The following is a 226,584-nucleotide window of genomic DNA, read 5'->3' as shown; positions in this document are numbered from 1 at the left end:
ACCAAGGCGGATTTTCTGCTGTAGGCGAGGCAACGACGACCACCAATCGAACACGTGCAGCGCCGGAAACGGCGCTACCTCGCCATCCGAAAAGCTTCGACCCGCGTCCTCGAAGCACTCCCCAGCCTTCGTCCATTCCTCGCCTCACAAAATCCAATTGCATGTTCGTTACCATCGCAATTGAGGTGCACCCCGATTTTGGGCCAGCGGGAGCTGGAATTTTCCGGGGTTAAGGCTCATGTCGGCGGGGGTGCCGACGAGCCGTTCATGAGCGAAATCGGCACCTTGTTGCCGATCGCGCTGTGTGGCCGGAACTCGTTGTAGTCTCTACGCCAATCCTTCAGCCTTGCCCGCACGCCGTCTAAGCTCATGAACCAGCGAGGGTTCAGGCGCTCGACGCGAGGTCGGCAGATTGGCTCGCGGGTTGAAGATCCAGCACCGGGATTGGCAATTCGCCCGTCCGTCTATGAATGCGCATAAATGGCCAAGTTACAGTTGCACCGACCACCTCCGCCGCTTAAAAAGCTCTCACCAAATGTCGCGAAACTGCCGGAAGAAAGGGCTCCTGCGAACATGAGACTTTGCCTGATGATCGCGTTCGCAGAACGTACTGCACTTCGTGAGGACGTTTTCGGCGCTGATCGCATAATCTCACAGGTTGATGCCCGCAAACGAACCGGCAGCCGCATTAGATTTCTCCTGACCCAATTTTGGCGAGGGAAATGGGCATATCAGCCCAACAGTGACCTTGAACCAGACGGGGCGCGGTATGTGCAATTCGGATGGAAAAGCACAGCGAAGTTAACTTCAGGAGCGGGTTCATCGCCCGACTTCAACGCAGTGGATCTGGCGACCGAACTCGTGTCGGAATGCCTGGCCCTGAGAATGCTCCTCAATGACAAGAGACATGTCGCAAAGTCGCCTAAAGATCTGTGGACTATCGTCAAGAAAAAGCGTGAGGAAATCTGCCAACGCGTACGTGGTGCGCGAGACGGAGAGGCGCGCGTAGCAGCACTGTCCGAATTTGCAGCCGCCGGCAGCGACGCAATGCTTTACTCTGGCGCGCTGGAGGAAGCCGCAGGCCTGCCCGTCTCCGATAACCGCCAGTCTCTGTTGGCCGCGTTTTTTTCTGAGATCGAGGCAGGAACCGTCGGCCGCGAAGATGTCCGCCGTAGCCCGGAGGGCGAGCTTGAACGAGCGGATCTCCTCGTTCGTGCAGGAAGGGTCTTGGGGGCGATATCCCTGCTTGCTCGGCGAAACGACAAAGAAGGCCTGGCACGGCGCCTCATACTCGACCACGCTCTGCGGACTGATTGGGACGGCTATGCCGCAACAATTCATTCCGTAACGGATCCCGACCTGTCCATTCTCATCGACGAACTTGCCAAGTCGGGGGAGAACGCGGGGCTTGATGGGAGCGATGCCCTTGGCAAGCTCACGACCATCCTGCCGGTTGTCGGATTGCCAAATGCCTACGAGACCGCTCTGGTAACGGGACGCAGGAACATTCACAGGGCTCCGCACAGCGCCTTGGCCAATTGGCGCGCTGCAAAGTACATCCAGAATTCAACGATTGACCTTACGTCCGCACCCGACGTCAGCGGGACGGGGGCGTTGTTTGCCTTGAGCAGGAGGGATCGGATTACGCCGGCCTGGCGGACACATCTCAACGAGTTGTCGGAAGCCGGCATAAGTCTCGGCTTCGTCCTGCCTCCGAATGAGCATCCCGACGAGAAGATTGCACTCGAACTCGGCGAGACGCTTTTCGATACGCAAGCCGTGGACGCCTTCAGAACCAAGAATACAGCTCTCCTTATTGCGGAAGGCAGGCATTTTATCGCTGCCGAACTGGCGCAAGCTTGGCGCCGAACGCTCGGAAATGATAGCGCAATGCGGCTGCCGGCAGAATATCTATGCGAAATGGCCGGCAATCCCTTGGCATTGCAGTACGCCTATTCGGACGGCATCCCGGGCGCCGTGCTGCTTGCGCCTTCGGCGAAATGGTCTTCTGCCGATTTCCTCACGAAACCCGGCAAAGTTATTGCGGACCTGGCAGGCACCGCGAAGATCTGTCCGTTTGGAACGGTTTCAATAGCCTCCACCGGCGCCAACGAAGAAGCGCCCCTCGTTATCGTCTTCGATGGACCGACACCGCCTAAAATAACCTATGACGGGCCGGTTCACGCCATTTCGATTGATGCGACAGCAGAAGACGGTGCCGGAGGGCTCGCGTCACGTCTTTCAACCCTGCCCTCCACCCTTTCGGCGGATACACCGGTGCTGTTCCTGTCACGAGACATGAAGTATCCGCCGTACTACGTTCGCAACGCTCTCGCGGCCTTCCGGGACCATGGTCATCGCTTTGAATTGACCTTCCTGGCGCTTCGCCGCTCCACCAGAGACAATGCATGCCTGCCACTCGAGCGCAATGTCGCGAGCCTGACCTCCATGTGCTGCCTGGCGGCAAGCTGCATGAGCCTCGCCAGAGCAAAAGCGCTTGGTGAAGCTCCGATCAGGCTGTCGAGTATCATCGAGGCCAACGTTCAGACCTTCCTTATGCTGCCGTTGTTCGACGTATTGCATTTGAAGGAACACGACGGACAGATCGCGCGATATCTCAGCGTCGAGTCCGACGAGACAATCATATCGCTGAGCGACCGGCAGCCACTTACCCTGCCGGCCCTCGATACGCTCGGTGAAGCCTCCAAGCGACTTCTGTCACCGATCGTCAGGCGGCGGGAATACTTGCGTCAGTTGGCGGAAGGGTTGGATTCGGGGGACTTCGACGCGCTGCAAAACAGGCAGCTTAGCAGTGTGATCGCCCTTTGCCGGGAGAACCTGCAGACGGGCTACCTGGGCGCAGCGCGCCGCATGCTGGAACGAATTATCTGCAACACCGGGCCGGAAATCGCCGCGGTGCCGGAATTTCGCAGCCTGATGATGTTGGTGAGTGACGTTGGCTGCCACGAGGTCTTTGCGATACGGTACCGGCATCTCCTGGCGCACATCGTTCGACATCAGCCTCGGCTGACAAACCAGTTCGTGGACCTTCTCGCAGTTCATCTCGCCCCCCGGGAGATGGAAATGGTACTGATGGCGGGCGTGAGCGCCGTCCGTTCAGACAAGCCGGGCGTGGCGCTGCTCAGGGTCCTCGAGACACTGAAGAGATATGGTTCTCCGGCCGTGATCAGTTGGGCGCTGGTGAACATTCTCGGACGCGTCAACCGCGACGCCATTGCCTCGGATACGATGGCCAATGCCTTCCACGGATTGCTGCGGCGCTCCGATCTCGACGACCAGGACATTGCCGACCTCGACCTGGGGGGCCGCCTAAGCAAGGTCCTTGCGGCCGAGACAATCGAAGAAATCATACGCTCGGCACTGGCAGCGGGCGACGTGGACACGCTGGTCAAGGCGATCAACGACTGGATCCGCGACGATCGGCCGCTGCTACGGCTTGCCCAGGAACTGCGTTCCTACACACACCTGCTTTCGCAGGCGCAACTGGCGGATCGCGTCTCGGCCTATCGCCGCTACGACACGTTCGATGCCCGGATGGTGTTCGCCACGATCATCGGCGATCGGGAATACCTTTCGCAGCACTTGCCGGAAACCGGGCGGACAGACGCGGAGATCATCGCCCGCGGCCAGCTCGACAAGATGGATTGGCTGGAGACGCATCTCGAGACGCTTGGCGCGCCGCTCGGAATCAGGACAGCGAAATTCGAGACCGGCTCGCTGGAGCGCTTCTTCAATTCGATCCTCGCCGCGCGCCATGAGACCAGCGAGCTCGAAAGTCCGCTGCCGCGCGTGTCGGTCGTCATGACCGTGCTAGATCCCGATCTGCGACTGCTGAAGCTGGCGGTTGAGTCCATTCTTCGCCAGGAAGGCGTCGAAGTGGAACTGATCCTTATCGACGATGGTTCCAGCGTCGAAGTTGGCGCGGAGATCGCCCAGCTCGCATCCGGCTATCCCGAGATCATTCTCGAGCGCTTCGAACAGAACCAGGGTCCGTATGTCGGACGCAATCGCGCACTGGAGATCGCTTCCGCTCCCTACCTTGCGATCCTGGATGGCGATGACGTGGCGCACCCGGCCAGGCTTCGGACACAGATCGACGCGCTGGAGCGTGCGGGCGCGCAGGCGATGCTGGCGACCAGCTGGCATATGCGGATCGACGGCGCGGGGCGCCCGCAATTCGAGCAGGATTTCAGCCTGCTCGGCGACGGAACCATGACCTCCGTCTTCAGAACGGAAGTCTTCTCCCGCATCGGCCCGTTCGCCAATGTCCGCTCGCGCGGCGACGTGGAAATGCGTGAGCGCATAAGGTCCGCCATCGGCGCGAAGGCAATCGTGCATGTCGACTATCCGCTTGTCTACTGCTACGCAGCGCCGACGACGCTCTCCAATCGAACAGCCCGTCTCACCCCCCAGTACCTGCAGCTTTTCCGCGCCAACTTCGCACGGCACCACCGCCATCTTCGCCAGGCGGTCGCCGTCGGCGAGGTGATTGCGCCTCCCAACTCCATCGTCCCCATGGCACTTCGCCCCTGAGCTGATCCGAATGACCGTCAATCCCCCCCATGTGTATATAAGCCTGACGACAATCGACAGCCGTGTCGAACGCGTCGACCAGACCGTGCGCTCGCTCCTTGAGCAGGACTACGCCAATTTTACGGTGATCCTGCACCTCTCCAAGGAACCCTACCTGCTCGACAAGGGCGTACCGGACCTGCCCGGCGCCCTCGAGCAGCTCCGGCGAGAGGATAGCCGGTTCTCCGTGCGCTGGGTTTCGAACATCGGCCCCTATCGCAAGCTGCTGCCGCTCCTGGCAGCACTCGGCGACCGGGGCGCGTTCATCGCCACGACCGACGACGACACCATCTATCCACGAGACTGGCTGTCGAGCCTGATGGCGCATCACGAACGCTACCGCTGCGTGATCGCCAACCGGGCGCATGCCATCCTGACGCAGGGGGGGCAGCTCATGCCGTATAAAAACTGGATGGGCGGCAGCATCGTCCGCAATCCCGACCTGATGATGCTGCCGACGGGCAAGGACGGTATCCTCTATCACACGTCCTATTTCCCGCCGGGCGTCCTCGACTATGCAAAGGCGAAGGCCGTGGCGCCGACCGCAGACGACGTCTGGTTTCGCTGGCACACGGCGATGACGAACACCCCCGTCTACTGCGTCTCCACGGACTACCGGACAAGCACGTTGCCCAGCACAGACGAGCGGCCGATCTCGCTCTACAACAACTACAACAAGAATGGCGGCAACGACGACATCATCAGCCGCATGGACGAATGGGCAAAGGCGGAGCGGGAGTTTGACATCGTCGCCGCCGCGATGGACGGCGGGCATTATCGCGGTAGCCGGTAAAATTGACGGATGCCAAATGCGGCCTATTCCAGAACCAAGAGCTTTGGCTGGACAGGCACAATCTAGAATTGACGACATATCCGAAGATTGTGGTCAAAGTTGACCAAATCGTGTGGCATACGTTGATATCGGCTTATAAAATTGGATAGCGGCAGGCAATGGGACAGAAAACTAGAAATAATGCTTGGCTCGACAAGGACAAAATCTATGCACCAATCGTGATTGATGCCGACGTTCGCGATTTTCCGATTATATATGACAAGCAGGTAGTTTATTCATTCAATTATCTTGGATTCAAGATAGAGTTATTTTGCTTTTTCAGGAAAAATTCCAATAAACTTGTAATATGCGGTCAAGACGCCGTCCAAAGGCATGCCGTAAAACTACCATATTTCTATCGGTGGTCATGGCATCACGACATTGAAGCCTCCTTTATAAGCATAAATGACCCAACGCTTTATATGAATGATTCACTTAACGGCGGTTGGCATCAGGGATACAAGGAGGGCTGGGCCCTTGAAGCAGTGTCCGACATATTGAGAAGAATAGCACATCTGATTAACGTCGAATCTCAGAATACATTGCTTTACGGCATATCCGCTGGCGGTTTTTGGGCACTAATGACCGCCACCCTCTTCCCAAGATGCACCGTAATCGTTGAGATTCCACAAGTCGATCTATTTTTGTATACCGATGATGGCCCCAAGGAACGAATGATAAGCCGGTGCTATAAAGGCAGAAGTATTGATTACATCAGAGAGAGGTATTCCTCTCGAATGCGAGTTATAGATCGCTGGAGCGAAGCGAAAGATCTCCCCCGCCGAGTTTGGTACTATCAAAACATAAAAGATCGATCTCACATGAGGTCTCAGGTTGAGCCCTTCTGGGATGAAATCCAGTCACTACGCGCTGAAGGAAAGCTGGATTTGATCGAGGATATCAGTTTTCGTTTCTTTAATCGCAGAACGCAAAAGGGTGGGCACATCCCGATGGAAAAAGAAGATACCCTGTCCGCATGGAGAGCTGCACTAAACTCGATCTAGCCCGCCTTATTGAGCGGCCACCAACGTCAACGTCCGCTTCAATTTGTCACAAGTGCGCAAGACCGCCTTATATTGGGTGCGTATTTTCTCCATCCCCTGGTCGGACGTGACCCTATTTACACTAGAAAATACAGTATCAGAATCAATATTGCGCTTTGATGAAAGAAGCTTTTCACGCATCTGAAGAGACAGTGCGACGGCATGATGCGCATCAATCATCTCGGTGAAGCGCACCGCGTGCATTTCCGCTCGGCCGTATGAGCGAACATAGAAATTGAAGTTTATTTCATTAACTCTAATGCAATCCTCGATTTCTCCGCTCCGAAAATGGGTATAAGCTCTAAAAAGGGCCATTCGGCACAAATTGTACGCAGAACCAGGCATTGGATTGGAAAGTTTTTCGCAAAACTCGAGTACGTCATCGAGAATTTCAAAGCACTCCTTCCTGCGACCAAGGCATAGCTCCAGATGCCACAAAACCATAGCCAAAGATATACGGAGATGATCACCATCAGTCCTTGGATTGTCAGTTAGCGGAAGCTGAGACGCCAATTTATACTGCCTGTAGAGCTTATCTTTTGCATCGTTCATGCAGTCAACTCTCAAAGTATCCAGAGCTTTATACCCATAAATAACCGCAGCAACGCATTTGTGGTCCTCCCTGCCCTGATAAAATTCCAATATCTGACGCATCGAGAATGCCAACGTCTCGGCGTCTTTCACACGGTTCTTCAACCTGAAGTACCGCGCCTCAAAATCGGTCTCCGTGTAGGCAAACATATTCTTCAAATGGTAATGCGGTCCCTCCGGCACCCGCTCTCCACCTACCCACACCTCCAAAGCACAAAAAGGGCGAAAGCCCTCAATGTTGGCTAAGACAATGCTGGACATCTGCGTGCCACCCTCGGACACCACGTCAAAATCATCGGGCCAAACGCGCTCTAACGTGACCGCACTGTCACTCTCCCCGCGAAACTGGAACGTGACCAACCGTGCATTTACTTCGCCTTCAATCTGGATCCAGGCGCCCCCCGCTCGGACGCAACCTCTGCTTACGCTACAAGTCATCAATTTCTCCAAGGCCAGAAAAAGGCAAGGCTCACGCTAACGGCGGAAACACACATTTACAAAAAGCTGAGTCAGCTTTGAGTTTTTGCCGCTTCGAAATCCGCTCGATCATGCATACTGCGCCACATCATCTCCGCGACGTCAAAATCGTCCGGCCAATCCACATCAAAGGCCACCCTCTTGTCCAACGACACTAGTCGCGGGCGACGACCAATGCGGTCGTCCAAGCGGGCCATTAAACTCACGTCCGTAATGAACGCAGCGCTATTCACCTCATACAGCGGCTTAATGGTCTGCGTCCTTGGCCACTTTTCAACCGATCGCTCATAATTAATCGGGCCACGATCATTCCACACGAATGTCCTTACATCAGTGACAGTCATAAGACTATCAAACTCCCCACTCTCAATGTCCCGAGCGTATTGTCGAATAAGATCCTCGTAATGATACCCCATCACAAATGGCGACGTTACATGGGTCCAAAGAACAGGCCCATCTTTTATTATGCTTGGGACGTATTTTACAACATCATCAGTTGACGTCGACGACAGACAGAGCTCGTCCGGTCTTCTTATAATCGATACCTTTTCGTTATCGCCAAATAAATTATTTACAATATCAATAACAACGTTATCGTTCGTGGAAACGACAATATTATCGATCAAATTACATGAGCAAAGCTGGTCGACCTTAATCTCAATAAGCCCGCCAGACCTCCCAGCAAACTCGCGCGTGTTTTTAAATTTCACGCGCTCACTTCCAGCTCTACACGGAACGAATGCTGTAACCATGTCACCCTCTAACCTTTATTCACAACTGAGCATTTATAGTCGATCAGGAATTCGCAGTTCTCTTCCTCAACAATCGCAACCGCGGCACCCGGGTAATAGAATCGCCGCTTCAACTCTTCCGTGACGGCGTTTCCGCGACGGTAGCCAAGGTAGGTCCCCCATATCTGATTAAACCTGAAGCAAAGGATGCCATACATTTCGCGCCGAATTCTCCCTAAGCGCATTGCGTGCCAGCCATCGCCGACGACATGCACAAGGATAAGCGCCAACGCCTTCGCGAAACCAAGCTGAATCGAAGGCTCGATATGCCTCATAGCAATTGCTTCACGCATGTACCTGTTTCTTATTCTGCGCCAGCACTCCTCATGCACATGAACTATAGTCGCATCGCGACAATAATGAACGTGCCTTCCACTTTCAAAAAAGTGTCGCGCATAATGGATATCTTCCAATCCCGTCAACTTTTCATCATATGGATGTTTCTGCCAATCCTCTCTCCGGATTGCACAGTTGGCGTTATTGCAGAAATAGTCACCCTGAATACCATCCCCACTATCGGGATACGTCTTGAGAAACAGGATATTTTCAGAGAACTTCGTCCGGTGATCGCCTCGCTGCTTACCAAAGACAAGCGCCACCCTCTTATCAGAAAATGGCTCAATCATCTTGGACAACCAGGTACTGCGCTGCGGATAAACATGCCCACTGGCAATGACGATCAATTCTCCACGGGCCGCCTCGCAGCCGATATTTAATGATCGCCCGAAAGAAAACTCACTCTTCGGAATTGTGACGATACGCGCGCCGTATGTCCTTGCAATATCGACGGTATTGTCGGTTGAACCGGAGTCAACTAGGACGATCTCAAAATCTTGGAACGTCTGCTGCGAAATGCCGTAAAGCAAACGCCCGATATAGTTGGCCTCATTGTAGGTTCTGATTACTATCGATACGCGCGGTGCATTGTTCATTCGCGGTCCTCAATCGGTTAAATCTTGGGCCATACACCTCATACGATACAGCACCCAATTGCAGGCATCCGACACATGCGCCTACCACCGTCCGTATCCGGCATTGCCATGTGGTCGGCGCAACCTAGTTTCGCTGAACGACTGCGTCAACGCCTCTTCTGCAGACGAGCACTCCAGCGAGATCCACCTGCAAGCCACTGCCGGTCCGAGCCTCGCAAGCGCTTTCACAGGAAAAGCAAATTCGACCGCTCAAACAGTCTGTTACCCGACGGGCATCATTGGCAACTGTGACGTCGAGAGGGGCGAAAGCGCGGCTACTGCATCGCGCGTCCAGAAACCCTACTCCGGATACGCCCCCGCGCCGGCGGGCGCCGGGTTGTTGAAGAGGATGAATACCAGCGGGTTGCCGGGCTCGGACATGGCATCGCTGCGCTGACCCGTTACTTCCCCGGCCACCTCGCTTACATACTCCGCCACCACTTCGCCGAAGCCATTGCGCTGAACGGCCACCTTTTGCCCCGCTTCGACCTTGTCGTTGAGCTTGACCAGATGCTCGACGAGGCCGCCCGCGGTGGCGAGGATCGGGAACGCACTGTTGCCGACAAAGACATTCACATCCTTGGCCGTGCGTCCCATCGGGCCGGAAACGATGCCATGATGCTTCAGGACATTCATCGTACCTTCCACGAAGAGCGAGACCATCTCGAGATCCAGCACGCGTGCGGCGCCGATCTCCGGCGTGAAGGAGGGAATGCCCACGTCCATGAAGGCGTTGTGCAGCACGCCGGGATAGACGTGGTTGTCGAAGATCTGGCCGACGGGATAGAGCTCCACCATCGCCTTCACCTCGGGTACATCCATGCCGCCAATGTTGAAGGCGGTGACATCGAAGCCGGTCGTCCCCGTGTGGAAGTCGATTGCGAAGTCGGCGTTCGGCCGCAGCAGCCGGTTGAACAGGAGACCGGCGTGCCGGCTGGGGGCTGTGGCGCCGTTCTCGTTTCCCGGCCACTCGCGGTTCATATCGATCAGGTCGATGCCCCTGCCTTGATTGGGCCATCTGCGTTGCATGCCTTCCACGGCCGGACGAGACACATCCGTGACCGCCATCACCGTGCCCGACATTTGCGCCGGGTCGAGCTGGTTCATCACGGTCTGCACCGTGTGTATCGAACTCATTTCGTCGCCATGCACGCCACTGACCAGAACGGCTCGCCTGCCCGGCTTTTCTCCCCGCGCGACCGTCACGGAGACATGCCAATGCTGTCCGGACGGCATCTCCACGCCCTGGAAGTACAAATGGTGCTTCTGCCCTGGCGCCAGGTCGTTGACGTCGAGCGCGCTGACGACCTTCTTGCCGTCGATCACATCGCCGGTATAGATCGTCCCCTGCGATGTTCCTGATGCTGCCTCACCGGAGGAGGTGGCCGTCTCCTGCGCCTTGGCAGCGCCGGCGCTTCCGGCGAGAACTGCCGACGCCCCTACCGATGCGAGAGAGGCAAGCATGAAGTCGCGGCGATCAAGGCCTTCCTTGGGTTTGTCCGACACGGCGTCCGTCCTTTGTCATTTGTAAAAAGCGCAATGTTCGAAAAGTGACACGTGCATCAGTAACGAGAAACCCGCGTGGTCGCAAACCGGGGGTGTGCTGCGGAAACGCGCAGGGGCGCATAAGTCAGAGACGCGATATCGAGAGAGGAGGAGCGATTTGCGGTGAGCGCGTTGTTCAGTCCTGCGCCAACAGCCCGCGATCGTTTCATCCCGCCTCTTCTCCCCTCTTGTCAGGGAAGGTCTTTTCGTGACGTTCACCCAAATTGGGGACGACACAGGATCTCCAACCTGCAATGCAGGCATGTCAGTCAAAATCCGAATTGAAAGGTGAGGCATGCGTGCGGTTTCAATCGTACTATCATTCGTGATGTTTCTTTCCGGTGCCGCGCTGGCGGCCGCGGGCGAATTGGACGGGACCTGGACGGGAGCGACACCGGGAGGGTCATCGATCAAGGTCGTCGTTGCCAATGATCAAGCCAAATCCTACTACTTCAAGGGCAAATCCCAGGGCGTGATCGGTGGGAAAGTCACCGGCGGCAAGGCGGCCTTCGGCTTGCGCACCAACAAGAGCGCGAAAGTCGTATTGCAGCGTCAAAAAGGCAACAAACTGGCATTTGTCTACACGGACAACACCGGCCCTGACGCGCTTAAAGTCACCCTGACGAAGAACTGAGAGAGCAGCGGCACGCCTCCCGCCGCCGGGCATCTTCATGGAGCGGACAGGCTGAACCTGCACACGTTCGGTGACATTGTTCTGCGAGAGCAGCGAACTCGATCTCGACGCCGATGCGTCGACAGTGCGACGGCAGGAAAATTATTCGTCGGCGACAGTCCGAAACGAGGAGAAGCGCGCGACGAATTCGGCCTGGCGCGAGATTCCGGTCTTCGCAAGAATGCTTTTGGTCTGCGTGCGAACGGTCTCCAGCGATATGCGATAAAGCGATGCAATCTGGGCTGCAGAACGGCCTGCGACCAGATTTTCGGCGACCCGCGCTTCAGCCGGCGTGAAATCATACAGCCTCTGCACCAGCATTCGGAACGGCAGGCCCGGCTGCGTCAGCGGCACGATCGCCACGATAAAGGCGAGGCCGCTGAAGACGTCGCGGCCCTGCCCGCGCAGCGGCGTCAGATGCAGGACGAACGGCGGTTCTTCCGCCGTGCCACGGACGCCGATCGACATCGGCGATCCGTTGTGACGATCAGCTTCGGCCAGAGCCTGCCGAAGAAGCCTGTTCGCCGCTTCGTCAGCCACGCGAATCTGATCAAGCGCTCCGGCGCAGATCTGGGATTGCAGGCGCAAAAACGGCTCGTTCATCAAGCGGACGCGGCCCCGTGCATCGAGCGCGGCCGCCGGGATGCCGACCGTTTGCAGCCCCTGCAGCGATCCGTTGACGGCCTGCGCCTGGAACTTGCTCGACAGCAGAACCGCACGAGATATGTGCGGTCTCAAGGTATCCAGGAATGCAATCGCATCCCGGTCGAATGCCCCCTGAGTGTGGCGCCTGTCGATCGAGAAAATCGCAATGTCCTCGTCGACCCCCATGATATGGGTGGCTGCGGTCCATCCCAGGCCGCGCGGGCGAAGAAACTCCGTATAGATGGGATGGTGGGCGATTTCCTGCGGACTGGCGAAGTCTTCGTCTGAAACGAACCCCATCTCCGCCATGGCGACGACGCGCTGCGCGCGAATGTTGATCGCGCTCCAATGGCCCTTCAACAGGGCATCAAGATGCTCGACGCAATTCTCCGACGCGGCTACGGCGGAGTGGTTCGGCCCCACCGTGAACAGCGACCCGCCAAAAGAGCCCGTTGCCGCGGCCACTTTCTCGATGACGCCGGGCCAGAGGCTCGGCAAAACGGCCGCCTCATAGATCGAATCGACAAGGAATGAAGGATGTTCCATATCCGCCATGTATATCGCGCAAGAAATAGTTGAGCAGCGAGGTCTATACAATCATATCAACGTTTAAACTTCATGAAGACCTTGCGCAGCGGGCGTTCTGCTTCTCAACCTGCTGCCGTACCCAGTCAATCCGGCCCGGTTCACCCCGGAAGCACCACACACAGAAGCCGCCCCGCCGATGACGTCATCCGCCGACCTGATGGCGTTCGGTGACGAACCTTCCATCACCTGTGGTCTTGCTGCCAAGGACGATCGAGGCGGCTGAAAAAGCCTAAGAGGGCGCCGGCCTGCGAGGGAACTGACAGGGAAACGTTCTGTGGCAACTCCTTGCAAGCGGGCGTCCGGCAACGGGCGCGCCTTTGCGGGCTAGATGCTTCCGCGTCGTTCCTTCAGGCTTGAGGGACCTCTGTCCACGCGCATCTTGGCGGACTTGCCGAACTGGTAGCAAAGTTGTTGCAGAGATCGTCTCGTTGAGGCTGGCCGTCGACATATCGATCGATAGTAGAGGCGGCCTGTTTGACGAGCAACAGCCTTCTCCTCACACCGAGCGGAAATGCTTGGACAGTTTCAACCCTTGCGCCTGGTAGTTGGAACCGAGCCCGGCGCCGTAGAGGCTTTCGGGGAGTTCCAGCATGCGCTCGTAGACGAGGCGGCCGACGATCTGTGCGTGATCTAGGATGAAGGGGACTTCATGGCTGCGCACCTCCAGGACCGCGCGGCTGCCCGAGCCGCCGGCAGCTGCGTGGCCGAAGCCCGGATCGAAGAAGCCGGCATAGTGAACGCGGAATTCGCCCACCAGCGGATCAAACGGCGTCATCTCGGCGGCATAGAGCGGGGGCACGTGGACGGCCTCGCGGGAGACGAGGATATAGAACTCGTCGGGGTCGAGGATCAATTCGTTGCGGCCGCGGCTGAACAGCGGCTCCCAGAAATCGAAGACATCGTGCTGATTCTTCTTGTCCACGTCGACGACGGCCGTGTGATGCTTACCGCGATAGCCGACCAGCCCGTCGGGGCCGGTCCCCTTCAGGTCGATCGACAACGCGATGCCGCCGCCCGAAACGTTCGGCGTCTCGCTCGCCACCAGGGTATCGCTCTTATGCAAGGCCAGGAGCTCGGCATCCGAAAGCAGCGCGTTACCACGGCGGAAACGGATCTGCGACAGCCGCGAGCCACGGCGGACGACGATCGGGAAGGTTCGCGGCGAGATTTCGAGATAGAGCGGACCGCTGTATCCGGCCGGGATCTTGTCGAACTCCTGGGCGTGGTCGGTGATGACGCGCGTGAAGATGTCGAGGCGGCCGGTCGAGCTCTTCGGATTGGTGGAGGCTGAAAGCTCCGCGGGCAGGTCGAGGCTCTCCATCAATGGCACGATGTAGACGCAGCCCGTCTCGAGAACGGCCCCTTCGGAAAGGTCGATGACGTGCAGCTTCAGCCGGTCGAGCTTGTCGGAGACGAGATGGGCGGGGCCGGGCAGAAAGCTTGCGCGCACGCGAAACGCCTTCGAGCCGAGCCTGAGATCGAGGCTCGCCGGCTGGACCTGATCCTGGTCCAGCTTGGCCTCGCTTGCCAGCTTGCCGCCCTCGAACAGTTCGGCGATGGCGCGATCCGCCAGAATTCCCGTTGCGTTTGCCATGACACCATCCTTAAAACTGGCCGACAAAACCAAATGCAGGCAATTGACGCAAGCGCCTCCAGGCAGTATGGACCGGATATCCCGTGGTGATTTGGCCGGTCGGCTTGCAGCCACGTTAAACAAGTAGCTAAAAAGGCCGGGCGTAGAACCGGCCTGCATTGCGGCCGGTTTTTTGTTTGGAAAGCGATGATCCCATGAGCAAGTCCTGGCGCCCGGCAACCCAACTCGTCCACGGCGGCACCACCCGTTCGCAGCACGCCGAAACCTCCGAAGCCATCTTCCTGACGCAGGGCTTCGTCTACGAGAGCTCGGAGGCTGCCGAAGCCCGCTTCAAGGGCGAGACGGAAGGTTTCATCTACGCCCGCTACGGCAGCCCGACCAACGAAATGTTCGAGCGCCGCATGTGCCTGCTGGAAGGTGCCGAGGAAGGCCGGGCGATGGCTTCAGGCATGGCCGCCGTCGCCGCCGCCATCCTCTGCCAGGTGAAGGCCGGCGACCACATCGTCGCCGCGCGCGCCCTGTTCGGCTCCTGCCGCTACATCGTCGAGACGCTCGCGCCGAAATACGGGGTGGAATGCACCCTGGTCGACGGAAGAGACCTGGCGAACTGGGAAGGTGCGATCCAGAAGAACACCAAGGTCTTCTTCCTCGAAAGCCCGACCAATCCGACGCTCGAAGTGGTCGACATCGCCGGCGTCGCCAGGCTTGCCAACCAGATCGGTGCCAAGGTGGTGGTCGACAACGTCTTTGCCACGCCGATGTTCCAGAAGCCGCTGGAGCTGGGCGCGCACGTCGTCGTCTACTCTGCCACCAAGCACATCGACGGCCAGGGCCGCTGCCTCGGGGGTATCGTGCTTTCGGACAAGCAGTGGATCGAGGAGAGCCTGCAGGACTACTTCCGCCACACCGGCCCGGCCATGTCCCCGTTCAACGCCTGGACGCTTCTGAAAGGCATCGAGACGCTGCCGCTGCGCGTCAAGCAACAGACCGAGAACGCCGCGCGCGTGGCCGATTTTCTCGCCAGCCACCCGAAAGTGGAGCGCGTCATCTATCCGGGCCGCAAGGACCATCCGCAGGCCGATATCGTGGCCAAGCAGATGTCCGGCGGATCGACCCTCGTCTGCGTCCACCTGAAGGGCGGCAAGGAAGCGGCCTTTGCCATGCAGAATTCGCTGGAGATCGTCGAGATCTCCAACAACCTCGGCGACGCCAAGAGCCTGATCACGCATCCCGGCACCACGACGCACAAGAACCTGACCGACGAGGCCCGTGCCGAACTCGGTATCTCGCCGGGCACCATCCGCTTCTCGGCCGGCATCGAGGACGGCGACGATCTTCTGGCAGACTTCGCGCAGGCACTGGACCGGGTGAAGGCGTAACTTCTCGCATGTCAGGTCGCGCATTGCTCCGGCAGTGCGCGACCATCCTTGTGCCGGACGCTGCCGGCGACGTTATTTCAGTAAATTAACTTGATCCGGCCGCGTCAGACGTGGCAACGAATAAGCGGGCGCGCATGTACGGCTTGCACATCCGCCCGGCGACGGTCGCCTGCAAAGCGCCGCGACATAACAATAACGCGTTCGAGCCAAGGCGTTGGAATGTACAGAGCCCTGACCCGCGACATCGAGGTAACGGTGGAGCCCTACTTTCTGGAGGAGCAATCCGATCCGGACGACAGCCGCTATGTATGGGGCTACAGGGTGGTCATTGCCAACCATTCCGACGTGACCGTCAAACTCGTGGCGCGCTACTGGCATATCACCGACCAGAACGGCATCGTCGACGAAGTCAGCGGACCGGGTGTGGTCGGAGAGCAGCCCGTTCTCGAACCGGGCGACACCTACGAGTATTCGTCCGGCTGCCCGCTGGACACGCCGTCGGGCATGATGTTCGGGCACTACCAGATGGAAACGCCATCCGGCGAAGCGTTCAACGTGGCCATTCCGGCCTTCTCGCTCGACACGCCCGGTCAGGCGAGAACGCTGAACTGAAATCGCCCGCCGAAGGCGGGCGACAGGGTCATCGACATAGCGTGCGCCGTTAGGCCGGCGCCACTTCCGCCACATCGAAACGATAGGTCGTCGAGCAGAACTCGCACGTCGCCTCGATATGTCCGTCAGTCGCGGTGTGCTCGATCTCGTCGGCGGAAAGCCCCGATATGACGGCCTTCAGCTTATCGCGCGAACAGGAGCAGCGGTCGAAGACCTGCTGCGGGGGATAGACACGCACGCCCTGCTCGTGGAACAGCCTGAACAGCAGGCGCTCGGTGCCGACGTTGGGATCCGTCAGTTCGTCCGTGTCGATCGTCTCGACCAGGGTACGGGCTTCCATCCACTTGTCGTCTTCCGCGATCTTGTGTCCGGCCTCCTCGCCGTCGCCGCCCGGAAGATCCGCCTGCCGCATCCGCTCGGGCGCTTCCGGCAGGAACTGTGCCACCACGCCGCCGGCGCGCCAGCGATGACGCGTCTTGCCGTCGGCATCGCGGTCGTAGAGCTCGGCAACGCCCAGGCGAACACGCGTCGGTATCTGCTCCGACTGGCGGAAATAGACCCCGGCGATCTCTTCCAGCGTATGGCCGTCGAGCGCCACGATGCCCTGATAGCGCTGGGTATGGGCTCCCTGGTCGATCGTAAACGCAAGCACACCCTTGCCGAGAAGCTCGTGCGGCGCACCTCTGCCATCAGCGATCGCCTGCTCCAGCGCCTCGGCGTCATAGCGGGCATAGGCGCGAACGTTCTCGGGGCTGGAGAAGTCGGCGACCAGAAGATCGACCGGACCATCGCCCTTCGTCTGGAGGATCAGCTTGCCCTCGAACTTCAGCGACGTGCCGAGCAGGACGGTCAGCACGATCGCCTCGGCCAGAAGACGCGCCACCGCTTCGGGATAATCGTGCCGCTCCAGAATTGTATCGAGCATCGGACCGAGCTGGACCGCGCGGCCGCGCACGTCGAGGCCTTCGACATGAAACGGCACGACGTGATCGTCGCCGGCAAAATCGAGTTCGCCGAGTGTGGGGGTTGGCTGAGCCATCGTTCGCTCCTTCGACGCCATAGACCGGCCCGGGCGGGATGCTTTTCACATCTGCCAGGGACGGGTGCGTTCAACAGTGATTCTGCGCCATGACCGCCGGGATGATTTCACATCCGGCGGAACGATGCCAGCAAGGCACCGAGGCGACATCGGGTTGCGCCATACATCGTGGCCCAGCGTGCGGATTTCAATAGCGCCGAGAGGCCTCAGATCGCGTTCAAGCACCACGCCAGGATGGACTTCTGGGCATGCAGCCGGTTTTCGGCCTCGTCGAACACCACTGACTGCGGCCCGTCGATCACCTCATCCGTCACCTCTTCGCCGCGATGGGCGGGCAGGCAATGCATGAAGAGCGCATCCTTGTCGGCCTTGCTCATCAACGCCTCGTTGACCTGATAGGGCTGGAAGACGTTGTGGCCGCGGGCCCGGTGTTCCTGGTTCATCGACACCCAGCAATCGGTGACGACGCAGTCGGCGCCGGCGACCGCCTGGTCCGCATCGTGGCAGAGCCGGATATCGCCGCCATTGTTGCGCGCCCAGTTGAGAATCTTGTCTTCCGGCTCCGAGCCGAGCGGGACCGCCATATTCATGCGATAGCCGAACCGGGCAGCGCCTTCGACGAAGGAGTGAAGCACGTTGTTGCCATCGCCCGTCCAGGCGATGGTGCGCCCCTTGACCGGCCCGCGATGCTCCTCGAACGTCATGATATCGGCCATGATCTGGCAGGGATGGGTCAGATCGGTCAGGGCGTTGATGACCGGAACGGTGGCATGTTCTGCCATTTCCAGCAGGCGGGCATGATCGGTGGTACGGATCATGATCGCATCGACATAGCGCGAAAGCACCTTGGCGGTGTCACCGATCGTCTCAGCGCGACCGAGCTGCATCTCGGTGCCGGACAGAAACAGCGTCTCGCCACCCAGCTGGCGCATGCCGACATCGAAGGAAACGCGGGTTCGCGTCGAGGGCTTCTCGAAGATCATCGCCAGCATCTTGCCGGCCAGCGGCTTGTCCGCCGTTCCCGCCTTCGTCGCCACCTTGCGGCTCTTGGCGTCGTCCATGATCACGCGAAGGTTCTCTGCCGTCATGGCGGAGAGGTCGAGGAAATGTCTGGTGCCTGCCATTCTATGTCGGTCCTGCTGTTCTGCCCCGGGTCGCGACCTCAGGCGCTCTTCTTCTCTGCGCTCAACTTTTCCGCCGCCCGCTCGATCCGTGCAAGGCCCTCGCGCGCCTCTTCGGCGGAGATCACCAGAGGCGGCAGCAGCCGCAGCACGTTTTCGCCGGCCGGTACGAGAAGCATATGCTCGGCACGCACAGCTTTCAAAAGATCCGCCGACGGAACCTTGGCCTTGATGCCAAGCATCAGCCCCTCGCCGCGGATGTCTTCGATGACATCGGGGAAGCGATCCTTCAATGAGGCCAGCCCCTGGCGCAACACCAGCGCGACGTCGCGCACGTGTTCAAGGAAGCCCTCGGACAGAACCACATCGAGAACCGCGTTGCCGACGGCCATGGCGAGCGGATTGCCGCCATAGGTGGAGCCGTGCGTGCCGGCAACCATGCCCGAAGCCGCCTCGGCCGTCGCAAGGCAGGCGCCGAGCGGGAAGCCGCCGCCGATTCCCTTCGCCACGGCCATGATATCCGGCGCCACGCCGGCCCACTCGTAGGCGAACAGCTTGCCCGTGCGCCCGACGCCGGTCTGAACCTCGTCGAAAATCAGCAGCAGGCCGTATTCGTCGCAAAGCGCGCGCAGTTCCTTCAGGAACTCGTTCGGCACCACGCGGATGCCGCCTTCACCCTGCACCGGCTCGATCAGTATGGCTGCCGTTTCTTCCGTGATCGCGTCACGGACGGCGCCGATGTCACCGAAGGGAACCTGATAGAAGCCCGGCGCCTTCGGCCCGAAGCCTTCCAGATACTTTTCCTGTCCGCCGGCGGCGATCGTCGCCAGCGTGCGGCCATGGAAGGCGCCCTCGAACGTGATGACGTGGAACTTGCCGGGATAGCCCTTAGCGAACTGGTAGCGACGAGCGGTCTTGATCGCGCATTCCAGCGCTTCCGCTCCGGAATTGGTGAAGAAGACCTTTTCGGCGAAAGTTGCCTCGGTCAGGCGCTTGCCGAGCTTTTCCTGGCCCGGAACCTCATAGAGGTTCGACAGATGCCAGACCTTGTCGGCCTGTGCCTTGAGGCTTTCCACGAGGTGCGGATGCGCATGGCCAAGCGAGTTGACGGCGACACCGGCGGCGAAATCGAGATAGCGCGACCCGTCCTCTGCGATCAGCCAGACGCCTTCGCCGCGCTCGAAACGTAGCGGCGCACGCATATAGGTCTCGTAGAGCGGCGTGGCATCAGCCATGGCGCGTATCTCCTTCGCAGCGGATGCGGAAATCAGGATCCCGGGATCGCCTCGGGAAAATCGAAAATGCCGCCTTACGGCGGCGGCGGCACTATCGGCATTTCAGGGGGTGATGTCAACAAAAGTCACCGTGCTCAATCTGCCTCACTTTGCCGCTACGTGAGGATTCACGGCGCTGATGGAACTGTCGCAAGTGAGTCACACCCGACGAGCAAGTTGGGGAAAACTGGAAAATCGATTCGGCCGGATTCCGGCGACTCTTGTCACGGAGTCCCCCTGTCAGTAGGTTAAAAGCCAATTACTAGACTGCATGCGGCGGAACTAGTCACCAACAGTATCAAGGTGTTTCGTGCCCCGGAGCCATTCGGGGCAGCGAGAATGGATTCTCGGCAACGAAGCCCGGAACGGAGGCGATTGAGATGAACTGGACAGACGAGCGGGTCGAAAAGCTCAAGAAGCTTTGGTCCGAAGGACTGAGTGCCAGCCAGATCGCAGCACAACTCGGCGGCGTCAGCCGCAATGCCGTCATCGGCAAGGTGCACCGCCTTGCCCTGCCCGGCCGCGCAAAGGCCGGCGGCGCACCGACGGCTGCACGGCCGAAACGCCCGGCAGCCCCTGCCCGGCCGGCGAACTTCACCCCGCGCGTCGCCACCCGCACGGTCGCCCGTCCGGCCGGCGCAACCGTCGTCAAGGAAGAGGTCGCCTTCGAGTACGACGAAGTGCCGGTGAGCCGCGTCATTTCCAACGTCGTCGTGCCGATGTCTCGCAATCTCGAGCTGACCCAGCTGACCGAGCGGACCTGCAAATGGCCGAACGGCGATCCGCTGAAAGACGATTTCCACTTCTGCGGCAATGAGTCTCCCGACAACTCGCCCTACTGCACCTATCACCAGCGCCTGGCCTACCAGCCGTCTGCCGAGCGCCGGCGGATGCGTTGAGCGGTTCCCCCGTTCAAATGCAGGCAATTGCCGACAACGAAAAACGGGCCCCTTCAAGGCCCGTTTTTCGTTTCAGCGCTTTTCACGCCGCCATGCGCCCGATGTCATAGCCTTTACGTCACTTTGACGAGGTAGTCGCGACAGATGAACGCGATGAAATCATTGATACATATTTTTGATACGACTTTTCGACCGCCTTATGTCTCAGAATTTCACGGTAAAGACGGTCCCTTTGCCTAGCTCGGATTTCACGTTCAGGCGCGCACGGTGGCGCGTGAGGATGTGCTTGACGATGGCAAGGCCCAGGCCGGTGCCCTTCTTGGAGCGGCTGGCCTCGACATTGACGCGGTAGAAGCGCTCGGTCAGGCGGGGCACATGCTCGGGCGGAATGCCGGAGCCGAAATCGGTGACCGAGACTTCGGGATGGCCGCCCTCGTCCGGCGCGAGCCGGACTTCCACGCGCCCACCCTCCTGGCCGTACTTGCAGGCGTTCTCCATCAGGTTCTCGAACACCTCGATCAGTTCGTCCCGGTCACCGGCAACCTCGACCTTGCCGTCCGGCAGATCGAGCATGATCTCGACGCCGAGTTCGGCGGCAAAGGGTTGCAGGCTGTCGCGAACATGGCCCAGGAGCGGGGCCAGTTCCACCGTCTGGTCCGGGGGGACGTGCGATTTGATCTCGAGGCGCGACAGCGACAACAGATCGTCGACGAGGCGGCTCATCCGCGTCGCCTGTTCGTGCATGATGCCGAGAAAACGTTGCTGCGCGGCATGATCGTTTCGCGCCGGCCCCTGGATGGTCTCGATGAACCCTTTCAGCGAGGCGAGCGGCGTGCGCAATTCATGGCTGGCATTGGCGACGAAATCGGAACGCATCCGGTCGATCCGGCGCGCCTGCGAGACGTCGCGAAAGGTAATGAGGAAGTAACGTGTGCCGCCGAGGCGCTGGCCGAGCGCCTGCATGGGCGCGACACGGACGATATAGACCGTCTCCGACGGCAGGCGGTCGGAATGCTCGATCTCCTTTGCCTGGCCGCTCGCGATCACGTCGCGCGCCATGTCGAGGATGCCCGGGGCACGAATCCGCCCGGCGAGATCGGCATTGCGCGGAATAGGCCCAAAAAGCACAGTGGCGGCCCGGTTCTGCAGCCTGACGGTTTCGTCAGCCGTGACGATCAGCACCGGCATGTCGAGCGCATCGATGAGCGCGGCAATGGAACCCAGGGCTTCGGAGGCATCCGCTTCCGGCCGGATTGCCGCCGTTACGGAAGCCGCCGGCGGACCTTCCAGCCTTTCCGTGCGAGCGAAGCCGGCAAGGACCAGAAGCGTGGCGGCAAAAGCGATCCAGCCGGCCGGAATGCCGCCAAGCCACATCAGGAAGGCGGTGAAGACGACGGCCGCGAGCAGCACGCGCTCGTCCCACAGCTGCGTCAGGAGCCACCGGATTGTCGATCCGCGCTCTTCCACCACAATTCCCTTTCTCGCCTTCATCGCTCTGCTCCGCGATTGCCAATGCAACACGAAGTGATAACGCGATTTCATGACATGTTTTTCACGGTGCGCTTGAAATCGCAACGCGGTTATGGCCTCCTCCCCTCACCTCTGCCCGCAGGAGTCGAAACATGGTGACGTTTCCCGACATCAAACCAGTGGAAATCGAGATCGGCGGCAAGAAGCGTTCATTCGACATAGACGACCCCAAGCTGCCAAACTGGATCGACGATAAAAGCCTGTCGTCCGGCGGCTTCCCGTATGAAAAGAAGATGAACAAGGACGAGTACGCGGCGGAACTGGAGAAGCTGCAGATCGAACTGGTCAAGGTGCAGTACTGGCTGCAGGCGACGGGAAAGCGAATCATCTCCGTCTACGAGGGGCGCGATGCGGCCGGCAAGGGAGGCCTCATCTTCGTAACCCGCGCCTTTCTCAACCCGCGCTCGGCGCGTGTCGTGGCGCTCACGAAGCCGACGGAAGCCGAGCAAGGGCAGTGGTATTACCAGCGCTACGTCTCGCAGTTTCCGACGGCCGGCGAATTCGTCCTGTTCGACCGCTCCTGGTACAACCGCGCCGGCGTGGAACCGGTGATGGGCTTCTGTACACCGGAGCAGTATGAAAAGTTTCTCATCGAGACGCCGGACTTCGAACGGATGGTCATCACCGACCGGATCATCTTCTTCAAATTCTGGCTCGATATCGGCCGGGAGATGCAGATCAAACGCTTCCACGACCGACGCCACGATCCGCTGAAGACGTGGAAGCTCTCTCCGATGGACATCGCAGCACTCAACAAGTGGGACGACTATACTGAAAAGCGCGACCGGATGCTGGAGGAGACACACAGATCCTGGGCACCTTGGACCATCGTTCGTGCAAACGACAAACGCAACGCGCGGATCAATGCCATCCGCTACATCCTCCAGCGGCTCGACTACGAGGGCAAGGACAAAAAAGCGATCGGCGAGATCGACGAACGGATCATCGGTGCCGGGCCGAAATTCCTCAAGTGACCGTCATAAAGACGTAGCGACGCCCATGGCGGCGCAGCGACCTTCATTCGCCAGGCAGGATGCGGACGGCGTAGAGGTTGATCGCGGCACCGCCGCCGGTGACATCGCTGTTGACGAAGAGGCGGCCCGCCTCGCTTGGCGAAAGCGATCCCTCGAACTTGACCTGGAACAGCAGGTCGGTGCGTTCGGAGACGGTGAAGCGATGGCGCTCGCAGTCGCCCATCGAGCCGAAATCGCACTCCACGGAGAGCTGGGCGGGCTTGCCGTTCTCCGATTCCACCGTCAGCGCGACCGTAGAGGTCTTGCCGGCCATCGCCTGCAGCACGGCCGGCGCCACGGAGATCGCGACAGATCCTTCGCGATCGGGTGCGGCGGAGACAACACGGATCGCCGGCCCCTCGTCCGTGCTGACGGATTCGAAGCGGCCCTTCGCCCCGGCAGAAACGACACTTGCATCCGAGGGGCTCAGAACCTCACGCCAGTCGGCGGAAAAGCTGTTGTGGGTGTCGAGCGCCTCCTTGAGGGGATCTCCTGAGGAGAAGTCGTCGCCGGTCACGGTCTGCTTTGGATTGGCGACGCTGCCGTCGCGGGCCGATTGCGGCAAGAGCAGCCCGCTCGTCTGCACCCACCAGGCGGCCGTGCCCACGGCGGCGATGAGCGTGGCGACCACCAGCAGCAAGGAAAACAGCCGCCCGCGGCGCTTCGGCGCCTTGGCCATGCGCGGCGATGCGGCAACCATGCCCTCCTCGCCCTCCAGCGACGCCCCTCGCGAATGCGGATCTGCCTTCGCCGCCGCCCCGGAGGTCGGACCGAAACCTTCGCCGCGGTCGGGACGGATATCGCCCAATTGCGGCCCGGCATCTGCACCGGACTGGCGGGGAGCGTCGGACGCCCGGCTTTCAGGCCGCACCTCCGGCTCGAGCCGTTCGGCGTGCGATCCGTTGGCCGGATTTTCGGGGGACGCCGAGCGGTCCTTTGTGGCAACAGGGACCTGCTCAGCCGGCCGGGGCTTTGCCGCCGCACGCTGCTCGGTCTCGATCTGGCGGATCGTCATTTCCAGGCGGTGACGCTGGGCTGCGATCGTCTCGGGATCGTTGACCTCCTGCTTGCGCAGCCCGGTCTCGAGCGCATTGCGCGCCGACTGATAGATCCGGGCGCGCGTTTCCGGATTGTTGCTTTCGGCGCGCGCCAAAGCATTTCTGATCGCTTGTTCCAGTCCGCTCACTTTGCCTCCTTGGGCTCCGCGCACGCCTGCGTGCGGCGCGGGCAAACGAAGCCACGGCGTCCATGTCCTTGTCTGTTAAGAATTCGGTAAACGTTGACGCCGCGTTCCGCAAGTGTTGCGGCCATGCGCTGCCAGCGCTGCCGGGGATAACGCCGCATAGGCCGACATGACATGACCACCGCGTCCACGAAATGACGGGCGACCGAGGCGGGGTGAACAGGCGGTGGACCAGAGACGGGCAGCGACAACCGGGCGGCTTTCCATCCAAGGCGATTATTGCTAGCTTACGTTTCCGTAAACGTCATATCAGCCGGACCGAGACATGACCCTGCCCGCCATCCTACGAGACAATCTGCGCCTGCCCGTGGTCGCAGCACCGCTCTTCATCATCTCGCACCCCACCTTGACGATCGCGCAGTGCAAGGCGGGCGTGGTCGGGGCTTTTCCGGCGCTGAACGCGCGGCCGCAGTCACAGTTGGACGAATGGCTGGCCGAGATCAGCGAGACGCTGCGCGACCATGACGCCAGCCATCCCGACCGCCCGGCCGCACCGTTCGCGGTCAACCAGATCGTCCACAAGTCGAACCGCAGGCTCGAACTGGACCTGATGCTGTGCGTGAAATACAAGGTACCGATCGTGATCTCCTCGCTTGGTGCCGTGCCCGAGGTCAATGAGGCGATCCATTCCTACGGCGGCATCGTGCTGCACGACGTCATCAACAACCGCCACGCCAACTCGGCAATCCGCAAGGGGGCCGACGGGCTGATCGCGGTGGCAGCGGGCGCCGGCGGGCATGCAGGCACGCTTTCGCCGTTTGCCCTCGTGCAGGAAATCCGTGAATGGTTCGACGGCCCGCTGCTTCTCTCCGGCGCGATCGCGGCCGGCGGCGCAATCCTTGCCGCGCAGGCCATGGGCGCGGACATGGCCTACATCGGCTCGCCCTTCATCGCCACCACCGAGGCGCGCGCCGCCGACGCCTACAAGCAGGCTATCGTCGAGGGCAGTGCGGCCGACATCGTCTATTCCAACCATTTTACCGGGGTGCACGGCAACTATCTGCGCTCGTCGATCCGCGCCGCCGGCCTCGACCCCGACAACCTGCCGGAAGCCGACGTGAGCATGATGGACTTCGACAGGGCCGAAAGCGGACCGAAGGCGTGGAAGGACATCTGGGGCTGCGGCCAGGGGATCGGTGCGGTCAAGGATATCGTCGCGACGGAAACACTGGTGGCGCGCCTGGAGGCCGAATATCGCGCGGCCCGCGAACGCCTTTGCGCACCATAAGCACCGCCCGCTCCACAGGAGCCTTGAGAAAAATGACCAAGTGCCAACAGATCACTTGAAATCTCCGCGCAATGCGGCTATCAGCCCCTCACATTCCGGCCCACGACGCTTCGCGGGCCGATGCGGGCCGCTTTAGCTCAGTCGGTAGAGCACATCATTCGTAATGATGGGGTCACGTGTTCGAGTCACGTAAGCGGCACCACTTTTCTCTGGGAATCTGAAGTAGTTGATAGTTGGCAACGGCATCTTTGATGCGCCCTGCGGCGCCACGGGTCGCCGCCACGTTCGACATTCATGGCTTTTCCGGCAATGAAGCTCGAGAATTTTCCGCATACCGCTGAGAGAAAGCATCGAACAAACGCTCGATCACGCGCGTATCGTTTGCATCTGCATGGCTCCTGAGATACCCGGCCGTCCCGTTTTCAGATCAATGCGAATAGCCCGCAGACGTGTCAGCGTCTCTCAGCAGCGCATGGGCGATCTCGGACAGGGAGACTTGCAGAAGCTGTCGCTTGCCGGTCGCGATGGAAATTGCAGGAATCTCAAGGTGTACGCCAACCCGCTTATAGGCGGGAAAGCTGAGGCCCTGAATCAGCTCCTCGTCAACGACGAGACGATAAGTCCCTGCCTGTAGGGGCGTCACAAGGCAGCTCAACAAACACGAGTTCTTGAAGGTTACTTCGGATTCCGTCGTTCGGTCGACCATGTCGATTATCCCCATTGTGATCGAGTTTGCCAGCTCTGCAGCACGACGAGCGGTATCAAGACCATCGAAGATAGTTCAACTCAGAGACCTCAGCCGTTTTGCCGGAAAGCCCGGCCTGACGTACCGACTGCTGGTCACGCCGCCTTCGTTCTCCCATATTTGCAGGTCCGTCTCGTCAGACTGCCTCGGCCTTTTTACAGCCTTGACGCCGGGCAAACCTTGAATGGCATGGCGCGGCAGGAGGGATTTGTAAGGGAGACGTGCACCATCCGATCTGCCGAAATTACGCTCCAACTGCGCCGTCAGAGCGTACGGAGATGTTTCTCCCGCAAGGAATAGCTTCATGACCAGCGACGCGGCCGCATTGAAGAACGATTGATCGACGCTGAGAACGTTGGCGTCATAGCCCGCATCGTTCAATACGTTCTGGAGCATTTTCATGTCGGAAGGTGAAATGGAATGGTATTTGGGGGCGGAAGACATGTCGTCCTCCTTATATTGGGGCCAGGGTAACTACCCCTCAACCAGCAGCGCCCGTAACATGGCTACCGACACGCACAGGATGCTCCCCGAACGGGCCGAACGCAAGTGCCCCAGGGTTTCATTTGTGTTCCTGCCGTTCGGATTGCGCCAACGTGTCCACAGCAGCTCCAGACCCGGTCCGTTGCCCTTGGGAATGCCGTGTTCTCAACAAAAAAGGCCGGGGCGTAAACGCACCGACCTTCCTCACCAATCACCTCTCGTCCAGTGCCAGTACATCCGTGGTCAAAGTCAGACGGTGATTGCGGCTTCGCGAGCGGCAGATGCATTCCAGCGCTCATCAGCGATGCCGATGAGGAGCTTATAGAAGGGCATTGTGTTGGAAACAAGTCCCGGCTGAGATATCGAAACCACTTCAATTAATCTCGATCGTTTCCTTGCCAATCGATCCGGTTGCGCGCACTGTCGGGCCTTCAGCAGTCGATTTTCAGGGCGCTGCTGCTTAAGGGTCCTCATACCCTTGCCCCGACGCGAAAGGAGGACTCAATGTCTTCCAACGTGCAGCATGTCGATTTCCGGATGAGTGACATCCGAATTCTTCAGATAATGCTTAAGCAGGCACACTACCTGACGCAGAACCTCCGCCCGCTGGAAGGCCCCCATTTCCTTCGCTCGCAAATGATCCTTGGCCGCTTTCTCACAACGATCTTGCGGGTGCCCGTACAATGACTGGCACGGGCCAATCGCTGCTCCCCTACGGATGTCGCCTAGAGCAAAACCGCACCTGGACGGTATTCATTACCATGTCCGGGAAGGTTGCAGAGTTAGGATTCTATCGCGCGACCCGGTTGACTGAACTGGACGCCAGAGAATTGGCCGCTCTTTTTAATCGCAACACCGTGGGTACGCCGGCACGGCCCCGCCACTCTGCGATGCAGGGTCCCCCGGACAAATGGTGATCCGCGCTCGGCGCAAACCATCCACCGCAATTGTCCGCAACGAACTCCGCGAGAGGTGTGCGATGATTACAGGCATTGTCAAATGGTTCAACGCCTACAGAGGCTTTGGTTTCATTCAGCCCGACGACGGGTCATCGGATGTATTCATTCACATTTCGGCGCTGCATCGGGCGGGTATAAACGGCCTCTCCGTCGGCCAAAAAATCTCGTTCGAGGTCGGCCGGGAAAGCAGCACCGTCAAGCTTTCGGCATTCAACGTTCACCTGATCTAAAGCGAAGCGCCCGCTCGAAGAGGCTGGAGAATAGCATCACCTGGAAACGCTCCGCCCGAACCGGCGGGCCGGAGGGACCAACACGCACTGCCGTGCCAACGGGGTGGCGAGCGTTTCGTCTATTTTGCCGATCCGGAGCGCTCTCCTCACCGCTTCGGAAAGATTTCCTTCCAGTCGTTCTTCATGTCGACGACGATCCATCCATTATCCGGTGCGACATCGAGCGCCGCGTCCAGGCGGCCGAAATCGGTCTTGCGATCATAGGCATATTCGCGATCGGCGTCGGTGTGGTGAATGATCATCCCCAGACGCGGCGTGGACCCACCGGACGTGGTCCACTCCAGCATTTGCAGGTCGCCATCCGAATTGCCGAAGGCCGCGATGGGACGGCGGCCGATGAACTGGTTGATGCCGACCGGCTTGCCGGCCTTGTCGTCGATGAAGTTCACGTCCGGCAGCCGGAACAGGATCGGCACGCCTTCGCGCTCCTTGAACTCGGTCTTGACGGACGAGCCGATCACCTGCTCGGGCGGAATACCATAAATCTTCTCCGTCCATGGCCGCATGAACTCGACGCCCCCGCCCGACACGATGAAGGTCTTGAAGCCGTTCGCCCGCAGATAGGCAAGCAATTCGAGCATCGGCTGGTAGACAAGGTCGGTGTAGGGACGCTTGAAGCGCGGGTCGCGGGCGGTCTCGATCCAGTCCGTGACGATCTGCTGGAACTCGTCGACGGTCATTCCGGCGTGCGTCGTCATCGCGAGCTCGACGAGGCCTTTCTCGCCTGAAGCTGCAAGGGCCGAAAGGTCGCCCTCCAGCACCGCCTTGAACGGTTGCTGCTCCTTCCACTCCGGATGCTCCTTGGCCATGACCTTCACGCGGTCGAGTATGAAGGCAAGCTGCGTGTACATCGGATGCTCGACCCACAAGGTGCCGTCATTGTCGAAGACGGCAATTCGGTCCGGCTCGGGAACGAAGTCGGGCGTATTTTCCCTGGTGACAAGCTCGACGAAGGTGACGATGGCCTTCTTCGGAGCGGAGTCACTCCAGGAAGGCAGGGGATCTGTCTGTGCTGCCGCTGTTGCGACAATGCCAAGAACTGCAACGAAGACCAGAAATGCACGTCGCGTGAGACAGGCTACCGTGTTCATCCAACCCTCCTTAACGCCAAGGCCCTGCTCGCCGCCGATGCCGGCAGCGCCGTTCCCTTGCAGTTGGGGCGGCGGATGCCGCTCCCGCCAGCTTTTCGTGTCATCATCCGAAGCGCTGAGGGCCGTGTCGGCGCGTCCGGCAAACGAACTGTGCAACGTCGGCGACGGACATTCAATGCAACTCTCTCCGCATGCCAGTCCGATGGCACTCTGCCGACCACTGCGGCCTGGCCGGCCGTCGTCACTGCCGGCTGACAGTCTCTTGTTCGAAAAGGCCGTCTTCCAGCTGCGCAGCGTCTTCCTTCCAAGGACCGGCATAGTCTTCCCGCAGCCTGTAACGGTCGGCGTAGGCCCGGAATTTCTCCTGGTCGAGCACGTACAGATCCCCCCAGGGTTTCACCTGCCCCGCCCAATGGATGATCTTCGGTCTGTCGCAGTAGTCCTGGGCGGGCACGTAGTTCCATTCCTCGCCCAGGACGACGATCTCGGAGCGGGCGTAGACGTTCAACGCGTCCTGGTCGTTCATGGCATATCGCTCGACCAGCGGGATATGGCAGCGCGAGAAGTCGTCCCGGCGCATCCGTGCGAGATTCATCACGATGACGCCCGCATTGAAGGTCGGGAACGCCAGGGAACCCTGCTTGTGCAGCCTGCGTCGCAGATCCCAGGCCCGTTCGGGATCGAGAGCCAGCGACGCCTTGCCGACAAGCCGCGCTCCGGACTTCCAGTATTCGAAGCGGGTGAGCTTGGCGGCAAGCGGCGCATCACCGAGCTCGGTGCGGAAGAGCTCTGCCACATCCGCCTGAACGAGCACGTCGATGTCGAGGTAGAGCACCCTGTCGAGGCCGCCCAGAAGCTCCGGCAGCAGCAGCCGGTCAATCGTCGAGATGGTGGTATGAGGCAGCAGATGCAGCGTATCGCCGTAGTCGATGCCGCTGAAATCGTATCGGCGTATGCGCAGTTGCGGGAAGAAGTGGTGAAGCTCGTCGACATATCCCGTCGGAAGATCCCGGCTCAGGATGTGGGCGGTGATATTCGCGTCGCTGTGTTCGCACATCGAAGCCATCGCCAGCGGCAGGATGGAGGCCATGTTCCGATCGAGCGCGAACGCGACATGTACCTCGTTCCCGCGCTCTTCAGCCGCCCCCACATGATAAAGGTTCCCCCAAACCTCCCGGCATATCGCCTCGACGTCGAAGGAGGGCGCGGGCAACGGGGCGACGTCGGCTACGTACCGCTCGGCCTCGGCCACGTCCGGCGCGCAGAGCTCGGCCCAACGGGCACGGACGCTCGCTTCGTCCGCGCCTGACAAGATCAGCGTCAGAATGGCCTCGAGCTTTTCCTCAAGGCGCGCGCGCATGCGCGCGAAATCCTCTTCGCCTAGGTCGAGAAGGCCCTCGAAGCGGACGTCGGCACGGTTCCTGGGGCGAAAATCGACCGGGAGACCGAGGGAACGACAGGGAAGATAGCAGTGCAGCCGCGACGTGACGACGCGCGAGAAGCCAAGATAGCCCGTCAGCATTGCCCGCGCCGCCTCGAGATTCTGGACGAGCGTCCCCTCGCGCACCTCGTCGCCGTATTGAACGAAGGACGTCCTGCTCCAGCCGGGATAATCCTCCGGTTCCAGCGCAGCCTCCACCACCGCCAGCCTGTCTTGAGCTTCAGCGCGATGCGGCGGAAAGATCTGCCCGATGGTCGTCGTCAGGCACCCCGAGAAGAAGGCCGCAATGCCGAAATCGCGCAGACGGTACACCGTGTTCCAGTCCCGGCACCCTATCGGCTCGTACTTCATCAGATAGTCGACCGCTGAGGGCGTCAACACATCGGGGTTGTTGACATGGAAGGAAAGGAAGATCGGCCGAATGTGCTCGGGAAACGGAAAGTCGAAATCCCCATGGAAGCTGCGGTGCATGAACCAGCCGTTGGCGATCAGCCAGGTCGGACGGGCGTAGGTCCGACCGGAGGCGAAATCGCGATCCAGGGCCACGACGCCGACACTCCGGGTGACGCCATGAATACGCCGATCCGGGTGGACCTGCTGCTGCAACTCCGTGACCAGGCGGCCAAGATCACTGCCATCGTCGAAGCCCACGTCGGCAAACCGGCATAGGTTCGCAAGCACCGCAAGGGTCTGCACATAGTCGCCCTTGTTGGAGGAGGTCCGCTGGCGATCCGGCAGCTTGTAGTCCATCACCGCGATGTTCAACGCCTGCTGACTCACCCCTTCGGTGTCCATGGTGGAGAGCCGCTCCAGCAACCACTCGAGCTGGCGACGCCCATCCGCAGAGATCCCATCCGGCGAGGAAGATGTGCCCAGCTCACGCTCCACCCTTTCCCGCAGACCGTCGAATTGCAGATGCTTCGCAAACAGGTTGAAAAGGCTGGCGCGCGTCGATACCGGCAGGCCTTCGGCCTCGTCGAGAAACCGGTGCAAACGCCGACCACCGTCTCCCGGATCTTCCTCCATCAGTGATGAAAAGAAGGCATATGGACACAACGCCTGAGCTGCGTCTGTTCCAAACCGCTCGAAATGATCGAGCGCGGTCTCCGCGAAGCCGTCGAGGTGATAGTAGATGCCCGACAGCAGATGGCCGAGGGCACGCGTATCCTCCTCCTGCAAAAGGCTCTGGCAGAAAGATCGCGTCAGCAGCCTGTTTTCGGCGAAGTTCGCTTCGACGAACGTTATTCCCGCCTGCTGCAGCGAGGCGCCGCGGGCGATTGCGTCGACAAGTGAGGCTCGCAACTGCAGAGGCCGGGCCTCCTTTTGCAGCGCGCGCAGGTGGCCGGCGATTTCTCGGTTCACACTTGCCTGCGACGAACGTTGCTCCTGCAGATCGCCACGCTGTCGGCGCAAGATGTCGATGGTTTCCTGAAAGCTTCTGGCGTCGCTGTCGCGCGCCGTGCGCAGCGCCGCTCGCTGTTGCCGCACGGCTTCGAGGCGCTTTTGCTCGGCGGCAAGCCGCTTTTCCAGCTCGGCGTACCGGCGCTGCAAGCCGGCATGTTGCTTTTCCAGATCCGCATGCCGGCGGTGCAAATCCGAACGCTGCTGCTCCAGCGCTTCGTGCCGCCGCTCCAGGCTATCGATGGCTTCTGACTGCCTGGCATACTGCTCTTGGGCATGCTGGCGCTCCGCCGCCAGTCCGTCTTTCAAGGTTGCGTTGTGCAAGGCAAGTTTGCCGATTTTCCGCTGTAGCTGTTCCAGCTTCCTGTTTAAGGCCGCCAAACGGCGTTTGTCGGCATCGCGCTCTTTCCTGTGACGTCCTTTCGTGACGAGGTAATCGGCGAGCCTTTCCGAAAGCGGGCGCGCGTAGCGATTGAAAAAGATCAGATCGGCAAGCCTTCTGGATCTGGAACTCAAGACGCGCCTCCAAACCGCAATCCTATTTGCGGACACAACGTCGCCACATCAATATCGCATTGCACATCCATTAGGCAGCGCTCATCAACCATGCTTGACTATCGCATGATTGCGGCAGCCTGCGACGAGAACGCCCCCGAAATGGAAGCCATATTGCACCGACTGAACGTAAACGTCTCTCCTTTCGGCCTGATGCCGATCGGGTTGCGGTTTCCATTCAACCAAGGGTACCGCCGTTCGCAAAGTCGTCAATTCGCGTTAAGTTGACAGAGCTACATTAGAAAAATAGCAAAAACTGCTATCTTCACTCGCGAGACCGAACGCACGACGATCGCGTCGACAAGGCCGCCTCCTTTCCCACGCCGGAAACAATAATCGAGGAACGATGCAAGGCTTGACAATCCAGACGCCGGACGGCGCAGCCCAGGACACCGCAGAGCGCGCATCCGGCGTCAAACCCATACTCGTCAGCTTCTACTGCGGCGACACCTACTACTACGATGCCGCGGAACTGCTGCGGGCGGACTGCCGGCAGGCCGGCATTGACTACGATATCTCCGAACTGGCCATCCCGAAGGATTTCAACTGGGCGCAGATCTGCAAGCTCAAGGTGGCCTTCTTCCAGGAGATGCTGAAGAAGCACAAGCGGCCGATCTTCTGGGTCGACGTCGATTGCCGCATCCGCTCGTTGCCTGAGGAGCTGCGCGCCTGCGCCTTCGACATGGCAGGCTATGTGCGCGCGTTTCGCTACATCCGCGACTTCGACCCGCTTTCCAACTCCCGCTTCTGGACGCCCAGCCTCCTTTTCTTCAACTACAATGAAAAGGTCGTGCGCTTTGTCGAACTGATGGGCAAGATCGAGGCCGAAGCGCCCGGCAATGTCACCGACGACTATGTCTTGCAGGAAGCCTGGCTGCAGTTCGAGGAACAATTGAGCGTCGGCATGCTCCGCCCGGAAACCGTGGCGCGGACACCTGACGACGTCAATGAGCAATCCGCTATCCTTTTCGGCTCCAGCGGCAACGTCACCGAATGGCGCAGCCAGGTGATCCAGCACGACGTGCCCCGGCGCATGCCCAACCATCAGGCGATCGTCCTCAGCGAAGTGGCGTCGAACATCCGCAAGGAAGGCGACCTCAAGCGCGCCTTGTGGCTCTACCGGGAAGCAAACCTGCTCGATCCCACCAATACGCGTATCGTGGCCAACTATGCCGAGACGCTGAAATCGCTGAACCGCAAGGAGGAGGCTCTCGACTTTCTGGATCAGGCGATCGAACAGAACCCGGCTTCCATGGATGTGCGGCAGAAGCGGATTTCGGTCGCGGTGCAGGCGCGGAAATTCGAGCGGGCGCGCGAAGCCGTCGACGAACTGCTCGGCAGCGACAATGAGGCGTGGCGCGACCACGGCAAGTCGCTGCAATTCGACCTCGAACTGGAGAAGCGTGCGTTCGAGCGCAAGCTGAGACCGTCGCAGCGCCAGCGCATCTGGTGGATGAAGACGCCCTATCCGGGCAATTTCGGCGACATCCTGAACCCCTATCTGATCGAAAAGCTGACCGGGATCCCGCCCCGCTATGCGCCGCGCGGCAAGGGCATGCTCTGCATCGGCAGCGTTATCAAGTTCGCAACGACGGATACCATCGTCTGGGGCAGCGGAACGCCGCGCATGACGGATGTTCTGGCGCCCGACGCGCGCTATCTCGCCGTGCGCGGGCCGCTGACGCGCGAACTGGTGCTGAAGTCCGGCGGCGAATGCCCGGAGGTCTTCGGCGATCCGGCACTGCTGCTGCCGCAGCTCTACACGCCCCGCAAAATCGAGAAGAAGTACCGGCTTGGCGTCATCCAGCACCTGGTCCATCGCGGCGAACGCAATTTCGGCCCCGGCGTCAAGGAAATCTCCATCGTCCGCTGCGGATATGACGAGATCGAAGCGTTTATCGATGAACTCTGCGAATGCGAGATGATCCTGTCCACCTCGCTGCACGGCCTGATCGTGGCGCATGCCTACGGCATCCCCGCGCGCTGGTGCACCTTCAGCGACGGGGCCGCAATCAGCGGCGACGGCACGAAGTTCCGCGACTATTTCCTCTCCGTCCAGATGCCCGAACAGCACGCGCTGGACCTCTCGCACTACCACGACATCTCCGCGTCGATGCGCGACGAGGTCCCCGACCTTCAGCTGCGCTTCGACGCGACAGCGTTGCGGGCCTCGTTTCCCAGCGCAGACAAGGACGTGCCGGAGGCGGAATGAGTGACCTTCGGTACGACGCGGCCGAAACAAATCATTTGTCGTGATTTTCATGCCCGACGCTTCCGGTGTATGATCAGTTCATGGCGTGCCGTGACGTGGCCTGGCCAACATCCGCAAATGATTGCCGGCTACCGTTTCGGAGGTAGCCGGAAGCATACCTAAGATTGAGCCCGGTCGCCCCGCCCATGCGAACGGGCAAGCGGCGGTTCAATCATATGAGCCACCCAGATCAATTGCTGAGCCTGCTCCATCCTTAACCATACTTTTCTCGTTTCGGTTCAACCGCCTTAATTCATTGTCACTTTTTGCGGGCATGTGTCGGAGGGATCGGGTTGAAACTCAGAATTCTGCTGCCCGCGGACATGTCCACGATGTACCCGCGCAATCCTTATGTGCTGCAACTCATGCAGGCTTTGCTGCGGGATCCGATGGTCGAGCTGGTCGCGCACGGTCCGATCCATCTCTTCCACGGGAACTATGACTGGGATGTCGTCCACATCCAGTGGCCGGATGCGCTGATTGGCTGGAAGAACGAACGCGAGATTTCCGTGCAGGACATCGACCTCGCCCTGTCACGGATCGCCCCGCGTGCGCTGATCGTCCACACCGTTCACAATCATGTCCCCGACGAGGACAGCGGCGAACTCGGAGCGCAACTCTACGCCACCGTCTTTCGCCACACCGACGTCTTCGTCCATCTCGGCAAACGTTCACGCGACACGTTTCGCCAGGCGCATGCCGGCGACGACTGGGCCGGGCGCGCGACACATGTCGTCATCCCGCATGGCAACTATGACTTCTACAAGACGTTCAAGCCGCCGGAAGCCGGCCTGCCCCCCTCGCTCCTGACGAAGGAAAAGCGTCTCCTTGTGTTCGGTGCGCTGCGTAGCGCGGACGAGGAAGCGCTGGCACGCGAAGCGTTCACCAGCGCTAACGTAATGAAGTCGCATCTGGTCTTCGCGGGCGCACTGTCCCCGCAGGCGTTTCCCGCCGAAGTGCGCAAAACTTTCCCCAATCCGGACAAAAGAGTTACGCGGCTGCACAAGCGGATACCGGACAATCTGATCGCGCCCCTGCTCGAAAGCTGCCGGGCGGTCTTCATTCCGCGGTCCGGCCGCCTGAACTCCGGTGTCGTGCCGCTGGCCTTTACCTTCGGCGTTCCCGTCGTTGCACCCGACGAAGGCGTGATCGGCGAGATGAGCCGAAAGTTCGGCGGCATGGTCTACACGCCGGGGGACTGTTCGACAGCCGCCGCGGCGATCCGCAAGGCCCTGTCCATGCAGCAGGATGCGCGCGAGCTGCTGCGCGAACGCATCCTGAATTACAGCGACACCATTCTGGCGTGGCCTCGCATCGCAGCGAAGCACCGCGAACTCTACATCGCCAACATTGCCAAAAAGAAAGGGCTTCCTTTGTACAAGCGACTGAAGGCGAGGTTCGGTCTATGATTTTCGGGCGTTTCCTCAAGGGCAACAAAAGCATCTCGCCATCCCACCCGCAGACGACCACTCCCCGCCCAGATGGCAAGAAGTCGGAAACGCCACATCATGCGGCGCGCGGCGCATTCGATGGAAAGACCGTAAGCCTCTATCACTGGACGCCGCGGGACGCGGGCCAGACCAATTTCGGCGACGAGCTGTCGCCGCTGCTGGTGCGGCGCATACTGGACCGCAACGGTCTTGCCGATGTCGCCGTCCAACCGTCCGGCGACGGGCCGAAGCTTTTGGCGGTCGGCTCGGTGCTGCAGCAGGCACGCGAAGGGGATGTCGTCTGGGGGGCCGGCGTCAACGGCAAGAATTGGCCGCGCCGTCTGAAGACGGTCGCCAACCTGCACGTCGCCTCCGTGCGCGGTCCGTTGACGCAGCGCGCGCTCCAGCGCTTCGGGTTCGAGGCTCCAGCCATTTTCGGAGATCCGGGCCTCCTCTTTCCCGAACTCTTTCGCGACGAGATCGCGCAGGCCGGAGAAACGGTGCGCAGGAAGTACGGTAAGGCGGACGTCATCTACATTCCGAACCTGAACGACGAGAGTCTGCTTCCCGAGCGCTTTGCGCTTTTGCCCGAGGGTGTGACGCTGGTGTCGCCGACGACAACGCCCGTCGAGGTTGCGGCAATGGTGGCGCAGGCGCGGCTCGTGATATCAAGCTCCCTGCACGGGCTGGTCTTCGCGGACGCCTGCGGCGTTCCCTGCCGGGCGCATCTGAGCGCCTTCGAGCCGATCTTCAAATATGTGGACTATTTCGAGGGCGTGGGGCGGTCGCAATACGCCTTTCACCTGACGATCGAGGATGCGTTGGAAGCGGCAGACCTCGCAAGGGTGCAGATCGACACGCGGCCGATCCTCCAGGCCTTTCCCTTCGAGGCGCTCGGGCTTATACCAAGTCTCGATGATAGGAACATATAGGATGGCTTCTCGGGCTTTCTGGCGTCGTCGAGGTCCTTGACCGATGCACCGGCATCACTCCACGGACCTCTCCTGGCCAGAAAACTCGATCGAGCCGGTCCTATCGGTTCCTATCATCGAGACTTGGTATTACTCGGCCGCCCGCTTCTCGATGACCGGGCTTTCCTCGCTCATCTCCACCTCGCGCACCCATTCGCGCCAGATGGCAACCAGAAGCGCCATCAGGACCGGCCCGATGAACAGGCCGAGGAAGCCCATCGTCTTCACGCCGCCGATGAGGCCGAAGAACGTCGGCAGGAAAGGCAGCTTGATCGGCCCGCCGACCAGCTTCGGGCGCAGTGTCTTGTCGACAATGAAAAGCTCGATCGAGCCCCACAAGAACAGTGCGATGCCTGCGAACGGCGAACCGCTGGAGATGAGATAGATCGACACCAGCGAGAACGCCAGGGGCGCACCGCCGGGAAAGAGCGCCATCAGGCCGGTAATCACGCCCAGCGTGACGGCGGACGGCACGCCCGCCACCCAATAGGCGATGCCGAGCACGATGCCCTCGCCGATCGCGATAAGCGTCATGCCGGTTACGGTGGAGCTGATCGTCGCGGGTACGATCCGGGAGATCCGCTCCCACCGCATCGGCAGGATGCGTTCGCCGATCGCATCCACCTGCCGCATGAAGCTCTCGCCGTCGCGATATATGAAGAACAGCGCAATCAGCATGAAGAGCATGGTGAGCAGCAGATGGAACGCCGCCCCGCCGGCTGCGAGCGCCACGCGGTAGATGTTGCCGATGTTCGCGCCGCTTACGATCTGGCTCAGTTCGCCGATCGCGCCGGGATGATCCAAAAGCTGCGTCCAGCGGTTTGCCATCCACTCGCCGACGACCGGCAGCGCCCGGATCCATTCCGGCACCGGGGCACCCGTCTTGTTCATCGCCACCGCCCAGCCGATCCACTCCCGCACCTCCTGGAATGCGTAAGTGACCGCGAACATTATCGGCACGACGATGAAGGCCAGGATCAGCAGGATGGCAATGGCGGCAGCCAGCGTCCGTCGCCCGCCAAGCGCACCGCGAAGCCTGCAGAACAGCGGCCAGCTGGCCGTTGCGATCACCAGGGCGGCAAGGACCGGCACAACGAAACCGTAGAAGAAATAGATTCCGGCGACGATGACGAGCAACAGAAGCCAGCGGGCGGCGGAGATGGACGAGATCAAGGCCACGCCTGACGCGCGGGCGGCGCCCAGCAGCCGGGGTTCCGGACGAAGATTGCGCAGTTGGGGCTCGTGCACCGTGTAACTCCTCTCGATGCGGCTCCGCACTTGTCGCACTTTCAGGACGGATTGGCTGATATCGTGATAACAGTGTCTGATGTCATGGCAAAGAAAACCTTGCGTGTGCGACATTTTTTTTGCGTCTCGTGCAAGCTCCGGCAAATTTCGGGCGGCAACGGCCGATATGCGGCAGGACGTTGCAAGATGCGAACGGGAACGAACCTATGCAGGACAATCGAAACCGGGGCATGGTTGACAGCGACATGCGCGCGCCGGAAAACCTTGCCGAGCTAGCGGCCTGGCGGGCGGATGAGCGTATGCGGCTGATCACCGAACGCCTGTCCGGCTCGCCCGAAAGCAGGCATTCTGCGTCTTCCGTCATCCTCAGGCGCCTGCGCGAGACGGTCGGCGCGCTGGACCGCAGGCGCATCAGTCTCTACTGGCCATTCCGCGGCGAACCGGACCTACGCCCATGGATCGAGGAAATCTGGCAGGCGGGTGGGCTGGCGCTCCTCCCCGTGGTGGTTGAAAAGCGACGCCCTTTGCAGTTCCGAAGCTGGCGGATTGGCGACCCCCTTGCGCGCGGCATATGGGACATTCCCATACCTGCCGAGGGTGAGGTGATCGAGCCTGATATCGTCGTGGCTCCGCTTGTCGGCTACGACCCTGCCCTCTACCGGCTCGGCTATGGTGGCGGCTTCTTCGACCGCACGCTGGCGGCACTGAAGCGAAAGCCGCTTGCAATCGGCGTCGGCTACGGCAGCCAGGAGATTGCGACAATCAGGCCGCAGGCGCATGACATTCCCATGGACGTCATCATCACTGCTGATCTCGGCTGACGGGCGATGGCGCGATCATTGCGGCACGCAGATCACGCGCGGGCCGCCGCCAAGCGGCTGGTAAGTATTGTCCGATATCCGGTAGCTGCGATAGCGATTGGCACACCAGTTCCGTGCGGTCATGCCGTAGACCGGCGCCCGCGGACCGACGGTCACATCCCCCAGCATTTCGCCGGTGCCGAACACGGCGCGCGGATACCAGTAGCCGTTCGGGTGGCGATAGTAACCCTCGCGATAGGCCGTATAACCGCGCGTGCCGCGATAAAGCGGCGGCGCGCGCAGAATATCCACGGGGTCGCGTGCGCCGAACATGTCGACCGGATCCTGGCCGACGACGACGGGGCCGTTGCGCGGGCGCAAGGCATCGATTGCGGCAGCAGGCACCGTCGTCACAAGCGACAGGCCGAAAAGCAGGAATGCGGAAGTTGACCAGTGACACATGACGCCACTCCTTGAGGGCCGCTTTTCCATATTCTCACGCGTGGCGGCTGGTTTCCAGTCCGCATTGGAAGCATGCGCCATCTCGCAGTCAGTATCCGGGCAGGAAACGTCATATTGACGTTTACGTCAATGTTAACTAGCAATTGGGGTTGAAGCGATGGTCCAAAGGCATCATGCTGCCGGCGTCGGGAATGTTGGAGGAACGTTTCCGAACGCATAAATGAGGCCATGGGCAGAATAGACCACTGGGAGGAAGCGCGTTCATGTCAGCAAGCATCGAGGGACGGACCGGCACCATTCCCGAAAGGATCTGGCTGGCCTCATATCCTTCCGGATTTCCGACAGAGATTCCTCCGCTGGCCTATGAATCGATCGGTGAGGCACTGGAGCATTTCTGCGCCATCCATGCGCAGCGACCGGCCTTCATCAGCATGGGCAAGAGCCTGAGTTTTCGCGACCTCGAGGCGGAATCGGCCAAGATCGGCGCCTGGCTGCAGTCGCGCGGGCTCTCCAAGGGTGACCGCGTGGCGGTGATGACGCCGAACATCCTGCAAAACCCGGTGGTCGTCTATGGCATCCTGCGTGCCGGCTTCACCGTGGTCAACGTCAACCCGCTCTATACCCCGCGTGAACTGGAGCACCAGCTGAACGATGCCGGCGCAAAGGTGCTGTTCGTCCTGGAAAACTTCGCCCACACCGTGCAGCAGGCTGTCGGCAAGACGCAGGTTCAGGATGTCGTCGTCTGCAGCATGGGCGACATGCTCGGTCTCAAGGGGCACGTGGTCAATCTTGTGGTGCGCCGGATCAAGAAGCTGGTGCCCGCATGGTCGCTGCCGGGCCATCATGCCTTCAAGACCGTGATGGCGGCAGGCGCCGGAAAGCCGCTTGCCCCACCCAACGTCACCCGCACCGACATCGCCTTCCTGCAATATACCGGCGGCACTACCGGCGTTTCCAAGGGGGCAATGCTGACGCACGCCAACCTGCTGTCGAACATGGAACAGATGGCCCTGTGGCTGGAAACGGCCTTCATCGGCAAAAAGCGGCCCGAGCAACTGGTCTTTCTCTGCGCACTGCCGCTTTATCACATCTTTGCGCTGACGGTGAATTCGCTCGCAGGGCTTCTGACCGGGGCGACGAACATCCTGATCGCCAATCCGCGCGACATCCCTTCGCTCGTGAAGGACATGGCCACCTACAAGGTCAACGTCTTTCCCGGACTGAACACGCTGTTCAACGCGCTGATGAACAACCCGGATTTCCAGAAGGTCGATTTTTCCAACCTGGCGCTCACCTTCGGCGGCGGCATGTCGGTGCAGCGGCCGGTCGCCGAACGCTGGCGGAAGATGACCGGATGCCCGATCGCGGAAGGCTACGGGCTTTCCGAGACCTCGCCGGTCGCGACCGCAAACCGGCTGGACACATCCGAATTCACCGGCACGATCGGAATGCCGATCCCCTCCACCGACGTGGATATTCGCGACGACGAGGGGGCCTCCCTGCCGATCGGCGAGGTCGGCGAGATCTGCATCCGCGGGCCGCAGGTGATGGCCGGATACTGGAACCGTCCCGACGAGACCGCCAAGGTGATGACCGCGGACGGCTTCTTCAGAACCGGCGACATCGGCTTCATGAACGAGCAAGGCCTGATCAAGATCGTGGACCGCAAGAAGGACATGATCCTCGTATCCGGATTCAACGTCTTCCCGAACGAGGTGGAAGAGGTGGCGATGACGCATGCGGGCGTCCTGGAATGTGCGGCGATCGGTGTTCCCGACGAGCATTCCGGCGAGGCGGTGAAGCTGTTTGTCGTGCGCAAGGACCCGAACCTGACCGAAGCGGACGTCAAGGCCCATTGCGCCGACAACCTGACCAACTACAAGCGCCCGCGCTACATAGAATTCCGCAACGAACTGCCGAAATCCAACGTCGGCAAGATCCTTCGTCGGGAGTTGCGGTCGTAGCTCGGAGCGAGCCGCACATAAATCGATTTAAAAAACGATCTGAAAAGCGGCCGCATCCGCCTGAAAGCGACATGCTGCCCTTGATTCGCCTCATGCAAACCGCCTAGTTATCGCACCAGCCATGTTGCGATGCAGGGAGAGTACCATGAACGCGCTTGTCGAAATGCTGAAAGCAACCGTAGCGGACACCGACGCCACCGACATTCGCGGCGCCTTCGCCGCCGACCCGCAACGCTTCTCCCGCTTCAGCGTTTCGCTTGACGACTTCCTGTTCGACTTCTCCAAGTGCGCGGTGAACGACAAGGTGCTCGACGGGCTCGAAGCACTCGCCAAGCAAGCCGGCGTCGAGAAAAAGCGCGATGCGATGTTTGCGGGCGAGAAAATCAACATCACCGAGGACCGCGCCGTCCTGCATACCGCATTGCGAAACCGCTCCAATGTGCCGGTCCTCGTCGACGGCAACGACGTGATGCCCGACGTCAACGCCGTGCTGGAGGCGATGGGCGCCTTCGCCGACGGTATCCGTTCGGGCGCGCTTGCGGGTGCGACCGGCAAGAAGATCACCGATGTCGTCAACATCGGCATCGGCGGCTCCGACCTCGGCCCGGTGATGGCGACGCTGGCGCTCGCCCCCTATCACGACGGCCCGCGGCTGCATTTCGTATCCAACATCGACGGCGCGCACATCGCCGATACGCTGAAGCTGCTGGACGCCGAGACGACGCTGTTCATCGTCGCCTCCAAGACGTTTACGACGATCGAGACGATGACCAACGCCGATACGGCGCGCAGGTTCATCGCCGGCAAGCTGGGCGAGGCTGCGGTCGGCCATCACTTCTGCGCGGTCTCCACCGCACTCGACAAGGTCGCCGCCTTCGGCATCGCCGGCGAGCGCGTGTTCGGCTTCTGGGATTGGGTCGGCGGACGCTACTCAATCTGGTCGGCGATCGGGCTGCCGCTGATGATCGCGATCGGCAAGGAAAACTTCGGCCAGTTCCTCGCCGGTGGCCACGCGATCGACAACCATTTCCGCAGTGCGCCCTTCCGCAGCAACATTCCCATGCTGCTCGGCCTGATTGGCTTCTACCACCGCAACGTGCTCGGCTATCCCTCGCGCGCGATCCTGCCCTACGACCAGCGGCTCCTGCGCTTCCCGGCCTATCTCCAGCAGCTCGACATGGAATCAAACGGCAAGTCGGTGACGATGGACAGCACACAGGTGGAAGGGAAGACGGGGCCTGTCGTCTGGGGCGAACCCGGCACGAACGGCCAGCACGCCTTCTACCAGTTGATCCACCAGGGCACCGACCTGATCCCGGCCGAATTCATGATCGCCGCAAACGGCCACGAAAAGGACCTGCGCCACCAGCACGAGCTTTTGATCGCCAACTGCCTCGCCCAGTCCGAAGCGCTGATGAAGGGTCGCACGCTCGACGAAGCGAAGGCGCAGCTGACCTCTAAGGGCGTGGACGAGGCCAAGGCTGACAGGATTGCGCCGCACCGGGTCTTCTCGGGCAACCGCCCGTCGATCACGATGGTCTACGACGAACTGACCCCGTTCGCGCTCGGCCGCCTGATCGCACTCTACGAGCACCGTGTCTTCGTCGAAGGCGCCCTCTTCAACATCAACTCCTTCGACCAGTGGGGCGTGGAGCTGGGCAAGGAGCTGGCAACCGGCCTGCTGCCTGTCGTGGAAGGCAAGGAAAGTGCGGCCGGGCACGATTCCTCGACGGCCGGCCTCGTCGCCGCGCTGCTGAAGGCTGCCAAGTAAGACAGCCTATCAAGCCGATCGACTGGTTTTCTCCCCGGCTGCCGGGGAGAGAAGCCGGATTCCGGAACGACCGAACCTAAAGCCCGATCTCTTTCGCCCAGGGGGGATTTGCGCCGGCGCGCGAGACGGTGACCGCAGCCGCCTTCGCACCGAGCGCAAGGGCGTTTCCGATCTGCCGCTCGTCGAGCTTTGCGATCTGCGCCTTCGTCAGCAGGTTCTGCATCTTCAGCGAGGCCAGGATACCTGCATCGAAGGTATCGCCCGCACCGACCGTGTCGACGACCGAAACGCGCTCGCTCGGCACGGTTACCTTGTGGCGTTCGGTATAGCCCACCGCCCCCTCCGCACCACGGGTCACCACGACCAGCTTGGCGCCGTAATGCAGCCAGTGCCGCGCCAGCGTTTCCTCGTCCCCCTCGAGACCGAACCAGGCAAGGTCCTCGTCCGAAAACTTGACGATGTCAGACATGGACGCCATGCGGCGGATGCGGGCCATGTGCGCGTCCTTGTTCTTGATGAAACCCGGACGGATGTTCGGATCGAGCGAGATGACGCGCGAGGCCTGCTCGCGCTGCATCAGCGCTTCGTAGGTGGAGCCGCAAGGCTCGGGAATGAGGCTGATTGCGCCGAAGTGCAGCGCCTCGCACTCTGCGCCGAGCACGGGCAGGTCGTCCTGACCGATCATTCGGCCCGCCGTGTTCTCATCGTAGAAGGCATAGGTCGCATGCCCGTCAACCAGCTTGACGAAGGCGATGGTGGTCGGGCGGGACAGCGTGGCGCAATAGCTGAAACCGACGGCGCTCCGGCGCAACGTATCACGCAGCAGGTCGCCCATCATGTCGTCGGAAAGACCGGTGAAAAAGCCTGAAGGGACACCGAGGCGGCCAAGCGCGATCGCGGTATTGAAGATCGCGCCGCCGGCATAGGGCGCATAGGCGTCCTCGCCGAGCGTCGATTGACGCGGCAACATGTCGATCAACGCTTCGCCACAACACAGGATCATGAATGCCTCCTCCGAACGTTCATTCAATCGATTTAAACCGGCACAGCGGAAAATGCCAGCGGCTTTCGCTCAGCTGGTCGGCAACGCGCTGACCCCGCCATGCTCTGACGACCAGAGCAGCGGAGCGTTCAGGAACGCCTCGACCGAGCTCAGGGTCGCCTCGTCGAACAGCTTCTGCGACCGTGCGACCGCGAGAACCTGGCGCCACGTGGAGACGTGATGGAGCTTGACCTTGCCGTTGGCAAAACGGGCTTCTGCTTCTGGGAAGATGCCGTAGAAGAACAGCGCCATGCCGTGATCGACGACGCCGCCTGCAGCACGGATCGCATCGATGAAGGTGAACATCGAACCGCCGGCCGTCGTCAGGTCCTCGATGACGAGAACGCGCGCGCCTTCCGGCATTTCGCCCTCGATCTGCGCGTTGCGGCCATGCCCCTTCGGCTTCTTGCGGACATAGACCATCGGCAGAGCCAGACGGTCGGCCAGAAGTGCTGCGAAGGGGATGCCGGCAGTCTCGCCGCCTGCGACGACATCGAACTGCTCGAAGCCGGCATCGCGCGTGATCGTGGCTGCGGCGAATTCCATCACGGCCGAACGGATGCGCGGATAGGACAGTAGCTTGCGGCAGTCGATATAGACCGGGCTCGCCATGCCCGAGGCGAGCTTGTAGGGCTCCTCCGGCCGGAAGTGCACCGCCTTGATTTCCCACAGCATGCGGGCAAGCAGCTCCGCCATGGTATCGCGATCGGGGAACGAATTGGAAAACATTGTCACCTCTCCCTGCTGGCCGTTTTGCAGCGCATAGCAGGTGAAGGCACCAGATACCAGCCGGTGGCAGCCCGAACCTGGCGGACGCGCAACAAAAAACCTCCCCGCGGACGGGGAGGTTCGAAGGCCGTTTCGGCTATGTGGATCGATCAGGCGGTGGCGGCGACCGCACCGCGGCGGGCGTCGATCGAGATCGCGCCGGGGCCGAAGGCGGCGAGAACGAGGAAGCCACCGGCGATCGTCAGGTTCTTCATCATCATCAGGCCGTTGAACATGGTGAGCAGGCCGTTTGCGCCTTCCGGGAAATCGGGAACGTTGATCGGGCCGCTATGGAAGAAGAGAGCGGTGAACACGCAGAATGCGGCGAGCAGCAGCGACGTGATCTTCGTCTGGAAGCCGACGAGAATGAACAGGCCGGCGACCAGTTCGAAGAGGCCGGCGATGTAGGCGAGCGCGGTTGCAGCCGGCAGGCCGGCACCGGCGATCATGCCGGCGGTGCCCGAGGGATCGAGCAGCTTCGGGTAACCTGCGAGGATGAACATTGCGGAAAGAAGAATGCGTCCCACGAGGACGACGAGGTTCTGAGACATGGCGGGCTCCTGGGCCGTTGGTTTCACTGGCGCTAATTGTTAGCAGAACGTTGCGTTTACACTAGTCCGCCACTGGGTGGACACATCGTTCACCTTTTGCGCACGACGGATGCACCGATCGAGCAAAGGATACCAACGCACAGAGACCCCGCCGGACTCTTTTCGGTTGCAACCACCGGCGGAGTGCAGGAAGAATTCGTCCAACAAGCACGGGGCGACAGACGCGCGGGGAAGGACAATGACCGAGGTTACGAGGAGTATTGCCTTCTGGCGTTCGTTTCCGATCTTTGAAGGCTTCAACAAGGAAACCCTCGCCGACGTTGCCGATATCGCAACCTATCGGAAATGGAACGCGGGCACGGTGCTGTTCCAGCGCGGCGACGACGGGACCTATCTCATCGTGGTCATCTCCGGCCGCATCAAGATTTCGCTGATCACGCCCCAGGGCAAAGAGCTTTCCCTGCGCCACCTGGAAGCGGGCTCGATCTTCGGCGAGATGGCGATCCTCGACGGGCAGCCGCGCTCCGCCGATGCCACCGCCGCGGTTGCGACCGAGGGCTACGTGATCAGCAAGCGCGATTTTCTCGAGGTCCTGTCACGCAATCCGCAATCCTACCAGGCGATCATCCACTATCTCTGCACGAAGCTGAGAGAGACGACCGAGCAATTGGAGACGATCGCGCTGTACGACCTCGATTCCCGTGTCGCGCGTTTCTTTCTCGCTATGCTCCGCAACATCCATGGTAGCGAGTTGCCGGAAAGCGCCAACCTGCAACTCTCGCTCAGCCAGACGGAAATCGCCAGCATCGTCGGCGCCAGCAGGCCGAAGATCAACCGCTCCATCCTCGCGCTGGAAGAGGCAGGAGCGATCCGCCGCACGGACGGTATCATCTTCTGCCACACAGGCAGGCTGCGCGCCGTGGCGGAGCCAGAAGACAAGTAGTGGCCATGATGCCCCGGATCAGAGCGCTTCGCAGCAAGCCGCTTCTGGCCGGGATCGCCACGAGCCTTTGTTGCGCATTCCTCCTCTTCCACTTTTCCGAACCCGTGCTGGAGCGGCCGCGCGAACTGTTCTTCGACGCGCTGACGCAGGCTTTTCCCGGCCCTGAAACCGATCGCGTCGTTGTCGTCGATATCGATCGCAAAGCCCTGCAAGGGTTGGCCGGCGAGGAATGGACACGATCCCAGTCGGCAGCACTCATCTCGGCGATCGCGACAGCCCGGCCCGCTGCCGTCGCAATCGACCTTGTCTTCAGCAACGACTGCGATCTGAGAGAGCCGACAAACAGGACTCTTGCCGAGGCGATCGGCCAGGCGCCTGCGATCCTCGGCTTTCTCATCGGCGAGCAGACGGGTGGGACACCCGGGCCGGCACCCGAATTGGCGGTGCAGCGGCCGATCGCCATCCCGCCGCTATGGTTCATCGACGGCGTCGATCCTTCGTGCCCCATCTTCCAGGAGCGTGCGGCGGCGGCGGCGGCATCCTTCCTCATCGGCGATGAGGACGCAATCGTGCGCCGCGCCCAGCCCTTTGCGATCTACGGCAATGCGGTCTATCCGGCGCTCGGGCTCGAAGCGGCCCGGCGTGCTGCGGGCGCTGGCGCGTCCGTGATCGGCGGTACGCCGCCGTGGATCCGGCAGGACGAGCGCCTGCTGTGGCCAGATGATGACGGCAACCTGCGTTTCGTGGCTGCTGGTCCAGAGCGCATCGTGGGACGTACGATCTCCGCCGCAGACGTCATGAGCGGAACTGCTGCGCCGGAACGCATCCGCGGCAAGGTGGTTCTGGTCGGGAGCAGCCTTCCAGCGCTCGGCGGCCTGAGGGCCAGTGCCTCGCTACCGCTCGAGCCCTCGGTGCAGATCCATGCGGATGTGGCAAACACCGTCCTCACCGGCTTCATACCGCACCGCAACAGCACCCAGATACCATGGGAAGCAGGGTATGCGTTTCTGGCAGGGGTAGGTGCTGCCGCCCTCGTCACCCGCCTTCGTCCGACATATGCCGCAACTTCCGGCCTTGTCGCGATCGTCAGCACGATTGCCGGAGCGGCCTTCGTCTATCGCCAAACCGGGTTACTGATCGACGCGCCGGCGATCGCGATGGCGCTGGCAACTGTCCTGCTTGTCACCGGCGTGCTCCAGTTCGCGCAGGTCCGCCGCGCCGAACAGACGGCGCGCGCCCGTTTCGGACAATACCTCCCGCCCTCCGTCGTTTCGCGCTACATCGACAATCCCGGCCTGGAGCGCGTCGCCGCGGAGGAGCGACAGGTGACTGCGCTCTTCACGGACATCGAGGATTTCTCCGCCCTGTCCGGCCGTATTGGCCCGCAAAGGCTGGTGCCGTTGCTCGACGTCTACTTCCGCGAGGTCAACGCGCTGGTAGCCAGCCACGGCGGAATGGTGAACAAGGTGGTCGGCGATGCGGTGCATGCGCTGTTCAACGCGCCCGAAGACCTGGACCGGCATGTGGACAGGGCGATCGACTGCGCGCGGGAAATCCATGCGCTGACCGAGGAAATGCGCGGCAGGGCGGATTTCGCAGCCGAAGGTTTCGGCCGGACGCGCATTGGCATCGAGACAGGTCTCGTCATCCTGGGCGAAGTGGGCACCGGCGGCACGCTGGACTATACCGCACACGGGATGGCGATGAACATCGCCGCACGTCTGCAGGAAGCCAACAAGATCTTCGGAACGGCCATTTGCATCGGCCCCGCGGCGGCAGGCGAAACCACGCGACGCCTGCGCTCGCTTGGTGTGCATGAGATCCGCGGCGCGGGTCCACTGGCGCTGTTCACGATCGCCGACGACGGCTAGAGATCGACGCCTCAGCGAACGCCGATGCTGGCATAGGCTTCGCGGATGCGGGCCTCTCCCCATTGCTGCACCTCGCCCGGTATGCCGGTCGCCGGCGGCACATCGATCCCCTGCCCTGCACCGACCTCTCGGGCGACACCGCCCCCTTCGAAGCGGACCAGCCCGCGCTCGACGAAAACGGCGAACGCACCGCGATTGGGGCCGGCGAAAAACTTCGTGCCGCGGACGCCGATCATGCCGAAGGCCGTCCGTACGGTCAGGTCGATCTTCGGCGCCTCATCCGGTCGGTCGAAGATCATCCCGCCCGTGCCGAGTTCGATCGTACCGCCCTGGGCGGCAATGAAACTGTCGACCAGCAATTCGGTGCGGCTTCCAAGCATGAGTTTGGTCACCTCGCCCAGCGTCAACTCGGCAAAACTCCCCTCGCCGGTGACGATGAGATCACGGTCCATGATATCGGCACCGGCGCGAATGGCCGAAAGCACCTCGCCCTTCCTGCGGCTGACCTTGCCGCGGACCTCGTCGACCGAACCGATGACCCCACTGGCGCGGGCCATGCGTTCGGGAAACGCTGCAGCCGTCCAGATGGCAGCGGCTAGAAAGGTCCTGCGGCGGACCTGAACGCCTTGAGTTGCATCTGACATCGCGCTTTCCCTGCCCACGACGTTTACCATAGACGCTGCCGCGCCTGTCCCCTTCGGAACAATTACGCCCCCCAAAGACGTCTATCCTTAGGGCATGAAGGGAGACAGGCTTTGCAGAATGTTGTCAATGCAATGAAAACGGGCGCGATGGCGCTTTTCTTCACCGGTGCTGTCTGGATGTCGCCGGCACAGGCCGGCGGGAATGGCCTGTCCATCGAGGCGCAATGCGATGCTGCTGCCGGCAGTCGCGACGACAGGACCCGCAACACCGGCTTCGCTCCCATCGAAAACGGCGGCATCAAGCTCGGAATTGCTCTCTCCGCCTGCCGCGAAGCCTACAAGGCCGGCGGCAATCCGCGCATAGCCTTCCAGCTTGCCCGGGCTCTGGAGCAAGGCGGACAGCTGCTTGCCGCGCAAGGCCTCTACCGCGAGGCCGCTCTACAAGGACATTCGGCGGCCATGGTCCGCCTTGGCCGGATCCTCCAGGAAAAAGGCGACCCCGGCGGCGCGTTTGCGCTCTACAGGCGCGCGGCAGAAGACGGCGATCCCGGCGGCGCTTACGCACTCGGGCTCGCCTATCGCGACGGCATAGGAACTCCCGCCGATGCCCGGAGGGCCGCGCGCTGGCTCGATACGGCCGCCTCCGGCGGCTACGAAATCGCAGCGCTTGCGACGGAGCCCCCGCATAAGGATGGCGCGACCGCCGGCGCCGGCAGCCGCTAGTATTGTCGATCGGCAGCGATCCTCAGACGATTTCGCCGGCCTGCGGACCCCAGGTGTCGGTCATGGCGAAGCCGTCCGCCAGGGGATCGGTGGGATCGAGCGCGATCTGGTGCAGGCCGAAGGTCCAGCCGCGGCCGGTGATCGTCGGAATGATCGCCTTGCGGCCGGCCACCTCGGTCTCGGCCTCCAGCCCGACCTCGAACTGCGAGCCGATGATCGAGCGCGACTTGAAGCTGTCGCCGACCTTGACCTTGCCGCGGGCATGCAGGGTTGCGAGGTTGGCCGAATTGCCGGTGCCGCAGGGCGAGCGGTCGACGCGACCGGGCCACATCGTGGTTGCCGTGCGAATGGTGCCGTCTTCTTCCCGATCCCGGAACATGACGTAGGCGATACCGTTGATTTCCGGGATTTCCGGATGGACGACCGGCATCTTCTTGTTGATCAGGTCCTTCAGGACCATGCCGGCATCGACGAGCTTGCGCGCGTTGGCCTTCTCGATCTTCGTACCGATCTGGTCGACATCGACCAGCGCATAGAAGATGCCGCCATAGCTGATGTCGAAGCGTACACGTCCCCAGTCCGGCGTATCGATCTCGGCGTCCAGTTCCTGCACGAAGGAGGGAACCATCGTCAACTTCACCTTCTCGCAACGACCGTCGCGGCAGGTGGCCGTGGCCTTGACCAGGCCTGCGGCGGTATCGAGGACGACGACCGTTTCCGGCTCCTTCATCTCGACGATGCCGCTCTCGAGCAGCGCCGTGGTGATGCAGATGGAATTGGACCCCGAGGACGCATGCGCCTGGTCGGCCTGGAGAATGATGAAGCCGGCATCGGCCTCGGGGCGCTTCGCCGGAAGAAGCAGGTTTACCGAGCCGGTTGCTGCCGCACGCGGCTCCAGGCAGAGGAAGCGGCGCAAGCTGTCGTCCACCGTGTTGATGTAGTTCAACTGCTCGGCAATCGTGTTTCCGGGGATCTTAGGCACGCCGCCGATGGCAACCTTGCCGATCTCGCCCTCGCAATGAACGTCCAGCAACTGGATCGTGCGTTTCCATCTCATGGTCTTCACTCCACTCGTCTTCAAAATGTGTCGCGCCCGGCTCGCGCCGACCGCGCGAGCCGAAGACGACGATATCTGGCGATACCGCCTGGTGCCGGCGCGTTTGGAGAAGAGGCGCGACCGTTGCATCAAAATGCACGGTTGCTGCGCTTTTGCCGTTCTCCTCACCGGATAATCGCTTGTGGCGGTTACGCAGGCGTCTCTGCCGTGCGGCATCGCCCGTCGGCGACGGTGCTACATCACGGCGCGGTGCAAGCCAATCGGTTTGATGTCGCAGTCTGCACATTCCGCTCCTAGAATTAGTCCGGATCGGTCGCGCTTCTGCCTCGACCGACGCGATTCCGGCGGAGACAGTGCGCGCATCCATCTCAAACGGCCGATTTTCATGACCAAACTCATCGTTTTTACCGACCTGCACATGACGCCCGAGGGCACCACCATCATCGGGCTTGATCCTTACGAGCGCCTCGGCAGGGGCATCGACCATGTCAACCGCTATCATGCGGACGCCGACCGGGTGATCTTTACCGGCGACCTCACCCATCGCGCCGATACCGCCTCCTACCTGCGCCTCAAGGCGCTTCTCGGAACGCTGGTGCCGCCAGCCGCCATCACCATCGGCAACCACGACAACCGCGACCGTTTCCTTGATATTTTCGACCATGTCGCAGCCGACGAGAACGGCTTCGTCCAGCAGTCGATCGACTTCGACGATTGCCACGCCATCCTGCTCGACACGCTCTTCGCCCCGCCCTACGACTATCCCGCAAGCCATGCCGGCCTTATGTGCGAGCGCCGGCTGGGTTGGCTCGACCGGCGCCTGTCGGAGACGGACAAGCCCGTGCTGCTGTTCATGCATCATCCGCCACACAAGACGGGGTTTACCGGCATGGACACGATCCGGCTCATCAACGAACAGGCGTTCTACGAGCTGATCCTTCGCCGCGGTAATGTTCGTCACATCTTTGCCGGCCACGTGCACCGAACGATCGGCGGCTCCCACCGCGGCATTCCGTTCTCCATTTTCAAGAGCCCCGTTCACCAGCAGCCGATGCCATTCGACACGCCGGACCCGTCGCTGTCGGTCGATGAGCCGGGTGCCTATGGCATCGTGGTGGTTACGCCTGACGGATTGCAGGTGCATACCGAAGACTACGAGATCGCAAGGCGCGATAGTGTCACTGCGTAACACTTCGTGACCTTCTCCTTCCCGCCGATCCCGGAACACCGGAGTGGCGGACACGTTTGGTGATCTGAAGGGGCTTAGAGACCCATTTCAGAAGGAGAATGGCATGAAGAAGGTTCTAATCGCAGGCGTTGCGCTGGTCATTGCAGGTACCGCCATGGCGCACGCCGAGGAGAAGAAGCCCAACCCCGCCATAGGCGCTGCAACCGGCGGCGCGACCGGAGCCTTGACCGGCGCGCTTATCGGCGGTCCTGTCGGTGCCGCCATCGGCGGCGTAGCAGGCGCAACCCTCGGCGCTGCGGCCTCGGTTCCGCAAGAAGCACGCACCTACGTGATCGAACACCCGGTGGAACCCGTCATCCTCGACGGTCCCGTATCGGCCGAAACCCGGCTGCGCGAGGATGTCGTCCTGACGCCGATCCCGGAACACCCGGATCTCGGCTATGTCTATGTCGAGAACCGTCCGGTTATCGTGCGCACGAACGACCGGCAGGTCATCTATGTCGACGACGTGCAGACGACCGGCAGCATCGCGCCGGCGGTGCCGGAAACGACCATTACCTATATCGAGCGCCATCCGGTCGGTCCGGTCGTTCTGGAAGGACCGGTGGCCGCCGGTACGGTGGTCCCCGATGACGTCGACATTGTCGCCGTTCCCGATAGCCCGGACTACGGCTACATCTATGTCGACGAGCGTCCGGTTCTGATCGAACGAAGCTCGCGTAAGGTTCTCTGGGTGCGCTGATCCGGTCAGGCGTGAACGGAAAACAGGGCGGTCCGCGATGGCGGGCCGCCTTTTTCAAGGCCCACCGGTCGCCCCGCCTGGCGCCACCAAGGCCTGCATCACTTCCGCGTCCGAGACCTGCGGGAAGTCGCGATAGCAGAGGCCGACCGCGCAGAAATCATCGGGCTCGTGCAGGCAGACGATGCGATCAACCTCGGCGCCGAGTGCTTCGAGCGCCTCGGGTGGCGCAACCGGGATGGCAAGCGTTGTCGAGGCGACGGACTGGAGCCGAAGCGCCTTCAGCCCCGCAGCAAGGGTTGCGCCGGTCGCCACGCCGTCATCGACGACGATCACGTTTCGCATTTTCAGGTCCACCGGCTGCCGGCCGGAGAGGTAGCGCTTGCGCTGACGCGCGATCTCGTCCTTCTGCCGGGTTGCTTCCGCTTCGATATAGGCCCGACTTGCGCCGCACGCGGCGACGAGTTCCTCGTTCAGCACGAGTTGCGGCGCATCCGATCCTGCAATGGCGCCGATAGCGACCTCGCGGTTCTGCGGCGCTCCGATCTTGCGGACGAACAGAAGGTCGAGTTTTGCGCCGAGAGCCTGTGCGACCTCCACCGCGACGGCGACACCACCCCTCGGCACAGCCAGTACGATCGGATCATCGATAGGCTGCAACGAAAGTGCAGCCGCCAGCTGGCGACCGGCATCGGCCCGATCGACGAACAGGATCCGGGGCCTCATCATGGCGCCCTCCCGTGAGTTTGTAAGGCATTTTAGCAAATTCATTAAGATGTTGGAGATATCTAGAATATCGACGCGCAGACTCCCTATCCAACGGGTCTGGCCTCGGATGCCGGTCGGCATCCGCACTCTCCATGATGGAGCCCCCACACCATTTTGACTGCACGCCGTCTCCATGGGCGCCATGGCGACTGCCAGAGCTCGTGAGGATTGCATGTTTAGACTACAGCCAAAGTCGCTTGCGACCAAGCTGATCGCAGTTACGGGCGGCACGATTGCGCTCGTTCTCATTGCGTCGAACTATCTTTTGATCTCGCAGTCGAGCGACCGCGTTCAGTCGCTGATCCTCGACGAGGCGAACAGTCAGGCGCGGTCCATCGCGTCAGACGTATCCGGCGCCATCGGCGAGCTGGTGAGCAGTGCGCGCACATCCGCCGCCATCATCGGCAAGGCGCATGAGAACGGAACGCTCGACCGCAAGCAGGTCATCGACCTTCTCAAGGTCAACGTCGAGCAGAATCCGGCCGCCTACGGCAGCTGGTACGCCGCGGAGAAAGACAGTTTCGACGGCAAGTCGGCTGAATATGTCGGCAACAAGGAGTTCGCCGGCGACAAGAACGGGACGTTCAATCCCTACTGGACGAAAGACAAGACCGGAACGATCCAGTTCACCCCGTTCGAGTCGGACTATGAAGGAGCCTGGTATGCGCTCGCCGCAAAGAGCGGCAAGGGCGCCATGACGCCGCCGTACCAGGAAAGCACGACGGGCGAAAGCACGTCGATGTCGTCCATCGGCTACCCGGTCTATTCGAACAGCAAGCTGATCGGCGTTGCCGGCGCCGACGTCAAGCTTTCGACGCTCGCCGAGCGCGTCGCCCAGATGAAGCCGTTCGGATCGGGCCGCGTTCTTCTCCTGACGCAGACGGGCAAGTGGCTGGTTCCACCGCGCCCCGAACTTGCGATGCAGGACTATGAGGGCGCAGGCCTGGAGACCGTCAAGGAAGCCATCGCGTCGAACAAGCCCGGCTTCGTCGCCGACCTGAGCTTCGACGACAACGAGCCCTTCGACCGCATCGTCTATCCGGTCGCCCTGCCCGACGTGAACGCAACCTGGGTCGTTCTCGTCGATGTCCCGCGTTCGGTCATCGGTGCACCGGTGCGGGACCAGACCTACATGATGATCGCGGGCGGCGTCATCGTCCTCGCCGTCGTGCTCCTCGGCCTCTGGATTGCGGTTCGCAACTACGTACAGCGGCCACTCGCCGGCCTCGTCGCCGACGTAGCGCGCCTTGGCAAGGGCGACTATGCCGAGCCGGTTTCCGGCCAGGACCGGACCGACGAAACGGGCGAGGTCGCCAAGGCGCTCGAAGGTTTCCGTCATCAGCTCGCCGATACGAAGCGCCTTGAAGCCGAGGCCGATGCACAGCGGCAGATGACCGAAACCGAACGTGGCCGTTCGGAAGCGGAGCGCCAGACAAGCAGTGCGCTGCAGCGCGATATCGTCTCGCGCCTCGGCGAGGGCCTTGCACGCCTTTCCTCCGGCGAACTGTCCTACCGCCTTTCCGGCGAATTCCCCGGCGAATATGCGAAACTCAAGAGCGACTTCAATTCGGCGATGGGCAGCCTCGAGGAGACCATCAGGACGGTCAACACCTCGGTCTACAGCATCACCAATGGCACCAACGAGATCTCCAACGGGGCAGCGGACCTGTCCCACCGCACCGAGCAGCAGGCCGCAAGCCTCGAGGAGACTGCCGCGGCCCTGGACGAGCTGACCTCGCAGGTCAATTCGAGCGCCGACAATGCCCGTGTCGCCGCCCAGTCCGTTTCGTCGGCGAGCGACGACGCGGCCAAGTCCGGTGAAGTGGTGCAGAAGGCGATTGCCGCGATGAAGGGCATCGAGCGGTCTTCCGGCGAGATCTCCAACATCATCGGCGTGATCGACGAGATCGCCTTCCAGACCAATCTTCTGGCGCTGAACGCCGGCGTCGAGGCGGCGCGCGCAGGCGAGGCCGGCAAGGGCTTTGCCGTCGTCGCCCAGGAAGTCCGCGAACTGGCGCAGCGCTCCGCCAATGCCGCCAAGGAGATCAAGAACCTCATCAACGCCTCGGAGACGCAGGTGCGCGACGGGGTGGATCTCGTCGGGAGGGCCGGTAACGCGCTCGAAAAGATCGCCCAGCAGGTCATGCAGATCAACGGCCTCATCCGCCAGATCTCATCGTCCGCCTCCGAGCAGGCGGTCGGCCTGAAGGAGATCAACTCGGCCGTCAACCAGATGGACCAGGTGACGCAGCAGAACGCTGCGATGGTGGAGGAAACCACCGCCGCCAGCGTCGCACTGAACGAAGAGGCACGGACGCTTCAGTCGCTCGTCGCCCGCTTCCGCACGGGTCAGACCGCGATGGCGGCCCAGCCGCAGCGGACTGTGCAGGCGAAGGCACCCTCCGCTCCGCCCCCCCGCCCGGCCCCTTCCCGGTCGATCCCGCAAGTCGTCGGCAACACGGCACTGGCGCAGGACGAGTGGGAAGAATTCTGAGCGCGGGTTATCGCAAACAACGAAACGGCGCCTACGGGGCGCCGTTTTTCATTTCACACGTTGTTGTGTACCGGTTGATGGGTACCTGAGCTCAAAGCCGCGCCACGCGCTCCGTCAAAAGCTCGAAGAAGCCGTCGGCATCGATGTCGCGCATGACCCGCGCATTGTGCTGGCGCCCGGTGACCTGCCACCAGTCGACCACCGTCATCCCGACCGTCAGCGGCGAGGCCGTCTCGATTTCGACATTGCAGTCGCGTCCGCCGAAAAGTCCGGGGCGCAGCAGATAGGCGATCACCGTCGGATCGTGCAGCGGGCCGCCGTCGGAGCCGTACTTTTCGACGTCGAACCGCTCGAAGAACTCCAGCATCTCCACCAGCGCCTTGGCCGGACGGGTGCCGATCGTCTTCAGTTTGTCCACCCGCGTGCGAAGCGTGAGCACCTTGTGGGTGACGTCGAGCGGCATCATCACGATCGGAATCCCGGACTTGAAGACAATATCGGCTGCTTCGGGATCGACATAGATGTTGAACTCGGCAGCCGGAGTGATGTTGCCGCCCTCGAAAAAGCCGCCACCCATCATGACGATTTCAGCGACGCGGCCGACGATCTCAGGGGCCTTCTGCAACGCCAGCGCGATATTCGTCAAAGGACCGAGCGCGCAGAGCGTCACCGTGCCCGCGGGTTCATTGCGAAGCGTGTCCACCAGGAAATCGACGGCATGCTGCGCCTGGAGCGGCATGGTCGGCTCGTCGAGTTCGGGACCATCCAGGCCGGTCTTGCCATGGACGTGCTCGGCTGTGACCAGCGGGCGCTGCAACGGCGCGTCAGCGCCGGCGAAGACCTTGACGTCGGGGCGGCCACACAACTCGCACAGGATGCGCGCATTGCGCGCCGTCAGCTTCAGCGGAACGTTTCCGGCGACGGTGGTGATGCCGAGCAAATCCAGTTCGGCAGCGCTGCCGAAGGCCAGCATGATGGCGGCGGCATCGTCCTGGCCCGGGTCGGTATCTATGATGATCTTTCTTCGCGGCGACATGGGCCTTCACTTCTCCGAATCGTGTTCTTGCGCCGCATCTCGCGGCGAAACGGGGACTATATTTACCCCGGGGCGCTCTGCAAGTGTCTTGCACGTGCGTATGGCAATCCCCATATTGCCTCCTGTCGGGATGCTGGAATCCGGGTCCCGCAACAGTCGCTTGAAAGCAAGGACTAACGCAATGAGCCGTATTACGCCTTTTGCCAGCCCGCTCCTCCTCGGCTTCGACGCCATGGAAAAGACCCTTGAACGGATCGCCAAGGGCAATGACGGGTATCCTCCCTACAACATCGAGCGCATTCTCGCCGACAGCGCTTCCGGCGCCCCCGATCGGCTGCGGATCACGCTCGCCGTGGCGGGTTTTTCGGAAGAAGAGCTCGAAGTCACGACGGAAGAGAACCAGCTCATCGTTCGCGGACGGCAGGTCGACAACGGCGAAAGGGACTACCTCTACCGAGGCATTGCCGCGCGGCAATTCCAACGCATGTTCGTCCTTGCGGACGGGATGCGCGTATTGGGCGCCGAGCTGCGCAACGGCCTTCTCGCCATCGACCTGGCGCGTCCCGAACCGGAACGCATGGTAAGGAAAATTAACATTTCCGTACCAGACTAGGCCAAGTGCCGTTCCTGCGGGCACCTCCGCCGGAGCTTCACCGACAGACTGATTTTCCGGACGCACCGACGGGCCACGATGGCAGCGGGCATCCGGCGGGCCGGTACCCAATCCGGCACATTGCCAGGAGGCAAACCATGGGACTGAAGACCATCTCCCCCCAAGTATCGAAGACCGACCTTGCGCATCTTGGCGCAGGCGAAGTCGGCTACATCCGCAAGATGCGCGCAGACGAAGTGTCGCGCTGCTTCCCGGAAGCGCCCGATATCGATCCCAATCTCGATCTCTGGGCTCTGTTCGGCGCTGATGGTACACCGATCCTTCTGACGGACAACCGTTCCAGCACCTTCTACAAGGCAGCCGAAGACGAGCTGCGCACCGTTAGCCTGCACTAGATCCGGAGCGCATCACGCTCCGCCGCCTCCCCCGCTCGGGAGAAGGGCCGGATGTCGCGATCAAACCCGGCGGAAGGTGAGATAGGCCGAACTGCGGCCCTCGCGCCGGGCCTTGGCTTCATAGCGCGTGCCCGGCCAGCCGGAAAAGGGCGTCAACCAGTCGGACGCATTCCCGGCCGTCCATTCGAAGGCCGGGTGGGCGGCACAATGAAGCAGCGTCCAGTTGACGTAGGTGTCGATATCGGACGCGAAGCAGAAATGTCCGCCGGGCTTCAGCACGCGCGCGAAGCGGTCGAGATTGACGGCCGAGACAAACCGGCGCTTCCAATGCTTCCGCTTCGGCCAGGGGTCGGGATAGAGCAGGTCGATCTGGTCCAGCGAAGCTTCCGGCAACCAATCCAGAACCTCCGTCGCATCGTCGTCATAGACGCGCACGTTCTTCAAGCCGAGTTCGCCCACGCGCGACAGGAGCTTCGCCATGGAATTGACGAACGGTTCCACGCCGATGAAACCCGTCGTCGGGTTTTCCTGCGCGCGGTGAACAAGATGCTCGCCGCCGCCAAATCCGATCTCCAGCCGCAAACGTTCAACAGGCTCTGGAAACAGGTCCGGCAGCCGCAGCACCGGCGTTTCGATGTCGAGCTTGAGAGCAGGCAGCAGCGTCGCCATGCCTTCCGCCTGCCGCTCGCGCAGCGGCTTTCCCTTGCGGCGGCCGAAGAAGGCTTCGGTGGCGCGGGTCGGATGCGGCTGTTCTGTCATGGGCTCCATCTCTCACGATAAAAGCGGGCGTCTCCTGGGAGGCACCCGCTTTACAGTGTTCACAAGCGATCCGTAAAGACCGATCAGGCGGCCTTCAGCGTCTCTGACCTCAATGCATCCTTGAGCGGCTTGACGAGATCGAGCTTCTCCCAGGAGAACGAGCCGTCGCGCCCGGCCTTGCGACCGAAGTGGCCGTAGGCTGCCGTCTTGGAGTAGATCGGCTTGTTCAGGTCGAGGTGGCGGCGGATACCGGAGGGCGACAGGTCCATGACGGTGCGGATCGCAGCCTCGACCTGGTCTTCCGTCACCTTGCCCGTGCCGTGCAGGTCGACATAGACCGACAGCGGCTGGGCGACGCCGATGGCATAGGACAGCTGGATCGTGCAACGATCGGCAAGCCCGGTAGCAACGACGTTCTTGGCGAGGTAGCGCGCAGCATAGGCGGCCGAACGGTCGACCTTTGTCGTGTCCTTGCCGGAGAAGGCGCCACCGCCATGCGGAGCAGCGCCACCGTAGGTGTCGACGATGATCTTGCGTCCGGTCAGGCCCGCATCACCATCCGGTCCGCCGATGACGAACTTGCCGGTGGGGTTGATGTACCACTTGCAGTCCGCTCCGATCTTGATGTCGTGCAGGGCTTCGCGGATGTAGGGCTCGACGACTTCGCGAACCTTCGTCGAATCCCAGCTGTCATCCAGGTGCTGGGTCGACAGCACGATCGAGGCGACCTCGTACGGCTTGCCGTCAACGTACTTCACCGTCACTTGGCTCTTTGCATCGGGGCCAAGCTTGGCGACATCGCCGTCGCCCTTCTTGCGCGCCTCTGCCAGAAGCTGGAGGATGCGGTGGGAATAATAGATCGGAGCCGGCATCAGTTCCGCCGTCTCGCGGCAGGCGTAGCCGAACATGATGCCCTGGTCGCCGGCGCCCTCGTCGCCCTGCTGGTCGGCAGCGCTATCGACGCCCTGGGCGATATCGGCGGACTGGGCATGCAGAAGCACGTCGATCTTGGCGCTCTTCCAGTGGAAGCCGCTCTGCTCGTAACCGATATCACGGATCGCCTTGCGGGCGGCGGCCTTGAACTTGGAGGGGTTGATGACGTCGTTGCCGTCCTTGTCCTTCTTGAGCAGGCTGGGCGGCAGGCGCACCTCGCCGGCGATCACGACCCGGTTGGTCGTCGCCAGGGTCTCGCAGGCAATTCGGACGGTCCACGGATCGAAATTCGTCTTGTTGGCCTCACGATAGACCAGGTCGACGATCTCGTCGGAAATCCGGTCGCAGACCTTGTCGGGATGCCCCTCGGCCACGGATTCGCTGGTGAAGAGATAGTTGCTGCGCATACGGGATTCCCCTCAATGAAGACGCTTCCGTATTAGTCAGTTCAGAGCGGAAAAACAAGCGCAGAACGACATAAACATATCTTTATGTCTAATTATTCCGTTCTAGGCGGCACAAAAGAAAAACGGCTCCAAAAGGAGCCGCTTTCTTGCGCAAGATTTTCAACGCAAGGCGAGGTGGCTATTCCACTTCCGCCTCGGCGGCGAGCGCCTTGACGAGATCCACCAGCTTGCGGCGGACCTTCGGATCGGCGATCTTGACGAAGGCGCGGTTCAACTGCAGCCCCTCGGACGAGGAGAGGAAATCGACCACGTAGTTTGAGCTGGACGCTTCCGCCATACCGGACTGGCCGGCGGTATTTTCGCCCGGGGCATCTTCGAAGAAGAACGAAACCGGCACGTTGAGTATGCTGGAAATGTTCTGCAGACGGCTTGCGCCGACTCGGTTCGTGCCTTTCTCGTATTTCTGGATCTGCTGGAAGGTGATCCCCAAATTTTCGCCCAATTTTTCCTGGCTCATACCGAGCATGGTTCGGCGAAGGCGGATCCGGCTACCGACATGGATGTCGATCGGGTTCGGCTTCTTCTTGTTTTCCATCGTTACTTTGTCCTAACGCGCGCAATGGCTTTTGCTACCCGGCATCGATCATAAGCACTAACGTCACGTTGCAACCGAAATAGTTCGGATTTGATAGTAGGCAAGGATGCCGGCAACTGCCACTATGCAATTTTAGGGGTTTTCGGTCAATTCGCACGCCGGATAAAACCATTGCGTGAAATAGCCCCTATTCCAAAAAAGATTGCAACTAACGCCCAAAACCTTAGGTTTTGTGACATATTGTCATGAAACGCAGCGTTTTTTCCCGGCATGGTTGCATCTACAAATCCACTTGCATCATAAGGGAGCCCTAATACGATACGCCCCTTCGCATCCACAACCGCGGAGATCCCGGTATTCGCGGCGCGGATCAGCGGCAGACCCGTCTCTACCGCGCGGACCTGCGCCTGATGGAAATGCTGCCTTGGCCCCGGCGTGTCGCCGAACCATGCATCGTTGGTGACGTTCAAGAGCGCGTCGGTCGAGAAAGCGGCGGGCGCAATCTCATAAGGGAAGATCGCTTCGTAGCAGATCAGTGGATAGAAAGACTGCCCGGAAGGCAGCTTCAGCACCTCGTGCGAGCGCGCGGCCGAGAAGCCGCCCGGAAGCGACGCGACCGCGGCGACACCCCAGGAGTTCATCAGGTCCTCGAACGGCATATACTCGCCGAACGGCACAAGATGGACCTTGTCGGCAGCGCCGAGGATCTGGCCCTTTCCGTCGATCGCATAGATTGAATTGTAGTAACGGGGCTCCCGACCCGCCCCCGCATCTTCCGTCCTCACGGCGCCGGCGATCAGCACCTGATCGTCGTCCAGAACCTCGGCGATGCGCGAGAGCGCATCGGGATTGTCGGTGAGGATGAAAGGTATGGACGTCTCCGGCCAGACGATGACATCCGGCCGCTTCTCTCCTGAAGGGGGTGCTGCGCTGAGCGCGAGATGCTTCTCGAAAATCGCCGTGCGATTGGCATCGTCCCATTTCGTCGCCTGGTCGATTGAAGGTTGTACCAGGCGGACGGTCACGCCGGTGTCGGCAGCCTCGGGAAGGATCCGCAAAGCGTAGAAGCCGTAGCCCACCTGCAACGCCAGAATGAAAGCGGCCAGCGAAAGGCCGAGCCGCTTGCCGCGCCCTGTCCACAACAAAGCGGGAGCTGCGAACACAAAAACCGCAAGCACGTTCATCCCGAGCACGCCGACGATGCGCACCGGCTGCATCATCAGCGGTATCGGCATGGCCCCATAGGCCACCGCGTTCCAGGGAAAGCCGGTAAACAGGACCGAGCGCAGCCATTCGGCAATGCCAAATGCCGCGGCCAGCATGAACAGTCGCCCGACGCCATCAGACCAGAACAGGCGCGCCAGCGCGGCGGCAAAGCCATAATACAGCGCCAGGACGGCCGGGAGGCCGAGGACGGCCAATGGCAGCGCCCACGCATACTCGTCGGCATCGACCAGCATCGCATTTCCAAGCCACCAGAGGCTGCCGGCGAAATAACCGAAGCCGAAACACCAGCCGATGCGGAAGGCCGGCGCCAGGCGGCGCAGGAAGCCGGCATCCGGATCGCCGCTTGCACCGTCGATCAGCCAGGTCAGAAGCGTGAAAGACACGAACAGCGCCGCGAAGAAACCGTAAGGCTGCAGTGCCAACACCCCGAAAAGCCCGGCGACGAAGGCCGTCAGCGCACGCGCCCAGCCGGACAAAAGCATAACCCTGCCTGCCAGTCGCCCCATTGCGTCCCTCTCGAACCCGACCGCGAATCAGCGCGGCAAGTCTTCCAAAATTCGCACCGCTTGTCGCGCGGCGTCGGAAGACTGGCAAGAGGGCACGCGCGGAGGCGAGAAGGCCCGCTTCGAGAGCGCACAAGAGGGATAACCACACCGGGCACCGATGCGGGGTCGCGACAGCAGGATCATGCATGACCCTGCTGTGCCAATCGGTCGTCAAGTCCCGGTATCATGCCATGCGGCAGCCGCGACCTGAGTGCCGATCAGGCGTTTCCCTTCGTCTCGTCGTTCTCGGCCAGAACCGGGTATTGCGCAGCCGGCGGCGCCTCGCCTTCCGCCTTGTGCGGACGACGTCGCGGCGCCGACGGGCGCTTGCGGGTGATGCGCACCCGCTTGACGCGCCTTGGATCGGCATCAAGGACGTGAAATTCGAAGCCCGGCAGAGCCTGGACGACCTCGCCGCGTACCGGAATGCGGCCAAGCGAGCCAAAGATCAGCCCGCCCAGCGTATCGACGTCCTCGAGCTGCTCGCGAACGTCGAAGTCCCTGCCGATCGTTCCGGCTATCTCCTCCAGCTCGGCGCGCGCATCGGCGATGAACACGTCGTCGGAAACGCGCGTGATCATCGCCTGATCGTCGTCGTGCTCGTCCTCGATGTTGCCGACGACCATCTCGACGATATCCTCCAGCGAGGCAAGGCCGTCGGTGCCGCCATATTCGTCGATCACCAGCGCCATCTGGGTGCGGGCGGCCTGCATGCGGCCCATCAGGTCGGAGGCGAGCATCGACGGGGGGACGAACAGGACCGGCCGGATGATACCCGCCTCAGCCAAGGTCTTGCCGAGATCGACGCGGGCAAGATCGAATTCGGCCTTCGGCGCCTTGACCGGCTTGTCGCCCGTCTGGGCGGCCGGAGAACCGTTTGCCGCCTTCGCGCCATTGCGTCTCTTGTTGCGCGCCTGCTTGGTCACGTAGGCCAGCAGATCGCGGATGTGCACCATGCCACGGGGATCATCGAGGCTGTCGTAGTAGACGGGCATGCGCGAATGGCCCGATTCCTCGAAGATCATCATCAGTTCACCGATGGTGATGTCCTGTTCGACGGCCTCGATGTCGGCACGCGGGACCATGACGTCCTCGACGCGCACTTCGCGGAAACGAAGAATGTTGTGGAGCATCGCCCGTTCCTCGGGCGAGAAGGCGGCATCGCCTTCCGGGTCGGACGTCTTCAGCGCTTCTGCAAGATCATGGCGGAGGCTTGAAGCATCGGGGCTTCTGAAGAAGCGCATCGCGCGCGACCAGAAATTCCGTGCCGGATTGGCTTGCGGCTCCGGCCTGGGCGTACTGCCCCCGTCGTCCTGTTCCGAGGCATCCGCCTCGTTCGCTTCAGCCGAAAGCGGCTGTGATTTAAATTCGCTCATTGTTCCAAACTGTCAAACCGGGTCATCCCCGTAGGGGTCAGATAGGCCAAGCTCGCTCAAAATGCGAGTCTCCAGCCCCTCCATTTCTTCGGCCTCGTCGGTTTCCATATGATCATAACCGAAGAGGTGCAGAAATCCATGCACCAAAAGATGCGTCAGGTGATCGTCGAAAGGCTTGCCCAGTTCGGCTGCCTCGCGGGCCAGCGTCTCGTGCGCCATGATGATGTCGCCCAGCATCGGTCCGGGCATGTCGCCGGGTTCCACCGGAAAGGCCGGAAAGGACAGGACATTGGTCGGCTTGTCCTGCCCGCGCCATTCGGCGTTGACGGCCCTGATTGAGGGGTCGTCGGTAAAGACCAGCGACAATTCCGGCGGCGCCGCCGGAAAGGGCTGCCCCTCCTCCCGCACAAGATATCGCGCCGCTGTGCCGATTACACGCTCGCTCAGGGAAAGAAGCGCCTCTTCGTCGGGCCAGGGGCCTTCCTCGACGCTGATCTGGATTTCGATTTCGCTCATCGCTCCGTCGGCAATGGACCGCCTCAGCGGTCCATGTGCTCGCTTTCGTCCTGCACGGCGGTCTGGGATTCGTAGGCGCGAACGATGCGGGCCACCATCGGGTGGCGCACGACGTCGGCATCCTTGAAGCGCACCACCGACACGCCCTCGACCCCGCGCAGGATCTGCAGCGCCTCGACGAGGCCGGACTTCATGCCGCGCGGCAGGTCGATCTGGCTCGGGTCGCCAGTGACGATCATGCGGCCGTTCTCGCCGAGACGGGTCAGGAACATCTTCATCTGCATCGATGTCGTGTTCTGGGCCTCGTCGAGGATGACGGCGGCGTTCGCGAGCGTCCGGCCGCGCATGAAGGCGAGCGGGGCGATCTCGATGACGCCGGCGGTGATCGCGCGCTCGACCTTGTCGCCCGGCATCATGTCGTAGAGCGCATCGTAGAGCGGCCGCAAATAGGGATCGACCTTCTCCTTCATGTCGCCCGGCAGGAAGCCCAGCCGCTCGCCAGCCTCGACAGCGGGCCGCGACAGCACGATGCGGTCGACCGCGCCGCGCTCCAGGAGCTGGGCGGCATAGGCGACGGCGAGATAGGTCTTGCCGGTACCGGCAGGTCCGACGCCGAAGACAAGCTCGGAGCGTTCGAGCGCGCGGATATAAGCATCCTGCATCGGCGTGCGCGCTGCAATCGTCTTCTTGCGTGTGGAAATCTGCGCCATGGTCAGCTTGGCCTTGCGCTCCATGGTCGGCAGCAGCAGCTGGTCGTCGGCGGCAACCGCCATGCGGATCGCGCCCTCGACGTCGGAGAGATCCACCGAACCGCCGCTTTGCAGACGCCCGTAGAGATAGTCGAGCGCGCGGCGGGCCTGGTTGGTCGCCACCACGTCGCCGGTGATCGCCACCGAATTGCCCCGCGGGCGGGCATCGATCTGCAGCCGCTGTTCCAGAAGCTTCAGGTTCTGGTCGAATTGGCCGAACAGCTCGCTGGCGTATCGGTTGTTTTCGAAGGTGAGCACGAAGTGATTTGCGTCTGTCGCAGGTGGTTTCGACTGGCGCGGCGATGTCGTCATCAATTCGTGTCCGTTCAAGCGGCAACGCTCCCTTGCTGGCCGCCCGTCAACCAATCGCCTCGGCGAAAAGGCTGTTCGGGCCGGCACCGGTGATTCGCACCCTTATAATGTCACCGATTTCGGAGCCGTTTGCATCAACATTAACAGGGTGCAGCCAAGGGGATCGTCCGACCAGCTGCCCGGGCATGCGGCCCGGCTTTTCCAGCAGAAGTTCGATCTCCTTGCCAACGCACCCTGCAGCGAAAGCCGTCTGCTGTTGGAACAGCAGCGCCTGCAGCCTTTCAAGGCGCTCGGACTTTACACCTTCGGGCACGTGTCCGTCCATCTCCGCACCGGGCGTGCCCGGACGGATGGAGTACTTGAAGGAAAACGCCTGCGCATAGCCGACCTTGCGGACGAGCTCCATCGTGTCCTCGAAATCCTGATCGGTCTCGCCGGGAAAGCCGACGATGAAGTCGCCTGAGATGGCGAGATCGGGCTGTACGGCGCGGATGCGCTCGATCAGGGCGACGTATTCGGCGGCCGTATGGCGCCGGTTCATCGCCTTCAGGATGCGGTCGGAGCCGGACTGCACCGGCAGGTGCAGGTAGGGCATCAGCTTCGGCAGGTCGCGATGGGCGGCGATCAGCGCCTCGTCCATGTCGCGCGGATGGCTGGTGGTGTAGCGGATGCGCGCCAACCCCTCGATCTCCGAAAGCCGGGCAAGCAGCGCGCCGAGACCCAACGCCCTGCCGTCGACGCCATCGCCGTGCCAGGCATTGACGTTTTGGCCAAGCAGCGTGATCTCGCGCACGCCGGCGTCCACCAGACGTTCGGCCTCGGCCACGATCTGCGCAAGCGGCCGGGAGACTTCGGAGCCGCGGGTGTAGGGCACCACGCAGAAGGTGCAGAATTTGTCGCAGCCTTCCTGCACCGTCAGGAATGCCGCGACGCCGCGGGCGCGCGTCTGCGCCTTCTTCGGTGCCGGAAGATGCTCGAACTTGTCCTCGATCGCGTAATCCGTGTCGACCACGCGCTCGCCGGCCTTGGCGCGTTTCAGTGCGTCGGGAAGGCGATGATAGGTCTGCGGTCCGATGACGAGGTCCACCGCTGGCGCCCGACGAAGGATCTCGCTGCCTTCCGCCTGGGCGACGCAGCCGGTGACGCCGATGACGAACTCGCGCCCGTCCTTGGCTCGCGCCTTCTTCATGTCGCGCAGGCGGCCGAGCTCCGAATAGACCTTCTCCGCCGCCTTCTCGCGGATATGACAGGTATTGAGAAGCACGAGATCTGCGTCTTCCAGCGTCGTGGTCGCCTCGTATCCGTCCTTCGACAGCGCGTCGGTCATGCGCTCGCTGTCATAGACGTTCATCTGACAGCCGTAGGTCTTGACGAACACCTTGCGGGTGTTGCGCGCAGCCGGAGCGGCCTGCCCTACCGTTTCGCTTGTGGAAATCTGTTCGCTCATGCCGGCTCTTTAGTGGAAAACGGCCCGGGAATGAAGCCCCACGCCCTCAATCTATCCTTCGCCCGCGCAGGCGGTCGCCCAGCATCGTGCGAATGCGCGTCTCGACCGCGCGGCTGAGCGCCTTGCGGTTGCTGCCCACATCGTAGGGGATCATCTCGCCGAAATCGACATCAACCTCGAAGGCGCCTTCGCGGAGGATGCCAAGCAGGTGCGGCAGCATCTCGATGTCGCCGGGCCAGGCGGCGATCGGACGGTGGTAGCGCCCCATCGGCATGCCGTGAATGCCGGTATAGGCAATAGAGACGGGCTGCACGTGAACGATCCCGCCCGGCACCTGTGCCGCCGCACTCGCCGCGGCACCAAAAAGCGAGGTCTTGACCTGCAGCAGCCTGTTGCCGTCCGAGGTCGTTCCTTCCGGAAAGAGGACGACGATCTCGCCGGCGGCCATCCGCGCTGCGATCTCGTCCACCTGCTCGCCCGTCTTCCGCTTCTCCTCGCGTACGACGAAGATCGTCGCCTGCAGGCGGGCGAGAATGCCGAAGACCGGCCAGTCCCGCACATCAGACTTGGCGATGTAGACGACGTCGGCGACCGAGCCGAGCACGAGAATGTCCTTCCAGGACGCATGATTGACCGCCAGCATCAGCGGCCTGCGCTTCTCCAGCGTGCCGTGCACGCGCACCTTCAGGCCGAGTAGGCGGCAGGCCGCGCGATGCCAGAGCCGCGGGATGCGGCGGCGAAGCTTCAGGTCCAGCCAGAGGCCGACCAACTGCGCCGGCAACAGGATCAGCGTAACCACCGCCAGGCCGAGCAGCACGAGCGTGACGCGGAGCTTGACTATCAAGCGGAACCTGCGAGCAGGCGGCCGTCGGACGGCCGGCCTACTCGTCTTCCTTCTTCAGTGGAACGCCATAGAGCTCCAGCCGGTGATCGACGAGCTTGAACCCGTGTTCGCGGGCGATCTTCTCCTGCAACGCTTCGATTTCAGGCGAGTGGAACTCGATCACCGTGCCGTTTTTCAAGTCGATCAGGTGATCGTGATGCTCTTCCGGAACGGTTTCGTAGCGCGAGCGGCCATCGCGGAAATCGTGGCGCTCGATGATCCCGGCGTCCTCGAACAGCTTCACCGTGCGATAGACCGTAGAAATGGAGATGCGCGGATCGACCTCGGCGGAGCGCCGGTAGAGCTCCTCGACGTCCGGGTGGTCGGCGGAGCTCTCCAGCACGCGGGCGATCACGCGGCGCTGCTCGGTCATGCGCATGCCGCGCTCGACGCAAAGCTCTTCCAGCGTTTTTTCGACCTGCCCCATCTCGCGCCGGCTCCCTTGTCTCGCATGTCCGGGAACGCACCGATGCGTATCCCGTTCATCGGGACTAGCGAAGATCGCGCCGCATGACAAGCGCCGTGGAGCGTCCGCCGACAGTCTCATAGTAGGCCCTGCGCTCGCCCACCTTGGCAAAACCAAGCTTCTCGTACAGCCGGAGTGCTGCCAGGTTGCCCTCGTCGACTTCCAGGAATATTTCATCGGCGCCGCGCATGCGGGCCTCGCGCAAGGCCGCCTGCATCAGCCGCCAGCCAAGGCCTGATCGCTCGAAGCGCGTATCGACGCCAATGGTGAGAATCTCGGCCTCGCCCGCCGCCGCACGGGCCAGCACGAAACCACCGGCGGGGCGGCCCGAAACATTCATCTGCCAGGCCACGAAGCCAAAGACGGTTTCCTGTGACAACAGCGAATGAAACTCGCCGTCGCTCCAGGCGCGCGCGAACCGTGCCTTGTGCAGACTCGCCAGAACGCCGCGATCCCCCGATTCGATCGGGAAGATTTCGAATTCGGGCTTGCGGATGAAGAAATCGGTCAACGACACGGAATTCAGGCCCTCGCAATGGCAAATCCGGCCTGGGGTTTCGCGTCCGGGCCGCGCAGGTAAAGGGGTTTCGGCCTGTCGGCCCGGGGATCGGCTAGCACACCGAGGCGGGCCACCGCGTCAATGGCGACCGCAGCGCCTGCGCCGCCCTCATCGCCCGCACCGAGAAGGACCGAGGCCGAACCAACGATTGCGCCGCCTGCCGCATGGGCGGCAGCCTTCGCTTCATCCAGCGACAGCACGGCCGCCTCGCCGATCGGCGCACCGTCTGCGGAAAACGCCTGGCAGTAGGCCTCGCCGCGCTTTGCATCCATGGCCACGAAGACGGGAGAGGTCGGGCGGCCCTGCCGATATCCAGCCGCGATCGCCGCCAGAGTCGAGATGCCGACCGAAGGGACGCCGAGCGCAAGCGACAGCCCGCGCGCGGCGGCGACGCCGACGCGGATGCCCGTGAACGAGCCTGGACCGACGGTGACGGCAATGCGATCGACGGCCCCCATCTCGATGCCGGCATTTGCCAGGGCCTGGTCGATGAAGTCCATCAACCGCTCGGCATGGCCGCGGCCGATATCCTCGCCGGCCATGCCGAGCGTGACGTCGCCTGCACTGTCATGGATAGCCGCGAAGCAGCCGCTGCCGGACGTATCGATGGCCAGCAGGATCATCGTGGGCACCCGCATGAGGGGTGCCGGTCTTTACATGACGGCTTCAACTTCCTGAACTTCCGGTACGAAATGGCGCAGCAGGTTCTGCACGCCGTGCTTCAGCGTGGCGGTGGAGGACGGGCAACCCGAGCAGGCGCCCTTCATGTTGAGATAGACGCGGCCGTCGCGGTAGCCCTTGAAGGTGATATCGCCGCCATCCTGGGCGACTGCGGGACGAACGCGGGTCGCCAACAGTTCCTTGATCGTCGCAACGATCGCCTCATCACCCTCGTCGTAGAACTCGCCTTCGTCGCTCTCCTCGCCGCCGAGCGCACCGCCCGCCATGATCGGCTGGCCGGACATGAAGTGTTCCATGATGTTGCCGAGGATCGCCGGCTTGAGGTGCTGCCAGTCGGCATTGTCCTTGGTCACGGTGATGAAATCGTAGCCGAAGAAGACGCCGGTGACGCCGGGAACGGTGAACAGGCGTGCGGCCAAGGGAGAAGCGGCCTGGGCTTCGGTTGCGTCGCGGAATTCCGCCGTGCCCTCTTCCAGCACGATCTTTCCGGGCAGGAACTTCAGGGTTGCCGGGTTCGGCGTCGTTTCCGTCTGAATGAACATTGTCTCGTCTCCGTGCCGTCGGGTTCAAGGCTCCGCGGCCAACTGTTTAGAACTATTCAAAAGAAAATAGGCGTTTCCGGCTTCCGCATCAAGCCGCTGGTGCAGGATAATGAAGGGCCGTTGCACGATACCGTTCAGCTTAGCGCGTCGATCTCCTCGTCGCTGAGGTTTTCCGGGATGACGGTTACGGGAATCGGAAAGGCCGCCCCGCGCCCGCCGATCGACGAGACGAGCGGTCCGGGTCCCTCCTTTGCCGAACCGGCCGCCAGCACCAGGATCGCAATGTCCCGGTCGTCCTCGATCTGCGCATTGATCTGCTCGGACGCGATGCCCTCGCGGATCACGATCTCGGGTTCGATGCCGAGCGTTTCTCGTACGCTCTGCGCCGCCTTGGCGACGACTGCCTCTGCTTCCTCGCGCGCCTCCGCACGCATGATCTCCTCGACGCCGAGCCATTCGCGGAAATCGCCCGCCGGGATGATGTAGAGCAGGACGACGCCGCCATTCGAATTCTTCGCGCGCGCCGCGGCATAATGAGTGGCACGCTGGCATTCGGGCGTTTCGTCGACGATCGCCAGGAACTTGCGGCGATGCCCCTCCAGACGTGACAGTCGTGTCGATACCATTACTCACTCGCTTTCGCCATGTTTCCGCCACAGCTTATACCAAATCCCGGCAATGGGAATTAGTCAGGGCGAATGTCGCAGCGCATCACGTCCGCCTGTGCGGCCTGTCGCGACTGATCGTCCTCCCGCCGGGGGACGATCAAGCATAGTGCCGGCCGACGCGCGCAGGCGCCAACCCGTCCTTACCGAAGGAAGCCGATGATGTCTGCGACCTCGGCCATCGTCTTTTCAGCACGCGCGCGTGCCCGCTCGCCACCCTTGCGCAGGATCGCGTCGATGTGGGCGGTATCGTCCATCAGGCGGCGCATCTCCGTCGTGACCGGCGAGAGCACACTGACGGCCAGATCGATGAGGGCGGGCTTGAAGGCGGAGAACTGCTGGCCGCCGAACTGCGCCAGAACGTTGGCCTTGGAGGTGTCGGCGAGTGCGGCATAAATGCCGACGAGATTGTCGGCTTCCGGCCGGCCTTTCAGCCCCTCGGTCTCGCTCGGCAGAGCATCCGGATCGGTCTTGGCCTTGCGGATCTTCTTCGAGATCGCCTCGGCATCATCCATAAGATTGATGCGGGAGAGATCGGACGGGTCGGACTTCGACATTTTCTTCGTGCCGTCGCGCAGAGACATGACGCGCGGGGCCGGACCCTCGATCATCGGCTCGACCATCGGGAAATAGGCGTGCACCGGCTCCTCGCCGACGACGATATCGACGCCGGTACCGGTGGCGCGGATCTTCTCCTTGAAGTCGAGATTGAACTTCATGGCGATGTCGCGGGCGAGCTCCAGATGCTGCTTCTGGTCGTCGCCGACCGGCACATGAGTGGCGCGGTAGACGAGGATATCCGCCGCCATCAGGCTCGGATAGGCCAGCAGACCAAGCGAGGCGTTCTCGCGGTCCTTGCCGGCCTTGTCCTTGAACTGGGTCATGCGGTTCATCCAGCCGATGCGGGCGACACAATTGAATACCCAGGCGAGTTCCGCATGCTGCGGCACCGCCGACTGATTGAAAACAATGTGCTTTTCAGGATCGATGCCCGAGGCGATGAAGGCGGCGGCGATCGAGCGGATCTGACCGATCAGATCCTCGTGAACGAGTTGCGCGGTGATCGAATGCAGGTCAACGACGCAGTAGATGCAGTCGTTGCTTTCCTGCAGGGCCACGAACTTGCGGATGGCGCCGAGATAGTTTCCGAGATGGAGGTTGCCCGTCGGCTGGACGCCGGAAAAGACGAGCGGCTTGAACGCGGTCATGATGTCCTCGTGAGGCTGGTGGAGGGCCCAAGCAGCGGTCGCTGCAACTGGTTCACGCCGGCGCTTATGCACGTGGGCCACGGCACAATCAAGGGTCGGAATTCCCCACCGGCATGGGCAGCGCCACCGCGATAAGTGGCGACAAGATCCAGCATCGCCCGCATACCTATTAAGCAGTATCTAATATTAGCAATAAAATCCTCACAAAAGCCTATTTTAGGATTTCAGTTCCCTGAGGGGGGTGGTGGCTACCCGATCAGCATTGCTGACCGGTCCGATCAGGGAGAGGTATCATGCGGAAAGCATGCTCCATGCTGCTGGCTGGCCTGTTCGCACTCTCGACGCTCGTGACGATCGATGATGCGCAGGCCGACGACGAAAAGAAGCTGAATTTTAAGAAGGACAAGACGCGGATCACACTGGCCTATGCGACGCAGACGTCGAAGGTACGACACGGCTGCTTTCCGGGCCGGCTGCACGCGGTCCTCGCACACATTGGCGCCCAGACCGGTCGGCGCCCGCTCGTCACCTCGGGGCATCGCTCGGGTGGTCGCCGCGGCTCGTACCACCGAAAATGCATGGCAGCCGACATCAGGGTGCCGGGCATCTCGGTGAGCCGGATCGTCGCTGCGGCGAAGACGGCTCCGGGCATTGGCGGTATCGGCACCTATTGCAATGGCATCGTCCACGTCGACGTGGGGCCGAAGCGGCGGTGGAACTATTGCAGCGGTCGCGGACGGGGCCTTGCACGCCTGCAAAAGGCAAAGTCGAAAGTGGTGGCAATGCGCTGACTGCGGGTCATCCGGCGGGCTGCAGCAGGTCCCACGTATTGCCGAACACATCCTCGAACACGGCGACCTTGCCATAGGCCTCGGTCCTCGGCTGTTCGAGGAAGCGGACGCCGGCGGCGACGAAGGAAGCGAAATCGCTTTCGAAGTCGTCCGTATGCAGGAAGAAGCCGACCCGGCCACCGGCCTGGTTGCCGATAGCCGCGCGCTGGCGTTCGCCGGACGCCCGGGCCAGAAGCAGGCCTGACCTCTCACCGCCACTCGGACGCACGACCACCCAGCGCTTGCCGTCGGGAAGCTGCGTATCCTCGATGAGATCGAAGCGGAGCGCGCCGCAATAGAACGCGACTGCACGGTCGTAGTCGGGCACGACAAGCGTCACCAACGCGATCCTGCGGGTCATTCTCCGCTCTCCGGCGCAGGCTTAGCCTTGCGCTTGACGTTGCGGCGGATCATGCCGAGGTCGGCGCCGCCGATGAGGAAGGCAACGCCGAAATAGATCACCATAGCCAGCGCTACCAATGCGCCGAGCGCTGCGACCTGCTCCAGCAGCGACGCCGTCGGCGCGAGCCGGGCGGCCAAGGCATCGGCGGCGTAGTTGAGGCTGACGGCCATGACGAGCGTTGCGATGAGAAGCCGGGCGATGCGCCAGGCCAGGGCCTTGTCCAGCGGCCAGTGCCCCCGGCGCACCAGTGTCACAAACAGGAAGATCGCCGTCAGCCACCCCGACGTCACCTCCGCGGTCGCGATGCCGCGCTCGTGGAAGAAGGGGAACAGCGAGACGGCGAGGACGCAGTTGACCGCCACCGAGCACATGGTGATGCGCATCGGCGTCTTGGTGTCCTCGCGCGCGAAGAAACCCGGATTGAGCGCCTTGATCATCACGAATCCGGGCAGGCCGAGGCCGTAGATGGCGAGCGTGCCGGCGACGACGGAGGTGGTCTCGGGCGAAAACGCCCCGCGTTCGTAGAGGACGCGCACGATCTCGTCGGAAATCACCCACAGCGCACCGGCAGCCGGCAGCGTCAGGAACAGCACGAATTCCATCGAGCGGTTCTGCAGGTTGGCCGCTTCCTTGTCGTGGCCGGCCTTCAGCGCGCGGGCCAATTCCGGCAGGAGCACGACGCCGACGGCGATGCCGACGACGCCGAGCGGTAACTGGTAGACCCGGTCGGAATATTGCAGGACCGAGATCGCGCCTTCCTTGGTGGAGGCGATCATCTGGCCGATGATCTGGTTGATCTGCGTGATGCCTCCGGTAACGGCAGCCGGCAGCGCCAGCCAGAGCAGGCGCTTCACGTTCGGCGTTATCCGCGGCCAGCGAAAGCCGATGCGCATGCCCGCATGCAGCACCCCGGCATAGAGAACCGCCATCTGCAAGACGCCCGCGGCAAGCACGCCCCAGGAGAGATAGCGGGCCGTTTCCAGCGGCGAGGCGCCGGAATAGAGGGCCAGTCCGAGGGCGCCGATCAGCACCACGTTGAGGAAGATGGGCGCCACTGCGGCGGCGAAATAGTGATGCAGCGAATTGAGCATGCCCGACAGCATCGCCGTCAGCGACATGCACATCAGATAGGGGAACATGATGATGGCAAGCTCGACCGTCACGTCGAACTTTTCCGGATCGCCGACGAAGCCCGGTGCGATGATCCAGGAGACGAGCAGCGGCATCGCCAGTTCCATGGCGATGGTGATGATCATCAGGACGGTGAAGAGGACACCGAAGACTTCTTCGGAAAAACGCTTGGCGCCATCGGTGCCGCCCGCCTCAATCTCCTTGGCGAACAACGGCACGAAGGCCGCGTTGAAGGCGCCTTCGGCAAAGAGCCTGCGAAAAAGATTGGGAAAGCGGAATGCCGCGTAGAAGGCGTCAGCCATCGGGCCTGTGCCGAGGGCGGCGGCCATCAGCGTCTCGCGCGCGAAACCCAGCACGCGGCTGCCAAGCGTTGCGCCGCCGACAGTGGCGAATTTCCTGACGAGGCTCATTCCCTGGTCCCTGATTGCGCGCCCAAGGGCGCGACCATGCCCGGCGGCATCCGATCGCGCGCCTCGTCCGCCTCTTCGGCCATGACGGCCTTCAGCCGCGCAACGATATTGCCCTGCCGGTTCTCATTGGTGATTTTGTGGCCGAGCAGGTCGTTGACGTAGAAGGTATCGATCACCTTCTCGCCGAAGGTTGTGATGTGGGCGGAGGCGATGTCCAGCGAAAGATCGGACAGCACCGCCGTTACCTCGGAAAGCAGGCCCGGGCGGTCGAGGCACTCGATCTCGATAACGGTGAACTTGTTCGACAAGGCGTTGGAGATCGTGACCGCGGGCGGCACGGTAAAGGTCTTCGAGCGCTTGCGGCCGCGCGTGCGGTTTGCAATGACCTCCGGCAGGCGCTTGCGACCCGACAGCACGTCCTCGATCATCTTGCCGATGTTGGCGGCGCGGCGCGTTTCGTCGGCGTCGTTGGGAAATTCGCGGTTGACGAGGATCGTGTCCAGTGCGCGCCCGTCGGACGTCGTAAAGATCTGCGCATCGACGATGTTGGCGCCCGCAGCGGCACAGGCGCCGGCGATCACCGTCAGAAGCCGCGGATGGTCCGGCGACAGCACCGTGATCTCGGTGATGGCGTGGAAGGAGTCCGTGCGCACCATCGTCGCCAGAGCCTGCCCCGCCTTGTCGGCATCGCGGATGAAGCCCGCATGCCGCACCTGGTCTTCCAGCGAGACGGTGAGCAGATAGGGGTCGTAGTGCAGGCGGCTATAGGCCTTGCGGTCCTTCTGGCTCCAGTCGGAGAGGGCTTCGTAGAGCTTTTCACGACCAGCCTTGGCGCGTTCCTTGCGCGACACTTCCGAAAAGCCGCCGGACAGCAGAAGCTCGGTCTCGTAGTAGAGCGTACGCAGCAACTGACCTTTCCAGCCGTTCCACACGCCGGGGCCGACTGCGCGGATATCGCACACCGTCAGCACGAGCAGCATCTTCAGCCGCTCCATCGACCGCACTTTTTCGGCGAAGTCGACGATCGTCTTGCGGTCGTTCAGGTCGCGCGTCTGCGCCACCAGCGACATGGCCAGATGCTCCTCGATCAGCCAGACGACCAGTTCGGTCTGCTTCGGCGTCAGTCCGAAGCGCTGGCACAGCTTGCGCGCGACGCGGGCGCCGGCAATGGAATGATCCTCGGGCCGGCCTTTGGCGACGTCGTGCAGCAGCACCGCCACGTAAAGCGGCACGCGGTCCTCGATCCCCGGCATGATCTGGCCGGCCAGCGGATGCAGGTCCGTCTCTCGGCCCTGGTCGATCGCCGCCAGCACGCCGACGGAACGGATGAGGTGCTCGTCGACCGTATAGTGATGATACATGTTGAACTGCATCATCGCGACGATCTTGCCGAAATCGGGGATGAAGCGCCCCAGCACGCCCGCCTCGTTCATCCGCCTGAGGATCAGCGCCGGATCGCGCGGCGACGTGAGGATGGACAGGAAAAGCCGGTTCGCCTCGTCGTTTTCCCGCAGCGCATTGTTGATCAGCCGCAGCGAGCGCGTAACGAGCTTCAGGGCGTCGGGATGAAACTCCAGTTCGTTGATGTCGGCGATATGGAAGAGCCGGATCAGGTTGACCGGGTCGCGCTTGAACACATCGGCATTGGCGATCGTGATCCGCCCGCGATCCTCGACGAAATCCAGTGTGCCGGCGATCTTGCGACTGCGCCGGGTGAAGCGGCTGATTGCGGCGGTGAAGCCCGGCGCCTCTTTGGCCTGCTGGTCCTCCAGCGCGGCGCAGAAGATGCGCGTCAGGTCGCCCACATCCTTCGCCACGAGGAAATAATGCTTCATGAAGCGCTCGACGGCCGAAAGGCCGGGATGCGGCTGGTAACCCAGGCAGGCCGCGATCTCGGACTGGACGTCGAAGGAGAGGCGTTCTTCCGCCTTGCCGGTCAGGAAATGCAGGTGGCAGCGCACAGCCCAGAGGAAATCGTCCGCCTTCTGGAACACCTTGTATTCGTGGCGGGACAGGACGCCGAGCTTGATCAGGTCCTCAGGGTCGCGGATCCGATAATAGTACTTGGCGATCCAGAACAGGGTATGCAGGTCGCGAAGGCCGCCCTTGCCTTCCTTGACATTCGGCTCGACCAGGTAGCGCGTGTCGCCGGCCTTGCGATGGCGTTCGTCGCGCTCGGCAAGCTTGGCGGCAATGAATTCCGGGCCGGTTCCGCGCATGATCTCACGCTCGAAGCGCACGGCTAGCTCGTCGAAGAGGAGGTGCGAACCGCAAAGGTAGCGCGCTTCGAGGATCGCGGTGCGGATCGTCATGTCGCCCTTGGAGAGCGTGATGCATTCCTCGATGTTGCGGGTCGCATGGCCGACCTTGAAGCCCATGTCCCACAACACGTAAAGCATGAATTCGATCGCCGGCTCGCTCCATGGCTGCGGCTTTGTCGGCAACAGGAAGAGAAGGTCGATATCCGACCCCGGCGCCAGCGTGCCGCGACCGTAGCCGCCGACGGCGGTCACAGTGATGCGGGCGGCCTCCGGCGCCATTGCGGCGCTGAAGACGTGGTTCAGCGCGAAATCGTGCAGAACAGTGATGATCTGGTCCTGCAGCCAGGAAAGCCGGGCGGCGCAGGCAAGGCCACTGCCGTCGTTAAACAGAAGCTCGCGGGCCTGCTCCCGCCCCTGCTGATAGGCGCTCTTGAGTTCGGCTAGAAGGGCCGCACGCATGCGGTCGCGATATTCGGCATGCGCGCTGGCGATGAATTCGCACCGTGCCCGGAGTGTTGCGACGTCAAGCAGGCCGGAATGGGCCGGAACCGTTACTTTGCTGTCCATAAAATTGCGACCGCCTGCTGCCCTTCTGTCCTTCGTCACCCGCCGGTGCTGAAGCGCTATAGCCCTTTTTGGCCGCAAGCGACAGTCATAGTCTCAGGGACAAAACCGTGGGAGCATGTGAGCAGATACCAACATGCATGGCCGGAACGCGCGCTCTTCCGGATGGCGCCGATTACGGCCGTCACCAGTAGATCCGGTGGAGCAATAACGCGACTATGGCCACTACGATTGCAAAGATACAGCGCTCCAACCACCGCATGAGTTTCGATTTGGAAGGGTTGCCCGATATCCAGTTACCCAGCACATCACCGAGGAATTGCAGCAAATCACCCACTGAAATTTTGCTCCGAGTCGTCATCGCATTACCGCGATGATTGCACCAGGTTGTTTACTTCAGCTTGATGACTTGACCGTCATGGCCCGCAAATCGCCGTTGGCGGCACCCGTTGCGGGATACCGCGAAAACGCTAACGGGCGCCGGCTTCCTTCTTCAGCGCGTAGAGCGCCTCCAGCGCCTCGCGCGGGGACATGTCGTCGGGGCTCAGGCCCGTGAGCATTTCCTCCACCTTCGAGGTGCCGGCCGCCTTCGCCGTCTCCTCGCGCCGCACGGCCATCTGGAACAGCGGCAGGTCGTCTATCAGCTGGCTTGCCGGGTTCTTGCGGTCGGCGTCCTCGAGCTTGGCCAGCACGTCCTTGGCACGCGCCACCACCGAAGCCGGAAGGCCGGCGAGCCGCGCTACCTGGATGCCGTAGGAGCGATCGGCCGCGCCCGGCCCGACCTCATGCAGGAAGATCACCTCGCCGTCCCACTCCTTGACCCGCATGGTGGCATTGGACAGGCGGTCGAGTTTTTCCGACAGTACCGTCAGTTCGTGGAAATGGGTGGCGAAGAGACCGCGGCAGCGGTTGGCCTCATGCAGATGCTCGACCGCGGCCCAGGCGATCGACAGACCGTCGAAGGTGGCGGTGCCCCGGCCGATCTCATCGAGGATGACGAGAGAATGCTCGGTCGCCTGGTTGAGGATAGCAGCCGTCTCCACCATTTCGACCATGAAGGTCGACCGGCCGCGGGCAAGATCGTCCGAGGCGCCCACGCGTGAGAAAAGCCGATCGACAATGCCGATATGCGCGCTTTCGGCGGGAACGTAGCTGCCCATCTGGGCGAGGATGGCGATCAATGCATTCTGGCGCAGGAAGGTCGATTTACCGCCCATGTTGGGGCCGGTCAGCAGCCAGATCGCGCCATCGCCCTTGCCGGCAATGGGGGAAAGGTCGCAGGAATTGGCGACGAATGCATTGCCGGCCTGCTTGCGCAACGCCTGCTCGACGACCGGATGCCGCCCGCCGACGATGGCGAACATCTTAGAACGGTCGACCACCGGCCGGCAATAGCCCTGTTCCTCGGCCAGCACCGCAAGCCCTTGCGAGACGTCTATGACCGACAGGGCCCGCGCCGCCGCCTTGATCGAATCCGCCTGCGCGACAACCTCCTGTGTCAGGGCGTCGAATGCCGCAAGCTCGATCGACAGCGCCCGGTCGGCCGCGTTGGCAATCTTCGTCTCCAGCTCGGAAAGCACGGTCGTGGTAAAGCGCATGGCGCCCGCCATCGTCTGCCGGTGAATGAAGCGCGCCTTCGCCTCGTCCGTCTCCGTCAGTGCTGCGGCATTGCCGGCCGAAACCTCGATGAAGTAGCCAAGCACGTTGTTGTGCTTGATCTTCAGCGACTTGACGCCGGTCTCCTCCGCATATTGCAGTTGCAGGCCGGCGATCACCCGGCGCGACTGGTCGCGAAGGCTGCGCATCTCGTCGAGTTCGGCATCGGCGCCCTCGCGGATGAAGCCGCCGTCGCGCTTCAAGAGCGGCAACTCGTCGGCAAGCATCCCGCTCAGCCGTTCCGACAGCACGGCCGGAAGTGCCGTGATATCCCGCCAGGCGCCCGCAAGCTCTTGGGAAAGATCCTCGCCCGCCATCAGGCCGCCGACCGCCGAAGCCGCCCGCATGCCCTGCAGCAGCGCGCCGAGATCGCGCGGGCCGCCGCGGCCGAGCGCCAACCGGGACAGGGCGCGGGGCATGTCCGGCAGAAGCTTCAATGCGTCGCGCAGGTCGGACGTAAAGGAGGGACGTTCGGCCAGTGCGGCAATCGAATCCAGCCGCGCGTTCACCGGGTCAGGATCGGTCAGCGGCGACATCAGCCGTTCGGCGAGCAGCCGCGCGCCGCCGCTGGTCACGGTCCGGTCGATCGCTTTGAGCAGCGTGCCGCTGCGTTCGCCGGAAAGCGTGCGCACCAGCTCGAGATTGGCGCGGGTGGCGGGATCGATGAAAAGCGTGGACGCGGAGCTTTCACGCTCCGGTGGCCCGAGCGGCGGGCGCTCGGCGATCTGCGTCTTTTCGACATAGGCGACGGCAGCGGATGCGGCCGAAAGCTCGGCGCGCGAAAAGGTGCCGAAACCATCGAGCGTACCGACGTCGAAATAGCGTGAAATCCGCCCCTCCGCGGTCGCACTGTCGAACAGAACCGCCGGCTGCGGCACCACCACGCGCCCGAGCACGTCGACCACCGGCCGGAACTCGGGATCATGGAACAGCGTGTCGGGAACGATCAGTTCGCGCGGCTCGATGCGCAGGATGTCGGCCAGAAGCCGTTGCTGGGTCGTCTCGGCCAGGCGAAAGACGCCGGTGGATATGTCGATCCAGGCGAGCGCCAGCGCCGGCTCGGCGCCGCCGCGGATGCGCGACAGCGTCATGAGATAGTTGGCGTCGGACGGTGACAGCAGCTTTTCTTCCGTCAGCGTGCCCGGGGTGACGAGGCGGACGACGTCGCGGCGGACGACCGACTTCGAGCCGCGCTTCTTGGCCTCTGCGGGATCCTCCACCTGCTCGCAGACGGCAACGCGGAAGCCGAGCGCGATCAGCTTCTGCAGATAGTCGTCTGCAGCATGGATCGGCACGCCGCACATCGGGATCTCCTGCCCCATGTGCTGGCCGCGCTTGGTCAGCGTGATGCCGAGCGCGCGCGAGGCATCGGCCGCGTCCTGGAAAAACAGCTCGTAGAAATCGCCCATCCGGTAAAACAGCAGGCTGTCCGGATTATTGGCCTTGATTTCGATATACTGCTCCATCATCGGCGTCGCCGATGCGCGGCTTGCCCCGCTGGCAAGTTCGGCCGTCGTCAATATGTCGCTTTTGTGCAGGATTTGGTCGTCCACGGAAAGATAGTTCATCCCAAAAAAACAGGTGTCACCCTAGCCGCGCCTCGCTATAGAAGACAACACCTTGGGACCGTCTGGAACGCGATGCCCACAGGAGCTTGGCCAGAATGGAGGGGGAGACAGATGGCGGAAACCGGCAAGACAAAACGGGCTGTTGCAAGCGTGACCGATCAGGAGGCGCTGGATTTCCATGCACGCGGCCGGCCGGGAAAGCTGGAAATCACGCCGACGAAGCCGATGGCGACGCAGCGCGACCTTTCGCTGGCCTATTCGCCGGGCGTGGCCGCTCCGGTCAAGGCGATCGCCGAGGACCCCTCGCGCGCCTATGACTATACCGCGCGCGGCAACATGGTCGCCGTCATCTCCAACGGCACCGCCATCCTCGGTCTCGGCAATCTGGGCGCGCTCGCCTCCAAGCCGGTGATGGAAGGCAAGTCCGTCCTGTTCAAGCGCTTCGCCGACGTCGACAGCATCGATCTCGAGGTCGATACCGAGAACGTCGACGAGTTCATCAACTGCGTGCGCTATCTCGGTCCCTCCTTCGGCGGCATCAACCTCGAAGACATCAAGGCGCCCGACTGTTTCATCATCGAGCAGCGCCTGCGCGAACTGATGGACATTCCGGTCTTCCATGACGACCAGCACGGCACCGCCATCATTGCCGCAGCCGGGCTGATCAACGCACTGACGCTGACCGGACGTGACTTCAAGACCACGAAGCTTGTCTGCAACGGCGCGGGCGCCGCTGCGATCGCCTGTATCGAGCTGATCAAGGCGATGGGCTTCAACCCGGAGAACGTCATCCTCTGCGACACCAAAGGCGTCATCTACCAGGGTCGCGAAGAGGGCATGAACCAGTGGAAGTCGGCACACGCCGTCAAGACCGACCGGCGCTCGCTGAAGGAAGCCCTCGACGGTGCCGACGTGTTCTTCGGCCTTTCGGCGAAAGGCGCGCTGACGAGCGAGATGGTGCAATCGATGGCGCCGCAGCCGATCATCTTCGCTATGGCCAACCCGGACCCGGAAATCACCCCGGAGGAAGTGGCCCGCATTCGCGACGACGCGATCGTGGCGACCGGACGTTCGGACTATCCCAATCAGGTCAACAACGTTCTCGGCTTCCCCTACATCTTCCGCGGCGCGCTGGACGTGCGCGCGACCACCATCAACGACGCCATGAAGATCGCGGCCGCAGAAGCGCTCGCCAACCTCGCAAAGGAAGACGTGCCGGATGACGTCGCCGCCGCCTACCAGGGCAACCGGCCGCGCTTCGGCTCGCAATACATCATTCCCGTCCCCTTCGACCCGCGTCTCATTTCGGCCATCCCCGTTGCCGTCGCACAGGCTGCGATGGAGACGGGCGTTGCCCGCCGGCCGCTGCTCGACCTCGATGCCTATGCGCGCGAGCTGAAGGCGCGGCGCGATCCGATCGCCTCCACGCTGCAGAACATCTACGCCCGCGTGCGCCGGCATCCCAAGCGCGTCGTCTTCGCCGAGGGCGAGGAGGAGCAGATGATGCGCGCCGCCGTCTCCTATGCCAACCAGCAGCTCGGCACCGCCATCCTGGTCGGCCGCGAAGACCGCATGCGCGACACCGCGGCGCGTGCCGGCATCGATCTCGACCGCCCCGGCATCGAGCTTCTGAACGCGCGCATCTCCAAGCGCAACGACGCCTATACGGACTACCTGTATGCCCGCATCCAGCGGAAAGGCTACCTCTTCCGCGACGCCCAGCGCCTGATCAACAACGACCGCAACCACTTCGCGGCCTGCATGGTAGCGCTCGGCGATGCGGATGCGATGGTGACCGGACTGACGCGCAACTATTCGACTGCGCTGGAAGACGTTCGCCGCTGCATCGACCCCAAGCCCGGCCATCGCATTATCGGCGCCTCGCTGGCACTCTGCCGCGGCCGAACCGTGCTCGTGGCCGACACCGCTGTGCACGACATGCCGTCCGCCGAGGAACTGGCAGACATCGCCGAGGAAGCAGCAGGGCTCGCCCGCAGGCTCGGCTACGAGCCGCGCGTGGCGATGCTGGCCTATTCGACGTTCGGCAACCCGTCGGGCGAACGCTCCGAGCGCGTGCGCGAAGCCGTCAAGATCCTCGACAAGCGGCGCGTCGATTTCGAGTATGATGGCGAAATGGCCGCCGACGTGGCGCTGAACCCGAAGATCATGGAACAGTATCCGTTCTGCCGTCTCTCCGGTCCGGGCAACGTGCTTGTCATGCCGGCCTTCCACTCCGCCGCGATCTCGACGAAGATGCTGCAGGAGCTTGGCGGCTCGACGGTGATCGGCCCGCTGCTTGTTGGCCTCGACAAGTCGGTCCAGATCGTCTCGATGGGCGCAAAGGACAGCGACATCGTCAACATGGCGGCGCTGGCGGCCTACAACGCCGGGGTCTGAGAACGACCTCTTTGAGCATTTCCGGCATCACGAAGCGCCGGAAATGCTCTATCTCCGCTGCTTTTCCGCAATTCGACGCAAAGCTGTGTGCGGACCGGCTGGATGGCGGAAGCGTTCAGTTGCGCAGTGGAAAATTCATCCCGGTGCGTCATGCGCCTCAGCTGGCGAACCGTCCCGCATCCGCGCCATAATAGTTGATGTAGCGGCCGGAAATATTGCCGATGGGCAGGACGATCAGCACGTCAGTGGTGCGGAAGGCATGGTCGACGACGGCGCCGTCGCCGATCATCGCGCCGAGCCGCAGATACCCCTTGATCAGCGGCGGCATGGCGAACAGCGCCTTGCGGGCATTGACCGCCTCGCTCGGCATCAGGTCCATGGTGCGATACTGATCTTCGTGCGCGCTGACGGTCCACTCCCCGCGCACCAAGGCATTCTGGTGCAGGAAGGAAAGGGCAAGGGCATGTTCTTCGGGAACGACGCCTGAGAACGAACCGCAGCCGAACATGGCGCCGATGCCGTGCTTGAGCGCATAGGCCCAGGCGCCCTGCCAGAGCAACTCCACCGTCCGCTTGGTGCGATACTGGGGAAGCACGCAGGAACGGCCAAGTTCCATGAACTGCTTGTCGGCGTGGCGGGCGATCAGCGCGTCGACATCGAATTCCGACTGCGAATAGAAGCCGCCCGAGCCCTTCGCCACGTCCTGGCGCAGCAGGCGGTAGGTTCCAACGATCTGCTCTTCCGTGTCGCCTTCGATCGCCGTGTCGAGCACGAGAAGATGGTCGCAGACCATGTCCCATGCGTCTATGTCGCGCCGCCGGCGCATGGCGTCCGGAGCGATCTGCGCATTCATTTCTTCCACAAAGACGCGATAGCGCACGGCCTGTGCCGCGTCGATCTCGCTGTTGGTCACCGCCAGCCTCGTCTCGAGGCTGCCGATCCGGCCCAGCACTTCGGTGGGCCTGCGGACAGGAAGGCGGCACGTCGACAGCACGGTTTCGGTCACCACATTTGGTTCAGCGATCTCCACGGTCATCGTCCAAATCCCATCCATCTCAGGTGCGTGTCTTTAAACACGAATCTGCGACAGGAGAGTGACACCGGGGCGTTGCGCACCTTAGGGACAGGCCGCATCGCGGGCAAGAAAAACCAAGCCGCAACCGGACGGCAGCGCTACCTCTGCCGCGCTGCGGCGAGACGCGAGACCTCGGCCAGAAGGGCGGGCGGCTCGGCAGGCTTTGCCAGCACGGCTGCGGCACCGCAGGCCAGCAGTTCCTGATGCACGCCCTGACGGCGATCGGCCGTCAGCACGATCACCGGGGGCCAGCCTGCTCCGGCGGCGAGACGGCGCACGACCTCGCGCCCCTCGCCCCCCGGCATCCCCAGATCGGTGATGATGACGTCTACGCCCTGCGCGCCTCCCGCTGTCGCCTCGAGCAGCGCAGGAAAGTCCTCGACCACCTGAACCTCGAAACCGGCCTTCGACAGCATGGACCGCACCAGCATGGCGTTGATCGGATCGTCTTCGGCAAGCAGCACCCGTGCCGCCGGCACAGGCATCTCCTCCTCCTGGGGCGGCTCCTTGAGGATCGGGCGATTGTCGTTGATGGCGTCGCGGACCTCGATCCCCTTCATGCGCCCGCGCAGCACCTCGACCAGCGAGCGTTCCCGCAAAGGGCGGATCAGCCAGGCGTCATAGCCTTCGCAGTTGCCGATCGCCCGGCCGGTCCGCTCTTCCGGATTGACCAGATAGACGCGCCGGATATGGGTATCCGCAAAGGGAGAAAGATGGGCTAGCTCGCGCCGGAACTCGCCCGAAAGCCGGTTGTCGACGATGATGTCCGTCAGCGGGAAGGCGATCGTGCTCTGGGTGAATTCGAGCGCATCCTTGAGGACCGACATGTGACGGCAGGCGCCGCCCAGCGTCTCGATGGTGCGCTTCAGCGCTTTCGAGGCCGGCCCTTCCGGCGCATAGAGGAAGACGGTCGAGCCGCGCAGCGGCCCCGCCCGGCGGTTCGTCGGCGCCAGCGTAAGCGCCGCCGGCATGCGGATGGTGAAGGTCGAGCCGCGCCCGACTTCGCTCGACAGCGTCAGCGCCCCACCCGCCTCGCGCAGGATCCGCGCGGAAATCGCAAGCCCCAGCCCGGTGCCGCCGCGGCGCTGCGCCGCGCCGCCGGCCTGCTCGAATGCCTCGAATACGCGCGCCTGCTCGTCCGCGGTCATGCCCGGCCCGCTGTCTGCAACCCTGATCACGATCTGTTCGCCCTCGATCCCGGTCTCCAGATAGACGCCGCCGGCGGAGGTGAACTTAACGGCATTGCCGATCACGTTGTAGAGAACCTGCCGCAGGCGCGGGCCGTCGAACAGCATCACCGACGGGACCTCGACCGAAACGAACGAGCCGATTTCGATGCCCTTTTCATGGGCGCGCGGGGAGAGCATTTCCACTACGCTCTCCAAAAGCGGCCGCACCGGTTCCTCGCAGGGCCGCAGCTGGAAGCGCCCGGCCTCGATGCTGGAGAAGTCGAGAAGATCGTCGACAAGCTGCACCAGGGCATGGCCGGACTGGCGCATGCCGGAAAGATAGTTCTTCTGTTCGGCCGTCAGCCGCGTCTGGCCGATCAGATGCGACATGCCGAGAATTCCCGAAAGGGGCGTGCGGATCTCGTGGCTGACGGTGGCCAGCAGGCGCGACTTCGTCTCGTTGGCCATTTCGGCACGGCGGCGGGCGATCTCGCGTTCGTTCTCCGCCCTGCGCTCTTCGGTCACGTCGCGGGCGATGCTGTGGATCACGAGATCGCCCGTCGCCGGATCGCGAATGGTTATGTCGTGCCAGGCATAGATGCGCGTTCCGCCGGGCGTCGTGATTTCTACATCGTAGTGATAAGGCAGCGTCTGCGAACGGAAATCGAGACCAAGCTCACTGCACGACAGTCCGGTCGGATCGACGATGCCGACCAGATCGCTGAGAACCGCGTTGGCGCGAAGGATCCGCCCGTCGAGCGAACGCACCATGACGATGTCGCGCAGGATGTCGTGGATCGCAGCCGTGACGGCGGCCGTCTCCTTCTCCTCCCAGCTGCGATCGTGATGGCGCTCGACATGGTTCGAAACACGGTGCTCGGCCTGAAACCTTCCCCGCCACAAGAGGATCGCGGCTGCGAAACCGGCGGCTGCCAGGCCGCTCGCAGCCACGTAGAACTCCTGTAGGACGCCGGAGACAAGGACAAGGCAGGCCGAGATCAACGTCAGGCCCGCCACAAGTCCGGACGCGAAATGCTGGTCGAAGGGTACGGGTGTCTCTGCCGCTGCCGCGGACGGACGCGGGCTGTCCACTGCAGCGCCGCTGTGCCGGCGCGCATCCCCTTCGTGCCTCGGCTCCTCAGCGAATTCCGCCCGGAGCCGGTCCTGTAGCTTGGCTGGTTCGCTCATGCGTGCGCAATAGCACGCCAAGCGTTCAGATCCGCTTCAGCAAACCGGTCGCATTTTATCGATCGGCCGCGCTCTTGCGCTGGCGCGTCAGGATCAGCTCGTCCAAAAGGATGCAGCCTGCTCCCAGCGTGATGAACGTGTCAGCAAGGTTGAACACCGCAAACGACCACGTCGCGGTGTAGAACAGGATGTAGTCGATGACATAGCCGAACAGCAGGCGATCGATGAGATTACCGATGGCTCCTGCGATGATCAGCGCGTAGCCGGCATGGGCCAGGCCGCGTTCCTTCGGCGTCTGCCGCCAGAGCCAGCTGACGAAGGCGACGACGACGAGCCGCAGGCCGACGATGAACCAGTCCTCCATGCCCGACAGCATCGAGAAGGCGACGCCGAAATTGTAGGTGCGGTAGAGCGCCAGCATCGGAACGACGTGGACCGCCTGCTCGAGGGGCAACCACGCCTCGACCATGAGCTTGACCACCTGGTCGAGCACGATCGCAAGCACGATGAAGACGACCACCGGGACGGGCCTCGAAAACAGCGGGACGCGATCGGTCATTCGGATGCTTCCAGAGACAGGAGGTGGCGCCGCGCCTCGAACAGCATGATGCCGGTGGCGATCGCCAGATTGAGGGAATCGGCACGGCCTGCCTGGGGAATGCGGGCGAGCGCATCCGCCTCCCGCGCCAGCTCGTCGGGAATGCCCGCCTGCTCGTTGCCCATCAGCAGAACCACCGGCTTTCTGGCATAGTCGATGGTCCGATAGTCGACCGCGCCGGCGAGATGGGTGGCCACGACCTGCACGCCGGCCTCCTTCTTCCAGCGCAGGAAATCTGCAAGCGAAGTCTTCGTCACGGGCACGGCAAAGACCGATCCCATCGTCGCGCGCACGGTTTCCATCGAGAACGGGTCGGTAGTGTCGCCGACGAGGATGACGCCGGAGGCCCCGGCCGCATCCGCGGTCCTGATGATCGTGCCGAGATTGCCCGGATCGCGCACACGGTCCAGCGCTACATAGGTCTCGCCCTTGCCGGGGCGCAGTTCCTTCAGCGGCCGATAGCGCTGCTCGAACACGCCGATCACCATCTGCGGATTGTCGCGCCGGGTGATCGCCGACATGACCTTTTCGCTGACCTCAAGAACGAGGCCGCCCTTGGCAAAGGTGCGGGCGGCGACCTGCTCCACCTGGGGCTTGCCCTTGGCTGCCTTGGCGTAGACGAGCGTGCGGATCGTCCAGCCGAGCTCGAGCGCGTCGATGACGAGCTTCAGCCCTTCGGCGATGAAGGTCTTCGTCTCGTCGCGCGTCTTCTTCTGCGCAAGCGCCTTGATATCCTTGACGATCGGGTTGGCAAGGCTGGTCACTTCCTTGACCTGGCCGACGCGATGGGGCCCCTTGTCGCGGCCCTTTCCATCATCGTGTTCGCGGTGGTCACTCATGCGGACGTCCATCGGCTGAAAAGGGAGGTGGAAAGGGCACGGCCGGGCACGCTTCCGTCGAGACCGCCTTCGCGGATAACGAGCTCGCCGGACTCGACCAGCCCGCCGCGGCCGCGCATCGTCTCGCGCACCAGCTCGTGGATCGAGTAGAAGCTCGCCCTGATCGAATAGGCCGTCAGCACAAGGGCAGACTCTTTCGGCGCCAGGATCTCGCGGCAGATGTCCAGCATCAGCGGGAGCCCCTCGAAGAGCTGCCAGACCTCGCCGTTCGGCCCGCGGCCGAACTTCGGCGGATCCGCCAGGATGATGTCATAGCGGCTACCGCGGCGCTCCTCGCGCAGGATGAACTTCATCGCATCCTCGCAGATCCAGCGGATCGGCAGCTTCTCCGCGCGGCCGAGCGCCTGGTTCTCGCGTGCCCAGCCGATCGCCTTCTTGGAGGCGTCCACGTGGGTGACCTCGGCGCCGGCGCGCGCGGCGACAAGCGATGCGACGCCGGTATAGCCGAACAGGTTCAGCACCTTCAGCGGCCGTCCGGCCGCTTCGATCCGCGCCTTCATCCAGCTCCAGTGCGCAAGCTGCTCGGGGAAGACGCCGACATGGCGGAAGGCAGTAAAGCGGCCGTGAAAATCCGTATCCAGCAGCCGCATCGGCCAGGTCTCGCCGAGTGCCGCACCCGGAAAGCGCCAACGCCCCATGCCGTCCTCGTCGGTATCACCGGTAAAGACGGCATCGGCATTGTCCCAGACATGCGCCGGCAGGCTGCGTGGCCATAGCGCCTGCGCCTCCGGCCGCACGATGCGGTAGGGGCCGTATTGTTCAAGCTTTTCGCCAGCACCGCTGTCGATCAGGCGATAGTCGTTCGTGCCGGCCGTTTCGAGGATGACCGGAACGCGCTCGACCGGCTTTTCGCCGGTGTGCGCGGCGATCTTGCGCAGCGGTTCGACCGGCTGCTGCTCCACCCTTGCCGGTCGCGCCTGCACCTCGCGGGATATGGCGGCCTTTGAGCTCGGACTTGAGGACCGGGAAACGCCTGCACTCGTTGCGCCAGCCCTAGGCTCGGAACGATTCTGGCCTTTGAGAGACTGGCCGTCGCGAGTCTGGCCTTCTCGGGACTGGCCGTTGCGCGGCGGCGCAGCCCGCGAACGTTCGCCAGCCCGTGCCGGGCCTGTCGCGGCGGGTCCCTTCTTCTGCCGGCGGTTCTTGTCCTTCACGTCGCGGTCCGGTTTCTTGATCTCAAGGAAGCGGACGCAGATCCGCATGAAAGCGAGACCAAATAGCACCCCTGCCCTACTTGGCAAAGCGCTTTCCGATCTGCGATAAATCCTTTGCGCGGTTCAGGAGGAGGAACATCATGGACATGACAGGTGAGGAACGCATTGCCGCACCGCGGGAGGCCGTATGGGCCGCGCTGAACGACCCGGAGACCTTGAAGGCCTGCATTCCGGGCTGCCAGTCACTGACGATGAAGTCGCCGACCGAACTCGAAGCCACGGTGAAGATCAAGGTCGGCCCCGTCTCCGCCACCTTCAACGGCGAAGTGACGCTGTCGAACCTCAACCCGCCGGAGAGCTACACGATCGCGGGCGAAGGCAAGGGCGGAATCGCGGGTTTTGCCAAGGGCGGCGCGGACGTCAAGCTGACCGACGAGGGAAGTGAAACGCTGCTGTCCTACACCGTGCGGGCGGAGATCGGCGGCAAGCTGGCCCAGCTCGGCGCACGCCTGATTGATTCCACTTCGAAGAAACTTGCCTCACAGTTCTTCGCCGATCTCGGCGAACGGCTCAACGGCGGGCCGAACGCCTGAGGTCCAGGCAAGCGGATTTCCGCCGCTGCGGCTGAACAGAGTTTTGGGCTGATCGTACGCACCGAAGCTAAAAAATCCAGCGAGCGGCCGTCACTTCGGCGCAGACAGCAGCGATTGAGCAGCGAGCGTTTCGGCGCGCGTCTTCTGCTTGTCGGCTTCCGTCTGCCATTTGACGGCTTCGGTCGCCTCGACGCGGGCGCGCTTGCGGTACTTGTGCTGGCTGACCCAGGTGGCGACGGCGCCGATGATCATGCCGAGGAGCAGCGCCAGGAACAGGAAAACGAAGAACGGCGCCGTCATCGACAGCAGCGAGTCCTCGGGCCGGAACGGGTTCAACGCCATGCGCACCGGCTGGCGGTTTGCGACCGACAGCACGATCAGGACGATGCCGATCGGCACGAGCACGACGAGATTGACGATTTTTTTCAGCATGGCCGCCTCACGCGATGGATTGGCTCTGGCGCAATTCCAGGAGAGCGCGCGGGATCTTGCGTCTGGAACTGCAAAAATAGCAGGGACGGCACGGCCGCCGAATCAGATCGGCGGCGGTGCTGCCGGTCGGCGACCGTACGTCAGTCGGCGTCGCCGTCATCGAGGTGGTCGGGGTTCAGCCGCTCGCGCAGCTCCTTGCCGGTCTTGAAAAAGGGAACCCACTTTTCCTCGACGAAGACACTGTCGCCCGTGCGCGGATTGCGCCCGGAACGCGAGGGCCGGTTCTTGACGGAAAATGCGCCGAAGCCGCGCAGTTCCACCCGGTTTCCGGCTGCAAGGGCGTCGGAGATCTCGTCCAGCACGGCATTGACGATATTCTCGACGTCACGATGATAAAGATGCGGATTACGAGCGGCGACGATCTGTACCAATTCAGACTTGATCACTGTTGCCCCCTCAAAACTCTTGTCTTTTCAATCACGTCCAACCTGCCAAACCGAAACAAGACCGTCAAGGAACAACTTTTCGCCCCCTAGCTTCTTGAGAACGTCCGCACTGCCAGTGCCGAGGTCGAAGATGCCCTTCAACAGGTCTGCCGAATCGATGCCGATGCCAAACAGGCTGGTGCGGCGCGGGGGCTCATAGTCGACGACCGGCAGGGTGCGGGCCACATCGCGCGTCTCCAGATAGTCGCGGATCTCCGCGTCACCGCCCAGAGCATCGACCAGCTTGACCTGCAGCGCCTGGCGACCGGTGTAGATGCTGCCGTCGGCAAGCTTGAGCACGTCTTCGCGCGGCAGCTTGCGGCGGTCGGCGACCAGATCGACGAACCAGGCAAAACTGTCGTCCACCATGCGCCGGATCATCGCCTTGGCGTCCTCGCTGGGGGGATGGAAGGGCGACGGTTCGGCCTTGAGCGGTGCCGACTTGATCTCGTCGAGCGACACGCCGACCTTGTCCATCAGATCCTTTACCTGCGGATACTGGAAGATAACGCCGATCGAGCCGGTGATCGAGCTCTCGCCGGCGACGATCCGGTCACCCGCGGCTGCGACCATGTAGCCGGCGGAGGCGGCAAGCGTGCGTACGTCGGACACGACCGGCTTCTTCTCGGCAACCCGGCGTAGCGCCTTGAAGATCGTCTCACCGCCATAGGTGGTGCCGCCCGGCGACGTGATAGATACGACGAGCGCCTTGGCATTATCGTTCCGGGCGATCCGGTCCAGACGCTCCAGAAGTTCGCGGTCGTCCTGGATGATGCCGCTGATGGAAACGCGGGCAACGTGATTTTGACCGGAGGCTGCCGGATAGCTGGAGGCGATCGCCGCAAAGGCCGCGATGGCGGCGACCAGTACGGCGGCAACGCGCCAGAAGGTCAGTTTCCGGCGCAGTTGGCGGCGGTCGGCAATGGCGGACTGGTCCATCTCGAGGTTCCCGTGCGGTCATTCAACGTGGCGTAAGGCATCGAGGCCATTTGCCAAGTGCCTCATCGATATGGCATTACCCGGGCAAATGGCAAATCATCTATGCCAAAATTTGGACATCCATTGTTTGTTCAGGAATAATCGCCATATGGGGCGCGTTAATGTGGTGCAGGGAACAGGCGGCTGAGCCGGCGCGGGCCCCCCGGCCCAATAACTTTGAACAAGGTACATGCTGACAACAGTCGCAGATATGCATGCCGAACCGAATGTCCGGTCGACGGAAGCCTACCGTCGGGCCGCACGGCATTCTGCGCGCGTGCGCTTTCTGAAGATCGCCCTTCCGATTGCTGGCCTGCTGATCGCGGCCATCTTCGCGATCGTATCCATCATCAGCACCTACATTCCCGACCAGCTCGACGTCGAAAGCGCCACGATCGAGGACGGCAAGGTGGTGATGAAAAACCCCGCCATAGCCGGCCGAAACCGCGACGGCATCAGCTATTCGATGAAGGCCGACCGGGCGCTGCAGGACATGAAGAACCCGGACATCATCCAGCTGGAGAACATCCGGGCACAGATGCCGGTCAACGAAACGATGATCGCCCAGGTCGACGCCGTCACCGGCATCTATGATCGCGGCCGCAACATACTCGACATGACCGCCCCCTTCACCATCCGCCTCAATACCGGCCTGGAGGCAGCCTTCCGCGACGCCCATCTCGACATCAACGCCGGCCGCATGGCCACCCAGCAGCCCGTCACCATCCAATCAAAGGAAGCTTCGATTGTTGCGCAGTCGCTGCGAATGACAGATAAAGGGCGGACCGTCGTCTTCGAGGGAGACGTCGTCGTGAATGTCGATCCCGCCGCCATCCGCAACCGAGAGAAGTAGGGCCACGATGTCCGCATTTTCTGAACCCGCGCAAAGACATGCCATTCTCCCGCTTCTCGCCGCCGGCTTCCTGCTGGTTGCAACAGGGGCAGGAGCGCAGGAAACGAAGAGCCAGCTGAAGGGGCTTCAGCTGTCCAACGACCAGCCCATCCAGATTCAGAGCGACAAGCTGGAAATCCAGCAGCAGTCCAACACCGCCCAGTTCACCGGCAACGTCAAGGTCGTGCAGGGCACGACGACCCTGCAGGCCGGCAATATGGTCGTGCACTACAGCGCCCAGGGCGGCGGCTCGATCTCGAGTGGCGACGCCAACATCGAAAAGATAGATGTATCGGAAAAGGTGTTCCTCCAGTCCGGAACGCAGGAAGCGACCGCCGATACCGGCACGTTCAACCTCGTCGACGAAGTCTTCGTCCTGAAGGGCGACAAGGTCGTGCTTTCGGAAGGCAAGAACGTCTTCGTCGGCTGCCAGCTGACCGTGCTGATGCGCACCGGCGAGGCCAAGCTCGACGCCTGCGGCGGCCGGGTGATGATCCAGCTAGACCCCAAGTCCCGCAAAACCACGAACTGACGACGCCCGTGTCCCTCGTTTCCATATCCCGCATGTCGCGCCGCGTGAAGAAGGCCGAACCGGTCATCAAGCGGACCGCCGACACGTCCCGCTACGAGGGCACGCTGATCGCCCGCAACCTGACCAAGACCTATGGCGGCCGGCGCGTCGTCAACGGCGTGTCGCTCGTCGTGCGCAGGGGCGAGGCGGTCGGCCTGCTGGGGCCGAACGGTGCCGGCAAGACCACTTGTTTCTACATGATCACCGGGCTCGTTCCAGTGGACGAGGGCACGATCGAGCTGAACGGCAACGACGTGACGACGATGCCGATGTATCGCCGCGCACGCCTCGGCGTCGGCTACCTGCCGCAGGAGGCGTCGATCTTCCGCGGCCTGACGGTGGAGCAGAACATCCGCGCCGTGCTCGAAGTGCACGACCGCGACAAGGCGCGCCGGGAGCGCAAGCTCGACAGCCTGCTTGCCGAATTTTCGATCTCGCACTTGCGGAAGTCGGCGGCGATCGCGCTTTCCGGCGGCGAGCGCCGGCGCCTCGAAATCGCCCGCGCACTTGCGACCGACCCGACCTTCATGCTGCTTGATGAGCCGTTTGCGGGCGTCGATCCGATCTCCGTTGCCGATATCCAGGCGCTGGTGCGCCACCTGACGTCGCGCGGCATCGGCGTACTGATCACCGACCATAACGTGCGCGAGACGCTGGGCCTGATCGACCGGGCCTATATCATCCATGCCGGCGAGGTTCTCACCCATGGCCGCGCCAACGACATCGTTGCCAATCCCGACGTCCGCCGCCTTTACCTGGGTGACAATTTCAGCCTCTAGGCACCAAATCTTGGATTGCGGGTTTTTGGGCCCGCCACTCAAATTTCAGGGGTGGCGGCAATTAAATTGCGCAAAAGCGCAGCCGCAATCACGATAAATTCAAGATTCCGCCACGGCGCGGGCAATGAAATTCACCTTATCGCGCTGCGGCTGCTTGACCAAACCCTATAAAAAAGCAATTTTTGGGCCAGCTTGAAATTCAGGGCGAAGACCTCGGTCTTGCCGCCCGGAAATCCGGCATTGGCGCGCCTGTTCGAGACGGGGGTTTGGGACGGCGACCAGGGTGTATGCTGCACCACGCGCCCGCAATGGGCGTTCCGAGGAGGCAGTAGAATAGCAATCTGCGCATCGTCCGCTCGGGAAAATCAGCCTCGATTTCCGGAGGGTGTATGTTTGTGTACGGCGTCCTTCAGCGTCTATCGACGATCAGGTTGCGCCAGGGAGTTTGAGCGTCCGCATGGCACTCGCAGCCAGCCTTCTTCTGCGGCAGAGCCAGTCTCTGGTCATGACGCCGCAACTGATGCAGTCGATCCAACTGCTGCAGATGACGCATCTCGAATTGACGCAGTTCATCGAGAACGAGGTCGAGCGCAATCCGCTTCTCGAGCTTACCTCACGCGACGATGGCGCGCGCGGCGACGAGGCATTTGCCTCGGAAAATGACTATTATTCCGTCAACGAAGAACGGTCCGGCCACGATGACGGTGGCGTCGAGGGCGCCTACGCGAGCGATCTCTACGAGACCGCAACGGCCGGCGGCGCCGAGGCCATTTCCGACACGCTCGACGCGAGCCTCGACAACGTCTTCCCCGACGATGCCGGGCCGCGCGCGGCCGATGCACCGGAACTTCTCGGGCAATGGAAATCGATGCCCGGCGCCACCGACGGCGAGGGTTACGATCTCGACGACTTCGTCGCCGGCCAGACCACTTTGCGCGATTACCTGGGCGAGCAGGTGCCTTTCGCGCTTGCCTCGCCTGTCGACCGCATCATCGCGAGCCACCTCATCGACCAGCTGGATGAGGCCGGCTACCTGACGGCCAATATCGCCGAGACGGCGTTGAAGCTCGGCAAGCCTCTGACCGAGGTCGAGCGGGTGCTCGATACGCTGCAGCAGCTCGACCCGCCGGGCGTGTTCGCCCGCTCGCTGGCCGAGTGCCTGGCGATCCAGCTGCGCGCGCGCGACCGCTTCGATCCCGCGATGGCCGCACTGGTCGGCAATCTGGAACTCCTGGCGCGGCGCGACTTCGCGACGCTGAAGCGGCTGTGCGGCGTCGATGAAGAGGACCTCATCGACATGCTGGCGGAGATCCGCAAGCTGGACCCGAAGCCAGGCACCCGTTTCCAGCCCGGCGTCTCCGAGTCCGTCGTGCCCGATATCATCGTCCGCGCCGCTCCCGATGGCAGCTGGCACATCGAGCTCAACCAGGAGACCCTGCCGCGCGTGCTCGTGAACAACGAGTATTACACGTCGGTGTCGCGGCGCACGGAGCGGGCGAGCGATGACCAGGCCTTTCTCAACGAATGCCTGCAGAACGCGAACTGGCTGACGCGGAGCCTCGACCAGCGCGCCAAGACGATCATGAAGGTCGCGACCGAAATCGTACGCCAGCAGGACGCTTTCCTCATGCACGGCGTCGATCACCTCAGGCCGCTGAACCTGAAGACGGTCGCCGATGCGATCAAGATGCACGAATCCACCGTCAGCCGCGTGACGTCGAACAAGTACATGCTGACGCCGCGCGGCCTGTTCGAGCTGAAATATTTCTTCACCGTGTCGATCGGCTCGTCGGGCGGCGGCGAATCGCATTCCGCCGAATCGGTGCGCCACCGCATTCGCACGATGATCGCCCAGGAAGCGCCCGACGGCGTGCTCTCCGACGACGACATCGTCGACATCCTGAAAAAGGGCGGCGTCGACATTGCGCGGCGAACGGTGGCAAAGTATCGCGAGGCGATGAACATCCCCTCCTCCGTCCAGAGACGGCGGGAAAAGCGCGCGCTCGCGAAGGCCTCCGGTTTTTGAGCTTTGACTGGATGTCGCTCGGCGGGATCGCAAAGCCGACTTCACGCAATCGTGCATGCGACCTGAAGCGGACGTGATGATCCCCCGCAACACCGGCTGCTACGGCGTTTTCCGGCTCCCCCGGCAGGGTGCGGCCCGGCTCTGCGACGGCCCGGCATGCATGGCTTGGATCGATTTTTGGCCTGCGTCGTTATACCTATCGACGAAAACGTGACGCGTGTCCTGCACCCGGCGCTGTTGACTCTCGGTTAAGGAACGGATAGATGCCCGCCCCAATTCCGAAGCGAAGACAGGCCGGTCCCAGAACCCCCGTTTTCCACGGTACGGCAGGCGAAAGGGTGTTGCTCGCGTGAAGTGCTTGGATGACGGGTCCGGTTGGAATAGACTGTGACACGCAAATCACAATGAGAGAGGAAACTCCATGAGTGTGCGTGTATCCGGCAAACATATGGAAATCGGTGAAACCTTCCGACTGCGGATTGAAGAGCAGATCGGATCGGCGGTTACCAAGTATTTCGATGGAGGATATTCGAGCCAGGTCACCGTGGAAAAGTCCGGTTCGCGATTCAGCGCCGACTGCAAGGTTCACCTCGACACCGGGGCGGCCCTGCAGGCCAACGGCGAGGCGAACGATCCGATTGTCGCTTTTGATGCGGCTTCCGATCGGATCGAAAAACGCCTCCGCCGTTACAAGCGCAGACTCAAGGATCATCATAACGGGAACGGTCACGACGCCTATGCGGAAGTCGCCTATACGGTGATGGACGCCGTACCCGAAGACTCGGACGAACTCCCGGCCGACTATGCGCCGACCATCGTTGCGGAAAGCACGAAGACGCTCAAGACGATGTCTGTCGCCAGTGCCGTGATGGCGCTCGACATGACGGATGAACCGGTTCTTCTCTTTCGTAGTGTCGGCCAGGAACAGCTCAATATCGTCTACAGGCGAAACGACGGAAATATTGGCTGGATAGATGCAGCCAGTATCAAAGGCTAAGGTGGCAGGGGAAAGCGCCCGGGGGCTGGGCGCTTTCCGCTTCATTCCTTTCACTGCGGCTCACGAGGACAAAAGAATGGCATTGGCAGGTTTGCTGCAGCAGAGCGCAATTATCCCGGCTATGAAGGCCAATTCGAAGAAGCAGCTACTTCAGGAACTGGCAATAAAAGCGGCGAAGATCACCGGACTTCCGGAGCGCGAGATATTCGACGTCATCCTCCAGCGCGAGCGTCTCGGCTCGACGGGGGTTGGCAACGGTATCGCAATCCCGCATGGGAAGCTCAAGGAACTGGATCAGATCACCGGTCTTTTTGCCCGTCTTGAGACGCCTGTGGACTTCGAAGCCCTGGACGACCAGCCGGTCGATCTCGTCTTCCTGCTGCTGGCGCCCGAAGGTGCGGGTGCCGATCACCTCAAGGCCCTGTCGCGCATCGCCCGTGTGCTGCGCGATCCCGCAATGGTGGCAAAGCTTCGGACCTCGGATTCGGCGACGGCGATCTACGCCTGCCTGAACGAGGAACAGGCGTCCAACGCCGCCTGACGCGGCTCCGGCCGACGTGCCTGCACAAGGGAACGCCCCTGGCGTCTTTCCCTGTCTGACGGTGTTGTGCATTCGCCTCCGTGCTCGCCCTGCCGACCGACTCGCCGTAGAGGTAAGGAAACAGCAAAAACCGGCAGCCTTATGGCGGGCCGGTTTTTTCATGGCGAATGACGTCAGCCTCCCAGACCGACGCGATGACGTGGGTTCAGCATGCCCGTTGCGGCAACGAAAAAGCCCGGCAAGCGTGTGGGCTGCCGGGCTTCATGACTGCTGACAGAGTGCGTCTCAGCCTTACTCGGGCTTGTCCGCGCCGGTGGCAACCTTCGGGCCACCCTTGGACACGCCGACCATCGCCGGACGCAGGACACGATCGCCAATCTTGTAGCCGTCCTGGACGACCTGGAGAACGGTCCCGTTCGGCACCTCGGTGTTGGGCACCTCGAACATCGCCTGATGGAAGTTCGGATCGAACTTTTCGCCGATCGGCTCCAGCTTGCGGACGCCGTGACGCTCCAGTGCCGAAAGCATGGAGCGCTCGGTCATCTCCACACCCTCGATCAGGGCCGTGAGGCCGGCGTCGGCCGCCTCGCGCGCCTCGGCCGGAATGGCATCCAGACCGCGGCGCAGATTGTCGGACACGGCGAGCATGTCGCGCGCGAAGCCGGCGATCGCATAAGACTTCGCATCCTTCACGTCGCGCTCGGTGCGCCGGCGCAGATTGTCCATCTCGGCCGCCAGGCGCAGATACCTGTCGCGCAGGTCGGCATTTTCCGCCTTCAGGACTTCAACGGGATCAGCGGCACCTTCGGCGGCCTGTTCCGTCTGGCTGTTTTCGGGCGACACAGCGGCGCTTTCGGCCTCGTCATTCGCGGCTTCGGGGGCGTGCTTGCTGGTATCGTCGGTCATCGGTTTCTCCGGCTTGAGAAATCACACATGTCGCGGAGCGCTCCCGCCCTGCGGCCATGCATCGGTTGATCGGTCAGAGCGACCTGCCGCTACCTCTCGGCTGGGCGGCGCTCACGCGTATTCCCGCAAGGTCCGTGCCGCCGAAGGGCGCCGGGGCAAATGACGGGAGTTGAGGCGGATATCGAGCTTCGCACCGAAAAAATCAAGGCTCATTGGCAAACTCATCCGCCGGCCGGCCGCGTATCAGCGCGAAAGCTGGGACATCAACTGTGCAGTATAGTCCACCATCGGCACGATCCGCGAGTAATTCAGCCGCGTCGGTCCGATCACCCCGACAGCACCGACGATGCGCTCGTCGCTGTCGCGATAGGGCGCGACGATCAGCGACGAGCCTGAAAGCGAGAACAGCTTGTTTTCCGAGCCGATGAAGATGCGAACGCCCGGCCCGCTTTCGGCGAGGTTCAGGAGCTGGATCAGGCTGTCCTTCTTTTCCAGGTCATCGAACAGCATCCGAAGGCGATCGACGTCCTCGGCGCCAGCAAGCCCCTCCAGAAGGTTTGCGCGGCCGCGAACGATCAGCCGGGTAGGCTTGGCCTCTTCCTCCTCCCCGCCGGACCATACCGCGAGGCCACGCTCGACGAGATCCTGCGACAGCGCATCCAGCTCGCCGCGCACCTGCTGGCGCAACCTTTCCAGCTTCGTGCGCGCCTCGTAGATCGTGTTGCCAGCGAGATGGGCGTTGAGGAAGTTCGACGCCTCGCTCAGTTGCGAGTTGGTCGTTCCCGCCGGCAGCTCGACGATGCGGTTTTCGACCTGGTCGTGGTCGCCGACGAGCACAACCAGCGCCTTGGTCGGCTCCAGCCGGATGAACTCCACGTGCTTGAGGACCGTGTCATTCTTGGCCGTGATGACAATGCCGGCGCCGCGCGACATGCCCGACAGCATGCGGCTCGCCTCGGTCATCATCGTCTCGACGCTCTGGCCGTGGCCCGGGCGATGGACATGCCGGTCAATCGACGCCCGGTCCTCGTCCGAGACCTTGCCGACCTGCATGAAGGCATCGACGAAGAAGCGCAGGCCGAGTTGCGTCGGCAGACGACCGGCGCTGACATGGGGAGAATAGATCAGGCCGAGCGCCTCGAGGTCGCTCATGACGTTGCGGACTGAAGCCGGCGACAGCGACATCGGCAGGATGCGGGAAAGATTCCGCGAGCCGAGCGGCTCGCCGTGCTCCAGATAGCTCTCGACGATCCGGCGGAAAATCTCGCCGGCGCGCTCGTCCAGCGCCGCATATACGTCCGTGTCCGCGGGAGTCCTCAGTACCATGCCGATCGAACAAACCTTCTCATTGACCTCAATATAGGGGCTGCCCACGGTGCCGCACAAGCACATTCGCCTGCAAGCGCGATGGAAGAGCGTCCGCGAAATCGATTTCGATTCTCGGTCTGATGCGCTAGAAGCACCGCAGACCTCAAAGATGAACAACGGAGTATGCGATGCGGCCGTCAGGCAGAAAGACCGACCAGATGCGCAAGGTCACCTTCGAGCGCAATTTTTCCAAGCATGCGGAGGGTTCCTGTCTGGTGAAATTCGGCGACACGCATGTGCTGTGCACCGCAAGCCTTGAAGAAAAGACGCCGCCGTGGCTGCGCAACAGCGGCAAGGGTTGGGTAACGGCCGAGTACGGCATGCTGCCGCGCGCCACCGGCGAGCGCATGAAGCGCGAGGCCGCAGCCGGCAAGCAGGGCGGACGCACCCAGGAGATCCAGCGCCTGATCGGACGGTCGCTGCGCGCCGTCGTTGATCTGACGGCGCTCGGCGAGCGCCAGATCACCATCGACTGCGACGTCATCCAGGCGGACGGCGGCACGCGCACGGCATCGATCACGGGAGCATGGATCGCGCTGCACGACTGCCTGAAATGGATGGAGACGCGCGGCATGATCAAGGTCGACAAGGTGCTGAAGGACCATATCGCCGCCATCTCCTGCGGCATCTTTGCCGACCAGGCGGTGATCGACCTCGACTATCTCGAGGATTCGGCAGCCGAGACCGATGCAAACTTCGTCATCACCGGCTCGGGCGGCATCGTCGAGATCCAGGGCACGGCCGAGGGCAAGCCCTTCACGGAAGAAGAGTTCGCCAGCCTGATGGGGCTTGCCAAGACCGGCATCGCCGAGCTTGTCGAGATGCAGAAACAGGCCGTCGCCTGAGAGGCGGCCCCTCTCCTTCTCGCCTGGGAAGAAGCGCGAGTGCGGTGAGGGGATCAGACGCATTGCCGCAAGTGCGGAACGCGCCTCTCCTCATCCGGCCTACGCACCATCTTGCCCCCATGCGGGGGTGAGATGGCATCTTCGGGCCGCGGAACTTCTCCCTTGCCCGTCATCCGCCCTTCGGGCACCCTCTCCCGGTCAAGGCCGGGAGGCGACGGCGGCGCTTCGCCGTCTGCCGGGAAAGATGCGAGGTGGAGGAAATTTAGATGGCCGATCCGGAGAACCTCCTCGCCGGCATCCTTGAGACCGCGCTCTATGCGGAAGATCTGGATGCGGCCGAAGCCTTCTACGGCGGCCTGCTTGGCCTTGAGAAGATCACCCGCCAGGCGAATCGCCATGTCTTCTTCCGCTGTGGCCCCGGCGTCCTTCTGATCTTCAATCCGAAGGAGACCATAGTGCCGCCGCCGCCGCACGCTTTTCCCGTGCCCGTGCATGGAATGACAGGACAAGGCCATGTCTGTTTTCGCGCATCGGCCACGGCGCTTGATTTCTGGGTAGAAAAGCTGAAAGAAGCAGGTGTCGCCATCGAGGCGGATTTCCGCTGGCCGAACGGCGCCCGCTCCATCTATTTCCGTGACCCCGCCGGAAACAGCCTCGAATGTGCCGAACCTGGCCTCTGGGGCCTCAACCCCGGCGACCCGACCTGACAGGAACAGACATGCGCAAGCTCGATACCCGCACGATCGTCGTGGCCAGCCATAATGCCGGCAAGATCCGCGAGATCCGCGACCTGATCGGCCCGCTCGGCTTCGAGGCCAGGTCCGCTGCCGACCTGAACTTCATCGAACCCGACGAGACGGGCACGACATTCGAAGAAAACGCGGCCATCAAGGCGCTGGCGTCGGCCAAGGCTGCCGGGCTGCCCGCGCTCTCGGACGATTCGGGAATCGTTATCGATGCGCTCGGCGGCGCGCCCGGCGTCTACACCGCCAACTGGGCGGAAAAGGCTGACGGCAGCCGCGACTTCGCCATGGCGATGGAGAAGGTCGAACACGCGCTCGGTGAAAAAGGCGCCACGGCACCGGCCGATCGCACCGCCCGCTTTGTCTCCGTCCTGTGCCTGGCCTGGCCGGACGGGCATACCGAGATGTTCCGCGGAGAAATCGAAGGCACCGTCGTCTGGCCGCCGCGTGGCAGCCAGGGCTTCGGCTACGATCCGATCTTCCAGCCGGAGGGCCACGCGGTCACCTTCGGCGAGATGAGTGCAGAGGAAAAGCACGGCTGGAAGCCCGGCGAGGCCCAGGCGCTGTCGCACCGCGCCCGCGCCTTCAAGCGTTTCGTCGAAACCTGCCTGGAAGCGTAGGGCAGCAGATGACGGCGGTCACCCCCTTCGCACCGAGACAGCCGATTGCCGACGATCCGCTGGACCCCGGCTTCGGAGTCTATGTGCATTGGCCTTTCTGTGCCGCCAAATGCCCCTATTGCGACTTCAACAGTCATGTCCGCCATCAGCCGGTCGACCAGGACCGGTTCGTCGCCGCCTTCCTGAAGGAGATGGAGACGATGCGGCGGCTGACCGGCCCGCGCACGGTCACCAGCGTCTTCATGGGGGGCGGCACCCCTTCCCTGATGCGACCCTCGACGGTCAGCGCGATCCTGTCAGGGATAGCGGGCCAGTGGCACATGCCCGACGGTATCGAGATCACCATGGAGGCCAACCCGTCCAGCGTCGAGGCTGAACGCTTCCGCGGCTATCGCGCGGCCGGCGTCAATCGCGTCTCGCTCGGCGTGCAGGCCCTGAACGACCGCGACCTGAAATTCCTCGGCCGGCTGCACGACGTCGAAGACGCCCTGAAGGCTATCAGGCTTGCACGCGAGATCTTCCCGCGCATGTCCTTCGATCTGATCTATGCCCGGCCGAACCAGACGGTGGCGGAATGGGATGCCGAGCTGAAGCAGGCAGTGTCCTATGCCGTCGACCACCTCTCCCTCTACCAGTTGACGATCGAGGAGGGGACGCCGTTCTACGGGCTGCACAAGGCCGGCAAGCTGATCGTTCCCGATGGCGAACAGTCGGCTGTCCTCTACGAGGCGACGCAGGAGATCACAGCGCGCGAGGGCATGCCCGCCTACGAGGTCTCCAACCATGCCCGCCCCGGCGCCGAAAGCCGGCACAACCTCACCTACTGGCGCTACGGCGACTATGTCGGTATCGGCCCCGGCGCCCATGGCCGGTTGTCGACCGGCGGCGCAAAGATTGCCACTGCAACCGAGCGCCATCCCGAGACCTGGCTCTCGCGCGTCGAGGAGAACGGCCACGGCATGGTCGATCAGGAGGTGCTCGAACTGTCGGAGCAGGCCGACGAGTTGCTGTTGATGGGGCTGCGTCTTACAGAGGGGGTGGATCTCGCCCGCTGGCAGGCGCTGTCGGGCCATGACCCCGATCCGGCACGCGAGCAGTTCCTCATCGACCACGGCTTCCTCGAGCGTCTTGGCAACTCCCGCCTGCGCTGCACGCCGGCAGGCATGCTGATCCTCGATGCCGTGGTGGCGGATCTCGCCTGCTGAGGTCGAAGCCGTTCCGGCAAGCCGCAACGCTCACTCCAGCCTGAAACTGACGCTCCCTTCGGCAACCGGCCCCATGTACTGGCCGGTCCAGACGGCGAAGTAGTTCGAGACGGGATCGAACCAGCTCTTCAGGATCGGGTAACTGTCGGTCCCGATGCCCTCCTGCTGGCTAGCCTCAATATGGACGGTGCCGTAGCTCGCAATGACATCCGGGACGGCATAGGATTTTTCGACATCGAACCAGAGTATCCCCTGATTGGTACGGTCGGCGGCGTTCAGCAGCGAGCCGGCGAGTGCGCTTCTCACTTGCGTTTCAAACAGCGTCCTGCGCCTTTCGACCTCGGCGAGGGCCGCGTATACATCGGTGAAATCAATACCACTCATGTCTGCGGGATCGAAGTGCCACCACTGGCTAGCCAGCAGACGCTCGATCGTATCGGGATCGAACCGGTAGCGCATGATCCTGGCGGGAACACCGGCGACGATCGCATAAGGCGGCACATCCTTCGTCACCACCGCATTCGACCCCACGACAGCACCCGTACCGATTGATACGCCGCCCTGGATCGTGACCTTCGTCCCAAGCCAGACATCGTTCCCGATCATCACCCGCGGCGGCTCAGAGCTTTCCTGCCATACCACGCGTTCAAGGTCGTAACCCGGCTGCCCGTTGAAGTGCTTGTCGTCGAACTGAAAGGGATGGGAGGACAACATACTGAGCGGATGCGGCTTGGCGCCAATCTCCACCGCGCGGGCGATCGAGCAATAGTTGCCGATATCGACATTTGCCAAGGCGCTCATGTTTCCGACATAAGTATATTTGCCGATCGTGCAGCCCTCCTCCACCTTGGCGGTGCCGTAGAGGCGCACGGGCGGTATCATGAGAACATCCCTGCCGACCTTGACCGAGCCGGGCAGGTTTTTGTTGCTGCGCCTGATTTCGTTTGCGTGCGGGGTGAATGCGTTCATATCTGTCCACGCCTGAAGGGCCGATCACCGATCGAAGCGGGATCGGACGCACGGGAATGTGCTCGACAGACAGGTATTCCGAACTCCTTGACCGAAGCTGGTCTACGCCGGCTTCGCCGCCTGAGCGAACCGCAAAACCCGGATTCGCAAGCTTCAGCCGCATCCATAGCCAGCTCAGCAACCGCACAAAAAAAGAGCCCGGGGCCTCGCGCTCCCGGGCTCAAGGGCCGCACCCCCAGGCGCGTGTGCCAGCTATTCGTTGATCAGACGCTTCAAAAGCTCGATCTCGTGGCTGAGCTTGGTATCGGAGGCGACCAGATCCTCGATCTTGCGCACGGCGTGCAGAACGGTGGTGTGGTCGCGTCCGCCGAACCGACGGCCGATTTCCGGGAAGGAGCGCGGCGTCAGGGTCTTGGACAGGTACATGGCAATCTGGCGCGGCATGACGACGACGCGCGTGCGGCGGCTGGAGACCAGTTCCTGGCGCGAGACGTTGTAATGCTTGGCGACGACGCGCTGGATGTCCTCGATACGCACGCGGCGGGGCTCGCCGGCACCGACGAGATGGGCGAGCAGCTCGTCAACCCGCTCGACGGTCAGCTGCGGCTCGAAGGTGCGCCGGAACAGGAGCTGGTTGAAGGCGCCCTCCAGCTCGCGACCGCTGGCGGTAATGTTGCGCGCGACGTGGCTGAGGATATCGGCGGGAATGTCGAGCGAGCCGTCCTCCTGCCGTGCCACATCGAGGCGGCGCTGCAGGATCTCGAGACGCATCTCGTAGTCCGGCCCTTCCATCTCGATCGCCACGCCGCCCTGAAGACGGGAGCGGACGCGCGGATCGAGCGATTCCAGCTCCCAGGGCGCACGGTCGGCAGCGACCACGACCTGCTTGGCGGAATCGAGCAGCATGTTGAGAAGGTGGCAGAACTCGTTCTGGATCGAGTTACCCTGCAGGAACTGCATGTCGTCGATGACGAGCAGATCAATATTGCGCAGCGTCTCCTTCAGCGACAGCGCATCGTTGTCGCGAATGGCCGTGGCGAAGCGCCACATGAAGTATTCGGCCGTCAGATAGACCACGCGCGGGCTGCGCGCGCTGGAAAGCGCCGCATTTGCGACCGCCTGCAGCAGGTGCGTCTTGCCGAGGCCGACGCTGGAATGGATGAAGAGCGGATTGAAACGCACCGCACCGGCGCCGGCTTCCGCGATCGTCTTCGCTGCGGCAAGCGCCACACGGTTGGACGAGCCCTCGACGAAGCTGTCGAAGGTATAGCGCGGGTCGAGCGGCGAACCGAAGAGCGGCGTCTGCGCCGGCTGACGCTGCGGCGCCGGCGGGGTCAGGCCACTGACGGCCTGAGCAATCGGCTGCGGCCCCGTCGAGCGGCGGGCCTGGACGACCGGGGCCGCATCGGCAATCGCCGCGGTTTCCTCGAGGCCCACGGGCCGGGCGCCACGGGTTGCCGTGCGCACCAGGATTTCAACCTTCAGAATCTCGGGCTCTTCCTGCTGAAACAGCGAGGTGATGAGTTCGAGATAGCGGTTGTTGATCCAGGATTTCAGGAAGGTCGTCGGCACGGAGAGCCGAACGACGGTCTTGGAATAGGAATGGAGCTTGAGCCGGCCGAACCAGCTCGCAAAGACGTCCTGGCCGACCTGCGCCTTGAGGCGCGCGCTGACCCGTTCAAAGAGGGCGTCATGCTTGGTCTCGGATTTGTCCCCTGGCTTCTCACTGCTTCCCGGGACTGCCTTGAGTACGCTTTCCCCATTCGCATATGCACCGACAGACGTGGCCGTGTTTGCTTGCATTTTGCCGCCTTTCAAGTTCATTCGACGCACCGGCATGTCATGCCGGGCCCATGTTCATTCGTCCCAGGCCGCATCACCGGAGCCATCGGCGACACGATCTCGGCCTTGCCGGTCGCACGCCCCACTCCGAACGCGACCAGCACAATGGGCAATCTGCCGGAAACTGCCTTTCGGCCCTTCCGACTTCCTGCCGCCCGGACAACGCGAACTCCTCGTACAGATCGCGCGACCGTCTTCTGCCTTACACTTCCTCTCCGCTTTCCAGCGGGGCGCCGTCCTCGCGGCCTCCACAGGATGCAGTCGAACAACGGCAAAAGTTTCACCGTTCCGGCCATTGCCTTGCGGTGGCCAGTCGACTGCTACGGATTTCAGATGAAACGGAGCTATGCGCTCCGCACAGGGCCGAAACTCTTTCCCACCGGCCCGTAAGGCTGATGTTCGGTGTCTCGTATGCACTTATGTGTGCGCCCCCTGTGGAAGGCATTTAGGCAGGATCACCCGGTAAGATCAATGGCGAATTTTACACGAGATTAAGACGCAGCCGTTGACTCTCACTGTGCAATTTGACTCGGAAATGCGGGCCTGTGGAAGAATCCGTTATGAATCAATGGCTTTGTTTTTGGGGTCGTTTCAACGAGCGCGCGAATCGAGAAAAATAATAATTTTCTTGACTCCGAAGGCGCCCCAATTGCGTCCCGCGAGGATGACAGCTTTGCGGCCATCCTTTCATAAACTACTGATTTTAAATGATTTTCCCTGTCATGCCTTTGACATGGACGCAGCTTTGCACGTTAACCATAGCGGCGACAAAAAGGCAAAGAAAAAGCCCGGCGCAAGCGCCGGGCTCCGTCAAAATTGCATAGCTCGTGCCGTCAGATCAGGCAGAGAGCGTCTTTACGCGGTGAGCGAGTCGCGAAACCTTGCGGGACGCGGTGTTGGCGTGAAGGACGCCCTTCGTCGCGGCGCGCATCAGTTCCGGCTGGGCGGCCTTGAGGGCTGCAGCCGCTGCTGCGGCATCGCCTGCTGCGAGCGCCTCTTCGACCTTGCGGACGAAGGTACGAACGCGCGAACGGCGAGCCTTGTTGATGTCGGTGCGGCGAGCGATCTTGCGGGTCGCCTTTTTCGCCGAAGTGGTATTGGCCATGGATGCCTCTCTTCAGAAACCGGACGCGAACTCCGCCTTCGCCGTGCCGGGTCACTGCGACCTGTCATCTGAGCAATTCGGGAGCAATCTCGGAAAACCTTGGAAGCGGCTTTCCAAACTGTGGGGCGGCGTATAGCGGGAATTGGGCGGCCCGTCAACGCGCAAATTGAAGAAATCGGGACGCGAAATGCGCCGAACCGATTCAAAATGCGGCACTTCCGCCAACCTGCCCCTGGCGGCGCCTCCAGGTGCAGAGGCTATCGCCCGGCAGCCGCGCTTTACGTCCTATTTCTGGCATACCGTGCAATGGAAGGTCGACCGTCCGGCCTGAACGAGGCGGCTGATGGTCCCGGCGCAGCCCGACGTGCGGCATGCCCCGCCCTCGCGGTCATAGACGGAAAAGGAATGCTGGAAATAGCCGAGCGAGCCGTCTGCACGAATGTGGTCGCGCAGTGTCGAGCCGCCCGCCTCGATCGCTTCGGCGATCACCGTGCGGATCGCCTCCGTCAGCGCCACAAGTTCCTTTCGCGGCTTTCCCGCAGCCGTCACCAGACTTCCGGCCGCCCGCTCCGGCGAGAGATGCGAGCGCCACAAGGCCTCGCAGACATAGATATTGCCGAGGCCGGCAATCGTCTTCTGGTCCAGCAGGGCGGCCTTCAACGGCTGGCTGCGGCGACGGAAGCGCGCGCCCAGATAGGCGGGATCGAGAGCGTTGCCGGTGGGCTCGATGCCGAGTTCGCGCAGATAGGGATGCTCGGCGAGGCTCTCGCGGCGGGAGAGGTCCATGAAGCCGAAGCGGCGCGGATCATTATAGATGACGCGGCAGGCACCCGTCGGGGTCTGAAGATGCAGCACGACGTGGTCGTGCCGCTCGTCCTTTCCGCGCGGCAGGTGGAAGTTGCCGGGCGCGACCTCTCCCTCTGCCCCCGCAACCCGGAAGGAGCCGGACATGCCAAGATGGGCGATGACGACGTCGCCACCCTCCAGATCGATCAGCAGGTATTTCGCTCGCCGGCCGAGCGCGACCACGCGCTTGCCCGAAAGCGCCTCTGCAAAACGGGCGGGAAAGGGAAAGCGCAGGTCCGGACGACGCAGTTCGGCGCGGGCGATCACCGCCCCCTCCATCACCGGCGCCAGTCCGCGCCTGACCGTTTCTACCTCCGGCAATTCCGGCATCGCAAACCCCTGATGCTGTCTCACGCGTGCTATTTAACCCTGCGGCGGATTTGCCGCGGGCTGGCAATTCCCTATTGCCCATCTTTATCCTATATACCAGCGCGACGATGCCGCGGGGCCAGGGCGAGATGCCGCCACGGGTTCTGCGCTGCAATCGCGGCGCGAAAGGGGCGGTGCGCGCCCGCACGCGCAGAAGCAGGAGAAACGATGATGAGCGATCGGGACCGCACCTCGGCCAATGGCGGCATGGAAACCTCCTACGGCTTCAGGAAGGTGGCCGAAGGCGAAAAGCAGGCGCTTGTCAACGACGTCTTCCACAAGGTGGCCAAGCGCTACGACATCATGAACGACATCATGTCCGCCGGCCTGCACCGGGCCTGGAAGGATGCGATGATTGCGTCCCTCAACCCGCGCAAGGATGGGGCCTACCGCACGCTGGACGTTGCCGGCGGCACCGGCGACATCGCCTTCCGCATCGTCGAGGCAACGAACCGGCTGGCGCATGCCACGGTGCTCGACATCAATGGCTCGATGCTGGCCGTCGGCGCCGACCGGGCCGCGAAGAAGGGGCTTTCGGCCAATCTCGATTTCGTCGAGGCCAATGCCGAGGAACTGCCCTTCGAGAACAATTCCTTCGACGCCTATACAATCGCCTTCGGCATCCGCAACGTGCCGCGCATCGACGTGGCGCTGTCGGAAGCCTACCGGGTGCTGAAGCGCGGCGGACGACTTCTGGTGCTGGAGTTCTCGGAAGTGGATATGCCGCTGCTCGACCGCTTCTACGACGCCTGGTCGTTCAAGGCGATACCGCAGTTCGGCAAGATGGTCACCGGCGAGGCCGAGCCTTACCGGTATCTGGTGGAATCGATCCGCAAGTTCCCGAACCAGGCCGATTTTGCCGAGATGATCCGCAAGGCCGGTTTTTCGCGCGTCAGCTTCACCAACTATACCGGTGGCATCGCGGCGCTGCATTCCGGCTGGAAGCTCTGACGGATGCAGGTTTACTTCAATACCGCGTTCGTGTGCCAGCGTGACCTGCGCAATGCTGCGGCAGTCGGCACGAGAGCGTTCGCTTTCACTGACATACCGCTTGCCTGCGGTGGCCGCGCATGAGCAGCCCCGCAGCCTATCTCCGGCTTGCCCGCGTCGGCTGGGTGCTCGTGCGCGAAGGCGTCGTCACCGAACTGCCGCTGCAGGATCTTCCGGCATCCGCCCGCTTTCTCGCCCGTGTCGCCGGGCTTTTTGCCCGCCGGCGCAAACCGGGCGAAGACCGGAGCACCCGCCTCGCCCATGCCATCGAACGGCTCGGCCCATCCTATGTGAAAATGGGCCAGTTTCTCGCCACCCGGCCCGACGTCGTGGGCGTAGCGATCGCCGACGATCTGTCCGCCCTGCAAGACCGCATGGCGACCTTCCCGATGGCGGCGGCGAAGGCCACCGTCGAGGGCTCGCTGGGGCGCTCCATCAGCGAGCTCTATGTAAGTTTTGGCGAACCTATTGCGGCCGCCTCCATCGCCCAGGTGCATCCGGCCATCGTCCGTGACAAGGATGGCGAGCGCCGCGTCGCCGTCAAGGTGATCCGCCCGGGCGTGCGCCAGCGCTTCGCCCATGACCTGCAGGCCATGTACGCCGCCTCGCACCTGCAGGAACGATTGCTGCCACATACGCGCCGGCTGAAGCCGGTGGAAGTGACGCGGACGCTGGAGCAGACCACCAAGGTGGAGATGGACCTGCGCCTCGAGGCCGCCGCCCTCTCCGAGCTCGGAGAGAACACGGTAAACGATTCCGGCTTCCGCGTTCCGAAGGTCGACTGGGAGCGCACAGGCCGCGACGTCGTCACCATGGAATGGATCGACGGCGTGAAGATGTCGGATATCGAGGGCCTGCGCGCCGCCGGCCACGACCAGAACGCGCTCGCCGACACGCTGATCCAGTCCTTCCTGCGCCATACGCTGCGCGACGGCTTCTTCCATGCCGACATGCACCAGGGCAACCTGTTCGTCGATCCGCAAGGGCACATCGTCGCCGTCGACATGGGTATCGTCGGCAGGTTGGGGCGCAAGGAGCGCCGCTTCCTTGCCGAGATCCTCTTCGGCTTCATCACCCGCGACTATGTGCGCGTGGCGAACGTTCACTTCGAGGCCGGCTACGTGCCCTCGCACCATGACGTCGCAAGCTTCGCCCAGGCGATCCGCGCCATCGGCGAACCGATCCACGGCCAGCCGGCCGAGACGATCTCCATGGCCAAGCTCCTGACGCTCCTCTTCGAGGTGACGGAGCTGTTCGACATGGAGACACGCACAGAACTCGTCATGCTGCAGAAGACGATGGTGGTGGTGGAAGGGGTGGCACGCACGCTGAACCCCCGCTTCAACATGTGGAAGGCGTCCGAACCGGTGGTCGGTAGCTGGATTCGCGACAATCTCGGGCCGAAGCGGATCCTCGCCGACCTGCGCGAGGGCGCACATGCAGCGCTCCGCCTTGCCGAGGCCGCTCCCGAGATCGCCGCCAAGGCGGAAAAGCTCTCGCTGGACCTCACAGTCATGGCCGACAAGGGGTTGCGGTTCGACGAAGCCACGGCAGAGGCGATCGGCCGCTCCGAGGCCCGCCATGGGCGGTCCGGCCGCCTGGCGCTGTGGGTGATCGCAGCAGCATTGGTCTATATCGCCTGGGTCGTGGGATAGGGTTCCGGCCTGAACGCCGGCAAACTAGCGGCCGGCATCGGCCGGCCGCCCTCTCGAGCTCGTGTCAGTCAGCCGGGTCGTTTCAGTTGCCCGGCTTGTTCCTGATCGCGGCGTCGATCTGCCGCTTGACGGCATCCAGGTTGAAGGAAGCCGGATCCTGCATCGGCGGATAGTCGACCGCGGTCATGGCGAGCCTGGCAACCTCCTGCTGGACGCTGACGAACCGCCAGAATTCACGCGCGAAGAAATCGTTCATATATCCGCCACCCAGGTCGTTCAGGCTCTGCTGACCGATCGAGGGAGTGCGTTCGAACGGGTCCTGGCGGATGTTGACCATCGTGGGCATATCCGTCGTGACCTTCGGTCCCGGCCATCCCTGCGGCTGCTGGAAGAACTGGAACTTGAAGTTGTCGATGCGCACTGCCCCGAGCTGTGAACCGCCAAAATAGAAGAACTCGTGCCGGGCGGAAGGTCCTTTCCCCAACAGCAGGTCCATCTGGTTGTAGCCGTCGAGATGGTTCTTGTAGGTGCGATCACCCATTTGCACGCCCTTCAGGAGTTGGTCGGTGATCTCCGTGTTGCCGGCGGCGGCAAGTAGCGTAGGAAACCAGTCCAGCGCGGAAAAGATGCCGTTCTCGACCGTGCCGGGCCCGATCTTGCCAGGCCAGCGGATGATCGCCGGCGCCCTGAAGCCGCCTTCCATCACCGTTCCCTTGGTACCCTTGAACGGCGTCATGCCGCCATCCGGCCAGGTGAAGACCTCGGCACCGTTATCGGTGGTGAACAGAACGATGGTGTTGTCGGTCTCACCGGCGTCCTCGCATTTCATGATGGCGCCGACACTGTCGTCGAGCTGTGCCATTCCGGCCTCTTCCAGCCCGTAGTTGCTGTCGCTGTTCATCAGGGCCTGGTACTTGGGCGACAGGAAGGTCCAGACGTGCATGCGCGTGGTGTTGTGCCAGACGAAGAACGGCTTGCCGTCGGTCTTGGCCTTATCCATGAAGTCGCACGATGCCTTCACCAGCACCTCGTCGAACGTCCCCATGTCGTATTTGGCCTTCGGCATGATGTCATGCATGTTGGGCACGTTCGACATGTCGGGATAGGGCGCGAGCGGCCCCTCGTCGACGATCCGCTGCTTGCCAATCTTGCCCCATCGGGGCTGCTCGGTCGTGTCATCGGTATCGACCGCATAGCTGCGCACGAGGTTCCGCGGCCCGACCTTGTCGCGGTACGACTGGTCGTCCGGGAAGGAATACCAGTAGGGGTCCGACATCGCGTCGAGGTGATACAGATATCCGAAGAACTCGTCGAAACCGTGCAACGTCGGCAGATATTTGTTCAGGTCGCCGAGATGATTCTTGCCGAACTGCCCTGTGGCATAGCCCTCGACCTTCAGCGCGGTGGCGATCGTTGCGGCCTTGTCGGGCATGCCGACATCCGCACCCGCCTGCCCCACCGTCGTCAGCCCCGTGCGCAGGGGGATTTCGCCGGTGATGAAGCTGGCCCGTCCCGCGGTGCAGCTCGCCTCGGCATAGTAGTCGGTGAACATCAGCCCTTCGGCAGCCAGCCGGTCGAGGTTCGGCGTCTTGCCGGACATGATGCCGCGGTGATAGGCGCCGATGTTGAACCAACCGACATCGTCGCCCATGATTACCACGATGTTGGGCTTCTGCTCCTGTGCGCCCGCTGGCGCCGCCGAACCCAGGGCCACCGTCGACCACAGCAGCCCCGTGCAAATATTCCTCATGAAATTCATGGCTTACCCTCCTCATTCAAGTCCGTTTTGGAAGCAAGATTCAGCGAAAAAGGGCATTCCTTCCCGCCGACATGTTCATCGGCAGGCCATCTGCGTATTCCTCCGATAGCGTGACTGAAGATTCCAGGTAAGCATCGACAGAAACGCCACAGGATCGTTATTTTGTTAAGCAATGAAATTGCGGGCGGAAAATAATATTTGCCTCTGCCCGAAATACATCCCTATTGTATTTACTTCTTTTCGTCAGCATTGTGTCGATCGAGACCGCAGGATCCAAATTGCAGTCCTCCGGGACACCGCTTGACCTGAAGCGGACGCGCCATAGATTGGGCGCCATGGCTGAGACAGGGCAGGAAGGGGAAGAGGTGAGCTCGACGGAGGCGCTACGCCGCCGTCTGCGCAGCCTCTATTTCGGCAGCGACCCGCGTGCGATCGCCTTTCAGTTCGCGATGATGATGGTCGACATCGCGATCATCGTCTTCTTCCTGATGGGGCCTTACCTGCGCGCTGGGCATGCCTATGTGCTGGTCGACTACGTCGTCGCCGCCATCATCGCGTTTGAGATCGTCGCGCGCATCCTGGTCGCCCCGACGCTGCGCTACTGGCTGACCCGGCCGATGACCTGGATAGACCTCTTCATCCTCGCCACCCTGCTCTTTCCAAACCAGCTCGCCAACTTCGCCTTCCTGAGGGCGCTGCGCATCTGGGCGATCAGCCAGAGCCGCCTGTTCACGTTGGTGCTGAAGCGCCGCGGGTACGGCGACTACGAGGAGACAATCCAGGCCTGCATCAATTTCCTGATCTTCCTCTTCCTGGTCACCGGCTTCGTCTATTCGACGTTCTTCTATGGCGAGAACATCATCGGCTTTGTCGATGCTCTCTATTTCACCGTCGCCACGGTGACCACCACCGGCTTCGGCGACATCACGCTGCCCGGAACTCTCGGCAAGCTGACCTCGATCGTCACGATGATCATCGGCATCTCGCTGTTCGTGCGGTTGGCGCAGACGATCGTACGGCCGCACAAGGTAGCCTTTGCCTGCCCGCAATGCGGCCTGAAGCGCCACGACGCGGACGCCGTCCACTGCAAGGCCTGCGGCCACGTGCTGAACATTCCCGACGAGGGCACGTGATGCTGGCAGTCGAAAACGCGGCTATCCTTTCGGGCGACGCGCTTGTGCTTGGAAAAGGTCGACATAGGCGATAGGAACGATGCGCCTGCCATCGTGCTGCAGGCGGAAGATTGAAGGGCAGGAACGGCCGATGACCTTGCGGGACAGGCGCATTCTTCTGATCATCTCCGGCGGGATCGCGGCGTACAAGAGCCTCGACCTGATCCGCCGCCTGCGCGAGCGCGGCGCCCGGGTTATCCCGGTCATGACGGCCGGTGCGCAGCAGTTCGTGACGCCGCTTGCGGTCGGGGCGCTTTCGTCCGGGCACGTTTTCACCGATCTCTTTTCGCGCGAGGACGAGCAGGACGTCGGCCACATCCGACTGGCACGGGACTGCGATCTGGTGCTGGTCGCGCCGGCAACTGCCGACCTGATGGCGAAAATGGCGAACGGCCTTGCCGACGACCTCGCCTCGACCGTGCTGCTGGCGACCGACCGGCCAGTGCTGATTGCGCCGGCCATGAACCCGAAAATGTGGTCGCACCCCGCAACCCTGCGCAATGCGGAGACCCTTGCCGGCGACGGCATCCGCTTCGTCGGACCGAAGGCCGGAGAGATGGCCGAAGGCGGCGAGGCGGGGCTTGGCCGCATGGCCGAACCGCTGGAGATCGTGGCAGCTGTCGAAGCGCTCCTTGATGCCGGCGCAGGCGCCCAGCCTTTGCCGCTTTCCGGCAAGCGCGCGATCGTCACGTCAGGACCGACGCACGAACCGATCGACCCCGTGCGCTACATCGCCAACCGTTCCTCGGGCAAGCAGGGCCATGCGATCGCGGCCGCACTTGCAAAGCTCGGCGCCGACGTGACGCTCGTCTCAGGCCCGGTGGAAATCGCCGACCCGCCCGGTGTCCGCGTCGTGCATGTCGAACGCGCCGAGGAGATGCTGGATGCGGTTGTTGCCGCCCTGCCCTCCGACATCGCCGTGATGGTCGCAGCCGTCGCCGACTGGCGCGTGGCGACATCGGCCGGCGAGAAGATCAAGAAGAAACCCGGCGAGGCGCCGCCGCCTCTGCAACTGGCGGAAAATCCCGACATCCTGAAGACGATCGGCCACCATGCGGCACGGCCCAAACTCGTCGTCGGCTTTGCCGCGGAGACCCAGGACCTCGAGGCGAACGCGCGCGGCAAGCTGAAGCGCAAGGGCGCCGACTTCATCGTCGCCAACGACGTGTCGCCGGCCACCGGCATCATGGGCGGCGACCGAAACAGCGTGAAGATCGTCGGGAACGACGGCATCGAGGCATGGCCCGACCTGTCGAAACAAGAGGTCGCCGAAAGGCTGGCGGATCTTATTGCAAAACGGCTGGAGGCGCTTCGCTAGCGCCCTCGCCGCAAGGTTCACGTTTTCCGTTCAGCCGACGACAGCAAGTTCCGATCGCGATTGCGCCGTCCTTGGTGCCGGGCGGCCGGCTGGCGAAAACAGCCGCACGTCGACGCCATCCTCGCCAAGCACGACGGCGCTGCCGTCGGGAATCTCCACCCAGGCCTCACTGTCGTCGTTCAGCGGCTCTGAGACGAGGCAATAGCCACCCGCCCCGCCCATCGGTGCGGCATAGAGCGTGGGCGCGCGATCATCGGTGGCGTAGCGGATCGCATAGAGTGTCTTTCCGTCGGAAAGGGCCGCGGTGAAGCGCACCAGCACCTTGCGTTCCAGATGCTGCGCCAGACGCTCGACGAAGGAAATCGCCTCGGCGATGGCGGTCAGGGGATCGTGAGCGAGGCCGAATTGCAGGGCGAGCAGAAAAAGAAGTTCGGAATCCGTCGCCCCGGTGCGGGCCGCATAGAGATCGTTGTCGAGCATGGTCTCCATCGGCCGGCGCAGATGCTCGAAGTCGGCGATCTGGCCGTTGTGCATGAACGACCAGACCCCATGGACGAAGGGATGGCAATTGTCGCGCCGCGTGCCGCCGCCGGTCGCGGCACGGACATGGGCGAGAAACAGTCTCGAGCGGATCTGCCTTGCGATGCTCTTGAGGTTGCAGTCCGACCAGGCCGGCAGGATATCGCGGTAGCGGCCCGGCTCCGGGCGCTCGCCATACCAGGCGATACCGAAGCCGTCGCCGTTCGTCGCCGTCTTGGCGCGGGTTGCGCAATGCGACTGCTCGATCAGCGAATGCGCCGGCGAGGAGACGAGTTCCTCCAGGAAGAGCGGTTCACCGCGATAGGCTGCCCAACGGCACATAGGCTCAACTCGCTTGGCTGCCGGCCATAGCGGCCGAAGGGACGAATGCATGTGCTGGCGTCAGAATCATCGAAAATGGGTAAAAATGCGTTAACGAAAGTAAATATCGGGAAACCATGTTCGCGCCGCCCGACACGACGGGAGCACCACGCCGGTTCTCGGGATGGCGAGCGGCCCGGACCTGGCTGGACAAGGTGAAGATGCGGGTATTTAATTAGCGATCAATGAAATAAAGCTCCGGAGGGCGTCATGGCGAACGTCGAGTGGAAGCTTCAGGGACGCGAATTCATACACTGCAATTGCGCCTACGGGTGCCCGTGCCAGTTCAACGCACTGCCGACGCACGGCAATTGCCACGCGGTCGGCGCTATCGACATCGAAGACGGTTTTCACGGCGATACCCGCCTGGACGGGTTGCGGATCGCCTTGATCGCCGCATGGCCGGGCGCGATCCACGAAGGCGGCGGCCAATGCGTGCCGATCGTCGACGAGCGGGCGACCCCGCAACAGCGCGAGGCGCTCTTGCGCATCATGAGCGGGGAGGACACCGAGCCGGGCGCGACCTTCTTCGCCGTCTTCGCCACCACCTTCGACGCGGTGCACGACCCGGTTTTCACGCGGATCGATTTCGATCTCGACATCGACGGGCGCACCGCCCGGATCGTTATCCCCGGATGGATGGATGCGCGCGGCGAACCCATCCGCAATCCCGTGACGGGTGACGAGCATCGCGCCCGCATCACCCTGCCGCACGGCTTCGAATACGACATGTGCGAGGTCGGCCGCGGCTGGGCGGAGACGACGGGACCGATCAAGCTCTCGCTTGCCGACAGCCACGCCCATTTCAGCAGGCTGCATATGACCGGCGCCGGCGTCGTCCACGGTTGAGGCATCATGGGAGACCCGGCACTCGACAGGCTGCTCAAGCGCGACCGGGCAATCGTCGCCGTGTGCCTGATCGTCATGACGGTGCTGGCCTGGCTCTACCTGCTCTCGCTCGCCCGTTCCATGGGCGCCGCCAACATGCCGGTGAACGGCGCGGGCACCATGGAGGGCATGCCGGGGATGGAAGACATGCCCGGGATGGACATGCCCGGGATGGACATGTCGGGTATGCAGACTTCCGACGCAGCGCAGGCCGGATGGAACACGGACAATACGGCGCTCGTGGTCGCCATGTGGTTCGTGATGATGGTCGGCATGATGCTGCCGTCAGCCGCGCCGATGATCCTTCTTTATGCCCGGGTGGGGCGACATGCGGGCGCGAAGGGAACTCCCTTTGCAGCAACGGGTGTGTTCTGCGCCGGCTATCTTGCGGTCTGGTTCCTGTTTTCCCTCGCAGCGACGCTCGCCCAGTGGATATTGGAACAGGCGTTGCTGATCACGCCGATGATGGACAGCGCGAGCCCGTTTCTCAGCGGGGCTCTTCTCATCACGGCCGGGCTTTACCAGTGGACGCCGCTGAAGAGCACGTGCCTCGGCAAGTGCCGTGCGCCGGCCGCCTTCCTGCAGGCCGCCGGCGGCTTCAGGCGCGATGCGACCGGTGCCTTTCTCATGGGCATGCGCCACGGCGCCTACTGTGTGGGCTGCTGCTGGCCGCTGATGCTGCTGCTGTTCGTCGGCGGGGTGATGAACATCCTGTGGATCGCCGTGATCGCGATCTTCGTGCTGGCGGAGAAGCTTCTGCCCGGCGGCGACCGCATGGGCCGCGCCGCCGGCGTCGTTCTGATCGCCGCCGGCGCGTGGCTGATGCTCCGTTCGACAGGCGCAGAGTAGGATTTTGGTACCGAATTGCCCGACTATTGTCGGCGGCAGAGTTCATCCCTTGCTGCTGCGTCTTCCACGTACTTGACAGACGAGACATCGTCGCATCTGTCAATTTCGTCATTTATCGTCTCGGCTACGTGCAATAACAATCCGACCAGCGAGACCATCAGGAGGCAGGCGGCCACGACGAAAGCCTTCAGCTTCACGACATACTGCCTTTCACAGGCTCGTCCGGCACGCGCGCAGCCAGATAGAGCGACTTCTACAAACGTCGACGGCGAACAGAAGAGCCCCACGAATTCATCGGCTCTCGAGAGCATTCCTGCAACTAAACTGCCCACGCACACGGCGAACAGGAGTATCACGCCGCCTTGGCGACGTGATACTCCTTGATCGCTACCATCTTGATCGCCGGATAGCGCTCGGCCTCGTAGCGTAGCGAGAACGCGTCCTGCGCCAGGAATACCGGGTCGCCGTCCAGATCGCGGGCGATGTCGCCACGCCGCGCGGTGACGAACTTGTCCAGATCCACGGCACTGTCGGCCGAGATCCAGCGGCAGACGGAGAAGCGCGACATCTCGAAGGAAACGGGCAGGCCGTATTCCGCCTGCAGGCGCTCCTTCAGCACGTCGAGCTGCAGCGCGCCGACAACGCCGACGATCGCCGGTGAGCCGTCCTCCGGCGAAAACAGCTGCACGACGCCCTCCTCGGCCATCTGCTGCAGCGCTTCCTTCAGCTTCTTCGCCTTCATCGCGTCCTCGAGGCGGACGCGGCGAAGGATTTCCGGCGAGAAGTTCGGCACGCCCTCGAAGACCAGCGCCTCGCCCTCGGTCAGCGTATCGCCGATGCGCAGCGTGCCGTGGTTCGGGATGCCGACCACGTCGCCGGCGTAGGCCGTGTCGGCAAGCTGGCGCTGCGAGGCGAAGAAGAACTGCGGCGCGGTGAGACCGAGCTGCTTGCCGGTGCGCGACAGCCTGGCCTTCATGCCGCGCTCCAGCTTGCCGGAGCAGACACGGGCGAAGGCGATGCGGTCTCGGTGGTTCGGATCCATGTTCGCCTGGATCTTGAAGACGAAGGCGGTCATCCGGTCTTCCGCCGCATGCACGGTGCGGACGTCGGCGACCTGGTCACGCGGCGGCGGGGCAAAGTCTCCGAGCGCGTTGATGAGGTCGCGCACACCGAAGTTGCGCAGGGCCGAGCCGAAGAAGACGGGCGTCAGATGACCCTCGAGGAAGGCTTTCCTGTCGAAGGGCTTGCAGGCCTCGATCGCCAGCGAAAGCTCGTCGATGAAGGCCTCGCGCTCGTTTTCCGGCAGCCTATGCGAGGCCATCTCCGGATCGTTGACGCGCGTCAGGCGTTCCTGCGTGTCCGAGCCGCGCACCTCGTTGGTGGAGAGATGATAGGAGCCGCAGAAGGTCTTCGACCGGCCGATCGGCCAAGTGACGGGCGCGCAATCGAGCGCCAGCTTCTCCTCGACTTCGTCCAGGATCTCGAAGGGATCGCGGCTCTCGCGGTCCATCTTGTTGACGAAGGTGATGATCGGGATGTCGCGCATGCGGCAAACCTCGAACAACTTCAGCGTCCGTGGCTCGATACCCTTGGCGGCATCGATGACCATGACGGCCGCGTCGACCGCCGTCAGCGTGCGGTAGGTGTCGTCGGCAAAGTCCTCGTGGCCGGGCGTGTCGAGAATGTTGAAGACATTGCCTTCATACTCGAACGTCATCACCGAGGTCACGACCGAGATGCCGCGCTCGCGCTCGATCTTCATCCAGTCCGAGCGCGTCTGGATGCGGTCCTTCTTGGCCTTGACCTCGCCGGCGAGCTGGATAGCGCCGCCGAACAGCAGCAGCTTTTCGGTCAGCGTCGTCTTGCCCGCGTCCGGGTGGGCGATAATAGCAAAGGTGCGGCGGCGGGAGACCGCCTCGGCGAGACTTTCTGCCATGTTCTGAAAATCCTGTTGATCGCGCGCTATGTAACGGTTCCGTGGAAAACTTTCAATTCGCGTTTGACCCGGACAGCAGCCGATCCGCAAATGGGGGATGAACATCCGACACGCTCCCACCCCAACGCTGAACCTCGTCCGCCTGCCGCATGGCGCCGGCCTCGATCTGCCGTCCTACGAAACGGCCGGTGCCGCCGGCATGGACCTGAGGGCCGCCGTTACCGAAGGCGAACCGCTGGTGCTTGCGCCGGGCAGCCGCGCGCTGGTGCCGACCGGCTTCGTCTTTGAGATCCCGGAGGGCTACGAGGCACAGATCCGCCCACGCTCCGGCCTCGCCTTCAAGCATGGCATTACCTGCCTGAACACGCCCGGCACGATCGATAGCGACTATCGCGGCGAAGTGAAGGTCCTGCTCGTCAACCTCGGCACGACGGATTTCGTCATCGAGCGCGACATGCGCATCGCCCAGATGGTGATCGCGCCGGTCGTCCAGGCGCAGGTGCGCGAGGTCACGGAAGCGGGCGCGACCGAGCGTGGCGCGGGCGGCTTCGGCTCGACCGGGGTCTGAGGAACGACCGGCAGATGGCAAGCGACCGGGCCGGGCTGATCTTTCGCGAGGACTATTTCGACGATCCCGCCGGCTGGGCGGCGGTGAAGGCGCTGCTTGTCGACGTCTTCGGCGTCGATGTCAAGCCGCTCGACCGGCTGGGCGGACCTGACCGGACGCTGATGTCGTCGGCCTGGTTCGACGAAAAGCGGGCGATGCGTCGCGAATTTTTCCGCCTTTTCGATGCCGCTCGTCATCGACGGACATCCGGTAAAAGCGGCCGCGCTGCAATCGGGCGCAGTGGTGCCGGAATATCGCGGCAGAGGCCTCTTTCGTGACCTCGTCCGCCGCATGCTGCAGCGTTGCGAGGAGCAAGGCTTCGAGGCGATCGTGCTCTATACCGATAAACCGCAGCTTTACGAACCCTACGGTTTCAGGATCCTGCCGGAGCATCGCTTTGCCGGCGCCGCGCCGGTCGTGAAAGAGGCATCGCCGTCCTGCCGCCCGCTCGACATGAACAATGCCGAGGACATTTCCCTGGTGCGTCAGCTGCTCGAAAACCGCGCCCCGGTCTCGCAGCGTCTGGCCGCATGCCGGAACACGCAGACATTCCTGCTCAACACCGCGCTGGTGGAGGGCGTGACCTTCAGCCTCCTGCCGCAGCATTCGGCGGTGATCGCCTGGAGCGAGAACCAGGATGGTAGCGTTTTCACGCTGCAAGACGTCGTGGCTGCCCGCATCCCTTCGCTTGGCGAGATCCTGCAGGCAATCGGAAGGCACCCGGAAACGGTGGAAGTTCTGTTCGCGCCGGATCGGCTCGCCTGGGAGGGCGATTGCATTGCCGAAGACGGGGATCTGCGCTTCATGATGCGCGATGACGCCGGCCTTTCCCCGAAAGGTCCTTTCCGACTTTCGCCCATGGCGGAGTTCTGAGCGCTTGCTCGCCGGACTTCAGGGCAAAAGAGCCGGAAGCCGCCGCTTTACCGAGGTCGACTTGACCAGCGACGTACTGGTCTGCGCCCGCTCGGCAATGCCGTCCAGCAGACCGTCGAGTTCTTCCATGTTGCGCACAAGAATGCGTGCGACGAAACAGTCGTCACCGGTGACCTTGTCGCATTCCACGCAATGCGGCATCTCCTGGATCATCCGCTCGATGATGTGGAGCTGGCCCGGCAGGGGCCTGACCCGCACGATGGCCTGCAGCGTGTAGCCGAGCATTCGCGGATCGACGTCGACGGTGTAACCGGTGATGACGCCGCGCTCGTCAAGCTTGCGCAGCCGCTCGGCCGTGCTCGGCGAGGACAGCCCCGCCTCCGCCGCAAGTTCCTTCAGCGAGATGCGGGCATTGGCGGAAAGGATGCCCAGCAGTTTCCGGTCGATATCATCCAGCAAAGAGCGCTCCGAAAGAATTTTTCCTTTATAGCCTCATGATAATAGGCAGATGAAGAATTCCACCTTTCAAATGACATGTAAATCCCTGCTCGCACCGGCTATCGTTTTGAACATGGTCAAAAGGGCGGGATGATGGAAAGCGAACAGATCCGGCGCGGCAGTCTGGAAATGATCGCCGCCATGCTGATTTCGGGAACGATTGGTTGGTTCGTGCTGATGTCGGGGCAGCCTGTCATTGATGTCGTGTTCTGGCGCTGCGCGATCGGAGCGGCGACACTGGCGATCGTCTGCGCGCGGCTCGGCCAATTCCGGAAAGGCGTGTTGACCGGACGCGCGATGATGATCGCAACCGGAGGCGGCGTTGCCATCGTCCTGAACTGGCTGCTTCTGTTCTCGTCATACAGCCATACATCGATCGCGATCTCCACCATGGTCTACAATACCCAGCCTTTCATGCTGCTGGGGCTCGGCGCGCTCTTCCTCGGCGAGCGCCTGACGGGCGAGAAGCTTTTCTGGCTTGGCCTGTCCTTCCTCGGCATGCTGGCAATCGTCGAGGGCAAGAGCGGCGGCGGCGAGACCTATCTCTTTGGCATCCTGCTGGCTCTTGGTGCCGCCTTCTTCTACGCCCTGGCCGCACTGGCCGCCAAAAAGCTCAAGGGGACACCGCCGCATCTGATCGCCCTGATCCAGGTTGTGACGGGTGCTGTGATGCTGGCGCCGCTGGCGGATTTCTCGAACCTGCCGACATCTGTCGCGGTCTGGGCCAACCTTTTGGTTGTCGGCGTGCTCCATACCGGGGTGATGTATGTCCTGCTCTACGGCGCGATCCAGAAGTTGCCGACGCATCTGACCGGAGCACTCTCGTTTCTCTATCCGGTAGTGGCGATCCTTGTCGATCATTTTGCGCTGGGGAACGTCCTGCAGCCGATGCAGCTTGCAGGCTCCGCCGTCATCCTGCTTGCGGCGGCGGGCGTGACGCTCGGCTGGCGGCCCGGCCGGCGCGGCCCGCGCCGGCGCACGGCTTGATGCATTCCTCCGCCCGAGCGGGTGACGTCCCGTCGACACGCCGGACGCCACCCCTGTTTCGTCACTTCGCCTGCCGGGTCGTCTCGAACAGGAACCAGGTGCGGCGCTCGGCCTCGTCGATCCAGTTTTCCAGGAGGCTGGCGGTGGCGACGTCGTTATGTTCGTCGCACAGGTCGTGCGTTTCACGCAGGAGGGAGACCAGGTGCTTATTGTCCTCCAGCAGCTCGGCAAGCATGTCCCCCGGCGTAACATAGTCGGCGTCATTGTCGGGAATGCGCTGCAGCCGTGCCGCATGGCCGATGGAACGCAGGGTTGTTCCGCCAATCTTGCGGGCCCGCTCGGCAATGTCGTCCGTCGTCGCGAAGATCTGCTCGGCCTGCTCGTCCAGCAGCAGGTGGTAATCACGAAAGTGGGGGCCGGAGACGTGCCAGTGGAAATTCTTCGTCTTCAGGTAAAGCGTGAACATGTCGGCAAGGAGGGTAGTGAGCGCGGCCGAGATGTCGGTGATCGCATTCGAGGGTAGACCGGACGGGGTCTTGAGTGGTGCAATCCTGCGTTTTTCGGCAGAGGAAGAAGACATGCGGGCTCTCCTTGTTTGGACAATGTTCGGCAACGAGACGACGCGACGCGGTTTGGCGCTCACCGGGAAAACCGGACTGCCACTCGGCGGCTACCGACCGCACGAAAGCTAGAGCGGCGGCCGTAATCTTCAACAGCCTGCGACCTTTCGCACGCCGTGCCCAGCCTGCGCCGACAGCCGGTTTGCTTCACGGCCAAACGCGCGCGCCCTGCCGGGTGCTTGAAAGCACATCGGCCGAGGCGTAGAGAGGATACAAAAGCGAGATCCTGACATGACCCTTGCCGCCCTACTTGCCTATAGCGGAGCCCTTTTCATTGCTGCCGTGATCCCCGGCCCGGGCATCACGGCGATCGTTGCGCGCGCGCTCGGCTCGGGCTTCCGCGAGACATTCTTCATGGGACTGGGGCTGATCCTCGGCGACATGATCTACCTCACGGCGGTGATCCTGGGGCTCGCCTTCATCGCGCAGACGTTTACGACAGCCTTCATGGTCATCAAGATCGCCGGCGCGCTCTATCTCGGTTATATCGCCTGGAAGCTCTGGACCACCGGCCTCGTGCCGCAGGAAATCCAGGCGCGACGCTCGTCGAGCATCGCGATGTCGTTTCTTTCCGGGCTGCTGGTCACGCTCGGCAATCCGAAGACGATGCTCTTCTACGTCGCGCTCGTGCCGACGCTCATCAATCTCGGCGCCATCGGCCTGAACGACTACGGGCTGCTGCTGGGGGCGACCTTCGTCGTGCTTCTCGTCGTGTTGATCCCGTACATGGCGCTGGCATCACGGGCGCGCACGCTGTTGAAGAAGCCGAGCGCGCTGCGCACGTTGAACCGGGTGGCGGCGGGCATCCTCGCCAGCACCGCTGCCTATATCGCAACGCGCGCTGCTTGAAATAAAGATTTCCATTCAACCGGATTGGGAAGCGTTTTTTCCACTCCACAGGCCACACATGGGCGATACCCCACTGGTCTCGGCTGCCGCCGAAACCTATTCTGCCCTCAATGCAGATTTGAAGGGAGATTGAAATGCCTGAGACCCGCAAGCCCGGCCGCGGCCGCGTCTACGCTTCCATCACCGAAACGATCGGCGATACGCCGATCGTCCGCCTCGACAAGCTCGCGAAGGAGAAGGGCGTCAAGGCCAACCTTCTGGCCAAGCTGGAGTTCTTCAATCCGATCGCCTCGGTGAAGGATCGCATCGGCGTCGCCATGATCGAAGCGCTGGAGGCACAGGGCAAGATCAGCCCTGGCAAGACCACGTTGATCGAGCCGACTTCGGGCAACACCGGCATCGCGCTCGCCTTTGCCGCGGCCGCCAAGGGCTACAAGCTGATCCTCACCATGCCGGAGACGATGTCGATCGAGCGCCGCAAGATGCTGGCGCTGCTGGGTGCGGAACTCGTGCTGACCGAAGGGCCGAAAGGCATGAAGGGGGCGATTGCCAAGGCGGAAGAGCTGGCATCGACGCTTCCCGACGCCATCATTCCCCAGCAGTTTGAAAATCCGGCCAATCCGGAAATTCATCGCAAGACGACGGCCGAGGAGATCTGGAACGATACCGAGGGCCAGGTCGACATCCTCGTTTCCGGAATCGGCACCGGCGGCACGATCACCGGCGCCGGCCAGGTGCTGAAGCAGAAGAAGCCGGGCCTGAGGGTGGTCGCGGTCGAGCCCGCAGACAGCCCGGTCCTTTCCGGCGGCAATCCCGGACCGCACAAGATCCAGGGGATCGGCGCCGGCTTTGCCCCGGCGATCCTCGATACCAAAATCTACGACGAGGTCGTCACCGTCAGCAACGACGAGGCCTTCGAAAACGCCCGGCTGGTGGCGCGGCTTGAAGGGGTACCGGTGGGCATCTCCTCCGGTGCGGCGCTGGCGGCGGCGATCAAGGTCGGCAGCCGCCCGGAGAATGCAGGAAAGACCATCGTCGTCATCATCCCCTCCTTTGCCGAACGTTATCTCTCGACCGCGTTGTTCGAGGGGCTCGGCGGCTGATCGACACGCCGCCCGGCGTCGTCGTGGCAGGGGCGCTCCGGCCTGGAAGCGCCCCGCTCCTTCTATCTGCACTGCACTACCACCGAAGAGGCAGCCTGCTACAACAGGTGGCCGCACCTGAGGACCCCGCCAGTCCCGGAAGGCTTTGCCCGGCTCGCGAGATAGCAGCCATCCCCGGCGCGCACAGCCGCCGGCCTCACAACGGATCGCAATGCGTTTCATGCGCGCTCAGGCCGCCGCGGCCAGACGCTCCCCGGCAATCCGGTAGGAAATCGCTTCGGCGAGATGGATACGGCCGACGATATCCTTGCCGTCCAGATCGGCGAGGGTGCGCGCAACCTTGAGCACACGATGATAGCCGCGGGCGGAAAAGCGCATCTTCTCCGCCGCGTCCCGCAGCAATTGCAGACCGCCAGGATCGGGTTCGACGATGCGCTCGATCAGCGCGGTCGACGCCCGGGCGTTGGTGGAAATCCCGGAGTGCCCGAGGGCTGCAAACCGGTCGCGCTGCGCCTCGCGCGCCCGCGCCACGCGCGCGGCCACCGCGGCACTGGCCTCCGCCGCCATCGGCCGGATCAGGTCGCTCGCCGAGACAGCCGGCACATCGATGCGGATGTCGATACGGTCCATCAATGGCGCGGAGATACGGGACTGGTAGTCGGCCATGCAGCGCGGACCGCGCGCGCAGGTCTGCCCCGGCTCGCCCGCCATGCCGCAGCGGCACGGGTTCATCGCCGCGACCAGCTGGATTGCGGCGGGGTAGCTGACGCGATGGTTGGCACGCGCGATGACGCATTCGCTGGTCTCGAGCGGCTGGCGCAGCGCATCCAGAACCTGCGGAGAGAACTCGGGGAACTCGTCGAGGAAAAGAACGCCATGATGGGCGAGCGACGCCTCCCCTGGGCGGGCGCGAAAGCCGCCGCCGACGAGAGCTGCCATGGTCGCCGAATGGTGCGGCGCGCGATAGGGACGACGGTCCGACAGGCGCCCGCCGGCCAGCTGGCCGGCGATGGAATGGATCATCGAGACTTCGAGCAGTTCGGCAGGCGCCAGCGGCGGCAGGATCGACGGCAGGCGCGCGGCGAGCATCGACTTGCCGGATCCCGGGGGGCCGACCATCAGCAAATTGTGCTACATTAATTTCCTCATGTCAGATATGGAACGCAGCATGACGAAAGCTTATTCATACATTCGATTCTCTACGCCGGAACAAGCGCAAGGGGACTCCCTGCGTCGCCAAGTCGCGAAGGCGGAGGCTTGGGCAGACGGGCGCGGCCTCGACTTGGACGACTCCCATCGCGACCTCGGAATCAGCGCCTATCACGGAGCGAACCGGACAAATGGTGCCCTTCGATCGTTTCTTCAGATGGTCGAGGACGGGAAGATTGAACGGGATTCATATCTCATCGTGGAGAGCCTGGACCGCCTATCGCGCGAAACCGTGATTGATGCCGCGACCCAACTGTTCGCCCTTATTCAAGCCGGCGTCGTCGTCGTCACCCTTAGCGATGGTCAGGAATATTCCGCCACTCGACTCCGGCAAGACTGGACGCCACTGGTCATTTCACTTGCGGTCATGGCACGCGCGCATGATGAAAGCCGCGTGAAGAGCGAGCGCGTCGGAGAGGCATGGCGGCAGAAGAAGGCGGCTGCACGTGCAGAAGGAAAGCCGATTACGCCACGATGCCCCGAATGGCTGGAAGTCCGCGACGGGAAGTTCGTTGAGCGCCCAGATAGGGTCGAAATCGTGCGCCGTATTTTTCGGGAGACGATCGAAGGATTCGGCCGACGAGAGATCGTATGCCGGTTAAACGGCGAAGGAAAGCTGCCGTTCAAAGCTGGCGAGAAGCGGAAGAAGCCTTCCACTGGGTGGCAGACTTCGAGTATCGCGAAGATCGTGCAGAACCGCGCAGTGATGGGCGAGTACCAACCTCACACCGGCACACATAAAGCGCGTAACAGAAAGCCAGAGGGAGACCCGATCAAAGACTACTATCCTCGGATTATTCCCGATGACGTATTCTGGCGCGCTCAGGCATCTCTTGAAACCCGACGACAGCATACTGGAGGTCGCCGCGGTGACAAAGGGGCCCACATTCTCCATGGCCTAGCAAAATGTTCAGCGTGCGGCAGCGCAATGTGGGTGGTGAACAAAGGCAAACCGCCAAAAGGTGGGGTCTATCTCGCCTGTTCATCCAACCGGAGAAACGTAGGTTGCGACAACGGACGAGCTTGGCGAGTGGACGAACTTGAGGAAGCGGTTCTGCTATGCTTGACCTCGTTCAAGACGCAGTCTTTCAAAGGCTTGTACCAACAAGAAACTGACAATGGCGACATAGTTGATGCGATCCGGGCTGAACTGGATGACCTCAATCGCAGAAACAAGGTCCTGATGAGGCTGGCAGAATCCGAAGACCAGCAGGCGATAGCACGCTTCCTCGAAATCGCGGAGGAGGTTAAGGCCAAGACAGCTGAGCTGAAGGCTGCGGAGGCGGAGCTGGCGATAAGCCAAAGCGACCCTGGAGATTCCGTCCGCCTTGCGGAAGTTCTTCAGTTGTCGACGGACTTCATGCAGCTCGAAGGCGAGGAGCGGCTGGAAAGCCGAATCCGGCTTTCATCTCTTATCCGTCGGATCGTGCCACTAATTGAATGCCACCCCATCCGGGGAGCATACATGGTGTTGCCACTCGACACGAAAGTGTGGCGGGTGGAGTCCCCAACAGAGGGCGCTTTCGCCTTTCAGCTTGATCTTCAGCCTCGAGCCGCTGACGCGCCTCCTCCTCGTTATCTTTTCCTGCTGAAGAAGAATCCAACTGACGATGCTCGCGACGCCTTCTACCAAGGGAAGGGCGGCCAGATGATGACTGCGGATGGGATCAAGGGGTTTCCCTCCCCGAATGCTTTTGAACGACTGAAAAATAAGCAAGGCATCGCCTGAAGCGCCGGCGCGAGGGCGATGAAACCCAGTCGCCCCGCGAGGGGCGTGAGGCCCTTCCCGGGGGGAGGGCCGCAGCACCGCCCTCGGGCGGGGTGGGGGATTGTGGAGAACGTCATGTACCTGTACATGACGACCATCAATTCGTTTCGCATGCGGAATGTATTTTCGGCGCTTGACCCGGACTCTGCCTCGCATGACCATAAAAAAACACCACGTCGCAGGGCGGGAACCCTCAGTGGTGTTTTTTCGGAGTTGCCAGATGATCATCGCTGTTGGCGAAATTGCTGTAAAGACCCCCCACCGTAATCGGTGAGCCCGAGGTCGGGACATATCCCGACCCGCTCGACACTACCGCCTGACCCTACAATCAAAAATGTTGACAAATCCGACGAGCACGTAGGCTCTGGAAATCAGTGTGAGGTCGGCGCAGGGGCCTGCGTCCTACCCGAATTCTCCCTTGACGGCGAATGGCGCACGGACCTGACGAGGCATCGTCCCGTCGGCATGTCCTGGCGCATGCCTTCCGAGGAACTCAAGAAGGTCCTCGATGTCCCGGTGATGGAGACCGCCTCCGAGCAGGAAGTGGTGGACGCTCTGACGGCCGACGCCATCATCTCGGCCCATCTCTATCCCGGCCGCCGTATCTCCTATTCGAGGCGCGAAGCCTACTGGCAGAACCGCGCACGGTATACGGGTCCCGCCTTCCGACGCAGCACCGTCATCAAGGCGGTGGACGCTCTGGTCGCCAAGGGCATCCTGATCGAACACGACAGGCGGCCGGCGGGCAAGCGGGGCATCCAGTCCTCCTATCTGCCGAACCCGATGCTCGTCGCTTTCGAGATGCCGAAGCTGAACCGCAAGCGCGGGGAAACCATCATCCTGCGCGACAAGAACGGCGACATGCTGGCTTACAAGGACACGCCCCAGACACGGGACAGCCGATACGTTCTCGAGAAGGTCAACGACGTCCTCGAGAAGACCCGCTTCACCGTCGAGGGCGAAGGCGTGGTCACCGACGGACAGTGGACCCGTATCGAGGACCGCGTGTTCTCGACCTCGGCGACCGCCATGCACCGCGTCTTCAACCAGGGTGTCTGGACATCGGGCGGGCGTTTCTACGCCGGGTTCTGGCAGACCATGCGCGGCCGCCACAGGCATACCATCCTGATTGACGGCGAGCGCACCGAGGAGGTTGACTACGACTACCTGCACGCCAGGATCATCTATGCCTGGGCGAAGAAGAAACTCGTCGGCGATCCCTACATCATCGAAGGCTTTCCGAGGAACGTGGCGAAGCGGGCGTTCTTCATCATCGTCAACGCCGAGGGCTATCTGGCTGCCAAGGGAGCCGTCGCGAACTACCTCGAAAAGAAGGGACTGGACAGGAAACTCGCCGCCAAGCTGATCGCCGTGATGAAGGCCCGCCATGCTCCGGTCGAGAAGTACTTCCATTCGGGCATCGGACTGGAGTTGCAGAACCTCGATGCGAAGATGGCCGAGTACGTTCTCCGTGAGATGACGGTCCGCAAGGGTGTCCCGTGCCTGCCGATCCACGACAGCTTTATCGTTCCCGCCGGACAGGTGAAGAACCTCGTCAGGACGATGAAGGCTGCGTACGAGAAGTTCGTCGGACGGTCGAATTCGGGTGTCTGCTCCCTGAAGTCCGTTGCAACTTCCGATTCAACAAAATCAAAGACTTGCCGTCTGGATTCACCACACCTTCACAACCCGCCCTTCACCACGCCCTCCGAGGTCAAAGATAGGACTCCAGTACTCGGCGATTCCGTACTGCAGAATCGGGAACCCCGTTCTTCGAAATCAGTGTCCTCCGTGGCCGTCGGAACGGGGTCTTCAATCCTGGTAGACAGCAAGGAAGACCCGAAGGCGGAACAGCTGGGCGTCAAACGTCGTCCCATGCCGGAATTCATGAGAAAGGCAATGGAGGATCGAAAGAAGGCCTGGAAGCAAAAGGAAGCACGAAAGCAAGCCATACGCGAGAGCCGCCAGCGTGGACGCCAGCTGGTGTATGGTGGGAAAGATGGATCGGTAGTCGTCCAAACGGTTTGACTGCATCTGGAGGGGCTGGGAAGCTCAGTACGGAAGTACACGGAATATCTCGTCGGGGGTGGTCGGCCCCGGTTCCCGCCAAGGCGACTCTTCTGAACCTCTTACGGCGACCCTGATTCCGATCTCGACATGCGAAAACCCGGCGCAACCCTTTCAGCGTCGCTATGCTCACGGCTTCGAGATGCTCATAATTCTCGATTGGCGGAACCAACGGTTTGACGCAAGGCCGGCGTGGCAAGTTCAGGTTTCTCAAGGAGGAAACATGAACTGTCTTCATCCGTTTTGCCCAATGTCTGCACCGTCAGGCAGTCCCGCCTGGGCTCCGGTTCTCGACCGGCCTGAACTGAAAATCAGGGTGGCTGACAGACCTGCCGTGGCAGCGTTTCTTGACGCCAACTTCCGTTCCGTCGGCACCTGGACATCCGCGGCCTTGTTCCCGTCTCCGTTGAACCGGGCGATGCTGAAACGACTGCTGGATTACTGTCCGTGTCTGTTTACGCAAATCGAGATTTCCCCCACCGCCAGAGCGGTAGTTCACCTCTGCGAACTTACGCTTGGCACCCGAATAGACTCGTCAAACGTTCATGATGCCTTCCTGATCCAGCATCCTCGCCCTGGCACTCCAGCAATGGCCTATCCGCCGCGCGAAGTTGTCCGGAATATCGGCGGTACGATCATGGAATTCCTCTGCAGTGAGGTTCTCGAATCCGCCGGCGTGCCGCTGATGGCCCTGGATGATGACAATTGGCCGAGATGGCAGATGCCTGGTCATATCATCATGAACGAGGGGAGGATGCAGGCGCTGAAAGCGTTCGGGGACATCCTGATCCCCTGCGCGCCTACCAACCTGGTCATCTCTGTGAAGAGTGAAGCTGCGCGGGAAAGACTTCTCTACTCTTCCAACTCCATCGAGGGTGTCGGCTTCGGTTTCTTCAATCAGCCAGAGGAGTTCTGGACCACTAGCCGTATGGCTCTGTTCAAGAGGATGGGGTTCTCGGCCATCTACATGCCCGATGCAACGCATTCGGCGGTCATGGCCCGTGTGGTGGGCGATGGTAGGGAAAGGCATGCTGTAAACCTCAACGGGGCTGACCTCTATCGGCCCCTTGCACAGTTCGGAGGCGACATGAGGCGAGTGGTTGGCAGATCAACCCTCGAACTCTGAGGTCGACGAGAGCTGCAATAATAATCAGTTGACATCCGGATGTTCTTGTTATGTTCTATGGATTACTTCCTGCCGTAATGTCAGAAAGACTCCCAGAGAATGCCGAGGTGATTCATGAGTGATTTTTCCGCCCTCCGTCAGAAGGCTGGCCTGGGTATCCCTGAAACGGCCGAGCGACTGGGTTACACAGAGCGTCAGGTTTACCGATGGGAGTCGGGTAAGAACGTTCCCCGCAAAGTGGTGCTGGACTCCCTTGAGGCCGTTCGGCATGAACGATGCTCCGAGGCGACGCCCGAACATTCGTTCACCTTCATCGATCTGTTCGCAGGGATCGGCGGACTTCGTCGCGGTTTCGATGCGATCGGCGGAAAGTGCATTTTCACGTGTGAGCGTGACAAGCATTCGCAGGAGACGTATCGGGCAAATTACCCGGAGGATAACCACGACATCTTTCCGGACATTACCAAGCTGCGTGAGGAAGACATCCCGCCTCATGACGTCCTGTTGGCCGGTTTCCCGTGTCAGCCGTTCTCGATAGCGGGCGTCTCCAAGAAGAACGCCTTGAACCGGCCCCATGGCTTCGCCTGCGAGACGCAGGGAACGCTGTTCTTCGATATCCAGCGCATCCTTGCCTTCCATCGTCCCAAGGCGTTCCTGCTCGAAAACGTGAAGAACCTAGTCAACCACGATAAGGGGCAGACCTTCAAGATCATCCGGAACGTGCTGGAAAACGAGCTTGGCTATACGATCCAGTGCAGGATACTGGATGCCAAGTCCTGGTTGCCGCAGCACCGCGAACGCATTTTCATTGTCGGTTTCAGGGACGAGTGTGGTTTCGATTTCGAAGACCTTGTTGTGCCTGACGTTTTGAAGGGACCAACCCTCAAGACCATCCTGCATCCGGAGAACGGAGAGGAAGCCCCCGAGAAGCCGTTTACGGATGGCAATATCGGCCGGGTATCGGACAAGTACACACTGAGCGACAAGCTCTGGGCCTACCTTCAGGCCTATGCCGACAAGCATAAGGCAAAAGGCAACGGTTTCGGTTTCGGTTTGTTCGGCGCGGAAGGGGTCGCCCGCACGCTCTCGGCTCGCTACCACAAGGACGGATCGGAAATCCTCATCGACAGAGGTGACGGACGGAACCCGCGCCGGCTGACGCCGCGGGAGTGCGCACGGCTTATGGGCTTTGACCTTCCAGGACATAGCGACTTCATAATCCCCGTATCGGACACACAGGCCTACCGCCAGTTCGGGAATTCCGTCGCGGTTCCTGCTGTCGAGGCGGTTGCGCAGCTCATGAAGCCCTACATTCTCGACGCCCGCAAAGAGGTCGTCAGAAAGCGGGCCTGATGGCGGATATCGTCACCCCGGAGAAGCGTAGCCTGATGATGTCGGGCATCCGGGGAAAGAATACGAAACCTGAAATCCTGATCCGCAAGGCGTTGTTCGCGCGTGGATGGCGATATCGTCTCCATGACAAGCGCCTGCCAGGCAAGCCCGACCTGGTGTTCCCGCGGCTTAGAGCCGTTGTGTTTGTGGACGGCTGCTTCTGGCATGGACACACTTGCCACCTGTTCAGGCTCCCGTCTTCACGGGTCGATTTCTGGACGGAAAAGATCGCGCGCAATCGGCAACGGGACGTCGAGGTCAGGAAGGCGCTGGACGGACTGGGGTGGCGGCACCTGACGGTTTGGGAATGCGCGCTGAAAGGCAGGACGAGGTTGCCGATCGTCGAGGTTATCGACAAGGTGGCGAACTGGCTCGAATCGGGCAGGTTTGCTGCGGATATAGAGGGGACGACGGATGGCGATCAGTGACCTGACGGACTGGATGGACGAGTACGGTCGACCAGGTTTCGTTTGGTACGCGAAGCGCCTGTCGGGTAACGACACGCTGGCGAACGGCTCGCATCAGGCCGGCCCTTATATCCCGAAAGATTTTCTTTTTGAAATCATCCCCAGCCTGAATCGTCCTCAGGAATTGAATCCGGATGCCCGCTTCGAACTCTATGTCGACTCCCATCCTGATGTCCGGACCATAAGAGCGGTCTGGTACAATAACAGGCTCCATGGAAAGACCCGTAACGAGACCAGACTGACCAATTTCGGCGGCGGCCAGTCCGCACTTCTGGATGCAGACAGTACCGGCGCGCTTGTGGTCTTCGCTTTCGCGCCCGAGACGGACGCTGCCGATGCATCGTGCCATGTCTGGCTATGCGATGATGGCATCCAGGCCGACCTGATCGAGGAAAGACTTGGGCCAGTTGAGCCCAAGGTTCCAGTCATTTGGCGTCCGGGAATCTCGGAGCCACAGGCTGACCTGTTCACCATTACCCCAGCAGCGCGAACTTCTTGCTGGCTGGGTCCGGCCGAGATGCCTCCTGAGTGGCTGGTGACGTTCCCGACCGGGCGTCAGATCATCGAAAAGACTATTTCGCTCAGGCCGGCAACAGGGACGAATGCCGATGTCCGGCTGATGCGACGTCGTGCATGCGAGTTCGAGATTTTCAAGAGCGTCGAGCAGGCGACGTGGATGCCCAAGATAAGCGAAGGCTTCCATACGATCGACGGATTTCTCGGCCTCGCCAACACCATCCTGCAGAGCCGGAAATCAAGGGCGGGCAAATCGCTTGAATACCATGCCAGTGCGATTTTCGAGGAAGACGGATTGTCGCCTGGTGCCAATTTCGTCCACAACCCGGTTATCGAGGGCAACAAGCGACCTGACTTTTTGTTTCCCAACGTCGAAGCCTACGAGAACGGGGCCTTCCCCGCCAACAGGCTGCGCATGCTCGCCGCGAAGACTACCTGTAAGGACCGCTGGCGTCAGATCATCAACGAAGCCGACCGCATTCCGACAAAGCATTTGCTGACGCTCCAGGAAGGTGTGTCTCAGGCCCAGTTCAACGAGATGACGGAAGCGGGCGTCCGGCTCGTCGTTCCCGCCGGCCTGCACGACTCGTATCCCGATACCGTGCGCCCGCATCTGATGACGCTGGAAGAATTTATCGGGGACGTCCGAATAGCTTGAACAGATCAAGCGGAATGCGATTTCGGCGTCAGTCGGTCCCGCGTCACCCGTTCCGGGTCGCTATGCTGACGCTCCTGCGGCAGACGTGATTCCGAAATCGCATGCGCGAATTCCCGCGGTCTCCTCGATATCGAGGACCACTATGTTGACCGCTCCGATATGCTCTTCTTCATCGTGGGGCGCGGTAGCGCGCCAGAATGGTCCATGAGTCCATTTTAAGCTCAAGTGTGCTGTACGGGGCCGTATGCGCGCCCATACAGCACGCTTGGCTTCTCGAATGGGTCCGACTACCCCTGAATCCCTTTCCCACCCTCCGCGCCAAGCCTGCCACCGTTCTCACTCTGTCAACGCCCTTGGGCATCCTACACTCCGTTACGGCCCTTCGGGTGACTCCCATTGCGAGCGGTGGCGATCATGGAGCTATCGGGACGGGGAACACATCAGAAGGCCGCGCTGCGCGCGGGTTCGACTTGGCCTGCGGCCCGCATCGAACAGGGAACAGGCCCTCATCTTCACATCCGTAAAATCCTAGCAATCCAGTTGGGTTTTCCTCCGGCACAATACAACCATGCCGCGTCGTCCCCTGGGCTCCATTGCCCCGATGTGCTATAAATATGTCAACGAAAACAGTCGTAATCGAGGTCCGAAATGGCAATCACGAGCACAACGTTTCAAGGTTTGACCTTTAATCTTCTGGTTGAGGAATTCGCCGATCGGGACACGGCCGGCCGCCTCAATGGATATCTGGCATCGATCTACAGGATCGAAAAAGGAACCTCCGTCCGCCATCTTATCCGTCGCTCCCGTTTGCCCGGTGCGGCCGCCGCGATGCGCGACGAGATCGAACGGGACGGCATCCAGGCGTTCCGCCGCTTTCAGCACGTCTGAAAACCCACATTCCCACATAGAAAGGAAATGCAATGCTCCTCCTCCGCATCCTGACCTTCCCGATCGCACTGTTTGCCTTCGCAACCCTCTACACCATCGCCATCAAAGCTCCGCATGCGGTCGAAGTCGGCAGCCTCGTTCTCTGGATCATCCTGCCGCTTCTCATTGTCACCAAGCTCGCCAGGGCCATGCTGCCCAATGCAACCTTAAATTAATTCAAGAACTCGATGTCGAAATTCAAGAACTCGAATACAGGTTTAATTCAAGAACTCGACGAGCGGTACTAGCGCAACGAGTTCTTGAATTAAAACAATAGCTTACACTATTGACGTTGAAAGGATCGTTTCTTATATGTTGCTTTATCGAAGGGGCGGCGCAAACAATTGATCCTCGCCTCTGAGGCGGAGAATACAACTATGTATAGAAAGGAAATGCGTGTGAGAGAGTATCCATGGAATGAGAGCGACAAGAGCGCCAAGTGCAGGGTTCGTCGGGCCGGCGCGTCGTACTATTTGTACGTCGGCGACTTGCCCGACATCCGCAGTGCTGCGTGGTTCCTCCGGAAAGGCAAGCGGGTCATCGCAAGCGGCATCACCTCCGAGATGCCGACGGCGCTGGCGCAAGTAGAACACGCGTTCGAAAACTGGACGTCGAACGCCTGGCGAGTCCACGGCTGAAAAATCTTCTCAGCCGGCGCATTTTCCCTCTTGCGCGGCCGTTGGAATGCTCCAACACTTTGTATGTGGACAGTCACAAACGCACTTCCCCACATCACATGAAATCCTGAAAAATGGAAACGAAATCAATGAACAACGTGCTTCGGCGCGCGGCGGAGCCGTGCCCGCAGGCCAAGTGAAAGGTAACGAAATGAACATCAGCAAGATCATCGACGGCCTCCGCTACAACACCGCGACAGCAGAGGAAATCTGCTCTTTCGAAAGCGAATCCGGGCGAGGAGATTTCCGTCACGAAGTCACCACTCTGTATCGGACGCCCCGGGGACGTTTCTTCCTCGCAGGACGCGGTGGTGCGATGACGCGCTGGGCTCAACCAGTCCAGGGCGGGCAGTCAGATGGCGAGGGGCTGCATCCTGTAGGTACCGCACAAGCCCGCAACTTCGCCGAACAACATGCCGACGAGGACACCATTGCCCGCTTCTTCGTGGTCGAGGAGGCATGACATGGCTCTGGCCTCCTCCAACCACCAGGCCCGACCGTCGCGAAGAGAGCGCGCGGACAGGCTGACAGTGGACCTGCCTGCCGGGACGCTTACGGCACTCAAAATCCACGTTGCACAACGTGAAACGACGATCCGCGAGGTCGTCACCGACCTCATCGAACGGGAAATCATCAACGAAGGAACGCACCCATGACCATGACAGCTTTCAATCCCGCTACAGCCGCAGCCGCTCTCAAGAGGTTTGCCGAGGCCAACGCGCATCCGTCGCTCAGGCAGCAGATTTCATCACCGGAAGTCTGGTCCGTCATCGAGGAAATGACGCGGCAAGGTTTCTCGCTCAAGACGATTGCACGCGGCCTCAACGCCGCAGGCATCGAAATCGCAGAAGCTACGTGCCTGAACTACATCGCAACGATCCGCAAGGAGAAGGAAGTTGCAGAAGGAGCGCAAGAATGAACACGGAATTCAGATTCGACGACTTCGGTTTCAATGACAAATTGGCTATCGTCGATCGCTCCGACAACTACGAGTGGGTAGAGCCGCAAATCTCGTCGTTGTTCAGCGCAGGCATTGTCCGCGTCGAACTCGTCGCCGACAGCGGTGAAGGTGACGATGATGTCCGCGAGGCGCTGCGCGAATATGTCGAACAGAACTACGTGGTGGATATCCAGTGCGACTTCGGTGACGAAGCGGACATCTCCCGCGCAGTGAGTGAAGCTGTGGCGATCCGGGACCGCTTTCTGGCGGGCAACTATGTCTCGTTCGGAGAAATGGCATGACAGACCCGAAGAAATGGCAAATCGGCAGTACGCTGGCGGATGACGGAACACGCCGGGAATACATCGTGCATCTCGTGTCACCGCGCTTCACGGCGCGCGTGGTCAGGGTCGACCCTTTCGAACAGCAGCCGGTCGAGAAAGAGGGGGAAGCCGACGTTGTGAACGGGTTCGTGTACCAGATCGACCGTCGAACCGTTCTTTGCGAAATCGACTGGACCGACAGGATTCCCGATGCGGACGAACGAGATTTCGCTGCGCACTGGCTTGGCGAAGCCGACAGGGCGTGGGATCGCCTGCGGTCGCATTTCCTCCGCTGGAAGGCCTTGTCGCCTGTTCAGGACATGGCCTCACGGATCGATCTGGACATAAGCGGATGCAGCTCGTGGAGCGACTATACGGAAGCGTTCTGCAGTGAGAACGACCGCTCCGATGGCGATCTTGTGAAGCGCGTCAGGCATCTGGCGAACGTGGTTTCAACAGGCGAAGTCCCGGTTCTTATCGGCATGCTGCATGCCGCCGACTACTCGCGTGTGGCCGACCAAATCGGCGGCAACGATATCTGGCGTCGGCTTTCCCGGACCTGTGGCGAACATGCCGAGGCGGCCGCCCTCGCAATTATGCGGCAGTAGAAAAGAAGCGTCTGCGCGTTTGTCGTGCAGACCTCAATTTCCACGTAGTATTCGTGAATTCGTAACCGTCGCCGTGCCATTTCCGTCATGTACAGGTACATGACGTTTTCAGCAGGGTTTTCAGTGCAGGCAGTGGAATTGTTTTGTGGCGCGGGCGGCATGTCCCGCGGCCTGATAGATGCGGGTATCGAGGTCATCCGGGCATACGATGCGTGGCCAGTGGCAGTGGAAAACTACCGCCATAACATCGGCCCTCATGCAGAGGTCGCAGACCTCAAGAACCTCCTTTCCATCATTCCGGAGATTGTTCGTCTTGCACCGGACATGATCTGCGGTGGTCCGCCGTGCCAGGACTATTCCCTGGCCGGCCGGCGTCAGGAGGGCGAGAACGCCAGCATGACGGTTGCCTTCGCGATCATCGCAACGGCCGTCCGCCCGGAATGGATTGTCATGGAGAACGTCATCCAGGCCTCGAAATCGCAGGCTTGGGCCGAGGCACGGGCAATGCTCAAACGCGCCGGTTATGGTCTGTCGGAGTCGCGCACCAACGCGAGCCTTTATGGCGTTCCACAGAGCAGACGTCGATTTATAGTGACAGCCCGCCTCGGCGAGCGAGACGGCTTTCTGCAGTCCGCCGTCGCGGACGCGGCATCCGCCCGACCGATGACTTTGCGAGATATGTTTGGTCCACTCATCAAAAGCCCTCTATACTTTCCGGCGACGTCGGCAGCCAGACGGTCACTCTATTCGCCTGACGAATCGGCTCCGACGATCCGGGAGCGGTCGATTAGACCTGTTCCCGCAACATGGCATCCCCATGCTGCCGACATTGCCCTGATCGAGAACGGATACGTATACTCTCGGCCGGTGCGTGGCGGACGAGGCGTCAGGACGATAGACGAACCATTTCCGACTGTCACAAGGACGTCTTGGGAACGTCCAGCCCCGAAGTACCTGGGCAATCCGCATCCCGACGACCCGGCACCGGCCGAATTGACTGCCACCCTCACACGAGAGCAGGCATCAAGGATTCAGGGGTTCCCGGAAGACTGGCAATGGATAGCCCGCACGCAACGGGACATCTTGCAAATGATCGCCAACGCTGTTCCCGCCCCGTTGGCGAAGGCGATCGGTGAAATCATCCTGGCCCGTCAGGCGGGGCAGACCGTACCTGCGATCGAGGGCAGGTTTCTGGACTGGCTTGAGCACAACGGACAACGTCGGACGATTGCACGAAACATCAAGGCGAGCGCGATGAGAGCGCGGCGTCTCCTGGGTGGACGGACGTATGCTGATTCAGCGAGGGAACTTGCGGACCTCGATGCCGTGGCCGGTTTCGCCAGTTTGCCGAAGAACACGCGGAGTGACCTTCGGCGAGCTCTGGTTCTCCTCGCCCAGTTCGAAAGCTCGAAGAAATCACGACCGAAGACAACACGGCAGACCCGAGCGACCGAGACCGCTCCCGAACCGATTGTGCTGGCGGATGCCGCCTGACCGTTCTTTCTCGAGATATTCGGCAATCGCTGCTGAAACGTGGCGCAGGCAGGTCCGTACAGCGCGTTTGGCTGACATGGATGGTGTCTGGCACCTGTGAAAACGAAAAGAGCGGCAAATCCACTCTCGCTTAACACTCACCTCGCTTCGATGTTGAACCTCAGGATGCCCGTTGCAGTCTGCCCCGTTCCTGTGTCCGTCGTGCGTACCGAAAGCTCATGCTCACCCGCTACGGGAATCCCCGAAAACTCCCGCGTTTTCGGATCGTACGTCATCCAGTCGGGCGTTGACGTTGGCACGACCTGGACGGCCCCCGTCGACCTGGTGACGACGACGCCCACGGTCAACGACTGGCCTGCCTTGTGGCGTTCGGTTGGCGACGTGTCGGGACTGACGAACTCCACGCGCAGCGCGTCGGCGGGTGGTTGCAGGAGCGATCCCGCGTAAGCCGGTAGGGTCGCCAAGGCGAGAAAGATGAGACCGCTGAACAGGGAACGTGTCATCGCGGAATAAACCTCATGTGCATGTCGAGAGTGGGGATGCGCTTTCCGTCGCGCCACATCTCGACTGTGTAATTGCCTGGTTGAGGGATGCCGCGCAGCAGACGCCCGTCTGCCGTGGAGACCTCACGTACGAAGGGCGGCAGGCCGACAAGCTGGATACCCTGAAAGCCGTGCATCCTCAAAAACACCTCGTCTCCGTCACCAGGCAAATACTTGATGTCGGTCGTGTGACCACGAAACCAATATCCCCGTTGCCCGCCTTGCTCGTGTGCGCCCTGTTCATGCGGCAAGAAATTCGCGGGTAGAGGCGACGTGTGAAGTATCACCTCTGCCACCGCAGGCCCCGCCATGAATGCCGCCAGTGCGGCGACGGCGATCGTGATGGATTTCATTGTTCGCCCCCAAATGCTTTTGTGAGTCGCCATAATCCCATTCTCGCGCCAATGATCACGGGCCATGAAATCAGGCATCCGCCGAGAAACAATGTCCCCGATATCGCCCAAGCCCACACGAAAGCCCACGCAGCCCATTCGATAATCCAGACGAAATCAGGCCCGTAGGCTTCGGCCAATAAGTCGACAAAGCTGAACTCGCCTCTCATGCTCCGCCCTCTCTCTTTCCCCCGAGTGTTTTGGAGCAAGGGAGCTGCACCCATACAGCGATGCGATCAGGCAGAGACCACACGACACCAAAGGACCAGACGGCGAGGACCTGCAAGGCGCAAAACACCGTTAGCGTGACCAGTGTGGCAGACAGGTGGGGCAACCCCACGAGACCGCAGACCGTCGCTATACTCAGCCCGCCGGCCGTCCAGAATGCCAGTTTCTTCATTTCGACTTCCCTCCCTTGCTGAGCATCGCCACACCAGTTTTCGGCAATAACCCGCGTCCGGCAAGACCGAGCATTCCGCCGATAGCGCCGGAGGCGATGCTTGATTCCCCCGCCGTTCCCGGAAGGCCGAGCCAGCCGAGAACCCGATCCGGAAGCGCCCACGATTGCCCGAACAACTTCAGGCTGACGTACCAGGTCAGATAAAGCTGGATGATGGACATCACGAGGAAACCGATGAGGCCGACGACCGCGCCGCCAGTCTGGGCGAGGAAGGCGGTCGCCCACATCGAATCCATCGTCCTGAGAACGACGTTGAAAACCGGGTAAGAGCCACAATAGGCCAGGATCGCAAGGGACGGACGCAGGAAGACGTTGACGGTCAGCATCAAGCCCATGCGAACGCCCTCGGCGGCGAAGTCATCGCCGCCCTCCATTTTCAGCCATTTCAGGCACCACAGCGGCAATGCGATCATCGCCTCAAGCAGAGCGGCGACAAGGGCGATCCCGGCGGCAAGAACGAACAGGAACGGAAGGATCGGGATCACGTAGGCGCGTAAGCCGCCGATGAACATGAGGGCCCCGATAACCCAATTGCCCCAGCCGAGCAGGAAGTCGGCTGCCCCGCCCGCACCGACCGCGGACGAAAACCAGTTCGAGGACGCGACCATCAACGTGGCTCCCGCGCCGATGGCCGTCCAGGCAATCGACAACATCGCATGACCCGAGGAAATCAGGTTCGACATCGCGTCACCCGATCTGGCAGATGATGACGCACCCCATTCGGCAAGACCCCGGGAAATTGGCGCAAGGAGCTTCACGAGGAAATTCGACCCCTCATCGCCCGCAGCCGCGAAGTCATTGGCCGTCAGGTTCGCCCTGTCGGTCTCTCCGGAGACCTGCAGGCGCAGGACGGCAAAGGCCCGATCCAACGGCAGCCCAAAATCTCCATCCGTCCGGGGCGCAACGTCTTCCAAGGTCTCGTTCGAAAGCGCCGTCGTCAGTTCACTGATCTGGCCCAGTGCCCGGAAGTAAGTCCCCGCACTCAAAAAGCCTTCGAGCTCCGCGTTCTTGACCAGCTTTGACCTCGACTCTTTTTCGACTGTCGCGGCTTCCGTCTTGGCCGCTTCGGAAATCTTCGCGTCGAAGGCAGCCCCGCGGGCGCGGATATCCTGCACGATCGCCAGGGATAGACCCTTGCTGCCGAGCGCCTTCGTCATTGCGTCGGCGGACGAGAGGCCCGAAGTCTCGGCGGCCAACTGGGCATACCGCTGCGCCTCTGTCCTGTAGGCGGACACGATTTCCTTGACCGCCTCACGCCGTGCGTTCGAGAAATCCTCCCGGTTGTCGGGGACCGTATACGAGAAATGCCCACAGGTCGGCCCGTAACTCCATACGACCTTCTTGCCATAACCAGGAATACCGAGGCCCGCGATATCGCCGGCCGGTTCGGGCAACGGTGCTTGCCAGCCCCAAAGGGAACCCGCTTGATTGTAGACGGCAGCGCATATTTCGTGTTGCAGGATCGCCATGGCGACTGTCGATCCCGAGGACGACACCGGAAGGATTGTCGTCTCCCCCGATGCCACCACCTTCACGAACACCCCCCAAGAGTCATCCGCCAGATTTATACCGCCACGGGCAACGACGTCACGCAGCAGGTAGTGTACCGGAGAAAACCCCGTCGACGGCGTCGGGATAAGAAGTCCCAAACCAACGATGACCCGCAGCGGCGTCCAAATCTGATGCCAGCGATCCCCAAGCGTTTTCCCCGTATAGGCCGACTGCACTATTCCGGAAATGACACCATAGCCGAGAATCACGGTGCAGAACCCGAAGAGCGCCGACGTGAATACCTGCAACGTCTGGCCCCATGCCGACGTCGCGTCAGACGGTAGGACCGCCTTGACCAACTGCCACGCCAGATTAGAGTCGGGAGGTTCCTGAAACAAACTTGCTATGTAGTCGATCATTTCGGGCTTCCTGGTTTGGGACCCGTTGACCCGTCTGGGCCGTCAGGCGTGGCATCGTTCTTCGCGTTGGCATCGCTGGCGTCGTCGTCGGGAGCCAACGCCTTCATCTCGGCCTGGGTCAGCACCACAGGGACGACAGGTAATGCCAGCGGCGATGAGGGTTTCGGCTTCGCCGCCGTCCCCGCCGATCCGGCCTTGCCCGCGCTGCCCTCGTCGCCGCCGCCGTCGCCGGCCTTCGTGTCGGTATCGGTCGGCGCTGGCGCGACTTCGAAATCCGCCGCGCTCTTGGGTTCGTCCGCGCCGTCAAGGATCGTCTGGCCGATCCCCGCAAGCTCGGGCAGGCAATGCCAAATCGCGGCCAGCCAGGGACGGGCGCAAGGATGCATGTCCGTCTCGTGGAGAAGTTCCGCATGATGCCGGATACGTTGCTCCAGCGTCCGCCAGCCTGCCGCGTCCCCTGACCTCGCCAGCGTTTCGAGGTAGGCGAGAAGCGGTGGAGACTCCGCCTCTAAAAAGGTCTGCCGGTGATGTGTCGGACGGCCTCGGTGTCGTAAGCACCACCGAACGACGTCCACCGCCGCCCCGTGTGCGGGATCAAGGTGGAACATTCCGATATCGCGTGTGACCGCACGGGCGTTCTGCCAAAAAATCTCTTCGCCGACGTCCATCATGGCGTCACCCCTCCCGGTGCTGGTGTCGGTGCCGGCTCATCCAGCGCGGCGGCGAGTGCCTTGGATAAAGTCCGGATTTCCTGCTGCGCAGCGAGGAGACGTTGACGCTGTTGGCGGAATGCGTAACTTGCATCGGAAGCCTTTCGCTCAAACTCACGACGTGAGTTTCGCTCTCTACCGGCGGCGGCTCTGGCCTTTTCCACGGCAGCCTTCGCGGCGGCGAGATCGCAGGCGAACTCTTTTCGAATCTGGTCGCGGATGCGGGATTCCTGAATTCCGTCGATAGCCGCCCGGAATGCTCCCCCGATGCCTCTCAGGCGATCGGCAGCCGCCCTTACCTTCGCGGCGTCTACCCTGACTGCCTGGGCCTCGGCTTTGGTGCGATCGATATACTCGCGCCCCTTGGCGTCCACCGCCGCCGCGCGCTCCACGGCCTGCTTGAGTGCCTGCGCCTGCGTCCGTTCCGCCATCCATTCCTCACGCGTCAGGCGTCGGCGCGCAGGACCGAGACGCGTCAATCCGCATGGCGCGGCCACTGCCTCGTGATACGAGTCCTGCCATTCGCGCATCGCGCCCTTGTAGGCTGCGTTGGACCGCTTGTTCAGGGCCTTTCCATCTTCACCCGGCCGTCGCCCTTCGGCCATCACCGCTCGTTTCGCAACGATACCGGGATGAAAGACCGCAGCCTTCAGTTCCCGGTCCTCACTCGGCAGCACGTAGGCGTGGATGTGCCATTGTTGCTCGTCCGTGTGCCGAATGACGGACTTCAGCGCCGGCCCGTATTGGCGCTTGAGCCAATCGATCGTCAAACGCTCCCATTGCCGGACCTCTGCCAACTTGGCCTTGTCGGCGCGGACTTCCTCGACAGTGTAAGGGTGCGAGGCGACAACGGTATGCAGAGTCTTTTGACTCACCGCGATCTTCCGGAGCTTGCCCCGCGCACCGGGCGTCATCGCCACTTCCGCGGCGGCGTCATGCATCGCCCGGACTTCCTCGACGCCGACGCCCCAGATCGTGGTCGGCGGTTTGGGATCGCGAACGTGGACCGACGCTACCGGCTTTCGGGAGGCTTCATCGAAAACGAAGGCGGTGCTACGCCCTTTAGAGTCGGGCCGCCGGCTGTATGGCTCCAGGTGAACGAATTGGAAAGCCATACGTCATATCCCGACCTCGGTTTCACGCTCGAAGTAGACGCCATAGCGGCATTCAGCGATGATCCTTACCCTCTCTACGAGGCCGTCTCCATCGAGGGCGGCTACTCCGCGACTGCGAGGGGTCGAAGTATGGTCGAAATCGGCGAGAAGACATGGTCCCTGCCATATCTCCGCCTGCCAAGTATCCGTTGTGCGGCCTATTACTAGCCGGCCTTGTTCAGTGACGTCGCGATAGACGATTGAAATTGGAAGGTCATATTTTTGCATGCTAGGCACTCAGGGGAATAACCCAAGCTTGCCTGCCGGCGGCAAAGAAAGACAGCAAAAAGTACCATGATAGTGACCGACTACCATCAATTCCCTTCGGTCATGATGCGGCTCTGCGAGGGATACTTGCGCCCCAGGGCGGTTTCGGCTCGAGGGTGTCATGTTCACGGCCACTAGGTCTATGATTTTTCCGCAAACCCTCAAGCAAGCGTACCGGATGCAGGAGGCATCGGTAGGGAGCAAGTCGTCATGATTGCTCCCCTGACCGGTTATGATTTGGCTTGCCACGCCGCAAAACCGATCAGCGTAAAGCCGACGGCATGCATGCAGACCAAATAAAAGAACAGGTTTGCGACCACTTTCATCCACGTCTTTGGAAGGCGAAGCTGCCGCATGCCGAACGCTACTGCTACCAACGCAGCAACGATCACCGCTACGAGTTCTGTATCGTTGAAATTGACGTATTGATACATGTCTAGGTCGATCATCTTGGCCACCTCTTTTCGCCGATACGCGTGCCATCTCGATGTCTCTGGCTTACGCGCCCAATCACTTGTTTCTGGTGTAACTATTGAGCGCATTGCAATTGCCGAACGTCAACGATTTTTTTGCATCTATTTATTTTTCGATGCGAATCAAAAGAGCAATTCAAAAACAAGATGTTGGGTGCTAATCGGAGTTCATTTAAAGCGATCAAAATGAAAATATGTGGGAAATGTAGCGAACTTAGCGATGCATACAGTGATTCACTATTGCCGAGAAAATCCGGAATATTCTTAGGATATCTTGGAAATGTTGACGGCTTAAAATTTCTGTGTATATTCGTCGTATATTTTCGAAAAGGTGCAGGAAATATGCGCGACAAAAGAAGCAAATTTGTAGAGCTCGCAGAGGCTCGGGTGAATAGGGCAATCAAGGACATCCGTCTGATCGGCAACCTCGCGAACCGAGGGGCCTATGCCTATGAAGACGATGACATGAAGAAGATTTTCAGAGCTCTTCAAAAGGAGCTTGATGCTGCCAAAGCACGTTTCAGCGGCGACTCTGGCGGCAAAGACAATGAATTCACTCTTGGTTAGAGGTGAGGCGTATGTGGAAGTGGATATGGCCTCGCGTTGGGCCCACGCCGAGTTCGCAGAATACTGATAGCGAAATGTTCGATCGGGCGGACTATCCGTATACGGAAACATTTGTCCGTGAAGCGATCCAGAATACGCTTGATGCCCGTCTGGATGCCGGTCGCCCGGCGATCATCAGATTCGGCTTTCACCAGGCGGCTTTATCCTCAAGGCGTGCCTTTTTGGAAGGAGCGGTCAAGTTCCGGGAAATCGCTGACTTCCCTCCAGTCGAAGACTGGCAGAACGGGCAGATCAACTGGGTGACGATTGAAGACTTCAACACTCGCGGCCTGGACGGCAGCCTGGATGACCGCCTTGGCAATTTCTGGAATTACTGGCTGAATTTCGGCGTCTCGAACAAGGATGGAGCTAAGCGTGGCGGGCGAGGCATCGGACGCGTCACATTTCTTATCGCGTCCCGAATGCAAACTGTCCTTGCTCTCACCAGGCGCGTCGACGATGGCGTCACCGCCGCATGCGGCATGACCTTGCTACGCACGATGCGCACCGAAGGTGTCGTGCGAACAACCCATGCCTATCTGGCGGACAATGAAAAAGACGATGTTTTCGGGCTCCATGTTGCCGGTGATTTCAACAACGGGCTCGCCGCCGCCTTCTCTCTAAACGGGTACAATTCGGCCCCCACAAATAGCGGTCTTGCACTCATTATTCCCTATCCTCATGCCGACCTGACGCCAGAGGGTATCTTGGCCTCGGCTGTCGAGCACTTCGCGCCGGCTATCCTAAACGGCTCGCTGGTGGTCCAGGTGGACGATGTGACGCTCGACAAAGGCTCGATCGAAGAAGTGGGTGTCTCGGTCGCGGAGAAATTTCATACGCGTTCGATCCGCGACGACGTCAGGCGATATCTTGATCTTATTGCGATCGGCATGTCGGCCACCAGCGAGCTGAAGGTTGATTCCAAATCAGGTCTGGCAGCTCTTCGTGACACCGACCAGATCAAGGCCATGCAGGAGGCTTGCGCTGCTGGTAAGAAGATCGCGCTGAAACTGTCCTTCAGCCTTAAAAAGAATGATGTCACACTTCCTGTCTCGCTTCGAGCGGTGCTGGCGAAGACCCCCGATGACCAGCTCCCGATCGACAGGTTTTTCCGGGAGGGCATGAGCTTGCCCGAGGTCAAATCTTCTATGCCGGGCGAACTCGATCTGGTCCTGCTTGTCGACGACGAAAATCTCGCCACCTTCCTCAACCTCTGCGAAGGAAAGGCCCACCTCGACCTGCTGGAATCGAAAGAAGTCAGGGCAAAACTTGAGAAGAATGGCTACCATCTGCCGATCCTCCTGAAGCGGTTCATCAAAGGACTTCCAACCGAACTTCGTGCGCTCCTGACGCCAGATATTACGCAGCCCGAAATCGATGTCTTCGATGCGTTTTTTGCGTTGCCAGACGACAGTTCCGAAAAGAAGAAGTCTAAGGGTGCCAAGGCCGATGTCAGCCCCGCACCACCTGTGCCTCCTCCACTTCCCAAAATATCGCCTATTGTGATGGAGACGTTACCAGACGGCTTTCGAGTGGCTGCAAATCCTTCTTACGGAGACTGGCCGGTCAATGTATCCGTGACGATGGCTTATGCCGACGGGACAAGAAAACCAGCTTGGAGCATCTACGATTTTGCGCTGGAGAACCTTAGTCCTCAAATCGCGGATTGTGATGCGAACTTTTCGAACAACAAGCTGACGGCACGCAACTGCGGGCCGGCCTTTGCGGTCGAGGTCACAGGCTTCGACGTATTACGTGAACTCGATACGCACATAAAGGTCTGGAAGAATGCGCAGAACGATTAGGCTGACAGGTCGGCGGCAGCTCCCGCGAAGTTGTGTAAACGTTGCGATGCGCGAGGTCGGCGGAAAAAAAGTCCTGACCATGACGATCGTCGATCCGAAAGCAGTAAAAGGCTTCCCGGCAAACGCACGGCTTACGATCAAACTGATCGAAACCAAGCAGATGGAACTGGTAGACTTCGGTACCCTTGGCAATCCGAAAACTGCCGTCGAAGTTGCGAACCAGGAATACATCGATCCGAGTTGCCAGCTCCGGATAGCGAACGCAGATGCAGATCGCCTTGGCATCTTGCTAGGTAGCTCCCCGTCATGGCGACTGAACTCGGACAACCCAGAGCAGACTGGAGGTGTAAGGGGGCTTCTGAATTTCCTTCCCGCGAAGATTGCACCACGGACTTGGAAGCTGATCATCAAGGAAGATTCGCACCCTGTTATCTATGTCGACAATCGTATCCCTGACCCGAGGTCCTGGGCAAAGAGTGACCCCACTTTCGTCGGCACGATCATGCCTGCGATCATTTATCAGGTCTTCGACGACATCCTTTCGCACCCAAATCCGGAGGAAACGGACTGGATGAATGACTGGATACGCTGGGCAGACGGTTTGATGCCAGGAAATAGCAGACCCCAGCAGTCAGAAAGCCGTGACCGGAGAGAGTGGATCGATGGCCTGATCGATACGTTCTGCCAGCGGCATAAGCTCTCGGATCGCATCGTCGATCAATTCGGCCAAGGAGACGTTGCATGAAGTTCACTGGGCTCTACGAATTTACCGAAGCTGGACTCGAGGCTTTCAGACAGGCGTTTGACGGCGAGCTGGAAGAGGAAGCAATCGACCTGACCAATGATGCTATTGCCCGGAAGATCACGGGAACCACGGCGTTCACTGTCTCCGACTGGGCTTCAGCCGACGAGATGGCTACTGCCATACTGGGTTCGATAGGCAGCGTAAATATCAAGGCCCTGCTTGGCCGCAAGGGGGTCTGGGGATGGCTCTCTTTTGTATGCCGCGACGTAGTGTACCCGGAGCAGAAAAACGGACACCGGAAATTGGGCGAGGTGTGGAGGTGGTTTCCGAGCGAACCTGAAGACTACCAGAAAGGTCAGCGACATCTGATCCGTATGCCTGTACTCCTGAAGTCATCTTTCGGAGATGCTGCCGAGCACCTGCTTATAGGTAGTCCTTCAGTGCCAGGCGAGTTGCGTGAGCAGCTTACAAGCCAGCAGGATATGTTCCATGAATCGTTCCAGCGAGTTGCCCGCTTGCTTTATCTTGAACCTGGCAAAATGAAGTTGCGCCGGGGGGCTGGCGGCAAGGGAGCAGGCTCATCGCGACGCCTTGCACAGGTGCGCAAGCAGCTCGACGTGACATGGGACCTGTTCGCGCTGTCACCTGATCAGCTTCTCGAAAAGCTTCCGAAAGAGTTCGATCGCTTCCGTTTGAAAGCTTCCGAAAGCGCGCCGCTCTGACGGTAGAACATCATGTACAAGTACATGATGGAAATCGGGCTATCTCTACAACTTGTCGGCCAAACACGCGTTGACGTAGCATGCTCAAACTAAAAGTTGCACGGATAAGGTTGGTTAGGAGCTATCTTGAAGCTGGTTCGTGATGCTCGAACGTTGAAGGCGAAGTCCATTAGCTCGCTGAAAACAGCAATGAACGCCTTTAACAGCTACGACGACGACGGTCGTATCACGATGGTGCTGATGAACCTTCAGCATGCTTGCGAAATGTTGCTCAAGGCGGTGCTTTCACAGCGAAAAGTGAAGGTCTTTGACAAAGGGACGGGCAAGTCGATCGGCTTTGAACGATGTCTTGGCCTTTGTGTTGCCCATCATCAACTTTCCGCAGACGAGGCGGGGATCATGCGTGCGATTGACGCGCTCCGGGATGCCGCACAGCATTGGTATGTCTTCGTTTCCGAGGATTTGCTCTACCTCCAAACGCGGGCACTGATCACCGCTTACGATGCCTATCTGCAACGTATGCTGGAAAGCGATCTCCGATCACATATCCCGCCCCGTGTTCTACCAATCTCCACTCTTCCGCCTGGCGATTTTGAATTCCTCGTCGACCGCGAATTTAATTATGTGAACGAGTTGCTCAAGCCAGGGAGACGGGCGCGCGACGAAGCCCGCGCCCGCATCCGAACCATGCTGGCTATGGAGGCAATCGTCACCGACGAAGTCGAGATATCGGAAAGGGACATCGATCGGATCGAGAAGGCTATGCGGGGAGATGCAGATTTCTCTGCGGTTTTTCCTCGCCTAGCGACCGTGGGCACTAATTTGCAGGGGGAAGGACTCAATCTGACCGTCCACTTCACGAAAAAACAGGGTGCGCCGGTCCAATACATTGGCGGGGACGACCCGGCCGCGGCAGCCGCGGTGCGTGAAGTTGATCTAAGAAGGAAGTTTCATCTGCAGGCTCACCCGTTGGCTGTGAAAGTGGGGTTAAGCCCCCCTCGCTCCAAAGTCCTCCGTCAGCACTTGGGGATCGATAACGATGCCAGTTGCAGTCACCTGTTCGAGTTCGGTGCCCAGAAAATCCGATGCTTCAGCGACAATGCGGTCACCAGAATGAAGGAAGCGCTTCATCAGATAGACATGGATCAACTGTGGGCGGATCGTCCGCGCTGATATGGATTAGAGCCCCCAAGGTCTCCCGGAGGCTCTGCTACGATGCTGGGAATAGCCTAATCGTCGATATCAAGGCGCTCGCGCTTGCGGTTTAAACCACCCTGCTTTTCCCACAGACCCTTTCTGTTGCGAGCAGCAGTCTGAGTGATACCAAGAGCCTTGGAAGCACGGTTATATCCAGCTCCGTCGTCGAACAGACGGTAAAGGATTTCTGTGCCGCGGGCGGTAAGGTTTGCCCCTTCTTTGTTGCGCGCGTCCCGGGCCTGTTCAAGCGTCGGGATTCTAACGCCAATGACAGGCCCCGCATCTGCTCCGACAATCTTGCCAATTAGGGCATCGGTTGTGCGATTGATGTAGTCGATAAGGTCTGTGCGTTGGCTTTCAAGCGCTGCTACGGCATCTGAAACATTAAATGCAGTGGTCATAAGAGAAGCTCCTTCTCTGAAATTCACCGTCAACGAAGTTAACGATGGAGCTACGGTTTCCGTAGTACATGCACTACCTACACCAATGCACTAGCGTACGTCAATGCCGATGGGGTCGCCAGGGTGTCCGCCCACATGTCGTTGACTTTTCGCGCATCTGCATGCAAAACATGCGCACACAAGATTGGCACACACGACACCAAATTTGCGGTTGAAAATCCCTTGTTTTCTGGGCTTTTTGATGAGGCAGGTGGGAGTCACCACTTCTCAACCAAGAGCTGGTTCTCAGCGCAGATCAACACCTAAGTGGCAAGCGCCACATGTAGGGCTTCGTTGGTGACATACCGAGCAGTCTCCCCGAGAACCTTGGCCTCCGCGGTCAGTCGCTTCATGCTGTATTCGAAATCGTAGATAAAGCGATCCTTGCCGTCCTTGTTTCGGATGCCAAGAACCCCGTACCACAACATGAGTGAAAATGCTTTGTCGGCCTCTTCCGCCGAAAGGCCGAACTCAATGAACTTGGCGAGAAAGTCCGATCTCGCCATCACTTTTTCAGCCCCCACGAGCGAATAAAGCAATTCGGCGGACAACCCCGAAACATCCCGTATCTCGTAACCGAAGTCGTCGACCAAATAGAGCGAATGCTGCCTGACTGCGTCGATGCAGTCTTCAACCGCCACCTTGGAATGCCCTCGGTTCACGGCGTTCGAGATCGCGTTTTCAATGATGTTGATGAGGAACCGCGGCCGCATCAGGCAATGGTCAACGAAGAACTCGAACGAGTCCTGATTGGCAACGGATTCCGGAAAAAATCTTTGCCAGAGTTCGTTAAAGTTGGTCGCCGTCGCTCCCGCCGAAGCCTGGAGTCGCTTGAATATCACTTGTTTGAGCTTTGCGCGGTCGGTCCAGTCGATCCGCACTTGGCCCGCCTTTCCTCGGTCAGGCGTGCCTTCCACGAGCATCTCGTAAATGTCGTTTCGGAGGAAAACGACTGAGAGGAACTCGCGCTTTGCAGCGAGGAAATCGCGCTTGATCTTGTCGAGCGCCTCAACAAGCAGGCGCACCAGACGCACGTCGAACTCGTCGACACCGTTGGCGGGCCAGCCCTTGTCGATGTTGTCAAAAAGCAACGTCACCCTGTCGTGGTGACCGACATACTGGAAAACCATCTTCTTGAGGTCGTTAATCCCACCCCGAAAGATGATATTCGTGAGGAATTCGGGCGATATAGACTGCCGCCTCTTCTTGGCGGCATCTATTTCCTGGACTACGAAACGGCTGAGACGGTTGATACGGGTAGTGAAATCTCCGCTCTCGTTGATCTGATATGAATCGAGGACCCGGTCGATCTCCCGGAGAGTCTCCAGTGCTCGGCTGTCGACGCGGGATCGATATTCGAGGTTCCGCTTCATCGTCAGAAGTACTTCCGACAAGAGGAGGAAATACCAGAATGCCGCGAGCGAGTGATCGAACGCCCCTACATCGACAATCTTGAGCAGTTCCTCTCTGAAGAGGCTTAATTGATGAGACTCGGGCTTCAGGTCGGTAACGATCGCCCCTTTCTCAGCTCGGAACACGTCACGCGACTGGAAGAAGATCGCGGTCTTGCCGGACCCCTTCCTTCCCGCTACCACGTTCACTTCCCCCCGCAACGTCCGCAGAAATTCTGACGTTTCTACGAAATAGCTCGACAGAGTCCTGAATTCGTTTTCTGCGGCTGAGGACCCTAAGGTGAGCGATTGGAGGACAGTTTTGGTACCCTTCCCGGGTCTGCTCTTTATCGACTGGCCTGCGAGAAGAGCCTGTTGCGAGAACGTCCCTACGACCTGCATGATAGACTTCTCGTCGACAACGGGCGTGATGAGGTCCCGATAATCCGCAGGTGCTGCGTCGAACCTCTTCAATGCGACCAGCAAGGTCTGTCGGCCCAATCCGTGACTGATGCCAGCTACGAAGGCGGCTCTCAGATTATGTCTTTTGGCGTCGTCTATGTGGTCGCCAAGTATCGGTAGGATAATACCGGACGAGGCAGAGACCTGTGATAGCACCGTGACCGCAGAAAGCCTCGGGACCTCGACGGGATCGAAACTGCGGTAGTGGACCTTCGAACTTTTGATCGCCGAAACGACCCAGTTGCGGAAGTCTGTCTTCCTCAAGGTGTCGAGCACAAACAGAGGCTGCTGGTTATCGAGTTCCCTGCTGTAAAGATCGAGTAGCTTTGTCTCTGGCAATCCAGAAAGGATATCGGCGAGTTCTTCGCTGTTTTCGTAGGACCTGTATCCAATGTTGTCGAACATGCCGTCGCGCTGGATATCGGCAAGCGCGTTGTCGAAAGACCTATTCACTACGGGAGCAATCGCCTTTCCAAGGCCGATGGCGTATCCGGCCTCGTAGTAGACGTTAAGGTTCGGTCGCGTGACGTCGAACACGAGGGCTTGGGCATCGGCAATATTGTTCCTGACATCGTCAGGAATCACCGTTCCGAAAACACCCATCTCCGGCCAGGTTAGTACCGACGACTTCCCGGTCGCATTTATGCGTTTGGCCGCGGCGTTGATTGTCGACACCAATTCGTCTGGTTGGCCTGGGTAGGCAAAAAAAGCCTTGAAAGGTCTGTCGCTCATTATCCCCCCAGCCCATGTTTTCTTAGTCCGGAATCACCGTTGCAACCTACGATGAATATCTCAACGACCGCAAATACAAACAAGACTGTTGACAGCTTCGTGCGCAACTTGAGGAAAGCTTCTTTTGAATAAATCCATCGAAGCTACGGAACTTGTGATGCCTATAGGCATGGGAAATAACGAGCGGGTGTTGAGTAAGCCAATTTCGGCCCGTTAGCCAACCGAAGACCCGCTAATTAATGTAGCACAATGTCAGCAGATTATGCCCGCCAGCGGCGGCGACCTCCAGCGCGCGCTTGGCGCTTTCCTGGCCCTTGATATCGGCGAGGTCAGGCAGGTTCGCGGGCGCTGCGCGAATTGCGGGTTCGGGACGCGACAGCACCTGGGTGCCGCGAAAATGGTTCGCCAGCGCGATCAGGCTTCGCGGCGCGAGGATGTCGAGCTGGCTTCCCGCCCACGCCGCTTCCGCGCCGCTGTCGGCGGGGCATATCAATCCCTTGCCGAGGGCGTTGGCGCCGATCGCGGCGGGCAGCGCTCCGGCAATGGCGGCAATCGTGCCGTCGAGATTGAGCTCGCCGATCACGACATAACCCTCCAGGGCATCTGCAGGAATCGCGCCGAGCGCAGCCATCAGGCCCAAGGCGATAGGAAGATCGAAGTGGCTCCCCTCCTTCGGCAGATCGGCGGGTGCGAGATTGACCGTCACGCGCTTGGCCGGCAGCGACAGCCCGGAGGCATGAAGGGCAGCCTGAACGCGTTCGCGGCTTTCCGCCACCGCCTTGTCCGGAAGCCCGACGATCTGCATGCCGACCTTGCCGGGCGCCACCATCACCTGGACATCGACGGGAACGCCATCGATGCCCTGAAATGCCACCGTACTGACCCGTGCCACCATGAACGCCCCCTGCGGCAGCCTCATGCTGCCGAACTTGATGGCGAAAGGAGCGCGCATGACCGGGAGCGATGCTGCCGCTCCTGCCAATAGCATCCGATCACCACAACCAATCCTCAAGTTGCAGGTGACACGATTGCACGGAATACGGAATATAACAAGAACAATTATCGAACAAACGCGCGTATTTTTCCCGCTCAGGCTGCATCGGGTTGCAACGGGAGAACAGACGGGATGATGCCCTTTGCGTGACGGGGCGCCCTGCCCGCCGACGGCTCTGGAGGGCGCCAAGGCATGAAGCGAAATGCAGGATGCTGTAGTCGCGCCTCAGGCGTGCTTGCGCACGCCTTCGCGTGCGCCGGCTGAACGCCCGGGCACGAGCGCCGGCCGGGACTACCGGCGCGACTGCCTAACGCTTGGCTTCGATTGCGTTCCACAGCAGGCTTGCAATATCGGCGCCGCCGAATTTCTTCACCTCGCGGATGCCGGTTGGCGAGGTGACGTTGATCTCGGTCATGTAGTCGCCGATTACATCGATGCCGACGAGCAGGAAGCCGCGGGCCTTCAGCGCCGGGCCGATACGGGCGCAGATCTCCTCCTCGCGCTTCGTCAGCGCGGTGGCCTCGGCGCGGCCGCCGACATGCATGTTGGAGCGGCTGTCGTGCTCGGCGGGAACGCGGTTGATTGCGCCGACCGGCTCGCCATCGACGAGGATGATGCGCTTGTCGCCCTTGCGCACGTCCGGCAGGTACTGCTGCGCAATGAAGGGCTCGCGGAACATCTGACCGAACATTTCCAAGAGCGAGGAGAGGTTGCGGTCGTCGCGGGTCGAGTGGAAAACGCCGGCGCCGCCGTTGCCGTAAAGCGGTTTCAAGATGATGTCGCCCATTTCCTCGCGGAAACGGCGGATCTCGGCCGGATCGCGGGTGATCAGTGTTGCCGGCATCAGGTCGGCAAATTCGGTGACGAAGATCTTCTCCGGCGAGTTGCGCACCCAGGCGGGATCGTTGACCACCAGCGTCTTCGGATGAATGCGTTCCAGAAGGTGGGTGGAGGTGATGTAGGCCATGTCGAAAGGCGGGTCCTGGCGGAGCAGCACCACATCCATGGTAGAGAGGTCGATACGCTCAGGCTCGCCGAGCTCGTAGTGATCGCCCTTGACGTCGCGAAGCCGCATCGGCTCGACGGTGGCAAAGACCTTGCCGTCGCGCAGGCTGAGCTTTTCCGGCGTATAGTGGAAGAGATTGTAGCCGCGCGCCTGGGCCTCCAGGCTCATGGCGAAGGTGGAATCGCCCGCGATATTGACGGTGGACACATGGTCCATCTGGACCGCGACGTTCTTGATCTTCGCCATGTAATTGCCCTCAGGAATCTGCCCGTCACATTTAGGGCTCCGGCCCCACAAACGCAACGGCCCGGGCTCGGCATCCAAACCGATCAGGCAGGACTTTGCCGCCGCTTCCGCAAATGACGCCACGGCGTCTGCGAAAACAGCGGTCAATCAGGGCGGGAAGGCGTCATCCGCGTCGATCCGGCACCGGCGGATATACCTTCTCCACCCGCCGTCGACGACCGCTCAGGCGGCGAGACCACCGCGTGCGGCACCGGGGCGCATCATGTCGCGCAGGCGCAGCGCCATTGCGACGGGTGCGGGAAACTGCTTGCGGCAGAAGGCGATCTTGCGGACGTAGTCGTCGACGCGCCAGGTTGCCCAGGTCTTGCCGGCGAAATAGGCGATATCGCCGGAGCGCAGCGTCCGTTCCACTCCGTCCTCGGTGGTGACGTGCACCTCGCCCTCCAGGATCATCACCGTCTCGTCCCAGCCGAAATACCAGCGGAAGGCGCCGGCGGTGCAATCCCATATCGCGGTCGTCGACTGGTCGTCGTGGCCGCGCGAATGCAGGGCAAGGCGCGCGCGAGGCGCGCCTTCGAGGATCCAGGAAGGCTCGATCGGCGCGTCCGCCATCTCCATCTCATCCATGGAGGCTGCGATCAGCGGCCTTGGAGGCAGCGCCTTTGCCGGAATCGTACGCACCGCCATGCCGATCGCACTTGCGAGCATCAGTTTCAGAACCATCGAAGTCCCCTCTTCGCCATCGGCGCGAATTTAAGAGCAGAAGGTTCGAAGCGGGTTCATGCGCTTGCTACAATTTTAGCGATCATGCGGATTTGGCGTGGCGGGACGGACGATGTTCTCGAAACGGGCTTCCGCCCCGCCCCTGCAACGGCACCGCACCGATCGCGCCACCGCCGACAGGCCGACGCCCGATGGCGTCCCGCATGGCAGCGGCCAGATAAGGATCACCAGTGGTGGCCGCGACGACGCAGCAATACCTATTCGAAACCCTCGATGCGGCAGACGATCAGGTCGTGACCGGAGAGCGGCCGGCCGGTTTCGTCGAGCGAAGAGACGATGCGGGTCTCACCGACGAGGAGGCCACGGGCCAGGAACCAGTCGAGCTTCATCGTCCGGTCGGCCAGCGGGTAATCAGGCTCGGACGGGTCGTCATCTGCTCCAGCGGGCCGCCGTGGCGAGAGAAGCCGCGTTCGTAAGCGCGTGCAAACAGGCCTTCGGCCTCGAAGTCGCCGCCTGTATGGTTGCCGGTGTTCAGGTCGCCGCCGATCAGGACCGGCAGGCCCGGAAAGGTTGCGTCGAGCACATCGATGAGGCCCACCACCTGGCGTTCGCGATAGGCCGCATTGGTCGCGCTTTCGAGATGGGTGGAGACGGCGACGAAGGGTCCCGCTTCCGTCTCGATGACCGCGCCGATCGCCATGCGCTCGCCGAGACGAGGCTGGTCGCCGCCGTCGATGAACCACAGCCGCTCGCCTTCGAGGCGGAGCATGAAGGGCCGCGCCAGCGGAACGCCCGCCATCAGGCCGTTGCCGTGGAAGCCGTGCAGGTTGAAGTCGTCCCTGCAGAATTCGCGCTCGGTCGCAGAGCCGAGACCGAGCTCGAGGAACTCGACCCCATAGGCATAGGCCATGTTGAGGTGGCCGGCGAGTTCGGTCGTCGTATTGCGCTGGCCGGTGCGGGCCATGCCGCTGTCCATTTCCGAGACGAGCACGACGGGTGCCGGCGTTGCCCGCCGCAGCAGGCCTGCGGTCGCTTCGGGAAACAGGCAGCGTTCCAGATTCCAGGCGGCGACATCAAACGGGAAGGCGAGCGAGCCGGCCGATGCGGCGCTGCCGCCGACCTCGATCACATTCATGAAGGGCAGCGACGCCATCCTGTCGTCATGGGCCTCGATAGTGCGCGGCAGGGTGGCGACGTCGGCGCGAACGCTCTCGCTCGCAGCCTCCAATGCAGGGACGGTGGTGCGGATCATCGTGCCGTCTCCAGCAGGTCGGGGGCCGTGGCCGTGCGGTGCGGCTCGGCGCTGGACCAGGGCAGCCGGCGGCCACTCTCCGCGTCAAAGAAATGCAGGCGGCCGATCGGGATCGTGACCGGCATCTCGCCTCTCAGCGTCGCATCGGAGGAGAGTGCAACGGTGACGGCCTGGTCGCCGACCATGCCGTGCACGAGGCGCTGGGAACCCAGTTCCTCCACATAATCGACGCGAAGCGGCATGCTGCCGCCCTCAGCAGCGGTGCCGCCGGGGGCGGCCGCCTGCAGGTCCTCGGCGCGGAAGCCGACGGTGACGGCGCCTTGCGTCGGCACAGCCTTGCCGAGGTCGATCAGCGCCGGGCCGATCGCAAGCTTGCTGCCGTGCAGTTCACCCTGCACCAGGTTCATTGCCGGCGAGCCGATGAAACTTGCGACGAAGGTGGAGGCGGGTGCGTGGTAGACATCGAGCGGCCGGCCGATCTGCTCGATGCGACCGCCGTTGAGGACCACGAGGCGGTCGGCGAGCGTCATTGCTTCCAACTGATCATGGGTGACGTAGAGCGAGGTCGTGCCGACCCGGCGCTGCAGGCGCTTGATCTCGCCGCGCATGGAGACGCGCAGCTTGGCGTCGAGGTTGGAGAGCGGCTCGTCGAACAGGAAGGCGGAGGGCTGGCGAACGATGGCGCGGCCCATTGCGACGCGCTGGCGCTGGCCGCCCGAGAGCGCGCGCGGCTTGCGGTCGAGATAGGGGCCGAGTTCCAGCATGCGGGCGGCTTCTGCCACGCGCGCCTCGATCTCCGGCTTGGGCGTGCGGCGGTTCTTCAGCCCGTAGGCGAGGTTCTCGCGCACGGTCATATGCGGATAGAGCGCATAGTTCTGGAAGACCATGGCGATGTCGCGGTCGGCCGGCTCGACATCGTTGACGATACGATCGCCGATCCGCACCGTACCACTTGAGATCGTCTCCAGCCCGGCGACCATGCGCAGGAGCGTCGACTTCCCGCAGCCGGAGGGGCCGACGAGGACGATGAACTCGCCATCGGCGATCCTTATGTCGACCTCGCTCACCGCCGGCACGTTGCCGTGATAGATTTTCGATACCTTGTCGATCTCGATCGTTGCCATCGACTTATCCTTACTTGTCGCTTTCGGTGAGGCCCTTGATGAACCAGCTCTGGAAGATCACCACGATGAGAACCGGTGGAAGCATGGCGAGGACAGCCAGTGCGAAGGCCTCGTTGTAGTCGGGGATCTGCGAGCCGATCCAGACCTGGAGGATCTGCTTGATGCCGCGCATCAGGGTGAAGAAGCGCTCGTCGGTGGTCATCAGCATCGGCCAGAGATACTGGTTCCAGCCATAGACGAACATGATGATGAAAATCGCCGCAATCATCGTCTTCGAGAGCGGCACCAGCACGTCTATGAAGAACTTGAACGGCCCGGCGCCGTCGATGCGGGCGGCCTCGAGAAGCTCCTCAGGCACCGACTTGAAGAACTGGCGGAAATAGAAGGTGCCGGTGGCCGACGCCAAGAGCGGCACGATCAGGCCGGTATAGGAGTTGATGAGACCGAGCCCGCTCATCACCTCGTAGGAGGGCATGATGCGCACTTCGAGCGGCAAAAGCAGCGTGGTGAAGATCACCCAGAAGGCGAGCGTGGCGAACCGGAAGCGGAAATAGACGATCGCATAGGCAGCCAGCATCGAGAGCACGATCTTGCCGACGGCGAAGCCGATGCCGAGGATGAAGGAATTCATCATCATCCGCGCGCCGGTGACCTGGCCGGTGAAGCCGCCCTGACGCGTCAGCACGGTCTCGTAGGTCTCGACGAAATGGCCGCCGGGCGAGAGCATCAGCCCCTTCGAATGGATCTCGGCCGCCTCGTGCGTCGAGGTCATGAAGGCGACGACCACCGGCAGCGTCAGGAACAGGGCGCCGAGGATCAGGACGGCATGGTCGAGGATGCGGGTTCTGTGCATGGGCGCCTCAGGTGTAGTGGATGCGCCGCTCGATGAAGCGGAACTGCAGCACGGTGAGCACGAAGACGACGATCATCAGGATCACCGACTGGGCCGAGGAGCCGCCGATGTCGTTGCCGCGGAAGCCGTCCATGTAGACCTTGTAGACCAGCGTGATCGGGTTGTTGGCCGCCTTGTCCTTCACCATCACGTCGATGACGCCGAAGGTGTCGAACAGAGCGTAGGTGACGTTGATGATCAGAAGGAAGAAGGCGGTGGGCGCGAGAAGCGGGAAGATGACCGTCCAGAAGCGCTTGATGCCGGAGCGGCAGTCGATGGCGGCGGCCTCGCGCACGGAAGCCGGCAGAGCCTGGAGACCGGAGAGAAAGAAGATGAAATTGTAGGGGATCTGCTTCCAGACGGCGACGAAGATCATGGCAAACGCGGTGTCGAAATAGCTGAGGCCTACCTTCATATCCCAGCCGAGGAAGGCGGCAATCTTGACGAAGGGGCCGATGTGCTGGTCGAAGAACATCATGCCGATCAGGCCCGCGACCGGCGGGGCGATGGCATAGACGGAAATCAGCAGCGTCTTGTAGGCGGCGTTGCCGCGGATCACCGCGTCTGCCTTGACGGCGAGCAGCAGGCCGAGCGCGAGCGAGAAGAAGGTGACGGTTGCGGTGAAGATCGCCGTGAAGCGGGCGATGGACAGATATTCGGGACTGAGAAGCACGCCGAGATAGTTGTCGAAGCCGACGAAGGTCGAGCCGAAGCCGAACGGATCCTCCAGATAGAAGGAGGACTGGATCGCCCGCACCGACGGCCAGTAGAAGAAGATGACGATCACGGCCAACTGCGGCGCCAGGAACAGATAGGGCAGCAGCGGCGAGGAGAACTGGACGCGCTTCATTGGCAGACCTTCAGACAGGTAGGGGCAATGTTCGTTCGAGCCTGATGTGAAGGCTGCCTCTCACCCCTCATTGGCGAATGCCCCTCACCCCAGCCCCCCCGCAAGCGGGGAGAGGGGGAGGAATACGTTGCGGCGAGGATCCTTCTCCCCGCTTGCGGGGAGAAGGTGGCCGGCAGGCCGGATGAGGGGCCACCGGATAGTCGAGCGGCCGACAGTTACCGATCAACCCGCCGTCTTGGCGAAGCGGGCGAGCAATTCGTTACCCTCGCGCTCAATTGTATCGAACGCGTCCTTGACGGTGGTCTCGCCGGAAAAGATGCGGCCGTATTCGCGCTCCATGATCTCGCGGATCTGCGGATAGAAGCCGAGACGGTAGCCCTTCGACCATTCGCCGGCCGGCAGCATCAGCTGCTGGATGCCGACTTCGGCGACCGGGGTCTTTTCATAGTAGCCCTCGGACTTCGCCAGTTCGTATGCTTCCTTGGTGATGGCGACGTAGCCGGTGGCCTGGTGGTAGAACTTCTGGATCTCCGGCGAGGTCAGGAACTGGAAGAAGTCGGCCACGCACTTGTTTTCCTCGGCCGGCTTGCCAGCCATGGCGAAGAGAGCGGCACCGCCGATGAAGGAATTGGTGCCGGCGCCCGCAATCGAGCCCCAGTAAGGCAGGAAAGTGGCCGAGAACGGCATCTGGGCGGTCTTCTGCAGGCCGCCGAAGGAGCCCGAAGAGCCGACCCACAGCGCAACCTTGTTTTCTTCGAACGGCTTCTGGTTGTCGTTCCAGCCGGCGCCGTAATAGGCGAAGTAACCCTGGTCCGCCCAGGACTTCAGCTTCTCGAACATCATGACGAGGTTCGGGTCGGTGGCCTTGATCTTGGTGTCTACGACGCTGTCGTAGCCGTTGTTGTTGGTCGCGAACTGGATGTTGTTGCGCGAGAAGAAGTTTTCCGTGAACTGCCAGGTCAGCTGCGCCTGGACCAGCGGGATGTAGCCGGCTTCCTTCAGCTTCGGCGCTGCCGCCTCGAACTCTTCCCACGTCTTCGGCGCCTCGACGCCGGCCTTCTTCAGGGCCTCGTCGTTGATGTACATGATCGGCGCGGACGAGTTGAACGGCATGCCGACGAACTTGCCGTCGCTGTCGGCGTAGAAGTAGCGCACGCCTTCGATGAAGGCGTTGCGGTCGAAGTCGTAGCCGGCTTCCTTGATCAGGTCCTCGGCCGGGACGACAGCGCCCTTGGCGTTGATGATGGTGGCCGCACCTGCGTCGAAGACCTGCAGGATGTTCGGCTGTTCGCCGGAGCGGAAGGCTGCGATGCCGGAAGCGAGCGCCTCTTCATAGGTGCCCTTGGAGACCGGGGTCAGCGCGCAGGCGGTCTGCGCGGCGTTGAACTTCTGGGCCACCTCGTTGATGACCTCGCCATTGCGGCCGGCCATGCCGTGCCACCAGCTGATATTGGTGGCGGCGAGCGACGAGGTCGCGGTCAGGGCGATCGAGATTGCTGCGAGGGAAAACTGTTTGATCATGGAAGGATCCTCTCCACCGGTTGCATCGGTGTGCGAGTGCCTATTGCCCTTCCGTGAAGATCGCTTAACAGGAATGTGTCAGTTCGATTACATTTCACATCACTTTCGAACCGATTTCGTTTTTACTTCAAAACGCGCCCGGCAGATGTCGGGGCAAACGCCACGGCATGACGGCGACGATATCGTAGCGGATCGACAGCAGATGTGCATCGGACTGGCGCGACAGCCAGACATCGCTTGCGGCGCGAATGCGATGTTGGGCGGCTCCCGTGACCGCAAAGACCGCACCTTCCTCACTCGCTCTCGCCTTGACCTCGACGCAAGCGACCAAGTCGCCCTTGCGTGCGATGATGTCGATCTCGCCGAGCCTGGTGCGGTGGCGGATCGCAATGATGCGATAGCCTTTGGCGATCAGATAGAGGGCAGCAATGTATTCCGCGAAATGGCCGCGGCGAAAGGCCTTGCGGCGGAGCTTTCTGCCCGCCTCATCGCCCATGTTCGGCCTTCAGTTCGAGCAGGCGCTGGTAGAGGTCGCGCCGGGGCAGTCCCGTCTGGCGCGCGGCCTCGGTCGCCGCCTTCCCGGCCGGCATGTCGGCCACGAGCCCGGCAAGCAGTGCATCGACGTCGGCTGCTTCCGGCGGCGGCTCTTCCGCCGGCGGCGCGACAACGAGCACGATCTCGCCCTTCACCTGGGGGTTTCCCGCATAGTGGGCGGCAAGCTCTTCAAGCGAGCCGCGGCGGAATTCCTCGAAAGTCTTGGTCAGTTCGCGGCACACGCAGGCCTGTCTCGCGCCGCCCAGAACATCTGCCGCAGCGGCAAGCGTCGCCCCGATCCGGTGGGGCGATTCAAAAAAGATCAACGTCGACGGCACGCGGCCGAGTTCGCCCAGGCGATCGCGGCGCGCCTTGTCCTTCACCGGCAGGAAGCCCGCGAATAGGAAGGCATCGTTCGGCAGGCCCGAGCCGACGAGCGCTGCGAGCGGCGCCGACGGTCCGGGGATCGGCACGACCTTGTGGCCAGCGGCAAGCGCGAGTTGGCCGAGGCGATAGCCGGGATCGGAGACGAGCGGCGTGCCGGCATCGGAGACCAATGCCACCGAGCGCCCCTCGTCCAGTGCGGCGACGAGCTTCGGACCGACCTCGTCGGCATTGTGCTCGTGGTAGGCGTAAGGGCGCGTCACGATGCCGTAGCGGTCGAGCAGAACGCGGGTGACGCGGGTGTCCTCGCAGGCCAGCACGTCGGCGCCGGCAAGGGTCTCCAGCGCCCGCAGAGTGATGTCGCCGAGATTGCCGATCGGGGTTGCGACCAGATAGAGCGCAGGCTCGAGCGGCCGCGCGGGCACGAGCGCGCCGTGGACGCGATAGTGACGGGCAGCCGGCGCTGCCTCCCTTTGCGGCTGTTCATGCATGCGAGACGTCATATTCCTGCTTTTCGTCCCGGTCGAGGCGGGCTAGCTTCCTTATGGGCGAGACCGGGACGGGCCGCAAGGGCGCGGGAACGGCGGGGGACGGTTCTATCCCCTATGGCAATCGCCATGCCTCTTGCAATTGGACGGATAAATCTGCCAATTTGCCCGTCCACATCCTTCCGGCGCCAGCCGGCAAACAAGAAGACGCCGCGTCGGCACGGCCGGCGGGCAGAGCGGTCGAAAGCGGTACTCCAATGCGCATCACAATCGAACGGTCCAATCTCCTGAAGTCGCTCAACCATGTCCATCGCGTGGTCGAACGCCGCAACACGATACCGATCCTGTCGAACGTGCTGCTGCGCTCGGAAGGCGCCGGGCTTGAGATGAAGGCGACCGACCTCGACCTGGAAATCACCGAGGCGACGCCCGCACAGATCGAACAGGCGGGCGCTACGACCGTTCCGGCGCATCTGCTTTACGACATCGTGCGCAAGTTGCCGGACGGCTCCGAAGTGCTGCTGGCCAACACGCCGGACGGCGGGTCTATGACGGTCGCGTCCGGCCGCTCGAAGTTCTCGCTGCAGTGCCTGCCGCAGTCCGACTTCCCCGACCTGACGGCCGGCAGCTTCAGCCACACGTTCCGCCTGAAGGCGACAGACCTGAAGATGCTGATCGACAGGACGCAGTTCGCGATCTCGACGGAAGAGACGCGCTACTACCTCAACGGTATCTTCATGCATACCATCGAGAGCGCGGGCAAGCTGAAGCTGCGCGCCGTCGCAACCGATGGTCACCGGCTGGCGCGCGCCGACGTAGAGGCGCCTTCGGGTTCGGAAGGCATGCCGGGCATCATCATCCCGCGCAAGACCGTCGGCGAACTGCAGAAGCTGGTGGACAATCCGGAACTCATCGTCACCATCGAGGTTTCCGACGCGAAGATCCGCTTCACGCTCGGCTCCGTCGTGCTGACGTCCAAGCTGATCGACGGCACGTTCCCCGACTACCAGCGCGTCATTCCCACCAACAACGACAAGGAACTGAAGATCGACTGCCAGTCCTTCGCACAGGCGGTCGACCGCGTGTCCACCATCTCCTCCGAACGCGGGCGGGCGGTGAAGCTCGCGATCGGCGACGGCCAGATGACGCTGACGGTCAACAACCCCGATTCCGGCAGCGCCACCGAAGAGCTGCCGGTGGGCTACGACAGTGACCCGCTCGAAATCGGCTTCAACGCCAAATACCTGCTCGACATCACATCGCAGCTTTCCGGCGAGGAGGCGGTGTTCATGCTGGCCGATCCGGGTTCGCCGACGCTGGTGCGCGACCTTGCGGGCGACGATGCGCTGTATGTGCTGATGCCGATGCGCGTTTGATGTGCATCAAGGCTGAATGCTGGAAGGCGGGTCGAAAGGCTCGCCTTTTTCTTTACAAGTCAAACTGTTGATCCGGCGCGATCAGACTTGTTTTTGACGCAAATAGCCACACATAGTGGCGCAGAGAATCGACGCGGTTCGAGGCATCTGCGCTGCAGGGGTGGCGGAGCAGTTCCTTGACGGCCACAACCGGGGAATCAAGATGAGTTTGCGGGTGAAGGTGAAGGAACGGCTCGGCAAGAAATTTGACGAGGAGATCCGCTTCTTCAAGGGTTGGATCAGCAACACGCGCGCCGTCGGGTCCATCATCCCGACGTCTTCGATCACTGCGCGGCGCATGGCCGGCGTCATCAACCCGCATTCCGGCCTGCCGGTGCTGGAGCTCGGCCCCGGAACCGGAGCGATTACCAAGGCGATCCTGGAAAGAGGCGTGGCGCCCGACAAGATCGTCTCGATCGAATACTCGACCGACTTCTACAATCACCTGGTGGAGCGCTTCGACGGCGTGCACTTCATCAACGGCGACGCCTTCGATCTCGACCGGACGCTTGGCGTGTTCAAGGACCAGCAGTTCGACAGCGTGATCTCGGCCGTGCCGCTGCTGAACTTCCCCATGCACCGGCGTGTTTCGCTCATCGAGGACCTGCTGCGACGCATCCCGGCGGGAAGACCCGTCGTGCAGATCTCCTATGGACCGGTGTCACCCGTCACCGCCATGCCGGACCGCTACCAAATCAGCCATCTCGATTTCGTCGTGCGCAACATTCCGCCGGCGCAGCTGTGGACCTATCGCAAGTCGCACTGAGCAAGGCCGATGCTGGCGCTCTACATCACCCATCCTCAGGTGCGGATCGATCCGGACGTGCCGGTTCCGAAATGGAGCCTGTCTGCGAAAGGGCGCGAGCGCGCGACCCGGGCGGCGCAGGCGGATTGGGCACGCACGCTGAAACGTATCATCTCCAGTGACGAGACGAAGGCAGTCGAGACGGCAGAAATCCTTGCGCAGGCGGCGGGCCTCACGGTCGAGGTGGTGAAGGGAATAGGCGAGAACGACCGCTCCGCCACCGGCTTTCTGCCGCCCGAACGCTTCCAGGAGGCTGCCGACTGGTTCTTCGCCCATCCGACGGAGAGCTTTCGCGGCTGGGAGCGGGCCGCCGACGCGCAGGCGCGGATCGTCGCCCGGGTGGACGCCATCCTGAAAGACCACGGCACCGCGGGGCCGATCGCCTTTGTCGGGCATGGCGGCGTGGGGACGCTGCTCAAGTGCCATCTCTTCGGCCTGCCGATCGCCCGGCGCCACGACCAGCCCGGCGACGGCGGCAATCTTTTCGCCTTCCGGCTTGAAGATCGCTCTGGCGCATGCGACTGGACGGCGATGGAAACATGGAAGGGGTGCTAGGATGGAGGCGCGCGAACGACTGATCGTCGGACTAGATGTTCCGACCGTGGCGGAGGCCGAGGAGAAGGTCCGCGCGCTCGGCGACAGCGTGCTCTTCTACAAGATCGGCTACCAGCTGGTCTTCGCAGGCGGGCTCGAGTTCGCCCGCGACCTTGCCCAGGACGGCAAGAAGGTCTTCCTCGACATGAAACTGCTGGACATCGACAACACGGTAGCCAAGGGCGTGGAGAACATCGCGAAGATGGGCATGTCGATGCTGACGCTGCACGCCTATCCGAAGGCGATGCGCGCGGCGGTGGAGGCGGCGGCCGGCTCCGGCCTGTGCCTGCTCGGCGTCACCGTGCTGACCTCCATGGATGCAGAAGACCTGATCGAGGCGGGATATCACGACACGCCGCAGGCGCTGGTGCAGCGCCGGGCCGAACAGGCGCGCGCCGCCGGCATGGGCGGCATCGTCTGCTCGGCCGAGGAGGCTGCTGCCGTGCGCGGCATTGTCGGCCCTGACATGGCGATCGTCACGCCCGGCATCCGCCCGACCGGTGCGGAGAAGGGGGACCAGAAGCGGGTGATGACGCCTGCGGAAGCCTTGAAGGCCGGATCGAGCCATCTCGTCGTGGCGCGACCGATCGTAAAGGCCGCAGACCCGCGCGCGGCGGCAGAGGCCATTCTGGCCGAAATGACGGACGCGCTCAAAGCGTAATCAAGGGAGAGACGAAATGGCCAAGGGATACTGGATCGCACGCGTGGATGTCCGCGACGCCGAGCGCTACAAGGACTATGTCGCGGCCGCCAAGCCGGCATTCGAGAAGTACGGGGCGAACTTCCTCGCCCGCGGCGGCGCCTTCGAGAAGCTTGAAGGACAGGTTCGCGCCCGCAACGTCGTGATCGAGTTTCCCTCGCTGCAGGCGGCGATCGACTGCTACAACTCCCCCGAATATCAGATCGCGGCCGCCATCCGCCAGGAAGTCGCGGACGCGGAGATGGTGGTCGTCGAAGGGGTCTGACTCACCGACAACGACAGGCGCGGAAGTTGCAACAAGGCACGTGCAGACAAGCCTTCACCTCCCCGGTGGTTTGGGCTATGTAGGCCTCACCTACCTTCGCCTATTCCAGGAGCTTCCCGCATGACCCTCTCCAACCTTCCGCCGCAGGTCACCGTATTCGGTGGTTCCGGATTTGTCGGCCGTCATGTGGTCCGTGCGCTCGCAAGGCGCGGCTACCGCATCCGCGTGGCCGTGCGGCGGCCGGATCTGGCAGGGTTCCTGCAGCCGATCGGCGGCCTTGGCCAGATCTCCTTCGTTCAGGCGAACCTGCGCTACCGCGACTCGATCGACCGCGCCATCCACGACGCCGATCACGTCGTCAACTGCGTCGGCATCCTGTTCGAGAAGGGCCGCCAGCGCTTCGACGCCGTGCAGGATTTCGGCGCACGCGCCGTTGCCGAGGCCGCCCGCGCCCGCGGCGCCACGCTGACACACATCTCGGCGATCGGCGCTGAGGCCAATTCGGCTTCCGACTACGCCCGGTCCAAGGGACGCGGCGAACTGGGTATCCGCGAGGTGCTGCCGGAAGCCGTGATTCTGCGTCCGTCGATCGTCTTCGGACCGGAAGACGGCTTCTTCAACAAGTTCGCCAACATGTCGCGCTTCGCACCCGTCCTGCCGCTGGTCGGCGGCGGCCACACCAAGTTCCAGCCGGTCTACGTCGCCGACGTGGCCGAGGCCGTGGCGCGTTCCGTCGACGGACACGCCATCAAAGGTACGACCTACGAACTGGGCGGCCCGGAAATCCTGACCTTCCGCCAGTGTCTGGAACTGATGCTCGACGTGATCGACCGCAAGCGTCCGTTCGTCTCGCTGCCCTTCGGCATCGCCTCGATGATCGGCTCGTTCGCCTCGCTCGTCCCCTTCGTCGAGCCGCCGCTGACGCCGGACCAGGTCCGCTTGCTGCGTTCGGACAACATCGTCTCCGACGAGGCCAAGAAGGAGGGGCGCACCATACAGGCGCTCGGAATCGCGCCGGCGCTCGCCGAAGCGATCCTGCCGTCCTATCTGGTCCGCTACCGCCCGCAGGGCCAGTTCACCCGTGGAACGGCCTGAGGCCTCCAAAGGGATCAAGCGTATCGCGCAAATCATCACGCCGCCTGGCACCGGGCGGCGTTTTCTTTGGTCGTCCGATGGCCGTCCGAAGAGCATTCACGCAGGCAATCTGAACGCCAGCGCGCAGTGCGGGGACCGAGCGTTGCAGTTGTGCCGCACTGTCGAAAATCAGCACAGCATTTACGCAGCATTCAACATGTTCCGTTATTGATGTTTTGCAGGGCGGCGAATACACACCGCCTCGCACAAGGGGCCAGACCGGCGAGACCCGCGTACATCTTTCCTCAAGGACTTCTTCGACATGGGCAAGGCAATTGCACTTTTCTTCGGCTGCGCGGCGCTGGTGATCCTGGCAGGCTCCTTCATGGCACCGAGCACCGTTGCCGCCGGCAAGCACGGCTGCGCCCCGGCCTATGGCGTCGACCCCTGCACGACCTCGTCGATCGAGCGCTGAACGGAAAAAGGCCGGACTACGACGCCCGGCCCTTGATATCTGCGCCCGAAGGCGCACGCATCTGCGCGAACCGATCGGGTTCGCGAAATCTCCCTACCCCCAGAGCGCCAGGCCGATCAGGCCGGCGATACCGATGACGATCCGCCAGATCGCAAAGGGTGCAAAACCGCGGCGCGAGACGAAGTCCAGCAGCGAGCGGACGACCAGCAGCGCCGAGAAGAAGGCGGCAACGAAGCCGACAACAATCAGCATGCCGTCGTCGAAGCTCAATGCGTCGCGATTCTTGTAGAGGTCGAGCGTGAACGCGCCGAGCATCGTCGGCATGGCGAGGAAAAACGAGAATTCCGCGGCCGAGCGCTTGTCCGCTCCCATCAAGAGGGCACCGGCGATCGTGGCGCCCGAACGCGAGGTGCCGGGAATCATGGCGAGGCACTGGAAGAAGCCGATCTTGAGCGCCAGCGACGGCGGATAGTCCATCACGTCCTTGTAGCGCGGCTTCAGCGGCAGCCGGTCGATGACGTAGAGCACGATGCCGCCGAGGATCAGCACGATGCAGATCAACTGCGGCGTCTCGAACAGGACCGTCTTGATGAAATCATGGGCGAAGACACCGATGACCGCGGCCGGCAGAAAGGCAAGCAGGACGCAGAAGACGAAGCGCCTCGCCTCAACGCTGGTCGGCAGGGCCAATGCGATATGGATCAGTTTGGCCGCGTAGACGGCAAGGATCGCCAGGATAGCGCCGAGCTGGATCAGGACGGCAAATGTATTCCCCGGGGACTTGAAGCCCATGAAGTGGCCTGCAAGCAGGACGTGGGCTGTCGAGGACACGGGGATGAACTCTGTCAGGCCTTCGATCACTCCGAGAACGAGGGCGCTGACAATCGACTGGTCGGCCATGGAAAATCCTTGAAGAGATGATGTCGCAAGCGATCATCAAAAACTGATTCGCTTGTGTTTGCGTTGTCATCTTCCTATAGCTTTGTGTCAGGAGTCGTGAACAGCGCAAACGCATTTCCCGGCCGACGGCCGGTCCACTTCCTCCGACGATCATCAAAAGAAAAGCCTTATGCCGACCCTCTATCATCACTCGATGTCTTCCTCCTCCCGTTTCATCCGGCTGGTTCTGACCGAATACGGCTATCAGACCGATCTCGCCGAGGAGCAGCCGTGGGAAAACCGGCGCGACTTTCTGGCTTTGAACCCGGCAGGGACGCTGCCCGTCTATGTCGACGACAGCATGCGGGCGCTCTGTGGCGCCATGGTCATTTCCGAATATGTGGACGAGACGCACGGCGTCTTGAAGCGCGACCGGCGGCTTCTGGCGGAAGATCCGTTCCAGCGGGCTGAAATCCGCCGCCTCGTGGAATGGTTCCTGCAGAAGATGGAGCAGGATGTGACCCGGCCGCTCGTGCGTGAGCGGATCTTCAAGCTGCAGATGACGCCCGACCAGGGCGGCGGCCCTCCGGACAGCAAGATCCTGCGCAATTCGCGCGCCAATGTCCGCCAGCACATGAAATATCTGTCGTGGCTCGCCGGTTCGCGCACCTACCTCGCCGGCGACCGGCTGAGCTACGCCGATCTTGCAGCGGCGGCGGCTGTCTCGGTGCTCGACTATATGGGCGAGATCAACTGGCAGGATGCACCGCAGGCAAAGGACTGGTACCAGCGCATCAAGTCGCGCCCGTCGTTCCGGCCGCTGCTTGCCGAGCGCGTGCGCGGCGTAACCCCGGTCTCGCACTACGCGGACCTCGATTTCTAGGGCGACGATGGCCATGGCCGGGGCGGCGACCAGCGCGGACCGGAGCGAGCGGCAGCGGGAAAAGCTCAAGGCCTTCCTCCTTGCCGAGGCAGCCGACAGGGGCTTCGACGTCTGTCGCGTGGCGCGGCCGGATTCCATCCCCGACGCGCCTGCCCGTCTCGATGACTTTCTCGCCGCAGGCTATCACGGCACCATGGACTGGATGGCGGAGACGCGTGATCGCCGCGCCGACCCCCGCGTGCTGTGGAGCGAGGTGCGGTCGGTCGTCCTGTTCGGGATGAACTATGGCCCCGACGAAGACCCGCGCAACGTGCTGGCCATGAAGGACAGCGCGGCAATCTCGGTCTATGCCAAGAACCGGGACTACCACGACGTCATCAAGGGCAAGCTGAAAGAAGTTGCAACCCGCTTTGCCGCGCGCGCCGGCGAGGACGTGAAGGTTTTCGTCGATACCGCACCGGTGATGGAGAAGCCGCTTGCCATGCAGGCAGGGCTTGGCTGGCAGGGCAAGCACACGAACCTCGTCAGCCGTGAATTCGGCTCCTGGCTCTTCCTCGGCAGCATGTTCACCACCGCCGACCTCGCAGCCGACGCCCCCGAGCGCGACCATTGCGGCTCCTGCCGGGCATGCCTGGACGCCTGTCCGACGAGCGCCTTTCCGGCACCTTACAGGATCGACGCCCGCCGCTGCATTTCCTACTTGACCATCGAGCACAAGGGGATGATCGAGCGCGAACTGCGCCCCCTGCTCGGCAACCGCATCTACGGATGCGACGATTGCCTCGCCGCCTGCCCCTGGAACAAGTTCGCGGCCGTTGCGGCGGAAATGAAGTTTCACGCACGCGACGACCTGCGCGCGCCAAAACTTGCCGAGCTTCTGACGCTCGACGATGCCGCGTTCCGGACGCGCTTTTCCGGATCTCCCGTAAAGCGCATCGGCCGCGACCGCTTTGTGCGCAATGTCCTGATCGCTGCGGGCAACAGCGGTGATGCCGCGCTCGCGCCGATCTGCGAGTTATTGGCAAGCGACCCCTCCCCCACCGTGCGCGGCATGGCCGTCTGGGCGCTACGGCAAGTGCTGGGTAGAGAAAACTTCCAGAAGTTTGCTAGAAGAGCAGCCGAAGAGGCCGACCCGGAGGTGCGGGCGGAATACGAGGCAGCGACGGAGGTCTGATCATGCGTCTTCTGGTGTTGGGAGCGGGCTTCTCCGGCCGCGCGATCGCGCAGGCGTTCCAGGCGGCAGGATACGCGGCAGCCGGTACGACACGTTCCCACGAAAAAGCAGGCGCGCTCGCCGCTCTGGGGATGGACGCCATCGTCTATGACGGCGAGACGATCTCCGACACGCTCCTCAAGGCCATGGGCAAGACGACCCACCTCGTGCAGTCGATTGCGCCTGGCAAGAACGGAGATCCACTGTTTCGTGACGGCGTCCCGCCGATCGGCGCGCTGATGCCAAAGCTGCGATGGGCGGGCTATCTTTCCACCGTGGGCGTCTACGGCGATCACAAGGGCGCGTGGGTGGACGAGGACACGCCTCTGCACCCCGTCTCCGCCCGCTCGATCGAGCGCGTGGACGCAGAAAACCGCTGGCTCGCGTATTCGCAGGCAAGCGGGGTCCCGGTCGCGATCCTGCGCCTTGCCGGCATCTACGGCCCAGGGCGAAACGCGCTTCGCAACGTCGCGGAGGGCACGGCGCGGCGGCTGGTGAAGAAGGACCAGGTGTTTAACCGCATCCGTGTGGAGGACATCGGCGCAGCGGCGTTGTTTCTGGCCGAACGCAGCCAGTCCGGCGTGTTCAACATCACCGACAACGAGCCCGGGCCGCCGCAGGACGTGGTGGCCGAGGCCGCGCGCCTGCTGGGCGTGGAAATCCCCCCCGAGATCCCCTTCGAGACGGCCGAGCTTTCGGCCATGGCCCGCTCCTTCTACGGCGAGAACAAGCGCGTCTCGAATGCCAGAATGCGGGCGCTCGGCTTCAAGTTCCGCTATCCAGACTACCGCATGTCGCTCGCCCAGATGCGAAACGACGACAGCTGGCATGGCTGAACCAACGACTTTGTTAACAACCGGTTACCGAAAGTGCGTTGACGCGCCCAAGTTTGGCCTCTTTTTCGCAACCTGCGATGGCATCCATCAGAAAAAAGATTCGGATTGGCGTACCAAATTCGGCTGATGTGCAACTTTTTTCCAGTTTTCTCGGCAGAGGTCGGCAGAAAATTCCACGCCTGTCAACACTTGAAGGTTCGCACTGATTCTAAAGGCATTTTAGAAATCGATGCGGAAATCCGGAAGGATAGACAGCATTCTATGCAAATTCATTCATAGATCATCGGCAAGTAGACCGCGCCGGCCAAGGCCATTTTTCGCCATTTTTCGCCCCAATAGACAGACCTGTCAGAAGATACTGGACACCAGCACTGAGGGGTCAACATGTCTATCAAGTCCTCTACTGTGGCACTTGCCGCATTGATTATCGCTGCGCCCGTAACCTTCGCATCCACCGCCGAGGCTGCCGGCTGTGGCCGTGCATCCTGGTATGCGCTCACCTCGAAGACTGCCTCCGGAGAGCGCATGAATCCGGCCAAGCTTACGGCCGCCCACAAGACCCTGCGCTTCGGCACGAAGCTCAAGGTCACCAACGCCAAAAACGGCCGCAGCGTCGTCGTTCGCATCAACGACCGTGGTCCTTTCATACGCGGCCGGGTCCTCGATCTTTCGAAGGCGGCCGCATCGCAGATCGGCATGATCGGTGCGGGGCATGCAAGCGTCTGTTATCAGATCGTCAGCTGACGTCCGACAGGCGGACCGGCTTCGCCTGCGGAGCCTCGGCCAATTCATCTCATGGCGTGGCCGCTCCCTGGGGCGACCACACCCGCAAAGACCGGTCCCGACACAATTCGGCGCCAACGGCTTGCTCTCGCCGCGCTTCGCCGCTACCACGGCGGCAAAATGGAGTTGAGCAATGCGATTGGGCGGACGGCTTTCGGGAGCCATCGAGGTTCTGGCGGATATCGAGGCGCGCAAGCGTCCCGTCGCCGATGCGCTGAAGGACTGGGGCCTCGCGCATCGTTTTGCCGGCTCCGGCGACAGGGCGGCGATCGGCAACATCGTCTACGACGCCCTGCGGATGAAGCTGTCACACGCCTACATGATGGATGACGACAGTGCTGCCTCGCTCGGCCTCGGCGTGATGCTGCGGCAATGGGGCCTGACGCCGGAAAGCCTCGCTCGTGAACTGGAGGGCGACAAGTTCGCCCCCGAACTTCCCGCCGACCGCCTGAAGGCCTTTGCTGGCCGCAGGCTTGCGGATGCGCCGTTGCACGTACAGGGCGACATTCCCGAATGGGTCCAGCCCTCGTTCGAGGAGAACTTCTCCGAGGACTGGCTCGATGAAGCGAAGGCTCTGACCGGGCGTCCGACCCTCGATTTGCGCGTCAACACGTTGAAGGCCACACGCGAGAAAGTGCTGAAGGCGCTGGAGCGCAGCGGGGCGGAGCGTGCCAGGATTGCACGCCACGGAATCCGCATCCCGGCCGGCGAAGGCCCGTCGAGACTGCCGAACGTCACGGCGGAACTGTCCTTCCAGAAAGGCTGGTTCGAGGTCCAGGACGAAGGCTCGCAAATCGTCGCCGATCTCGTCTTCGCGCAGGAAGGCGAACAGGTGTTGGACTATTGCGCCGGCGGCGGCGGCAAGACGCTCGCCATGTCCGCTGCGATGAACAACAAGGGCCAGGTGCATGCCTACGACGCCGACCGCAAGCGGCTGGCGCCGATCATCGAGCGCCTGAAGCGCGCCGGCACCCGCAACGTCCAGGTTCACGAGGACCTCTCCTCGCTGGCGCCGTTTGCCGGCCGCTTCGACCGCGTCCTTGTCGATGCGCCCTGCACCGGCACCGGCACATGGCGGCGGCGGCCGGACACGAAATGGCGGCTGACCGAGAAGAACCTCGAGGAGAGGTTGGCCCAGCAGGAAGAAGCGTTGGCGAGTGCCGCGAGCTTCGTTCGCCCGGGCGGCACGCTTGTCTACGTGACCTGTTCGGTTCTGCCGGAAGAGAACGAGAACCAGGTCTACAGCTTCTGCGAGGACAATCCCGAGTTCGAGATCCTGTCGGCGGCAGGCGCCTGGGAGGAACTGTTCGGCACGGACAAGCCGCAGCCATGGTCTGCAGACATGAAGACGGTCACCCTGACCCCGGCCTCGACCGAAACGGACGGGTTCTTCTTCTGCGCCATGGGCCGCAAGACCTGAGCAAATCCCCCCGCATTAATCTACGTTCTGCGAGATGCCAGACGTCCCCAGCAGTATTGCGCAAGCGTTGAATTATTCTAAACTATACACTTTGACACAAGTTTAATTTTGCGCGAAGAGAAGTCCGCCTGATACTATCCATCGCCCGGCTACGGGCGAGGTCCCGGCACATCGTTCGCCCGCACGGGGGAGGGGCGCCGGGAAGGAACGAAACCTTTTATGGGACCCCAGGAGACAACATGAAGACGTCCTTCCTCCGCACGGCAGCGCTGGCGCTTTTGACGGCGACCTCAGCGTTCGCCTTCCAGCCGGCATTTGCCGCAACCGACGATGCCGCCGTCGTCAAGCACTATGTCGATGTCGCCCATGCCAAGTTCTCCGACGCGCTCTCTACCGCCAAGGCGCTTTCGACTGCCGTCGATGCGCTGATCGCCAATCCGACCGACGAAACGCTGAAGGCGGCACGCGAGGCCTGGATCAAGGCACGCGTCCCCTACCAGCAGACGGAAGTCTACCGCTTCGGCAACGCCGTCGTCGACGAATGGGAAGGCAAGGTCAACGCCTGGCCGCTCGATGAAGGCCTGATCGACTATGTCGACGCCAACTACGGCACCGAGAGCGATGAAAACGCGCTGTTCGTCGCCAACGTGATCGCCAACCCGAAGATCAAGATCGACGGCAAGGACGTGGACGCCACCAACCTGACGCCCGAATTCCTGGCAGGCACGCTGCAGGAAGCGGGCGGCGTCGAGGCGAACGTCGCCACCGGCTACCACGCCATCGAATTCCTGCTCTGGGGCCAGGACCTGAACGGCACCGGACCCGGCGCCGGCAACCGCCCGGCAACCGACTTCGACACGAAGAATTGCACCGGCGGCAATTGCGACCGCCGAGCCGCCTACCTGAGGTCGGCAACTGAGCTTCTGGTCGCCGACCTGCAGGAGATGGTCGACAAGTGGGCCCCCGAGGGCGAGGCCACCAAGGCCGTCAGCGCCGACCCGAAGAGCGGCGTCAGCGCCATCCTGACCGGCATGGGATCGCTCTCCTACGGCGAACTCGCCGGCGAGCGGATGAAGCTCGGCCTGTTGCTGCACGATCCGGAGGAAGAGCACGATTGCTTCTCCGACAACACGCACAACTCTCACTACTATGACGCGCTCGGCATCCAGAGCGCCTATACCGGCGAGTACGTGCGCGCGGACGGCACGAAGATGACCGGTCCGTCACTCTCCGAACTGGTTGCCGCGAAGGACCCGGCGCTCGACAAGGAAATGAAGGCGCAACTCGACACGACGATTGCCGCGATGCAGGCGATGGTGAAGCGGGCCGATACAGTCGAGGCCTACGACCAGATGATCGGCGAGGGCAACGCGGAAGGCAACGCCGTCGTGCAGGCCGCCATCGACGGTCTCGTGAACCAGACGAAGACGATCGAACGCGTCATCTCGGCGCTGGACCTCGGCAAGATCGAGCTTGAAGGTTCCGACAGCCTGGACAATCCTAACGCCATCTTCCAATAAGATGCAAAAGGCGGGCCGCATCCCACCGATGCGGCCCGATCTTGAAATGAGCACAGCACCCTTCAACCGCCCGTATGCCCTTCTCGGCGCGTTGCTGCTGTCGCTCGCAGCCGGTGGAGCCTTCGGCTTCGACGAATTGCCGGGATCTGGCGAGCGCACCGACCTGTCCACACCGGACAGGTCACGGGTAGAAGCGATTACCCGACCGACGCGCGATTTCTCGAAAGCCGAACGCTACGAGGCAATGTCCGGCGGCGCGGCGACGTCGACTGCGCCCGTCAACGCCGACAGCTTCTCACATTTTTCCGAGAACCTGACCTTTCAGCAGGAAGAGGGCTTCAAGCTCGGAAACGCGCTGTTTCGGAAGGTCTGGGTGTCTTCCCCCTCCTCCACGCATGCGTCCGACGGCCTCGGCCCGCTGTTCAATTCGCGCGCCTGCCAGAATTGCCACCTCAAGGACGGGCGCGGGCGCCCGCCGGAGCCCGGCGCGACGACCAGCACCACTTTCTTCCGGCTCGCGCGGCCGCCGGCCGACGATGACGAGCGCGCTCAACTCGATGCCTTGCAGGTTCTGAACCTCCCCGACCCGGTCTATGGCGGCCAGCTTCAGGACTTTGCCGTTCCCGGGCTTGCCGCCGAAGGGCGCATGCAGGTCGAATACTCCGAAGAGACCGTGACGCTGAAAGGCGGGGAAACGGTATCGCTGCGCCGGCCGCACTATTCCGTCACAGACCTCGGCTATGGCGCGATGGATCCTGCGACAACGCTCTCGCCGCGCATGACGCCGCCGATGATCGGGCTTGGGCTGATCGAGGCGATCCATGAGGCCGACATCATGGCGCTCGCCGATCCCGACGACAGGGACGGCGACGGCATCAGCGGCAAGGCGGCGCTGGTGCGCGACAGGGAAAGCGGAAAGCTGGCGCTCGGCCGCTTCGGCTGGAAGGCGCAGAACCCCAGCGTGCGCAGGCAGAGCGCCGAAGCCTTCGCCAACGACATCGGCATTTCCAATCCGCTGGCGCCCGCGTCCCAAGGCGACTGCACGCCGGCACAGACGGCCTGCCTCGCCATGCGGGATGGCGTGCAGAAACGGTTGGGCGACACCGAGGCGCCCAATCCGGTGCTGGACCTCGTCACCTTCTACTCGGAAAACCTGGCCGTGCCTGCCCGCCGCAAGGCGAGCTTCGCGCAGACGCTTTCGGGCAAGAAGGCCTTCTACGACATCGGCTGCATTGCCTGCCACACGCCGAAGTTCGTCACCCGTCGCGATGCGCGCGACAACGCGCAGGCGTTCCAACTGATCTGGCCCTATTCCGACTTTCTGCTGCATGACATGGGCGACGGGCTCGCCGACGGTCAGACGGTCGGATTGGCAAATGGCCGGGAGTGGCGCACGCCGCCGCTTTGGGGTATCGGCTTGACGAAGACCGTCAGCGGCCACACCTTCTTCCTGCACGACGGACGCGCCCGCAACCTGACGGAGGCGATCCTCTGGCACGGCGGCGAGGCGCAGGCCGCCCGCCAACGCTTCATCGACCTCGACAAGGCCGATCGTGACGCTCTCCTGACCTTTCTGGAGTCTCTTTGATGCTGCCCCTTCGCGCCCCCCGCCTACGTCACGCCCTTCTCGGCCTTGCAGCCGCCGCCTTCGCGCTGCCGGCCTGGGCGCAGGACGCCAATCCGATCCCCCCGGTCGAGCTGACCGATGCGGCGATCCTGCCCGTGATGGAACGCGCGGTGGACGAGGTGATCCGCCCCGGCTACCGCGATCTCAGCGCATCCGCAAAGAGATTATCTCAGGCTGTCGCAGCCTACTGCGCGGCCCCCTCACCCGACACCAGGGCTGCGGCGCACGCTGCCTTCGACGATACGGTTGAGAAATGGTCGTTCATCGAGATCGTGCGCGACGGTCCGGTGCTTGAGCAGAACCGCTTCGAACGCATCCTTTTCTACCCCGACCGCAAGAGCACCGGGCTGAAGCAGGTGCAGTCGCTGCTGGCAAAGGCCAACGAGAAGGACACCGATCCCGCAACGCTTCCCGGAAAGAGCGTCGCGGTGCAGGGGCTGGGAGCGCTGGAATACGTCCTCTACGGCACGGGAGCGGACGTGCTCGACACAGGTAAGGGCAGCTTCCGTTGCCGCTTCGGCGCGGCGGTGGCCGATAACATCGCCGCCACGGCAACCTCGCTCAGCGCCGACTGGGAAAAGCCGGACGGCGTCCAGAAGGACTGGAAGCATCCCGGCCCTGACAACCCGGTCTTCCGCGACGGCAAGGAGGCGATCACAGCCCTGCTCGGCGTTCTCGTCCACGGGGCAGAGACCGTTCGCGACCAGCGCATCGAGTCCTTCTACAAGGGCGAGGACACGCCGCCGCGGCCGAAATCGGCTGTCTATTGGCGCTCCGGCAACACCTGGAAATCGATCGAAGGCAATCTGGACGGGCTGAGTACGCTTTTTCGCAAGTCTGGAATGGAAGAGCTGCTGGATCCCGGCGAGGCCTCGATCGCAGGATCGGTCGAGTTCGTGATGAAATCTCTGGAGCGGACAGCGCCGAAGATCGACACCGACATCGAAAAGGCTGTCACGGAACCGACCGAGCGCAAGAAGATCGACTTCCTGATCATCAATGCGCGCGATCTGGTGCTTCGGCTCAGCAACGATTTCGGCGGCGCGATCGGGCTCGGCGCCGGCTTCTCCTTCTCGGACGGCGACTGAGCGAAAGGCTTTGACAACGGCGCCCCAAAGGCGCAGATGGCTTTCGCGCCGGACACTTGCGGCACGTGACAAAAGGACCAATCCGATGAACCCCGACAGTCGAGGTCGAGTCGCAGAACTTTCGATCGTCAGGTCCTGATTCAAAGGGCTCCGGCGGTCGACCGACTCGCCGCATGGAGCCTGCTATGCTGTCCATCTTCCAAAACCGCGAGAACCATCTCGTTCGCGTCGATTCCTTCGGCGACGCCACATTGCAGCCTGCCATCTGGTGCGATCTCCTAAGCCCCACGGGCGACGAAACGCGCCTGGTGGAGCACAATCTCGGCATCGAGATCCCCACACGGGACGAGATGCAGGAGATCGAATTGTCCGACCGCCTCTATCAGGAGGCGGGCGCGCAATTCATGACGATGACCGCGGTCGCCGCGCTCGACAGCGAGGTGCCCGCCAAGGTGCCCGTGACGTTCATCCTCAAGGGGCCGACGCTCGTGACGGTGCGGCATGCCGACCCGCGACCGTTCTCCACCTTCGCCGCCCGCAGCCAGAAGACGAACGGAGCGCCCTGCAGCTCCGGCGAGGCGGCCATGCTGGGCCTTATCGAGGCGATGATCGACCGGACCGCGGACGCGCTGGAGCATGCCGGCCTCGAAATCGACGGGATTTCGCGGGAGGTCTTTCGCAAGAAAAGCGCCAGCGCGACGAAGACGACGCGCAACCTGCAGTCGCTGATCGACCGGATCGGGTTGAAGGGCGACCTTTTGACCGCCGTTCGCGAAAGTCTCGTCAGCATCGGCCGGCTGATCGCCTATCATACCGCGGTCGAAGATCGCGGCGGCCGGCGTGCGCCGAAGGAAACGCGGCAGCGCCTGAAGCTGATCCAGCGTGACGCCGCCTCGCTCGGCGAGCATGCGGAGTTCCTGTCCAACAAGATAAACTTCTTGCTGGATGCGACGCTGGGGCTGATCAACCTCGAGCAGAACCAGATCATCAAGATCTTCTCGGTCGCCTCCGTGGTGTTCCTGCCGCCGACGCTCGTCGCCTCGATCTACGGCATGAACTTCCAGATGATGCCGGAATTGCAATGGAATCTGGGCTATCCGGGCGCGCTGGCTCTCATGGGGCTTTCCAGCCTCCTGCCATATCTCTATTTCAAGCATCGCGGATGGCTTTGACCGGCTCCGAACGACAGAGGAAAGCATGCGCACACCGCTTCTCGATCGCCGCAGCTTCATGAAAATGGCAGGCGCCGCCTGGACGGCGACGCTTGCCCCCTCGGCGCTATACGCGCTGGAGCGCAGCGACGCCGTGTTCGCCTCCGGCTTCATGGCGCGCGACGGCAGCTTCGGCGTCGCCACGCTTTCCGAGAACGGGACGATCATCGACAAGGTGTCGCTACCCGCGCGAAGCCACGGCATGGCCTATAGCGCTCAGAGCGGCCATGCCGCAGCTTTCGCCCGGCGCCCGGGCACCTTCGCCATGATCTTCGATACGCGTCGGCAGGTGGAGCCGGTGACAATCCACGCCGGAGAGGGGCGGCACTTCTTCGGGCACGGCAGCTTTTCGCCGGACGGACGGCTGCTCTATGCCAGCGAGAACGATTTCGACGAGAACCGCGGCGTGATCGGGCTTTACGATGCGACCGACCGCTACCGACGCATCGGCGAGTTCGACACCTACGGCATCGGCACGCACGACATGACCGTCTCCGACGACGGGCGCATGCTGGTCGTTGCCAATGGCGGCATCGAGACGCATCCGGATTTCGGCCGCACCAAGCTCAACCTCGACCACATGGAGCCGTCGCTGGCATTGGTCGATGCTGTCACCGGCGCGCTGATCGAGCGGCATGCGATGCCGTCCGGATTGCGCCAGCTTTCGACCCGGCATGTCGATATCGACGGCAAGGGTCGCGTCTGGTTCGCCTGCCAGTACGAGGGGCCGCGCAACGATCTGCCGCCGCTCGCCGGTCACTTCGCCAAGGGCGAGGACATCGCCTTTCTGGAACTTCCGGCGGCGACGACGCAAGGACTTGCCAACTATGTCGGCGCGATCGCGGTCAACCGGAGCCAGGGGATCGTCGGCCTGACATCGCCGAAAGGCGGCACGGCGGTGACAATCGACACAGGCACCGGCCGGGTGATCCGTGAGGACCGTGTTAGCGATGCTGCAGGCATTGCGGCTTCGAAACGCGGGTTTGCCGTCTCCTCCTATGACGGTCGCTTTGACGACCGGCAGGCAGATCTTGCCTGGGACCAGCACATCGTCCGCTTCGGCAAGACTTGAACCTGCCCGGTCCCTCGGACGGTATCACGCACCAGGCTTGCCATGCCGCGCAGTTCTTTTCCGTAGAGACGCCGCCTCCCGATCGGGCACGCTTCAGGCTGCGCCGGCGTCACGCGCGATCAGCAGGTGCAGATCGTGCCAGGCATATGCGACCTGTTCGTAGCGGTGCCCGCCGAGCGTGATGATGCCGATTTCGACGACAGATGCCCCAAGGCGCTCGTAAAAGACGCGGTTGGGATTGGTGGAAAGCACCCACGCACTGAGCGTGACGGCACCGCCTTCGACCATGTAGCGGGCTACGCTGCGCACCAGTTCGGCGCCGATGCCGCGGCCCTGATAAGCCGGCAGGACATAGAGCGCGTAAATCTCGCCCACGGGAGTGGGCGTCGCGTAGCGGGCCGGACCGTAGTTGATGAAGCCGACCAGATTGCCGGTTTTCCGCTCGATGGCCACGAAATGGCCGACTCCGGCTGCATTTCTTCGGCCCATATGACGAACGGCCTGCTCGGCCGGCGACATGCCCTTGAGGAAAGCATCGTCAAGCAGACCCCGAAAGGTCGCCCTCCAGGTTTCCACCAGCACCCGGCCGATCGCGAAGACGTCGGCGGTGCGTCCCGGCCTGATCTCGATCGCGTGATCCATGGAAAACATGTAGGGCGGCTTCCCACCTGTGCAATGGTCTGCCCGGCAGACTGGACACGGAAGAGACCGCGCCCTAACTGAGCGACATGAACAGCAAAGCCTTGACCTATCTATCGTTTCTCGTGCTCGTCGTCGGCGGCGGCTTGCTCATCGGCCTCGTCAACCTGCCGGACGCCTGGTATCGATCGCTGGCAAAGCCCGCCTTCAATCCGCCGGACTGGGTCTTCGGGCCGGTCTGGACGCTGCTCTATGCGATGATCGCCGTCGCAGGCGCGCGCACCTTCATGAATTTCCGCAGGACCGCGGCCATGCGGCTCTGGTGGGCCGCACTCGCCTTGAACTTCGCCTGGTCGCCGCTGTTCTTCGGCCTCCGCGAGCCCGCACTCGCGCTCATCGTCGTCATCGGACTCGTGGTGAGCGTCCTGCTCTACATCCTTTCCAGCTGGAAACAGGATGGACCGTCTGCCCTTCTGTTTGCTCCCTATCTCGCCTGGACGTCCTTCGCAGCCGTCCTCAACGGTGCGATCGTGGCGCTCAATTGACGCCTTGCAGCGAGCGGGCGCGCGTGCGAGGGTTTGCCCCGACAACGGGCGCGGGCTTCTCGCTTCAGGCCCGCGAAGCAGAACGAGCGACATGACAGACCTTCCGCCAGCGGATTTCCGCGAACGTATCACCAGAAGCTTCGGGCGCCAGCCCGCGATGGGGCTGATCGGGGCGCAACTGACGCGCGTCGAGCACGGCACGGTGGAAATCGAACTGCCGTTCGACGAGAAGCTGACACAGCAGCACGGCTTCCTGCATGCCGGCGTCATCTCCGCCGCCCTCGACTCCGCCTGCGGATACGCCGCCTATACGGTGATCGACGCCGAGGCCTCGATCCTGACGATCGAGTTCAAGGTCAACCTGATGTCTCCGGGGCGCGGCGACTGGTTCCTGTTTCGCGGCGAGGTGACGAAGCCCGGCTCAAACATCATCGTTGCCGACGGACGGGCCTATTCCATCACCGACGGCCCGGCGAAGCTGATCGCCTCGATGACCGGCACCATGATGGTCGTCCGCGGACGCCAGGATGTCGCGGGATGAGCTACGAACTGAAACACGTCGCAGACAAAAGCCTGCTCTACGTGATGGCCGTCGACGCCGAATACGGCGAGCACCTCAGAAGCCGGATATCGCCGCTGATGACGGGCGTCGGCCCTGTCGAAGCCGCCGTGCAACTGACCAGCGCGCTTGCGCATCTGCAGGCACGCGACAACCTTCCGGACCTCGTCGTCTCGCTCGGCTCGGCGGGTTCGGCGACGCTGGAGCAGGCCGGGATCTATCAGGCGAAGAGCGTGTCCTATCGCGACATGGACGCCTCCCCGCTCGGCTTTGCCAAGGGTGCGACGCCTTTTGTCGACCTGCCGATTGCCGTAGCGCTGCCGCTGCGCGTGCCCGGCATCGCCGAAGCCCGGCTTTCGACCGGGGCGAACATCGTTTCGGGCGCTACCTATGATACGATCGACGCCGACATGGTGGACATGGAGACCTATGCGGTCCTTCGTGCCTGCAACGCCTTTGAGGTTCCGCTCATCGGCTTGCGGGGCATATCCGACGGAAAAGCGGAGTTGAAGCACGTCGGCGACTGGACGGAATACCTGCATGTCGTCGACGAAAAGCTGGCGGATGCCGTCGGGCGGCTGGAGCAGGCGATCGCCGAGGGCACGATCGCGCTCTGAGCCCGGAATCTGCCGCGATCCCCGTTGCGCAGTGCGGCAAATTTCATTAAAGGCTCGCCATGACCCAGACAGCTCATCCCGACAGCGTTCTCATCATCGATTTCGGCAGCCAGGTGACGCAGCTCATCGGCCGGCGCGTGCGCGAAGCAGGCGTCTATTGCGAGATCATCCCGTTTCAGTCGGCCGAAGAGGCCTTCCACCGGATGAAGCCGAAGGCGATCATCTTCTCCGGCGGTCCGGCATCGGTTCTGGACCAGGGCAGCCCGCGCGCGCCGCAGGTGGCTTTCGATTCCGGCCTGCCGATCCTCGCCATCTGCTACGGCCAGCAGACGCTGGCGACCCAGCTGGGCGGCAAGGTCGAGGGCGGCCACGCCCGCGAATTCGGCCGCGCCGACGTCGAGATCCTGAAGGACAGCCCGCTGTTCGAAGGCTTCTGGGAAGTCGGTAAGAAGTATCCGGTCTGGATGAGCCATGGCGACCGCGTCACCGTGGCGCCCGAAGGCTTCGAGATCATCGGCACCTCCGAGAACGCCCCCTTCGCGATCTGCGTCAACGAGGCGAAGCGCTACTACACCACGATGTTCCACCCGGAAGTGGTGCACACGCCTGACGGCGCCAAGCTCCTGTCCAACTTCGTGCACAAGATCGCCGGCATCAAGGGCGACTGGTCGATGTCCGCCTATCGCGCCCGCGCCGTGGAAGCCATCCGCGAGCAGGTCGGCGACAAGCGCGTCATCTGCGCGCTTTCGGGCGGCGTCGACAGCTCCGTCGCGGCACTCCTGATCCATGAGGCCGTCGGCGAGCAACTGACCTGCATCCTCGTCGACCACGGCCTGATGCGCAAGAACGAGGCGGCCGATGTCGTCGCCATGTTCCGCGAGCACTACAACCTGCACCTGATCCACGTCGACGCGGTCGATCGCTTCGTCGGTGAGCTGGAGGGCGTTTCCGACCCGGAAACCAAGCGCAAAATCATCGGCCGCCTGTTCATCGAAGTGTTCGAAGACGAGGCCAAGAAGCTCGGCGGCGCGGAATTCCTAGCCCAGGGTACGCTCTATCCCGACGTCATCGAGAGCGTCTCCTTCACCGGCGGCCCTTCGGTGACCATCAAGTCGCACCACAATGTCGGCGGCCTGCCCGAGCGCATGAACATGCAGCTCGTCGAGCCGCTGCGCGAGCTGTTCAAGGACGAAGTGCGCGTGCTTGGCCGCGAACTCGGCCTGCCGGAGAGCTTCATCGGCCGCCACCCGTTCCCGGGTCCGGGCCTTGCCATCCGCTGCCCGGGCGGCATTACCCGCGACAAGCTGGAGATTCTCCGCGAAGCCGACGCCATCTATCTCGACGAGATCCGCAAGGCCGGCCTCTACGACAAGATCTGGCAGGCGTTCGCCGTGCTGCTGCCTGTCCAGACCGTTGGCGTCATGGGCGACGGGCGCACCTACGAATTCGTCTGCGCGCTGCGCGCCGTCACCTCCGTCGACGGCATGACCGCCGACTTCTACCACTACGACATGAACTTCCTCGGCCGCGCGGCGACCCGTATCATCAACGAAGTCCGCGGCATCAACCGCGTCGTCTACGACGTGACCAGCAAGCCGCCGGGCACGATCGAGTGGGAATAATTCAGGCCCATTCGTCGTGGTCCAACCCTCATGTTCCGTCACTTCACCAGCGCGACCTCGCTTGGCCTCCACTCCTTCGTGAAAAATGGCTCGAGCGGGCCGTAAAGTCGCAGGCACGGAATAAACCCTTTGCCGGGCATAGTCTGGATCCAGTTACCCCGAGCGACGCCTTCAGGCTGCTCCGGCGAGAACCAGACTGTCGTCGTGCCGTCGGCTGCTGCTTCCGCGGCCGGAGACGGATAGCTTTGACTGCCTGCGCGCGGATAGCGCTGGGGCGTATCGAGCATCGAGCGCGTCTGGTTGTCGTAGGCAATGAAGGACCAGAAGTTCGAATACGGAATATCCTTTGGCAGCGTCACCTTGTAGGTCTTGGCGCCGTCGAAGGGTTGCTTGTCAGCATCGACCAAAGTCCACAGGTACTGCGAGCCGATGCCGGGCACGCGCATGGCCATCCCGGGCGTGATGCCGGTGACGCCGTAGAAAAAGGCGGTTCGCGAGTCCAGCAAGCGGTACCCGGTGGGTGGGTAGGGTTTAGCGCCCTCCGGCGTAATTTCCGGGATCGGTGTCTCGAACTCATAGCCGCTGACAAACAGCTGGTTCACCCAGCCCGAGCCAGGATAATAGTACCAGTCCTCAGCGCGAGGAGCCATAAACAGGGTTCGGGAGGTAGCGTTGGCCAAGGCGACGGCCTCGGTGAGAATCTTCTTCATCCGCGCATCGGGCGTGAAGGGTTTGCCTTTGACGATGCCAATGGCGGCAATCGGGCCCATCAACTCGGGGTCCAGCGATGTGGCGGGCTCCTGCTGCACCAACTCGTTGAGCCACTCGTAGTAGGAATAGTCGTTGGGTGGTATCGTGTTCATCACCACACCCGTGCCCTCGTGGAACACGGTCGGCGGCGGCGGGGTGATCGGTCCGAGCATGGTCTTGCCGGCAAGGAATTCGGAAACAGGCGTGCCGTAGCCGCCGGCCTTGTACGGATAGACCTTAAGTGTTTTCTTGATCTGTTCGACGACCGGCTTGGGGTCGCTGTTCTCCATGAATGCGCGAGCGAACCAGATAACGAAGTTGGTGCGGGCGCGGGCCACAAAATACCCGCCCGCGGGCACGTTGCCCTCGTAACCGGGTGGCAGGATGAGATACTTGCCGCCTTCACCGCGATCAGGCCCCGGTGCGCCCAAATCAATAACCCAGCGGAACCACTGGTCGTCGATAGCGCCCAACATCTTCGGGCCCAACTCTAGTACCATGGGCCCCTTGGAGAGATCGAGCATTCCCAGGGTATAGATCGTGTCCGCGTTGGCTGTCAGGAACAACGAACTGGCATCCATCAGGTCGGAAAAGATGAGGACTTCATTGTCCTTCACCCCGACGCTCTGAAACCCCTTGTGAAAGGCCGCTATGCTGACACCCTGGAAAGTATTCACGAACGCCTGGAAGGCGTGCGTGAAATCCAGATTGTCATAAATCTTTTCAATCGTCTCCTTGCTCGGCATGCCGTCCTTGAAGTCGAGCGTACCGATACGCGTCTCGACTTTGTCCGGCGTCAGGATCGATGCGGGTGGGGTCGTTGTTTGGGCGCTTGCTCCAATCGTGCCGACGAGGAAAGTCGATGCCGCGAGGCCTGTTACCAGTCGGCGGAGCCTGCTGTGGATCTGCTTCATTGATCGTCTTCTCCCTGCTTCCGTGGGCCTGGCTGTCGCCGCTCGAAGGTCCGCGTAGGACCGTGGATGTGCACCTCGTCAATCGCGACGAGCCCCCAAGGCGGTCAGCGCAAAACGCTAATTCGCCGCCACCACCGCCGGCGGCTGCCAACTGCCTTCGCCAGCCGGCAGTATCGAAGGCGCCTCGCTCTTCGGCCAGTACAGTCGCATGACGAGATAGATCGTGTCATTTGGCGCAGGCAGCCAGTTTGCCTCCCTACCTGTGCCGGGGCTGTCCTTCTGGATATAGAGGGTGAGCGAACCATCCTCGTTCTTCTTCATGCTCGGCAACATCGGCGAGTTGATGAGATAGCGATTGATCGGGTTCTTGATCAGGAGCTGGCTCTTGCCGTCATACATTGTCACCGACCAGAAGGAATTCACCGGCGGGAGTTGTCCTGCGGGAAAGGTAATCGTGTAGTTGTGCTTGCTGGCGTCGAGTGTCTCGCCCTTCGCATTCGTTCGGGTGAACGGATACATGGCCTCCACGGAATCGTTTCCGTAGAGACCGGCCTTGGCAGCGGCCGCACGCTTCAGCCAGTCTCCACGGTAAAAGGCGCGGTCACCAAAGAAAGAACCGACACTCCAGCCGTTGATGTTTCTGGTTCCGGTCGCGGCGAACTTTGTGACCTTGTCGTCGCCATCCTTCATGCCAAGGCCGATTTCCAGCTTGTGAGCGACTGGAAGGTCTTTGAAATCGAATGCTTTTCCCGGACCCACACCAATGCGTGCAAGCTTGGCGCGAATGGCCGCGTCCTCTTCCGTTGGCGGCACGAATTCCAGTGCGGCATCCAGATAGTCGAAGAAATTATCCTTGATGCCCTGCGTTGTGGCCGGCAGGAAGTCGATCTTTGAGGGAGCGGGCGGTGCCAGCTGTTTCAGGAATGCCGACAGCGGCTGCACGTTGTAGCCGGCCTGCACCTTCTCCACGTTCGGCATATCCTCGGCATTGATGAGCTGCGTCCTGAAGTTGGCGAACACGAACGGGGTGGTCGAGGAAAAGATCCGCTTGACGCCGGAAGGCTTCTCACCTTTCCAACCGGGCCCGACGACGAGATAGGAGCCCGCCTTGTTGCCTGTAGCGCGACTGCCAATATAGCCAAAGTTGTAGGTGTTTCCGTCAATCAACTGCACGGAATAGTAACGGTCTTCTGCCACCTCCGGTACGGAGATCACCATCGGCTCGGCACGCAGATCCAGCCACAATATCGAGTATGGCGTGTCGCTGTTCGGCGTGACTACCGCTGTGTCTTCGTAGGTCGCCACGTGGTTGAGGTTTTCGATCTTGTTAAATGGCGCCTTGAATTGGCTGGACTTCGGGTCGACGGCGAACTCGTACATGACGGCATAATTCATCACGAGCGGCAAACCGTAGATGAAACCCTCCTCGGCGATGTCTTTGGCCTCTACGATGCCCGGGTAGCTCTGCGCCGACAGGAGGCTTGGCTTCGCAATCGCGGCGCCAGCGGCGATCACCGCGGCTGAGCGAAGTAGATCTCGCTTCGTCAACATTCGCCTTACTCCTCCTGGGTCGTCTTGAAGTCGGTTACAGTGTCGTGGCACCGATGCCTTCGCGCGTAAGTCTGCTCGCCGCCTTGTCTAAGGTCATCGCGCCTGCGGTCTGGACGAACAAGAAGTCAGCCACGTCTCCGGCTGCTCGCGCCAGCCGCTGTCTGAGCGGCACCGCTGTCGCCGCAACGGCTGTGACTGCCAGCACCAAGTTCCGTCTGGTTGTCATGGCCTTCCCCCCGGTTGACACAGCAGAATTTCCGCCGCAAGCAGGTTTCTTTTCTTGCGCGACAGCCACGCTTTACTGCACTAAATACTATTCGTAGTTGGAAACCACTCATTTTGCGCCACGGTTCATTATTTCTGGAGCGTACATGGCTGAGATTCCGGTCATCTCCAACCGCATACTGCATGGCATGCCAGCCTTCATACGTCGTGAAATCAGCCAAAAGGCGCTGCTGCAGGCCAATCACGCCGTGGGCTTCGATCTCGAACTTATCGAGAGCGAGAACTGCTTCATCCCGCACACGGCGGTGATCGGCTTTGTCGAAGCGGCCGCACGGGCTGCCGGCGAGGCCAACTTTGGGGTTCTGATTGCCCCGATGATGGACGTCGCCAACTACGGTAGCTACGGACGCTACGTGTTTGGCGCCGGCACCCTCGGGCAAGCCATCGAGCGCGCCATCTCCGCTCTTCGATTTCACAGTACGGGCGACAAGATGTCGGTCGCGATCATTGGCGACGAGGTCCGATACAGCTACGTCTTTGCGCTCGCCGGCCGTGACGGGTGGGGCAACACCGCGTGCGCGGCAGCGGGTGTCCTTCTGAGCCTCTTCAGGGGTTACTTGCCTCGCGACTGGCGACCGCTACGCATCGAGCTCGACATCGACAGACCTCGTCAGGGGGGCCTTTTCGAAGATGTCTTCCAGTGCCCTGTCCTTTTCAATGCGCCCGCAGTGACCATTGTCACGGAACGTCATCATCTGTCCGCCACGCCGAGGCGTGCGTCATGGCCGACTATCACCATCGAGGATGTTGCGCGGGACCGACAGGGCGGTGCCCCAAGAGATCTGCTCAACGTGATCGTGGAACAGATCCGTGCCCAGGTTCTCACCGGCAGCGTGTCGATTGACAGTGCTGCGCAATCGATGGACACGAGTGTCCGGACATTACAACGTGAGCTGAATCGGGCCGGCACCGACTTTCGCAGCTTGACGAATGCAGCAAGGGTCCAGCGCGCCAGCGAATTGCTTCGGCACACGAACGATTCCGTCACGCGCGTATCAGCCGAATTGGGATATTCCTCCCCGGCCAATTTTGCCCGGGCTTTTCGAAAGACAACCGGCAACGGGCCGCGGGAGTTTCGCTTCGACCTGCAAGATATACCGTCTCTCCGGGACCATGCTGAACTGTTGGGGCGGAGCCCCCCTTCGACCGACATCGATATGAACGGCGGAGCAGCGTCTGACATCGATTTCACCGAAACACTTTGATCGACGGCTCCATAGAGTTCGTCTGCCTCAGGACATGTCTGTTGGCCCCCGGGCCTTGCCATATCCCATCGTCTCATTTGCAAAGAGCGCCTCGACCATGAAGTCGATGAAAACGCGCAGTTTCGGCGCCAGATGCTTGCTCGACGGCCAAAGCAGCCAGAAGGTTCCCTGGTGCTCGACATGCGCGTCCAGTACCGAAACCAGTTGGCCTCGTTCGATGGCCTGCTGCACCATGAAGTCTGGCAGGCACGCGATGCCCAGGCCCGCCGCTGCCACGTCCATCAAGGCAGCAGATGTGTTACACACCATAGATATCGGCAGCGTCGGTTCCGGCGCGCCTTCAGTGCCCTTCAACGGCCACGGCTCTAGTTTGCCGGTAGAGGGAAACTTGTGCTGCAAGCAGGCGTGGTGCCCTAGATCAACGGGAACCTCGGGCGTTCCGTGCCTCGCCAGGTAGACCGGCGACGCTACCAGTATCAGCTGGTAGGTGCCCACCGGGCGAGACATGAGGCGCGAGTCGGTCGGTTGGCCGGTACGCATCACCACGTCGAAGCCTTCCTCGATCACGTCCACCAAACGATCCGAGAAATCCACGTCCAACTCGATGGCCGGATAGCGACGCATGAAGGCAGTGATCGCGGGCACGACCAGCATCCCGACCAGGGGCAGGCTGATGCGCAGCCGTCCCCGTGGCGCGTGCTGCGTCTCGGAGAGTTCCAACTCGGCTGCTTCGACTTCGCACAGGATGCGCCGGCAGCGTTCAAGGAACAGCGCGCCCTCGGCGGTCAGCGTGATGCTGCGCGTGCTGCGGTGAAACAGCCGCACGCCCAAGCGTTCTTCCAACCGACACACGCTTTTGCCCACAGCCGACGAGGATACGCCGAGGATGCGCCCCGCCTTGGAAAAGCTGCGGGTCTCCGCCGCCTGCACGAAGAACGAGATGCCATTGAGAGATTCCATGGTGCCGCTATTTAAGAAAATTTGTCCGATATGTTTTGAACATTGGCATTATTGTCTTGCATTGGGAACACCTCAATATGACGGCCTACTTCAATTCGTGCCGGTTCAGTGCCAGTTGCGCACGCCGTCGGCACCCGAAAAGGCAGTTTCATGGCAATTTCGACAACAACGACCCTCGATAGCGGCGCACAGGCCGCACGCCTTCCCATGGCATCGCTGCTGGCACTGGCAATGGCAGGCTTTGTCACGATCCTGACCGAAGCCCTGCCAGCGGGCCTGCTGCCGCAGATCAGCGCCGGTCTGGAGATCTCCGAGGCGCTGGCCGGGCAACTCGTCACGATCTATGCCATCGGCTCGCTGGTGGCGGCAATTCCGCTGACCGCCGCCACGCAGGGCGTGCGTCGCCGCCCGTTGCTGCTGGCCGCCATCGCGGGTTTCGCCGTCGCCAATACTGTCACGACGTTTTCCGGCAGCTATGTTGTGACGATGGTGGCGCGTTTCCTGGCAGGTGTGTCGGCCGGGCTGCTTTGGGCACTGCTGGCGGGCTATGCCGCGCGCATGGTGCCCGAGCATCAGAAGGGCCGAGCCATTGCCATTGCGATGGTGGGCACGCCATTGGCCCTGTCGCTTGGCGTACCTGCTGGCACTTTCCTCGGCAACCTTGTGGGCTGGCGGATGTGCTTCGGCATCATGAGCGGGCTGGCGCTGGTGCTCTTGGTGTGGGTGCGCCTCAAGGTGCCGGACTTCGCTGGACAGGCAGCGGGCAAGAGGCTTTCGCTGGGGCATGTGTTTACCGTGGCCGGTGTGCGCCCGGTGCTGTTTGCGGTGCTGGCCTTCGTGCTGGCTCATAACATCCTCTATACCTACATCGCTCCGTTCCTGACGGTGGCAGGCATGGCCGAACGCACGGATCTGGTGCTGCTGGTGTTCGGCGTCACGTCTCTGCTGGGTATCTGGATCATCGGCGTGCTGATTGATCGTCATCTGCGTGCGCTGACGCTATCCAGTACCGTCTTGTTCGGCCTGTCAGCCTTGGCCTTTGGAGTGACAGGCGAAATACCCAGCGTCATATATGCAGCAACAGCCGCTTGGGGCTTGGCCTTCGGAGGCGCTGCGACACTGTTCCAGACAGCCATCGCAAAGACGGCTGGAGAGGCGGCCGATGTGGCACAGTCGATGTTGGTCACGGCGTGGAACATGGCGATTGCGGGCGGCGGTATCATCGGCGGCGTTCTGTTGGGTCTCTTCGGCGTCTCCGCGTTCTCGCCCGCACTGCTGGTGCTGCTGGCCTCAACGCTGGTCGTGGTTTGGGCGGCCAAGCGCCACGGCTTTCCAGCGGCGCGGAGGTAAGACCAATGGTCGATGATGGCGGGTTCCTTCCGGTTCTGTGCTCCCGCAACCGGACAGGCTGGCCGGAGCGAAACGGCCCGGCTAGAACCCGAACGACTGCTGTGCCGGTTCCGGCGGGGCAAAGGAGACACCCTCCAGTGCCAGCATCCTGAGCTTTGAGCCGGCGCCACCCGGCGCCGAAAAGCCGCCGACCTTGCCGCCGGCGGCAAGCACCCGGTGACAGGGAATGATGAGCGCGACGGGGTTTTTGGCCATGGCCTGGCCGACGTCGCGCGCGGCTTCAGGGCCGGCGCCGAGTTCGCGGGCAAGGGCGCCATAGGTCGTCGTTTGCCCCCAAGCGACCCGCCGGGCGGCATCGTAGATCGCCGTGAAGAACGGGCTCTGGCCGGAAAGGTCAAGCGGGACGCCGGAGAAATCGGTCGCTTCGCCGGCGAAATAGCGACGGACCGCCGCAGCGGCCTCGGCAATGGCAGGCGGCGAATCCGCCGGCTCGGCGGCCGGCAACCGGCGCAGCAGCAGACGGCGCGTCGTCTCCGGATCGTCGGCCGGCAGCTGGAAGCGCAAGACGCCGGTGCGGCTCCAGGCGATACCGCAAGGACCGCCTGCCGTTTCGAAGATCAGGTAGCTGCAAGCGCCCGACATGACCAAGCTCCGCTTTTCGTTGCCATAGGATCGTCCTTTGACGACGCCAGTTCAACCCGATTCCGGCCGTTCAAAAAATGCGTGCGGACTTGCACCGGTTGCAATCAATCCCCATAACCGCGGCAAAAGCTTTGCGAGGAGACATCGTGGACGTTACCCAGATCACGCTTGCCGGCGACACGCCCGGCCTCGAATGGCGGCTTCCCGTGCTGCGTTTCAACGGCAGCGATGCCAGTGCGCCGAAGGTCTACATCCAGGCGGCGCTGCATTCGAACGAGCTGCCGGGCACCGCTCTCATCCATTTCCTTTGCGCGCGGCTGCGCGAGGCGGAAGCGGCGGGTGGCATTCTGGGCGACATCACCATCGTGCCGCAGGCCAATCCGATCGGCGCAGCACAGGCGCATTTCGGCGAAATGCAGGGGCGCTTCGACCTGGCCTCGCGCACCAATTTCAATCGCGATTTTCCGCTCGTCCCCCTTTCGGAGCGGGACGGGCTCCTGAAGGAGTTCGAGCAGCAGACGGCGGTGAACCGGCTGAAGCGGACGTTGCTGCATATGGCGCTCGGCGCCGAACTGGTGCTCGACCTGCATTGCGACGACGAATCCATTCAGTACGCGTACATCGACGAGGCCTTCTGGCCGGAGGCGGCAGATCTTGCGAATGCGCTTTCGATGGAGGCGGTGTTCCTGTCGGACGGCGAAAGCACCGCCTTCGAGGAAGCGGTCGGCTACGCCTTCAAGCGCCAGAACGGCGAAAAGCAGGCCCCCGTGCCCGGCAGGCTGGCGGTTACCGTCGAGCTGCGCGGGCGGCGCGACGTCTATCCGCAGACCGCCGGACAGGACGCCGATGGGCTCTTCGACTTTCTCGTCGCGCGCGGGGTGATCGCCACGCCGGAAGGCGGGCCGCAGCGGCCCGCACAGGAATTTGCCGGACCGGTCGTCCCGCTCGACAATATCGAAATGGTGCGGGCGATGGAGCCCGGCACCGTGCTGTTCCACCGCGATATCGGAGACACGATCGAGGCGGGCGACCTGCTGGCAACGCTCGTGACGCGGCCGGGATTTGCGGATGGCTCGATCGAAATTCGGGCCGCCCAGGCCGGCCTGATCGCGACGCGGACCTCCGACCGGTTCGTGCGCCGCGGCGACGACCTGATGAAGATCGCGTGTCGCGAGCGCACCCGCGCCGATCGCGCGCCTGGAACGCTGGAAGACTGAGCCCCGTGCGCAGGTCGACGTGATAAGACGTTGAATCTGCGCGCAATCCCTTCCGAAAATCGATACTGATTTTCTCCACCGATGCGCTAAGGTGGAGGGAGGATAGCGTTCAACCTTCAGATGGTGACCGGCGGAACGGAATGCTGCAGACGATCTCCGACTACTGGCCGCATGTCCTGGTCGTGCTTTCGATCGTGCTCGGCACACCGGCTGCCATTCATGCGACGATGACCAAGGAAGAGGTGCGCGCGGCGATCGGCTGGGTCGGCGTCATCCTGCTGTCGCCGATCCTCGGCGCCGTCATCTATTACGTCGTCGGCATCAACCGGATCCGGCGCAAGACGCTGACGCTGCAGCGAGCCGGCGCAATCACCAGGAAGGGTCACCACACCGTTCATCACGACGTGTCGGGAGAGACCGTCTACAGCCGCTACGGCGGCGCGCTTTCGGCGATGAAGCACCTGGGCGACAATGTCAGCCGCTTCGCGCTGACCTCCGGAAACCGCATCGCAGTGCTGGAAACCGGCGACATTGCCTATGCGGCGATGCTCGATGCGATCAACGGTGCCCGGCGCAGCATCCTGCTCGAAACCTATATCTTCGACCGCGACGGCATGGGATTGCGGTTTGCCTCCGCCCTTTCGGCAGCGGTGGCACGCGGGGTGAAGGTGCATGTGCTGATCGACGCCGTCGGTGCCCGCTATTCGACGCCCAGCATCATGCAGACGCTCAAACAGGGCGGCGTTTCCGCCCGCGTCTTCAACGGCAATATCGTCATGGGGCTGCGACTGCCCTACGCCAATCTCAGGACGCACAGAAAGATCCTGATCGTCGACGGCGCCGTCGCCTTCACCGGCGGGCTCAACATACGCGCCGCGTTCACCAGCGAATTTGCCGGCAAGGACGAAGCCAAGGACACGCATTTCCGCGCGGAAGGACCGATCGTCGGCGATATTTTCCACGTTGCCTACGAGGACTGGCGGTTTTCCGGCGGCGATGCGCTCGATGGCGAGGCATGGCAACTGGCGCGGCCGAAGACGGAACCTAATGCTGCGCTGTTCGCGCGCGCCGTTTCTTCCGGGCCTGACAGCAGCCTCGAAGCCAACCAACGCATGCTGATGGGGGCGATCTCGGTTGCCAAGAGCCGTATCCGGATCATGTCGCCCTATTTCCTGCCCGAGCGAGACCTGATCAGCGCGCTTGCGACGGCGGCGCGCCGCGGCGTGGACATCGACATCGTCGTACCCGGGACGAACAATCTCAAACTGGTCGATCTTGCCATGACGGCACAATTCGACCAGTTGCTGAAAGCAGGTTGCAAGATCTGGCGCGCGAGCGGCGCCTTCAACCATTCCAAGCTGACGGTGATCGACGGCGTCTGGTCCTATGTCGGATCCTCCAATCTCGATCCGCGCTCGCTACGCCTGAACTTCGAGATCGATATCGAGGTGTTCGACACCTTCTTCGCAGCCGAGATCGAAGCCCGCATCGGCAAGGCGCTGAGGACAGCAAAGGAGGTGAACCTGCAGGCACTGCGGGCACGCCCCTTCTCGCGGCGGCTCATCGAGCGGATCACCTGGCTGGGCTCGCCCTATCTCTGAGTTAGCGCCCGGGTCTAGCGAACCGCTTCCGCTGTCGCACCGACACGATGCGCGTTGCCGTAGGAGCGGTCCCAGATCGCCTGAAGGTCGATATGCGCCTTGATCGGCAGGTGATCGGAGGCGACGCGGGCGAGCGGACTGTCGTGAACCTCGACCGCGGCCACGAGATCGTGCGGGTGGCCGAGTACGCGGTCCAGCGCCAGAACGGGAAAGCGGGAGGGGAAGCTTGGAACCGCGCCGGCGGCGGGATCGAACACGGGGACGAGCGGCGACAGCGAGGAACGCCGGCCGACCCGCCATTCGTTGAGATCGCCGATCAGGACGGTCGGCATCTCCTCCTCCTGCGCCACGGAGGCCAGGACCGCCTTGGCCTGCAACTGCCGCGACCGCTTGAGGAGACCGAAATGCGCGGCAACCACGCGCAGCCTGCCGTTCGGGAAATCGAAATTCACCACCAGCGCCCCGCGCGGCTCCACGCCCGGCAGCTTCAGCTGGCGCACGTTCAGGACGGTACCCTTTCGGATCATCAGCATGTTGCCGTGCCAGCCGTGGCCGCCGGTCGAATGTGTCATGATGGGAACGGGGATGAGGCCAGAGTCACGCTCAAGCGCCGTCAGATCCAGCAGGCCGGAGCGCGCGCCGAAGCGCTTGTCGGCTTCCTGGATCGCGATGACGTCGGCATCGATCTCCGAGATGACCGCCGCCACCCGTTCCGGATCGAACTTGCGGTCGACGCCGACACATTTATGGACGTTGTAGGAGGCGATGACGGTGTCGCCGCCGTCGCGATTGGCAGAGAACGGCCGGTGCCCACGGCGATTGCGGATCGCCGCCAGGGCGGCTGAGCTCATCTTTTCATTCAGTTTCTTCAACAGGCCTTCCTTCGCAGGGGCGCGCAGGCAGAAGATAGGGTAGCCCCGTCCTCGCCGCAACCGCGTGACGCAGGTCCGCCGGCGAAAATGATTGGGCCATCCCCGATCCGGATTCCGGCCCCGGTCCAAGAAAGTTCGGGCTCGAAATTGCGACCGATTTCGCATAAACGATCGCAAGCCATACCCAGCCGAAGGGGTTTCATCATGTTCGAATCGCTCAACCGCCAGCCCGATGATCCGCTTCTCGCCCTGATCGGGCTCTATCGGGCCGATGCCAGGGCCGGGAAGGTGGACCTCGGTGTCGGCGTCTATCGCGACGAAGAGGGCGCGACGCCGATCTTCCGCGCGGTGAAGGAAGCCGAACGCCGGCTCGTCGCGGGCCAGGCGACGAAATCCTATGTTGGTCCGGAGGGCGATCCCGTTTTCCTCGAGCGCCTCTGGGAATTGACGACCGGGCCTTCGGGACGCGACCGGGCCGTCGCCAGCCTGCAGACACCCGGCGGCTCCGGCGCGCTGCGGCTTGCCGCGGATCTCATGGCGCGCATGGGCGTGAAGCGGATCTGGGTCGGTGTGCCCACGTGGCCGAACCATCCGGCAATCTTCAAGGTCGCCGGACTGGAGGTCGTCTCCCACCCCTTCTTCGACGTGCCGTCCCAGGCGATCCTGTTCGACGAGATGATGGAGGCTCTGAAAACGGCAAAGACCGGGGACGCGGTGCTGCTGCACGCCAGTTGCCATAATCCGACCGGCGGCGTTCTCACTGCGGACCAATGGCACAGGCTTTCGGCGCTGATTGCCGAACGCGGGCTGCTGCCGCTGATCGACAGCGCCTACCAGGGCTTTGGCAAGGGGCTGGAAGCGGACCGGGCAGGCCTCTGCACGGTGCTAGACGCCGTCCCCGAGGCCCTGCTTGCGATTTCCTGCTCCAAGAATTTCGGCCTCTACCGCGAACGCACCGGCGCCGTGTTCGCGGTGACACCGACAAGGGATATCGCCCTTTCGGCCCGCTCCAACCTTGCCGCGCTGGCGCGCACCGCCTACTCCATGCCGCCCGACCACGGGGCCGCGATCGTCAGCGAAATCCTCGGTGACGATGCACTGAAGGCCGACTGGATGGCGGAACTCGACGTGATGCGCGGCCGTGTCGCCTCGATCCGCCAACGCCTGGCTGCCGGGCTTTCGCGCCGCTGGCAGGTGCTGTCGGCGGTCGCCGAACAGGAGGGCATGTTCTCGCTGCTGCCGCTTGCCGAAGAGGACGTGCTGCGGCTTCGCGCCGAGCACGCGATCTACATGCCGGGCTCTGCCCGCATCAACATCGCGGGGCTGAAGAGCGCCGAGGTCGATGCGGTGGTGGAAAAGTTCCTCAGCCTTTGAGCCGAAAGGAAACATGGAAATGACCGTCAGGATCTACGGCATCAAGAACTGTGACACGATGAAGAAGGCCCGGACCTGGCTCGACACGCATGGCATCCCCTACCTCTTCCACGACTACAAGGCGGAGGGAATCGACGCCGCATCGATCAGGCGCTGGATCGACGAATTGGGCTGGGAGACGGTCCTGAACCGGTCCGGCACCACCTTCCGCGCGCTTCCCGAGGCTGAGAAGGCCGATCTCGACGCCGAAAAGGCGATTGCGCTGATGGTGGCGCAGCCATCGATGATAAAGCGACCGATCCTCGACGTGGACGGCCGCTATCTTGCAGGCTTCAAGCCCGCAATCTACGAAGACACGTTCCGACGCTGACCGGTCTGCGCGCTGACGGCGCCGGGGGCGTGGCGCCGTCAGATGATGAAGAAATCTGCCGCCGTCATTGCCAAGCCGTCGTCGAGCGTCGCGAACAGCACGCGCCCGCCGGACGCCTTGCCGTTGTAATCGTAGTAGAGATTGCCGGCGTCCTTTTCGTAGATGATGCGGTGCGATGCGTTTTCCGCGCAGCCCTTGTCATTGGCCACGAACTGCGCCGCCGAGAGCGTTCCGATGCCGCTCAGCTTGGTGAAGATCGCGTTCTCCAGCTTGATCGTGTCGGCGGCGACGTTGAAGTCCTCGATATCATCGACATTGTACGCAGCGCTGAGCTTCGTGTTGAAGACGAAGTAGTCGCTGCCGCCGTCACCGCGCAGCTGGTCGTTGCCGAGACCGCCGAAAAGATAGTCGTTTCCTGCGTCTCCGCGCAACCAGTTGTCGCCATTGTTGCCGGTCAGGCTGTCGGCGTAGCCGGTGCCGCGCACGCCTTCGATGTGGCTCAGGGTGTCCGTCTTGCCGAAGCCGTCGATCGCCGTTCCGGCCTTGAGGTCCACCGTCACGCCGACGGCCCGGCCACCATTGCTCTGATCGCGATGATAGCTGACGGTGTCGAAGCCACCACGACCGTCAATGACGTCACGCCCACCGACGCCCTGGAAATCCTCGTCCCTGGCAGACCCCTTCAGGACGTCCCGGAACTGGGTACCGCGGAAGGTCTCGAAATTCTGGAACTGCTCGGTGTTGCCGTAGGGATCCACTACCCTGCCGGACGCCGCATCCAACACCACGCCGCCCAGCGCATCGGGATTGAAGCGCGCATCCTGGAAGCTGAGATTGTCCCAGCCGGTGCCGCCGTCGTAGCTGTCCCTGCCCTCGCCGCCGATGACGAAGTCGTCGCCGCCCTTGGCGTTGATCGTATCATTGCCGGCGAAACCTTCGAGATCGTCGTTTCCGGACGACCCGTTCAGGGTGTCGCTGCGATTGAGTATCCAGGACTGGAGGCTCCACGGATCGAAGACGGTCGCCGCATCCTGCAGTGCCTCCAGCGACAGGCTGAGGCCCGTGAGGGTCGATACCAGCGTCGTGCCGTTCGACTGCAGCAGCTCGGCCTTCGTCACCGTCCCGCCGGTCGCGTCCCGGCCGCCGTCGAAGGTAAAGCCGGAGCCACTGAAGCGCAGCTTGAGCCCATCATCGAGTTGCAGGGTATAGCGCGTCGACGAACTGCCGAGCACCGTCGCCGAAGACAGGTCGACCAGCTCGCCGAACATCGGATTGTAGTTGAAGCCGGGAATGGCAGGGCTGTAGTCCTGGGGATACTTGCCACCGGGAAAATAGACGGTGTACGTCGCCATCTGGGGCGCCCTCCATTTTAAAAGAAGGCGCTAATATACTGATCCCTCGTGAACCTGTCGACAACGGGGAGAATAGCTCCTACGAGCTAGGAGCCTTCCCGATCAGTCCCCTGAATAGCGCTCCTCGGTCCAGGGATCGCCCCGCATGTGATAACCGTTGCGCTCCCAGAAACCCGCACGGTCGCCGGCCAGGAATTCTATTCGGCTCACCCATTTGGCGCTTTTCCAGAAATAGAGATGCGGCACCACGAGGCGGACAGGGCCGCCGTGCTCCACCGACAGGGGTTCGCCCTCCCAATGGGTGGCCAAAAGCGCGTCCTCGACGGCGAAATCGGCAAGCGGAAGGTTGGTGGTGTAGCCGTCATAACTCGACAGCATGACATGGCTCGCCGACGGCTTCGGCATGGCGAAATCGAGCAGGTCATGCGTGGACACCCCCTGCCAGCGATTGTCGTAGCGCGACCATGTCGTCACGCAATGGATGTCGGACTGATTGCGGGTCTGCGGCAGTGCGTGAAAGGCACGCCAGTCGAGCGAAACCGGGCTGTCCACCTCGCCTGAGATATCGAGCCGCCAGCTCTCAGGCCGTACGACCGGCTGCTGACCGAGATCGAGAACGGGCCAGTTCTTCACCAGATGCTGGCCCGGCGGCAAGCGATCCGTACCCTGCCGGCTGATCCGGCCCGTCAGGAACCGGCCCTGCTCGGCCCAGCGGCGCTTCGTCTGCGTAAGTTTCGTCTCCGGGGCCTCGTCTTCGCTCATCGCCTCTCTCCTTGCCGCAGCGCAACAAAAGGTAGGCCGCAGCACCGGCGTGTCAAGAAAAGTTCCGCCCGCGCATGAACAAGGCTAGCTAGCCGACACCAGGGCATCGACCGCAGCAGCATCCGGTATCGAAGGCTGGGCGCCGCGCTTGAGGCACGCCAACGACCCAGCGACGGCCGCCCGGCGCAGGCAATCGGCAAAGGGAAGGCCGGCATCGAGCGAGGCAGCGAGATACCCACAGAAACTGTCGCCGGCACCGACCGTGTCCACCGGCTCGATCTTCAGGCCCGGCGCGCGGAAAACGTTGCCCTTGCGGATGGCGATAACCCCGTCGGCGCCGAGCGTGACGATCAGCGTCTGGCTCGTGCGCTCATGGATCGCGCGCATTTCAGCTTCGCGCGCGGCGTCAGACAGGTTCTGCTTGCCGGCGAAAAGCTCGAACTCGGTTTCGTTGGTGACGACGATATCCGCCTTGGCGCCCAGCCGTTGGGCATCCGATGTCAACGGCGCGAGGTTGATGACCGACGTGACCCGCCGCGCCTTTGCCGCGTCGAGCGCCGCCTCCACCGCCTCCGGCGGCACCTCCAGCTGCAGCATCAGCACGTCGCCGGCCGACATCTGCGAGACCGCCGACTTGGCGTCCGCAGCCGTGACGTCGCCGTTGGCGCCGGCCACGACAACGATGACGTTCTCGCCGTCGTCGCTGACGAGGATGTGGGCCGTGCCCGTCGGCTCGTCTGCGACCTTCACCAGGTCGAGGTTCACCGCGGCCTGTGTCAGCAGCACGAGCGACTCGGCCGCGAAAGCGTCGCCGCCTACCGCACCCGCCATCCGCACGGTCGCGCCCGCACGCCGGGCCGCCAGCGCCTGATTGGCGCCCTTGCCGCCGGCCGCGGTCGTGAACGTGTGCCCGCGCACGGTTTCCCCCGGCTTCGGCAGTCGCTCGGTCGTGGCGATGAGATCCATGTTGATGGATCCGAAGACGGTGATCATGGGGTGTGTTCCTCAGCGGTTTTCTTCGGCCGACACTGCCCGAGACGCTCAGTCCTCGTCAACCACTCTGAGCTTCAATTGGCCGGTACGGCTCTCGACCGCACGCTCGGCCGATTGCTGTGGCTGGACCGAGGCGGACGCGGCAGCGGTTTCGAACTCCATCTCGCCGATGCGCGCGCCCCTGCGGGCAAGCTTCTCCGTCGAGGTAAGGATCTGGTCGACGTCCTTCTGCGCCGAGGTGAAATGGCCGTGCAGCTTGCGGACCCGGTCGTCCAGACGCCCGAGGTCCTCCATCAACCGCACCACCTCGCCCTGGATGACGTGCGCCTGCTCGCGCATGCGCTGGTCCTTCAGCAAGGCCTGAAGCACCTGTATCGACAGCAGCAGGAGGGAGGGCGAGACGATGACGATGCGGGAACGGTGGGCCTTCTGGACGATGGCCTCGAAGTTCTCGTGGATCGCCGCGAAGATCGATTCCGACGGAACGAAGAGAAAGGCGGTGTCCTGGGTTTCGCCCGGGAGAAGGTACTTCTCCGCGATGTCACGGACATGGACCTCCATGTCACGGCGAAACTGCTGGGCTGCCGCCTTCGACGCCTCCGCACTCTTGGCCGCGCCCATGGCGTTCCATGCCTCCAGCGGAAACTTGGCATCGATCACCAGCGGCGGCTGGCCGTTCGGCATGCGGATGACGCAGTCCGGGCGGACACCGCTTGCCAGTTGCGGCTGGAATTCGTAGGCGCCGATCGGAAGGCCGTCTGCGACGATCGCCTCCATGCGCGCCTGCCCGAATGCGCCGCGTGTCTGCTTGTTGGAGAGGATGGCCTGCAGGCTGACCACGTCCTTTGCCAGCGACTGGATGTTCGTCTGCGCGGTATCGATTACCGCCAACCGCTCCTGCAGGCGGCGGAGGTTCTCGTGGGTGGCGCGCGTCTGCTCGCTGATCGACTGGCCGAGCCGCTGTGTCAGCCCGTCGAGCCGCTGATTGATCGACTGGTTGGTCTCTGCCTGCCGCGCACCGAACACCTCGGCCATGGCCGCCACACGGCCCTGCATCTCGTTTTGCGCCCGCAGCAGCTCCGAAAGGCGTGCTTCGGCCACGGCCGATGCCTGCTGCCGGATACGGGCCGAACGGCGTGCGACATAAAGGATGCCGAGCAGCACGGCCGCCGCCAGGAGGCATAGAAGCTGCAGGGCCGGATCCCGCGATAGGGCATCCACCAGCCGAATCAGGGTTTCCTTGAAAGAAAATTGCGGTGTCATGGCGCAAACATAACAGCATTTGCGTCCGAAGATAGATCATAACGTGAACAAACTGCCGGGTACCCCGGATGGAAAGCGATGCCTTCCAAGACAATTGAAAGGCGCCCGACAAACCGCTAAGTGAAGCACATGACGATCAAACCGCTGATTATTCTTCCCGATCCCATCCTGCGACAGGTCTCCACCTCCCTGGAGGCCATCAACGACGAGACGCGCCGCCTGGCAGAGGACATGCTGGATACGATGTACGACGCGCCCGGAATAGGGTTGGCGGCGATCCAGATCGGCGTGCCGCGCCGCATGCTCGTGCTGGACGTCTCGAAGGACGGCGAGGAGAAGACGCCGCTCGTCTTCATCAACCCCGAGATCGTTGCCTCGAGCGATGCCCGTTCCGTCTACGAGGAAGGCTGCCTTTCGATCCCCGACTACTACGCTGAAGTGGAGCGCCCGGCCGCGATCACCGTGCGTTATCTCGACCGCGACGGCAAGGAGCAGACGATCGAGGCCGACGGACTGCTGGCGACCTGCCTGCAGCACGAGATCGATCACCTCAACGGCGTGCTCTTCATCGACCATATCTCCAAGCTCAAGCGCGACATGGTGATCCGCAAGTTCACCAAGGCCGCAAAGACCCGCGGCGCCAAGGCGATCTGACCGCCACGTTGAAAAGCGGACGCCGGGCGACTATGATATCAGTGATATCGTAGCGGAGGCGAAGCTTGTGGGCGACCTGCTTTTACGAAACGTTCCCGACTCCATGAAACGCGACCTTTCGCTGGCCGCCGAGCGCGCTGGCGTGAGCCTGTCCGATAAAGCGAAGGACCTGCTCCGCCAAGGGCTGCAGAATGAGCAGTCCGATACGCGCGCAAGACCGAAGTCTGCCTGGGAGGCCCTTCGCCAGGTCGCCTTGGCAAGCGGTCCGGACGAAGAGTTCGTCGAGATCATGCGGAAGATCGAAGCTGACCGGAAGAAAGACTTCGGGCGTCCGGTCGAGTTCCCTGAATGATCGTCCTCGATACCAACGTGATTTCGGAAAGCGTCAAGGAACAGCCGGACGCCAACCTTGCCCTCTGGATGCAGCAAATAAGCGAAGCTGATCTCTTCCTCTGCGATATCGTGATGATGGAACTCTCCTTCGGCGCCGAGCGCTTCAGACAACGAACAGGTTCGGAACGATACCTGCGCATGTTGACGGATTTGCAAACCCTGTTCAGCGACCGCATCGTCAACCTGTCCCTCGATTCCGCGATCCTGTCGGGTAAGGTGCGGGCGCGGCGGGAAGGCACCGGCCGGCCGATCTCCGTTTCAGACGCCATGATCGCCGCGATCTGCCTTCATAACGGAGCGGCGCTGGCGACGCGTAACGTAAAAGACTTCGAGGGGCTTGATCTGAGGCTCGTAAACCCGTTTGAAGGGGCACGGTAACAGTTTGAACCCGCGCATGCGCCGCTTCGGCGATCGACCCGATCCGAAGGATCATGCGCCGGACAGGAGCATGTCGGCATGGCGCTTCGCATCATCTTCATGGGCACGCCGGAATTTTCCGTGGCAACGCTGAACGCGCTTTTCGAGGCCGGGCATACGATCGTCGCCGCCTATTCGCAGCCGCCACGGCCCGCGGGGCGACGCGGGCTGGAGTTGCAGAAATCCCCCGTGCACCAGCGCGCCGAATCCCTCGGCATCCCCGTGTTCACGCCACCGAATTTCAAGGCCGAGGAGGATCGCGCAGCCTTCCGGGCGCTCGACGCCGATGTTGCGGTGGTGGTCGCCTACGGGCTGCTGCTGCCCGAGGCGATCCTGACGGGCACCCGGCTCGGCAGCTACAACGGCCACGCCTCGTTGCTGCCGCGCTGGCGCGGTGCGGCACCGATCCAGCGAGCAATCATGGCCGGCGACACCGAAACCGGCATGATGGTGATGAAGATGGACAAGGGGCTCGACACCGGTCCCGTCGCGCTGACCCAGCGTGTCGCCATTGCGCCTGACATGACCGGCGGCGAACTGCACGACAGGTTGATGCAGGTCGGCGGCACGCTGATGGCGCAGGCGATGGAACGCCTGGAAGCCGGCGCGCTGCCATTGACGCCACAGGATGACGAGGGGGTGGTCTATGCGGCCAAGATCGACAAGGGCGAGACGCGGATCGACTTCACCCGCACCGCGGCTGATGTGCACAACCACATCCGCGCGCTGTCACCCTTCCCCGGCGCCTGGTTCGAACTAAACGTTGCCGGCAGGCCCGAACGGGTGAAGGTGCTGGGCTCGCAGATCGCCGATGGCAACGGGCCTGTGGGAACGGTGCTGTCCTCCAATGGCCTCGTCGTCGCCTGCGCGGACGGTGCCGTCTCGCTCACCCGGCTGCAGAAGGCCGGCGGCAAGCCGCTCGACGTGGCGGACTTCCTGCGCGGCACACAGGTTCCGGTCGGCACGGTGATCGCCTGATGCCGCGCTATCGCATGATCATCGAGTATGATGGCACGCCCTATGTGGGCTGGCAGCGGCAGGAAAACGGCCCCTCCGTTCAGGGCGCCGTGGAAAAGGCGATCCTGTCCCTTACCGGCGACACAGTCTCGATCCGGGGCGCCGGCCGCACCGATTCCGGCGTCCACGCCGTGGGACAGGTCGCCCATGCCGACCTGTCCCGGGCCTGGGAGGAGCACACGCTTCGCAACGCCCTGAACGCGCATCTGATGCAGGCGGGCGAACGGGTGGCGATCCTCGATGCCGCGCTGGTGGACGAAACCTTCGACGCCCGATTTTCCGCGCTGCGGCGCCACTACCTCTACCGGATCATCGCACGCCGGGCGCCGCTGGCGCTGGAGGCGAAGCGCGCCTGGTTCGTGGCGAAGCCGCTCGACCATGAGGCGATGCATGCGGCCGCACAGAAACTCGTCGGCAAGCACGATTTTACGACCTTCCGATCGGCCCATTGCCAGGCCAACAGCCCGGTTCGCACGATCGACCGGCTCGACGTGACGCGCTCGGGCGACCTGATCGAGATCCGCGCCACGGCGCAAAGTTTCCTCCACAACCAGATCCGCTCTTTTGCCGGCACGCTGAAGCTCGCAGGCGAAGGAAAGTGGAGCGTTGCCGATGTGCGGGCCGCGCTGGAAGCGCGCGACCGCAAGGCGTGCGGTCCCGTCGCCCCGCCGGACGGCCTATATTTCATGCAGGTCGACTACTGATCTTTCTCAGCCCGGCAATGTGCCGAGCAGCACCTGCAGGCCCTGCCCGACCAGGAGAGGCGGCAGAACGAACAATGCCGTCAGCGTCGCTGCCAGCAGCGACTGCTTGCCGATGCACATCCAAAGGAGACGGTACTGGAGCATGATGCTCAGGCCGAAGACGGCGTAGAGAAGCAAGCCGGAAAAGGCGGAAAAATCCGGAACCACCAGCGCGATGGCAAAGGGAATGGCGGTCGCGTAGGCAAAGGGCACGGCGATCCAGTTGCTGGCGATGACCATGGTCGCCAGATGCTGGGCGTATCCCAGCGGGCGTGCCAGCAAGGCGACGAGGAGCAGCGGCAGGAACCAGCCGACAAGATCGATGAAGGCGAGCTTCAGGATGAAATCGAACCCTGCGCCGGTTCCTTCCGGCATGCGGCCGAGAAAATAGAGGCGCCACGAGGCCCATATAACGCCAAGCGCCGGCAGGCTCCAGGCCATCGCCCAGAACGAGCGAACGAGACCGCGCCAGGTCAGGTCGAGCCAGCGGAAGCCTTCGGGCTTCTGCCGGACGAGTTGCCAGACGCCGGTGAGATAGTAGAGGACCTCGTCAAGCCCCGGCATTGACGAACCAGCGCTCCAGGAAGATTTCGTAAATCCTCGTCAGCGTCTCGAGATCGGCGACGGCGACGCGTTCGTCGACCATGTGCATTGTCTGGCCGACGAGGCCGAACTCGACGACGGGGCAATAGTCCTTGATGAAGCGGGCATCGGACGTGCCGCCGGTGGTGGACAGCTTCGGTACCCGGCCGATCGCCGCCTCGATTGCCGCCGACAGGGAGGCGATAAGCCGATCGTCGCGCGTCAGGAACACGTGGCTCGGACGTTCCGCCCAGGCGATCTCGTAGCGGACCGGCTGGCGGCCCGGACGCAGCCGGTCGTCGGCCGCCGCCTTTTCCAGCCGGCGAACGATCTCGGCCTTCACGCTATCCGCCGTCCAGGTGTCGTTGAAGCGGATGTTGAAGCTGGCAGATGCCCTGGCCGGGATCACGTTGACGGCGCGATTGCCGACGTCAACGGTGGTCACCTCCAGGTTGGAAGGCTGGAAGTCAGCAGTGCCCGCATCAAAGGGCGAATCCATCAGCGCATCCGCAAGCGCGATGACGGCGCGCACGGGATTGTCCGCCAGGTGCGGATAGGCAGCGTGCCCCTGAACACCGAAAACGGTCAACGTGCCCGAAACCGAGCCGCGCCGGCCGATCTTGATCATGTCGCCCAGCATGTCCGGATTGGTCGGTTCCCCGACGATGCAGGCATCCCAGCGCTCGCCCTTCGCCGCCGCCCATTCCAAAAGCTTGATGGTGCCGTTGACCGCGGGGCCTTCCTCGTCGCCAGTGATGAGAAAGGAGACGGAGCCGGCCGGCGGCCCGTGCCTTTCGATGTGGCGGGCGACCGCTGCCACGAAGCAGGCAATCCCGCCCTTCATGTCGACCGCGCCGCGGCCGTACATTTCGCCACCAGCGATATCGGCCGAGAAAGGGCCATGGGTCCAGGCGGCCTCGTCGCCAACCGGCACGACGTCGGTATGGCCGGCAAACATCAGATGCGGACCGTCGATGCCGATGCGCGCATAGAGGTTCTCTACATCCGGCGTACCGGGCGATGACATCACCACGCGCTCCACCTTGAATCCGAGCGGAGAGAGCATGGCCTCCAGCGCCGCCAGAGCACCGCCCTCGGCGGGCGTGACCGACGGGCAACGGATCAGCGTGGCGAGATTGAGGACGGGATCGATCGTGGTCATGTGCTGGACTGCCTGCCGGCTGGCCGCGCAACGCACCGCCGGTCTTTGGTTCTGGAGCTCTTTCTTGGGTCTAGCCCATAGGGCGTGCGCTGTCATCATCCTTTGCCCGCAAGCAAGAGGAAAGATGGGACACTGGCGCTCCAATAAAATTTTGAATTCGCTGCATGTTTCTCATCCTACATGTGCTGCGGAGCGAGCTGTAAATCATGCGGCGGGCTACTGGCGCTATTCCTTCGGTCGGTCGGTAACGCGGCCATGCGGGTTCGGCCCGGGTGTACCGGGCCAGACGAGGAAGGCGATGAGCGCGAAGATGGATATGGCCGGGACGAACAGGCACAGAACCAGCGGCGCCGGCAGAGCCATGTCATGCAACCGCTTGATCGTCAGCATGACCGAGGAAAGAGTGGAAACGACGCCCACTGCGAAAAACAGGAGCGTCCATATGGCGAACGCCGGCTCGTCTTGCGGCGTCATCACCATGCGGGTCAGAAAGGCCGCAGCCAGCGTCATCCAGAAACCCCAGGCCAACGCATAGGGCAGACGGGAGACGCGGCCGGACCAGCCGAAGAAAAGCCATCTCAAACTTGGCGGCTGGTCCGAATTGTCCATTGCTCAGTCCCGGAGCAGTTCGTTGATGCCGGTCTTGGAGCGGGTCTTCTCGTCGACGCGCTTGACGATGACCGCGCAGTAGAGGTTCGGCGCCGGCTGGCCGTTGGCCATCGTGGCGCCAGAGCCCATGGAGCCCGCGACGACGACGGAATAGGGCGGCACTTCACCATACATGATCTCGCCCGTGGCGCGATCGACGATCTTGGTGGACTTGCCGATGAAGACGCCCATGCCGAGCACCGAGCCCTCGCGGACGATGCAGCCTTCGACGACTTCGGAGCGCGCGCCGATGAAGCAGTTGTCCTCGATGATCGTCGGCCCGGCCTGCATCGGCTCCAGCACGCCGCCGATGCCAACGCCGCCGGAAAGATGGACGTTCTTGCCGATCTGGGCGCAGGATCCGACCGTCGCCCAGGTATCGACCATCGTGCCCTCGCCCACATAGGCGCCGAGGTTGACGAAGGAGGGCATCAGGATCGCGTTCGGGGCGATGTAGGCCGAGCGGCGGACGACGCAGTTCGGGACGGCGCGGAAGCCGGCGCGCTCGAACTCGTTGACGCTCCAGCCGTCGAACTTCGAGGGCACCTTGTCCCACCAGACCGAAGCGCCGGGGCCGCCGGGAACGATCTCCATCGGATTGAGACGGAAGGACAGCAGCACGGCCTTCTTGAGCCACTGGTTGACCGTCCAGTTGCCATCGGCACCCTTCTCGGCCACCCGCACCTTGCCGCTGTCGAGCTGGTTCAGCGCCGCCTCTACGGCATCGCGAACCTCGCCGCGCGTCGAGGTGGTGACGGAATCGCGCTCTTCGAAGGCGCGTTCGATGGTGGCTTCAAGGGCGGCGAGATTGGAGTTGTTCATCGGAATTCCTTAAACTTCGACCATTATTCTGGCCCATCGGGATGCCGGAGGGGACATATCATTTTCGGCAGCGAGTCCTAGAGCATGATCCCGGAAAGTTGAAGCCCTTTTCCGGCGGATGATGTCGCGACGAGACCGGCGAGATGATACAGCCGGACATTGCCCGAATGACAACGACGAACAGGCCTGCTACGCGCCTTCATGTGAAGCAGACCGCTGGATGGATAGTGATATGGCACGACTGAAGAAAAAGAACCTTCGCCGCAAGGACGGCGTCTGGGATCCGCTGGCCGACAGCGCGTTCGACAAGCACAGGGCTTCGGTCGTTCCCCATACCCCGCAGTCGATGTCACCGGCCTACCGCCTTGCCTATGTGGACGACGAATTCCTGTGCCGGGAAGAGTTGCGCCCGGTGCGGCTGCAGCTCGAGCTCCTCAAGGTCGAGATGATGCTGGCCGAGCGGGGCATCAACTCGACGGTGGTGATGTTCGGCGGCGCCCGCATTCCCGCGCCCGGCACGGAAGCCTGGGCAGCCCGCAACGAGACCCAGCGCAAGAACCTCGAGGCAGCCTCAGTCTACTACGACGAGGCGCGCAAATTCGCCAAGCTCTGCTCGGAGCGTTCAGCAGAGACCGGCTTCAAGGAGTTCGTCGTCGTCACCGGCGGCGGCCCCGGCGTGATGGAAGCGGGCAACCGGGGCGCGGCAGACGTCGGCGCGCCGTCTATCGGGCTCAACATCGTGCTGCCGCATGAGCAGGCGCCCAACGCCTACGTGACGCCCGACCTCAGCTTCAATTTCCACTATTTCGCCGTGCGCAAGATGCACTTTTTGCTGCGCGCCAAGGCGGTGACGGTATTCCCGGGCGGCTTTGGCACGCTCGACGAACTCTTCGAGACCGTGACGCTGATGCAGACCGGGCGCATGGCGCTCGTGCCGCTGATCCTGTTCGGCAAGACCTTCTGGAACTCGATCATCAATTTCAACGCGCTTGCCGACTTCGGCACGATCTCGCCGGGCGACGTCGAACTGATGCACTTCGTCGATACGGCCGATGAGGCCTGGGCGGTCATCGAGAAGTTCTACGAGACGCTGGATACGGAAGCGGCGGCGACGGGAAAATAGCCAGGACTTGATAGCGGGAGGCTGGTGAAAAGCCGGCCTCTTTGCAAACGCGTCCGGCAGCCCTATCGGTCGATCAGCCGGCAAAGGAAGCCGGTAAGGTCAGACGTGGTGTAATCGATGTGCACGTCCGCATCGGTCCGCTTTTCCCAGGCATCGGTGAACTCGTGGCTCTCGTCGCGCGGCATCAGCAGAACGGTCTTCATGCCGAGCGCCTTGGGGACCAGGAGATTGCGCGGAAGATCCTCGAACATGGCCGCACGCGCCGTGTCGACGCGATTGAGCGCCATGAACTTGTCGTAGGTGGCGTCCGCCGGCTTCGGCACGTACTCGGCCGCCACGATGTCGAAGATGTCGTCGAAGTGGTCGAGGATGCCGAGCGCTCGGGCCGTCATTTCCGCATGCCTGACGCTGCCGTTGGTGAAGATGAACTTGCGTCCCGGCAACGCCTTGATCGCTTCACCCAGCGCCGGATCGGGCGCCAGCACGCCATAGTCGATCGCATGGGCCTTTTCGAGAAAATCCAGCGGGTCGATGCCGTGATGGAGCATCAAACCCTTCAAGGTCGTGCCGTGATCGAGGTAGTAGCGCTTCTGCAGGGTTCGCGCTTCTTCGCGAGACAACCCCAGGAGAGCGGCAACATAGCCCGTCATGTTGACGTCGATCTGGGAGAAGAGATCGACGTGGTGCGGATAGAGGGTGTTGTCCAGATCGAACACCCACTCGGTGACGTGGGCGAAGTCTGACTTGTCGGGGAGGCTGCTGATCTCGGTCATGGGCGCCCTTATGACACGGGTGCAACAGGAAGCAAAAAGGAATCGTCGCCGCGATGCGGCAATGGATTTGTGGCAACCGTCATGCTAGCCGGCAGGGATGGAAGCCTGGATCGTCATCACCATTTGCGCCGCGTTCCTTCAGAACCTCAGGTCGGCGCTGCAAAAGCACCTGCGCAGTGCGCTCGGAACGACAGGCGCGAGCTTTGTCCGCTTCGGCTACGGCTTCCCCATCGCGATCGCCTATGTGACGGCGCTGCACCATTTCGCGGGCTACCCCATCCCCGATCTCAGCGTTTCGTTCGCCGTCTGGTCGGTCATCGGCGGACTGGCCCAGATCTTCGCCACCATCCTGCTCGTCTATCTCTTCTCGCTGCGCAACTTCGCCGTCGGCACGGCCTATTCCAAGACCGAGCCGGTACAGGCGGCAATCTTCGGCCTTCTTCTTCTGGGCGAGCGGCTGACGCCGGGTGCCATCGGCGCAATCGTCGTCGGCGTGGTCGGCGTAATGATGATCTCGGTCGCCCGCATGCCGCTGTCGTGGCGCAATCTTCTTACGGCCATGACCGGCAGGACCGCCCTGATCGGTATCGCGTCGGGTGCGATCTTCGGCATCTCGGCCGTCGCCTACCGTTCGGCGGCCCTGTCACTGGACGGGCCGAACGCGGTCATGCAGGCGGCCGTGACGCTCGCCTGCGTCACAACGTTCCAGACGGTGTTCATGCTCGGCTGGATGCTCCTCAAGGATCCCTCCGAGATCGGCCGCGTCATCCGCTCCTGGCGCTCCTCCTCCATCGTCGGGCTTGCAGGGGTCACCGGTTCGGCCTGCTGGTTCACCGCGATGGCGCTGCAGCAGGTCGCCTATGTGCGCGCGCTCGGCCAGATCGAGCTGCTCTTCACCTTCGCATCCTCCTATTTCGTCTTCCGCGAACGGATTAACCGCATGGAGGCGGCGGGTTGCACGCTGATCGTCACGGGCATCCTCCTGCTGTTGATGTGGAAATAGTCCGGCCTCACGCCGCCCTTGCGATCCTGCCGCCGATTTGGCCGGGAGGCTGGAAATCCGGATTGGCGAAACCACATGCTATTTCCAACCTTGGCTTGAGAGCGTGTGGCTCTATCGGGCTCAGGAATAAGGGATGAACGTCGAGCGGAGGCAGGGTATGGAACAGGGATTGAAAGCCAAGGCGTTTGCTGAGCTGCATCGCAAGGGCGATCCGGTGGTGCTTTACAACATCTGGGATGCAGGCAGCGCCAAGGCCGTCGCCGCCGCGGGCGCAAAGGCGATCGCTACCGGCAGCTGGTCGGTGGCAGCCGCCGGCGGCTATCCGGACGGCGAAGCCGTTCCGCTCCTGCGCCTTGCGGAAATCGCCCAGTCGATCGTGGCTGCAACGGATCTCCCCGTCACGATAGACTTCGAGGGCGGCTATGCCGTCGACCCGGACGACGTGGCCTTGAATGTATCGCGGATCGTCGATGCGGGCGCGGTCGGCATCAATTTCGAGGATCAGGTGGTCGGCGGTTCGGGCATCCATCCCGTCGACCTCCAGACAAGGCGCATCCGCACCATCCGGCTGATGACCGAGAACCGGGGGATGCCGTTCTTCATCAACGCCCGAACGGACCTTTTCCTGCAACAGCCCGACGCAAGCCGGCACGAAGCGCTGGTGGACGACGCGATCGAACGGGGCCAGGCTTATGCGCAAGCCGGCGCGAGCGGGTTCTTCGTCCCGGGATTGGGGGACGGCGGACTGATCGGACGCATCTGCGACGCAGTGCCCTTGCCCGTCAACGTGATGATGAGGGCCGGCGTGCCGGCGGTCGCAGCACTTGCCAAACTCGGTGTCGCCCGCGTCAGCTACGGCCCTGCGCCGTACCGCGCCATGATCGAATGGCTGGGTAGTCAGGCGGCGACCGTCTACGGCACACCCTGACGCCTTGAGGCGCAAGTGGTGGCGCGGGCCGAGGTCAATGGCGGCCCGCGCAAACGGTCACGGCACGATCAGCGTGCCGGCGCCGCGCTCGGTAAAGATCTCGAGCAGCACGGAGTGGGCCGTCTTGCCGTTGAGGATGACCACGCCCTGCACGCCCGCCTTGATGGCGTCGATGCAGGTCTCGACCTTGGGGATCATGCCGCCGGAGATCGTGCCGTCCTTGATCAGCGCCCGGGCTTCGGAAACGGAAAGCTCCTTGATCAGTTCGCCCTGCTTGTTGAGGACGCCGGGCACGTCGGTCAGGAACAAGAGGCGCGTGGCGTTTAGCGCACCGGCGATCGCGCCGGCGAACGTGTCGGCGTTGATGTTGTAGGTGTGGCCGTCGCGACCGGGTGCAACCGGGGCGATGACCGGAATCATCTCGGATTTCGCCAGCAGGTCGATCAGCGTGCGATCCACCTCGACCACCTCGCCGACGAAGCCGAGATCGAGGATGCGCTCGATATTGCTGTCCGGATCTATCACGGTCTTCTTGGCCTTTTCGGCGAAGACCATGTTGCCGTCCTTGCCGCAAAGCCCGATTGCCCATTCGCCCGTCTGATTGATCAGGGCGACGATCTCCTTGTTGATCGAGCCTGCCAGCACCATCTCGACGATTTCGACCGTCATCTGGTCGGTGACGCGCAGGCCGCCTTCGAACTTCGATTCGATCCCCATCTTGGCCAGCATGGCGCCGATTTGCGGCCCGCCGCCATGGACGACGATCGGGTTGACGCCAGACTGCTTGAGAAGCGCGATGTCGCTGGCGAATGCTCTGCCGAGTTCCGGATTGCCCATCGCATGGCCGCCGTACTTCACCACGATGGTCTTGTTTTCGTAACGCTGCATGTAGGGCAGAGCCTGCGCCAGCAGCCGGGCCTGGGTTTCGCTTTCGGTCAGGGACATGGGAGCCTCGCAAAATTGTCGGCGCCTGTTTAACGCATGTCGCGTGACGATGGAATGACGAATGCGGTGGCGGGCGCTGCTCTTTCCTAATCCGCTCCGCGCCATATATGCAGCGGCAAGCGAGCCGAGGGCCTCCAGACGAAAAGGGCATTGCGTGCGAGACGACGAGATCTCATACCTGATCGGCCGCACCAGCCTGAAGGACCGGCAGGCGTTCCACCGACTCTACGACCTGACCTGCGCGAAACTCTTTCCGATCTGCCTGCGTCTGCTGGGCGGGCGCGAGGACGCCGAAGAGGCCCTGCAGGAAATTTACGTCAAGATCTGGCAGAGAGCCGATCGCTTTGCACCGGGCGAGACAAGCGCCTTCGCCTGGCTTGCTGCGATCGCGCGCCATCATGCGATCGACCTGATCCGCGCGCGAAGACCAGTGGCAAGCGACATCGAGGAAGCATATGATATCGCCGATACGGACCCTAGCCCGGAGGAAAATTCCATCCAGCGGTCCGAGGGGCGCCGTATCGAGGGTTGCATGCGACGACTGGAGGCGGAGAAGGCCTCGGCGGTGAGGGCCGCCTATGTCGAGGGGCTAAGCTACGAGGAGCTTGCCACCCGCCATGGCGTGCCGCTGAACACCATGAAGACCTGGCTTCGCAGAAGCCTGCTGAAATTGAGAGAGTGCCTGGGATCATGACAACGCCCGACCAGAACAGCAGGGATCCGCGCCGCGACGAGGTGATCGCAGGCGAGTATGTCCTTGGCGTTCTATCGGCGGAGGATCGGCGCAAGGTCGAGGCGCGGCTCCGCAACGACCGGGTATTCGCGGCCATGGTCAATCGATGGGAAGAAAACCTGTCGACCATCAATCACGAACTGGAAACGATGCCGCCCTCGCCGCGCGTCTATTCCATAATCGAGCAGCGCATCTTCGAACCGGCGCCGCGACAGGCAAGACCACAGAGCAGCATCTGGGGCTCCCTGCCGTTCTGGCGCGGGGCGGCGCTGGCGATGACGGCGCTCTCGGTGGGGCTCGTCGCGCTCGGCCCGGAAATCTTCCGTTCCGCTCCGCCGGAACCGGAACGGATCGCCGAGCTTGCCGGCGCAGGCAGCCCGATAGGCCTCGTCGCGCATTACGATGCGGCAAAAGGGATGCTGATGATGACCCCGGTCGCGGCCAAGCAGGAAAGCGCCAAGTCACTCGAACTCTGGCTCGTCGAAGACGGAAAGGCACCCGTATCGCTCGGCGTCCTGCCGCAATCTGGCGATGGCATGATCCGTGTCCCGGACGCGATGCGCCCGCGGCTCAAGGGGGCGGTTCTCGCGGTCAGCGTCGAGCCGCTCGGGGGCTCGCCCACCGGTGTCGCCACCGGTCCGGTGATCGCGTCGGGCCGGGCGCGAAGCTTCTGAACCGCGACGGCATGTCTCCTTGCGACAACGCGCCGCTCCGGGCTGGCTGACCCCCATCATCAATCGCGACCCGGCGGTGAAACTTTCTCACTCGATCTTCCGTAGACAATGGCGACGGCAGCAAGGCCGTCGTGTCAGAAGAAACAACACGGAAGGATTGGAAACATGCGCATATCAGGGATACCCCTCGTCGCGGCCGCCTCGATCCTCTGCCTCGGTACGCTCACAGCACAGGCCAAGAACCCCATGGTCGGCGGGGCGGCCATGTATGAGGACAAGAACATCGTCCAGAATGCCGCCAACTCGAAAGACCACACCACGTTGGTGGCGGCTGTCAAGGCCGCTGGCCTTGTCGAGACACTGGAGGGCGACGGCCCCTTCACCGTGTTCGCGCCGACGAACGAGGCCTTCATGGCACTTCCCGCCGGCACGGTCGACACGCTGCTGAAGCCTGAGAACAAGGCAACTTTGGCCACCGTGCTGACATGCCATGTCGTACAGGCCGACGCGATGGCTGCGGCAATCGGCAAGATGATTGCCGACGACGGGGGCGAGCACGATGTCGCGACCGTGGGTGGCTGCGTTCTCAAGGCCAAGATGGACGGCGACAAGCTGACCCTGACCGACCAGACGGGCGGCGTCGCGACGGTGACGATCGCCGACGTCAAGCAATCGAACGGCGTGATCCATGTCATCGACAGGGTACTATTGCCGAAGAGCTGATCCCTGGCCCATGGGGGCGTGCGCCGCACGCCTCCGATCGGGCGGACCGGCATCGGCAGGGGCCATCGTCAAGGTCCGCGATGGCCCCACTTCCTGGCGACCGTCATTCAGCGAAGGTCGCCCGCTTGCATCAGCTCGCGGTGGGAGCTCCGGTCGGTGCGACGGTGCCGGACAGGGCTTCCTGCAGCTTCCTTTCCTGCTCGGGCGAGAGCGACGTCTTGAGCACGCGCCCGCGGACGCCCTGAAACTCGGCCAGCACCTTCTCCGGCTGAACCTTGCGGACCAGGATGAAGAGGGCCGAGGAGTTGTTCGGGATCGTGTCGCCCAGCGACTTGATGAAGTTGTCATCGATGCCGTAGTCGGCGAGCGAGCCGGAGAGAGCGCCTGCGCCTGCGCCAACGGCGCCGCCGATCGCGAAGCCGGCCAGCGGGTTCAGGAACAGAAGCCCGACGAGGCCGCCCCAGAGGGCGCCGGAAAGCAGGCCGGAAGAGGCGCCGATCGCCGTCAGGTTCATGCTCTGCTTCAGGTGGACCTTGCCGGCCGTGTCGCGGACGACGATCACGGCGTCTTCCAGATCGATCAGATATTCCTTCTTCAGGCCGTTCAGCTTCACGAGGACCTTGTCGGCCTCGTCCGGCGTATCAAATCCCACAACGATCAAATCGGACATGAGCGTGCTCCCTGTTGAAACCGCGTCGGCGGACGCCGACCGCTTGATACTGCTGGCGCATGCCCCGCGGACCGGAACGGTCTTCTGGTCGTGCATGCGCAAACTCGAGTTTACTGCTTCCCGCGCGCGCCCAGTAGGACGCGCGACGATCTAGGAGATAGGGCACGTTTGATGACGGTGTAGTGACGCAGGTCAACACACCGGAGGAATGTTCAACTCGGGCAGGATCGTTCAACAGAGAGGATTTACGACCCGGAGAACGTCGCGGTTCTTCGGCATCGGATGTTTCAGCGCGTGATCGTCGTCACAATGGCGTCGCGCAGTGTATCGAGTCCGCGGCCCTTCTCCGAAGACGTCGCCAGCACCTCAGGATAGGCCGCAGGCCGCTTGCGCAACTTTTCCGCGGTCTCGCTGATCAGCCGGGGCACGCCGGCTTCCTTGATCTTGTCGGTCTTCGTCAGCACGATCTGGTAGGAGACGGCCGCCTTGTCGAGCAGGTCGAAGACCTCCTCGTCGTTCTTCTTGATACCGTGGCGACTGTCGATCAGCACGTAGACGCGCTTGAGCGTGGAGCGGCCGCGCAGGTAGTCGAAGACGAGTTTGGTCCAGGCATCGACCTGTTCCTTCGGCGCCTGGGCATAGCCGTATCCGGGCATATCGACGAGCGCCATCGGCGGCAGGTCGTCCGCCTCGCCGGAAAAGCCGTCCGGGACGAAATAGTTCAGCTCCTGCGTGCGACCCGGCGTATTGGACGTGCGCGCCAGCCCCTTGTGGCCGACCAGCGCATTGATCAGCGACGACTTTCCGACGTTGGAACGACCGGCGAAGGCAATTTCCGGCGGCCCCTCGGGCGGCAGGAATTTCATCGCCGGCACGCCGCGAATGAAGATCCACGGCCGGCCGAAAAGCGGTTTGTCGTCGGATTTCGTCACAGTCATCTCTCGGGCCTTCGCGAACTCTCTGCCCGGCTTCAAGGTTTTGCCCGGCATTGTCAAGCGACAAGGAGGTTGCAGTCAGGCGCGGCGCTGACGCCACATCTCGCGCCCGAGATGGCAAAGCAGTGCCGCCAGGACGATCGCGCCGCCGACGACCGTGCGCGCGCCGGGGATCTCGTCGTGGAAGATCGCAACCCAGAGCGGCTGCAAGACCGTCTCCGCCGTTCCGAGAAGAGCTGCCAGTGCCGACGGGATCATGCGCGCCCCGGTGACGAACAGCGCGAGGCCGAGCCCGAAGTTCAGCGCGCCGAAGACGACCAGAATGCCCATCTCGCCGGCGGTGACGGCAAATCCGCTCGTCTGGCTTGCGGCAGCACCGGCGGCGAGAACGGCCCCCGTGAAACCGGCTGGGGTCATGCGCACATGGGAATAGCGCCGCGTGATCACGGTCGCCGAGGCGAAGGAAAAGGCGATCAGGAGTGCCAGGGCGTCGCCGAGCGGGGAAACGCTGCCCGTCAGAGACCCGGAGACCATGATTGCGACCCCGCAAATGACCGCTGCGATTGCCGCCCAGGTGGCCGCCCCGACCCGTTCGCCGAAGAGAACCCAGCCCAGCAAGGCCGCAATCAACGGAACGCTGGCCTGGATCAGCACCACATTGGCAACGGTCGTATAGGCGAGCGCGAGGATGAAAGAGGTGGAGGCCGTCGCGAAGCAGGCACCGACCGCAAAGCCCGGTATTCCCATGTCGCCAAAAAGTGCCCGCGTACCGCGAACGCCATCGCGCAGCAGCATGAAGGCCAGAAGGAACAGGGCAGCAAAGAGCGAGCGCCAGAATATGACGGTCCAGCCGTCCTCGATGTCGAGCAGACGGGCGAGCGCGCCACCAAAGCTCCAGACGATCGCGGAGCCCAGCACCATGGCTGCGCCGATCCTCTCGCCACGAACCCCGGCGCGGGCGGTCTGATTTGAAACCACGGGTGCAGGCATGATGAGGCTCGCCGAGAGTGGACGGGGACATCATGGCAGAACGGCGTTTGGCTGACGCACGCGGCAACGACAGGCAGGTGTCGCAATGCGGGCATCACAATCGAGGCCCAAAACGCAAGAAGCCCCGGCGAACCGGGGCTTCGGGAACAACGTCAATGGAGGCCGGCTAGTTGGCCGGATCGGGTTTCTTCCTGCGGAACACACCCTTGAGATTGTCGAACAGTTCGATCTTCACGCCGTGGCGCTTCATGATGACGGCCTGCTGCATGACGGAGAGCGTGTTGTTCCATGCCCAGTAGATGACCAGGCCGGCAGGGAAGCTCGCCAGCATGAAGGTGAAGACGACCGGCATCCAGGTGAAGATCATCGCCTGGGTCGGATCCGGCGGCGTCGGGTTCATGCGCATCTGCAGGAACATGGTGACGCCCATGATCAGCGGCCAGACGCCGATCAGCAGCGCATGCGGAACGTCCCAGGGCAGCAGGCCGAACAGGTTGAACAGGGAGGTCGGATCGGGCGCGGAAAGGTCCTGAATCCACCCGAAGAACGGCGCGTGGCGCATTTCGATCGTGATGTAGATGACCTTGTAGAGCGCGAAGAAGACCGGGATCTGCAAGAGGATCGGCCAGCAGCCGGCCAGCGGATTGATCTTCTCTTCCTTGTACAGCGCCATCATCGCCTGCTGCAGGCCCATGCGGTCGTCGCCGAACTTGGCCTTCAGCTCCTCCATCTTCGGCTGCAGCCGCTTCATGTTCGCCATCGATGCATATTGCTTGCTGGCCAGCGGGAAGAACACGCCCTTGACGACGATCGTGGTCATCAGGATGGCGACGCCGAAGTTGCCGAAATAGCGGAAGAAGAAGTCGAGCAGCTGGAACATCGGCTTGGTGAAGAACCAGAACCAGCCCCAGTCGATCATCAGGTCGAAGCGCGGAATGGAGAGCGACGTCTGGTAGCCATCGATGACCGGAACTTCCTTGGCGCCGCCGAACAGCATGTTCTTGACCTCGCCCTTCTGGCCCGGCGCGATCGTGATCGGCTCCTGCCGGAAATCGGCCTGGAAGCGCGGGCGTCCGTCCGTGAAGTGGGAGAAGCGGGTCTCGTAGGGGGTTGCCTGCGGCGGGATCAGCGCCGTCGCCCAGTACTTGTCGGTAATGCCGAGCCAGCCGCTGGTGGCTCTTCCGGGCGCGATTGTGGTGTCCTCCTCGGCGGACGAATAACTCACCTCGTGCAGGCCGAGTTCGCCGAGGTAGCCGATGAAGCCTTCGTGCAGCACGTAGACGCTCGGCGTGGTCGGCTTGGAGAAGCGGGTGACGCGGCCATAGCTCGACAGCGAGACCGGCTGGCCGGACGCGTTCTCGATGGAGTCCGCCACGGTGAACATGTAGTGCTCATCGACCGAGATGGTGCGAACGAACTTGATGCCCTTGTCGTTGGTATAGCTGAGGGTCACCGGCGTCGTGGTCGTCAGCGTGCCGGTTCCCTCTTGGGTCCAGGCCGTCTGCGGGCCGGGCACCTGCCCCGTCGTCTCGTTGCCGACATAGGCCACTTCGGCGAAGTAGCCATGCTCGGTCTCGGCGGGGCTCAGAAGCGTGATCATCGGGCTCGAGCGGTCGACGGTCTCGTGATATTCACGCAGCTTCAGGTCGTCGAAGCGGGCACCGGTGAGGTTGATGGAGCCGAGCAGCGACGGCGTGTCGATCTGGATGCGCACCGACTGTGGAGCCGCCGCCTGGCCGCCTTCCGTGGTCGTGCCCGGCACGGCGCCGGCCGCCGGCGCCGATGCCGACGCCGCGGTCGTGCCCTGCGGCGTCACCGGGTTGGCCTTGTCCAGTTCCGCCTGCATCTCGGCGACCGAACGCTCGCGCTCGATCTTCGGATTGACGTAGAGGAACTGCCAGGCGATCAGGATCAGCACCGACAGCGCAATCGCCACGAAATAATTGCGGTTGTTTTCCATCATTCTTTCCCGGGGCCTGCGGACGCCGGCCTCTTGTGTTTATGCCTGTTGCTGATGCGCTCGCGAAGACGGTCCTGAAGCTCTGCGAAGCTCGCATTGAGAATGTCGCGTCTGGCGACAATGACATAGTCGTGTCCGGGCGCCATTGCAAACCCGGCGGACAGTCGCACGGCCTCCTTCAGGCGACGGCGCATGCGATTGCGTTCGACGGCATTTCCGTGCTTCTTCGTGACGGTGAAGCCGACGCGCGGCGCGGTTTCCGGCTCCTGCCGGTCGCGCAGTTCGAGCAGGAACAGCGGCCCTTTGCGCTTTTCGCCGTCCCGAACAAAAAGAAACTGCGGGCGGCTTTTCAGCCGTCCGACAGTCAATTTTTCGTCATTATTCGTCATTGCCCGGCTATCTCGCTTCGGGCAAGCGCGGCCTTAGGCCGAAAGACGCTTGCGGCCGCGTGCACGACGTGCGGAAAGAACCGCGCGGCCGCCATTGGTGGCCATGCGGGCACGGAAGCCGTGACGACGCTTGCGAACAAGCTTGGAAGGCTGGTAGGTACGCTTCGACATTTATTTTAATACCGCGGTGTGCGGCCCTTCTTGGGTTTGCGTTTAAGCAAGGAGCGTTACGTTTGCGGACGCTGTCGGCCATCACAATATGACACCCCGCCCGGACGTGCGCGGCTTATAAGGGCAAAGGCCGGGGAAAGTCAATTCCACGCCGCAAATGCGGGCAAACGCGAAAAAGCTTAACGCGGCATTGCAAGTTCTGGTGGCGCAGTTGCGCGATACGAACAGCAGCCTTACGTTACGTTATCCGAAGAAGCTGATTTCTTTGACGAAAATCAAGTCCGAAATGCTTCCGCACGCATTATCACGTTAGCATCCATTAGAATTCTCATTAACTTTTAAAGACTACAAAATAGGCAGCATTCAGTGCGGCCAGCAGCTGCCTGTGCAATTCTTTCTCGTGGCAGAGGGGGCCGCAATGAAAATACGCGCAAGAATCTATCTCATCGTAGGCTTGATGGGGATGATCGCCATCCTCATCGGCGGCATGGCGCTCGGCGTCGTCTATCAATACGACCGGAAGCTTCGCCAGTTCGAAAACGCCGCCGATCGCGCCTATCTCGGCGAGCATCTCAACCGGCAGGTCACCGCCGTCGTCATGGAAGCGCGCGGCGTCTACAGCTCTCCCACCATCGAGGCCGCGCAGAAATTCGCAACCGGCATCCGGAACGAACTGGACGAGATCGACAAGACCCTGACCGCCTGGCGGCCGAAGGTGCCCGAAGCGCAGATGAAGGCCTTCGAGGCAGTCGTCAGCCGCGCCGCCGAATTCCGCACGTTCCGCGCGGAAACCGCCCGGCTCGGCTCGGAAGTCTCGCCCAAGGCCGCCAACGAGCAGGGCAACAACGACGCCAACCGGGCCAACCGCAAGGCGTTCCAGCAGGAGATCGACGCCGTCGTCGACACCGACCGCGCAAACCTTGCCGCGATCAAGGCAGACGTTTCCGAATTCCAGACCCTTATGCTGGCGCTCGTGCTCTCGACGATCGTGCTGGGCCTCGCCGTCGGCGGAGGCGCCGCCTTCTACGTCGCCACGAACCATCTGAGCGGTCCGATCCAGAACGTGACGGCCACCATGAAGCAGCTCGCCGCCGGCGACCTGTCGACCGAAGTGCCCTATGCCGGCCGCAAGGACGAGATCGGCGACATGGCCGCCGCCGTCGCCATCTTCCGCAAGAACGCCATCGAGGTACGCGACCTCAACGCACAGGAACAGGTCCTGCGCGAGAAGAGTGCCGACCTGCAGTCTTCGATCGCAACGGTGGTGCACGCAGCAGCAGCCGGCGATTTCAAGCAGCGCATCGACAAAGACTACGGCAACGCCGACCTCAACCGGTTCGCCGCCAGCGTTAACGAACTCGTCAGCAGCGTCGACACCGGTATCAACGAGACGCGCCGCGTGATCGCTGCCCTTGCCGAGGGCGACCTGACGAGCAAGATGAACGGCGCGTATCAGGGCGCATTCGCCGAACTGCAGACCAACGTGAACAGCACGCTGGCAACGCTGCAGAGCGCGATGCGAGAGGTGCGCGCCTCCACCGACTCCATCAATGCAAACTCCGGCGAGTTGCGCACGGCATCCGACGACCTTTCCAAGCGCACCGAACAGCAGGCGGCCGCACTCGAGGAGACGTCGGCAGCACTGGAGGAGATCACCGCGGCCGTCCGTAACTCGACCGAGCGGGCCCAGGAAGCGACCACCATGGTCGGCGAGGCGACCCGCAGCGCCAAGCAGTCCGGCGAAGTCGTCCGCAATGCCATCGACGCCATGGGACGCATCGAGCAGGCCTCGAACGAGATCACGCAGATCATCAACGTGATCGACGAGATCGCCTTCCAGACCAACCTTCTGGCGCTCAACGCCGGCGTGGAAGCGGCGCGTGCCGGCGACGCCGGCAAGGGCTTCGCGGTCGTGGCGCAGGAAGTGCGCGAGCTTGCACAGCGCGCGGCAAGCGCTGCCAAGGACATCAAGGGCCTCATCACCAAGTCCGGAGACGAGGTGTCCGTCGGGGTCAAGTACGTCCAGGCTACCGGCGAATCACTGGCCGACATCGAGATCCGGGTGACGAAGATCAACGACCACATCCATTCGATCGCCACCGCAGCGCGCGAACAGGCAACCGGACTGCAGGAAGTATCGACCGCGGTGAACCAGATGGACCAGGTCACGCAGCACAATGCCGCGATGGTCGAGGAAAGCTCGGCTGCGACCCACAAGCTCAAGGCCGAAGCCGACAGCCTGACCAGCCTCGTCTCGCGCTTCCGCACCGGCGAGAGCCCCGTCGTCGTCGCCCAGCCCTCCCACCGGCCGGTCGAATCGCCCGCCCGCAAGATGGTGAGCAACGTGGCACGCGCATTCGTCAGCCGCGGAAATACGGCACAGGCGGTGAGCCCGGACGGCTGGGAAGAATTCTGAGCCGCCAGACGGCAAATGAACCCTTGCTCGAAGGGTGGCGGCCAGTTCGCCACCCTTTTTTTTGGGCAGGCCGCCCTGTTCGCAGTGCCACCTCGCCGACGCGCACCCGCCGATTGGAATGCGCAGCCACATCCGTTATGATGGATATTGAATTGCATGCACCGGCATGTGCAGATTTCCGGAACGAGGCGACATCCGCGCTCAAGCGCGGCCGGTCCGGATGCCAGGAACCCCAGGGGGCCACCGAACACCGTCGCGGATACGCCGCCATGCCGATATGGCATGGCCAGGAGTGACTATGAAGGAAAGCGAAACTACGCCGATGCTGGGACGCGTGCAGATGCCGAGCACCCTCAAGGGGCTGTCGGGACGCCTGCTGCTTTTGACAGTCGCCTTCATCGTGCTTGCGGAAGTGCTGATCTTCGTCCCCTCCGTGGCGAGCATGCGGGTCCGCTGGCTGAGCGATCGCCTGAACGTCGCAGCCGCAGCGGCGATCGTCGCCGACGGGTTCCCGCAGCAGGACCTCTCCCGGGCGCTGCAGGACGAGACGCTGATGGCCACCGGCACCAAGGCGATCGTGCTGCGCCGCCACGACGCCGCGCGCCTCGTCGCCGTCGCCGACATTCCGCCGACCGTCGACGCGCAGTACGACCTTGCAGCGATTGAGCCGATCTCGGCCATCTGCGACGCCTTCGACACGCTCTTCTTCGGCGGCAACCGGATCATCCGCGCCTACGGCCCGCTCGGTGACAGCGACACCACGATCGAGGTGGTGCTCGCCGACAAGGCCCTGCGCAAGGCGATGCTCGTCTATGCCCGCAACGTTCTGTTTTTCACCGTGGTTCTTTCTGCGATCACCGGCGGGCTGATCTTCCTCGCCATCAACCGGATGCTGATCCGCCCCATACGCCGCATGACAGGTAACATGCGCGACTTTGCCGCCGATCCCACGGACAGTGCGCGGGTACTGCAACCGGCCGACGGTGACGACGAACTGGCCGTGGCCGGCGCGCACCTGGCGGAAATGCAACAGGCGCTGCAAGGGACGCTGCGGGAACAGAAGAACCTTGCCGATCTCGGCCTGGCCGTCTCCAAGATCAACCACGACATGCGCAACATCCTGTCGTCGGCGCAGCTGATGTCGGACCGTCTGGCAGACGTCGACGATCCGCTCGTCAAGCGTATCGCGCCGAAGCTATTGCGAACCATCGATCGCGCCGTCGGCTATACCACCGACGTTCTGGCCTATGGCCGCATGCGCGAGCCGGCCCCGCGCCGCCGGTTCGTCCCGCTGGCGCCGCTGGTGATCGACGTCTCGGAAATGCTGACCAACGACCGGCATCCGGGCGTCGATTTCGCCATCCAGATCGAATCCGGACTTCAGGTCGACGCCGACAGCGAACAGTTGTTCCGGGTGATCCACAACATCTGCCGCAATGCGGTCGAGGCCATGACACAGCAGCCGCTGCGGGATCATGGCCGACTGACCGTGGCGGCCGTACGCACGGGCAGCGTCGTATCCATCACGATCGACGACACCGGACCGGGCATGCCACCGAAGGCCCGTGAGAACCTGTTCACCGCCTTTAGAGGCTCCACGCGCTCCGGCGGAACGGGTCTTGGGCTGGCGATCGCCCGCGAACTCGTGCTTGCCCATGGCGGCACGATCGCGCTCGTGGAGAAGGCGACCGAGGGCACGCAGTTCCGCATCGAGCTGCCGGACCGGCCGGTGCCGCTGGCCGCCTTCCGCAATCGCGCCTCGTAGGCAACGACAGGCCGGGCTGACGGCCTCGCCGCCCTCAGCGTGCACAATCCCGGAAGTCACCCCAGAGGCCGCGGCACTTTCCAACGGCAGCGCTTCATCCACATCCCGGGCGACACTGTCCATGCAATTTCATTTTTTTCAGAAAAGGCGCTTGCAATCGCACGGCGGACCCAGTAGGAGATCGCTCGCAGCCGGGCAACACGCCCAACGCTGACAAGCGCACCCGTAGCTCAGCTGGATAGAGCACCAGACTACGAATCTGGGGGTCAGGAGTTCGAATCTCTTCGGGTGCGCCATCTCTTTTTCTTCCATGGAAAAACCACCTAACACCTTGAACGGTAACGATAAATTTGCCGTTCGAAATCCCTCCTTTTTGCTGTATGCCAGACGCTGCCCAAAGGCCAGTTTTAGCACGGCCCTTTGGTTCTCCAGCACGCCAGAACGCCATAGATTCCAAGGGCTTGCTAGAAAGGCCATGGAAGTTCGAACTGTCTCCTCGAGTGTCGAGCGTGGCTTGCCCAAATCAGCCATCTTTTCGTTAAGCAGCAGCTTGCGCTCTTCCAGCTTGGCGATCTTATCTTCATAGGCAGCGATCACGCTCGGCACGGTGGCGTCCACTACGCGCTCAAGGAACTGGTTCACCTGCCGATCAAGGCTGATGACCTTGCCCCCAAATTTTATCCAGTTTTAAGTTCGCTCCGGCGGTTTTGGGTTGCTGTATTTGGGACGGTAGCGGCGGGTTGCGGTGCGGAGCCATTCCGGCTGCGCAGCACCGCATCACGTCGC

214 protein-coding genes, 2 tRNA genes, 3 pseudogenes and 1 riboswitch (1 of these 220 only partly in view) are annotated in these 226,584 nt (G+C 62.2%); of the genes and pseudogenes, 113 read left to right on the top strand and 106 right to left on the bottom strand.

The genetic code is table 11. The features are described from left to right. Positions 1-24: the 3' portion of a calcium-binding protein gene (locus HV823_RS06310; protein WP_176948884.1), read on the top strand. 1,422 nt of this gene lie to the left of the window's left edge; 24 of the gene's 1,446 nt are visible here — the last part of the coding sequence; the start codon falls outside the window, past its left edge; it ends in the stop codon at positions 22-24. A gap of 212 nt (positions 25-236) precedes the next feature. On the opposite strand, the pseudogene HV823_RS06305 reads toward HV823_RS06310, so the two are convergent. Then, a pseudogene (locus HV823_RS06305) lies at positions 237-401 on the bottom strand (integrase core domain-containing protein); the annotation flags it as partial. A gap of 187 nt (positions 402-588) precedes the next feature. On the opposite strand from HV823_RS06305, the gene HV823_RS06300 reads away from it, so the two are divergent. The 3 genes from HV823_RS06300 to HV823_RS06290 all read left to right on the top strand — a co-directional run bounded on the left by HV823_RS06300 (position 589) and on the right by HV823_RS06290 (position 6,429). Next, positions 589-4,554, top strand: coding sequence for a glycosyltransferase family 2 protein (locus tag HV823_RS06300; protein ID WP_176948882.1), 3,966 nt, complete (start codon positions 589-591; stop codon positions 4,552-4,554). Positions 4,555-4,564: 10 nt separating this feature from the next. Beyond that, a complete protein-coding gene (locus HV823_RS06295; protein WP_176948881.1) occupies positions 4,565-5,386 on the top strand; it encodes a glycosyltransferase in 822 nt (273 codons plus the stop codon). Positions 5,387-5,544: 158 nt separating this feature from the next. Beyond that, the gene (locus HV823_RS06290) at positions 5,545-6,429 is read left to right on the top strand and encodes a hypothetical protein (protein WP_176948880.1); all 885 of its coding nucleotides are present in this window, start codon (positions 5,545-5,547) and stop codon (positions 6,427-6,429) included. A 6-nt stretch (positions 6,430-6,435) separates the two neighbouring features. Here the strand turns inward: HV823_RS06290 and HV823_RS06285 are convergent, their stop codons facing one another. The 4 genes from HV823_RS06285 to HV823_RS06270 form a co-directional block, all read right to left on the bottom strand. After that, a complete protein-coding gene (locus tag HV823_RS06285; RefSeq protein WP_176948879.1) occupies positions 6,436-7,497 on the bottom strand; it encodes a hypothetical protein in 1,062 nt (353 codons plus the stop codon). Between the two features lie 71 nt (positions 7,498-7,568). After that, positions 7,569-8,288 (bottom strand): acylneuraminate cytidylyltransferase family protein, encoded by a 720-nt coding sequence (locus tag HV823_RS06280; protein ID WP_176948878.1) that lies wholly within the window; start codon positions 8,286-8,288, stop codon positions 7,569-7,571. Between the two features lie 8 nt (positions 8,289-8,296). Continuing rightward, complete coding sequence (locus HV823_RS06275) at positions 8,297-9,259, bottom strand: glycosyltransferase family 2 protein (RefSeq protein WP_176948877.1); 963 nt, start codon at positions 9,257-9,259, stop codon at positions 8,297-8,299. Positions 9,260-9,598: 339 nt separating this feature from the next. Then, positions 9,599-10,804 (bottom strand): M14 family metallopeptidase, encoded by a 1,206-nt coding sequence (locus tag HV823_RS06270; protein WP_176948876.1) that lies wholly within the window; start codon positions 10,802-10,804, stop codon positions 9,599-9,601. 334 nt (positions 10,805-11,138) lie between these two features. Between HV823_RS06270 and HV823_RS06265 the strand changes: the two genes are divergently transcribed. Further along, positions 11,139-11,477, top strand: coding sequence for a hypothetical protein (locus tag HV823_RS06265; protein ID WP_176948875.1), 339 nt, complete (start codon positions 11,139-11,141; stop codon positions 11,475-11,477). Positions 11,478-11,618: 141 nt separating this feature from the next. Here HV823_RS06265 and HV823_RS06260 read toward each other — a convergent pair whose 3' ends face one another. Both HV823_RS06260 and HV823_RS06255 read right to left on the bottom strand, forming a co-directional pair. Beyond that, on the bottom strand, positions 11,619-12,716 hold the full coding sequence (locus tag HV823_RS06260) for a helix-turn-helix transcriptional regulator (RefSeq protein WP_176948874.1): 1,098 nt from the start codon (positions 12,714-12,716) through the stop codon (positions 11,619-11,621). A 529-nt stretch (positions 12,717-13,245) separates the two neighbouring features. Further along, positions 13,246-14,343: a 2'-deoxycytidine 5'-triphosphate deaminase gene (locus HV823_RS06255; protein ID WP_176948873.1), complete on the bottom strand. Its 1,098-nt coding sequence runs from the start codon at positions 14,341-14,343 to the stop codon at positions 13,246-13,248. Between the two features lie 73 nt (positions 14,344-14,416). Then, positions 14,417-14,495, top strand: a riboswitch (SAM riboswitch). Positions 14,496-14,537: 42 nt separating this feature from the next. Here HV823_RS06255 and HV823_RS06250 point away from each other — a divergent pair. Together HV823_RS06250 and apaG are read left to right on the top strand one after the other, a co-directional pair. Beyond that, positions 14,538-15,722 carry an O-succinylhomoserine sulfhydrylase gene (locus HV823_RS06250; RefSeq protein WP_176948872.1) on the top strand — a complete coding sequence of 395 codons (1,185 nt, stop codon included), beginning with the start codon at positions 14,538-14,540 and terminating at the stop codon, positions 15,720-15,722. Between the two features lie 219 nt (positions 15,723-15,941). Continuing rightward, on the top strand, positions 15,942-16,334 hold the full coding sequence (apaG, locus tag HV823_RS06245) for a Co2+/Mg2+ efflux protein ApaG (RefSeq protein ID WP_176948871.1): 393 nt from the start codon (positions 15,942-15,944) through the stop codon (positions 16,332-16,334). 49 nt (positions 16,335-16,383) lie between these two features. Here apaG and HV823_RS06240 read toward each other — a convergent pair whose 3' ends face one another. From HV823_RS06240 to HV823_RS06230, 3 genes are all read right to left on the bottom strand, one after another. Continuing rightward, on the bottom strand, positions 16,384-17,373 hold the full coding sequence (locus HV823_RS06240) for an Hsp33 family molecular chaperone (RefSeq protein ID WP_176948870.1): 990 nt from the start codon (positions 17,371-17,373) through the stop codon (positions 16,384-16,386). Positions 17,374-17,579: 206 nt separating this feature from the next. Further along, positions 17,580-18,497 (bottom strand): ornithine carbamoyltransferase, encoded by a 918-nt coding sequence (gene argF / locus HV823_RS06235; protein ID WP_176948869.1) that lies wholly within the window; start codon positions 18,495-18,497, stop codon positions 17,580-17,582. Between the two features lie 38 nt (positions 18,498-18,535). Next, the gene (locus HV823_RS06230; protein WP_176948868.1) at positions 18,536-19,729 is read right to left on the bottom strand and encodes an aspartate aminotransferase family protein; all 1,194 of its coding nucleotides are present in this window, start codon (positions 19,727-19,729) and stop codon (positions 18,536-18,538) included. A 419-nt stretch (positions 19,730-20,148) separates the two neighbouring features. Between HV823_RS06230 and HV823_RS06225 the strand changes: the two genes are divergently transcribed. Next, positions 20,149-20,667 (top strand): GcrA family cell cycle regulator, encoded by a 519-nt coding sequence (locus tag HV823_RS06225; RefSeq protein ID WP_176948867.1) that lies wholly within the window; start codon positions 20,149-20,151, stop codon positions 20,665-20,667. 204 nt (positions 20,668-20,871) lie between these two features. Here HV823_RS06225 and phoR read toward each other — a convergent pair whose 3' ends face one another. After that, complete coding sequence (gene phoR / locus HV823_RS06220; protein WP_176948866.1) at positions 20,872-22,158, bottom strand: phosphate regulon sensor histidine kinase PhoR; 1,287 nt, start codon at positions 22,156-22,158, stop codon at positions 20,872-20,874. Between the two features lie 131 nt (positions 22,159-22,289). Here phoR and ppk2 point away from each other — a divergent pair, with 131 nt between their 5' ends. After that, positions 22,290-23,171: a polyphosphate kinase 2 gene (gene ppk2 / locus HV823_RS06215; protein ID WP_176948865.1), complete on the top strand. Its 882-nt coding sequence runs from the start codon at positions 22,290-22,292 to the stop codon at positions 23,169-23,171. A 43-nt stretch (positions 23,172-23,214) separates the two neighbouring features. Here ppk2 and HV823_RS06210 read toward each other — a convergent pair whose 3' ends face one another. Continuing rightward, positions 23,215-24,396, bottom strand: coding sequence for a biotin transporter BioY (locus tag HV823_RS06210; RefSeq protein ID WP_176948864.1), 1,182 nt, complete (start codon positions 24,394-24,396; stop codon positions 23,215-23,217). Positions 24,397-24,718: 322 nt separating this feature from the next. Between HV823_RS06210 and HV823_RS06205 the strand changes: the two genes are divergently transcribed. Both HV823_RS06205 and HV823_RS06200 read left to right on the top strand, forming a co-directional pair. Continuing rightward, entirely contained in the window at positions 24,719-25,681 is a 963-nt protein-coding gene (locus HV823_RS06205; protein ID WP_176948863.1) for an NAD(P)H-dependent flavin oxidoreductase, read from the top strand. Between the two features lie 126 nt (positions 25,682-25,807). Further along, positions 25,808-25,883, top strand: a tRNA-Thr gene (locus HV823_RS06200). A 225-nt stretch (positions 25,884-26,108) separates the two neighbouring features. On the opposite strand, the gene HV823_RS06195 is transcribed toward HV823_RS06200, so the two are convergent. Together HV823_RS06195 and HV823_RS06190 are read right to left on the bottom strand one after the other, a co-directional pair. Next, positions 26,109-26,387 carry a hypothetical protein gene (locus HV823_RS06195; protein WP_176948862.1) on the bottom strand — a complete coding sequence of 93 codons (279 nt, stop codon included), beginning with the start codon at positions 26,385-26,387 and terminating at the stop codon, positions 26,109-26,111. Between the two features lie 75 nt (positions 26,388-26,462). After that, positions 26,463-26,870: a hypothetical protein gene (locus tag HV823_RS06190; RefSeq protein WP_246300947.1), complete on the bottom strand. Its 408-nt coding sequence runs from the start codon at positions 26,868-26,870 to the stop codon at positions 26,463-26,465. A gap of 543 nt (positions 26,871-27,413) precedes the next feature. On the opposite strand from HV823_RS06190, the gene HV823_RS06185 reads away from it, so the two are divergent. Together HV823_RS06185 and HV823_RS06180 are read left to right on the top strand one after the other, a co-directional pair. Next, positions 27,414-27,596, top strand: a complete 183-nt coding sequence (locus tag HV823_RS06185) for a hypothetical protein (protein WP_176948861.1) — start codon at positions 27,414-27,416, stop codon at positions 27,594-27,596. A 292-nt stretch (positions 27,597-27,888) separates the two neighbouring features. Then, the gene (locus HV823_RS06180) at positions 27,889-28,098 is read left to right on the top strand and encodes a cold-shock protein (protein ID WP_176949074.1); all 210 of its coding nucleotides are present in this window, start codon (positions 27,889-27,891) and stop codon (positions 28,096-28,098) included. Positions 28,099-28,244: 146 nt separating this feature from the next. Here the strand turns inward: HV823_RS06180 and HV823_RS06175 are convergent, their stop codons facing one another. Beyond that, entirely contained in the window at positions 28,245-29,249 is a 1,005-nt protein-coding gene (locus tag HV823_RS06175) for an HAD family hydrolase (protein ID WP_176948860.1), read from the bottom strand. Between the two features lie 241 nt (positions 29,250-29,490). Then, complete coding sequence (locus tag HV823_RS06170; RefSeq protein ID WP_176948859.1) at positions 29,491-32,607, bottom strand: glycosyltransferase; 3,117 nt, start codon at positions 32,605-32,607, stop codon at positions 29,491-29,493. Positions 32,608-32,992: 385 nt separating this feature from the next. Between HV823_RS06170 and HV823_RS06165 the strand changes: the two genes are divergently transcribed. The 3 genes from HV823_RS06165 to HV823_RS06155 all read left to right on the top strand — a co-directional run bounded on the left by HV823_RS06165 (position 32,993) and on the right by HV823_RS06155 (position 37,259). Next, on the top strand, positions 32,993-34,858 hold the full coding sequence (locus tag HV823_RS06165; protein WP_176948858.1) for a polysaccharide pyruvyl transferase family protein: 1,866 nt from the start codon (positions 32,993-32,995) through the stop codon (positions 34,856-34,858). A 332-nt stretch (positions 34,859-35,190) separates the two neighbouring features. After that, complete coding sequence (locus HV823_RS06160; RefSeq protein ID WP_176948857.1) at positions 35,191-36,306, top strand: glycosyltransferase family protein; 1,116 nt, start codon at positions 35,191-35,193, stop codon at positions 36,304-36,306. After that, on the top strand, positions 36,303-37,259 hold the full coding sequence (locus tag HV823_RS06155) for a polysaccharide pyruvyl transferase family protein (RefSeq protein ID WP_176948856.1): 957 nt from the start codon (positions 36,303-36,305) through the stop codon (positions 37,257-37,259). The genes HV823_RS06160 and HV823_RS06155 overlap by 4 nt, the downstream gene beginning before the upstream one ends. Positions 37,260-37,388: 129 nt before the next feature. Here HV823_RS06155 and HV823_RS06150 read toward each other — a convergent pair whose 3' ends face one another. Beyond that, positions 37,389-38,546, bottom strand: a complete 1,158-nt coding sequence (locus HV823_RS06150) for an AI-2E family transporter (RefSeq protein ID WP_343051780.1) — start codon at positions 38,544-38,546, stop codon at positions 37,389-37,391. Between the two features lie 230 nt (positions 38,547-38,776). Between HV823_RS06150 and HV823_RS06145 the strand changes: the two genes are divergently transcribed. After that, a complete protein-coding gene (locus tag HV823_RS06145; protein ID WP_176948854.1) occupies positions 38,777-39,367 on the top strand; it encodes a 5-formyltetrahydrofolate cyclo-ligase in 591 nt (196 codons plus the stop codon). A 15-nt stretch (positions 39,368-39,382) separates the two neighbouring features. On the opposite strand, the gene HV823_RS06140 is transcribed toward HV823_RS06145, so the two are convergent. Continuing rightward, complete coding sequence (locus HV823_RS06140; protein WP_246300946.1) at positions 39,383-39,808, bottom strand: BA14K family protein; 426 nt, start codon at positions 39,806-39,808, stop codon at positions 39,383-39,385. Positions 39,809-40,071: 263 nt separating this feature from the next. On the opposite strand from HV823_RS06140, the gene HV823_RS06135 reads away from it, so the two are divergent. Both HV823_RS06135 and pgi read left to right on the top strand, forming a co-directional pair. Beyond that, complete coding sequence (locus tag HV823_RS06135) at positions 40,072-41,772, top strand: long-chain fatty acid--CoA ligase (RefSeq protein WP_176948853.1); 1,701 nt, start codon at positions 40,072-40,074, stop codon at positions 41,770-41,772. Positions 41,773-41,917: 145 nt separating this feature from the next. Next, on the top strand, positions 41,918-43,543 hold the full coding sequence (gene pgi, locus HV823_RS06130) for a glucose-6-phosphate isomerase (RefSeq protein WP_176948852.1): 1,626 nt from the start codon (positions 41,918-41,920) through the stop codon (positions 43,541-43,543). Between the two features lie 76 nt (positions 43,544-43,619). On the opposite strand, the gene HV823_RS06125 is transcribed toward pgi, so the two are convergent. The 3 genes from HV823_RS06125 to HV823_RS06115 form a co-directional block, all read right to left on the bottom strand. Beyond that, on the bottom strand, positions 43,620-44,546 hold the full coding sequence (locus tag HV823_RS06125) for a carbohydrate kinase family protein (protein ID WP_176948851.1): 927 nt from the start codon (positions 44,544-44,546) through the stop codon (positions 43,620-43,622). 69 nt (positions 44,547-44,615) lie between these two features. Beyond that, on the bottom strand, positions 44,616-45,314 hold the full coding sequence (locus HV823_RS06120) for an orotate phosphoribosyltransferase (RefSeq protein WP_176948850.1): 699 nt from the start codon (positions 45,312-45,314) through the stop codon (positions 44,616-44,618). 149 nt (positions 45,315-45,463) lie between these two features. Beyond that, positions 45,464-45,904: a DoxX family protein gene (locus HV823_RS06115; RefSeq protein ID WP_176948849.1), complete on the bottom strand. Its 441-nt coding sequence runs from the start codon at positions 45,902-45,904 to the stop codon at positions 45,464-45,466. Between the two features lie 238 nt (positions 45,905-46,142). Between HV823_RS06115 and HV823_RS06110 the strand changes: the two genes are divergently transcribed. Both HV823_RS06110 and HV823_RS06105 read left to right on the top strand, forming a co-directional pair. After that, on the top strand, positions 46,143-46,847 hold the full coding sequence (locus tag HV823_RS06110) for a Crp/Fnr family transcriptional regulator (RefSeq protein ID WP_176948848.1): 705 nt from the start codon (positions 46,143-46,145) through the stop codon (positions 46,845-46,847). 8 nt (positions 46,848-46,855) lie between these two features. Continuing rightward, positions 46,856-48,718, top strand: a complete 1,863-nt coding sequence (locus HV823_RS06105; protein WP_176948847.1) for a CHASE2 domain-containing protein — start codon at positions 46,856-46,858, stop codon at positions 48,716-48,718. A gap of 11 nt (positions 48,719-48,729) precedes the next feature. Here the strand turns inward: HV823_RS06105 and HV823_RS06100 are convergent, their stop codons facing one another. After that, positions 48,730-49,362, bottom strand: a complete 633-nt coding sequence (locus tag HV823_RS06100; RefSeq protein ID WP_176948846.1) for a FecR domain-containing protein — start codon at positions 49,360-49,362, stop codon at positions 48,730-48,732. A 147-nt stretch (positions 49,363-49,509) separates the two neighbouring features. On the opposite strand from HV823_RS06100, the gene HV823_RS06095 reads away from it, so the two are divergent. Continuing rightward, positions 49,510-50,085, top strand: coding sequence for a tetratricopeptide repeat protein (locus HV823_RS06095; RefSeq protein WP_176948845.1), 576 nt, complete (start codon positions 49,510-49,512; stop codon positions 50,083-50,085). Positions 50,086-50,107: 22 nt separating this feature from the next. Here HV823_RS06095 and HV823_RS06090 read toward each other — a convergent pair whose 3' ends face one another. Further along, positions 50,108-51,142 (bottom strand): proline racemase family protein, encoded by a 1,035-nt coding sequence (locus HV823_RS06090; protein ID WP_176948844.1) that lies wholly within the window; start codon positions 51,140-51,142, stop codon positions 50,108-50,110. Between the two features lie 385 nt (positions 51,143-51,527). Here HV823_RS06090 and spdA point away from each other — a divergent pair, with 385 nt between their 5' ends. Together spdA and HV823_RS06080 are read left to right on the top strand one after the other, a co-directional pair. Beyond that, on the top strand, positions 51,528-52,331 hold the full coding sequence (gene spdA / locus HV823_RS06085; RefSeq protein WP_176948843.1) for a 2', 3'cyclic nucleotide phosphodiesterase SpdA: 804 nt from the start codon (positions 51,528-51,530) through the stop codon (positions 52,329-52,331). 103 nt (positions 52,332-52,434) lie between these two features. Next, positions 52,435-53,073, top strand: a complete 639-nt coding sequence (locus HV823_RS06080) for a DUF1236 domain-containing protein (protein WP_176948842.1) — start codon at positions 52,435-52,437, stop codon at positions 53,071-53,073. A 54-nt stretch (positions 53,074-53,127) separates the two neighbouring features. Here the strand turns inward: HV823_RS06080 and HV823_RS06075 are convergent, their stop codons facing one another. Then, the gene (locus HV823_RS06075; RefSeq protein ID WP_176948841.1) at positions 53,128-53,799 is read right to left on the bottom strand and encodes a phosphoribosyltransferase; all 672 of its coding nucleotides are present in this window, start codon (positions 53,797-53,799) and stop codon (positions 53,128-53,130) included. 211 nt (positions 53,800-54,010) lie between these two features. On the opposite strand from HV823_RS06075, the gene HV823_RS06070 reads away from it, so the two are divergent. Next, positions 54,011-56,332, top strand: coding sequence for a methyl-accepting chemotaxis protein (locus HV823_RS06070; protein WP_176948840.1), 2,322 nt, complete (start codon positions 54,011-54,013; stop codon positions 56,330-56,332). 91 nt (positions 56,333-56,423) lie between these two features. Here the strand turns inward: HV823_RS06070 and HV823_RS06065 are convergent, their stop codons facing one another. Continuing rightward, positions 56,424-57,368, bottom strand: coding sequence for a nucleoside hydrolase (locus HV823_RS06065; protein WP_176948839.1), 945 nt, complete (start codon positions 57,366-57,368; stop codon positions 56,424-56,426). 181 nt (positions 57,369-57,549) lie between these two features. Here HV823_RS06065 and HV823_RS06060 point away from each other — a divergent pair, with 181 nt between their 5' ends. Both HV823_RS06060 and HV823_RS06055 read left to right on the top strand, forming a co-directional pair. Next, positions 57,550-57,981, top strand: a complete 432-nt coding sequence (locus HV823_RS06060) for an Hsp20 family protein (RefSeq protein WP_176948838.1) — start codon at positions 57,550-57,552, stop codon at positions 57,979-57,981. Between the two features lie 137 nt (positions 57,982-58,118). Continuing rightward, a complete protein-coding gene (locus HV823_RS06055) occupies positions 58,119-58,376 on the top strand; it encodes a BQ00720 family protein (RefSeq protein ID WP_097141432.1) in 258 nt (85 codons plus the stop codon). Between the two features lie 60 nt (positions 58,377-58,436). On the opposite strand, the gene trmB is transcribed toward HV823_RS06055, so the two are convergent. The 15 genes from trmB to trpS all read right to left on the bottom strand — a co-directional run bounded on the left by trmB (position 58,437) and on the right by trpS (position 72,246). Next, a complete protein-coding gene (gene trmB, locus HV823_RS06050; protein WP_176948837.1) occupies positions 58,437-59,135 on the bottom strand; it encodes a tRNA (guanosine(46)-N7)-methyltransferase TrmB in 699 nt (232 codons plus the stop codon). 83 nt (positions 59,136-59,218) lie between these two features. Further along, the gene (metK, locus tag HV823_RS06045; protein ID WP_176948836.1) at positions 59,219-60,475 is read right to left on the bottom strand and encodes a methionine adenosyltransferase; all 1,257 of its coding nucleotides are present in this window, start codon (positions 60,473-60,475) and stop codon (positions 59,219-59,221) included. A gap of 178 nt (positions 60,476-60,653) precedes the next feature. Then, positions 60,654-61,070: a helix-turn-helix domain-containing protein gene (locus HV823_RS06040; protein WP_097141435.1), complete on the bottom strand. Its 417-nt coding sequence runs from the start codon at positions 61,068-61,070 to the stop codon at positions 60,654-60,656. A 146-nt stretch (positions 61,071-61,216) separates the two neighbouring features. Beyond that, positions 61,217-62,803, bottom strand: coding sequence for an apolipoprotein N-acyltransferase (lnt, locus tag HV823_RS06035; protein ID WP_176948835.1), 1,587 nt, complete (start codon positions 62,801-62,803; stop codon positions 61,217-61,219). 257 nt (positions 62,804-63,060) lie between these two features. After that, a complete protein-coding gene (locus tag HV823_RS06030; protein WP_176948834.1) occupies positions 63,061-64,218 on the bottom strand; it encodes a hemolysin family protein in 1,158 nt (385 codons plus the stop codon). Between the two features lie 12 nt (positions 64,219-64,230). Beyond that, positions 64,231-64,734 carry an rRNA maturation RNase YbeY gene (ybeY, locus tag HV823_RS06025; protein WP_176948833.1) on the bottom strand — a complete coding sequence of 168 codons (504 nt, stop codon included), beginning with the start codon at positions 64,732-64,734 and terminating at the stop codon, positions 64,231-64,233. A gap of 23 nt (positions 64,735-64,757) precedes the next feature. After that, on the bottom strand, positions 64,758-65,813 hold the full coding sequence (locus HV823_RS06020) for a PhoH family protein (RefSeq protein ID WP_176948832.1): 1,056 nt from the start codon (positions 65,811-65,813) through the stop codon (positions 64,758-64,760). A 28-nt stretch (positions 65,814-65,841) separates the two neighbouring features. After that, positions 65,842-67,242, bottom strand: coding sequence for a tRNA (N6-isopentenyl adenosine(37)-C2)-methylthiotransferase MiaB (gene miaB / locus HV823_RS06015; protein WP_176948831.1), 1,401 nt, complete (start codon positions 67,240-67,242; stop codon positions 65,842-65,844). Between the two features lie 46 nt (positions 67,243-67,288). Beyond that, on the bottom strand, positions 67,289-68,086 hold the full coding sequence (gene olsA / locus HV823_RS06010) for a lyso-ornithine lipid O-acyltransferase (protein ID WP_176948830.1): 798 nt from the start codon (positions 68,084-68,086) through the stop codon (positions 67,289-67,291). Positions 68,087-68,123: 37 nt separating this feature from the next. Continuing rightward, positions 68,124-68,552: a Fur family transcriptional regulator gene (locus HV823_RS06005; RefSeq protein WP_176948829.1), complete on the bottom strand. Its 429-nt coding sequence runs from the start codon at positions 68,550-68,552 to the stop codon at positions 68,124-68,126. Between the two features lie 64 nt (positions 68,553-68,616). After that, on the bottom strand, positions 68,617-69,108 hold the full coding sequence (locus HV823_RS06000) for a GNAT family N-acetyltransferase (RefSeq protein WP_176948828.1): 492 nt from the start codon (positions 69,106-69,108) through the stop codon (positions 68,617-68,619). A 5-nt stretch (positions 69,109-69,113) separates the two neighbouring features. After that, positions 69,114-69,773 (bottom strand): tRNA (adenosine(37)-N6)-threonylcarbamoyltransferase complex dimerization subunit type 1 TsaB, encoded by a 660-nt coding sequence (gene tsaB / locus HV823_RS05995; RefSeq protein ID WP_176948827.1) that lies wholly within the window; start codon positions 69,771-69,773, stop codon positions 69,114-69,116. Between the two features lie 30 nt (positions 69,774-69,803). Further along, positions 69,804-70,373, bottom strand: a complete 570-nt coding sequence (locus HV823_RS05990; protein ID WP_176948826.1) for a NifU family protein — start codon at positions 70,371-70,373, stop codon at positions 69,804-69,806. A gap of 134 nt (positions 70,374-70,507) precedes the next feature. Next, a complete protein-coding gene (locus HV823_RS05985) occupies positions 70,508-70,999 on the bottom strand; it encodes a universal stress protein (protein WP_176948825.1) in 492 nt (163 codons plus the stop codon). 182 nt (positions 71,000-71,181) lie between these two features. Further along, entirely contained in the window at positions 71,182-72,246 is a 1,065-nt protein-coding gene (trpS, locus tag HV823_RS05980) for a tryptophan--tRNA ligase (RefSeq protein ID WP_176948824.1), read from the bottom strand. Between the two features lie 293 nt (positions 72,247-72,539). Here trpS and HV823_RS05975 point away from each other — a divergent pair, with 293 nt between their 5' ends. After that, positions 72,540-73,037 (top strand): YcbK family protein, encoded by a 498-nt coding sequence (locus HV823_RS05975; protein ID WP_176948823.1) that lies wholly within the window; start codon positions 72,540-72,542, stop codon positions 73,035-73,037. Positions 73,038-73,044: 7 nt separating this feature from the next. Here HV823_RS05975 and HV823_RS05970 read toward each other — a convergent pair whose 3' ends face one another. From HV823_RS05970 to mutS, 4 genes are all read right to left on the bottom strand, one after another. After that, on the bottom strand, positions 73,045-73,437 hold the full coding sequence (locus HV823_RS05970; protein WP_176948822.1) for a VOC family protein: 393 nt from the start codon (positions 73,435-73,437) through the stop codon (positions 73,045-73,047). Then, positions 73,434-75,020: a murein biosynthesis integral membrane protein MurJ gene (gene murJ / locus HV823_RS05965; RefSeq protein ID WP_176948821.1), complete on the bottom strand. Its 1,587-nt coding sequence runs from the start codon at positions 75,018-75,020 to the stop codon at positions 73,434-73,436. Before murJ ends, HV823_RS05970 begins: the two co-directional genes overlap by 4 nt. After that, on the bottom strand, positions 75,017-77,848 hold the full coding sequence (locus tag HV823_RS05960; RefSeq protein WP_176948820.1) for a [protein-PII] uridylyltransferase: 2,832 nt from the start codon (positions 77,846-77,848) through the stop codon (positions 75,017-75,019). Before HV823_RS05960 ends, murJ begins: the two co-directional genes overlap by 4 nt. A 467-nt stretch (positions 77,849-78,315) precedes the next feature. After that, entirely contained in the window at positions 78,316-81,069 is a 2,754-nt protein-coding gene (gene mutS / locus HV823_RS05955) for a DNA mismatch repair protein MutS (protein WP_176948819.1), read from the bottom strand. A 111-nt stretch (positions 81,070-81,180) separates the two neighbouring features. Here mutS and HV823_RS05950 point away from each other — a divergent pair, with 111 nt between their 5' ends. Beyond that, a complete protein-coding gene (locus HV823_RS05950; RefSeq protein WP_176948818.1) occupies positions 81,181-83,466 on the top strand; it encodes an NADP-dependent malic enzyme in 2,286 nt (761 codons plus the stop codon). A 157-nt stretch (positions 83,467-83,623) separates the two neighbouring features. Here the strand turns inward: HV823_RS05950 and olsB are convergent, their stop codons facing one another. The 5 genes from olsB to HV823_RS05925 all read right to left on the bottom strand — a co-directional run bounded on the left by olsB (position 83,624) and on the right by HV823_RS05925 (position 89,549). Next, on the bottom strand, positions 83,624-84,502 hold the full coding sequence (gene olsB, locus HV823_RS05945) for a l-ornithine N(alpha)-acyltransferase (protein WP_176948817.1): 879 nt from the start codon (positions 84,500-84,502) through the stop codon (positions 83,624-83,626). A 137-nt stretch (positions 84,503-84,639) separates the two neighbouring features. Continuing rightward, on the bottom strand, positions 84,640-86,898 hold the full coding sequence (locus HV823_RS05940; RefSeq protein WP_176948816.1) for a hybrid sensor histidine kinase/response regulator: 2,259 nt from the start codon (positions 86,896-86,898) through the stop codon (positions 84,640-84,642). A gap of 55 nt (positions 86,899-86,953) precedes the next feature. Continuing rightward, positions 86,954-87,457 carry a signal peptidase II gene (gene lspA, locus HV823_RS05935; RefSeq protein WP_176948815.1) on the bottom strand — a complete coding sequence of 168 codons (504 nt, stop codon included), beginning with the start codon at positions 87,455-87,457 and terminating at the stop codon, positions 86,954-86,956. Further along, positions 87,454-88,335: a TrmH family RNA methyltransferase gene (locus tag HV823_RS05930; protein WP_246300945.1), complete on the bottom strand. Its 882-nt coding sequence runs from the start codon at positions 88,333-88,335 to the stop codon at positions 87,454-87,456. Before HV823_RS05930 ends, lspA begins: the two co-directional genes overlap by 4 nt. Continuing rightward, positions 88,332-89,549 (bottom strand): RsmD family RNA methyltransferase, encoded by a 1,218-nt coding sequence (locus tag HV823_RS05925; protein WP_343051798.1) that lies wholly within the window; start codon positions 89,547-89,549, stop codon positions 88,332-88,334. Before HV823_RS05925 ends, HV823_RS05930 begins: the two co-directional genes overlap by 4 nt. Before the next feature lie 140 nt (positions 89,550-89,689). Here HV823_RS05925 and HV823_RS05920 point away from each other — a divergent pair, with 140 nt between their 5' ends. Then, on the top strand, positions 89,690-90,142 hold the full coding sequence (locus HV823_RS05920) for an SRPBCC family protein (protein WP_176948812.1): 453 nt from the start codon (positions 89,690-89,692) through the stop codon (positions 90,140-90,142). A gap of 90 nt (positions 90,143-90,232) precedes the next feature. On the opposite strand, the gene HV823_RS05915 is transcribed toward HV823_RS05920, so the two are convergent. The 3 genes from HV823_RS05915 to sppA form a co-directional block, all read right to left on the bottom strand. Next, a complete protein-coding gene (locus HV823_RS05915) occupies positions 90,233-90,574 on the bottom strand; it encodes a DUF1049 domain-containing protein (RefSeq protein ID WP_176948811.1) in 342 nt (113 codons plus the stop codon). A 140-nt stretch (positions 90,575-90,714) separates the two neighbouring features. Then, entirely contained in the window at positions 90,715-91,020 is a 306-nt protein-coding gene (locus HV823_RS05910) for an integration host factor subunit beta (protein WP_097141459.1), read from the bottom strand. A 27-nt stretch (positions 91,021-91,047) separates the two neighbouring features. Next, positions 91,048-91,998: a signal peptide peptidase SppA gene (gene sppA / locus HV823_RS05905; protein WP_176948810.1), complete on the bottom strand. Its 951-nt coding sequence runs from the start codon at positions 91,996-91,998 to the stop codon at positions 91,048-91,050. Positions 91,999-92,227: 229 nt separating this feature from the next. Here sppA and lptC point away from each other — a divergent pair, with 229 nt between their 5' ends. From lptC to ptsN, 6 genes are all read left to right on the top strand, one after another. Further along, positions 92,228-92,890 carry an LPS export ABC transporter periplasmic protein LptC gene (gene lptC, locus HV823_RS05900; protein WP_176948809.1) on the top strand — a complete coding sequence of 221 codons (663 nt, stop codon included), beginning with the start codon at positions 92,228-92,230 and terminating at the stop codon, positions 92,888-92,890. Between the two features lie 7 nt (positions 92,891-92,897). Further along, a complete protein-coding gene (locus tag HV823_RS05895) occupies positions 92,898-93,461 on the top strand; it encodes an LptA/OstA family protein (RefSeq protein WP_176948808.1) in 564 nt (187 codons plus the stop codon). A gap of 32 nt (positions 93,462-93,493) precedes the next feature. Then, the gene (gene lptB / locus HV823_RS05890) at positions 93,494-94,279 is read left to right on the top strand and encodes an LPS export ABC transporter ATP-binding protein (RefSeq protein ID WP_097141463.1); all 786 of its coding nucleotides are present in this window, start codon (positions 93,494-93,496) and stop codon (positions 94,277-94,279) included. Between the two features lie 457 nt (positions 94,280-94,736). Further along, entirely contained in the window at positions 94,737-96,305 is a 1,569-nt protein-coding gene (gene rpoN, locus HV823_RS05885; RefSeq protein ID WP_176948807.1) for an RNA polymerase factor sigma-54, read from the top strand. Between the two features lie 421 nt (positions 96,306-96,726). Next, positions 96,727-97,302 (top strand): ribosome hibernation-promoting factor, HPF/YfiA family, encoded by a 576-nt coding sequence (hpf, locus tag HV823_RS05880; RefSeq protein WP_176948806.1) that lies wholly within the window; start codon positions 96,727-96,729, stop codon positions 97,300-97,302. Between the two features lie 76 nt (positions 97,303-97,378). Continuing rightward, a complete protein-coding gene (gene ptsN / locus HV823_RS05875) occupies positions 97,379-97,843 on the top strand; it encodes a PTS IIA-like nitrogen regulatory protein PtsN (protein WP_176948805.1) in 465 nt (154 codons plus the stop codon). A gap of 291 nt (positions 97,844-98,134) precedes the next feature. Here ptsN and grpE read toward each other — a convergent pair whose 3' ends face one another. Then, positions 98,135-98,749 (bottom strand): nucleotide exchange factor GrpE, encoded by a 615-nt coding sequence (gene grpE, locus HV823_RS05870; RefSeq protein ID WP_176948804.1) that lies wholly within the window; start codon positions 98,747-98,749, stop codon positions 98,135-98,137. A gap of 243 nt (positions 98,750-98,992) precedes the next feature. After that, the gene (gene hrcA / locus HV823_RS05865) at positions 98,993-100,075 is read right to left on the bottom strand and encodes a heat-inducible transcriptional repressor HrcA (protein WP_176948803.1); all 1,083 of its coding nucleotides are present in this window, start codon (positions 100,073-100,075) and stop codon (positions 98,993-98,995) included. Between the two features lie 170 nt (positions 100,076-100,245). On the opposite strand from hrcA, the gene rph reads away from it, so the two are divergent. From rph to hemW, 4 genes are all read left to right on the top strand, one after another. Beyond that, complete coding sequence (gene rph, locus HV823_RS05860; protein ID WP_176948802.1) at positions 100,246-100,962, top strand: ribonuclease PH; 717 nt, start codon at positions 100,246-100,248, stop codon at positions 100,960-100,962. A 266-nt stretch (positions 100,963-101,228) separates the two neighbouring features. Beyond that, positions 101,229-101,669 carry a VOC family protein gene (locus tag HV823_RS05855; RefSeq protein WP_176948801.1) on the top strand — a complete coding sequence of 147 codons (441 nt, stop codon included), beginning with the start codon at positions 101,229-101,231 and terminating at the stop codon, positions 101,667-101,669. 11 nt (positions 101,670-101,680) lie between these two features. After that, complete coding sequence (gene rdgB, locus HV823_RS05850) at positions 101,681-102,325, top strand: RdgB/HAM1 family non-canonical purine NTP pyrophosphatase (RefSeq protein WP_176948800.1); 645 nt, start codon at positions 101,681-101,683, stop codon at positions 102,323-102,325. 8 nt (positions 102,326-102,333) lie between these two features. Beyond that, positions 102,334-103,530: a radical SAM family heme chaperone HemW gene (gene hemW / locus HV823_RS05845; protein ID WP_176948799.1), complete on the top strand. Its 1,197-nt coding sequence runs from the start codon at positions 102,334-102,336 to the stop codon at positions 103,528-103,530. 30 nt (positions 103,531-103,560) lie between these two features. On the opposite strand, the gene HV823_RS27030 is transcribed toward hemW, so the two are convergent. From HV823_RS27030 to mutM, 4 genes are all read right to left on the bottom strand, one after another. Continuing rightward, a complete protein-coding gene (locus HV823_RS27030) occupies positions 103,561-104,412 on the bottom strand; it encodes a CatB-related O-acetyltransferase (RefSeq protein ID WP_281374029.1) in 852 nt (283 codons plus the stop codon). A 339-nt stretch (positions 104,413-104,751) separates the two neighbouring features. Then, complete coding sequence (gene dnaA / locus HV823_RS05835; protein WP_425487639.1) at positions 104,752-106,302, bottom strand: chromosomal replication initiator protein DnaA; 1,551 nt, start codon at positions 106,300-106,302, stop codon at positions 104,752-104,754. 877 nt (positions 106,303-107,179) lie between these two features. Then, positions 107,180-107,446: a 30S ribosomal protein S20 gene (gene rpsT, locus HV823_RS05830; protein WP_097141473.1), complete on the bottom strand. Its 267-nt coding sequence runs from the start codon at positions 107,444-107,446 to the stop codon at positions 107,180-107,182. Positions 107,447-107,731: 285 nt separating this feature from the next. Continuing rightward, positions 107,732-108,622: a bifunctional DNA-formamidopyrimidine glycosylase/DNA-(apurinic or apyrimidinic site) lyase gene (mutM, locus tag HV823_RS05825; RefSeq protein ID WP_176948797.1), complete on the bottom strand. Its 891-nt coding sequence runs from the start codon at positions 108,620-108,622 to the stop codon at positions 107,732-107,734. Positions 108,623-108,832: 210 nt separating this feature from the next. On the opposite strand from mutM, the gene ubiE reads away from it, so the two are divergent. Together ubiE and ubiB are read left to right on the top strand one after the other, a co-directional pair. Further along, positions 108,833-109,612, top strand: coding sequence for a bifunctional demethylmenaquinone methyltransferase/2-methoxy-6-polyprenyl-1,4-benzoquinol methylase UbiE (ubiE, locus tag HV823_RS05820; protein ID WP_176948796.1), 780 nt, complete (start codon positions 108,833-108,835; stop codon positions 109,610-109,612). Positions 109,613-109,731: 119 nt separating this feature from the next. Continuing rightward, a complete protein-coding gene (ubiB, locus tag HV823_RS05815; RefSeq protein WP_176948795.1) occupies positions 109,732-111,306 on the top strand; it encodes a 2-polyprenylphenol 6-hydroxylase in 1,575 nt (524 codons plus the stop codon). Between the two features lie 82 nt (positions 111,307-111,388). Here the strand turns inward: ubiB and HV823_RS05810 are convergent, their stop codons facing one another. Beyond that, complete coding sequence (locus HV823_RS05810; RefSeq protein WP_176948794.1) at positions 111,389-113,065, bottom strand: arylsulfatase; 1,677 nt, start codon at positions 113,063-113,065, stop codon at positions 111,389-111,391. Positions 113,066-113,400: 335 nt separating this feature from the next. On the opposite strand from HV823_RS05810, the gene HV823_RS05805 reads away from it, so the two are divergent. Both HV823_RS05805 and coaBC read left to right on the top strand, forming a co-directional pair. Then, complete coding sequence (locus tag HV823_RS05805) at positions 113,401-114,198, top strand: ion channel (protein ID WP_176948793.1); 798 nt, start codon at positions 113,401-113,403, stop codon at positions 114,196-114,198. 130 nt (positions 114,199-114,328) lie between these two features. Next, positions 114,329-115,555, top strand: coding sequence for a bifunctional phosphopantothenoylcysteine decarboxylase/phosphopantothenate--cysteine ligase CoaBC (gene coaBC, locus HV823_RS05800; protein ID WP_176948792.1), 1,227 nt, complete (start codon positions 114,329-114,331; stop codon positions 115,553-115,555). A 30-nt stretch (positions 115,556-115,585) separates the two neighbouring features. Here the strand turns inward: coaBC and HV823_RS05795 are convergent, their stop codons facing one another. Continuing rightward, the gene (locus tag HV823_RS05795) at positions 115,586-116,416 is read right to left on the bottom strand and encodes a class II glutamine amidotransferase (RefSeq protein WP_176948791.1); all 831 of its coding nucleotides are present in this window, start codon (positions 116,414-116,416) and stop codon (positions 115,586-115,588) included. Positions 116,417-116,665: 249 nt separating this feature from the next. Here HV823_RS05795 and HV823_RS05790 point away from each other — a divergent pair, with 249 nt between their 5' ends. Both HV823_RS05790 and HV823_RS05785 read left to right on the top strand, forming a co-directional pair. Further along, positions 116,666-117,304: a DUF1326 domain-containing protein gene (locus HV823_RS05790; protein ID WP_176948790.1), complete on the top strand. Its 639-nt coding sequence runs from the start codon at positions 116,666-116,668 to the stop codon at positions 117,302-117,304. A 6-nt stretch (positions 117,305-117,310) separates the two neighbouring features. Then, the gene (locus HV823_RS05785; RefSeq protein WP_210270713.1) at positions 117,311-118,192 is read left to right on the top strand and encodes a DUF2182 domain-containing protein; all 882 of its coding nucleotides are present in this window, start codon (positions 117,311-117,313) and stop codon (positions 118,190-118,192) included. Positions 118,193-118,544: 352 nt separating this feature from the next. On the opposite strand, the gene HV823_RS05780 is transcribed toward HV823_RS05785, so the two are convergent. Beyond that, entirely contained in the window at positions 118,545-120,128 is a 1,584-nt protein-coding gene (locus HV823_RS05780; RefSeq protein ID WP_176948789.1) for a peptide chain release factor 3, read from the bottom strand. A gap of 97 nt (positions 120,129-120,225) precedes the next feature. Between HV823_RS05780 and dut the strand changes: the two genes are divergently transcribed. The 3 genes from dut to HV823_RS05765 are packed head-to-tail and all read left to right on the top strand — an operon-like array spanning position 120,226 to position 121,608. After that, positions 120,226-120,696 carry a dUTP diphosphatase gene (gene dut, locus HV823_RS05775; protein ID WP_176948788.1) on the top strand — a complete coding sequence of 157 codons (471 nt, stop codon included), beginning with the start codon at positions 120,226-120,228 and terminating at the stop codon, positions 120,694-120,696. Positions 120,697-120,710: 14 nt separating this feature from the next. Beyond that, positions 120,711-121,013, top strand: a complete 303-nt coding sequence (locus HV823_RS05770; protein WP_176948787.1) for a hypothetical protein — start codon at positions 120,711-120,713, stop codon at positions 121,011-121,013. Next, positions 120,919-121,608, top strand: a complete 690-nt coding sequence (locus HV823_RS05765) for a GNAT family N-acetyltransferase (RefSeq protein WP_176948786.1) — start codon at positions 120,919-120,921, stop codon at positions 121,606-121,608. Before HV823_RS05770 ends, HV823_RS05765 begins: the two co-directional genes overlap by 95 nt. 18 nt (positions 121,609-121,626) lie before the next feature. Here the strand turns inward: HV823_RS05765 and HV823_RS05760 are convergent, their stop codons facing one another. After that, a complete protein-coding gene (locus HV823_RS05760) occupies positions 121,627-122,067 on the bottom strand; it encodes an Lrp/AsnC family transcriptional regulator (protein ID WP_176948785.1) in 441 nt (146 codons plus the stop codon). A 132-nt stretch (positions 122,068-122,199) separates the two neighbouring features. Here HV823_RS05760 and HV823_RS05755 point away from each other — a divergent pair, with 132 nt between their 5' ends. Next, a complete protein-coding gene (locus tag HV823_RS05755; protein ID WP_176948784.1) occupies positions 122,200-123,093 on the top strand; it encodes a DMT family transporter in 894 nt (297 codons plus the stop codon). Between the two features lie 61 nt (positions 123,094-123,154). Here the strand turns inward: HV823_RS05755 and HV823_RS05750 are convergent, their stop codons facing one another. Continuing rightward, on the bottom strand, positions 123,155-123,673 hold the full coding sequence (locus HV823_RS05750; RefSeq protein WP_176948783.1) for a Dps family protein: 519 nt from the start codon (positions 123,671-123,673) through the stop codon (positions 123,155-123,157). Between the two features lie 271 nt (positions 123,674-123,944). Between HV823_RS05750 and HV823_RS05745 the strand changes: the two genes are divergently transcribed. Further along, positions 123,945-124,562, top strand: a complete 618-nt coding sequence (locus tag HV823_RS05745; RefSeq protein ID WP_176948782.1) for a LysE family translocator — start codon at positions 123,945-123,947, stop codon at positions 124,560-124,562. A gap of 134 nt (positions 124,563-124,696) precedes the next feature. Further along, positions 124,697-125,665, top strand: coding sequence for a cysteine synthase A (cysK, locus tag HV823_RS05740; RefSeq protein ID WP_176948781.1), 969 nt, complete (start codon positions 124,697-124,699; stop codon positions 125,663-125,665). 228 nt (positions 125,666-125,893) lie between these two features. On the opposite strand, the pseudogene HV823_RS05735 reads toward cysK, so the two are convergent. Continuing rightward, positions 125,894-126,796: pseudogene (locus HV823_RS05735) on the bottom strand (YifB family Mg chelatase-like AAA ATPase); the annotation flags it as partial. A gap of 37 nt (positions 126,797-126,833) precedes the next feature. Here HV823_RS05735 and HV823_RS05730 point away from each other — a divergent pair. From HV823_RS05730 to HV823_RS05660, 15 genes are all read left to right on the top strand, one after another. Then, complete coding sequence (locus tag HV823_RS05730; protein WP_176948780.1) at positions 126,834-128,603, top strand: recombinase family protein; 1,770 nt, start codon at positions 126,834-126,836, stop codon at positions 128,601-128,603. 504 nt (positions 128,604-129,107) lie between these two features. Then, complete coding sequence (locus HV823_RS05725) at positions 129,108-130,670, top strand: hypothetical protein (protein WP_142172755.1); 1,563 nt, start codon at positions 129,108-129,110, stop codon at positions 130,668-130,670. Positions 130,671-130,932: 262 nt separating this feature from the next. After that, entirely contained in the window at positions 130,933-131,835 is a 903-nt protein-coding gene (locus HV823_RS05720) for a hypothetical protein (RefSeq protein ID WP_176948779.1), read from the top strand. A 114-nt stretch (positions 131,836-131,949) separates the two neighbouring features. After that, a complete protein-coding gene (gene dcm, locus HV823_RS05715) occupies positions 131,950-133,188 on the top strand; it encodes a DNA (cytosine-5-)-methyltransferase (protein WP_176948778.1) in 1,239 nt (412 codons plus the stop codon). Beyond that, a complete protein-coding gene (locus tag HV823_RS05710) occupies positions 133,188-133,655 on the top strand; it encodes a very short patch repair endonuclease (RefSeq protein WP_142172748.1) in 468 nt (155 codons plus the stop codon). Before dcm ends, HV823_RS05710 begins: the two co-directional genes overlap by 1 nt. Beyond that, entirely contained in the window at positions 133,642-134,868 is a 1,227-nt protein-coding gene (locus HV823_RS05705; protein WP_132408499.1) for a type II restriction endonuclease, read from the top strand. The genes HV823_RS05710 and HV823_RS05705 overlap by 14 nt, the downstream gene beginning before the upstream one ends. Positions 134,869-135,516: 648 nt before the next feature. Further along, positions 135,517-135,756: a hypothetical protein gene (locus tag HV823_RS05700; RefSeq protein WP_132408501.1), complete on the top strand. Its 240-nt coding sequence runs from the start codon at positions 135,517-135,519 to the stop codon at positions 135,754-135,756. A gap of 32 nt (positions 135,757-135,788) precedes the next feature. Further along, entirely contained in the window at positions 135,789-135,971 is a 183-nt protein-coding gene (locus HV823_RS05695; protein WP_132408503.1) for a hypothetical protein, read from the top strand. A gap of 201 nt (positions 135,972-136,172) precedes the next feature. Next, on the top strand, positions 136,173-136,433 hold the full coding sequence (locus tag HV823_RS05690) for a hypothetical protein (protein WP_142172746.1): 261 nt from the start codon (positions 136,173-136,175) through the stop codon (positions 136,431-136,433). A 190-nt stretch (positions 136,434-136,623) separates the two neighbouring features. Beyond that, on the top strand, positions 136,624-136,935 hold the full coding sequence (locus HV823_RS05685) for a hypothetical protein (RefSeq protein ID WP_176948777.1): 312 nt from the start codon (positions 136,624-136,626) through the stop codon (positions 136,933-136,935). Between the two features lies 1 nt (position 136,936). Then, positions 136,937-137,128 carry a hypothetical protein gene (locus HV823_RS05680; RefSeq protein WP_132408509.1) on the top strand — a complete coding sequence of 64 codons (192 nt, stop codon included), beginning with the start codon at positions 136,937-136,939 and terminating at the stop codon, positions 137,126-137,128. After that, on the top strand, positions 137,125-137,391 hold the full coding sequence (locus HV823_RS05675; protein ID WP_132408511.1) for a hypothetical protein: 267 nt from the start codon (positions 137,125-137,127) through the stop codon (positions 137,389-137,391). The genes HV823_RS05680 and HV823_RS05675 overlap by 4 nt, the downstream gene beginning before the upstream one ends. Next, positions 137,388-137,714, top strand: a complete 327-nt coding sequence (locus HV823_RS05670; protein ID WP_142172742.1) for a hypothetical protein — start codon at positions 137,388-137,390, stop codon at positions 137,712-137,714. The genes HV823_RS05675 and HV823_RS05670 overlap by 4 nt, the downstream gene beginning before the upstream one ends. Further along, positions 137,711-138,343 (top strand): hypothetical protein, encoded by a 633-nt coding sequence (locus HV823_RS05665; RefSeq protein WP_142172740.1) that lies wholly within the window; start codon positions 137,711-137,713, stop codon positions 138,341-138,343. Before HV823_RS05670 ends, HV823_RS05665 begins: the two co-directional genes overlap by 4 nt. Positions 138,344-138,442: 99 nt before the next feature. Continuing rightward, positions 138,443-139,837: a DNA cytosine methyltransferase gene (locus HV823_RS05660; RefSeq protein WP_176948776.1), complete on the top strand. Its 1,395-nt coding sequence runs from the start codon at positions 138,443-138,445 to the stop codon at positions 139,835-139,837. Positions 139,838-139,974: 137 nt separating this feature from the next. Here HV823_RS05660 and HV823_RS05655 read toward each other — a convergent pair whose 3' ends face one another. The 6 genes from HV823_RS05655 to HV823_RS05630 all read right to left on the bottom strand — a co-directional run bounded on the left by HV823_RS05655 (position 139,975) and on the right by HV823_RS05630 (position 145,721). After that, entirely contained in the window at positions 139,975-140,340 is a 366-nt protein-coding gene (locus tag HV823_RS05655) for a hypothetical protein (protein ID WP_142172736.1), read from the bottom strand. Next, the gene (locus tag HV823_RS05650) at positions 140,337-140,732 is read right to left on the bottom strand and encodes a hypothetical protein (protein WP_176948775.1); all 396 of its coding nucleotides are present in this window, start codon (positions 140,730-140,732) and stop codon (positions 140,337-140,339) included. Before HV823_RS05650 ends, HV823_RS05655 begins: the two co-directional genes overlap by 4 nt. 435 nt (positions 140,733-141,167) lie before the next feature. Continuing rightward, complete coding sequence (locus HV823_RS05645; protein WP_176948774.1) at positions 141,168-143,141, bottom strand: DotA/TraY family protein; 1,974 nt, start codon at positions 143,139-143,141, stop codon at positions 141,168-141,170. Then, positions 143,138-143,812, bottom strand: coding sequence for a hypothetical protein (locus HV823_RS05640; RefSeq protein ID WP_176948773.1), 675 nt, complete (start codon positions 143,810-143,812; stop codon positions 143,138-143,140). The genes HV823_RS05645 and HV823_RS05640 overlap by 4 nt, the downstream gene beginning before the upstream one ends. Then, positions 143,809-144,966, bottom strand: a complete 1,158-nt coding sequence (locus HV823_RS05635) for a plasmid recombination protein (RefSeq protein ID WP_176948772.1) — start codon at positions 144,964-144,966, stop codon at positions 143,809-143,811. Before HV823_RS05635 ends, HV823_RS05640 begins: the two co-directional genes overlap by 4 nt. Positions 144,967-145,502: 536 nt before the next feature. Further along, positions 145,503-145,721 (bottom strand): hypothetical protein, encoded by a 219-nt coding sequence (locus HV823_RS05630; protein WP_142174794.1) that lies wholly within the window; start codon positions 145,719-145,721, stop codon positions 145,503-145,505. Between the two features lie 366 nt (positions 145,722-146,087). Between HV823_RS05630 and HV823_RS05625 the strand changes: the two genes are divergently transcribed. The 5 genes from HV823_RS05625 to HV823_RS05605 all read left to right on the top strand — a co-directional run bounded on the left by HV823_RS05625 (position 146,088) and on the right by HV823_RS05605 (position 150,796). Next, positions 146,088-146,312, top strand: a complete 225-nt coding sequence (locus tag HV823_RS05625) for a hypothetical protein (RefSeq protein WP_142174793.1) — start codon at positions 146,088-146,090, stop codon at positions 146,310-146,312. 74 nt (positions 146,313-146,386) lie between these two features. Beyond that, on the top strand, positions 146,387-148,156 hold the full coding sequence (locus HV823_RS05620; RefSeq protein WP_142174792.1) for a hypothetical protein: 1,770 nt from the start codon (positions 146,387-146,389) through the stop codon (positions 148,154-148,156). A gap of 79 nt (positions 148,157-148,235) precedes the next feature. After that, a complete protein-coding gene (locus HV823_RS05615; RefSeq protein ID WP_176948771.1) occupies positions 148,236-148,901 on the top strand; it encodes a hypothetical protein in 666 nt (221 codons plus the stop codon). Further along, positions 148,898-149,623 (top strand): hypothetical protein, encoded by a 726-nt coding sequence (locus HV823_RS05610; protein ID WP_142174790.1) that lies wholly within the window; start codon positions 148,898-148,900, stop codon positions 149,621-149,623. Before HV823_RS05615 ends, HV823_RS05610 begins: the two co-directional genes overlap by 4 nt. Before the next feature lie 126 nt (positions 149,624-149,749). Then, positions 149,750-150,796 (top strand): hypothetical protein, encoded by a 1,047-nt coding sequence (locus tag HV823_RS05605; protein ID WP_210247005.1) that lies wholly within the window; start codon positions 149,750-149,752, stop codon positions 150,794-150,796. A 56-nt stretch (positions 150,797-150,852) separates the two neighbouring features. On the opposite strand, the gene HV823_RS05600 is transcribed toward HV823_RS05605, so the two are convergent. The 13 genes and pseudogenes from HV823_RS05600 to rsmI form a co-directional block, all read right to left on the bottom strand. Next, complete coding sequence (locus HV823_RS05600) at positions 150,853-151,221, bottom strand: hypothetical protein (protein WP_142174788.1); 369 nt, start codon at positions 151,219-151,221, stop codon at positions 150,853-150,855. A gap of 302 nt (positions 151,222-151,523) precedes the next feature. Further along, a complete protein-coding gene (locus tag HV823_RS05595) occupies positions 151,524-153,845 on the bottom strand; it encodes a P-loop ATPase, Sll1717 family (protein WP_142174787.1) in 2,322 nt (773 codons plus the stop codon). Positions 153,846-154,098: 253 nt separating this feature from the next. Next, positions 154,099-154,740, bottom strand: a pseudogene (locus HV823_RS05590) (magnesium chelatase domain-containing protein); the annotation flags it as partial. Between the two features lie 406 nt (positions 154,741-155,146). Beyond that, complete coding sequence (gene gshB / locus HV823_RS05585; protein WP_176948770.1) at positions 155,147-156,091, bottom strand: glutathione synthase; 945 nt, start codon at positions 156,089-156,091, stop codon at positions 155,147-155,149. Positions 156,092-156,313: 222 nt separating this feature from the next. Continuing rightward, positions 156,314-156,814: a cupin domain-containing protein gene (locus tag HV823_RS05580; protein WP_176948769.1), complete on the bottom strand. Its 501-nt coding sequence runs from the start codon at positions 156,812-156,814 to the stop codon at positions 156,314-156,316. A gap of 257 nt (positions 156,815-157,071) precedes the next feature. After that, positions 157,072-157,203 carry a hypothetical protein gene (locus tag HV823_RS27025; protein WP_281374024.1) on the bottom strand — a complete coding sequence of 44 codons (132 nt, stop codon included), beginning with the start codon at positions 157,201-157,203 and terminating at the stop codon, positions 157,072-157,074. Continuing rightward, entirely contained in the window at positions 157,200-158,066 is an 867-nt protein-coding gene (locus HV823_RS05575; RefSeq protein WP_246300943.1) for an endonuclease/exonuclease/phosphatase family protein, read from the bottom strand. Before HV823_RS05575 ends, HV823_RS27025 begins: the two co-directional genes overlap by 4 nt. Then, positions 158,063-159,190, bottom strand: coding sequence for a sn-glycerol-3-phosphate import ATP-binding protein UgpC (locus HV823_RS05570; RefSeq protein WP_176948768.1), 1,128 nt, complete (start codon positions 159,188-159,190; stop codon positions 158,063-158,065). The genes HV823_RS05575 and HV823_RS05570 overlap by 4 nt, the downstream gene beginning before the upstream one ends. 10 nt (positions 159,191-159,200) lie before the next feature. Further along, the gene (gene ugpE, locus HV823_RS05565; protein ID WP_176948767.1) at positions 159,201-160,043 is read right to left on the bottom strand and encodes a sn-glycerol-3-phosphate ABC transporter permease UgpE; all 843 of its coding nucleotides are present in this window, start codon (positions 160,041-160,043) and stop codon (positions 159,201-159,203) included. A 7-nt stretch (positions 160,044-160,050) separates the two neighbouring features. Further along, positions 160,051-160,932, bottom strand: a complete 882-nt coding sequence (locus HV823_RS05560; RefSeq protein WP_176948766.1) for an ABC transporter permease subunit — start codon at positions 160,930-160,932, stop codon at positions 160,051-160,053. A 222-nt stretch (positions 160,933-161,154) separates the two neighbouring features. After that, on the bottom strand, positions 161,155-162,453 hold the full coding sequence (locus tag HV823_RS05555; protein ID WP_176948765.1) for an extracellular solute-binding protein: 1,299 nt from the start codon (positions 162,451-162,453) through the stop codon (positions 161,155-161,157). 127 nt (positions 162,454-162,580) lie between these two features. Next, a complete protein-coding gene (locus HV823_RS05550; RefSeq protein WP_176948764.1) occupies positions 162,581-162,949 on the bottom strand; it encodes a YraN family protein in 369 nt (122 codons plus the stop codon). Next, a complete protein-coding gene (gene rsmI / locus HV823_RS05545; RefSeq protein WP_176948763.1) occupies positions 162,939-163,862 on the bottom strand; it encodes a 16S rRNA (cytidine(1402)-2'-O)-methyltransferase in 924 nt (307 codons plus the stop codon). Before rsmI ends, HV823_RS05550 begins: the two co-directional genes overlap by 11 nt. A gap of 254 nt (positions 163,863-164,116) precedes the next feature. Between rsmI and dnaN the strand changes: the two genes are divergently transcribed. The 7 genes from dnaN (at position 164,117) to HV823_RS05510 (ending at position 169,187) form a co-directional block, all read left to right on the top strand. Further along, positions 164,117-165,235, top strand: coding sequence for a DNA polymerase III subunit beta (dnaN, locus tag HV823_RS05540; protein ID WP_176948762.1), 1,119 nt, complete (start codon positions 164,117-164,119; stop codon positions 165,233-165,235). A 202-nt stretch (positions 165,236-165,437) separates the two neighbouring features. Continuing rightward, positions 165,438-166,040 carry a phospholipid N-methyltransferase PmtA gene (pmtA, locus tag HV823_RS05535; RefSeq protein WP_176948761.1) on the top strand — a complete coding sequence of 201 codons (603 nt, stop codon included), beginning with the start codon at positions 165,438-165,440 and terminating at the stop codon, positions 166,038-166,040. 9 nt (positions 166,041-166,049) lie between these two features. Next, positions 166,050-166,634 (top strand): histidine phosphatase family protein, encoded by a 585-nt coding sequence (locus HV823_RS05530; protein WP_176948760.1) that lies wholly within the window; start codon positions 166,050-166,052, stop codon positions 166,632-166,634. A gap of 1 nt (position 166,635) precedes the next feature. Next, positions 166,636-167,334: an orotidine-5'-phosphate decarboxylase gene (pyrF, locus tag HV823_RS05525; RefSeq protein WP_176948759.1), complete on the top strand. Its 699-nt coding sequence runs from the start codon at positions 166,636-166,638 to the stop codon at positions 167,332-167,334. A gap of 16 nt (positions 167,335-167,350) precedes the next feature. Further along, positions 167,351-167,638, top strand: a complete 288-nt coding sequence (locus HV823_RS05520; protein ID WP_176948758.1) for a DUF1330 domain-containing protein — start codon at positions 167,351-167,353, stop codon at positions 167,636-167,638. Between the two features lie 120 nt (positions 167,639-167,758). Then, positions 167,759-168,733 (top strand): complex I NDUFA9 subunit family protein, encoded by a 975-nt coding sequence (locus HV823_RS05515; protein ID WP_176948757.1) that lies wholly within the window; start codon positions 167,759-167,761, stop codon positions 168,731-168,733. Between the two features lie 301 nt (positions 168,734-169,034). Then, positions 169,035-169,187 carry a metallophosphoesterase family protein gene (locus HV823_RS05510; protein ID WP_176948756.1) on the top strand — a complete coding sequence of 51 codons (153 nt, stop codon included), beginning with the start codon at positions 169,035-169,037 and terminating at the stop codon, positions 169,185-169,187. Positions 169,188-169,280: 93 nt separating this feature from the next. Here the strand turns inward: HV823_RS05510 and HV823_RS05505 are convergent, their stop codons facing one another. Further along, positions 169,281-170,087 (bottom strand): undecaprenyl-diphosphate phosphatase, encoded by an 807-nt coding sequence (locus HV823_RS05505; protein ID WP_176948755.1) that lies wholly within the window; start codon positions 170,085-170,087, stop codon positions 169,281-169,283. 169 nt (positions 170,088-170,256) lie between these two features. On the opposite strand from HV823_RS05505, the gene HV823_RS05500 reads away from it, so the two are divergent. The 10 genes from HV823_RS05500 (at position 170,257) to HV823_RS05455 (ending at position 181,719) form a co-directional block, all read left to right on the top strand. Beyond that, positions 170,257-170,949: a glutathione S-transferase family protein gene (locus HV823_RS05500; protein ID WP_176948754.1), complete on the top strand. Its 693-nt coding sequence runs from the start codon at positions 170,257-170,259 to the stop codon at positions 170,947-170,949. A 13-nt stretch (positions 170,950-170,962) separates the two neighbouring features. After that, positions 170,963-172,123 carry a tRNA epoxyqueuosine(34) reductase QueG gene (queG, locus tag HV823_RS05495; protein ID WP_176948753.1) on the top strand — a complete coding sequence of 387 codons (1,161 nt, stop codon included), beginning with the start codon at positions 170,963-170,965 and terminating at the stop codon, positions 172,121-172,123. Positions 172,124-172,125: 2 nt separating this feature from the next. Continuing rightward, complete coding sequence (locus HV823_RS05490) at positions 172,126-172,998, top strand: SDR family oxidoreductase (RefSeq protein ID WP_176948752.1); 873 nt, start codon at positions 172,126-172,128, stop codon at positions 172,996-172,998. Between the two features lie 384 nt (positions 172,999-173,382). Continuing rightward, a complete protein-coding gene (locus HV823_RS05485; RefSeq protein WP_176948751.1) occupies positions 173,383-173,742 on the top strand; it encodes a septal ring lytic transglycosylase RlpA family protein in 360 nt (119 codons plus the stop codon). A gap of 172 nt (positions 173,743-173,914) precedes the next feature. Beyond that, complete coding sequence (locus tag HV823_RS05480; protein WP_176948750.1) at positions 173,915-175,201, top strand: RsmB/NOP family class I SAM-dependent RNA methyltransferase; 1,287 nt, start codon at positions 173,915-173,917, stop codon at positions 175,199-175,201. Between the two features lie 239 nt (positions 175,202-175,440). Then, on the top strand, positions 175,441-176,721 hold the full coding sequence (locus HV823_RS05475; protein ID WP_176948749.1) for an imelysin family protein: 1,281 nt from the start codon (positions 175,441-175,443) through the stop codon (positions 176,719-176,721). A 46-nt stretch (positions 176,722-176,767) separates the two neighbouring features. Next, entirely contained in the window at positions 176,768-178,309 is a 1,542-nt protein-coding gene (locus HV823_RS05470; RefSeq protein ID WP_176948748.1) for a di-heme oxidoreductase family protein, read from the top strand. Beyond that, positions 178,309-179,436: an imelysin family protein gene (locus HV823_RS05465; protein WP_176948747.1), complete on the top strand. Its 1,128-nt coding sequence runs from the start codon at positions 178,309-178,311 to the stop codon at positions 179,434-179,436. Before HV823_RS05470 ends, HV823_RS05465 begins: the two co-directional genes overlap by 1 nt. Positions 179,437-179,621: 185 nt before the next feature. Continuing rightward, positions 179,622-180,608 carry a magnesium transporter CorA family protein gene (locus HV823_RS05460; protein ID WP_176948746.1) on the top strand — a complete coding sequence of 329 codons (987 nt, stop codon included), beginning with the start codon at positions 179,622-179,624 and terminating at the stop codon, positions 180,606-180,608. 25 nt (positions 180,609-180,633) lie between these two features. Next, entirely contained in the window at positions 180,634-181,719 is a 1,086-nt protein-coding gene (locus tag HV823_RS05455; RefSeq protein ID WP_176948745.1) for a DUF1513 domain-containing protein, read from the top strand. A 93-nt stretch (positions 181,720-181,812) separates the two neighbouring features. Here HV823_RS05455 and HV823_RS05450 read toward each other — a convergent pair whose 3' ends face one another. After that, a complete protein-coding gene (locus tag HV823_RS05450; RefSeq protein ID WP_176948744.1) occupies positions 181,813-182,370 on the bottom strand; it encodes a GNAT family N-acetyltransferase in 558 nt (185 codons plus the stop codon). Positions 182,371-182,447: 77 nt separating this feature from the next. Here HV823_RS05450 and HV823_RS05445 point away from each other — a divergent pair, with 77 nt between their 5' ends. From HV823_RS05445 to guaA, 4 genes are all read left to right on the top strand, one after another. Beyond that, on the top strand, positions 182,448-182,903 hold the full coding sequence (locus HV823_RS05445) for a TspO/MBR family protein (protein WP_176948743.1): 456 nt from the start codon (positions 182,448-182,450) through the stop codon (positions 182,901-182,903). 91 nt (positions 182,904-182,994) lie between these two features. Beyond that, the gene (locus HV823_RS05440) at positions 182,995-183,444 is read left to right on the top strand and encodes a PaaI family thioesterase (protein ID WP_176948742.1); all 450 of its coding nucleotides are present in this window, start codon (positions 182,995-182,997) and stop codon (positions 183,442-183,444) included. Beyond that, complete coding sequence (locus HV823_RS05435) at positions 183,441-184,079, top strand: 5'-methylthioadenosine/S-adenosylhomocysteine nucleosidase (RefSeq protein WP_176948741.1); 639 nt, start codon at positions 183,441-183,443, stop codon at positions 184,077-184,079. The genes HV823_RS05440 and HV823_RS05435 overlap by 4 nt, the downstream gene beginning before the upstream one ends. A gap of 59 nt (positions 184,080-184,138) precedes the next feature. Further along, complete coding sequence (gene guaA, locus HV823_RS05430) at positions 184,139-185,701, top strand: glutamine-hydrolyzing GMP synthase (protein ID WP_097141518.1); 1,563 nt, start codon at positions 184,139-184,141, stop codon at positions 185,699-185,701. Between the two features lie 38 nt (positions 185,702-185,739). Here guaA and HV823_RS05425 read toward each other — a convergent pair whose 3' ends face one another. Both HV823_RS05425 and HV823_RS05420 read right to left on the bottom strand, forming a co-directional pair. Continuing rightward, positions 185,740-187,365, bottom strand: coding sequence for a DUF1254 domain-containing protein (locus HV823_RS05425; protein ID WP_176948740.1), 1,626 nt, complete (start codon positions 187,363-187,365; stop codon positions 185,740-185,742). A 117-nt stretch (positions 187,366-187,482) separates the two neighbouring features. Continuing rightward, on the bottom strand, positions 187,483-188,916 hold the full coding sequence (locus tag HV823_RS05420; protein ID WP_176948739.1) for a DUF1254 domain-containing protein: 1,434 nt from the start codon (positions 188,914-188,916) through the stop codon (positions 187,483-187,485). 371 nt (positions 188,917-189,287) lie between these two features. Here HV823_RS05420 and HV823_RS05415 point away from each other — a divergent pair, with 371 nt between their 5' ends. Further along, positions 189,288-190,406: a helix-turn-helix transcriptional regulator gene (locus HV823_RS05415; RefSeq protein ID WP_176948738.1), complete on the top strand. Its 1,119-nt coding sequence runs from the start codon at positions 189,288-189,290 to the stop codon at positions 190,404-190,406. A gap of 27 nt (positions 190,407-190,433) precedes the next feature. On the opposite strand, the gene HV823_RS05410 is transcribed toward HV823_RS05415, so the two are convergent. Then, entirely contained in the window at positions 190,434-191,366 is a 933-nt protein-coding gene (locus HV823_RS05410) for a LysR family transcriptional regulator (protein ID WP_176948737.1), read from the bottom strand. Between the two features lie 150 nt (positions 191,367-191,516). Here HV823_RS05410 and HV823_RS05405 point away from each other — a divergent pair, with 150 nt between their 5' ends. Beyond that, positions 191,517-192,716, top strand: a complete 1,200-nt coding sequence (locus tag HV823_RS05405; protein ID WP_176948736.1) for an MFS transporter — start codon at positions 191,517-191,519, stop codon at positions 192,714-192,716. Between the two features lie 81 nt (positions 192,717-192,797). On the opposite strand, the gene HV823_RS05400 is transcribed toward HV823_RS05405, so the two are convergent. After that, the gene (locus HV823_RS05400; RefSeq protein WP_176948735.1) at positions 192,798-193,358 is read right to left on the bottom strand and encodes a methylated-DNA--[protein]-cysteine S-methyltransferase; all 561 of its coding nucleotides are present in this window, start codon (positions 193,356-193,358) and stop codon (positions 192,798-192,800) included. 146 nt (positions 193,359-193,504) lie between these two features. Here HV823_RS05400 and HV823_RS05395 point away from each other — a divergent pair, with 146 nt between their 5' ends. Continuing rightward, positions 193,505-194,575 carry a M14 family metallopeptidase gene (locus tag HV823_RS05395; RefSeq protein ID WP_176948734.1) on the top strand — a complete coding sequence of 357 codons (1,071 nt, stop codon included), beginning with the start codon at positions 193,505-193,507 and terminating at the stop codon, positions 194,573-194,575. Between the two features lie 140 nt (positions 194,576-194,715). After that, the gene (locus tag HV823_RS05390; RefSeq protein WP_176948733.1) at positions 194,716-196,176 is read left to right on the top strand and encodes a phospholipase D-like domain-containing protein; all 1,461 of its coding nucleotides are present in this window, start codon (positions 194,716-194,718) and stop codon (positions 196,174-196,176) included. 14 nt (positions 196,177-196,190) lie between these two features. On the opposite strand, the gene HV823_RS05385 is transcribed toward HV823_RS05390, so the two are convergent. Then, a complete protein-coding gene (locus HV823_RS05385) occupies positions 196,191-197,027 on the bottom strand; it encodes an endonuclease/exonuclease/phosphatase family protein (RefSeq protein ID WP_425487641.1) in 837 nt (278 codons plus the stop codon). A gap of 225 nt (positions 197,028-197,252) precedes the next feature. Between HV823_RS05385 and HV823_RS05380 the strand changes: the two genes are divergently transcribed. Beyond that, entirely contained in the window at positions 197,253-198,422 is a 1,170-nt protein-coding gene (locus tag HV823_RS05380) for an amino acid aminotransferase (RefSeq protein WP_176948731.1), read from the top strand. 19 nt (positions 198,423-198,441) lie between these two features. Next, positions 198,442-198,792, top strand: coding sequence for an ArsC family reductase (locus tag HV823_RS05375; RefSeq protein WP_176948730.1), 351 nt, complete (start codon positions 198,442-198,444; stop codon positions 198,790-198,792). A 38-nt stretch (positions 198,793-198,830) separates the two neighbouring features. On the opposite strand, the gene HV823_RS05370 is transcribed toward HV823_RS05375, so the two are convergent. The 4 genes from HV823_RS05370 to HV823_RS05355 form a co-directional block, all read right to left on the bottom strand. After that, positions 198,831-200,144, bottom strand: a complete 1,314-nt coding sequence (locus HV823_RS05370) for a calcium-binding protein (RefSeq protein WP_176948729.1) — start codon at positions 200,142-200,144, stop codon at positions 198,831-198,833. A 102-nt stretch (positions 200,145-200,246) separates the two neighbouring features. After that, positions 200,247-200,906 carry a sulfite oxidase-like oxidoreductase gene (locus tag HV823_RS05365; protein ID WP_176948728.1) on the bottom strand — a complete coding sequence of 220 codons (660 nt, stop codon included), beginning with the start codon at positions 200,904-200,906 and terminating at the stop codon, positions 200,247-200,249. Positions 200,907-200,990: 84 nt separating this feature from the next. Next, on the bottom strand, positions 200,991-201,899 hold the full coding sequence (locus tag HV823_RS05360) for a ribokinase (protein WP_176948727.1): 909 nt from the start codon (positions 201,897-201,899) through the stop codon (positions 200,991-200,993). Positions 201,900-201,947: 48 nt separating this feature from the next. After that, the gene (locus HV823_RS05355) at positions 201,948-203,162 is read right to left on the bottom strand and encodes a DNA recombination protein RmuC (RefSeq protein WP_176948726.1); all 1,215 of its coding nucleotides are present in this window, start codon (positions 203,160-203,162) and stop codon (positions 201,948-201,950) included. A 129-nt stretch (positions 203,163-203,291) separates the two neighbouring features. On the opposite strand from HV823_RS05355, the gene def reads away from it, so the two are divergent. From def to truA, 5 genes are all read left to right on the top strand, one after another. Beyond that, on the top strand, positions 203,292-203,816 hold the full coding sequence (gene def, locus HV823_RS05350; protein ID WP_176948725.1) for a peptide deformylase: 525 nt from the start codon (positions 203,292-203,294) through the stop codon (positions 203,814-203,816). A gap of 67 nt (positions 203,817-203,883) precedes the next feature. Continuing rightward, a complete protein-coding gene (locus HV823_RS05345) occupies positions 203,884-204,168 on the top strand; it encodes a plasmid stabilization protein (RefSeq protein ID WP_176948724.1) in 285 nt (94 codons plus the stop codon). Beyond that, a complete protein-coding gene (locus HV823_RS05340; protein WP_176948723.1) occupies positions 204,165-204,587 on the top strand; it encodes a type II toxin-antitoxin system VapC family toxin in 423 nt (140 codons plus the stop codon). The genes HV823_RS05345 and HV823_RS05340 overlap by 4 nt, the downstream gene beginning before the upstream one ends. A gap of 78 nt (positions 204,588-204,665) precedes the next feature. Next, positions 204,666-205,604 (top strand): methionyl-tRNA formyltransferase, encoded by a 939-nt coding sequence (fmt, locus tag HV823_RS05335; RefSeq protein WP_176948722.1) that lies wholly within the window; start codon positions 204,666-204,668, stop codon positions 205,602-205,604. Beyond that, positions 205,604-206,347 (top strand): tRNA pseudouridine(38-40) synthase TruA, encoded by a 744-nt coding sequence (gene truA, locus HV823_RS05330; protein ID WP_176948721.1) that lies wholly within the window; start codon positions 205,604-205,606, stop codon positions 206,345-206,347. The genes fmt and truA overlap by 1 nt, the downstream gene beginning before the upstream one ends. Before the next feature lie 6 nt (positions 206,348-206,353). On the opposite strand, the gene HV823_RS05325 is transcribed toward truA, so the two are convergent. The 4 genes from HV823_RS05325 to dapD form a co-directional block, all read right to left on the bottom strand. Beyond that, positions 206,354-206,950 (bottom strand): hypothetical protein, encoded by a 597-nt coding sequence (locus tag HV823_RS05325; protein WP_176948720.1) that lies wholly within the window; start codon positions 206,948-206,950, stop codon positions 206,354-206,356. After that, positions 206,937-208,130 (bottom strand): succinyl-diaminopimelate desuccinylase, encoded by a 1,194-nt coding sequence (gene dapE, locus HV823_RS05320; RefSeq protein WP_176948719.1) that lies wholly within the window; start codon positions 208,128-208,130, stop codon positions 206,937-206,939. Before dapE ends, HV823_RS05325 begins: the two co-directional genes overlap by 14 nt. Positions 208,131-208,355: 225 nt before the next feature. Then, positions 208,356-208,739: a DUF805 domain-containing protein gene (locus tag HV823_RS05315; RefSeq protein WP_176948718.1), complete on the bottom strand. Its 384-nt coding sequence runs from the start codon at positions 208,737-208,739 to the stop codon at positions 208,356-208,358. 3 nt (positions 208,740-208,742) lie between these two features. Next, a complete protein-coding gene (gene dapD, locus HV823_RS05310) occupies positions 208,743-209,600 on the bottom strand; it encodes a 2,3,4,5-tetrahydropyridine-2,6-dicarboxylate N-succinyltransferase (protein WP_176948717.1) in 858 nt (285 codons plus the stop codon). Positions 209,601-209,832: 232 nt separating this feature from the next. Between dapD and HV823_RS05305 the strand changes: the two genes are divergently transcribed. Beyond that, complete coding sequence (locus HV823_RS05305; RefSeq protein ID WP_176948716.1) at positions 209,833-210,723, top strand: LOG family protein; 891 nt, start codon at positions 209,833-209,835, stop codon at positions 210,721-210,723. Positions 210,724-210,785: 62 nt separating this feature from the next. Here the strand turns inward: HV823_RS05305 and HV823_RS05300 are convergent, their stop codons facing one another. After that, positions 210,786-211,496 (bottom strand): pyrimidine 5'-nucleotidase, encoded by a 711-nt coding sequence (locus HV823_RS05300; RefSeq protein ID WP_176948715.1) that lies wholly within the window; start codon positions 211,494-211,496, stop codon positions 210,786-210,788. Between the two features lie 97 nt (positions 211,497-211,593). On the opposite strand from HV823_RS05300, the gene HV823_RS05295 reads away from it, so the two are divergent. Together HV823_RS05295 and HV823_RS05290 are read left to right on the top strand one after the other, a co-directional pair. After that, on the top strand, positions 211,594-212,499 hold the full coding sequence (locus HV823_RS05295) for an EamA family transporter (RefSeq protein WP_176948714.1): 906 nt from the start codon (positions 211,594-211,596) through the stop codon (positions 212,497-212,499). 157 nt (positions 212,500-212,656) lie between these two features. Beyond that, positions 212,657-213,427: an isocitrate lyase/PEP mutase family protein gene (locus HV823_RS05290; protein ID WP_176949070.1), complete on the top strand. Its 771-nt coding sequence runs from the start codon at positions 212,657-212,659 to the stop codon at positions 213,425-213,427. Positions 213,428-213,484: 57 nt separating this feature from the next. On the opposite strand, the gene argB is transcribed toward HV823_RS05290, so the two are convergent. Next, complete coding sequence (gene argB, locus HV823_RS05285) at positions 213,485-214,372, bottom strand: acetylglutamate kinase (RefSeq protein ID WP_176948713.1); 888 nt, start codon at positions 214,370-214,372, stop codon at positions 213,485-213,487. Between the two features lie 154 nt (positions 214,373-214,526). Here argB and HV823_RS05280 point away from each other — a divergent pair, with 154 nt between their 5' ends. From HV823_RS05280 to HV823_RS05270, 3 genes are all read left to right on the top strand, one after another. Further along, positions 214,527-215,066 carry a sigma-70 family RNA polymerase sigma factor gene (locus tag HV823_RS05280; protein WP_176948712.1) on the top strand — a complete coding sequence of 180 codons (540 nt, stop codon included), beginning with the start codon at positions 214,527-214,529 and terminating at the stop codon, positions 215,064-215,066. Continuing rightward, complete coding sequence (locus HV823_RS05275) at positions 215,063-215,779, top strand: anti-sigma factor (protein WP_176948711.1); 717 nt, start codon at positions 215,063-215,065, stop codon at positions 215,777-215,779. The genes HV823_RS05280 and HV823_RS05275 overlap by 4 nt, the downstream gene beginning before the upstream one ends. A gap of 165 nt (positions 215,780-215,944) precedes the next feature. After that, positions 215,945-216,502: a fasciclin domain-containing protein gene (locus HV823_RS05270; protein WP_176948710.1), complete on the top strand. Its 558-nt coding sequence runs from the start codon at positions 215,945-215,947 to the stop codon at positions 216,500-216,502. Between the two features lie 130 nt (positions 216,503-216,632). On the opposite strand, the gene HV823_RS05265 is transcribed toward HV823_RS05270, so the two are convergent. The 6 genes from HV823_RS05265 to rpmH all read right to left on the bottom strand — a co-directional run bounded on the left by HV823_RS05265 (position 216,633) and on the right by rpmH (position 221,617). Then, the gene (locus HV823_RS05265) at positions 216,633-217,172 is read right to left on the bottom strand and encodes a DUF1269 domain-containing protein (protein ID WP_176948709.1); all 540 of its coding nucleotides are present in this window, start codon (positions 217,170-217,172) and stop codon (positions 216,633-216,635) included. Positions 217,173-217,459: 287 nt separating this feature from the next. Beyond that, on the bottom strand, positions 217,460-218,110 hold the full coding sequence (gene yihA, locus HV823_RS05260) for a ribosome biogenesis GTP-binding protein YihA/YsxC (protein WP_176948708.1): 651 nt from the start codon (positions 218,108-218,110) through the stop codon (positions 217,460-217,462). A gap of 75 nt (positions 218,111-218,185) precedes the next feature. Further along, on the bottom strand, positions 218,186-219,097 hold the full coding sequence (locus tag HV823_RS05255; RefSeq protein WP_176948707.1) for a DMT family transporter: 912 nt from the start codon (positions 219,095-219,097) through the stop codon (positions 218,186-218,188). Between the two features lie 166 nt (positions 219,098-219,263). Then, complete coding sequence (yidC, locus tag HV823_RS05250) at positions 219,264-221,057, bottom strand: membrane protein insertase YidC (RefSeq protein WP_176948706.1); 1,794 nt, start codon at positions 221,055-221,057, stop codon at positions 219,264-219,266. Next, complete coding sequence (gene rnpA / locus HV823_RS05245; RefSeq protein WP_176948705.1) at positions 221,057-221,446, bottom strand: ribonuclease P protein component; 390 nt, start codon at positions 221,444-221,446, stop codon at positions 221,057-221,059. The genes yidC and rnpA overlap by 1 nt, the downstream gene beginning before the upstream one ends. Positions 221,447-221,479: 33 nt before the next feature. Next, positions 221,480-221,617: a 50S ribosomal protein L34 gene (gene rpmH, locus HV823_RS05240; RefSeq protein WP_176948704.1), complete on the bottom strand. Its 138-nt coding sequence runs from the start codon at positions 221,615-221,617 to the stop codon at positions 221,480-221,482. A 418-nt stretch (positions 221,618-222,035) separates the two neighbouring features. Between rpmH and HV823_RS05235 the strand changes: the two genes are divergently transcribed. The 3 genes from HV823_RS05235 (at position 222,036) to HV823_RS05225 (ending at position 226,094) form a co-directional block, all read left to right on the top strand. After that, a complete protein-coding gene (locus tag HV823_RS05235) occupies positions 222,036-224,033 on the top strand; it encodes a methyl-accepting chemotaxis protein (RefSeq protein WP_176948703.1) in 1,998 nt (665 codons plus the stop codon). Positions 224,034-224,331: 298 nt separating this feature from the next. Next, positions 224,332-225,798: a sensor histidine kinase gene (locus HV823_RS05230; protein WP_176948702.1), complete on the top strand. Its 1,467-nt coding sequence runs from the start codon at positions 224,332-224,334 to the stop codon at positions 225,796-225,798. Between the two features lie 219 nt (positions 225,799-226,017). Beyond that, positions 226,018-226,094, top strand: a tRNA-Arg gene (locus tag HV823_RS05225). The last annotated feature ends 490 nt before the right edge of the window (positions 226,095-226,584 follow it).

It is taken from the genome of Mycoplana rhizolycopersici, assembly GCF_013378445.1.
Classification (GTDB): Bacteria; Pseudomonadota; Alphaproteobacteria; order Rhizobiales; family Rhizobiaceae; genus Mycoplana; species Mycoplana rhizolycopersici.
Note: the sequence above shows the minus strand (reverse complement) of the source record. Positions and strands in the feature narration are given on the sequence as shown.

Coding starts and splice junctions, on each gene's coding strand:
- HV823_RS06300 (WP_176948882.1), top strand. CDS start 589: ATGATCGCGTTCGCAGAACGTACTGCACTTCGTGAGGACGTTTTCGGC.
- HV823_RS06295 (WP_176948881.1), top strand. CDS start 4,565: ATGACCGTCAATCCCCCCCATGTGTATATAAGCCTGACGACAATCGAC.
- HV823_RS06290 (WP_176948880.1), top strand. CDS start 5,545: ATGGGACAGAAAACTAGAAATAATGCTTGGCTCGACAAGGACAAAATC.
- HV823_RS06285 (WP_176948879.1), bottom strand. CDS start 7,497: ATGACTTGTAGCGTAAGCAGAGGTTGCGTCCGAGCGGGGGGCGCCTGG.
- HV823_RS06280 (WP_176948878.1), bottom strand. CDS start 8,288: ATGGTTACAGCATTCGTTCCGTGTAGAGCTGGAAGTGAGCGCGTGAAA.
- HV823_RS06275 (WP_176948877.1), bottom strand. CDS start 9,259: ATGAACAATGCACCGCGCGTATCGATAGTAATCAGAACCTACAATGAG.
- HV823_RS06265 (WP_176948875.1), top strand. CDS start 11,139: ATGCGTGCGGTTTCAATCGTACTATCATTCGTGATGTTTCTTTCCGGT.
- HV823_RS06260 (WP_176948874.1), bottom strand. CDS start 12,716: ATGGCGGATATGGAACATCCTTCATTCCTTGTCGATTCGATCTATGAG.
- HV823_RS06255 (WP_176948873.1), bottom strand. CDS start 14,343: ATGGCAAACGCAACGGGAATTCTGGCGGATCGCGCCATCGCCGAACTG.
- HV823_RS06250 (WP_176948872.1), top strand. CDS start 14,538: ATGAGCAAGTCCTGGCGCCCGGCAACCCAACTCGTCCACGGCGGCACC.
- apaG (WP_176948871.1), top strand. CDS start 15,942: ATGTACAGAGCCCTGACCCGCGACATCGAGGTAACGGTGGAGCCCTAC.
- HV823_RS06240 (WP_176948870.1), bottom strand. CDS start 17,373: ATGGCTCAGCCAACCCCCACACTCGGCGAACTCGATTTTGCCGGCGAC.
- argF (WP_176948869.1), bottom strand. CDS start 18,497: ATGGCAGGCACCAGACATTTCCTCGACCTCTCCGCCATGACGGCAGAG.
- HV823_RS06230 (WP_176948868.1), bottom strand. CDS start 19,729: ATGGCTGATGCCACGCCGCTCTACGAGACCTATATGCGTGCGCCGCTA.
- HV823_RS06225 (WP_176948867.1), top strand. CDS start 20,149: ATGAACTGGACAGACGAGCGGGTCGAAAAGCTCAAGAAGCTTTGGTCC.
- phoR (WP_176948866.1), bottom strand. CDS start 22,158: ATGAAGGCGAGAAAGGGAATTGTGGTGGAAGAGCGCGGATCGACAATC.
- ppk2 (WP_176948865.1), top strand. CDS start 22,290: ATGGTGACGTTTCCCGACATCAAACCAGTGGAAATCGAGATCGGCGGC.
- HV823_RS06205 (WP_176948863.1), top strand. CDS start 24,719: ATGACCCTGCCCGCCATCCTACGAGACAATCTGCGCCTGCCCGTGGTC.
- HV823_RS06195 (WP_176948862.1), bottom strand. CDS start 26,387: ATGGTCGACCGAACGACGGAATCCGAAGTAACCTTCAAGAACTCGTGT.
- HV823_RS06190 (WP_246300947.1), bottom strand. CDS start 26,870: ATGTCTTCCGCCCCCAAATACCATTCCATTTCACCTTCCGACATGAAA.
- HV823_RS06185 (WP_176948861.1), top strand. CDS start 27,414: ATGTCTTCCAACGTGCAGCATGTCGATTTCCGGATGAGTGACATCCGA.
- HV823_RS06180 (WP_176949074.1), top strand. CDS start 27,889: ATGATTACAGGCATTGTCAAATGGTTCAACGCCTACAGAGGCTTTGGT.
- HV823_RS06175 (WP_176948860.1), bottom strand. CDS start 29,249: ATGAACACGGTAGCCTGTCTCACGCGACGTGCATTTCTGGTCTTCGTT.
- HV823_RS06165 (WP_176948858.1), top strand. CDS start 32,993: ATGCAAGGCTTGACAATCCAGACGCCGGACGGCGCAGCCCAGGACACC.
- HV823_RS06155 (WP_176948856.1), top strand. CDS start 36,303: ATGATTTTCGGGCGTTTCCTCAAGGGCAACAAAAGCATCTCGCCATCC.
- HV823_RS06145 (WP_176948854.1), top strand. CDS start 38,777: ATGGTTGACAGCGACATGCGCGCGCCGGAAAACCTTGCCGAGCTAGCG.
- HV823_RS06140 (WP_246300946.1), bottom strand. CDS start 39,808: ATGTGTCACTGGTCAACTTCCGCATTCCTGCTTTTCGGCCTGTCGCTT.
- HV823_RS06135 (WP_176948853.1), top strand. CDS start 40,072: ATGTCAGCAAGCATCGAGGGACGGACCGGCACCATTCCCGAAAGGATC.
- pgi (WP_176948852.1), top strand. CDS start 41,918: ATGAACGCGCTTGTCGAAATGCTGAAAGCAACCGTAGCGGACACCGAC.
- HV823_RS06125 (WP_176948851.1), bottom strand. CDS start 44,546: ATGATCCTGTGTTGTGGCGAAGCGTTGATCGACATGTTGCCGCGTCAA.
- HV823_RS06120 (WP_176948850.1), bottom strand. CDS start 45,314: ATGTTTTCCAATTCGTTCCCCGATCGCGATACCATGGCGGAGCTGCTT.
- HV823_RS06115 (WP_176948849.1), bottom strand. CDS start 45,904: ATGTCTCAGAACCTCGTCGTCCTCGTGGGACGCATTCTTCTTTCCGCA.
- HV823_RS06110 (WP_176948848.1), top strand. CDS start 46,143: ATGACCGAGGTTACGAGGAGTATTGCCTTCTGGCGTTCGTTTCCGATC.
- HV823_RS06105 (WP_176948847.1), top strand. CDS start 46,856: ATGCCCCGGATCAGAGCGCTTCGCAGCAAGCCGCTTCTGGCCGGGATC.
- HV823_RS06100 (WP_176948846.1), bottom strand. CDS start 49,362: ATGTCAGATGCAACTCAAGGCGTTCAGGTCCGCCGCAGGACCTTTCTA.
- HV823_RS06095 (WP_176948845.1), top strand. CDS start 49,510: ATGGCGCTTTTCTTCACCGGTGCTGTCTGGATGTCGCCGGCACAGGCC.
- HV823_RS06090 (WP_176948844.1), bottom strand. CDS start 51,142: ATGAGATGGAAACGCACGATCCAGTTGCTGGACGTTCATTGCGAGGGC.
- spdA (WP_176948843.1), top strand. CDS start 51,528: ATGACCAAACTCATCGTTTTTACCGACCTGCACATGACGCCCGAGGGC.
- HV823_RS06080 (WP_176948842.1), top strand. CDS start 52,435: ATGAAGAAGGTTCTAATCGCAGGCGTTGCGCTGGTCATTGCAGGTACC.
- HV823_RS06075 (WP_176948841.1), bottom strand. CDS start 53,799: ATGATGAGGCCCCGGATCCTGTTCGTCGATCGGGCCGATGCCGGTCGC.
- HV823_RS06070 (WP_176948840.1), top strand. CDS start 54,011: ATGTTTAGACTACAGCCAAAGTCGCTTGCGACCAAGCTGATCGCAGTT.
- HV823_RS06065 (WP_176948839.1), bottom strand. CDS start 57,368: ATGTCGCCGCGAAGAAAGATCATCATAGATACCGACCCGGGCCAGGAC.
- HV823_RS06060 (WP_176948838.1), top strand. CDS start 57,550: ATGAGCCGTATTACGCCTTTTGCCAGCCCGCTCCTCCTCGGCTTCGAC.
- HV823_RS06055 (WP_097141432.1), top strand. CDS start 58,119: ATGGGACTGAAGACCATCTCCCCCCAAGTATCGAAGACCGACCTTGCG.
- trmB (WP_176948837.1), bottom strand. CDS start 59,135: ATGACAGAACAGCCGCATCCGACCCGCGCCACCGAAGCCTTCTTCGGC.
- metK (WP_176948836.1), bottom strand. CDS start 60,475: ATGCGCAGCAACTATCTCTTCACCAGCGAATCCGTGGCCGAGGGGCAT.
- HV823_RS06040 (WP_097141435.1), bottom strand. CDS start 61,070: ATGGAAAACAAGAAGAAGCCGAACCCGATCGACATCCATGTCGGTAGC.
- lnt (WP_176948835.1), bottom strand. CDS start 62,803: ATGGGGCGACTGGCAGGCAGGGTTATGCTTTTGTCCGGCTGGGCGCGT.
- HV823_RS06030 (WP_176948834.1), bottom strand. CDS start 64,218: ATGAGCGAATTTAAATCACAGCCGCTTTCGGCTGAAGCGAACGAGGCG.
- ybeY (WP_176948833.1), bottom strand. CDS start 64,734: ATGAGCGAAATCGAAATCCAGATCAGCGTCGAGGAAGGCCCCTGGCCC.
- miaB (WP_176948831.1), bottom strand. CDS start 67,242: ATGAGCGAACAGATTTCCACAAGCGAAACGGTAGGGCAGGCCGCTCCG.
- HV823_RS06005 (WP_176948829.1), bottom strand. CDS start 68,552: ATGGGGCAGGTCGAAAAAACGCTGGAAGAGCTTTGCGTCGAGCGCGGC.
- tsaB (WP_176948827.1), bottom strand. CDS start 69,773: ATGATCCTGCTGGCCATCGATACGTCCGGCAGCGGCTGCTTCGCGGCT.
- HV823_RS05990 (WP_176948826.1), bottom strand. CDS start 70,373: ATGTTCATTCAGACGGAAACGACGCCGAACCCGGCAACCCTGAAGTTC.
- HV823_RS05985 (WP_176948825.1), bottom strand. CDS start 70,999: ATGGTATCGACACGACTGTCACGTCTGGAGGGGCATCGCCGCAAGTTC.
- trpS (WP_176948824.1), bottom strand. CDS start 72,246: ATGACCGCGTTCAAGCCGCTCGTCTTTTCCGGCGTCCAGCCGACGGGC.
- HV823_RS05975 (WP_176948823.1), top strand. CDS start 72,540: ATGCGGAAAGCATGCTCCATGCTGCTGGCTGGCCTGTTCGCACTCTCG.
- HV823_RS05970 (WP_176948822.1), bottom strand. CDS start 73,437: ATGACCCGCAGGATCGCGTTGGTGACGCTTGTCGTGCCCGACTACGAC.
- murJ (WP_176948821.1), bottom strand. CDS start 75,020: ATGAGCCTCGTCAGGAAATTCGCCACTGTCGGCGGCGCAACGCTTGGC.
- HV823_RS05960 (WP_176948820.1), bottom strand. CDS start 77,848: ATGGACAGCAAAGTAACGGTTCCGGCCCATTCCGGCCTGCTTGACGTC.
- mutS (WP_176948819.1), bottom strand. CDS start 81,069: ATGAACTATCTTTCCGTGGACGACCAAATCCTGCACAAAAGCGACATA.
- HV823_RS05950 (WP_176948818.1), top strand. CDS start 81,181: ATGGCGGAAACCGGCAAGACAAAACGGGCTGTTGCAAGCGTGACCGAT.
- olsB (WP_176948817.1), bottom strand. CDS start 84,502: ATGACCGTGGAGATCGCTGAACCAAATGTGGTGACCGAAACCGTGCTG.
- HV823_RS05940 (WP_176948816.1), bottom strand. CDS start 86,898: ATGAGCGAACCAGCCAAGCTACAGGACCGGCTCCGGGCGGAATTCGCT.
- lspA (WP_176948815.1), bottom strand. CDS start 87,457: ATGACCGATCGCGTCCCGCTGTTTTCGAGGCCCGTCCCGGTGGTCGTC.
- HV823_RS05930 (WP_246300945.1), bottom strand. CDS start 88,335: ATGAGTGACCACCGCGAACACGATGATGGAAAGGGCCGCGACAAGGGG.
- HV823_RS05920 (WP_176948812.1), top strand. CDS start 89,690: ATGGACATGACAGGTGAGGAACGCATTGCCGCACCGCGGGAGGCCGTA.
- HV823_RS05915 (WP_176948811.1), bottom strand. CDS start 90,574: ATGCTGAAAAAAATCGTCAATCTCGTCGTGCTCGTGCCGATCGGCATC.
- sppA (WP_176948810.1), bottom strand. CDS start 91,998: ATGGACCAGTCCGCCATTGCCGACCGCCGCCAACTGCGCCGGAAACTG.
- lptC (WP_176948809.1), top strand. CDS start 92,228: ATGCTGACAACAGTCGCAGATATGCATGCCGAACCGAATGTCCGGTCG.
- HV823_RS05895 (WP_176948808.1), top strand. CDS start 92,898: ATGTCCGCATTTTCTGAACCCGCGCAAAGACATGCCATTCTCCCGCTT.
- lptB (WP_097141463.1), top strand. CDS start 93,494: ATGTCGCGCCGCGTGAAGAAGGCCGAACCGGTCATCAAGCGGACCGCC.
- rpoN (WP_176948807.1), top strand. CDS start 94,737: ATGGCACTCGCAGCCAGCCTTCTTCTGCGGCAGAGCCAGTCTCTGGTC.
- hpf (WP_176948806.1), top strand. CDS start 96,727: ATGAGTGTGCGTGTATCCGGCAAACATATGGAAATCGGTGAAACCTTC.
- ptsN (WP_176948805.1), top strand. CDS start 97,379: ATGGCATTGGCAGGTTTGCTGCAGCAGAGCGCAATTATCCCGGCTATG.
- grpE (WP_176948804.1), bottom strand. CDS start 98,749: ATGACCGACGATACCAGCAAGCACGCCCCCGAAGCCGCGAATGACGAG.
- hrcA (WP_176948803.1), bottom strand. CDS start 100,075: ATGGTACTGAGGACTCCCGCGGACACGGACGTATATGCGGCGCTGGAC.
- rph (WP_176948802.1), top strand. CDS start 100,246: ATGCGGCCGTCAGGCAGAAAGACCGACCAGATGCGCAAGGTCACCTTC.
- HV823_RS05855 (WP_176948801.1), top strand. CDS start 101,229: ATGGCCGATCCGGAGAACCTCCTCGCCGGCATCCTTGAGACCGCGCTC.
- rdgB (WP_176948800.1), top strand. CDS start 101,681: ATGCGCAAGCTCGATACCCGCACGATCGTCGTGGCCAGCCATAATGCC.
- hemW (WP_176948799.1), top strand. CDS start 102,334: ATGACGGCGGTCACCCCCTTCGCACCGAGACAGCCGATTGCCGACGAT.
- HV823_RS27030 (WP_281374029.1), bottom strand. CDS start 104,412: ATGATACCGCCCGTGCGCCTCTACGGCACCGCCAAGGTGGAGGAGGGC.
- dnaA (WP_425487639.1), bottom strand. CDS start 106,302: ATGCAAGCAAACACGGCCACGTCTGTCGGTGCATATGCGAATGGGGAA.
- rpsT (WP_097141473.1), bottom strand. CDS start 107,446: ATGGCCAATACCACTTCGGCGAAAAAGGCGACCCGCAAGATCGCTCGC.
- mutM (WP_176948797.1), bottom strand. CDS start 108,622: ATGCCGGAATTGCCGGAGGTAGAAACGGTCAGGCGCGGACTGGCGCCG.
- ubiE (WP_176948796.1), top strand. CDS start 108,833: ATGAGCGATCGGGACCGCACCTCGGCCAATGGCGGCATGGAAACCTCC.
- ubiB (WP_176948795.1), top strand. CDS start 109,732: ATGAGCAGCCCCGCAGCCTATCTCCGGCTTGCCCGCGTCGGCTGGGTG.
- HV823_RS05810 (WP_176948794.1), bottom strand. CDS start 113,065: ATGAATTTCATGAGGAATATTTGCACGGGGCTGCTGTGGTCGACGGTG.
- HV823_RS05805 (WP_176948793.1), top strand. CDS start 113,401: ATGGCTGAGACAGGGCAGGAAGGGGAAGAGGTGAGCTCGACGGAGGCG.
- coaBC (WP_176948792.1), top strand. CDS start 114,329: ATGACCTTGCGGGACAGGCGCATTCTTCTGATCATCTCCGGCGGGATC.
- HV823_RS05795 (WP_176948791.1), bottom strand. CDS start 116,416: ATGTGCCGTTGGGCAGCCTATCGCGGTGAACCGCTCTTCCTGGAGGAA.
- HV823_RS05790 (WP_176948790.1), top strand. CDS start 116,666: ATGGCGAACGTCGAGTGGAAGCTTCAGGGACGCGAATTCATACACTGC.
- HV823_RS05785 (WP_210270713.1), top strand. CDS start 117,311: ATGGGAGACCCGGCACTCGACAGGCTGCTCAAGCGCGACCGGGCAATC.
- HV823_RS05780 (WP_176948789.1), bottom strand. CDS start 120,128: ATGGCAGAAAGTCTCGCCGAGGCGGTCTCCCGCCGCCGCACCTTTGCT.
- dut (WP_176948788.1), top strand. CDS start 120,226: ATGAACATCCGACACGCTCCCACCCCAACGCTGAACCTCGTCCGCCTG.
- HV823_RS05770 (WP_176948787.1), top strand. CDS start 120,711: ATGGCAAGCGACCGGGCCGGGCTGATCTTTCGCGAGGACTATTTCGAC.
- HV823_RS05765 (WP_176948786.1), top strand. CDS start 120,919: ATGCCGCTCGTCATCGACGGACATCCGGTAAAAGCGGCCGCGCTGCAA.
- HV823_RS05755 (WP_176948784.1), top strand. CDS start 122,200: ATGGAAAGCGAACAGATCCGGCGCGGCAGTCTGGAAATGATCGCCGCC.
- HV823_RS05750 (WP_176948783.1), bottom strand. CDS start 123,673: ATGTCTTCTTCCTCTGCCGAAAAACGCAGGATTGCACCACTCAAGACC.
- HV823_RS05745 (WP_176948782.1), top strand. CDS start 123,945: ATGACCCTTGCCGCCCTACTTGCCTATAGCGGAGCCCTTTTCATTGCT.
- cysK (WP_176948781.1), top strand. CDS start 124,697: ATGCCTGAGACCCGCAAGCCCGGCCGCGGCCGCGTCTACGCTTCCATC.
- HV823_RS05730 (WP_176948780.1), top strand. CDS start 126,834: ATGACGAAAGCTTATTCATACATTCGATTCTCTACGCCGGAACAAGCG.
- HV823_RS05725 (WP_142172755.1), top strand. CDS start 129,108: ATGTCCTGGCGCATGCCTTCCGAGGAACTCAAGAAGGTCCTCGATGTC.
- HV823_RS05720 (WP_176948779.1), top strand. CDS start 130,933: ATGAACTGTCTTCATCCGTTTTGCCCAATGTCTGCACCGTCAGGCAGT.
- dcm (WP_176948778.1), top strand. CDS start 131,950: ATGAGTGATTTTTCCGCCCTCCGTCAGAAGGCTGGCCTGGGTATCCCT.
- HV823_RS05710 (WP_142172748.1), top strand. CDS start 133,188: ATGGCGGATATCGTCACCCCGGAGAAGCGTAGCCTGATGATGTCGGGC.
- HV823_RS05705 (WP_132408499.1), top strand. CDS start 133,642: ATGGCGATCAGTGACCTGACGGACTGGATGGACGAGTACGGTCGACCA.
- HV823_RS05700 (WP_132408501.1), top strand. CDS start 135,517: ATGGCAATCACGAGCACAACGTTTCAAGGTTTGACCTTTAATCTTCTG.
- HV823_RS05695 (WP_132408503.1), top strand. CDS start 135,789: ATGCTCCTCCTCCGCATCCTGACCTTCCCGATCGCACTGTTTGCCTTC.
- HV823_RS05690 (WP_142172746.1), top strand. CDS start 136,173: ATGTATAGAAAGGAAATGCGTGTGAGAGAGTATCCATGGAATGAGAGC.
- HV823_RS05685 (WP_176948777.1), top strand. CDS start 136,624: ATGAACATCAGCAAGATCATCGACGGCCTCCGCTACAACACCGCGACA.
- HV823_RS05680 (WP_132408509.1), top strand. CDS start 136,937: ATGGCTCTGGCCTCCTCCAACCACCAGGCCCGACCGTCGCGAAGAGAG.
- HV823_RS05675 (WP_132408511.1), top strand. CDS start 137,125: ATGACCATGACAGCTTTCAATCCCGCTACAGCCGCAGCCGCTCTCAAG.
- HV823_RS05670 (WP_142172742.1), top strand. CDS start 137,388: ATGAACACGGAATTCAGATTCGACGACTTCGGTTTCAATGACAAATTG.
- HV823_RS05665 (WP_142172740.1), top strand. CDS start 137,711: ATGACAGACCCGAAGAAATGGCAAATCGGCAGTACGCTGGCGGATGAC.
- HV823_RS05660 (WP_176948776.1), top strand. CDS start 138,443: ATGACGTTTTCAGCAGGGTTTTCAGTGCAGGCAGTGGAATTGTTTTGT.
- HV823_RS05655 (WP_142172736.1), bottom strand. CDS start 140,340: ATGACACGTTCCCTGTTCAGCGGTCTCATCTTTCTCGCCTTGGCGACC.
- HV823_RS05650 (WP_176948775.1), bottom strand. CDS start 140,732: ATGAAATCCATCACGATCGCCGTCGCCGCACTGGCGGCATTCATGGCG.
- HV823_RS05645 (WP_176948774.1), bottom strand. CDS start 143,141: ATGATCGACTACATAGCAAGTTTGTTTCAGGAACCTCCCGACTCTAAT.
- HV823_RS05640 (WP_176948773.1), bottom strand. CDS start 143,812: ATGATGGACGTCGGCGAAGAGATTTTTTGGCAGAACGCCCGTGCGGTC.
- HV823_RS05635 (WP_176948772.1), bottom strand. CDS start 144,966: ATGGCTTTCCAATTCGTTCACCTGGAGCCATACAGCCGGCGGCCCGAC.
- HV823_RS05630 (WP_142174794.1), bottom strand. CDS start 145,721: ATGATCGACCTAGACATGTATCAATACGTCAATTTCAACGATACAGAA.
- HV823_RS05625 (WP_142174793.1), top strand. CDS start 146,088: ATGCGCGACAAAAGAAGCAAATTTGTAGAGCTCGCAGAGGCTCGGGTG.
- HV823_RS05620 (WP_142174792.1), top strand. CDS start 146,387: ATGTTCGATCGGGCGGACTATCCGTATACGGAAACATTTGTCCGTGAA.
- HV823_RS05615 (WP_176948771.1), top strand. CDS start 148,236: ATGACGATCGTCGATCCGAAAGCAGTAAAAGGCTTCCCGGCAAACGCA.
- HV823_RS05610 (WP_142174790.1), top strand. CDS start 148,898: ATGAAGTTCACTGGGCTCTACGAATTTACCGAAGCTGGACTCGAGGCT.
- HV823_RS05600 (WP_142174788.1), bottom strand. CDS start 151,221: ATGACCACTGCATTTAATGTTTCAGATGCCGTAGCAGCGCTTGAAAGC.
- HV823_RS05595 (WP_142174787.1), bottom strand. CDS start 153,845: ATGAGCGACAGACCTTTCAAGGCTTTTTTTGCCTACCCAGGCCAACCA.
- gshB (WP_176948770.1), bottom strand. CDS start 156,091: ATGGCGAAGATCAAGAACGTCGCGGTCCAGATGGACCATGTGTCCACC.
- HV823_RS05580 (WP_176948769.1), bottom strand. CDS start 156,814: ATGGTTCTGAAACTGATGCTCGCAAGTGCGATCGGCATGGCGGTGCGT.
- HV823_RS27025 (WP_281374024.1), bottom strand. CDS start 157,203: ATGAAGCTCGACTGGTTCCTGGCCCGTGGCCTCCTCGTCGGTGAGACC.
- HV823_RS05575 (WP_246300943.1), bottom strand. CDS start 158,066: ATGATCCGCACCACCGTCCCTGCATTGGAGGCTGCGAGCGAGAGCGTT.
- HV823_RS05570 (WP_176948768.1), bottom strand. CDS start 159,190: ATGGCAACGATCGAGATCGACAAGGTATCGAAAATCTATCACGGCAAC.
- ugpE (WP_176948767.1), bottom strand. CDS start 160,043: ATGCACAGAACCCGCATCCTCGACCATGCCGTCCTGATCCTCGGCGCC.
- HV823_RS05560 (WP_176948766.1), bottom strand. CDS start 160,932: ATGAAGCGCGTCCAGTTCTCCTCGCCGCTGCTGCCCTATCTGTTCCTG.
- HV823_RS05555 (WP_176948765.1), bottom strand. CDS start 162,453: ATGATCAAACAGTTTTCCCTCGCAGCAATCTCGATCGCCCTGACCGCG.
- HV823_RS05550 (WP_176948764.1), bottom strand. CDS start 162,949: ATGGGCGATGAGGCGGGCAGAAAGCTCCGCCGCAAGGCCTTTCGCCGC.
- rsmI (WP_176948763.1), bottom strand. CDS start 163,862: ATGCATGAACAGCCGCAAAGGGAGGCAGCGCCGGCTGCCCGTCACTAT.
- dnaN (WP_176948762.1), top strand. CDS start 164,117: ATGCGCATCACAATCGAACGGTCCAATCTCCTGAAGTCGCTCAACCAT.
- pmtA (WP_176948761.1), top strand. CDS start 165,438: ATGAGTTTGCGGGTGAAGGTGAAGGAACGGCTCGGCAAGAAATTTGAC.
- HV823_RS05530 (WP_176948760.1), top strand. CDS start 166,050: ATGCTGGCGCTCTACATCACCCATCCTCAGGTGCGGATCGATCCGGAC.
- pyrF (WP_176948759.1), top strand. CDS start 166,636: ATGGAGGCGCGCGAACGACTGATCGTCGGACTAGATGTTCCGACCGTG.
- HV823_RS05520 (WP_176948758.1), top strand. CDS start 167,351: ATGGCCAAGGGATACTGGATCGCACGCGTGGATGTCCGCGACGCCGAG.
- HV823_RS05515 (WP_176948757.1), top strand. CDS start 167,759: ATGACCCTCTCCAACCTTCCGCCGCAGGTCACCGTATTCGGTGGTTCC.
- HV823_RS05510 (WP_176948756.1), top strand. CDS start 169,035: ATGGGCAAGGCAATTGCACTTTTCTTCGGCTGCGCGGCGCTGGTGATC.
- HV823_RS05505 (WP_176948755.1), bottom strand. CDS start 170,087: ATGGCCGACCAGTCGATTGTCAGCGCCCTCGTTCTCGGAGTGATCGAA.
- HV823_RS05500 (WP_176948754.1), top strand. CDS start 170,257: ATGCCGACCCTCTATCATCACTCGATGTCTTCCTCCTCCCGTTTCATC.
- queG (WP_176948753.1), top strand. CDS start 170,963: ATGGCCGGGGCGGCGACCAGCGCGGACCGGAGCGAGCGGCAGCGGGAA.
- HV823_RS05490 (WP_176948752.1), top strand. CDS start 172,126: ATGCGTCTTCTGGTGTTGGGAGCGGGCTTCTCCGGCCGCGCGATCGCG.
- HV823_RS05485 (WP_176948751.1), top strand. CDS start 173,383: ATGTCTATCAAGTCCTCTACTGTGGCACTTGCCGCATTGATTATCGCT.
- HV823_RS05480 (WP_176948750.1), top strand. CDS start 173,915: ATGCGATTGGGCGGACGGCTTTCGGGAGCCATCGAGGTTCTGGCGGAT.
- HV823_RS05475 (WP_176948749.1), top strand. CDS start 175,441: ATGAAGACGTCCTTCCTCCGCACGGCAGCGCTGGCGCTTTTGACGGCG.
- HV823_RS05470 (WP_176948748.1), top strand. CDS start 176,768: ATGAGCACAGCACCCTTCAACCGCCCGTATGCCCTTCTCGGCGCGTTG.
- HV823_RS05465 (WP_176948747.1), top strand. CDS start 178,309: ATGCTGCCCCTTCGCGCCCCCCGCCTACGTCACGCCCTTCTCGGCCTT.
- HV823_RS05460 (WP_176948746.1), top strand. CDS start 179,622: ATGCTGTCCATCTTCCAAAACCGCGAGAACCATCTCGTTCGCGTCGAT.
- HV823_RS05455 (WP_176948745.1), top strand. CDS start 180,634: ATGCGCACACCGCTTCTCGATCGCCGCAGCTTCATGAAAATGGCAGGC.
- HV823_RS05450 (WP_176948744.1), bottom strand. CDS start 182,370: ATGTTTTCCATGGATCACGCGATCGAGATCAGGCCGGGACGCACCGCC.
- HV823_RS05445 (WP_176948743.1), top strand. CDS start 182,448: ATGAACAGCAAAGCCTTGACCTATCTATCGTTTCTCGTGCTCGTCGTC.
- HV823_RS05440 (WP_176948742.1), top strand. CDS start 182,995: ATGACAGACCTTCCGCCAGCGGATTTCCGCGAACGTATCACCAGAAGC.
- HV823_RS05435 (WP_176948741.1), top strand. CDS start 183,441: ATGAGCTACGAACTGAAACACGTCGCAGACAAAAGCCTGCTCTACGTG.
- guaA (WP_097141518.1), top strand. CDS start 184,139: ATGACCCAGACAGCTCATCCCGACAGCGTTCTCATCATCGATTTCGGC.
- HV823_RS05425 (WP_176948740.1), bottom strand. CDS start 187,365: ATGAAGCAGATCCACAGCAGGCTCCGCCGACTGGTAACAGGCCTCGCG.
- HV823_RS05420 (WP_176948739.1), bottom strand. CDS start 188,916: ATGTTGACGAAGCGAGATCTACTTCGCTCAGCCGCGGTGATCGCCGCT.
- HV823_RS05415 (WP_176948738.1), top strand. CDS start 189,288: ATGGCTGAGATTCCGGTCATCTCCAACCGCATACTGCATGGCATGCCA.
- HV823_RS05410 (WP_176948737.1), bottom strand. CDS start 191,366: ATGGAATCTCTCAATGGCATCTCGTTCTTCGTGCAGGCGGCGGAGACC.
- HV823_RS05405 (WP_176948736.1), top strand. CDS start 191,517: ATGGCAATTTCGACAACAACGACCCTCGATAGCGGCGCACAGGCCGCA.
- HV823_RS05400 (WP_176948735.1), bottom strand. CDS start 193,358: ATGTCGGGCGCTTGCAGCTACCTGATCTTCGAAACGGCAGGCGGTCCT.
- HV823_RS05390 (WP_176948733.1), top strand. CDS start 194,716: ATGCTGCAGACGATCTCCGACTACTGGCCGCATGTCCTGGTCGTGCTT.
- HV823_RS05385 (WP_425487641.1), bottom strand. CDS start 197,027: ATGAGCTCAGCCGCCCTGGCGGCGATCCGCAATCGCCGTGGGCACCGG.
- HV823_RS05380 (WP_176948731.1), top strand. CDS start 197,253: ATGTTCGAATCGCTCAACCGCCAGCCCGATGATCCGCTTCTCGCCCTG.
- HV823_RS05375 (WP_176948730.1), top strand. CDS start 198,442: ATGACCGTCAGGATCTACGGCATCAAGAACTGTGACACGATGAAGAAG.
- HV823_RS05370 (WP_176948729.1), bottom strand. CDS start 200,144: ATGGCGACGTACACCGTCTATTTTCCCGGTGGCAAGTATCCCCAGGAC.
- HV823_RS05365 (WP_176948728.1), bottom strand. CDS start 200,906: ATGAGCGAAGACGAGGCCCCGGAGACGAAACTTACGCAGACGAAGCGC.
- HV823_RS05360 (WP_176948727.1), bottom strand. CDS start 201,899: ATGATCACCGTCTTCGGATCCATCAACATGGATCTCATCGCCACGACC.
- HV823_RS05355 (WP_176948726.1), bottom strand. CDS start 203,162: ATGACACCGCAATTTTCTTTCAAGGAAACCCTGATTCGGCTGGTGGAT.
- def (WP_176948725.1), top strand. CDS start 203,292: ATGACGATCAAACCGCTGATTATTCTTCCCGATCCCATCCTGCGACAG.
- HV823_RS05340 (WP_176948723.1), top strand. CDS start 204,165: ATGATCGTCCTCGATACCAACGTGATTTCGGAAAGCGTCAAGGAACAG.
- fmt (WP_176948722.1), top strand. CDS start 204,666: ATGGCGCTTCGCATCATCTTCATGGGCACGCCGGAATTTTCCGTGGCA.
- truA (WP_176948721.1), top strand. CDS start 205,604: ATGCCGCGCTATCGCATGATCATCGAGTATGATGGCACGCCCTATGTG.
- HV823_RS05325 (WP_176948720.1), bottom strand. CDS start 206,950: ATGCCGGGGCTTGACGAGGTCCTCTACTATCTCACCGGCGTCTGGCAA.
- dapE (WP_176948719.1), bottom strand. CDS start 208,130: ATGACCACGATCGATCCCGTCCTCAATCTCGCCACGCTGATCCGTTGC.
- HV823_RS05315 (WP_176948718.1), bottom strand. CDS start 208,739: ATGGACAATTCGGACCAGCCGCCAAGTTTGAGATGGCTTTTCTTCGGC.
- dapD (WP_176948717.1), bottom strand. CDS start 209,600: ATGAACAACTCCAATCTCGCCGCCCTTGAAGCCACCATCGAACGCGCC.
- HV823_RS05305 (WP_176948716.1), top strand. CDS start 209,833: ATGGCACGACTGAAGAAAAAGAACCTTCGCCGCAAGGACGGCGTCTGG.
- HV823_RS05300 (WP_176948715.1), bottom strand. CDS start 211,496: ATGACCGAGATCAGCAGCCTCCCCGACAAGTCAGACTTCGCCCACGTC.
- HV823_RS05295 (WP_176948714.1), top strand. CDS start 211,594: ATGGAAGCCTGGATCGTCATCACCATTTGCGCCGCGTTCCTTCAGAAC.
- HV823_RS05290 (WP_176949070.1), top strand. CDS start 212,657: ATGGAACAGGGATTGAAAGCCAAGGCGTTTGCTGAGCTGCATCGCAAG.
- argB (WP_176948713.1), bottom strand. CDS start 214,372: ATGTCCCTGACCGAAAGCGAAACCCAGGCCCGGCTGCTGGCGCAGGCT.
- HV823_RS05275 (WP_176948711.1), top strand. CDS start 215,063: ATGACAACGCCCGACCAGAACAGCAGGGATCCGCGCCGCGACGAGGTG.
- HV823_RS05270 (WP_176948710.1), top strand. CDS start 215,945: ATGCGCATATCAGGGATACCCCTCGTCGCGGCCGCCTCGATCCTCTGC.
- HV823_RS05265 (WP_176948709.1), bottom strand. CDS start 217,172: ATGTCCGATTTGATCGTTGTGGGATTTGATACGCCGGACGAGGCCGAC.
- yihA (WP_176948708.1), bottom strand. CDS start 218,110: ATGACTGTGACGAAATCCGACGACAAACCGCTTTTCGGCCGGCCGTGG.
- HV823_RS05255 (WP_176948707.1), bottom strand. CDS start 219,097: ATGCCTGCACCCGTGGTTTCAAATCAGACCGCCCGCGCCGGGGTTCGT.
- yidC (WP_176948706.1), bottom strand. CDS start 221,057: ATGGAAAACAACCGCAATTATTTCGTGGCGATTGCGCTGTCGGTGCTG.
- rnpA (WP_176948705.1), bottom strand. CDS start 221,446: ATGACGAATAATGACGAAAAATTGACTGTCGGACGGCTGAAAAGCCGC.
- rpmH (WP_176948704.1), bottom strand. CDS start 221,617: ATGTCGAAGCGTACCTACCAGCCTTCCAAGCTTGTTCGCAAGCGTCGT.
- HV823_RS05235 (WP_176948703.1), top strand. CDS start 222,036: ATGAAAATACGCGCAAGAATCTATCTCATCGTAGGCTTGATGGGGATG.
- HV823_RS05230 (WP_176948702.1), top strand. CDS start 224,332: ATGAAGGAAAGCGAAACTACGCCGATGCTGGGACGCGTGCAGATGCCG.